The sequence below is a fragment of the Vibrio ponticus genome (assembly GCF_009938225.1).
Taxonomy (GTDB): Bacteria; Pseudomonadota; Gammaproteobacteria; order Enterobacterales; family Vibrionaceae; genus Vibrio; species Vibrio ponticus.
The window spans coordinates 1,384,118-1,614,803 of record NZ_AP019657.1 but is presented as its reverse complement, the minus strand read 5'-3'; the positions used below and the strand labels follow the sequence as shown (position 1 = coordinate 1,614,803).

Here is a 230,686-nt window from a genome sequence, read left to right as displayed (position 1 = left end):
TTTACACAGCCATACGACCGCCTCAGATGGTAGGTTTAGTCCACAAGAGCTGGTTGACCGTGCAGTAAGCTTTAATTTGGATGTGCTAGCGATTACCGATCACGATACGGTGGATGCGCTCGCGACAGCCAAACAGTATGTTACCGAGCAAGAACTCGAGCTAAAAATCATCAACGGTATTGAGATATCGACGGTGTGGGAAAATAAAGACATCCACATTGTTGGTTTAAATATTGATCCGGAAAATCCACAGCTACGCAAGCTGATAGAAGAGCAGCAACAGCGCCGAGTTGTTCGCGCTGAGTTGATAGCCACCCGTCTGGCTAAGGCAACCCGTGAAGGGGTATTGGAAGAAGTGAGTCAGATTGCTGGAGACGCGCCAATTACGCGCGCTCACTTTGCCGCGTGGCTGGTAGAGAATGGTTATGCTAAGACCATGCAAATGGTGTTTAAAAAATATCTAACTCGCAATAACCCTGGGTATGTGCCGCCTAACTGGTGTTCGATGGCGGATGCAGTCAGTGCCATTCATGCCGCTGGGGGACAGGCTGTTTTAGCTCACCCAGGACGATATGACTTGACCGCAAAGTGGATTAAGCGCTTAATCTCTGCGTTTGTTGAAGCGGGCGGTGACGCGATGGAAGTGGCACAACCGCAACAAGGACAACAAGAAAGACGCAACTTGGCGGATTATGCTATACAATACAAACTATTAGCCTCCCAAGGCAGCGACTTTCACTACCCATCCCCGTGGATGGAGTTAGGACGAAACCTCTGGTTGCCATCCGGCGTAGAACCAGTGTGGAAAGATTGGGGTATCGAGCCTTCACATTCCGATACTTCAGAGAGCTAAGCTCGCTACTCAAGTGCCTCGATTCGACTTGGGTAAACACTATGAGGAATTACCATGAGCCAGTTTTTTTACGTGCATCCCGAAAACCCACAGGCTCGCTTGATTAATCAAGCGGTAGCAATCATTCGTAACGGGGGTGTGGTTGTTTACCCAACTGACTCTGGTTACGCGCTGGGTTGTCAGTTGGAAAACAAACAAGCGCTAGAACGCATTTGTCAGATCCGTCGTTTGGATGAAAAACATAACTTTACGCTGTTGTGTCGCGACTTATCGGAATTATCAATGTACGCTCGCGTGGATAACACCGCGTTTCGTTTGCTAAAGAACAACACACCAGGACCATACACGTTTATTTTTAAAGGCACGAAAGAAGTACCGCGCCGTTTGATGAACTCAAAGCGTAAAACCATCGGTATTCGTGTTCCTGACAACCGTATCGCACTAGACTTATTAGAAGCTTTGGGCGAACCAATGATGTCGACATCACTGATTTTACCTGGCAACGATTTTACCGAGTCAGATCCAGAAGATATCCGTGACAAGCTTGAACATGCGGTTGATGTGATTTTAAATGGTGGTTACTTAGGTGAGCAGCCAACCACGGTTATCGACTTTAGTGAAGATGAAGCGCAAGTGGTGCGTATTGGCTCTGGTGATCCAACGCCGTTTGAATCGTAAAAATCTCACCACTGATGAGTTAAAATTTGGTGATTTCAATCACTGTGTTTGGTATATTACGCGACCGCGAAATTAGGTCGCGTATTTCATTCGACGTCTGAGAAGACGACACATAGGTAGATAGATGAACGAAAAACTTCAGAAAATATTGGCACGTGCTGGTCACGGCTCTCGACGCGAACTAGAAGCGTTGATTAAAGCTGGTCGAGTAAGTGTGAACGGTATGGTGGCTAAGCTAGGCGAACGTCTAGAAGATGAAAGCGCTATCGTTCGTATTGATGGACATGTTGTTTCGGTAAAAGCTTCGGAAGAAGTAGTGTGTCGCGTTCTGGCTTATTACAAACCAGAGGGTGAACTGTGTACTCGTCATGACCCAGAAGGTCGTCGTACGGTATTTGATCGTCTGCCAAAAATCCGTGGTTCTCGTTGGATCTCTGTTGGTCGTCTAGATGCGAACACTTCAGGTCTACTGCTGTTCACAACAGATGGTGAGCTTGCTAACCGTCTAATGCACCCAAGCCGCCAAGTTGAGCGTGAATACCTTGTACGTGTATTTGGTGAAGTTAACGAGCAGAAAGTTAAGAACCTAGTACGTGGTGTGCAACTAGAAGATGGTATGGCGCGTTTCGAAGACGTTGTTTACGCTGGTGGCGAAGGTATGAACCATACTTTCTACGTAGCGATCAACGAAGGTCGTAACCGTGAAGTTCGTCGTTTGTGGGAATCACAAGAGACAACGGTAAGCCGTCTAAAACGTGTTCGTTATGGTGACATTTATCTAGACAAGAAACTGCCTCGTGGCGGTTGGATGGAGTTGCCACTTAAAGAAGTGAACTACCTACGTGAATTGGTTGAGCTACGTCCAGAACGTGAAACTATGCTAGATGAAAGCAAAGACGCGACTTCTCGTAAGCGCGAACGTTCTCGCAGCCAAAAAATCCGTCGTGCGGTTAAGCGTCATGAAGAGCGTGTAAGCGCGCCTAAAGGTCGCAGTAATAACGCTTCACGTCGTAAACCAAAAGCGACAGATGCTACAAACCCACGTAGCAAGCCTAAGAGCGGTGCGGGTACACCTGGTTCTCGCAACAAACCAAAGAACGGCGCTGGAGTTTCAGGCTCACGTAACAAGCCACAAAAAGGTCAACGTTAATCATCTGATTATGCAGATAACTAAAAAGCAGCCAAGTTAGGCTGCTTTTTTTATACCTCAATTTACTGTCCGAAGCTTTCATTTATTGATGCTGATTATGAATTTTCCCTGTCTCTTAATTGATACAAATTTGAGCATCTATGCCAAATTTTGTGAATTAAGACTATGAAATAATTTGCTGTATTTTGTCCAGTCTCCTACGTTTTTAGTGTGGCAATTTACAGGGACATGTAAATGGTGTGGCTAGGTAAATGCGCGAATAACATACAATTCTACGCGCAAAAAATGACAGTAATCGTAATCGCGAGTGTGCTGCTGGTCTGTGGTGCATCGACTTCGTTCGCGCGAACATCATCAGAATTTAACGCTATTCCTTCATCGTTACGTGGCGAGTTGACCCAAGAACAAATTCAAAATATCGCGGTTGAACTGAAATACCTTGATGAAGTACTGACATCCTCAATTTTAAGCTATGCCTTTTCTGGCGATGAAAAATGGCTTGATAGATACCTTGATACCGAACCTCGTCTGACGGAACTGATTAATGCACTGCTTGCAAGTCAAATTCCTAGTGATAGAGAAGTCGTCAAGCAATTAGAAGCGGCGCACTTTGAATTAGTGGCATTGGAGATGCGCGCGATTGATGATGTGAAATCCAATCGCTTAAGTGAAGCGATGGCCCAGATCAATGCTGCGGAATACCACGCTTATAAAGATCGCTACATGGCAGCATTGCTGAATTTGGCGCAACGTATTGAACAGCGCATTGAGCAACAATCTGTCGATAATCCTTTTGATTTAAATCCAGCTGAGCAAGATTGGTTGCAACGTAACGTCGTTCGAGTAGGAATCGAGCACTGGCCGCCGATGCTTTATCGAAATGAGAGCGGTGACGTGGCAGGTGTGGCAGGGGACATAGTTACGCAAATCGCACTGCGTTCTGGTCTGAAAGTGGAGCTGGTGGAAGGCTCTTGGAGCGAGCTACTTCGTCAGTTTAAGCAAGGTGAGATAGACCTATTACCTCACGCTTACAAAACCGATATTCGCAAGCAGTATGGTGAGTTTTCAGATCCGTACTTCTTAATCAGAGAGCTCTATTTTGTTTCTGAGCATAAACCTGAATTTCAACGTGTCGCGGATTTAAGCCGAGCCACTATCGCCATTTCTGCCGGTTATACCACCATTGATAAGCTCAAAGCCCTCTATCCAGATATTCAGATCTTAGAAACGTCAGGCATTGAACAGGCCATTGATGCGGTGCTAGATGGACGCGCTGACGCCTTATTGGATGCTGAAGTCGTTGTCTCTAACTGGTTGGCTGAAAATAAAATTACAGGTTTAAGAGTGATTGATGAAGATGTGCTCTCACCTTCAGCGCTCCATTTGTGGTCGAGTAATCAAGTACCGCAACTCCATTCGATTTTACAGAAAGGTCTCAATGCGCTTGATTTAAGAAAAGTCATTTTAAGTAAAAATGATTGGTCACAGTTAGCAACGCCAATTGCGGCGCAAAGCAGTAACCTTAACTTAATTGAGTCATTGAAGTATGTGATTGTGGCTTCGGTAATATTGACGCTAGCCTTGCTGCTGTTGATTTCGCGTGTGTTTAAAATCAACGATCGAACTTTGGCAAAAAAGCTCGGCAACAAAAGCTTTAAACGTTCGATGATTGCTGTTCAAGTTATTCTTTGCGGGGTGTTAATTGCTGCTGCCTTGATAGTGACCCGCTACGCTGAGCGCAAGAGCATTGAATCGGTCAATCATAGTTTATCTTCCGTTTTGGCCTCCGCTCACAAGCGCATTGGTGGTTGGGTGGATATGGAGCTTAATAGCCTCTCTCAGTTGGGCAAAGATCCCCAATTGGTGAGTATGGTAAACAACTTGCTTGATGTCGATCGTAAGCCCAGCGCATTGATTAACGCTCCAGTACAACAACAACTCAGAGAGTTTATTGAATCAAGATCAAGGTTAGCAGGCTCATTCGGGTTCTTTATTATTTCCCCTGATCACATCAGTTTATCTTCTCGTCGTAACACCAATATTGGTACGGTTAATCTTATTCAGTTGCAGCGCCCCGATTTAATGAAACTTGCACTGGCTGGTCAAGGGGTGTTTATTCCGCCTATAAAATCGGATGTAAGTCTACAAAGCGACGCAGACACCAATGCTCCAACGATGTTTTTTGCTGTTCCGGTGGTTAACGCTGTGGGCGAAACCATTGCCGTCTTGACTAAGCGAGTCGATTTCGAAGGCGTATTTTCAACGATACTGTCGGCTGGATTTATTGGCAAAAGCGGTGAAACCTACGCGATAGATAGCGCAGGATTGCTTTTATCCAACGTACGCTTTGAACAACAACTCAAGCAAATTGGTTTACTCGAACAAACGCAACGTTCTTCTCTTAATGTTCGGGTCGCTGATCCTGGTAAAGATCTCACATCAGATCCACAAGCTGCTAATCCTAAATGGCCTCTGACAGTAATGGCGCAGAGTATTAGTGAGCGTTTGTCCTCGCGTAACTTAAGTGGCTACAACGACTATCGAGGAGTACCAGTTGTTGGGCGTTGGATTTGGGATGATGCGCTCAGTATGGGCATTACAGCGGAAATGGACGTTGATGAAGCCTATTCGTTGCTCAGCACGTTTAAAGCAACGGTGTGGTCAATGTTAGCTATTTCCTTAGTATTAATGCTTGGTACCAGCGTCTTTACCATGCGCCTCGGCAATCGCGCCATTTCAGCGTTGGCACGAACGCAAGTGGAACTGGAACGGCAAGTTAAACAGCGAACGGTTGAGTTGGAGATTCACTCTCAGCGCACACGTAACATCATCGATAATGCTTCGGATGGCATAGTGGTTGTTAATCGAGCAGGTATCATAGTCGAATTCAGTCCGGCTGCAGAGAGCATATTTGGTTATCGGGCGAAGGATGTATTGGCGCAGCAAATGTTGGTTGAAGCGCTGATATCACCGCCATTTCATGTTATCGAATCATCTCAAGGCAAGGATAACTCGGCGCCAATTTCAGCGGTGAAAGAGTTTATTGGTTTTAAGTGTGACGGAGAAGAGATTGACCTAGAGATATCACTTAGTGAATCTGAGTTAGCAGGGCAAATGCTTTACACCGGTATCGTCCGCGATGCTACCAAACGCAAAGAAGCTGAGCGTGAACTTAAGTTGGCAAAACAAAAAGCGGAAGAGGCAACACACGCGAAGAGTGATTTTCTTGCCAATATGAGTCATGAAATTCGTACGCCGATGAATGCGATTATCGGCATGAGTTATTTGGCGATGCGGACTGATTTGACCAACAAGCAAAGAGATTATGTTAGCAAGATTCAAATTTCGGCGGAAAACCTGCTCGGTATCATTAATGATATTCTCGATTTTTCCAAGATTGAAGCGGGCAAACTCGACCTTGAGCACGTTGACTTTAACTTACAGGAGACCATCGATAACCTGGTTCAAGTTGTCTCCCATAAGTGCCAAGAAAAAGGGCTAGAGTTACTGGTTGATTTAGATCCGAGATTACCGATTAATCTGATTGGTGACCCACTAAGGTTAGGGCAAATTCTGCTGAATCTCACCAATAATGGGGTCAAATTCACCGATAGCGGTGAAATCATCATAAAGATTGAGCCGCTTGAATTAAGTCATGAATCAATCAAAACCAAGTTTTCCATTACAGATACTGGGATTGGCATGACTCAAGAGCAGATAGGGCGTCTTTTCCAATCTTTCAGCCAAGCGGATGCGTCGACGACACGTAAGTATGGTGGCACGGGGTTAGGTTTGACCATCAGCAAAACACTGGTTGAGCTGATGCAAGGTGATATATGGGTAGAAAGTGAGTATGGGCAAGGCAGTACATTTTGCTTTACCGCTGAATTTGGCTTATCTCAGAGCACGCAAACACCAATCACTAACGGAACTGAGCGACTGGATGATCTCTCGGTGTTAGTGGTTGATGATAGCGAAGCGGCTCGTGAAATCTTGACAACGATTTGCCAAAGTTTGAACTTCCAAGTGGAGGCAGCAAGTTCTGGTCAAGATGCGTTAGAGAAAGTGATGGAGGCACAGGCGAGTGAGCGCCCGTTCGACGTGGTGTTAGCTGATTGGAAGATGCCGGAAATGGATGGCTTAGAGTTTGGACGTCAACTGACTCGTTTACCTGAACTCAACAAAACACCGCACTTTGTGGTTGTGACTGCTTACGACAAGGATGAAATCACCCCACATCTTCATGGATTAAAACCCGATGCGTGTTTGACCAAGCCAGTTACCGCCTCAACCTTGCTTGATACTTTACTTGGTGTCATGACTGCCAATCATGTTGGTTCTCAAACGGTCGCAGATAACCATATTGATCCATCGATTGCTCAGGGTATTGCTGGCGCAAAAGTGCTGCTGGTCGAAGACAATGCCATCAACCAGCAAATTGCTTTGGAGTTACTCTGTATGGTCGGGGTTGAGGTTACCACGGCAAATAATGGACAAGAGGCGGTCGACAAAGTGTGTTCAAACTCGTTTGACATCGTGTTGATGGATATTCAGATGCCAGTAATGGATGGCTATCAAGCGACTCAGATGATTCGCCAAACAGGGCAATATGATCAATTGCCGATTATTGCTATGACAGCCAACGCCATGTCAGGCGACAGAGAGAAGTGCATCGCCGCAGGGATGAACGATCATCTAGCCAAACCGATTAATCCCAACCAAGTATTTAAAGCGCTAGCCGACTGGGTTGAGCCTGCTGGTCTTTCTGTCGATGCATCATCCATAAGTGAAAATATAGAAGAATTGGACCAAACGCTGTGTGTTGAGGGGCTTGATACCGTTAGTGCGATTGCGCGCATGGGCGGCAATGTCCAGGCATACAAAAAGACATTGGCTAACGTGGTTCGCTCAGAAGCGAATGTCGCAGAAAGGGTTAGTGATTCAATTGCGCAAGGAGATATTGGCACAGCGGTCATCGCAGCCCACTCACTCAAAGGTATCGCAGGCAATATTGGTGCGGATTACCTAATAGAGCCAACACAGCGCCTAGAACATGCCTTAGCAGAGCAGAGAGATGAAGGACGCTGCGAACTTGGTGAACAAGAGCAGCAAATGCTGAGAGAAGTTGCACAGTTGGTTGAAAGAATGGTTGCAGCGATTACCGCAGCACTTGAGGCAGAGCCTACTCAGGCTGAACAACAGAGTTTTGATGCGAGCAAGTTTCAACAATTGGCTGAGCAGCTTTATGCCCAACTGGATGATTTTGATAGTGCGGCAGTTGATACGTTTGATGAGATGCTCGTCAGCGCCGGTTCCAATTTAGATGCCGTTTTAGTTGAGCAAGTTGCTCAAGCTATCGCCAACTACGATTTTGAATCAGCGATACCTTTGTTAGAGCAAGTAACGTTGAGTCTTGATTCTTTAGATAAAGAGTCAGTTTAAAATGGGGGAAAGAGTATGCCATTAGAATATCGAACCACAATACTCGCCATCGACGATACGCCAACCATTCTAGATAGTGTTAAATCGATATTGTCTGATGAATATCGTGTCCAAGCTGCGCCCAATGCAGCCGTAGCGTATAAAATTTTAGCCAAAGGTAAGCCGGACCTGATTTTGCTTGACGTGATGATGCCAGACATCAATGGTTATCAAGTGTGTGAGCAATTAAAAGGGGATCCTGAGACTCGTGACATTCCGGTGATTTTTCTCACCGCAAAGTCGAGTGAAGTAAATGAAACGACCGGTCTTGCTTTGGGTGCGGTGGATTATATCGCTAAGCCTATTTGTCCGACGATCTTAAAACAGCGGATTAAAAATCACCTATTACTTAAAGCGTCGCTTGATCAATTGGCTGAGCAGAATCATTGTCTAGAAAACAAAGTTCAGCAACGAACCCGGCAGCTCAATGATCTCCAAGATGTTGCACTAGTTGCAATGGGTGCATTGGCGGAGTCGCGCGATCCAGAAACAGGTAATCATATACGTCGTACTCAAGGATACGTCGAATTGATGGCGCAGCAGCTCGCCAAACTCGAGTCGTTTCGCGATTATCTACAGCCAGAAGTGATAACTGCGATGGCAAAATCTGCGCCATTACATGACATTGGTAAAGTTGGCGTTGTCGATAGCATTCTTCTCAAACCTGGACCTCTAACAGTTGATGAGTTTGAGGAGATGAAAAAGCATACTGAATATGGATATCAAGCCATCTGTGCTGCAGAAGGCTCGCTTGGGTATGCGGATAACTTTTTGTTGTTCGCCAAAGAAATCGCTTATTGCCATCATGAGAAATGGGATGGTTCCGGTTACCCACGGGGCTTATCTGGTGAAGATATTCCTCTGTCAGCGCGCATTATGGCGATAGCTGATGTCTACGACGCGCTCATTTCTCAGCGAGTGTATAAGCCCGCCTTCAGCCATGAAAAAGCATTAAGAATTATTTGTGAAGGACGAGGTAGCCACTTTCAGCCAATTTTAGTCGATGTATTCCTAGCCAATGCGGAACGTTTTCGTGAAATTGCTACAGCTTATCAAGACAATATTGTTGAAGTTCAACCAGCCGCGCACAGCCACGATGCCACCGTCGAATAGGAGAGAACGAAAATGGACAGCAGTTTTAAGCGAGTAAACTACGATTCTCCTTATAAAGACATGTCAGTATTGATTGCCGATGACTTTGAGGCGATCACTCGTGCCTTGAGCAGCGCATGTGAACAGTTAGGATTTAAAACGATTTTTCAGGCTCGTGATGGACAGGAAGCCGCAAAATACTTACAACACAACCAGGTTGATATCATCATTTCTGACTGGAAAATGCCGAAGATGGATGGCTTAGCTTTACTTAAACATGTCCGTCAATCTAAAACACATGCCAATGTTCCTTTTGTTATGTTAACTGGTAATTTGCATCAAAGCGATGTGGTTCAAGCGATCGAAGCAGGCGTGTCGGAGTATCTGGTTAAACCATTTTCGCGTGTGACGTTAGCCGAGAGAGTCCACAAAGCATTCGTTTCACCGATTAAAAGCCATTTAGCTCAGAGATCAGATAGCGCTCAAGTAGAAGCGCCACCGAGCAAACGCACCATTTTGGTGGTTGATGACGAGCCGTCTAATTTACAAGTATTGGGTGAGGTACTAAAAGAGACCTACAAAATCAAAGTGTGCCGCAGTGGTCAGCAAGCCATTGATATTTGCGGCAAGTCGGACAAGCCAGACTTGATACTGCTTGATATCATGATGCCAGAAATGGACGGTCTAGCGGTTTGCCAGGCGTTGAAATCCAACCCGCAAACAGAGTTCATTCCGATTATTTTTGTTTCCGCATTGTCGCAAACTGATGATGTGGTCAAAGGGCTTAAGCTGGGAGCGGTGGACTACATTCAAAAACCGGTGATCCCAGAGATAGTCTTAGCACGCGTCGAAACACACGTTAATTCAGTAATTCAAAGAGAGAAGCTTTCACAACAAATCGATAATCTTATTGATTCGGCACGTCATCATGATGAAGCTCTACAAACTTTCTTTCACGATTTTCGAAGCCCGCTAACGGCTCTACACAGCACTTTAATGGCGCAGATGAGTGACAGTGACGAAACTCAACTATTGAAGGAGAGCTCGAGCAAACTGGTCGATATGATTGATAACTACAGCGTTTTGCTTGAGCTAGAGCGAGGCGATTACCAACCGAATTTATCTGTTGTGATTTTAAATAGTACGGTACAGCAGGTGATAGCAAGTTATCAGGCTAACGCCAAGCAGAAGCAGGTTGAGTTTCAGTTAGATATCGACCCTGCGCATCAATTCCAAGGTGATGAGTTGTTAAGCTATACCATGTTAAGCAACTTGCTGACTAATGCGATTGAAGCGGCACCTCCACAGTCGACTATCTCGGTTACCTCATGTCGTGAGGAGCAGCAGTTAGTGATTAAAATCACCAATCAAGGCTCAGTACCAGAAACACTTAGAGACCGTTTCTTTGACAAGTTTGTGACCGCAGGAAAAAGCTCAGGGAAAGGACTCGGTTGCTATTCAGCCAAGCTATGCGTAGAGGCTCAAGGTGGAGAGATTAGGTTGGATGTTGAAGAGCAAGCGACGGCAATTACGCTGATTTTATCTGCATCTGATTAACTGTAAGCATGACACAAGCGCAGCTATGTCGGCTGCGCTAGATAAAGAAAGCTTTAACGATATCAAATAGTGACTTGGTTACGTCCATTTTCTTTAGACGTATATAGCGCCTTATCGGCAATACGGTAGGCTTGTGCAAAAGTACCTTTTTCCAAATGAACGCCACCAATAGAGATAGTGACGTTAAGGTCAGCGATTTTTTGTTCGACCACACAGCGGCGAATGGCTTCAGCTTTTTCTATTAAGACTGCCTCATCCATATGTTTGAACAAGATAATAAATTCTTCACCGCCCCAGCGAATTGCGACATCGCTGGCGCGAATCTGTTTTGCAATACGGCGAGTGACTTCGGTAATTACATCATCGCCCATTTTGTGACCGAAGGTATCATTGATTGATTTAAAGAAATCGATATCAATGATCAGCATAGAGATTTTTTGTAGTTTCTTTAACCTTGGTTCGTAGAAGTCACGACGATAGAAGCCGGTCATTCTGTCAGTATATAACCGCTGTTTATTGTGCAGATAAATGACCCTTAACATGTGCCCAAATAGCGCAATAAGGATCGATGGGATTAAGATCCGCTCAAAAATTTCTTGTGCACCAAAGCCTACATAGACGGTGTTGGCATCAGTACAAGAAATTTCTACTGGAACACGGAATGAAAACCAGTGTTCCATGGTGTCGGCGGTGGTAAAGAATTCTCGGTTGAACTGAGCAATTTTGTAATCAATAAAGCTGTTTTTAATATCGACAGCCAGCAGCGCATCTAATTTACGTTCATTGTAAACAGGGTAATAAACGGTGCGAACTAGCTCATTAGTACCTGGCTCAGGATAGGGCTCAGATAGCTTAATATTACAGCCGTAAAATTGGTCAAAGGTGTTTTCTAAACGCTCAGTATCGACGATCCGCGTCATCACATCGTTGGCTTTATATTGGCTATATCTTTGAGCATAAGGTTGACGCAACGGGTCAAAGTGCCCATAAGTGGCTGGATGTTCAAAAATCGCCACCGTCCAGACGTGATCAGGTGCGATGGTTTCTAGCTGTGCGCGCAGTTTATTGATACCCGTTGAGAGTACTTTCACGTCGGTATCTTTGGAGACCATAATACTCACACCATTACGGACATGAGTTCCTTTGGTTAGAAAGGTCGTATCGGTGTTGTTGTAATATTGTGCGAAGCGGCGGCTAATGGAGTAAATCTGATTGAAGTCACTCACAATACCTTTAGACAATTGCTTTAATAAAAAAGCATTATAAAGCGCATACGAAAAAGCCACGATAACCATAGTTACCGCTAGCAGCTTCATTAATGGCAAAAAATGCCGTGTATAGGTGCGCTTTATGCTATTGCTCATATGTATTCATATTATTTTGGTGAGGCACAAGTTTAGAGCTTGATCACATTTTATCAATCAAATAAATCTATTCTAACGATAAATAAAGTGATTAATAACGAAAGTAATGAAAACTTGCTTAATTCTTGTAGCAACTAATGCTTTGGTATTTTAGCCATTCTAGTGCAATTCCGATATGCTTTTCTTTGCCTATAACTCTGTCGATTTGAATCAAGCAATCACATTCTTCATCCGGTAATTCTAGCCTTTCTATATCATGATATTTGTCGATGACATGGTTTGGTATAAGCAGCCAATTGTTATCTACTCTGAGCAACTCAACAGCAGATTCTAAATGATTAACATAGGTGACTCGCGGTGAGAAAGCATTGCTATAGTGGCAATGTTTGTCATTCAATACGATTTGACGATAGCGTTTGACCTGTTCAAACACTTTGACGTCTTCATGTATTAGAGGATGTGATTGGTGGACTGCAACGGAAAAAGGCAAGTGACCAACTAATCCAACGTTAATTCCAGCAGGGTAAGTCGTTCCCCATATCATGAAACCGATATCTGCTGCGTTGCTTGCCACTAGCAATGCAACGTTATCATTGTCGGTAACCCTAAGACTTAACTCAGTATCTGGAAATTGCGTAGAAAACTCTCCCAACATCTTATAGAAGTTTGGTGTTAACAGAACGTAGTTAACCGCGATGGTCAGTTTAGCCTCAACTCCAGAGTTAAATGAGTGAAGCATATTAGTGATACTTTGAGCATGCTCCAGTAAGGCGCAAGCTCGAGTGTACAAATGCTGACCTTGCTCAGTGAGTACTGGAATTCTCGATGAGCGATCGAAGATGAGAATGCCAGCATCAATTTCTAGGTTAGAGATGGCGGTACTCACTGCTGACTGTGCTTTACCTAGTTTGCGTGCAGCTGCAGAAAATGATCCGCACTCAACGCATAAAACCAAGGTTTCTAGTTGCTGGAGGTTAAACATATTTAACTATCTAAAAATCAGATGGAAGATAACTATGTTGGATATCATATTTAGATGATAATCGCAGTTCAAAAGATTTCTACTGATTGGAAAAAATGAACAAAACAACCCCAGAACTATTGAATGACACTCAAAGAGAGTTACAGGAACTGCGTGAGCGCCTACGAAAGAGTACCGAATCGATGCAAAGCTCGACTCAAAAGATGGATGTAAACCAAGCGATGTCGGGAGTGATAAAAGTTCTTGGCACGTTCGAGAAGCAGTGACACGTTGAGAGCTGAGCTAATCTAGATAAAGTCGCGCTAAGTGCTAAGTGCTAAGTGCTAAGTGCTTAGCGCGGTCAGTTGAACTATTTGATCAATGACAGAATTTGTTTAAATTCCGGCGCTCGACAATCTTTCACCAGTTCATACAGACACATTTCCAGCCCGGTCACTTTGACATTCTCTCGGGAAAATTTGGTTAAGGCGAGTTCTTTGTTACGTACGTCTCTTGATGAGACGCAATCACTGACCACGTGGATATCAAAGTGTAGGTTAGCGAGATGGGTCGCGGTTTGGTAAACGCAGATATGTGTTTCAATACCACAGATAAGCCATGAGTGCTTTTGCGCTTCGTTCAGCGCGTGCTTGAATTCAATCTCACTGCAGCCATCAAAGGTGAATTTGCTGATTGGTGTCAGTTCACCCATCAATTCAGCAAGACTATCAACGGTTGCTCCAAGCTTATCTGGGTTTTGCTCTAGCCAGATAATGGGCAGTCCCAAAGCTTGCGCACCTTGAATGAGTTTACCGCAGTTTTCAATCAGTGTTTCACTGTCATCGACCAAGCTAGCTAATTTACCTTGAATGTCGACGACGATTAAACCAGTGTCTTCCTTATTGAGCATAGTGATTCCTTTTAGCTTTACTGCATAGGGTTACCCTATGGTCATTGCCATTGGTACATCAACCATTCCTTTGTGATTACGCACTCCGTCAATGCGTTTAAAACCGAAACGAGTATAAACCTCTTCCGCGTTGAGTGCTGAATTAACGGTAAACGAGCCTGGATTGCCATTTTCTAATGCTTTCGACATCAGTAGTTGCCATAGTTGGCTCGATAAACCTTGCCCTTGATGATCCTCTTTAACGAACAAATGATAAAGATGGGAAAAATCACGAATGCCACCCACGGCAATGAGTTGCTGATTTTGATCTTCAACCACTAAATAATAGTAGTTGTTAGCAATATACTCAGCGATTTTATCGGCAGACATCGAGTTAAGCACGATATGATGAACGCTTTCGTCCCACGTAGGACATACAAATTTTTGTGTGAGAGGGACAATCAGGTTGCTGATTTGCTCGGCATCCTCAATGGTTGCTTCTCGAATGGTGATAGTCATTATTCTTCCTTGCTTATCAGTTAAGCGTAACTGTTTGATTACTTAGACGCATATCCATTCGCGCATTTTGATAGGTATATGGGGTCGTGCGATGATGATTATCTTAGTTTGATAGTCTAAAAAATGGTCATTGTCTTTTCTAAGGTATCAAGATGACTGATTGAGTCAACATAACCGCAATAAAAAAGCCAGCTTGAATAAGCTGGCTTGAAACTGGAATTTAGAGAGTGTGTGCTTACGCGTCTTCTAGCTGCGCCATGATATCGCGAGCAACGGCTTCTGCAACTTTAATACCATCGATACCAGCAGATAGGATACCACCTGCGTAACCCGCACCTTCACCCGCTGGGAAGAAGCCTTTTAGGTTAACGCTTTGGAAATCTTTACCACGTTTGATACATACAGGTGAAGAGGTACGCGTCTCTACGCCAGTCAATAGACCGTCTTCACTCGCAAAACCTTTGATCTTGCGATCAAACGCTGGAATTGCTTCACGGATTGCTTCAATAGCAAATGGTGGTAGTGCTTTTGATAGGTCCGTTAGCTTGATACCTGGAGTAAATGAAGGCTCAACGTCACCAATTGCACTTGGATCGCGACCTTTTAGGAAGTCACCGATTTTCTGTGCTGGTGCGTCATAGTTTTCGCCGCCCAGTAGGTAAGCATTTGATTCAAGTTCACGTTGGAAACGAATACCTGCCAGCGGATCCCCAGGGTAATCCACTTCTGGAGAAATACCCACTACGATAGCGCTGTTTGCGTTACGTTCAGCACGAGAGTACTGGCTCATACCGTTTGTTACTACACGGCCTTCTTCTGACGTCGCCGCAACCACGGTACCACCCGGACACATACAGAAGCTGTATACCGTGCGACCATTTTTACAGTGGTGCACAAGTTTGTAGTCTGCCGCGCCTAGAAGAGGGTGACCAGCATTAGGACCGAAGCGAGCTTCATCGATCATGGATTGTTTGTGTTCAATACGGAAACCAACCGAGAAAGGTTTTGCTTCCATATAAACGCCACGGTCGTTCAGCATTTCAAAGGTGTCACGTGCGCTGTGACCAACTGCGAGCACAACATGACGAGATTTGATTTCTTCGCCGTTTGACAGTGTCACGCCAGTAATTTGCTCGCCATCCATGTGGATGTCGTCAACACGCGTGCTAAAACGAATTTCGCCGCCAAGTTCTAGGATTTTAGCGCGCATTTTTTCAATCATAGTTACCAGTTTAAAGGTACCGATGTGCGGCTTACTTACGTATAGGATCTCTTCCGGTGCGCCAGCGGCAACAAACTCAGTGATTACCTTACGACCGTAGAAGTTTGGATCTTTAACTTGGCTGTAGAGCTTACCGTCAGAGAAAGTACCAGCGCCACCTTCACCAAATTGTACGTTTGACTCAGGGTTAAGCGTGCGTTTACGCCAGAAGCCGAAGGTATCTTTAGTACGCTCACGTACTTCTTTACCACGTTCAACGATAATTGGGTTAAAGCCCATTTGTGCAAGTATAAGACCCGCGAATAGACCACAAGGACCAAAACCAATCACAACAGGGCGCTCAGTTAGATTCTCAGGTGCTTTCGCGACAAACTTGTATTCCATATCTGGCGTTTGGCGTACATGCGGGTCTTTGGTGAATTTCTCTAATAGGGCACTTTCATCGCCCTCAACAATCACATCTAGCGTATAGATAAGGTGAATGTTAGTTTTCTTACGAGCATCGTAGCCACGTTTAAATACATTGAAAGAGATAACTTGCTCAGCATTAATGCCAAGCTTTTCTGAAATAGCGTCAAGCAGTGCGCCTTCCTCGTGATCAAGAGGAAGCTTGATTTCATTTAAACGTATCATGTTGATGTCTCGTTGTTTATGGTGTCTTAGCGCAAAAGACGAGGTGTCTTGCGCTCACAATGGCGCGCATTTTACGAGAATTTCCTTTGTCTGTCATACTAAAAAATCCCCGTCCTACTTGAATCCACAGCGTCGTTGGTTGGCACTCGCAAACCTCATCACCTAATTGATCTATGTTCAGAGGCTTTCTATGTTTAGGGGGAGGCTTGCTTAGTCACATAATTTGATGGTTTGGGTGTAAACTAAAAAGGACTCAAGCGATTAGGTTTGATTGCTAGTCTCTTGAAGTTATGGGGAATACTCAAATAATCTAATGGTGCTGATTCAGTGACAATGCTCTGAATCCTGCATCTTGAAGTCACTTGAGTATATAAGTATTATTCCCGCCTTATTTTTTGACGAATTAAGAGTTGATTGTCATGGCGTTTGTCGTAACGGATAACTGTATCCAATGTAAATACACTGACTGTGTCGCGGTATGCCCAGCAGATGCCTTCCATGAGGGCCCAAACTTTATGGTAATCAACCCAATTGAATGTATCGACTGCGGTTTATGTGTTGATGAATGTGCAGCGCAGGCGATCTTTCAAGAAGATGAATTACCTGAAGGTCAAGAAATCTACAAAGAGCTAAATGCTGAACTTGCTGAGATTTGGCCTGTGCAAACAGAAGTAAAACCAGCAATGGATGAAGCTGAAAAGTGGAACGGTGTAGCCGATAAGTTGGATATGCTAGAGCGATAAGCTTTTACTTGTCGATATAAAAAAGCGTAACGGCTGTGTTTCAGCGTTACGCTTTTTTGCTTTTGCCCGTCCTATTTGCAACTACAGCGTTGTTGACGTGTGCTCGAAAACCTCATCACATAGTAGCCTATGCTCAGAGGCTTTTCTCACTTGTCGCCTAGCTGTAGCCGCAAATAATTAGTGCAAAGGAAGCTAGGTGATTCAAACTATGATAGCAAGATGAACCTAGTCCAGCGTCTTTGACATTACAGCGTTGTTGACGTGTGCTCGAAAACCTCATCTCATAGTAGCCTATGCTCAGAGGATTTTCTCACTTGTCGTCTAGCTGTAGCCGCAAATAGTTAGCGCAAAGGAAGCTAGGTGATTCGAACTATGATAACAAGATGAACCTAGTCTAGCGTCTTAATAATTGCAGCGTGATTTATGCGCACTTGTACAACAACCGATGGTGGCTTTAACTGTGTTGACGACGAATATTGTCGAGGATAATGCCTGTTGCCATCGCTACATTGAGCGACTCTGCGCCACCAAATGCAGGAATAGTGATTTTGTCTGTGACAAATTTCGCCGCTTCCGCGCGAATACCGTGAGATTCACTGCCCATCAGTAGAATGCCTTCTGCGGCAAATTCAGTTTGATGTACGCTTACACCTTCTAAGAATGCACCATAAACAGGTAGGTTTGCCTCAGCCAAGTAGTTTGGTAAATCAACTTGGTGTACTTGCACGCGACCAAAACTGCCCATGGTGGCACTGATGGTTTTTGGATTGTATGGGTCGGCGCAATCGCTACTTGCGATGATGTGTTTGATGCCATACCAATCTGCAACACGAATAATGGTTCCCAAGTTACCTGGGTCTTGCACGCCATCTAGCGCAATCATTAAGCCTTGTGCTTGCGGCTGAGCGTAACGAGGGATCTCTACCACTGCGATTGCTGCGTTATTACTGACCAAAGTACTCGCTTTGGTTAAATCATCCAGCGATGCTTCAATACATTCAAAACGGCTCAGTGTTGATTGGTTTTCAGCTAAAAATTCTGCTGTGCCGAAAACGTGTTTAACCACGAGATCACTTGTTGCAAGTTCAAGTACGTTTTTCTCACCTTGAACAAGGAATAAGCCGTGCGCCTTGCGCTGCTTCTTTTGCCCTAAAGCACGTAGCAATTTGAGTTGGTTCTTTGAAATCATTTTATTGTCCCAGATGAAAACGCGGGGATTATATACCCAAGTTACCTTTAGATTCTATGATTGCACCGAAATGCTAGTGAGTTTAGCTCGTTTAGTGACCCAGTTGGCGTAAAAATTATCCGAGTCTCACTGGTTGAGAAAATGTCCTGAGCGGTTAATTGTTGAGTGATGTGAATGAGCGCATATTGTCAATGGGGATAGCTCAAGCTTTATTGCTTTAGTTTAATGATAAATCCCCAAAACGTGATGGAGTCACGTGTTTATACACATGGAAGAATTGCCGGGGTAAGTAGATTGAACAGAGAAAACATCATTCCATTGACGCATGCTACGCTCAAGCATGCCAAAGCGCTGGATAGCGAGCTGTTTTCATTAGTAAACGGAATCGAGATATTAAGTGCGGTTAGCCCAACTAACTACAATCAACAAAAAGCGGACTTTTTTAAGCGCCACTTTTCAACCGAGCCGCAATTTACTTATAAGCCAAGTGGCATCAATGCATTTCAGCTCAAGCGTCAGTTATTCAACTTACCGATTGAGAAAGTGGAAGATGCAGATTTGCAGCGCATCTATGAAGATGTGATCATCTCTTACGTTGATAAGATCGATCAAATCGAAACGTTAGGCAGCCAAGATTTTCTTTACAACTCGCTGCGTTACTTTGGCGAACCCACCGAAAAAGATATTCGCAACGCCAGTTTCATTCTCCATTTGCCAGATTCAGACGACGATGAGCAATTAGTCGATGCCAATGGTATCCAAGCGATCATGGAACAGTTCGCTCAACAGCAAGGCTACCAATATGACTTGCTGGTGGATGACAATATGATCGCCAACGCTCTGGTAAATAAGACCACGGTCAAGATTAACAGTGCAGCGAAAGTGCCGCTGATTGAAGCGCATGCATTGGCTCACCATGAGCTCGGTGTCCACCTCGTCACCACGCTGAATGCGCAAAGTCAGCCTTTTAAAGTGCTGCAACTGGGCTGCCCGGTGAATACTATGACCCAAGAAGGCATGGCTATTCTAAGTGAGTATTTGGCTGGGCATTTAACCATCAAGCGACTGAAAATTCTTGCGCTGCGGGTGCTAGCAGTCGAATCCATGATTAAAGACAAATCGTTCCGCACCACATTTATGATGCTTAAAGAGCAATTGGGGGTAGAGAAGAACTTAGCCTTTACCATCACTTCTCGCGTTTATCGAGGCGGTGGCTTTACCAAAGACTATCTGTATTTACGCGGATTTCATGAGGTATTGCACGCCTATGAGGAGCAAGAAGGTTTTCTTAATCTGCTGTGTGGTAAGACGGCATTGATGCACTTACCGCAAATTAACCGCTTGGTTGAGAAGGGCATCTTTAATCCACCACAAAATATTACCCCGTCGTTTGTGAATCCAACCGATAATGATGAGGTGAGACGTTTTATTACTCACGCGATTAAGTAGATACAACAAAAGCAGCCATTGGCTGCTTTTACATTTTAGCTTAGCTGAATCGGAATGATTAAGCGTTTTTCAACCACACATCACCAGTAGCGGCTTGTTTCTTTTTGCGCTTTTTCTTGCCCGTGCCAGCAGGTTTTGCCATTGGCTTGTTCGCATTAAGCATTGATTCAGTGATGGTTTCAGTGACCTCAAAACCAGGCACTTGTTCGCGCTCAAGTCGGATTTTGTTCTTTTTCTCGATCACTTTGAAGTGGTGGTAATCTTCATAATCAATCAGTGATAGTGCTAAACCAACTTCACCGGCACGACCGCTTCGACCGATACGGTGCATGTAGTCAGAAGGACTGCGTGGTAGGTCATAGTTAATCACGACCGGTAGCTTTTCGACGTCTAACCCTCGAGCCGCAATGTCAGTGGCAACGAGTACATCCAGTTGTCCTGCTTTGAAGTCTTCCAAAACGCGAGTTCGCGCACCTTGGCTTTGGTCACCGTGGAATACTTCAACAGAAATACCGCGCTTATAAAGCTTATCGGCAAGATGTTCACAGCCATTTTTTGAGTTGACAAAAATTAGTGCTTGGCGCCAATCATGCTGTTTCACTAAGTGCGCCAGTAGGGCGGTTTTTTTACCTTTATCGACGGTGAATACTCGTTGAACAAGGGTACTGGCATCATTGCTTTGCAGTTGCACTTCAACAGGATCAGTCAGCAGATCTTGGGTTAATGCTTGAACTTCTTCAGGGAAAGTCGCGGAAAACAGCAAGGTCTGCTTCTGTTTTGGTAGCTGTGAGAGTATTTCAGTCAGTTCTTCCGTAAAGCCGAGGCTTAACATTCGGTCTGCTTCATCAAGCACCAAGGTTTTGACTCTATCAAGCTTGATGGCGTTGCTTGAAACTAAGTCTAATAGACGTCCTGGCGTCGCCACTAGAATATCTGCACCACCACGTAACGCTAACATTTGGCTGTTAACGGATACACCACCAAAAACACAAACAGTTTTGACTGCGCCATTAAAATGGGCGGAATAAGACTTGATGTTGTCAGCGACTTGTTTGGCTAGTTCACGGGTTGGAACCAGAACCAGTCCTGTTACAGAGTTATTTTTGCGGTAAAGCGTTGGGTGGTGGTTAATGAAAATATTCTGCAGCAGAGGAAGAGCGAAGGCTGCGGTTTTACCAGAACCCGTATTCGCGCCAGCAATAAGGTCACGACCTGCTAAAACAGTTGGGATCACTTGTGCTTGAATGGGTGTTGCTTGTTGATACTCAAGCTCGGTCAATCTTGCCAGCAAGGGTTGAATCAGGTTGAGTTCAGCAAAGTTTGCTGGTGATTTAGCAGTAGTCATGAAATAAGGAATGCTCAAAACGAAGATAATGGCGCGCATTCTAGCCTATTTGTCATCACTTAAGTAGGAGTTCTTGGGTAGAGGTGAAGGGTTCTGGTGTTCTTGCAGCACTTAGTGAGCGAGTCGAGTTGCAATACGGACGGTGTCTTATCCTGGAAGCTTTGCAAAACCACAGACTTGAAGGTGTGGTGATATTTTCGAGTATGAATAGTAATAAATTAAAAATCACCTGGTTAATCCACATTGAATCAAACTCAAAATTATATGATATAGATTAGGAAGGATTATTAATTATGATAATTCTCCGATATTTAACAAATTGTCGGCATAAATATGTAATTTGAATGAAACAAAAACTTAGTCTTGATAAATGAGTAATATATAAGGGTTAAGCAAAGACTGCGACTTGTGCACTAATACCGAGTGAAAGTAGTTTTTATAGGTTTTGAATTAACTTATCTAAATTACTGTAAGGTGAAAGTATATGAAATATTTAGTCACAGGAGCGGCGGGTTTTATTGGTAGCGCAACAGTAGAAAAGCTAAATAGTGCCGGGCATCAAGTTGTTGGTATTGATAATGTCAATGATTATTATGATGTCAATTTAAAGAAGGCGCGATTATCAAGAATAGAAAATCCCCTGTTTAAATTTATTGAAATGGATATTTCAGACCGAAAACAGATGGCGTTGCTTTTTGCTGAAGAGAGATTTGACCGCGTGATTCATTTGGCTGCACAAGCAGGGGTGCGTTATTCACTAGAAAATCCCCATGCATACGGTGAATCCAATTTGGTTGGTCATCTCAATATCCTTGAAGGCTGCCGTCAAACCAAGGTGCGACATTTGCTCTATGCTTCGTCGAGCTCGGTGTACGGTCTGAATGCAAAAGTGCCATTCGCCACCTCTGATAGTGTTGATCATCCGGTATCGTTATATGCAGCGACCAAGAAATCCAATGAGTTGATGGCGCACAGTTATTCCCATTTGTATGATATCCCAACCACAGGACTGCGTTTTTTCACTGTCTATGGTTCTTGGGGGCGACCTGATATGGCGCCATTTATCTTTACCAAAAAAATCTTGGATGGTGAGACTATCGACATCAATAACAACGGTGATATGTGGCGTGATTTTACTCATGTTGATGATATCGTTGAAGGTGTCGTTCGCATTGCGGATGTGATACCGACACATAATCAAACGTGGACGGTTGAATCAGGCACACCAGCAAGCAGCTCTGCACCATATGCTGTTTATAATATTGGTCATGGGTCACCAATTAATTTAATGGAATTTGTTCAGTCAATTGAGAGTGAGCTCGGTATTGAAGCGAAAAAGAATTTCCGAGAGATGCAACCTGGAGATGTTTACCAAACTTATGCCGATACAGACGATCTGTTTTCTGCAACAGGGTATAAACCTAAAGTGACGGTAAAAGAAGGGGTAGCAGAGTTTGTGGCTTGGTATAAGGATTTCTACAATAAATAATATTAAGTGCAGGCAACGACCTTATTCAACGCTCGGGTAATAGTGTTCTAAATCAGTGTTGGCGCTGTCTATAAGTGTATATATAAGATAACCAGGTTAAAGTTGATATAAGCTAACGTCAACATCGACCAGTTGTTCGGATTTTAGATATTTTTGAGCGTATTTTAAATAGACGCCACTATCGATAAATAGCTTGAAGACTTCTTTGTCCAAATGTTCATCAAGTACCATGTAATACATGATGTCGAGTGCCTGTTTAAGGTTTTTGGCTGGTTTATAGGGTCTATCCGCCGCTGTCAGTGCTTCAAATACGTCGGATACCGCGAGAATACGCTCAGGTATGGATAAATCATCGGCTTTAAGTTTACGCGGATATCCGCTTCCTTTTAGCGTCTCGTGGTGAGTGGAAGCGTATCGTGGCACGTGCTTGAGCTCTTCGGGAAATGGGATATTGTCGAGCATTTTGATGCCGCTAATCATATGCTCGTTAATTTTAAAGCGCTCTTCAAAGGTGAGCGTGCCACGTCGAATGGAGAGGTTGTAGAGCTCGCCATAATTGTAAAGATAATCAGGAACGTCCATATTGATGCCGAACTTTGGGTCAAGGCGATAAGGGATATCGCGATGAATAATATGTTGTGGCTTGTTGCTTAATAAAGGTTCTTCAGTCGGCAGTTTTTGCTCAGTATTCTTGTAGCGTTGGCGCTCAAAAGGCGAAAGACCTTTGGTTTCATCGAAATGTCGTAGCCAGGTTTGTTTACCAATTTCGGTTATCTTTGCAATATCCTCATCTGCCATAAATTCGCTACCGATATTCGAGGTTGCGATAAAATCAAACTGTTGTAATAGTTCACTTTGTCTAGCGCTCAGTTTCGCTTCGATTTGCGGTTGCTCATGAGGATTTTGATTGATGGCTTTTAATGCCTCAATTTCAGCATCACGCCACAGAACTTCAAAACGGGTACGAATTTCATGAATGCGATTGTAGTTGGTTTCTAGCTTGGTTCCTTTATCAACCACATACTCGGGCGTGGTGATTTTCCCACAATCATGGAGCCAGGCTGAGATGCGAAACTCACGCCACTCATCTTCGTTCTTGAAATGGAAATTAGCGAAATGACCCACACCTATTTTATGGGCTTCCTCTGCCAGCATCAGACCGATTTCGGGCACTCTCAAACAGTGCGCACCAGTATAATGTGACTTGTCATCGATGGCGTCAGCAACCAGCTTGATAAAGGAATCGATGAAATTACGTTGCTCTTGCTCATAGTGTTGAAGTGATTTTGACATGCTCATAAACGCACTTGAGAGCTGCGCAACCTCATCGATATTACTGTGCACTTTTTTCACCTCATGATAGCGGCGCTTTGAGATAAGATTGGCTTGTTGCTTGAGTGCTTTGATGGGTCTAACCATAGGGCGAGCGATAAGCCAAGCGACGAGGATGAGAAAGGAGAGTATTGCGAGTGAAGAGAGCAAGATATAAATGCTCCTTTGTGTAACCGCTGCCATCACCTCATCTTTGGGCATCAGAACCGTAATGGTTTGACTGGGTTGGGTATTGAGTTTATCGATGTATAAATAATAATCGATGCCATCTTTAACAAATTCGTGCAGTTGACCATGCAATCGGCTTTGATTGGCTAAGTTGAGCAATTCAGTATGTGGGACGTGGGTATACAGTATTTTCTCGCCACCCCATTTCGCTTTGAGGTAATCTCGCGCATTTTGACCGATATGATTTAACGCTAATTGCAGAACTTGCTGTAAAGCTTGTTTGTTGGGAGAGGTTAAGAGGTAGTATTGGTCGTCAATCAAAGCAGGTGAAATTGGATTGATTTCAATACCTTTTATATTTGATGTTTGGATTTTTCGTTTTAGAACAATTTCGCTGTTCAAAATGCCATCAATTTCTCGGTTTTTAAGTTGTTCAAATAGACGAGTAAGATTGGGCTCTAAGATAAGTTCACTGTGTTGGAGAGCTTTTTGGAACGTTTCGTAGTTAGTCCAGCCTTGATCAACCCCAATTTTCAGTGACGATAGCTGTTGGCTATCGGTTATATACGGCGCTTTTTGTTGTTGGGCGATGGCGTATGGAGAACGAAAGAACTCTATACCGTGACTATCGGGAATGGTTTGGTGATATTGTGCGGCGACTGAATGTAAAATATCTAAATCACCCATTTTGAATTGGTCAATCAATTCGCCCCAAGATTGACCGTTGACATAATCAAATTGCAATCCAGTTAAGTCTGAGATGAGTTCAAGTAAATCTATCGAATAACCGTGGGGTTGACCGGAAATGGCAAAGTCAAAAGGCTCCCAATCGATAGAGCTAGATACTTTAAGTTTTGGCGCAGAGTTCACCCATGACTTTAGCTCAATAGGAAGTGCTAATGGTGGCAAGATAGGTAAATCATTGATGATTTTAACTTGTTGATTTGTCGCAACTAAGCGTCCGTCAGATAGAAATAGGTACGCTTCATACGAAGAGCGAAGAGCCTGATTACCATAGTCATTGTGTAATAGAGACTGTACCGTAATTAGGCTTAAATCAGCGCCAAGTACCAACTCGCTATTATCGACTTTGGTTGAATAACTGATGCCGTTTATTTTTACGTGGTGAAATAGGTAAGGGTCAGTACGATGAACGCTATTGTAGTGCGCATTTTTATACCATTTGCGTTGAGATGGCTTGAAGTTGCTTGGTTCAATCACAGTACGTAATGGATTGAGTTGTTCATCTAGGTAAGTGGATTCAGAAATTCTTTCACTGCCATCACCCTTATGTTCGACGGTTAACCAGCGTTCGTGCTCCGAGGCGGCAAGTTTCTCGCGTATCAGAGGGGAGTTGAGATTAACCATCTGAAATGCGTGATCATCGGCAGAGGCGATATACAAACTGTAAAGGTTGGGTTCGTGTTGGAGAATGGTCGAGAAAAGGCGAGTAAGTGCGATAGGATCACTTTTTAGTTCGGCAAGAGCAATCGCTTCGCTGGTCTTAAGTACGACCCCGCGAGCAGTGTTGTCTAGATAAAGTAGCTCCTGCTTTATTTGCTGCGAGATGTTTTGATACTGGTTAAGCGTGTTGTTTAACTCTGCTTGTTTAGAAAATTGATACTGCAGAGCTACTGAGACCAGAATGGTGAGAGTAGTAATCGTTACTAGCAGCAAGCCTAGCGCTGCACGGATCGAAATTTTGTAACCTGACGTCGTCATCTCATGCTCCATAATTATGGGCTACTAAAGCCGAGACTTATGTGGAGTGGAGGAAAAACTCACCAAATAGAGACAAGATATTGAATATATTCCTTCGTTGTTATAGTTAACTATAGCAGCGAAGTGTGCAGAGGCGCTGTTTTTAGGCAGCTCGCTAAAGGTTGTTCGACTATTTGCACTTTCACTCTGGTAAAGCAGAGGTTAAAACATCGTGCGCCCACTAGTTACAATTTACTCAAATTTACACATCGCATCATAGTTCTTTACATCGTATTGGTGGATAATTGCAATATAACCATGAAAATAATAAGGAAATTGTAATGCTCAACAAACACTCTCTTTCTATACCGACGATTGCTCTGCACTGGATAACGGGACTCGCTTTTATTGGCGTGTTTGGCCTTGGCTTGTATATGGTCGATTTACCCCGAGGTCCAGAAAAATTTGAATTAATTGGGCTACATAAATCGCTTGGCGCGCTTATTTTGATCATTGCTTTAGTGCGCATAGTGTGGCGCCTGAAAGAAGGGGCAATTCCACCTGCGTCTCCAGTGGCTGTTTGGCAAGATAAATTAGCTAAAGCGATTCATGGCATCTTGATGCTTGCAACGCTAGCAATGCCGATATCCGGTATTGCAATGAGTGTCGGTGGAGGTCGCGGAGCGGATATTTTTGGTTGGCAGTTTATTGCTGAAGGCGACAAAATTGTCTGGCTGCAAGAGCTAGGCGGCACAATTCATGGAGTATCAGTTAATATCATTATTGCTGCATTGGTGCTGCATATAGCGGGGGCGATTAAGCATCAGGTGATCGATAAAGACGGCACGATCTCACGCATGGTTGGGCGCGCGAGTTAGTTACCCATTTGTTGCAATTGCATAGCGGAGCCATGGTGCTCCGTTTTTGTTTTTAACGAGGAGTATTTATAATATTGCGTCATTAATAAAATGAGACAGATGATGGAAGAGATTTACTTTGCTGGTGGATGCCTTTGGGGAGTGCAAGAGTTTATGCGCCATTTACCTGGCGTGGTTAGTACCGAGGCAGGGCGCGCAAATGGCAGTAGCGACAATACCCAAGCGCCTTATGATGGTTACGCTGAGTGTGTGCGAATCAAATTCGATCCTAGCGCCGTCTCTGTGATGCAGTTGATGGATTACCTGTTCGAAATTATTGACCCGTATAGCTTAAATCAGCAAGGGCAAGATATCGGAATTAAGTATCGCACCGGAGTTTATAGTTGCAGTGCTGAGCACTTACAGATCGCCCAAGAGTACATTGCTAAACGTCAGGACCGTGACCAAATTGTTGTTGAAGTGCTTCCACTCACTAACTATGTAAAAAGCGATCCTGAACATCAAGATCGCTTAACGCTATATCCCAACGACTACTGTCATATTCCATTGGATTTATTGCACAAATATCGACGATAAGCACACTACACAATCATTATTTGATTGCGATTATTTCGCTTGCCACTGTTTACTAGTGACCAGTGAGTCCATCACTTTGTTGATAGCATGGTGGGCTTTGTCGACCATTAAGTCGATGTCTGCACGGGTTGCGACAAGTGGCGGGGCAAAGCCGAGAATATCACCATGAGGCATGGCTCGAGCGATTAATCCACTCTCTAAGCAGGCAGCAGCAATTTGTGGACCCACTTTTAAATTAGGGTCAAATAAGGTGCGCTGCTGCTTGTCTGCGGCAAATTCTAGGGCGTGCAACATGCCAACACCGCGCGTATCACCAACAATCGGATGCTCAGCAAAAGTCTCGCGCATTTTCTCTTGCAGGTATTGCCCTGTGTCCGCAGCGTATTGCACTAAGTTCTCCCGTTCGATGATATCTAAGTTACAGTTGGCTGCGGCGGCACCTAGAGGATGTCCTGAGTAGGTGTAGCCGTGACCAAATGGTCCCCACGCGTCGGTGCCGTTTTCCAGGGCTTGCCATACTTTTTCGCCAACAATGACTCCAGATAATGGTTGATACGCTGAGGTTAGCCCTTTAGCGACAGTGATTAAGTCTGGTTGCATATCGTAGTAAATCGAACCGAAAGGTGCGCCAATTCGACCAAATCCGCATACCACTTCATCAGCGATGAGTAACACGTCATATTTATCGAGGACTTTGCGAATCGCACGCCAATAGCCTTCTGGCGGCGGCACAATACCACCGGTACCAAGCACAGGTTCTGCGATCATCGCGGCAACGGTTTCTGGACCTTCTGCAAGGATCATTACTTCAAGTTGCTCGGCGCAATAGCGACTGAATTCTAACTCGCTCATCTCACTGTCTTGGCGATGATAATAGTAGGGAGCGATAGTGTGTTTGATTCGCTCAAGTGGTAAATCAAAGTGCGCATGAAATAGGGGCAAGCCCGTCATGGATCCGGACGCAATACTTGAGCCATGATAGCCGCGATCCCGAGAGATGATTTTTTTCTTCTCTGGGCGGTTAAGTAGATTGTTGTAGTACCACACTAATTTGAGTTGGGTTTCATTGGCGTCACTGCCCGACATGCCATAATAGACCTTGCTCATTCCTTGTGGGGCCATCTTGATGATCCTATCGGAGAGTTCAATTAGCGCTTCATTGGTATGACCGACGTAGGTGTGATAGTAAGCCAGTTTTTTCGCTTGTTCATAAATGGCTTCCGCCATTTCCTCTCGTCCATAACCGATATTAACGCAATACAGGCCAGCAAAACCATCAAGGAGTTCATTGCCAAGTGAGTCTTGAATGCGTACCCCTTTGGCTTGGGTAATGATCCGTCCTGCGACTTCGCCATGAGCATACTGTTTTAAATGAGTCGAGGCGTGGAACACGCGTTGACGGTCGATTTCTAAGAGTTGTTGGGTGTGTTTATCCATAAATCCTCCAAATTGCTCGAACCCTAGCTGCCGCTTACGGTTGGTAAAGCGCCTAAGCAGCAGTATTTAATTTCACTGAACTCATCAAAACCATGTCGGCTGCCTTCTCGCCCAAGGCCTGATTGTTTCATACCACCAAATGGGATTGGGTGCCCAGTCATCTTGACTGAGTTGACACTTACCATGCCAAATTCCAAGCCGCGCAAGCATTGCCATATTTGATGAATATCATGCCCATAGACGTAGGCGGCCAGTCCATATTCAGTATCGTTGCTCATTTCAATGACTTGTTCGAGAGAGGAATAGGGTAGAACGATGGCGAGCGGGCAAAAGTTTTCTTCACGATACACCGCCATGTCAGGTGTAATATTGGTTAACAATGTTGGCGTGAAGTAGCTACCGTTAGCTTGTGCCGCTGCCGGCAAATCGGCTTGAGCGGCGACGACCGCACCTTTGATGAGCGCATCATTGAGTAGCTGTTGCGCTTTCTCGACCGCCTTATGATTGATAAGTGGACCAACATTGGTGCTGGAGTGCTTGCCATTACCGACCTTGAGCTTACTAATCAGGGTAGCGAAGTGGTCAATAAACTGAGAGAGATGCTGCTGCGGGACAAAGATACGATTCGCCGCGAGGCAGTCCTGTCCTGAAGTTTGAAACTTGGCATCAAGAGCGGCTTGCGCAGCCTGTGCTAGGTCCGTATCAGGTAGAACAATAAACGGCGCGTTACCACCTAATTCCATGCTGCATTTTTTTACTGTGCTAGCCGCATCAGCTAACAGCATTTTTCCGACCGGTGTTGAACCAGTGAAAGAAAGTGCCTTGACCTTGTCTGATTGGCAAAGTACATGTGACACGGTATCAGCTTGACCGGTAACAATATTGAACACTCCGTCTGGAATACCGGCGCGATCGGCCAGTTCTGCCAGCGCCAATGCAGAAAATGGGGTTTCACTGGCGGGTTTAATCACGACGGTGCAGCCAATCGCCATAGCGGCCGCCGCTTTACGGGTGATCATGGCACTAGGAAAGTTCCAAGGTGTGATAAGCCCGGCAACGCCAATGGGTTCGCGAATAGTGGATAGTTGTGCATCCGCGATATGACTTGGGATGGTTTCGCCATAACTGCGCCTTGCTTCTTCGGCGAACCAGCGAATAAACGAAGCGCCATACTCGATTTCTCCAATCGCTTCGGCTAGGGTTTTACCTTGTTCGATCACCATTAAACGCGCCAAGTCTTGCTTGGCATCGAGGATCAGTTGGTACCATGTCAGCAGCAATTCCGCTCTTTGATCCGCTTGCAATTTGCGCCATCCATTAAATGCGTCGTCTGCGGCGTGAATCGCTGAGCTAATTTGCTGTTGAGAGAGCTGGGTGAAATAACCAATGATTTCATCATTGGCGGGGTTGAGTACTGGTCTAAATTGTTCACCACTGACCCATTTGCCGTTGACGTAAGCGAGGTTACGCAGCAATTTGACATCATCTAATGCTGACATTATTTCGTGATTGGCTTTTGAATCATCAATATCGAATTGGCGTTCGTTACTCATAGTAACCCTCCCACGCGGATTGCATCAAGCCGATATAGGCAAGAATAGGTCAACGTAAGGTGGGATTTTTTCTCTAATCCAATCAGTAGCAGCAGCTTTTTTCTGAAATTAGCGCTAGAGGCAGAAAGTTTTGTGGTCCAATTGTTCGCAGCTATCAGGGTGATGCTGCTTAACGACTTTAGTCACGATGTAGGTATAGTAACGCTCGATACCCACGTCGGCATCTAACCATTGGTCGATGCAGCGTTGGTATTGGTCGATGTCCTCGCATTGAAATTTTATTAAATAGTCAACGCCACCGCCGGTTGCATAACACTCACTGACCAAAGCTGTTGCGGCGACTAACTTTTCAAAGCGTCGAAACGCTTCGGCACTATGCTGTTTAAGTGAGACTTCAACCATTACTAGGGTGGGGTTAAAGTGCTGGGTTAGGTTAAGTTTGGCGCCGTAACCTTCGATGATTCCAGCTTGTTCGAGTTTTTTGACGCGTTCCCAACAAGGGCTGACGGAAAGATTAATTTGCTCGGCGAGTTGCGACTTAGTAATTCGCCCATGCTGCTGCAGGATTTGTAAAATCTTAATGTCGTAATGGTCGAGTTTCATTGGTGGCATCCTATGTGCGCGAGGCTAATGCTTGATAAACAGGCGACGGGGGAAATCACACAAGGTTTTTCCCCCATGACGAGTGATGATGATGCTCTCGGTGGTTTCTAGCCCCCAATCTTCAAACCATAAGCCCGGCATCAGATGGAATGTCATCCCTTCCTCTAATATCGTATGGTCACTGTCACGTAAACTCATGGTTCTCTCACCCCAATCTGGTGGATAACTGAGCCCAATGGGATAGCCACATCGTGCGCCTTGGCGTGAAAAGCCCGCTCGGTCGAGGATTGCGTTGATAATATTAGCGACTTCAGCGCAAGTATTTCCTGGTCGTGCGGCATTGAGCCCAGCATCGAGCGCCTTAGTCAGAGCTTCATCGGCGCGTTTAAACTTGTCATTTGGTTCACCGAGAAAAATGGTACGTGATAGCGGGCAGTGGTAGCGTCGGTGCGCACCTGCGATTTCAAAGAAGGTGCCTTCACCTTTTTTAAATGGTCGGTCATCCCAAGTGAGGTGAGGTGCCGCTGCATCCGTCCCCGATGGCAACATCGGCACTATAGCCGCATAGTCGCCAAAGTGGTCTTCATGACCAAGAATAGCTTGGCGGTTTAGCTCTGCGACCAAATAGTGTTTCGGCAGACCTGGCTCTATCATGTCATAAGCTAAGCGGTGCATGTTTTCAACGATGCGCGCAGCGCGGCACATATAAGCGAGCTCTTGAGCGGATTTTACTGCTCGGCACCAATTGACCAGACCGGTAGCATCGACCAGCGATGCACAAGGTAAGTTAGTTTGCAGCGCTTCATAGGCAGTGGCACTGAAGTAGTAATTGTCTTTTTCTACCCCTATTTTGCCACGATCCCACAGTTTAGGTTCAAGCACGCTTTCTACTAGAAACTCCATCGGGTGAAGAGGGGGATTCATCACATAATGGTCGGGGTAAAAAGATATGTTTTCCGCACTCATATAGGTCGTGCGATAAGCGCCATTGGCATCTTGTATTCGTCCAAACCACACTGGCTCGCCACTTGAACCGACCACAACACATTGTGGTACGTAAAACGACCAGCCGTCGTACCCCGTGAGCCATGACATGTTCGATGGGTCATGGATAATTAACAGGTCAATTTCCTGTTCCTGCATTGATTGACGAACCTTGTGCAAGCGCAGTTGGTATTCGTCGAGATCAAATTGCAACGCAGCGCTTGCCATGTGCAATCTCCTCTAAAGTAGTAAGCCGGAAACTGACGATCCCAAAGTTGTGGTGACCAAATGATCGTTACGCAATTTAGTACCTAAAGTGACAAAGCAATAATTTCAGCTTGTGCCAAAACTCGACATTTCTCAAGCTAGGCGGAAAAATTCATTGCAAAAGGTGATAAAACAAAAAGGCCGCGAGGTTTTCTCACGGCCTTGGTAAAGTGAAATAATGCTGACTACAGCGTTTGATTGAGTTGGTAGTAACGACCTTGTTGCTCGATAAGCGCTTGGTGGGAACCGTGCTCAACAATTTGACCATTCTCAATTAAGCATACAGCGTCCATCTTATTGAGGTTAACCAAACGGTGGGTGATAAATAGTACCGTTTTGCCTTCAAAGTGCTTGTCAAATAGGGTCATGATTTGCTGCTCTGTCTGTTTGTCTAAACCTTCTGTTGGTTCATCCAGTAGCAAAATCGGCGCGTTATGCAGTAGAGCACGAGCAATACCGATACGACGCTTTTCACCACCAGACAGCTGGCGACCACCGTCACCAAGCCAAGCATCTAAGCCGTTCTTGTCTGCTGTTTCGCCCTCAAGTAATTTACTTAAGCCAACTTTGTGCAATGCGAGACTGATTTCGTCATCGTTTGCATCAGGTTTGGCTAAGATCAGGTTATCGCGCAGCGTGCCATTCAATACGTCAACTCGCTGGCTCACCACGGTGATCGCTTGGCGAAGTTGTGACTCACTCCACTCTTGGATAGGCTTGCCTGCAATCAGCAGTTCGCCCTGATTCACATCCCAGTAGCGAGTCAGCAGTTGCAGTAAGGTTGATTTCCCTGAACCAGTTTGACCTACAATTGCCACGCGTTTCTGTCCAGCAATCGCCAGATTGATCTGTTCAAGTGCAGGGGTGTTGCCGTCAGGATAGGTAAAGCCAACATTACGATATTCAACGCTGAACTCACCAGAGTGGTCAACATTTTGCTCAGGGAATTGCACGTCAGGTTCAGCAAGGATCACTTCGTTCAATCGACGTGCAGAAGTCAACGTTTTTCCAAGGTGTTGGAATGCTCCAGCAATTGGCATCAAGAGTTCGACACTTGCCATCGTCGCAAAAGCAAACAAAGCGATCATAGGATCAGGTTTGCCGCCCGCAACGCCATCTGCAGCAAGCCATAACATCAGCACTAACGTCCAGCCATTTGCCAACATCAGTAGTGCTTGAGCAAGCCCTGAAAAATGCGCATCGAAGAACTGATTCTTAAGTAACTTTTCTTGCGCAGAGTAAATCGCATTGCGGTAACGCTCTTCTGCACCAAACAAAGTGAGTTCGCTGTAACCTTGCAGCCAATCTAGTGTTGTAATACGCAAGTCAGCTTTGTTTTGCGTTAGCTCACTACCATTTCGCTTGCCCAATTTGTAGAACAGAATTGGCCATAGGATCAGCAGAGTGAGTAAGATTGCACCAAGCGTTAAACCTAGAGTTTGGTCAAACCAACACAGAACAGCGGTTAATGCTGCAATGCCAAGCAAGCCAACCACCATAGGGCTAATAAGACGCAGATAAACATGATCCATCGCGTCGATATCAGCAATTAGACGGTTGAGTAGATCCGCATCGCGCAGGTTAGCAACTTTGCCCGGAACCAGCGGAGCGAGCTTCTTAAAGAAGAAAATACGCAAATCAGTCAGCAGCTTAAAGGTAGCGTTGTGGCTAACCACGCGCTCACCCCAACGACCCGCAGTTCGACCCATGGCGAAGCCACGAACAAATGCACCGGGTAGCATGTAGTTAAAGGTTTCACGAGCGATAGTTAAACCTGCCACTGCCGCCGCAGAGAGGAACCACCCGGAAAGGGTTAACAGACCAATAGAAGCGAATAGGGTTAGGAACGCGAGCAACATGCCAAGCGATAGACCAAACCAGTGTTTCTTATACAGTTTTAGATAAGGGATTAAATCACGCATCTAGGCTACCCTCATTTTGTTGCTGTAGTGCTTGGTTGGCGCTGAGCATTTGCTTAAATAAACCTTCACTATTGGCCAGCAAGTCAAACTCGCCAGCTTGTACGATTTGACCATCTTGCATAACCAAAATTTGATTAACGCTTTGCAGCGGCGCAAGTTGGTGGGTAACGATGAGCGCACTCTTATCTTGAATCTGATGATTTAGACCTTGTGTCACCAAACGTTCGCTACGCGCATCCAAACTTGCGGTTGGCTCATCAAGGAGCCAGAACTGACCATTTTGTAGCATTGCTCGCGCCAGTGCTAGGCGCTGTGCTTGCCCAACCGAGAGACCGCCAGAACGATCGGAGATTGGGTAATCTAAGCCGTGTTGATTAACAAATTCAGCGGCAAAAGAGTCTTCAAGCACCGCGGCAATCGCCTGTTCAGAGACATCGTGTTTACCAAGGGTGATGTTTTCACGGATGGTGCCATGCAAAAGTAACGGGTTTTGCCCAACCCAACTGATGTTCTTGCGCCAGTCAGTTAAGTCCAAATTAGAACGTTCAATACCGTTAATGGTGAGTGAACCCTGATAAGGTAAGAAACCGAGTAGCGCATTGACGAGGCTAGTTTTACCCGCGCCACTAGGACCGACCAATGCGGTGGTTTGATGGGCGTTAATTTCAAAGCTAACTGGACCTAGTAGCTTTTTGCCTTCAAGGCTGAAAACTTCTAAATCGCTGGCTTTGACGGTAATTGCGCTGTTATCTGCCAGAGGGGTCGTGCCAGATTTCACTGCCGTCACGTCAGTTTCGAGAAACTCGACGATGCTTTCTGCAGCACCGACAGCTTGCTGTTTGGCGTGATAGAAAGTACCAAGATCGCGCAGCGGTTGGTAAAACTCTGGCGCGAGGATCAAAACAAACATACCAGCAAATAAAGTGACGCCTACGCCGTAGTCACCAAAGTTGAGTTCACCGATAAAGGCAAAACCAAAGTAAACGGCAGTGAGTGCAATCGATATTGAAGTGAAAAATTCGAGCACTGCTGAGGAAAGAAAGGCGATGCGCAGCACTTCCATCGTGCGAGAGCGGAATACCTCTGATGCGCCTTGCATTAATTCCGTTTCTGCTTTGGTTCGGTCAAACAGACGAATGGTGGTCATCGACTGTAAGCGATCATAGAAATGACCTGAGAGTCTTTGCAGAGCCTTGAAGTTTTTCTGACCTGCGTCAGCCGCTTTAATGCCGACAAGTGCCATAAATAGTGGCACGAGCGGGGCGGTGATAAGAAAGATTAAGCCAGCAGCCCAGTTTACTGGGAACACCACCACGAGAATGATAAAAGGGACCAACACCGCCAGTGACATTTGCGGCAAATAACGCGCAAAGAAGTCATGCATCTCTTCCACTTGCTCAAGCAGCAGAGTTGCCCAAGTACCAGCCGGCTTGCCTTTAATATAGGCAGGGCCAAGTTCGCGCAGCTTATCGAGGATAAGTTGGCGAATATAGAGTCGGATTTGTTCACCGCAGCGGTAACCGGCAATTTCACGTCCCCATGAGCATAGAGCGCGAATTGCAACAATGGCTGCGAGACCCAAGAAGTGTCCAACCAGCGTAGATTTGTCGACTTGTTCAATAATTAATTGATGCAGGATCGAAGCGAGCAAAGCTGCCTGCCCCAAAAGCAAAACGCTTGAAAATACACCAAGACCTACCGCAACAAGTAACCAGCGTTTCGCCAGTTTACTTTGTTCACGTAGCCACTTGTTCAAGCTGCGTTGTTTCTTTTTATCCATTATGAAGGCTTACTGCTGTTTTTTTATTTTTGAACTGGGGATTATACAAAAGAAAGCCCCGCGGTAATACCGCAGGGCTTTAGGGATTTAGTGAAAAAATGTGAGTGGACCCGATAGAGCGCTAGATTAAGCCTTATCAGCCAAGCTATCTAAGTAGCGCTCAGCATCCAGTGCCGCCATACAACCGGTACCCGCAGAGGTGATTGCTTGACGGTAGTTATGGTCCATCACATCACCAGCAGCAAAAATGCCTTCGACGCTGGTTTGCGTTGCATTGCCATCTAAACCTGATTTAACAATGATATAGCCATCTTTCATTTCAAGCTGACCATCAAAAATAGCGGTATTTGGCTGGTGACCGATGGCGATGAATGCACCCATCACTTCCAATTCTTCAATCGCGTCAGATTGCGTGTGTTTCAAACGAACGCCAGTGACACCCATGTCATCGCCCACAACTTCTTCTAATGTGCGGTCGGTATGCAAAATAATATTACCGTTTTCGACTTTATCCATTAGGCGTTTAACTAGGATCTTTTCAGCACGGAAACTATCACGGCGGTGAATTAGGTGCACTTCAGAGGCAATGTTCGATAGATACAACGCTTCTTCAACCGCAGTATTACCACCACCAACAACCGCGACTTTTTGATTACGATAGAAGAAACCATCACAAGTTGCACAAGCCGAAACACCGCGACCTTTAAACGCTTCTTCAGACTCTAAGCCTAAGTATTTCGCCGACGCACCGGTAGAGATAATCAATGCATCACAAGTGTATTCACCACTATCACCGAATAAGCGGAAAGGACGCTGACTAAAATCAACTTGGTTGATGTGGTCAAACAGCATTTCAGTTTCAAAACGCTCTGCGTGCTCTTTCATGCGATCCATGAGTGCTGGACCGGTTAGACCTTCAGCATCTCCTGGCCAGTTTTCAACTTCAGTCGTAGTGGTGAGTTGTCCACCTTGCTGCATGCCAGTTACGAGTACTGGTTTGAGGTTGGCACGTGCTGCATAAACAGCCGCAGTATAGCCTGCTGGGCCAGAACCAAGGATTAGTAGGTTGCAGTGTTTTACGTTGCTCATTAGCGCTCCATTAAGCATTTACCCGAGCCACGCCGTTGGCGATGTGGGAATCACTCTAAAAAATATTACTTTCGATTGTATTAGAAATAATGGGGTTTGGAAAAGCACATTCAAGCCAATAAATTTAAATATATCGCAATAAGTTATACCAATATGGTGTTACAGATTTGGCGTTGTTTAAATTGCGCACGCTGTGACGACATAAAATAGCGTTAATTCTTGATACAGATGCCTTCGAATCAGCAGAAAATCATTAACAGTTACATAGCTAAGTGTCTGTAATAGAACAAAATAAAATCATGTGGCAGTGAACTGTGCTACTTTTTCTCAGTAGTAAAAGTCAAAATTGACATCTTTCACTAATAAATTTTTCATACATGAAGTTATGTTTTGAAATTGTGAAAATGATGGTGTTAAATACTATTAACTGTTGATCTGGCGGGATGATTACGCAAAAGTACATGTAAATGGAATGTTAATTTAACTAGAGCGTTTGTATAGTCATTAAGGAGTCGATGATGTTACATAGTCACGAGAACACGTTACAGATTACCAGTCTCAGCGGTGATGCGATCAATCAATTGTCGCCATCGTTTGAATCGCTACCGAAAACGGATCATGCAGATGGTCAGTATCGATTGAGACGTTATTCGGTGATTAAGTTTGTCGATAATCAAGTTGTCGTGACTGGTAAGAATGATTTTGTTCAGTCTGATCAAATCAATCGCTTCCAAGGTAACATCGTTCGTCAGTTTGAACCTTTGCTTGAGTCTACTTTGCTTGGCGAGGGAATGCGCGAATTGTGCCAACTGTTCGTCAATAAGAATGCTTTACCTAATGGTCAAGAAATCGAAATTCATCAGATTCGTATCGCCACCGTTTACGATGAAACTCAAGTTGCGCCAGAAGGCGTACATCAAGACGGTTTTGATCACATCGCTTTGATTGGTATTGGTCGTCGCAATATTGTCGGTGGTGAGATCATGCTCTATAGCGACAGTAATGAAGCACCTTTCTTTCGCAAAGTGTTGCAAAATGGCGAAGTTGCCATGCTCGCTGACAGAGAATTATGGCACAACGCGTGCCCGATACGCGCAGTAGAAAATGGCAAAGAAGGTTATATGGACCTATTCGTACTCACTGCTAAGGAAGGCATCAATGAACTTCACTCCTGAGTTTTCAGTTGATAAGGTGCGGGCTCAATTTAACGCTTTGCATCAGACTCACAATGACTTACCGGTTACTTTTTTCGACGGTCCGGGTGGTTCACAAGTGCCGGAGTCGGTGTTAGAGGCGATGGTGAGTTACCTCAGTCACTTTAACTCTAATCTTGGCGCGCCTTATTTTTCTAGCCAAGTGACGACTGAACTAATGCTGCAAGCACGTCAGTCTTGTCAGGCACTGCTTAATGCTCAAAGCAGTGACTCCATCATCTTTGGTGCCAACATGACATCGTTAACCTTCTCGCTAAGCCGAGCGATTAGTCGCAATTGGCAAGTTGGTGATGAGGTGATTGTGACGGGGTTGGATCATTATGCCAACGTCAGTAGTTGGCAGCAGGCGGCGGAAGATAAGCTGGTGACCGTTAAAGTTGCGCAAGTGAATCCGCATGATGGTAGCTTGGATGTCTCCCATTTGCTGTCATTGATCACGCCTAAGACACGCCTTATCGCGCTGACCTTAGCGTCGAATACAACTGGATCGATCGTGGATGTTGCGGCAGTGGTCGAAGCGGCTAAACAAGTGGGTGCTCAAGTGTATGTTGATGCGGTGCATTATGCGCCACATCACCTCATTGACGTGCAAGCGCTTGGCTGTGATTTTTTGGTTTGTTCAGCCTATAAGTTTTTTGGACCTCATGTGGGCATCGCTTACATGGCACCTAAATGGCTTCAGTCGCTGCACCCATACAAAGTTGAACCTGCCCCTGATTTAGGACCGGCTCGGTTTGAGACGGGGACTCAGAGTTTTGAGGCGCTCGCTGGGTTAGTTGCAACCATTGAGTATCTTGCTCAGTGGGGTGATGGTGGTGAAGACTTACGTACTCGACTGGAACAAAGTTACGCGATTTACAATCAACATGAGACTGAATTAAGCGGTTATTTTTTACAAAGGTTGAGCGCAATGCCAGGAGTCACTTTACTCGGGCGCAGCAGTGCCGACAGCCAAACAAGAACGCCTACTTTCGCTTTAACGTTTGATAACGACTCACCAAGCCAAATAGCAGCCGCGATGGGCGAGCTAAATATTTGCTTAGGTGCGGGGCATTTTTATGCGCTAGGTCTGGTTAGGCAGTTGCAACTTGAAGAGGGCATAGTGCGCATAGGTATGATGCACTACAACACCAAGCAAGAGATTGACCGATTGTTTGATGCACTAGATGTGTTACGGAGGATCTAGTTAGGTAGTGACTATTTACACACAGTTAAGCATCAAATAGATAGAGCCACCGATTGGTGGCTCTATTGTATTTAGCGAGATGAATTACTCGTCGCTCACCGTTACTTCGTAAGAGGTGAATTTACGAACATTGATTACGCCAGTGTCAAAAATTAGGTATTGCCCTTTAATGCCTTGCAATAGACCCGTTACCACCGGATTTTTATCAAAGTTGTGCGAGGTGATCTTTTTCGGGTGCTCCAGTACAGGGTATGCGATAGGAGTAATCGATTCGCTCAGTATCTCAATCGCATCGTCCCCATATTGCTGCTTGATCTCGGCAATTTTATCCGTCACTAATGGCAACAGTTCAGCGAACTTGTCTTCAAGTGCGATAGGTTGACCATCTTCTTTAAGCAGAGTACGCCAATTGGTCTTATCGGCAATATGCTTCGCCAATTCAATTTCGATCAGCCCGGAAATATGACGAGTCTTGACTTTAAAAATCGGTAAACCTTGCGTTGCACCTTGATCAATCCAACGCGTAGGAATCTGCGTGTGACGCGTGATGCCCACTTTAAGGCTCGAGGTGTTTGATAGGTAAACAAAGTGGTCAACCATGCAGTTTTCTTCGCCCCATTGTGGCTCACGGCACGTACCTTGTTCGTAGTGGCAGGTCTCAGGTTTCATGATGCACATGTCACAGCTCGCGAGCTTCTTCATGCAGACAAAACAGTGGCCCTGTGAGTAGCTCTTCTTGGTTTTTTTGCCACATGATTGGCAGAAGATATTGCCAGTATGGGTTAGCGTGATTGATTGCCCGATATAAGGTTTTAAATCAACCAGTTCATCACCGACAGGCAGTTGGTAATGGACTTGGTCATCGAGGCTCGAACGCATTTTGCGCAGTGTACCAGTGATGTTTAATGACATGACTTTGCTCTTATCGTTTTGCTTTATGCTTTATTTGCCAACCACCAATCGTCACATCAAAGCCACCATGTTTCCAGAGATGAATTGCTACTCCGCAAATGACAGCTTGAATAAATGTGAATCATCTTGAGTGATTGATCTGATTATTTTGACTAGCTTATCAAACTTTTTGTCGTATTTCTTTCTGCATACATTGTCCCATCAAAGGGAATCACATCTTTTTTTGCTTCGAATATGAAGTAGGTCTTAAAATTCGGGTAACATTGGTTGAAATTTTGTTGAAAGACTTATAATGGGCTCGCATTCTGTAAAATAAGTAACGCGCGTTCGTGGCGTGTAATTTACGGGTTACAGATATGTCAGTTGGTAAGTGTAAAAAGGTAGCCAGGTAATGGCTGCCACTAAAGAATTAGAGCTTGTAAAATTTAAGTGAGATGCTGAGTGAACTCGATTCATAAGCTGATTTTTGCCTTGTTTGTGGTCACAGTAGTGGCGATTACGTTACATTGGCAATTTGGCGAGAAAAAAATAACTCGAATCAGTCCTAAAGATTTTGTGTTTTTGCCTACGAACGATCAGGTTCAAAAAGGGCATTCGACCAGTGTTATCTTTCCTTTACGAGACGGAGGGATGCAACTTAACTGTCAGTTGAAGCAGAGCCCTGACTATAAATGGCCTTATTGTGGGGTGTCGATTCAGATCGATCAAGATGATACAACCAAAGGGCTTGACCTATCGGATTACCATACAGTTCGACTTGATGTTGATTTTATTCGCTTAGATAGCGAGCAAAAACCGACGCTACGGTTTTATTTACGCAACTATAACCCCGCTTACTCAGATGCCGACAACGAATATACACATAAATACAATGGGTTGGATTATCGCCAAGCGGATTACAGTCAACCTCTAGAGATTCCGTTGCAGAACTTGCAGGTTCTTACTTGGTGGTTGGTTGATAACAAAATCCCAATTGAGCATGCCGGACCAGAGTTCACCAATATCAATCGCATAGAGTTTGCAACAGGCTCAGGTGCAGAAGAAGGCTTATACCAGTTGCGGATCAATAACATCGAGTTTATCGGCTATTACATCCATAAAGAAACGTTGATGTTTGCGCTATTAATGATTTGGGTTGGTTTTGCTATTGTGTTTAGTATTGTTGAAATCCGCACAAGCCGTAACCGTGCGATGGAGGCGGAGAAGCGTCGAGCACATTTAAGTAAATTGAATCGAAAACTTAAAAAGCAAAACATTCAATTTGCCGAGCAAGCGAATCGTGATGCCTTAACTGGAGCAATGAATCGTCATTCTGTACGCGAATGGTTAGATGGGCAATTCAATAGCTATATAAAACCGACGGATCAACTCTCGGTGATTTACCTCGATATAGACCACTTTAAGGTCGTTAATGACGAGTTTGGTCATAAAATGGGAGATGACATACTGCGTGAATTCACTATGGTTATCATGTCTGAATTACGTGTAACAGACCGCTTGGTGCGTTGGGGTGGCGAAGAGTTTGTGGTGTTTTGTCCTACCACGACACTGAAACAAGCTTACATGTTGGCTGAGCGTTTGAGACAGAAAATCGAATTGTACCAATGGATGCACGGGCAAGTGCTCACCGCCAGCCTTGGTGTTGCTCAAATGGGGGATGAAACCCCGCAAGAGATGGTCACAAGAGCTGACGAGTTGCTTTACCATGCGAAACGTAGCGGTCGAAATCGCGTTGAAGTGGCCGGGCTTGATACTAGAGAGCCTGCATTTTAGTTTCAATTGGCGGCTCTGATGAGTCGCTTACTGTTTGCTCAACGTTTTGCTCAACGTTGTTAATTGGTTCTTTTGGTCCGAGGAATTTAGGCTTTGCACGGGTAATGTAGAGATCTAATACTGCTTTCGCTCGGGCAAATACTTCTCTTATTCTCACTTTGTAACCCGAATGTTTCGTGGGACCTGATACCGCCAGGCACTTGGCTTGTATATCGTGAAAATTGGCGATAAACAGTGCACGCTCACAATGAAATTGTTGCGAGATGATTAAAAAATTATCGGTATCAAAGATCTCTTTCGCTCTGATCACCGAATCTAAGGTTCGAAAGCCGGCATAATCAAGAAAAATACGTTCTTCAGGTACATCTGCGCGCAGCAAATCCCGCTTCATTGTCCAAGGTTCGTTGTATGAGCGGTGGGCATTGTCGCCACTGAGCAAAAAGTTGGCGATTTTATCTTGCTTGTACAGCTCTATTGCCGCATCAATTCGATGCAGATAATACTCATTTAGAACTTTGCCTAAATACTTACTGGTGCCGAGTACTACAGCGACATTATGCGGCTGTACTTCATCGACAGAAAAGTAAAGTTGATCTTGGGTTTGAATACTTACCCAGCGATCGATTGCAATGAGAGTCACCCCAGCTAGAAGAGTGACAACTAGAGCATACTTGCATGCTTTAGCTACAAACTTGAAGTATCGATGTGATGAATGGTGTTGAAAAATATTACGCACTAAATCTGTCTATTCCTTTGAGCCCACAAACCGATGGCTATAAAACAGCTGGTCACAATCACAAACATCATGCCATAGGGCAGTTGGTTGAGTGTCCGAGTGAGGTAAGGGGTTGCTTTCACTATGATTAAGCCGTATCCAAACGCATTTATCAATATGAATACGAAAGTTCTGACAACAAAGTTTTGTGATTTTAGCAATCTTCTAAGGCTAGCATTGATCTCGCCACCTAACATGACTAAACAACAAGCAATTAATGCGGTAGATATCTCACTTAGGTAACTGGCGATATAGCGCCCGGCAGGGTCGAAAAACTCCAACATAATTCCTCCAATGAAAAAGCCCCAAAAGATTGGGGCTTTGTGAAGTGTTTTTCAGTTTAGAACGCGGTACGTTTGTAGCGACGGTATACTGGCTGCCAGAAGTAAGCTTCGATGGCTTCTTCTAGTGCTTCGTCGGTAATTTCTTGCGCGACGCCTTGTTCGATAGCCTTTTTACCCACTGCAAATGCGATTTTTTTAGACACCGTATGGATGGCTTCTAAAGGTGGCAGTAGTGCACCTTGACCGTTAATTGCTAATGGCGAGCAAGTGGCTAGTGCTCGGCTTGATTCTTGAAGCATCTCATCCGTTACGCGGCGAGCAGAAACCGCTAAAACACCTAAACCAATACCCGGGAAGATGTAGCTGTTGTTACACTGAGCAATTGGGTATGTTTTACCATCGTGCACTACAGGATCAAATGGGCTGCCTGTTGCAACCAATGCTTCACCGTTAGTCCAACGAATGATGTCGTTTGGTGTCGCTTCAACACGGCTAGTTGGGTTTGATAGTGGGAAGATAATTGGGCGAGCGCAGTGTTTGTGCATCTCTTTAATTACTTCCTTACTAAATAGACCCGGCGCACCAGATACACCAATAAGTACGGTTGGTTTAGCATTTGCCATTACGTCAAGCAGTGAGAAGCCGTTGCCTTCGTTTGGCCATTCTGCCGTGTGTTCTGCTTTTTGAACCAGCTTCTGTTGGAAGTCGAGTAGATTTGGCATGCCTTCTTGCAGCAGACCCCAACGATCAACCATGTAAACTTGTGAGCGCGCTTGCTGATCAGAGATACCTTCCGAGACCATTTGCGCGATAATCGCTTCAGCAATACCACAACCAGCAGAGCCAGCGCCTAGGAATGTCACGCGTTGCTCAGACAGTTTGCTTCCCGCCGCTTGGCAAGCTGCTAGTAGCGAACCAACGGTTACTGCGGCAGTGCCTTGGATATCGTCGTTGAAGCAGCAGATGCGATCTTTGTAGCGTTCTAGTAGCGGCATTGCGTTTTTCTGCGCAAAGTCCTCGAACTGAATTAGCGCGTCAGGCCAGCGACGTTGCACTGATTGAATGAACTCTTCCACAAACGCATCATAATCTTGACCAGTGATACGTGGATGACGCCAGCCCATGTACATCGGATCAGCCAGACGTTGTGGGTTGTTAGTACCTACATCTAAGACGATTGGCAGTGTGTATGCAGGGCTAATACCACCACAAGCGGTGTATAGTGCCAGTTTACCAATTGGAATACCCATGCCACCGATACCTTGGTCACCCAGACCAAGAATACGCTCGCCATCCGTTACCACGATAACTTTTACGTTATGGTTTGAAGCATTATTTAAGATGTCATCCATGCGTTCACGATTGGCGTACGACACAAACAAACCGCGTCCACGACGGTAGATGTTTGAGAAGTTTTCACATGCGGCACCTACAGTCGGAGTGTAGATGATTGGCATCATTTCAGAAATATGATTCTGAACTAAACGATAAAACAGTGTCTCGTTGGTATCTTGAATATTGCGCAGGTAGATATGCTTATCCATATCATTTTCAAAGCTGCGATATTGTTGATACGCACGCTCAACTTGCTCTTGAATGGTTTCAGTTGTTTCAGGTAGCAAGCCTTCAAGGTTAAAGGAAATACGCTCTTCAGCAGAGAAGGCACTGCCTTTGTTAAGTAGAGGTGTACTTAGAAGCGCAGGACCTGCGAAAGGGATATAGAGTGGACGTTTATCGTTATACATTGAGAACCTATAGTCGAGAACGAAACGGAGTTGAGCGGGAGTCGCTAATTCGCTCAGCTTTACTGAGATAGAACGAGTTATTGTGCTGTATTGTAAACTGGGAATGAATCAGTAACAAGGAGCGAAACCCAGAGTGAGAACTTAATACGGTTACTGTTATAATCTCCATTAAATTCATAAAATTCACGCGATTATGACCACATTACCCATCGATCCACTGAAACACACCTTTACTGAGCGCCTAAAAAGCAACCACCTTGTCGTTGAGGCTGAAACGGGCTCAGGCAAATCAACCCGATTGCCTCTTTGGGCGAGCGAACAAGGACGCGTTTTGGTGGTTGAGCCGCGCAGAATTGCCTGTACTTCTTTGGCGGAGTATTTAGCCGAGCTGAGAGGTGAGAAGGTCGGTGAATCGATAGGTTACGCAATCAAGCTTGAGACCAGATTTAGTGACGACAGCCAAGTGGTGTTTGTTACGCCGGGTGTGGCACTACGGTGGTATGCGGAAGATCGCCTCAGTGCGTTTGATATCGTTATTGTTGATGAGTTTCATGAGCGCCGTTGGGATAGTGATTTGCTGGTGGCGTTGTTCAAGCGACATCAACAACATCGCATCGTATTGACGTCTGCGACCATCGAAGGCGAAAAGTTGGCTCGTTATTTAGGTGCAGAGAGACTGCAAGCCGAGGGGCGAACCTACCAAGTGTTTATCTCGCATCAGGCGAAGGACTCGCGTCAGTTGCCCGATATTCGTCACCTCGAGCAGCGCATCAAAGTTGAAGTGCTGCGTGAGCTAGAATCGGCAAGTGGCGATATTCTAGTTTTCTTGCCTGGGCGCAAAGAGATAAGCCAATGCGCGCAAATGTTAGCAGGTATTGAGGGGGTTGTGATTGCGCCGCTTCATGCGTCAGTGAGTGATAAACAGCGCGAAATTGCTCTCAATCCTCAACCGCAAATCAAAGTGGTGTTGGCAACCAATGTTGCGGAAACTTCTTTGACCATTCCAAATATTGCGGTAGTGATTGATTCTGGTTTGGAGCGCCGTACAGAGCAGCGCAACGGAAGAACCACGCTAAGTCTTAAGCACATTTCACAAGCGAGCGCTAAACAGCGTGCAGGTCGTGCTGGGCGCGTGATGGATGGTCATTGTATTCGCCTGTATGGAGAGCATGCCGCCTTGATTAGTGTGACGCCACCAGAGATGTTTCGCGAGTCTTTGACGGAGGCGATGCTTGCTTCAGCAAGTTGTAATGAACCTTTACAGGGTTTGGATTTTCTTGATCCACTGCCAGAGAAATCTCTTGCTCAAGCACAGCAGTTGTTGCAAGGAATGCAAGCGATAGATAGCGATGGTCTGGCAACCGAACATGGGCGCGTGATTTCTCCTTTACCGATAGATGCATTACTCGCAGACTTGGTTACGCGAATGCCGACTCGTGCCTTACAAGAGGCGATGATTGATTATACCGCCGTGCTTGCGACACCGACTAAACTCTATCGTGTCACTGGTGATGAAGAGCAACTTGAGCAATTGGCGCAAGAGGAAAATAAGGGGTGTGATGGTCAGATAGCGGTCGCTATTTTGCGCGGAAAATCCTTTCCTGCTATTACCGTCGATCAGGATGCGTTAGCTGAGGCGAGGGGGCTTGCGGAGCAGATGCGCGAGATATTTGAACTGCCGATGTTGGAAGTCGCATCGCGCTACGATCATCGCCAATGGGTAGAGGCAATTGCACGATTGCATCCTGAATTAGTCTTTGTGCGTCGCTCTAAACGTAAAGAGGCAATGGGCAATGGTGTCATGGAAGTGACGCTAGGACGAGACAGTCGCTTACCAAGCTCTGTAGAAGCCGCATTGGTGTTGGATACGCACAGCTTACCTGGGCGTGGAGTTAAACAAACCTTAACGCTGGCGACAGAGATAATGCCGCTTGATTTTCAATTGCTCGAGTCGTTATCAATGGGTGATTGGCAACAAGGTGAGACGCTTATCGAGCAAGAAGGTACCTTTGTTGAAATGAAGCTAGTCTATGCTGGGCGAATCATCGCGAAAGATAAACGGGTTGCCGAGGGGGCATTAGCGCTCCAGCCTATGCTTGAAGCGGTACGGTCTGAGACTAAGCTGGCGGGGTTATATCCGCAACGAAAAGCCGAGATTGACCACTGGCGCATCTATGTAGAGATGGGATTAGCCGATTGTAGCGATCATCAAGAGATCACCTTTGATAAGTGGTTCAGTGAGCAGCTGGAATTATTGGAGTTGCATGATCTTGATGAACTAGATTTGTTTAGTGCTGAAGACTTTGTGTTTGAGGGCATTCCATATTGGCAATATGGAGACTTTGCCGAGCAATACCCATTTCTACTACAACTGGGCGATCTCAATCTGGAGGTTGAATATTATCCTAAACGTAAGCTGATTTATGTCGTTTATCGCGATGGTTTACGTAAAGGGGATCCTAAACGTTGGGAACTGCCAAGATGGCAAGGTTGGAAGATTCAATATAAAAAAGCCAGTCGCATTATCGATGTTCGGTGATTTTTGTCGTAATGATTAAGTTTTTCAATGATTTATTTTGGTGATATAAATATTACGCAACTGGTTTTGTATATCGCAAATTTGTATTTTGATTGTTACGTTCTTGGTTTTTATATGCCTTTTTGAATGGCATAAAAGGCATAAAAGACCGATGTTCTATATCCTATTGATCTATTACGCATCTTGACAGATATTTAATGCACTTGTTGCCTGATCTACGGGAGATGATATGGAACATCAAGGCAAGGCAAGTGTGGTTTTTGACTATACCTCATTCTTAGGTGAGGCTTACAGCAAGAAATGGACGTTTCTTGAGGCGATAAGCACGATTTCACCTGTTTTCAGTATTGCTTGGAAAGACACGGTTCAACAATCGTGGACACCGGAAGAGCGGTTAAAAAATCAAGCGATGAAGTCTCTTTCTGCAAGTCGCAGCGATGAGTCAAATATCCACACACTTCTAGAGCTCGCAAAGTCACAAGGTATTCACGAATTGCGCTTGGTTATGCCCTATGAGCTAGACCGAGAGCAACTAGAACGAATCCAACAACGATTAGAAGTGGATATCCAGAGTTTGGAGCAGGATGAATTGATGGTGACGCTATAGTGGTTTAAGTTTGATAAAACAACCTTAGAGTATTGTTGTGTCGTTGCTCTTTTTATCCAAAAGAAAAGCCAGCTAGGAAGCTGGCTTTTTCTTATTTAGAAATTGAATAGCATTACAGTACTGCGGCAATACCTTGGCAAAGCGGCAGCATGTTTGCTTTAGTCATACCAGCAACACTGATACGACCTGAACCGACAATGTAAATACCGAACTCATCTTTTAGGCGAGTCACTTGTTCTTTCGTTAGACCAGAGAATGAGAACATACCGTTTTGGCGCTCGATAAAGCTAAAGTCTGCATCAACACCTTGCTCTTTCAGAGTTGCAACAAACAGTTCGCGCATCTCTTGAATACGGTCGCGCATCTCTTTTACTTCTGCTTCCCACTCTGCTCTTAGATCGGCATCGTTAAGGATGTAGTTTACAACAGCAGCGCCGTGTGCTGGTGGATTCGAGTAGATAGAACGGATGATCGCTTTTACTTGTGAAAAGGCTGTCGTAGCCACATCTGCAGACTCGCCCACGAGTGTAAATGCACCGACACGCTCATTATACAGACCGAAGTTTTTCGAGAATGAACTCGCAACTAAAATTTCTTTATTGTATTTAGCGAAAGTACGCAGACCTGCTGCATCTTCCTCTACACCAGAACCGAAGCCTTGATATGCGAAATCAAACAGCGGCAGTAGTTTTTTCTCGGCTACAAGTTTTGCAAGTACTTCCCACTCTTCAGCTGTTGGATCGATACCCGTTGGGTTATGACAACAGCCGTGCAGTAGTACGATGTCGCCAGCGTCCGCTTTTTCTAGGTCAGCAACCATTGCTGCGAAATCCTTATCCTTAGTTTCCGCGTTGTAGTAGCTGTATTGTGCTGTTTCAAGACCAGCAGCAGTGAATACACCGATGTGGTTAGCCCATGTCGGGTTACTGATCCAGATTTTAACGTCGCCTAATTGGCGTTTAATGAATTCGCCTGCTACGCGAAGTGCACCAGTACCGCCCGGTGCTTGTGCTGTTTTTGCACGCTTTTCAGCAACGATTTCAGCATCGTTACCAAATAGTAGTTTTTGTACAGCTAGACCGTATTCAGCCGTACCTTCGATTGTTAGGTAAGACTTGGTCTTCTCAGTTTCAACAAGAGCTGCTTCAGCTTTCTTTACTGTCGCAAGAACTGGCGTTTCGCCTTGTTCATTTTTATAAATACCGACGCCAAGGTTAATTTTTTCAGCGCGCGGGTCCTTTTTAAACTCTTCCGTAAGACCGAGGATAGGGTCAGCTGGTGCAGCAACTACTTTTTCAAACATAATCGTCATCCATGTTAATCGAAGGGGGATAATGTGTAACTTGAATATTTATACCTGTATGCTGCACAAGAGACAACACTAAATGGGTAGAAACTAGAAATTTTATTCACTATTAGTCAAAGTGACGCCAATTCAATGGCTTTCATCAAGCAATCGTTTGGTTAATTTGCTGTTTTAACCCGAGATAAGCACAAAGTAATAGAACATTCTCGTTTTGAAATAAAAGCGCAAAAGTCGTCATAAGCCCTTATGTCATAAAGGTGTTATGTCCGGGCTATATTGGAAGAAAGTAACGAAGGGGCTGATAAGTGCTGTTTTTGAGTTGGCTTAATAACAATTGAGGCTGAAGGGGAGTTTGCTTAAGTAAAACGACCAAAACCGGGTAGGTTTCGGTCGTTACAATGTTACTTTTTCAGTTCAATTTGCGATTCATGCGCTTGGGTTTCAAAGTCAGGGTTATTTGACATTGCTTTGGTCGCCCAGTTGTTGAGATCAGCTAAGATGGCATTGAGTGCATGCTTTTTGGTGACTGTTTCGTTGTGGGGTACTTCGATTTCTGCTTTTGGATGGTGACCAGTTGCTTCTTGTGCGATATGAAGCCAGTCAGGATGCCAGTAATAAGGTTGTCCTGAAGGGGTTGTCCATGTGTGGACGCCGTTTGATTCACCTTTGTATTGAATATCGTCTTCGTTGTATTTTTTCATTATTTTGTCGCTTACTGGTTTGCTTGAGGTAGTTCACTCTTATTGTGTAAATCTATCACATATACGCAAAAATAATGTGATGCCAACCGTTTTGGTGGGCATCGTATTGAGAATTAGTTACTGATCGTTGAGGTGTTCGACGATGGCTTGTTTGGCATGCTCTGCTGTCGCAGTTTCTCCATCCGGGATGTTGAGTTGTTTTTTAGGATGGAGCCCCATGGCATCTTCTGCGATATGTAGCCATTCAGGGTGCCAGTAGTATGGATTATCACCGCCTGGATGGTTCCAGCTATGCACCCCTTGGTGTACGCCATTGTATGACAAGTCGTCCATAGTAAATTGTTTCATCATAGCCTCCGGAATAATGTGCGCGAATCTCTTAACCAATTATGGAATATAAATTGTGCCTTTGCGCTTCATGTCTGCAAACCTAGGTATTCTTGTTGAACCTAGCACCTTGAGGTTACTTGGATATATAACCAATTGCGGCAATTTACTTTTCATTATTGGTCGCAAAGTGAACAGGATTGAAAAGAAGTCATGGATAATCGTGAAAAATGGGCAAGATAATTGTTGATAGATAGGCTTTATTCGCAATTTAGTGGCGAAAGAGATGAAAAAGAGTGTTTATCAGCTATTTTTTGCTTAAAAAAAGACCTCCACTTGGGAGGTCTTAATATATGTTCTGACTTGCTAATAAGTGATTAGAAGTTTGCAGAGCGTGGTGTACGTGGGAATGGGATCACGTCACGAACGTTGCCCATACCTGTTACGTAAGACACTAGGCGCTCGAAGCCTAAGCCAAAACCAGCGTGTGGTACCGTGCCGTATTTACGTAGATCGCGGTACCAGTTCATGTGCTCAGGGTCGATACCCACTTCACGCATACGTGCATCTAGGATCTCTAGACGTTCTTCACGTTGAGAACCACCGATGATTTCACCGATGCCTGGTGCTAGAACGTCCATTGCCGCTACTGTTTTACCGTCATCGTTCGCACGCATGTAGAATGCTTTGATGTCTTTCGGGTAGTTCTTAACGATTACTGGCGCTTTGAAGTGTTCTTCTGCTAGGTAACGTTCATGCTCAGAAGACATGTCGATACCCCATTCAACAGGGAACTCGAACTCACGACCTGAATCAAGAAGGATCTGGATTGCGTCAGTGTAGTCAACTTGTGCAAAGTCAGAAGATACAAACTGCTCTAGACGAGTGATTGCTTCTTTATCGATGCGTTGAGCAAAGAACTCAAGGTCATCGCGGCATTCTGCTAGTACAGCATTGAATACAAATTTCAGCATGTCTTCCGCAAGTTTTGCTACGTCATCTAGTTCTGCGAACGCAACTTCAGGTTCAACCATCCAGAATTCCGCTAGGTGGCGGCTGGTGTTTGAGTTTTCAGCACGGAAAGTTGGACCGAACGTGTAAACTTTGCTTAGTGCACAAGCGTAAGCTTCTGCGTTTAGCTGACCAGATACTGTTAGGAACGTTTCTTTACCGAAGAAATCTTCGTTGTAATCTACTTTGCCTTCTTCAGTGCGAGGTAGGTTTTCCATGTCTAGCGTTGATACGCGGAACATTTCACCAGCACCTTCTGCGTCAGAAGCAGTGATTAGAGGAGCAGAAACCCAGAAGTAGCCTTGCTCGTGGTAGAAACGGTGAATCGCTTGCGATAGACAGTTACGAACACGTGCTACCGCACCCATTACGTTAGTACGTGGACGTAGGTGAGCGACTTCACGTAGGTACTCAATAGAGTGACGAGTTTTCGCCATTGGGTAAGTATCAGCATCTTCAACCCAGCCTACAACTTTAACTTCAGTTGCTGCAAGCTCAAACGCTTGACCAGCCGCAGGTGAATCCACAATCTTACCAGTTACTTCAACAGAGCAGCCAGTCGTTAGCTTTAGCACTTCGTCGTTGTAATTATTAAGATTATTAGGGACCACGGCCTGAATCGGGTCGAAACAAGAGCCGTCATAGATGGCAAGGAAAGAAATTCCAGCTTTGGAATCACGACGCGAACGGATCCAGCCGCGAACAGTTACTTCACTGTCTACTGCTAGCTTACCGCTCAGTACGTCTTTTACAGGCGCGTAAGTCATGTTAACAATAATCTCCATTGAGGATTAGGGTAAAAATTGAACCCAAGGTTTAAGCGATGAATTTTCAGTTGGTTTGACTGATATTTCGCCAAAACATTGGGTTGTCATTACTTTTTCATCGAATGAACATATTACCTGTCAATTCGATTGCTTCAACCTTTATTATCGTTTTAGACCCGATAAATACGCTATTTTTTTATATGATTGCGGTGTCCTAACGAAAATTGGTTAATAAGTTGTTCAAGACGATCGGACAACTGCTCTAAGTCTAGGCTAATGTCACGAGTATGTGAGGCAAATTGTGACGTATCATCTGCGTGTGCGGTAATGGTATCCACTTTGCCTTGAATGTGGTGACTCACAGAGGAAGTGGTTTGAGTTTGCTGCTGAATTTCACGCGTGTGTTCAAGGACTTGGTGCATTTCACCAACAATAGCGTGCATAGCTGAAGAGAGATTTTCAATGTCCTCTGAACGCTGATGGGCTTGAGTGCTTACTTGATCCACAGAAGAGAGCGATTCTTGGCTGCCTTGCTGGAATTGTTCGATGATGTTTTCAATGCTGTTAGTCGCTTCTGCCGTGCGAGCAGCAAGATTACGAACTTCTTCAGCGACTACGGCAAATCCTCGGCCTTGTTCCCCAGCGCGAGCAGCCTCGATTGCTGCGTTAAGTGCGAGTAGGTTGGTTTGTTCTGCGATACTACTGATCACCTCGAGGATAGAAGAAACTTCACTGGTTTGGTCATTCAATGATGTGATTTTTGCTTTGACGTTATCAATTGAACCAACCAATTGTTTAATATCTTCACTCACGTTGTGGGCACTCGTGGCGCTTTGAGTGACCACTTCTACGGTGTGATTGACCAATGCGGTTGCGTCTTGCGTCGCTTGATCGGTTTGCGATTGTTGTTCAAGCATGTTGATGATGTTGCTCTGAACATCATTGGTTTCTACTTGCTGATTGTTGGCTGCTAGATCGGTTGATTTGGCGACTTCCGTTAGTCGGCTGGCAGAACTTGATAACGTGTGACTGGTTTGCTGGACGTTATGCAGGCTGTCACTAACTGTGTCCATAAATGAGTTAATGGAGTTTGTTAGTAGCCCAATTTCGTCGGTCTGTTTGGTTTGCAGGCGACCAGATAAATCTTTCGATTCAGAGAGCTGAAACATGAATTTAGACGCAGTTTGTAGAGGAGTGACCACAATCTTGCGTGTAAACACCATGGTAAAGACAAAACCGATGAACATGATCGATGACATAATTGCCACAGCGATCATCGCTTGCTTACTGACCATCGAGTTAACGTGGTTCATATTGTATTCGAGGCGAATCGCGCCCAACACCTCGCCTTCAGGCGCTGCATGGCATCCAACACAGTTAGTGCCTCGATAGTTGAGACTAGACTTCATTGGTAGTGCGACAACTAATCCATTGCCCCAATCCGCTTTGATCGGCTCTATAACTAATTCACCAGCGAGTGCTCTGCTGTCAATATCGTCAGTCGGTGCTTGATTTGCGCTGCCAGGACCATAAATCTTGTTGACTGCTTCGGCTCTCAATACTTTAACGTCTTCAATTCCATCTTGTGCGAGTGCTTTTTCGCGTAAGGTTTCTTTTTGCGACATGGTGCCCGTTAACATCATCATGTTTAAGCTATCGAAATAGTTGCTAGCTTTGTCGTGTAATTGTTCGCTTAACACGTCATGAATAAGCTGTTTTTGTTGCTGATATTGATAGGCAGTGGATACAGCTAGAACACAACCAAACACGAGCACTAGTGCGACGAGCAGTTTAAAAGTAATTGAAGAGCGCATATTGACTTACTTTTTATTGGAATAGATATGGCAAGTTTATTGAGGTATGAACACAGTTGTTACAATAAGGTAGTTTAATTGTGACCTTATACAAAGTGGGGGTTTTGTAATTGTGACGTATATTGGTTGTGGTCATAATGTTGACACTATGACATTTATACGACGCATATTAAGTTTTATGCGTAAAATAATGCAAAATGTTTAAATGTGAGATAGGCGCCAAACTGGAGCTTAGGCGCGAACTTGGTTAGTATGGGCGGCTCATTGCTAGTATAGGTAAGTAAAATGAAAACCGAGTTGTACAAAGAGTTTATGTTTGAAGCAGCCCATCATCTGCCAAATGTGCCAGAAGGGCACAAATGCGGTCGCTTACATGGACACTCATTTTTAGTTCGCCTTTACGTTGAAGGAGAGGTGGACCCACATACTGGCTGGGTAGTCGATTTCGCGGAAATAAAGGCTGCATTTAAACCAATTTATGACCGATTGGATCACTATTACCTTAATGATATTGAGGGTCTAGAAAACCCGACTAGTGAAGTTCTGGCGAAATGGATTTGGCAACAATTGAAACCATCGTTGCCATTACTGAGTAAGGTGGAAATTAAAGAAACGTGTACTGCCGGTTGTATCTATCGCGGCGAATAACCTATCGAAACACTCCTAAGCCTTATAGATAGCGAGTTGTAAATTGAACTCGCTGTCTATAGCTTGTGGCGCATGATGCGCTCTTTTCCGTTTTTACCAAAGAACAGTTTCGCTTCTTCACTAAACCCCAACGTTGTGAAAAATTGCTGAGACGCGGTGTCGTTAGCAGGTAAGGTCACACAGATTGAGTCGCTACTTGAATCTATGGCATTAGCGTAAACAAGTAATTTGTTGATGGCTTCGCGCCCATGACCTTGTTTTTGATGATGTTTGTCTAACACGATGTATTTTAAGCCAAGCTCATGTCGACGTGAAAAAGTGGCATAGTGAGAAAATGATTTGTCCACCACCATATAGCCCACAGGGTGATGTTCCGCATAAAGCGTCAGGATGACTTCATACTTAGAGCGATTGTGATAGATCTGTTCAAAGGGTAGGTGAAGTGCTTTTTGTTCAGGGAACACTTCTAGCTGCATTAAACTGGCAAAGTCCTTTAACTTGGCTGGTTTGATTGCAATCATATGGCCTCATTTATATAACGAAGTTTGCTGGATACCTGAAAGTTTTGCAGAGCGACGGGAAATTGCAGCTACAAAAATGGCGACCTGAAAAGTCGCCATTGTATCGTCAACTTTATCAATACAATAGGTGTTGATTGATATTTTGACTAAAGATCACTTTAAAGTTAGCAGATAACTTTAATCGCTAGACCACCTTGAGAAGTCTCACGGTATTTAGCGTTCATGTCTTTACCTGTTTCTAGCATTGTTTCGATAACTTTGTCTAGAGATACAGTTGGTGCAGATGAACGGCGAAGTGCCATGCGCGTTGAGTTGATTGCTTTAACTGCAGCAATACCGTTACGCTCGATACATGGTACTTGAACCTGACCAGCAACTGGGTCACAAGTTAGACCTAGGTTGTGTTCCATTGCGATTTCTGCAGCCATACATACTTGCTCTGGGCTACCGCCCATAAGCTCAGCAAGACCAGCAGCGGCCATAGAACATGCCACGCCAACTTCGCCCTGACAGCCTACTTCAGCACCAGAGATAGATGCGTTACGCTTGTAAAGACCGCCGATCGCGCCTGAAGCTGCGAAGTAACGGATGTAATCTTTTTCAGTTACGGTTTGGATGAACTTGTCGTAGTACGCTAGAACAGCAGGGATGATACCACACGCACCGTTAGTTGGAGCCGTTACCACACGACCGCCTGCAGCGTTTTCTTCGTTAACAGCGAAAGCAAACATGTTTACCCAGTCTACAACTGCCATTGGATCGTTAGAGGTTTTCTCTGACGTTAGTAGCTGTTGACGAAGTGCTGCTGCACGACGAGGTACACGTAGTGGACCAGGCAGAATACCTTCAGTATTCATACCGCGATCCATACCTTCGCGCATTGTTTTCCAAATGTTCGCAAAGTATGTACGTGACTCTTCATCAGAGTGAAGAGCCGCTTGGTTCTTCATTACTAGGGTACTGATAGAAAGACCGTGTTCTTTACACTGGTTTACTAGCTCTTCAGCAGTAGTGAACGTGTAAGGAACTTTGATTGGGTTCTCTTCTTCTTTACCGAAGTTCTCTTCATCGACGATGAAACCACCACCGATTGAGTAATAAGTCTTAGAGTATGCTACTTCGTCATCAATCCACGCGTGGATTTGCATGCCGTTTTCGTGTAGCGATAAGTTAGTAGTATGGAAGTTCATACCACCATCTTTAGGGAACGATACTGTGTGACAGTGCATGCCAACAGGAAGGCGCTCAGTTTCTTCTACGCGAGCAATAAAGCCCGGGATAGAGTCGATATCTACTTTTTCAGGGGTATTGCCAGCAAGACCCATGATGATTGCGATATCTGTGTGGTGACCTTTCCCTGTCAGTGATAGTGATCCATAAACGTCAACGGTGATTTTAGTGATGTCGCGCAATTTTCCCATTGAACGAAGATCATCAATAAATTCTTTACCCGCTTTCATTGGACCAACAGTGTGTGAGCTAGAAGGACCAACGCCGATTTTATAGATGTCAAAAACACTAATCATATCGATTACCTCATAAGTAAGCCTCCCATCTGAGGGGAGGCTTAATTTCGTTATACTTTTTTTGCTTTAGCTACCAGTTGTTAGGGCTGGTAATTAAAGAGCGCCGTAGATTACAGAAGTAATCGCTGCAAGACCACAGATAACTGTGAAAAGCTGTACAGGTGCTGAAGTTTTGTACTTAGCCATTGCTGGTACTTTGTGCATCGCGAATACAGGTAGGATGAACAGGATAGCCGCAATCATTGGTGCGCCCATTGTTTCAATCATGCCTAGGATGCTTGGGTTAACAATTGCAACAATCCAAGTAGTGATAACGATGAATAGTAGTGAGCCTTTCTCGATCTTGCTTACAGGAGTAGAAGAACGAGACTTGATTAGGCCTACTAGACCTTCGTGAGCACCTAGGAAGTGGCCGAAGTAGCTAGAAGTAATCGCAGCGAAAGCAACAACAGGACCCATGTAAGAGATGATTGGGTTGTCGTGTACGTTTGCTAGGTAAGATAGTACAGAGATGTTTTGCTCTTGTGCCATTGCTAACTGCTCTGGAGATAGAGACAGTACAACAGAGAATACGAAGAACATAACGAAGCCCATTAGCATCATCGCTGCACCACCAGTGATAGCGTCAGTTTTCTTAACTGCGTCGTCACCGAAGTTCATGCGTTGTTCTTTAGAGAACTGAGAGATAACTGGGCTGTGGTTGAATGAGAATACGATGATTGGAATTGCTAGCCAAACAACTACAGGCATAGTGCTGAAGTCTGGTGCTACTTCAATCATTGACGTGTTCCAGTCAGGGATTAGGAATACAGATAGCGCTAGTAGGATGAATACTAGAGGGTAAACCATTGCTGAAGTTGCTTTCAGCATTAGTTCTTTACCGAAAATTACACCCGCTGTCATCGCTAGGATAAGTGCGCCAGAAAGTAATGGACGAGGAAGTGATTCCATACCCATTTGGTTAACTAGGAAAGAGTCAACCGTGTTTGTGATACCTACACTGTAAATAAGAACGATAGGGTAAATAGCGAAGAAGTAAGCGAAAGTGATTAGGTTCGCGCCAGTTTTACCGAAGTGTTCTTCTACTGTGTCAGTGATGTCCGCTTCTGGGTTCTTTGCAGAAAGAACGAAACGAGCTAGAGATTTGTGTGCAAACCAAGTCATTGGTGCAGCAATTAGAGCAAGAGCAACTAGAGGCCAGAAACCGCCAGCACCCGCTTTAATTGGAAGGAATAGTACACCAGCACCTACAGCAGTACCGAATAGCGATAGACACCAAGTGAAGTCTTTGTAAGTAAACTTACTAGACGATTTCTCAGCCGCAGCTGAAGTAGTAGTAGAGTTCATATTTGGGATACTCATTTTTTGGGAACAGGAAATAAGTCGGGTGCAATTCTGCAAGAAAGAATTACATAAAAACTAGATCTAAATCATAAAATGATGGGGATGCGCTTATGATATTCCAAAAAGGAGTTTTTTGTCACGAAAATGACGTGCTACACGTGATTTATCTTAATGCCTCGGATTAGAAAAACTAATCAACTTGATAACCTGTATTTATTTTGTCCATAGCAAACGTTTGCCGAAAAGGTCTTTTTAAACCGTATAAAATTCTAAAAAAAGAGAAAATTCGCGAAGTGAATTAATTTTGTACTAGGTGGGCTTGTAGCGCTTGAATAATTTGTGCTGTCATCCCCCAAATGAAGTGACGACCGTAGTTAATACCGAATACGCGGTGTGTCTGTTGGTTGACAAAAAATGTACTACTTTGAAGTTGTTGTGGATCTAAAATAACCTCAACCGGCACCTCAAAAACCTCATCAACTTCATTTTTGTCGATGGTGGTCTGATAGTTCGGATGGATGAATGCCAGGTAGGGAGTGACAGAAAAACGGCTAATGGTTGGTAATTCCACCATTTGACCGAAAATTTCAATTTGATGCTCAAAAATACCAATCTCTTCTTCAGTCTCACGTAAAGCGGTGTGAGCTAAAGTGATATCGGAGCTTTCTTGTTTGCCTCCGGGAAAACTGACTTGCCCCGGATGGTGTTTTAAATGGCTTGCTCGTTTAGTAAATAGCACATGTAAGCCTTGTTTTCGCTCAACAAAACCAATTAATACTGCCGCTTTACGTAATGGCTGGTCTTTTAAAAAATCTAAGCGCTTGAGAGATTCGCCATGGTAGGCAACGGGTTGTTTGGTTTGGAATTGCTGAATTAAGCTGAAACGACTTGTTGGTAATAGCACAAATCCTCCTCTATCTATTTGAAAAAGCCAATTTTATGACTCATGCTTTTGTCTATAAGCATAGCTTTGCAAGCGTTGTCGTGTGTTTGGTGACTTTACTTGGCAACATAGATGCATATCTAATAATACATATATCATAAAAAGGGCTGAGTGATGAAAGGAATCATTTTCACGGAGTTTATGGATCTTGTTGAAGATAAGTTTGGTTTAGAAGTGTTAGATCAAGTGTTGGAGCAAGCGGGAGATGAAGGCATTTATACTTCAGTTGGTAGTTATGACCATCGTGATCTCGTTAAGCTAATCATGAAACTCAGCCAAATTACCGAATTGCCTGCCGAGACGTTGCAAGAAGTGTTCGGTCAGACAGTGTTTAATAACCTTTATGCGACACTACCTAAGTCTGCAAGCTTAGGAGAATGCAAGAACAGCTTTCAATTTGTTCGGTTGGTTGAAGATTACATCCATATCGAAGTGAAGAAGCTCTATCCCGATGCAAACCCGCCTAAGTTTGAGTTTATTTCCGAAAGTGAAACTGAATTGGTTTTTGACTACAAAAGCGCGCGCTGTATGTCTCATGTTTGCTTGGGGCTGGTAAAGGGGTGTGCCGAGCATTTTAACGAAGACCTCAACATTTCTATGAATGAAAAATCCCCAGACAATAGTCATGTTCGATTTAACCTGACCTTAATGAGTTAGTAGTCACGGATTGGTTGAGAAGTACGATGACGAGTGCATTAGAGCGGAAAATTGCCCGAGAGAAAGCTTCACGTAAGCAAGCTGAGATTTTACTTGAGCAAAAAAGCTTAGAGCTTTACGAAGCGAATCAGCAGCTTAAGTTGGTTCTCAAACAGCTGGAGAGTCAAAATTTAAAGGGCCTTCAAAAATTAGAATTGGAGGGCTATATAAGCCAATCCCTCATTCACTTTGGGCGTTCGTTTCTCAGTCGCACCTTGGATGATGGTTTGCTTTCGAGTTTTATTGAGCGGATCAACGCTTGTTCACTGGTCGCCTCTGCCAGTCTTTACCTCAAAGCTGATCTTATGCCCTCAGTCTTGTCATGCCATTTCGGAAAACTTCGTAATTTCTCAACAATCCAACTAAATCCTTCCGCTTGTTGGCATGAGAGTCTACTGCGTCTACCTGTAGTCATTGAGCAAGGAGTCGTGGGGGAGTTGGGTATCGAAGTCGAGAAAAACGAAATTGATAATGAATTTGTGCAAAATCAGATGGCATTAGTGGTTGAACTTATTTGTAGTGCGATTAGCCGCCAACTTATGATCACGAAAACCCAAGCAGCAAGAAAACGAGCAGAAGAGTCGGAAAAAGCCACCAAAGAGTTTGTCGCGATGATCAACCATGAATTGCGTACCCCCTTAAATGGGCTGCTTGGTAGTGCTGAACTGCTTGCTGATACTCCTCTTAATAACGAACAGCAATCGATGCTGAGTAATCTGACACACTCTGGTGATTTACTTCGCCATATCATTAATGACTTGCTTGATTTTAGTAAGATCAGTGCTGGTATGATGGAGCTATTCCCAAGTAAGTTTAGTTGGGAAGATATGAAGACGATGCTCAATGGTATATTTTCTCCGCAAGCTCAGGAAAAACGGATAGCTTTTATCATTGAGGAGCAATCTCCATTACCCGAAGCTTTCGTTGGCGATTTTGAGCGTATTAGCCAGATTTTAGCGAACTTAATTGGTAATGCGGTTAAGTTTACCGCCAGCGGGAAGGTTGAAGTACTGACCCATTGGGATGGTGAAAATCTTAATGTAACAGTACGTGATACCGGATGTGGGATCAGTAAAGACGCTCAACAACGCTTGTTTGACCCGTTTGTTCAAGCAGATCGAACTGCCAAGCGAACCTACGAAGGGACAGGGCTTGGATTGGCAATTTGTAAAAACCTCGTAGAGTTGATGAAAGGAACGATTGCTCTGGAGAGTGATGTGGGCATTGGCAGTCAATTCTCTATTAGCTTACCGCTACAGGCCGCGATGAAAGAGAATCCTGATTGTTCTACTGATAAACAAGAGATTAGGGCGCTTGAGTCTCTATCTATTCTTGTTGTTGATGATATTCGTATGAATCAAATCATCATTAATCAGATGCTTAAGAAACTGTCAATCGTACCTGATACTGCTGTGAACGGGATTGAAGCGATTAGTGCGGTTAAGAAGGGCAACTATGATCTGATTTTTATGGATTGCCGTATGCCAGAGATGGATGGTTTCGAAGCCACTAGTCATTTGAGAGCGCAAAAATACACGCGACCGATCGTTGCACTGACGGCTGGCACCACTCTGGAAGAACGCGATAAATGTATCGCCAGCGGCATGGATGATATTTTAACCAAGCCTTATACTGCTGCGGATCTTAAAGCGATGATTGAGAAGTGGGTGTGATCTACATGAGCACAAATTTTTCTGAATGATCACTTTGCTATTTTCACGTCGTCGGGAATCTTGCTTTAACTACCATCGTTTTTGAGTTTTAGTGTTGTGGTATGTCTTGCTCAAAGCTTTGTCGCTATCTTAAGAGCTTCTTGTGGGGACAGACACGATAGCGGATAGTTTCAAGTTTCCTTCTTGGTTAGCTAGTGGTGGTATGTCCCGCTTAGTCGTTGGTCATCAATCTTACCTTTTATGAAAACGGTCCAATTACTCTTTGCTGCGCCAAAGAGTAATCAGAAAGGCGCTTTTGTCTCGCCGATGTTGTTCGGCCGTTTTTAGGTGTTCCCGACACCGAAAACCTAAAAATACTTCCTGTATTTTTGCCTCGTTAATTGGTTTTCTTAAACATGGTTATTCAGACGAGCACTAGATATCTTGAGGTGTCTGTCCTTCTTAAGTTCTTTGTCCCTTAAGTTCTTTACGTGGAACGTCGTTCCTATTTAGCTCTCTACTTCATGTGCTAACCCAAATCTTGTCATTTCCGCGCAGGCGGAAATCTCTCTTTTTGGCTAATCGTGATACTTGTTAGGACAGATAGCTTATGTAGTGGTCAACAAATTCCGGACACAGATTTAAGCCGATTTTCGGTATTTACTGGTGACAGCCCATCATTTGCTTGATGAGGTCGTTGCCGATTGTAGTAGTCCATCAAGTAGTAGCTGATATCTTTCTTCGCTTGAACTTGAGTCAAATAACCCGTTGCTGGTACCCATTCAGTTTTCAGGCTTCTAAAGAGCCTCTCCATTGGAGCATTATCCCAACAGTTACCTCGACGACTCATGCTTTGAGTTATGCGATATCGCCAAAGTCTTTGACGAAATTTATGACTGCTGTATTGGCATCCTTGGTCTGAATGAAACATCACGTTCTTAGGTCGGCCTCGTTGCTCCCAAGCCATATCCAAGGCTTTAGAAGCTAATTCAGCATCAGGTTTATCCGATAGAGACCAACCCACGACGCGTCGACTAAATAGATCAAGTACTACGGCTAGATAACTCCACTTCGAACCTGACCAAATGTAAGTAATATCACCGCACCACACTCGATTCGGAGCAACCACAGAGAATTCACGGTTTAGCAGATTCGGGATATCCAGTCTCTCTGATTTTGCATGCTTATATCGATGCGAGCCTGGCTGTTTGCTTGTTAAACCGGCTTCTTGCATTATTTTCCGTACCTTAAATCGCCCGATTTCGATGTTTTCTGAACGAAGCATAGATACAAGAGCACGACTGCCAGCAGAACCTCGACTCATATTGAAAAGTTCTTTAATTCGACTAGCTAGCCGAATGCGATTAGCATCCGGCTTTCTTTGCTTAAATTCGTAGTAACAGGACGAAGCTACATTGAACAGCTCACAAAGCGTCTTGACCGATTCATACTCCCTCAACTGGTCAATTAGCGAGAACGTTCGAGTTCGTCCGACATTAAGAGAGCGGTGGCCTTTTTTAGTATAGATTTTTCTCTTTCCAACCGACTAATTTTGGCTTCTAATTCCTGGATTTTCTGTTGTTCAGGCGTGAGGGCTTTGGTTGTCGGAGTCGCACCACCACGCTCAATCTTGAGTTGATCGACCCATCGTCGTAAAGCTGTTTCCCCAACATCCATGGAGCGTGCTGCTTCTGGAATTGAATATCCTTGGTCAAGAACCAAGCTTGCAGCATCAATTTTGAATTCAGCAGAAAATGTACGTCGTTGTCGTTTTGTCATTGAACACCTCATTTATGGTGGAGACTTTACCACCTAATTTGGTATCCGGGATCATTAAACCACTACACAGCCGGTTTTAGGTCTTCCCGAGACCGAAAACCTAAAAATACATCCTGTATTTTTGCTTCGTTAATTGGTTTTCTTAAACATGGTTATTCTGAAGAGCACTAGATATCTTGAGGTGCCTGTCATTCTTAAGTTGTTTATGAGGACAGGCATTATTAGTGCATTAAGGAGTCTGCCCTTTCCAATTTGCTGCGAGAATGATAGGGCTGGGTTTAAGCGGGACAAACCACAATAACGAAACTATTAAAACAACAAACCCCTTAAGAAAGTACCGGTAAAATCCGGCTCAACTTATCGAACGTTTCTTGGTACTCAGATGCAGCTTGGCTGTCCGCGACTAAGCCACCGCCAGCCCACACGTGTAATTGACCGTTTTCTGCGACTAGAGTGCGGATGGTGATACTGGTGTCCATTCTGCCGTGGCGGCTGATGTAACCAATACTGCCGCAGTATGCGTTGCGTCGGTGTGGCTCCAGTTCTTCAATGATTTCCATGGCACGTACTTTTGGCGCACCGGTGATAGAACCGCCAGGGAAACTTGCTCTGAGTAGGTCGATCGCGTGGTAGCCGCTATCTAGTTCGGCTTTAATGGTGCTCACGAGATGGTGCACCGCAGGAAAGCTTTCAATATCGAATAGCTTAGGGACATGGACTGTGCCTGGTTTGGCGACGCGACCAACATCGTTACGCAATAAGTCAACGATCATTAAGTTTTCAGCTTGATCTTTTTCTGCGTTTGCCAGTTCATTGGCGGAAGCTAAATCCAGCTCGGGCTGCTCAAAACGAGGTCGAGTGCCTTTGATTGGTTTGGTTTCAATTACGCCATTGTTCACTTGTAAAAAGCGCTCTGGTGAAACACTTAAAATCGCCCCTTGTTCAGTGCGAATAAAGGCAGAAAATGGCGCTTGATTGACTTGTTCAAGTTGGCAATAGGCTTGCCATTCAGAGCCTTGGTAAGCTGCGGTAAAGCGTTGAGCGAGGTTGATTTGATAGCAATCACCTGAGAGTAAGTACTCTTGCACTTGCGTAAATTTGTCTCGGTATTGCGCTTCACTCATGTTCGACTGCCACTCGGAGGTGAGAGAGAATGGCGGCATTGCACTCGCTTGCTGCTGTTGCAACCACTGCCAATGCTGGTCCACATTTTGTCCAACAACCCATGCTTGCTGCTGCTGGTGGTCAATCACAACTGCCCATTCATACAAACCAACCGCCATATCAGGTGTTGTTAGATCTTGCTCAGCGAGTGTTGGCATGGTTTCAACTCGACGACCTAAGTCATAAGCAAAATAGCCCAAAGCGCCACCAATGAAGGGTAGGTCCCCATCGTAAGCGATGTCGGCAAGATATTGCTTTTGTAACTGCTCAATTAAAGCAAACGGGTCTTGCGCGGATTGATAGCTATCAGAAGGGTCGCAAACAAGCGTTTGTTCACCATGAGTCACTAATGTCACAACTGGTTTAGCAACTAAAATATCAAATCGGCTATCGACATGCTGCTTTGAGGCAGAGCGGAGTAGCATCGCCCAGTTTTGTCCCGAAATCGGGGCAAAAAGAGTCTGAGCAAGATCAGAAGCGTATTTAATCTGGTTGATTTGTAAGCTATTTGGTTGCGTGTTATTCATTTGTTTAAATTGTGACAAAGAGATCGTTCACTTCGTAGCGTGTTGGGAAAAGCAAGAGTATCATAACCAAAATAGAACCCGCTACTTAGAATAAAAACTGATGACAGAGTTTTGTTATGTTGTTAGCAGCAAATGTTTAACAAAGCGGGAGTAACGGAAGCAATAAAGAGGCAAGCAATGACAGTAATCCGCAGAGAGGATGTGATCAGCAGCGTGGCTGATGCACTTCAGTACATCTCTTACTACCACCCACTCGATTTCGTTCAAGCCCTAGAACAAGCTTACCATCGAGAGCAAAGCCAAGCGGCAAAGGACGCCATCGCACAAATTTTGATTAATTCACGTATGTCGGCAGAAGGACACCGTCCAATTTGCCAAGATACGGGTATTGTTACATGTTTCGTAAACATTGGTATGGGTGTGCAGTGGGATGACACCGATATGACGGTGCAGCAAATGGTTGATGAGGGCGTTCGTCGTGCTTATACCAACCCAGACAACCCACTGCGTGCATCGGTTCTAATGGACCCTGCTGGTAAGCGTATTAACACCAAAGATAACACGCCAGCTGTGGTACACATCAACATGGTGCCGGGTAATGAAGTTGAAGTTCAAATTGCGGCAAAAGGCGGCGGCAGTGAGAACAAAACTAAGATGGTGATGTTAAACCCATCTGATGATATCGCTGAGTGGGTAGAAAAAACGCTACCGACGATGGGCGCAGGTTGGTGTCCTCCTGGTATGCTTGGCATTGGTATTGGTGGTACAGCAGAGAAAGCGGCGGTACTAGCCAAAGAGTCGTTGATGGAGCACATTGATATTCAAGAGCTTATTGAACGCGGTCCGCAAAATGCGGAAGAAGAGCTTCGTCTTGATATCTTTAATCGCGTAAACCGACTTGGTATCGGTGCGCAAGGTCTTGGTGGTTTGACAACCGTGGTTGATGTGAAGATCAAGACTGCGCCAACTCATGCTGCTTCTAAACCTGTGTGTTTGATCCCGAACTGCGCGGCGACACGTCACGTGCACTTCACGCTTGATGGCAGTGGTCCTGCAGAGCTAACGCCACCGAAATTGGAAGATTGGCCAGATATTACTTGGGAAGCGGGTGAAAATACTCGTCGAGTCAATCTAGATACCATCACTAAAGAAGAAGCGATGGAGTGGAAAACTGGCGAAACGGTGCTGCTTTCAGGCAAAATTTTAACCGGTCGTGATGCCGCACATAAGCGTATTCAGACCATGTTAGAAAGTGGTGAAGGTTTACCAGCAGGTGTCGACTTTAAAGGTAAGTTTATTTACTACGTAGGTCCGGTTGACGCGGTAGGCGATGAAGTAGTGGGTCCTGCGGGTCCAACAACATCAACTCGTATGGATAAGTTTACTGATCTCATGCTCGAGCAAACTGGCATCATGGGTATGATCGGCAAAGCTGAGCGTGGTCCTGCAACGGTGGAATCAATCAAGCAGCACAAATCGGTGTACTTGATGGCTGTTGGTGGTGCGGCTTACCTAGTAGCTAAAGCGATCAAGAAAGCGCGCGTGGTTGCCTTTGAAGACCTTGGTATGGAAGCTATCTACGAGTTTGAAGTTGAAGATATGCCTGTCACGGTTGCGGTGGATTCTAATGGTGCAAATGCTCACCAAATTGGTCCAGATACTTGGAAAGTCAAAATCCAAGAAATGGAAGCTTAGTGAGATAGATAAGTGAAAAATAAAAAAGTGCAGCGAAAGCTGCACTTTTTTCTCTATACTGACAAAGGTAAGATAATCATAAGTTACTAATCTACTAACCTTTCTTACTCAATGTGGTTGCAGTGTTTACGGCACGATTCGACATTCTTAATCGCTCATTGCATAGCTTAACTATGATTAGCGTGTTGTAGCGTTTGCTAAATTGCAGCACTAGAGTATTTTAGGTAGAGATCAAAACAATAAGAACTAGGAGAACGCATGCCACGTTTTATTCAGATACTTCAAATCATTATTGCGGCTGTTGTTGGCTTTTTTGTCGGCTATGACTTAATCCTTCACGGGATCAGTATCTTTGATGAAAAATACGTCACCATCACTTGTGTCTTGGTTGTCTTGTTAGAGATTGCCTTGTTTGTTATTTACAAGCTGATTGAAGACGACTAGAGCGATGAATTTTCATTAAACTAATACTTAAACCTCTGATATTTGTCAGAGGTTTTTTGTTCATCCCGCATTAATATTGTTCTTGGTACTGTAGCGGTAGTTAAGAGAAAAAGAGAGATTCAATGAAGAGTATTAAACAAGAAGTGAATGATTTTTTGCACCGCAGTATGGACTCTCATGTGCGTGTGGCCGTGACCGGTTTATCCAGAGCAGGCAAAACGGCATTTATCACCTCACTGGTTAATCAACTGCTTCATACCTCGACTCACAATCAATTGCCCCTGTTGCATGTGACCCGTGATAAGCGTGTTATAGGTGCTAAGCGTGAACCGCAAAGCAATATGATGGTGCCGCGATTTGCTTATGATGAGGCGATGACTCAACTGCATGGTGCAGAACCAAACTGGCCAGAGCCGACTCGTGATGTGAGTGAAATTCGGTTGGCAATTAAGTACAAACCGACCAAGAAAACCAAGAAATTATTGGGTGGAACTTCGACGCTTCACCTCGATATTATCGATTATCCGGGGGAGTGGCTGCTTGACTTACCTTTGCTTGATATGGACTTCGCTGAGTGGTCACAAAGCCAGTTTGCTGCACTATCAGGTAAACGACTGGAGCTGGCTAAGCCATGGCTCGAAGCGTTAGAAAAGGTTGATTTAAGCGCCGACATCGATGAGGTGATGCTTCAGTCGGTGGCAAAAACCTACACTGATTACCTGCACGCTTGTAAAGAGCAAGGGTTACACTGGGTGCAACCGGGGCGATTTGTTTTACCTGGCGAGCTTGAAGGTGCACCAGTATTGCAGTTTTTCCCGGTTCGTTTTGATAGCGAGCAGAAAATTGCACGAGACAGCAATTTAGCAATGTTGAAAGCACGCTATCAGGAATACCAGAACAAAGTGGTTAAAGCGTTTTATAAGCACCATTTCTCGACGTTTGATCGCCAGATTGTATTGGTGGATTGCTTGCAGCCATTAAACGCAGGTTATGAGTCGTTTATGGACATGCGCAATGCTTTGGAGCAATTGATGCATAGCTTCCGCTATGGTCGCAGCAATATCGTTAAGCGCCTATTTGCGCCGCGTATTGATAAGATTTTATTTGCTGCCACCAAGGCGGACCATATTACACCAGACCAACACACGAATTTGGTCTCGTTACTACAACAAATGGTGCATCCTGCATGGCAAACCGCGTCATTTGAAAATATTGAAATGAGCTGTATGTCGATGGCATCCATTCAAGCCACTCAAACCGGCTTTATCGCGAGTGGCGATCAATCGATTCCTGCCTTGCAAGGCATCGCAATGGACGGGGCACCGTTAACTGTGTATCCGGGCGAGGTGCCGAAGAAATTGCCTGCTGCTGATTATTGGCACAATAAAGGTTTTGAGTTCACCGCGTTTAAGCCGATGCCAAGTCATCAAGATGAACCATTACCACACATTCGTATCGATAAAGCGCTGCAATATCTTTTGGGAGATAAACTGAAATGAGTGAATTTAAGTCAAAGCAAGTGTTTAGTGAACCGCTGCAAGCAGAGCGAGATCCTGAGGTTGAGTTGAATGCTCACTTGCAGTTTGCCACTACTGATAATTTTGTGCCTACAAAAGTTGACGCTCAAGCGGAAAGTGAACAAGAGCAGCAGTTAGATAAGATTATTCGTCCAAAAAAAGGTCGGAAATGGCTGGCAAGTGGACTATTGGCGAGCTTTTCGCTGTTGGTCGGTTGGCAGGCTGTCGATACTGTGATTCAGGCAGTACAGACCGCAGACTGGCTGGCGCTTGGCTGGGCCGGTTTTGTCTCGACGATTGCCACATTAGGTCTTGGAGCGATTGGGAAGGAGCTATGGAAACTGCGTCGTTTACGTAATCATTTTTCGGTGCAAGAGCAGAGTGAAGCGCTGCTTAACAGTGATAGCGTCGGAGCAGGTAAAGCATTTTGTCAAAAATTGGCAGCTGATGGGGGCGTGAAACCAGAGTCTCCGAGTTATGACCGCTGGCTAAATGGTCTGAATGCTTCACATAGTGATGCTGAAGTCTTGGATATGTATGATGCGATCGTGGTGTCTGAACAGGACAAATTGGCGACTCAAATTGTGACTCGCCATGCAACAGAGTCAGCGGCACTGGTGGCAATAAGCCCGCTTGCTGTTGCTGATATGTTGCTGGTGGCTTGGCGCAATTTTAAGATGATTGACAACCTCGCTGATATCTATGGCATTGAACTGGGTTACTGGTCTCGCTTGCAGCTGTTTAAATCGACCTTGATTAATATGGCGGCAGCTGGCGCAAGTGAACTTGCCGTGGATGCGAGTATGGATTTGATGTCGATGGATCTAGCAGGCAAAGTGTCAGCGCGAGCAGGACAGGGTATTGGTGTTGGTATTTTAACCGCACGCCTTGGTATCAAAGCGATGTCTTTGTTGCGTCCGATGCCGTGGCATCCGGAAAGAGCGGTGAAATTGTCAGCGATTCGCAAGCAAATTGGGCTAAAAGTAGCCGAGCTAACAGTAAAATAGCGTGAATGTGACGCCCGTATTGTTGCACCGCTTGACGAAAAAATAGGGTTAGAGGAAACTACTGTCAACTTTTCCTGACACCCTATTAGGACTATTCTGTGCGTCTAGAAGTTTTATGTGAAGATCGACTCGGCTTAACTCGAGAGTTGCTTAATATTTTAGCTTCGAGAAATCTCGATTTACGCGGTATCGAAATTGATATCTCGGGCATTATTTATCTCAATTGCCCAGATATTGATTTCGAGACTTTCAGTGAATTAATGGCAGAGATTCGTCGAATTTCAGGCGTAAAGGATGTACGCAAAATTCAGTTCATGCCAATGGAAAGGCATAATACGGAACTGATCTCTCTACTGAATAACTTACCAGAGCCAGTTTTGGCGATAGATTTACGCGGCAATGTTGATATGGCCAACCAAGCCGCTCTGAGTCTACTCAACTTGGATGAAGAGCAGGTCATTACCCAACAAATTAGCCATCTATTGCCAAGTTTTAATTTCTCTAAATGGGCGGAAGGCAAGATCACTCGTCAGCGTGAGAACATTGTGATCAACGGTTTAGACTACGTAATGGAAATTATGCCTGTCTATATTGAAACCGAGACACAAGAGTCTATCTTGGCAAGTACGGTAATGATCATTCGTGCAACCCAAGATAAGTCGCTGCTTAAGCAAATGCTACCAATGCAAAACAACCTTGGTTTTGAGCATTTTGTTGGCATTTCAAATCGTCATAAAGCACTGATTAATCAGGCTAAAAAACTCGCTAATATGGACCAGCCACTGTTGATCCAAGGTGAGACGGGAACTGGCAAAGAGATGCTAGCACGCGCGTGTCATAATCGCTCTGATCGTGCAGAACAGCCATTTTTGGTATTAAGCTGTGCCTCAATGCCGGATGATGTGGCGGAAACCGAGTTGTTTGGTCACGGACCGGGCATGTTTAATCATAAAGAAGCTCACAAGGGTATATTCGAACAAGCCAATGGCGGTACGGTATTCCTTGATGAAATCGGTGAAATGAGCCCGCATCTTCAGATCAAACTGCTGCGCTTATTGCAAGATGGTCGTTTCCGTCGTGTGGGTGAAGAGCACGAAGTACAGGTTGATGTGCGTGTGATTGCTTCGACTCGTCATCGTCTTGCCGATCTGGCTGAATCAGGGTCATTCCGTGAAGACTTGTTCTATCGACTCAACGTGTTAACCGTTCAGATCCCACCACTGCGTGAACGCACAACAGATATCGAGCCGTTGCTGGATATGTTTATTGCTAAGTACGTGACACAGTTAGGTATTCCGCGTCCGAATATGTCGGAAGACTTAATTGATCAGCTCAACTCATACAATTGGCCGGGTAATATGCGCCAGCTTGAGAATATGGTGTTACGTGCATTGACAGAGCTTGAGAGTGATACACTCACCGTCGAACTCTTCCACCTACCACAAATTGAAGCGGCAGTAGCGGCCGGTGCGACCTTGAGTCTTGATGGTTCGTTAGATGAAATCATGAAGGAGTACGAGTCGAAAGTTCTAGAGCGCTTGTACCAGTCATTCCCATCAAGCCGTAAGTTAGCCAAACGCCTTGATGTGTCTCATACCTCGGTGGCCAATAAGCTGCGTGAATATGGAATTCGTAAGATTTGATGACGCGTGTGAGTACACCTCAACAAGTTTACGAGGTAGACGGTGATATTGTGCTCCGCACTGCGGAGCCTACCGATGGGTATTTAATCAGCGAATACTTTAAAGCCAATCGTGATCATCTAAAACCGTGGGAACCCAAAAGAGAGGAGACCTTTTTCTCTCTCTCCGGCTGGACGCAGAAACTGATTAAGCTGAACGAGTTACACAAGCTCGGTCTTGGCTATTACTTGCTTATTATCGATAAACCAAGCGGTGAAATGTTGGGAACGATTTCGTTTAGTAACATTACTCGTTTTCCATTTCATGCCTGCAATGTTGGTTATTCGCTAGGACAATTGGCTCAGGGCAAAGGGGTGATGACTAAGGCGTTGAAGTTGGCGGTCGACTACATGTTCGAGCATCAACAAATGCACCGCGTAATGGCCAGCTATATGCCACATAATCAGCGCAGCGAAGCGGTGTTGAGCCGAGTGGGTTTTGAGCGAGAGGGGTATGCCAAAGATTATTTGTTGATCGATGGTGCTTGGCGCGATCATGTACTGACAGCGCTAACGAACCCTAAATGGGCAGAGAAACAACAATGAAACAGCGATTAGAACAGCAGTTATCGCTACTGATTGAGCTTGATAAGCTGAAGTCGGTGCTACGACGCACGCGAGTTAAGAGTGCTGAGGGGCGGTTCGAGAATAGTGCGGAGCACAGTTGGCACGTTGCGTTAATGGCCATATTGTTGCAAGAACATGCGAACGAACCGGTTGATCTAACCAAAGTGCTTAAAATGTTGTTGCTGCATGATATTGTTGAGATTGATGCGGGCGACACCTTTGTCTATGATACTGCCGCTCATCAGCAACAAGCTGAAAAAGAGTTGGCGGCAGCAGAGCGTTTGTTTGCTCTTCTGCCAAGCGATCAAGCGGACGATCTTAAAGCTATCTGGCTTGAATTTGAAGCTGCTCAAAGTGCAGAAGCGAAATATGCCAAAGCGCTTGATCGCATGATCCCGATGCTACTGAACTATCACAATAATGGTCAAAGCTGGATAGAAAACAATGTGACTACTCAGCAAGTTCTGACGATTAATCAACGTATTGAAGATGGTTCGAGCACATTGTGGGATAAAGCTAAACAACTTATTGAAGAAGCTAGCCAAAGAGGCTGGTTGAAATCTTAATTGAGGAACGCAATGTCTTATTTACCTTTGGATCAGTACCAAAGAAAATGGATTTTTACCCATCAATCAATGCCGGTACCAGAGCAAGATCTAGAGGCGATCAAACCAATGGATCAAGCTCGTTCTGCACAGTTATGGAAAGATAATATTAGTGCGCAGAGCCCTGATGCTGAACGATTGAGTTCCAGTGACTGGCCAATGAAACAAGATAATTGGTCAGAAAGCGTAGACTGGATGGCGGCGTGGGAGTCGGATGACCAAGAGTTACCGCAAGAAGTATTAGCTCACGTCGATTGGCAAGATGATGTAACGGTTTATTTTTGTTATGAAAAATACAATGTCATCGAAACCAAGTGGTCAGTATTCAAGAAGTATTGGAAGAACTTTTTGTTCTATGATGATGGTCCTATTTTGATTGCCCGTCGCCGCAGCGAAGCATTGTGGTTTGCTGACAATGGTCAAGTAAAATTGGGCAAACGAGACTAAAAGATCTTCTAAATAGTAAAGATCTTAACTTTTTAATTAGGGCGGGTGATGTTGATCATTTCGCCCTTTTTTATACCTATAAGATCCAAAACGGATCTTATTTGTCATGATAAATCAATATTATAAGTTGTGATTTTGATCGCAGTATTGAATATAAAATATGCGCAGATCGACTATTTTGTTATCATAAAACTCACATTATTGATTGAGTCAATCATAAACTATCGGATTAATTCTTAGATTTTATAGGGAAGTGCTGCTGTGGAAACATTGCTAATACAACTGAAAAAGGACTTCTATAAAAACATCAGCTCGTTGCAAGCAAATACATTGCCTCATAGCCAGCCGACCTTAAATCTTCTTACTGATGAAGAGCTTAAAGAGCTAGAGCATGTTTGGGTTGAGCTATCTGTATGGCAGCGCAATCAAGTTTCTTGTTAACTCGAATCTAAGAAAAAACATTCAGCCCCAACTTACTGGTTAAGTTGGGGCTTTTTTATGTTTCGTGGTTAACCCATTAGCTAAAGCTTTGTATTATCAAGCGTTATGCTGTGAAATTATCGATAAATTTTAACTAGCATTTCACATCTTCATTTTGTTATATTATAACAAATGTGATCTAAACATTGAATTCTTCGGTAACAGTCCTCATAGTTACCCATAGAGGCGTTTGGAATGAATGCGATCACACAATTAGAAAATACAGAATTTCGAGTGAGTATTGATATGGCGGAAGTACGTGCCAGAGTAGACTTTAAAGTCGGTGTAGGAAGTAAAATTAACGCTGAAATCCTTTCATTTAATGGGTTGAAGACTGATAAAGAACATGTCGCAGTTGTTTTCAAGCAAGCAGACCAATCTCAGCAAGTGCCTTTGGTCAGGATGCACTCGGAATGCTTGACTGGTGATGTTTTTCATTCATCTCGTTGTGACTGCGGTGAGCAGTTAGACGAAACTATCGAACGCATGGGTGAAGCGGGCGGCATTATTCTCTATCTTCGTCAAGAAGGACGTGGGATTGGTTTGTATAACAAAATTGACGCTTACCGATTACAAAGCCAAGGCATGAATACCTACGAAGCGAATAACCACTTGGGATTTGGTGATGATTTGCGAGATTTCACCGAGGCGGCGCAGATGCTGTTGGCGTTGGGCGTTGACAAAATTCGTTTGGTGACCAACAACCCTAAGAAAGTGCGTGAACTTCAAGAGCACGGCATCGAAATTGAAGAAGTAGTGAATACATTAGCTCACATTAAAGATGGTAACGAGAGCTACCTTAAAGCGAAAGTTTCCCATGGTAAGCATTTGCTGAAACTGTAGATTCTTGAGTTGTAAAATGATTTGATTAAAACCTCACTATTGTGAGGTTTTTTTGTTTTTGCCTTGAAAAATAAATGTAACCAAGTATTATTCCCATCTCGAAAGATAAATGATAATAATTTGTAGTTACATTACGTAACGTTCTTCAAGCTCAACAAGGACATAATAATGAAGGCAAAAACAGTTTTGGCGCGCTCAGTTGCGGCCGCTTTCTTGGTTGTTGGTACTTCAGCTTTCGCTGCAGACGTAACCAAGCAACAGGTTGTTGAACATTATGCAGATTTGGCCCACACAGTTTTTTCTGACTCACTTTCTACCGCTAAATCACTCGATCAATCAATCGAATCATTCCTAGCTGCGCCTTCTGCGGCTAAATTTGAACAAGTTAAGCAAGCTTGGCTTGAATCACGAGTGCCATATCAGCAATCAGAAGTATTTCGTTTTGGTAACGCAATTGTCGACGATTGGGAAGGGCAATTGAATGCTTGGCCACTCGATGAGGGGCTCATTGATTACGTTTCTTCCGACTACCAGTACGAGTTGGGTAATGAAGGTGCCGTTGCCAATATCGTAGCAAACGAACAATTAACAATCGGTGCGACGAAATTAGATGTCGCTAAAATTACGCCTGAATTAATTGCAGAACTCAATGAAGTCGGCGGTTCTGAGGCAAACGTCGCTTCTGGTTACCATGCAATCGAATTTTTACTTTGGGGACAAGATCTAAATGGCACCAATGCTGGTGCAGGTGAGCGTGCTTACACCGATTTTGTCGTGGGTAAAGAGTGTACGAATGGTAACTGTGATCGTCGAGGCGAATACCTGCGAGCAGCAGCGGATCTTTTAGTTCAAGATCTTGAGTGGATGGAAAAGCAGTGGTCAGCGAGCGAGAAAGATAACTATCGTGCGGAGTTGCTAAAAGACTCAGCAGATAACGGTCTGCGTAAGATGCTATTTGGTATGGGTTCACTTTCATTGGGTGAACTGGCCGGTGAGCGTATGAAGGTTGCTCTTGAGGCGAACTCAACAGAAGACGAGCACGATTGCTTCTCTGATAATACGCACAACTCGCATTACTACAATGAGCAAGGCATCTACAACGTTTATACCGGGACTTATAATAAAGTCGATGGTAGCAAACTTGAAGGACCTGGGATCTACGCACTGGTAGCAAATAAAGATCAAAAAGCAGCTGATGAGATCCAAAAGCAGTTTGATACTACCCGTGATCAAGTGGGTGAGTTGGTGACAGCGGCTGAGAAAAACAATCAGCACTTTGACCAATTAATAGCGGCGGGTAACACTCAAGGTAATGCATTAGTCAATGAAACGATCATTTCTCTAGTGGCGCAAACTGCTTCAATCGAGCGCGCAGCTAACATAATTGGTATTGATAGCTTGAATCCAGATACAGCGGACCACGAGTTCTAACATTATTTTTGATTGATAACCAAGATAATGGAAGGGCTCGTTTGAGCCCTTTGTTGTCTTGCTTCTGAACAAGTTCAGTTTGTCCTATACAAAAATAATTCGCTGGACTTAAAGACACTAAAAAGAGCACTGGAATGATGCGGTATTTAAATTCTTCTCTAGCAGCAATATTACTTCTATCTAATTCTTTTTCTGCCTTCGCCAATGAAGTTAAAACTGGTGGTAACACTGCGGTAAAAAAAGAGGGCGCTAATGCGTTTTCTCTACCTGCCGGTAATTTACCAATGAGTAAACGTCTTGATTTTAGCGTCGGTAACAGTTTTTTCCGTAATCCTTGGGTTCAGGCACCAGCATCGACGGATGCGCGCGATGGTCTAGGACCACTTTTTAATACCAATGGTTGCCAAAACTGCCATATCAAAGACGGTCGTGGTCACCCGCCAGAGTCAGGTGATATTCATGCAGTTTCGATGTTAGTTCGCTTAAGTATTCCTGCTATGACGGCTGAGCAGAAGAAAGCGTTTATCAAAGATGGTGTGATTCCTGAACCAACCTATGGTGGTCAATTGCAAGATTTCGCTTTGCAAGACCAAAAGCCTGAAGGAAAAATCAATATTACCTACAGTGAAGTGCCAGTTACTTTTGCTGACGGCACACAAGTTTCTCTGCGTAAGCCTCATCTAACGATTACTGACCTAGGCTATGGCGAGATGCATCCGGATACCATGATGTCAGCACGTATTGCTCCACCGATGATTGGTTTAGGCTTATTAGAGCTGATCCCCGATGAGACGATTCTTGCTTGGAGTGATGAAACCGACACGAATAAAGACGGTATTTCAGGTAAGGCTAACCGAGTGTGGGACGTACAAAAACAAGATTTTGCTCTAGGTCGTTTTGGTTGGAAAGCTGGGCAACCCACTTTGATGCAACAAAATGCGGCCGCATTTAATGGCGATGTGGGTCTAACCAGCAACTTGTTTCCAAATGAAAACTGCACCAGTAATCAAACCATTTGTGGCGATTTGCCAAATGGTGGCAAACCAGAAGTCAGCGACAATATCTTAGATTTTGTCGAGTTTTATACTCAGCATCTTGCGGTGCCGATACGTCGTAATGTGAATGATCCGCAGGTCAAGCAAGGACAGGTACTGTTTAAACAACTGGGTTGTCAAAGTTGTCATAAAACCGATATTAAGACCGCTCGAAGTACTGAATTGCCTGCTTTATCTGAGCAGTTGATCCACCCATATACCGATATGTTGTTGCACGATATGGGAGAAGGATTAGCCGATAATCGTCCGGAATATTTAGCCAATGGACAAGAATGGCGCACGCCGCCTCTGTGGGGGCTTGGTTATACCGAGGAAGTCAATGGTCATACTTATTTCCTGCATGATGGCCGCGCGCGTTCGTTAATGGAAGCCGTATTGTGGCATGGTGGTGAAGCCGAGAATGCCAAACAGCAGGTGCTGAAGCTTAATCAACGCGAGCGTGATGCCCTCATCGTGTTTCTCAATTCCCTGTAGAGGTGATATATGAAAAATAATTCACCTTTGAGTTTAGTGATATTCACCAGCTTAGTGCTACCCGTTCATGCGTTTGCTGATGTGGCGACTCTACCCAGTCAGCATGTTAGCCAAGGGGTTTATCTGGTTGAGGTATCTGCGGCGAAGGCTTTTAGCCAGCAAGCAGAAGAGCTCGAGCGAGCCGTCGGCGACTTTTGTCGTTCAGGCGAGGGAATCAATGTTGTGCAATCTAAGTGGCAACAGACTATGACGGCTTGGATGGCATTACAAGGTCAAGAACGTGGTCCTCAGACGGCGCTTGAACAGAGTTGGAATATTCAATTCTGGCCGGACAAAAAGAATACGACCGGGCGTAAAATGTCGGCACTACTTAAGCAAGACAAAGCAGATTGGCGTAGTGAGGAAATTTCCCAGCAAAGTGTGACAGTGCAAGGGGTAGGTGCAATTGAGTGGTTGCTTTACGATGACGCATCTAATTTTACTAGCAGCAATAATACTTGTGCTCTTGGTAAAGCGATCAGTCGTAATTTAGTCAATAATGCCGCAACTATCGCTCAAGCATGGCAGGATAACCCCTGGGTCGTTATGACACAAAAAAACTGGGATTCTGAATATATCGCTCTGTTATCTAATCAGCTTGATTATACGATGAAAAAACTCAGTCGTCCGTTAGCTAAAGTGGGTAAACCTCGCCCTTATTTTGCTGAGTCTTGGCGCTCTGAAACGTCAATGCAAAATCTCGAGCATAACGTGTTAGCGCTAAAACGGCTTTATTTAGCCAACGGTCAAGGTTTGGATGCTTACTTGCGAAAATTAGGCAAGTCTCAGCTCGCAGATCGTATTGTACAACAGTTCGATTTAACGCTTGAAACATGGCCGACGCAGACCAGTTTGTTCGACTTGCTGCAAACAAAATCAGGATATCAGACGGTACTAAGTCAATATAACAAACTGGAAAGGCTGAATTATCTGATTCATGAAGAAGTCGCGATAGAACTTGGTGTAGTAATAGGGTTTAACGCAACCGATGGTGACTGATATAACACGTAGAACGCTGCTTAAGGCAGCGTTATTTGGCGCTGCGGCACCAATGACTGTACTAGCAAGTGAAGGAAAGACAGACTCCCATCCGAGTCTGATTGGATGTGCATTAGAAGGTCGAGAACGTTACAGTGTGGTGGTTGCTGATCATCAAGGCATGCCTTTATCTCGCTTGCCATTACCTGGGCGAGGGCACGGTATCGCTATCAATAAGCAACGTCAGCACGCGGTGGCATTTGCCCGCAGACCGGGTAGTTATTTGATGGTGTTCGATTATGTGAGCGGAGACATTGTTCGCGTAAATACCGCCGCGGACAACCGTCACTTCTATGGGCACGGTGTTTATTCTAATGATGGTAAATTGCTGTTTGCCACCGAGGGTGAACGAGCAAGCAGTCGTGGAATCATTGGCGTTTACGCGGTAGACAAAAATTATCAAAAAATTGATGAGTTAACTGGTTTTGGTCTCGGTCCTCACGAAGTGATCATTATGCCGGATGACACTTTAGTGATAGGTGTTGGTGGCGTGCATACCGATGGGCGCACCCCTAAGAATCTTGACTCGATGCAACCAAGTTTGAGTTATCTATCCCAGAGCGGAATATTACTAGAACAACGCTTGTTGCCCGACCATCATTTGAGTATTCGCCATTTGGCGCATGATGGTGACAAAACCGTGTTATGTGGGCAGCAGTATCGAGGGGAGCCAGATGAGTATCCGGCTTTACTCGCCATGCATACTGCTGGTGGTGAGATAAAGCTACTTCAAGCTGAGCCTGAGCAGTGGGCGAGATTTAGACATTACATTGCCAGTATTGCTGCTTCAGACAAATGGATCATAGCAACCTCTCCACGAGGGAATTGTTATGGGATATGGTCTAAAGAGTCTAGACAGTTAGTTGAGTTGTCATCTTTGCCTGATGCTTCTGGAGTTGTTGCCAAGGATGGACGGTTCCTAATTAGCTCCGGATCTGGGGCTGTTATCGCTCAGTCTCATCCCCGAGACAAGTCTTCCGTTTTTTCATCTATTCAATGGGATAACCATTGGAGTATGATAAGTTAACGATTAATTAATCAACTAAACTATTGATTAATAGAAATTTAAACAAAAAAGGTTAAATGACGATTCTCTGCCATACTTATTTCAATGGTATGAAAAAGCGTATGGAATAATGTATAGACTCAAGCTCATTTTGGTAGTTTTCTTTTCAATGCCATTAGCGGCATATGCGCAAAGCTATTTTGAACAGATTGGCTGGGTATCACCTGGCAGTGATACCCAGTATCAGTACCCGCAGCAACTCGAAGATATTTACCGCACTAACGGTGAACAGATCATTTGGTTCGATCTCCAACAAAGTAGCCGACTGGAGTTTCAATTAGAGTTGATCGATCAAGCCGGTGTTAGCCCAATGATTTCAAAGCAGCTAGATCAGCTTCGATTCTATCGGAAAAGCAACCAATGGTATCAATATGATTTACTCGCAACTGATACGTTACTCGCTTATATGAGTTATGCCGAGCTTGCTAAACAGTTTGGAAAAGAGTGGTTTTTTGATAACAAAGCGGTGCAATCACTTCCATTGCCAAGCGAAAATGCACTGGCAGATTTGTACGCATCCATTCAGTCGCAGCAAATTGACGCTTTGATTGATGCGTACACGCCCGATACTGAGAGTTATCAAGCATTGATCGATACCTATTTACGTCTGTTGAACCGACGTGATGAGGTGGTTGCTCTTTACATCCAAGAGAGCAAACTCAAGCGTGTTGGCGACTTATTGGAAAATCGCGCGACATTGATTGAACGCTTGCAGCAGGTCGACATCGACTTGAGCCAAGTGGCGAGCGAGCTGAGTTATTTTGATGAGCCTCTGGAGATAGCGGTAAAACAATTTCAAGCTATACACGGGCTTAAAGTCGACGGGGTGATTGGTCCTAATACCATTCGTTGGTTGAACAAGAGCAGCAATGCTCGTTTAAAAATGATTGCGATTAATGCTGAGCGCAGCCGTATTTGGCCTGAGCAACGCAACACCATTATTTTGGTCAATGTGCCAGGGTATGAGATGGAATATTGGTTTGGCGGAGAATCTATTTTTCAATCGCAAGTGATTGTTGGAAGACAGAAAAGACCGACGCCTGTAATGACGACTAACCTGGATTCGGTGATTCTCAACCCGACATGGAATGTACCATGGAAGATCATGGTTGAGGATATTATCCCTGCAGTAAAAGAAGATCCGCGTTATCTATCCAAAAAGAATATCAAGATCATCCAAAGTTGGACTTCAAGTAACATTATTGATCCCATGATGATTGATTGGTACCGAACTCATCCGAAAGCTTTTCCTTATCGAATGAGACAGATGTCGGGTGAAAATAACGCGTTAGGTCTCTATAAATTTAATACGCCCAATGATCGCGCTATCTTTTTGCACGATACGCCAAGTAAACATTTGTTCGACAAACCGATGCGCGCATTCAGCTCGGGTTGTGTGCGCGTGAAAGATGCTGATCAATTTGCCTCTCTGCTATTGGAAAATCAGGGATTAAGTTTGGAAGAGATTCAGCAGAATAACACGCGCTCTAATAAGTCAATCCCGCTACGTCAGCGTATTCCCGTGCATATAATTTATCAGACCGCTTGGGGTGAAGGTGGTGTAGTACACTATCGTGATGATATCTATAGTTTAGATTAGCCACTCTTTGTCGTTATTCATATCCGTCGAATACAGAGACTAATGCGTTTATTTTTTATCCGTAAATGGCACATCACGCAGCCGCGGCGTGGTTTGTGTCACATTGACTAAAAATTTACAAAATCTTGCAATTGATGATTTATAAAATTTTTCTCAATTAGTTCAGTAATTAATCATTAAGTTTGGGTGTTTTGCCCATTTCAGACATATTTTATACGTTTGCACTTCATAACAGAGTTCGGTACTGTCCGTTCCAGCACAAAATCCACAAGTTGTTATGAAGGTATAAAACAGTGCAGGTTACACGTAGAAATTTTATTAAGTTGGCAGGAAGTGGTCTAGTGGTAGCGAGTTGCGCACCGAGTATTGCACTTGCGTCATACCCAGATCTTTCACGTTCTTTGGCACTGAACAATGTGCATACAGGGGAAAACTTAGAAACATGTTACTTTGATGGTAAGAGCTATGTTTCTAAAGAAATGGTCCGTATCGATAAGATTTGCCGCGATTTCAGACGCAATGAAATCCATAAAATGGATAAGAAGCTGTTCGATCAGATTTCACTTATCCAATCTGAGTTAGGCGTGGAAGCTGAAGTTCAGATCATCTCGGGCTATCGTTCACCAGCAACCAACAAAGCGCTGCGCGCACATTCAAGTGGTGTGGCGAAGAAAAGTTACCATATGACGGGGCAAGCGATTGATTTCCGCCTTGATGGCGTTAATCTGCGCCGTGTGCGAGATGTTGCTCGTGAAATCAAAGCGGGTGGTGTTGGTTATTATCCGAATAGTAATTTCGTTCACATTGATACCGGACCTGTGCGTTACTGGTCATAAGCGTTCGTGATTTATTGAGAAGGAACAGCAAATTAGGCTGTTCCTTTTTTTCATCTATCGGTGAGCAGATGAGGGTAGTGAACTTGCTTGAGCTTACTCAATGATCGTGTCATAGTTCTGCCAGATTCGTAATTTTAAGGTAATTTTATGTCTTTGAAGTATCAGGTTGTCCCTGTCACCTCATTCTCTCAGAACTGTTCAATTGTATGGTGCGATGAAACCATGAAAGGCATCGTGATCGATCCTGGTGGTGACGAGAAGCAACTGGCAGTATTGATCAAAGAGCTTGGTGTTGAAGTAGAGAACTTGGTTCTTACTCATGGCCACTTGGACCATGTTGGTGGGACAGAACCTCTAGCTGACTTATTAGGTGGTAAGCCAATTATTGGCCCACATAAAGAAGATAATTTCTGGCTACAAGGCTTAGAAGGTCAGAGTCAAATGTTTGGGTTCCCGTTAACTCAAGCGTTTGAACCGGATCAATGGTTAAATGATGGCGATAAGATTACGTTTGGTAATCAAACAATGCAGGTACTGCATACACCTGGCCATACTCCTGGTCACGTTGTACTGTTTAGCGAAGAAGCGCAGTTGGCGTTTGTCGGTGATGTATTGTTTAACGGTAGTATCGGTCGTACAGATTTCCCGAAAGGTGACTTTAATACTTTGATCACGTCGATTAAGACTAAGCTATGGCCACTAGGTAATGATGTTCGTTTTGTTCCAGGGCATGGTCCTGAGTCGACATTTGGTCGTGAGCGTGCTTCTAACCCGTTTGTTGCTGATGAAATGCCGTTGTACTGATAGCGGTTACTGAAAATCTTGCCAAAGGTCGCTATTGCGACCTTTTTTATTTCTGTTAAGTGGTTTTGCCGCGGCAAGGTAGCGCCTCATCAAACCAACAAATTCCTCTCCTGAACGGTCCAAGTCGTTAGTTGAGATAAACACATCGTAATCATAAAACTCTCGTTGATAGCGCATACGATTGGCGAGCATCGCTTTTAGACCATCATACTGCGTTCCGTTGGCAGTTATGAAGGGACGTGAGTCCAAAACAACATCTTCAAACTGATTTTGCTGACTACTTTGCTTTAGACCGAGATAGAGTAGGGCGCGCTGACCAAGCATTAACTCGGTAGAAATGCGGGGGCAGATGCTGTCAAGATAGGGTTCGTAATCTTTCAGTTTGATGCCTATCCAAGGGAGTGGTTGATACCAACCATCGTGGTGATGTTGGCAAAGACCTATCTTGCTGATGTTTGACCAACTGACTACCCAACCGCCTTTTGCAAAATGCTGCTGAAAATGCGTAGAGGTGAGGGTGTAACCAACGGTTGATTGTTTTATCAATAGCTTGAGAGCATAGTAAGCAGCAATTAGCATTAAAATGCCGACGATCAATTGTTGCCAGCTTTGCGCAAACCAAACGATGGCAAACAGTATCAATGCGACTGGCGTGACGACCCACAATTGTTTAAGTGAGATGTTTCTCAGTGGGTGGTTGTATAAGTGCAATGTTTTCATCCACTTCCTTTGGTTAAAACGGTATCAATACCTCTTAATTCGCGCGTTAGGCAAAAATGGATCAGTTTAAATATCGACTAATTTATAGACTTCTACCAATCTGCCACACGTTTTTGTCGTAGAAAATCGTCGATTTCCTGTCATTAGGCGCATTTTTTTGGTATAAAACGCGCTTCAAATTTTCACCACTGCTCGGTATGCAGTGAAATGGAGAAACACTCGATGAGACTTGCTCATAAACGCAAAGTGCAGCTGAAACTGCAAAAGCACATTAAAGCGGTAGTTGCTAACGTTCAAGCAACTAAAAAAGCTAAGCCTGTAGTTGAGAAGAAAGTCGCTGTAGCACCAGCAGCGGAGAAAGTCGTTGCTGTTAAGCAATCTGACGTTGCTCTAACTCCTAAGCAGCAACAAGTGCTAGATATTGTTGTTAGCAATACTGATGGCATCAACCCTAAAGGTATCGGCCTAGCTGCTGGTCAAGAAGAAGCGAAAGCGGCTTCTTGGGCAACTGGCGCACTTAAAAAACTTCTAGAAGAAAATCTAGTTGTTAAGGAACAATTAGCAGGCAACAAAGTTATCTACAAAGCTCTTTAATAGAACTGCTATCTGTGACTGAAGAAGACCCCACATTGTTGGGGTCTTTTTTTGTATCTGGCTAATTGCTGTACAAAATAGAAACGTCTGCATCACATAATTTAAAATAACCGTAATATGCTGATGTGACTTGTACGTACGTATTATTCTTTCTTCTGTTTGAGTTGGTAATTAGAAAATTACTTCTATATAACAATGCCTTGTGATGGCGCTATCGTTTTTCCTACGTATAAATACGCACCAGTTGGCTTTATTTAGCTATCTTTCTGTTAAATTTTTCAGTGTTCTCGCCGATTTTTTATTGTTCTTTGATCAGTCATGCTAATTCTGAATAGGAAGTGTCGTAATGGCGCTCATGAAACAAAGGACCTGATAATGAGAGCATTAAATTCATTTTTAGATGGAAAACTGAAAGTAGGTATTGCAACACTGGCGGCATCTATTGCGCTAGTCGGCTGTGGTGAAGAGTCCAAGCAAGAGACTGCACAGCAGGAAGTAAAACCTGAGAAAGTTTATAAGCTAAAACTTGCAGAAACATGGGGACCAAACTTCCCAATCTTTGGCGATGCGACAAAAAACATGGCTAAAATGGCGGAAGAGATGTCTGATGGTCGCTTGGTGATCACAATTGACTCTGCCAACAAACACAAAGCTCCGCTTGGCGTATTTGATATGGTGAAGTCAGGTCAGTACGACCTAGGTCACTCTGCTTCTTACTACTGGAAGGGTAAAGTACCGAACACACTATACTTTACTTCAATGCCATTCGGTATGCTACCGACTGAACAATACGCATGGTTCTATCACGGTGGTGGTATGGAGCTAATGGAAGAAGTTTATGCGCCACATAATCTACTCTCTTTCCCTGGTGGTAACACTGATACTCAAATGGGTGGCTGGTTCCAAAAAGAGATCAACTCTGTGGATGACCTACAAGGTCTGAAAATGCGTATCCCTGGTTTTGCGGGTGAAATCCTTGCCGAGCTAGGTGCGAAACCAACCAATATTGCACCAGGTGAACTATATACATCACTTGAGCGTCGTACTATTGATGCTCTAGAGTGGGTAGGTCCATCACTTGATTTGCGTATGGGTTTCCACAAAATTGCGCCTTACTACTACACGGGTTGGCATGAGCCAGGTACAGAGCTTCAATTCCTAGTGAATAAGCGCACTTGGGAAAGCCTACCTGCTGATCTACAAGCGATCCTAGAAGTTGCAATGAAGACAGCGGCTTACGACATGTACACTCAATCTAAGCACGAGAGTGGTAAGAACTGGGCGTCAATTAAGTCAGAGTACCCGAACGTAGAAGTAAAAGATTTCCCAGCTGAAGTTATCACAGCTCTAGAAGAAGCCAATGAGCGTCTTCTTGCTGACCATGCTGCAAAGGATGAGTTAGCGAAGAAGATTCAAGAGTCTCAAGCTGCATACATCGGTCAGGTTCGCCCTTGGTCTGATATTTCACACCGTGCGTACCTAAACAGCCAAGCAGCAGAATAAGTAGCTGTTCACTACTAAAAAATGATGTGACTTAGTCACACGAAGCCCAAGAAAACCCTTTAATTATTATTAAAATAATAGCTCCACCAGCTTCGGCTGAGTGGAGCACTTTTTAAATTCCATGGAGTTAGGGATGAGAAGTCTTATTTATATAGAGCGGTTGTTCAATCGTTTCGGGGATATATTAGGTTGGTTGTCCAGCATTCTATTTATCCTGTTACTGTGTAACGTTGTCTATGATGTCGTGATGCGTTATGCCTTTAATGATGTGTCTATCGCCTTCCAAGAGATGGAATGGCACCTATTTTCCGCCGTATTTTTGATTGGCGTTCCTTATGCGATTAAAGCAGGCGGTCACGTACGCGTGGATCTGTTTTACGAGCGCCTATCTAACCGAGCACAAGCAATTATCGATTTGATCGGTACCATCGTTTTCCTTTTCCCATTCTGTCTTTTGGTGGCTTGGTATGGCATTGACTTTGCCAAAGAGAGTTATGCCTTAAATGAGATGTCTGGTGACCCAGGCGGTTTGCCTTACCGTTGGATTATTAAAGGTCTGATTCCTTTATCTTTCCTATTTATGGCAATTAGCGGTATTGGTTTGATGTTGCATTCGCTTAACCGCATCTTTAATCCACACCTAATGCACCAAGCCGCAGATAAGTAGGAGGCAGCACATGGTCGGTATTGTAATGTTTTTTGTTGCCCTATTTGCGTTGTTGCTAGGGTTTCCTGTCGCGTTTACCTTTGGTGGTATCGCGTTAATTTTTGGTGTTTGGGCAGAAGGCTTCGATATGTTTGCTTTCATGCCATATCGAATTCAGTCGATAATGGAAAACACCGTGTTGATGGCGGTTCCGCTCTTTGTATTTATGGGCTTGGTTCTACAGAAAACTCGCCTAGCGGAACAGTTGCTTGAATCAATGGGTAAGTTATTTGGTGGTGTGCGTGGTGGTATCGCCATTTCTACCGTGTTGGTAGGGGCGCTGTTAGCTGCCTCTACGGGCGTTGTTGGCGCATCAGTGGTCGCCATGGGGCTTATCTCATTGCCAGTTATGCTCAAGTACAATTATGACAAAGGTTTGGCGTGTGGCACCATCTGTGCTTCTGGCACGTTAGGTCAAATTATTCCACCTTCGATAGTTCTTATCCTACTGGGTGATGTACTGGGTGTACCTGTTGGTGATCTGTTCCAAGCGGCAATTTGGCCAGGTTTGGTGTTGGTTGGTGCTTATATTGTTTACATTCTTATCTACGCCAAGATGAACCCTGAGGCAGCTCAACCGATTGAGCGCGATGAGAATGTGAGTCGTCAACAAGAAGTGATTGCCGCGCTAAAAGCCGTGATCCCGCCGCTGGCGCTGATTGTTGTCGTGTTAGGCTCTATTTTTGCTGGTGTTGCAACACCGACAGAGTCAGCCGCGTTGGGTGGTGCCGGTGCTATCGTGTTGGCTCTACTTTATCGTCAATTTAGCTGGGGCATGGTATATGATGCCGCTAAAGAAACAGTGAAAGTGACAGCAATGGTATTTGCTATCTTGTTGGGTGCAACTGCATTCTCAATGGCGTTTACCTATACCGGTGGTGATCATTTGGTTGAGCAGTGGATGCTGCAAATTCCGGGTGAGAAGTGGGGCTTCTTGATCATTACAATGCTCGTCATTTTAATCCTTGGCTTCTTTATTGATTTCGTCGAGATTTGTTTCATCATCGTACCAATCTTGGCTCCGGTTGCTGAGCTAATGGGTATTAACATGACTTGGTTTGCGATTCTTGTTGCAATGAACTTACAGACCTCCTTCCTGACCCCTCCATTTGGCTTTAGCTTGTTCTATTTGAAAGGTGTGGCACCTTCAGGAGTGACGACGCGTGATATCTATCGTGGAGTGATGCCGTTTATCGCAATACAGATAGCGGTATTAGCCAGTATTTTGGTCTTCCCTGGACTCTACGGAATGTGATCATGTAATTTTTGTTACGTTGATGTAAATGATACATTTGAACGGCTTACTTTAGTAAGCCGTTCTTTTTTATGTTGTATAGGGGAAAGGGAATGCCTCTAAAGGTTAAGCTTATTCTACTGAGTTTGTTACCGTTATTGTTGGTAACGGTCAGTACTAGTTGGATATCCGTCTATCAGGCGCAAACACTTCGTGATAAAGAAGTTGAGATCTTTCGTTCAAGTCTGATCAAATCAAAAGAGACCGCACTGCGTGATAGTGTTGATTTGGCTCTCGATTCAATTAAGCACGTCTATAACGATCCTGACTTACCAGAGAACGTTGCCAAACAGCAGGTAAAAGCGATTATTGAGAAGCTGCGTTATGGGACAGATGGTTATTTTTTCGTTTATGATCAAGATGGCACCAACCTAGTTCATCCCATTCTGCCTGAGTTGCAAGGGCGGAATTTAATTGATATTCAAGATAAAAACGGCGATTTCTTGATTGTAGCGTTGTTGAATCAAGCCCAAAGAGGTGGCGGTTTTCATCAGTACCTATGGCAGAAGCCTTCGACTGGCGAAACCGTAACCAAGTTGAGCTACGCCGCTTGGCTCGACAAATGGAACTGGATGGTTGGCACTGGGCTCTATATTGAAGATATCAGTGAAGAGGTGGCGAACCTAAAAAGTGAAGTAGACCAAAATATCGAAACCACGTTCTTCTCGATGATCGTGATTGTGGTGGTAACGGTCGGAGTGATAGTGGTGGTAACACTGGCAATTAATCTTCATGAACACCGAATTGCAGACCGTAGCCTGAAAGAGCTAGCACATAAGACAGTCATGTTTCAGGAAGATGAGAAGAAACATCTGGCTAGAGAGTTGCATGATGGGATTAATCAGTTGCTGGTTTCGAGCAAGTGCCATTTAGAGTTACTCGGTAACAAGCTGGTGGATGAAACTCAAAAGCAGCATCTGGCACATTCGCAACAATCGCTGATGATGGCGATTAATGAAGTGAGGCATATCTCGCACAAATTACGCCCGAGCGCATTGGATGATATTGGTTTAGAGGCGGCATTGAACACACTACTACAAGATTTTCGTGCTCATTCTGGACTGAATATCGATACCGTATTTGATACCAATAGAGGTAAGCTAAAATCTGAAGTAGCGACGACGTTATATCGAGTTGCTCAAGAATCATTGACCAATATTGAAAAACATTCTCAAGCGACAGAGGTGAATGTCATTCTTCAGCAACTTGGTAGTCGTCTCCAGTTGATTATTCGTGATAATGGCGTAGGGTTTGACGTTGGCTCAACTCTGCGTAAGAGTGGTACCGGAATAGGGCTACGAAACATGCGTGAGCGAGTGGAGTTCATTGGCGGAGATTTTGAGCTAGAGAGTGAGCCGGGTTTCGGTACGGAGATTACCGTATTACTTGAATTGGAAGAGTTAGTTTATGGATAAACCGATCAAAGTGGTTATTGTTGACGATCACCAAGTGGTACTTGATGGTTTTATTGCGAGACTCAGCCTAGAGACGGATTTTAAGGTGATAGGCACAGCAAGTAATGGTCTTGAAGCAATTGATGTTGTTAAGTCTCTCAATCCTGATGTGGTATTGATGGACGTGAGCATGCCATTGATGAATGGCATTGATGCGACGCGTTTGATCAAAGAAGAGTGCCCGCAGGTGAAAGTTCTAATGCTGACTATGCACGATAATCGTGAATACATTATGAAGGTCATGCAGTCCGGAGCCGTCGGTTATATGCTCAAGGAAATCTCGGCGGAGAAAATGGTTCAAGCAATCAAAACGGTCTATCAAGGGTCGACCTATTTTTGTGAATCTGTCACTCAAACGTTATTTTCCCAAGGTGATGTTGCCGTAGCGGATAAGCCGAATCCGTTAAGTCGTCGTGAAGAATCGGTATTAAAATTAGTTGCGCAGGGATACAGCAGTAAGAAGATCGCCTCAGAACTTGAAATTAGCTATCGCACCGTGGAGACACATCGGCAGAACATCAAGCACAAGCTGGAATTGAGCAGTACCGCAGAGCTTGCCAAATATGCGGTCGAGCGGGGCATGATTTAGCTGGTCTGTGGTTTGATTTAAACGGTGGTCATCCAGTGTTCTATTGATGAAAAAGGCCCCAAGCGAGGCAAGGGGCAAATCCTATTTCAGGAGGACTAGGTAAGTTGAATTAGCACAATTTGCCTAATTCAATAAGGTGTTTAACTGCGGTTCGCCATACGTTTATATTGGTGACGACGACCTCGTAAAGTGAACCCCAAACGAACAATGTTTTCTGGTGCGACGCTTCTGACTAACGTAATGGCTTCAAGAATGGTCTCTTGAGAGACGCAATTTCCCGGTAACGAGTAAACGCGAACAGAGAAGCGGATCGTAGAGTTAGCTCACACAAATGTAAGGAATGTAAGCACAACTGATCCGCTCTTTCTTTGCTGTTAAAATTTCGAACAAATTAAGATTAAAAGAAAGTTCAGTTATGTCATTCCCAGTAAATCGCCATCAAGATTACCATGCGCATTTTTATTTCGATCAACACAGCAGCGACTATGCCGCCGAAATCCGCGAGCAAATTTCTCAGCAACTCGGACTATTTGTCGGGCGATTTAATCAAAGGCTGGTGGGACCACACACCAAATGGAGCTTTGAAATAGACTTTAACCATCAGCAGTTTGACACCCTAATCGAGTGGCTAGAAGCGCATCGCAATGGTCATTCAGTGTTAGTTCATGCAGTAACTGGTGATGACTACCTCGATCACACTGACTACGTCTACTGGCTTGGTGAAGCAGTAGAGCTAGATATTACAGGCTTTGAGAAATCTAACTAATTTCATCAAGCGTAATCGGAATGGATAATGATTCCTCTACGCTATTATATCGCGCAATAGCGGCAATCAGAATCAAAGCAGAAGACTGTAAGCCGGCATTATATATACCCAGCACTTTATCGTGTCTGGGTATAATCGTTTTTACCAATCACTAGTATAGTTTTAAGCATTTTTACCCCTAAGATTAAAAGGGATATTCTAGCTCCATAGAAACAGAACAGAACGGCAGAACACTATCACTGCCAAGTCGAGTTAGGAGAATCAGAATGTCTAATCAATCTACTTTAATTGGTCTAAACAGTGAAAAAACAGCTCAATTGTCTGAGCAACTTAACCAACTGCTAGCGCACTACCAAGTGCTTTACATGAATACTCGTGGCTACCATTGGAATATCAAAGGTCAGCAATTCTTTGAACTGCATGTAAAATTCGAAGAGATCTACACTGACTTACAAACCAAAATTGATGAGCTTGCAGAGCGTATTTTGACTTTAGGTCATACGCCAGACCACAGCTTTACTCGTTACCTAGAAATTAGCGAGCTGAAAGAGCATGTAAACGTTAGCCAAGGTCAAGAATGTGTACAAGGTCTCGTCAATGGCTTTAGCCTATTAATTCTGAAACAGCGTGCAATCTTAGAGCAAGCAGGCGAAGCTGAAGACGAAGGTACTGCGGCTCTGATGGGTGATTACATCCGTGAACAAGAAAAATTGATGTGGATGCTAAACGCCTACCTTCAATAATATAATTTTACTAAGTGAAAGGGAGCTTCGGCTCCCTTTTTGCTGTATTGCGTGCAAGCAGCTCGCTCGATTTACGGATGAGCTTGAAAGCTCAGATTAGTGACTAAGAGAATGCTAATGATTGAGACATAATGCATTTTCGATAATAGGATTGAACTGTGTAACCGCTTCTTGCGTAACCATTGGGTAGACAAACAACACTCAGTGGGGGCGACATGCGCAAAGAAAAGATTGGAGTGTATTGGTTTACCAACGACTTACGATTGAACGACAATGCTTTGCTAGACAGAGCGGCTCGAGAAGTCGATAAACTCATTTGCTTGTTCTGCCTCCCTCCTTTCTCTGAATATCTGCAACATTTCACCAGTGAATCAAAATTTGGTGACGCACGGCAACGCTTTCTAATCCAAACATTAAACGGTTTAGATGAAAGTTTAGCGGAGTATGGGCAACACCTTGTTGTCGTTGATGCACATCCCTTTAGTGCGTTGTCGCACTTGTGCTCAGAGGACGCAATCACGCATCTTTATTGCCAAGACTTTGTCTCTAGTGATGAACAGCTGGTTATCGAACATATTCGAGCCTATTTTCCTCGGGTTAAAATCACTCAACTCCAACAAAGCACGCTGTTTCAACAATCCGATTTGCCCTTTGCTCTCGAAGAGCTACCGAGCTCCTTCACTAAATTTCGCAAACAAGTTGAGACTATTGTTCCCAGCCAAGTGAGCTCTGAAATTTTCCAACTACCTCGCCCTGCAAAGCATACCCTTAATGCCACAGTATTACCTGGCTTAGTGATAAGTAGCGAGGACCTGTTTATCGGGGGAGAGTCTTTCGCATTAGCTCACGCTATGTGCTATTTCTCGACATCTTTTGCCAGTAATTACAAGCAAACGCGCAATGAACTTGATGGAAAAGAGTACTCAACTAAATTCTCTCCTTGGCTGGCGAACGGTTCGATTTCGGTAAGGCAAGTGATGGAAATGCTGACTCAATACGAGAAACGAAATGGCAGCAATGAGTCGACCTACTGGATTTACTTTGAGTTACTGTGGCGTGAGTATTTTCATTGGTACGCGCTTAAGTATGGCAAAAAGCTATTTCGTTTTTCCGGGGTAAAAGGTAAAGCGTCACTTGCTACATTCTACCCTCAGCGTTTCAAACAATGGAAAATAGGAGCAACGGCGTTTCCTCTAGTAAATGCCTGCATGAAACAACTTAATCAAACTGGTTACATGTCGAATCGAGGTCGCCAATTGGTGGCGAGTTGCCTTATCCATGAGTTGGGTATTGATTGGCGTTATGGTGCAGCCTATTTTGAGACTCAGTTAATCGATTACGATGTCGCTTCTAATTGGGGGAACTGGCAATACATTGCAGGAGTGGGGGCGAGCAATATGCCAAGACGTTTTGATCAGGCAAAGCAGGCAATGCTGTACGATCCGGAAGGGAAGTTTGTCCGTTGTTGGAAAGGCGACAGTGACCTTGGTACAGACAGCGTTGATATGGTCGATTGGCCAATACGAGCGTAGATGATGAAGATTGCAACGATTAGACTGGTGCTGGGTGACCAGCTTAACCATCAACACTCTTGGTTTAAAGAACTCGATCCGAGCGTTCTCTACGTTATTGCTGAATTGAAGCAAGAGACTGACTACGTAAAACATCATGGTCAAAAGGTGGCGACATTTTTTGCCGCAATGGAAGCTTTTGCTACTGAGTTACGTCAATCAGGTCATCATGTGGATTATTTAGATCTGGATGACACCGCTGAGTTTGACTCACTACCTACGTTGATTGAACACTTGATTAGGTATTATCAAGCTGAGCGATTTGAGTATCAACGCCCGGACGAATACCGTTTGGCGCAACAATTAGCTTACCACCAGTGGTCATGCGAAACATCTTGTGTCGACAGTGAGCATTTTTTATTACCGTTTGAGGAAATAGAGCAGGCATTTCCGGTTGGTAAGCACGTGTTGATGGAACATTTCTATCGTGGGATGCGCAAGCGATATGACATCTTAATGGAAGCGGGGAAGCCACAAGGTGGTAAATGGAACTTTGACGCACGCAATAGAAAACCGCTGAAACAAAAGGACCTTGAGCAACTGCCAGCACCATTGATGTTTAGTAACGATATAAGGCACATCAAGCAACGTATCGAGCGTCATCATGTTACGACTATTGGTGAGTTGAACGAACAACTGCTTTGGCCGGTGACTCGAAGTCAAAGTTTGAATTTACTAGCGTTCTTTTGCCAACGTTGTTTGCCCAATTTTGGTTCATTTCAAGATGCGATGACAGATCAGCATGATAGCGCTTGGAGTCTTTATCACAGCCGCCTTTCATTTGCACTCAACAGTAAACTGATTAGCCCTTTTGAAGTGATTACGACAGCCGTTAATACCTATCAGCAACGCGATGATATCGACATTGCACAAATAGAAGGATTTGTTCGCCAGATCCTTGGTTGGCGCGAGTATGTGCGTGGTGTTTATTGGGCAAATATGCCTCACTACAAAACCATCAATGCGCTCAACGCGAAGCGTAAGTTGCCGAGCTTTTTCTGGACAGGGGACACACGACTTAATTGTGTTCACCAAGCGGTTAAACAATCACTCAAGTATGCTTACGCTCATCATATTCAACGCCTGATGATTACCGGCAACTTTTGTTTGATTACGGAAATTGACCCCGACCAGGTGGATGCGTGGTATTTAGGCATTTATATCGATGCCATCGAGTGGGTGGAGATGCCCAACACCAGAGGAATGGCGCTGTTTGCGGATGGTGGTATCGTTGGCACTAAGCCTTATGCGGCGAGTGGCGCTTATGTCAATCGGATGAGCGACTACTGCAAATCGTGTCATTACAACGTGAAGGGTAAAGTCGAAGAGAGTGCCTGTCCTCTCAATAGTCTATATTGGCGGTTCATGCACACCAACCGAGAGCTCATTGGTAACAATCCGCGAATTGGTATGATATATCGTTCTTGGGATGCGCTAGATGATGACCAGCAACAACAAGTACTGGATCGAGCAGAATATTGGTTGGCTAATCTAGAATCGCTTTAAACTCAGCAGTTTTTTCTTTTGTTGTCGGTATCTCCAAAGTTTGTTGTTCTTTGGGTAGAGAGACATAGCGATGTCCAAATTCGTTTGCTGATAATGGTTTCGAGAACAAGTAGCCTTGATAATCATCACAGCCTTCATGAGACAATAGTTGGCGCTGTTCTTCATGTTCTACGCCTTCGGCGATGACCCATTTACCCATGTTGTGTCCAAGCTGAACAATGGTTCTCACCAGCATATGGTCGTGGTGTGCACTCACGCAATCATCAACAAAAGACTTATCGATTTTGAGTACATCGATAGGCAGTTGCTTTAAATAGTTAAGTGAAGAGTAGGCAATGCCAAAATCATCAACCGCGATAGTGACCCCTTCATCTTGTAATCGCTGACAGATACGAGTGACACGCTCGGTATCTTTCATCAAGGTTGTTTCCGTGATCTCTATTTGCAACAGATGAGGTGGTAATTCGGTTCGTCTTAGTATGTGGCGAATATAAGTCAGCAGATCATCATGGGCAAATTGTATTGTTGATACATTGACGGAGACCTGTATTGAAGAGCCTTCATCATACCAATGTTTGGCTTGCTCACATGCCTCTTTAATCACCCACCGACCGATCATTATGATTTGCTTTGTCTTTTCGGCAACAGAAATAAACTCAAATGGGCTGATTGTGCCTAAGTCGGGATGCTCCCAACGTATGAGCGCTTCTGCTCCTCTTACTTTCTGATCACGTATTGATACTTTAGGTTGATAGTGAAGGACGAACTGATTGAGGCGAATGGCCTGTTCTAGTTCAATTTCGACTTGGTGAGCACGTATGGTTTCATCAAGCAGTGATTCATCGTACCAACGCACTCTATTTTTGCCAGTACTCTTGGCTTTGAGAGTCGCGATATCGACATTCTTGAGCCAAATGTCGCGGTTATTGGTTGCTTTCTTAAGTGAGGAAATACCAATAGAGAAGGTGACTTGGTAAAAGCCACGATCTAACTCAAAATGGAAACGCTCGGGGCGAGAGAGCTCACGTACGAGCCCACTGACCTGTTGTTCGATATCAGCCTTCTCACTGACGACGATAATAAATTCGTCACCTTCTAAGCGAAATAGCTCGGCTTTGTTGATGGTGACTTGTTTGAGTCTGGTTGCGATAAACCTAAGTAGTACATCTGCTTGTTCTGGACCAAAAGAATCGTTGGCATCTTTGAAATTGTCGATGTCGATCTTAAGTAACACAAAGTCTTTATTACCAATACTACAGTCAGCATTTTTAGCGATGTATTGATAAAAAGCGCGTCGGTTTGGCAATTTGGTGAGAAAGTCACTCAAACTGTCATCACGATATTTGTTTAACTGCTTGTCGGACTTGATCTTATAGTAAGTCATGCTGGTGGCGAAGATCGTGATTAAAAGCAGCTTAACTGAGTCGTCTGCCATCTCGAGTAAATCGTCAGTCGGCACCGAAAGAAAGTAGTGTGAGACTAATAATATTGCAATAACCAGTGGCCAGAGCGTTGCTGGAAATAGGATCAAATAGCACAGCGGCAAAAGTAGGAACGATTTCTCAATGGCGTCTATTTCTAGTGGTTCGATCATTCCGCCAACAAGTATGTGTGCAAATGAAAGGCATGCGAACAGTTTTTTACGTTGAGTCGATTTTGTGAATAGCGCGCACAACATGCCAATTGGAAAGAGGACGTAAGAGAGCCCTACCAACTCATGTTCTGTAATGAGGGTATGAGTAATTAATGCGACTGCTGCGATGTAAGCGACCTTGATTAAAATACCAGAGCTTATCGCTTTGTAGAGCATCGTCTCTTTGTTAATCATTCTGCTTCCTTGGCATCTATCATAGCTCCCTGCGATACCCAATGCCTTTTGGTTAGTTCTTATTTTAACTTATGAACTAATTCCATTACTGATAAAAGACACTACCATGTGAAATGAAAGAAACTATCGAGTCGGCGAGGATATTCGATCAAATTCACACTCATCGAGCATAAATGAGATCTATTTCTGCCGATTACTGTAGTGCAAATCAAGCTGTTAATTTGCAGCACATAATATCGAATGAAAAAACCTAGTATCGATCGCTGTTAAAAGTTTGTTCTGCAAAATGCACTTTCAAGCTGTCTGTGTTCGAGTTTTATTCGGCAGCCTCGAAAAGAAACACTGCACTCTATCAGGCTTTTGAGTGTCTCTGAGACAGTTTTTGACTGATCAAAACATAGAGATGTCGGATAGGAATAGTTTTACCTGTTTTAATATACAGTATTTTCTTGACAATATACTTTCAGTGATTATGCTGTATGTATGAACAGTAAATGGAGGTGGAGTATGTTGTGGGACACACTAGAACGCGTAAATCGTGCACGCCAACAAGCGATGGCGAATCAGGAATATCTTAAGTCAGCGAAAGCGCACCAGAAAGCGCTGCAAGAACAATCATCATTCATGACCATCAAGGCTAAGCGTAAAGCCGTTAATAAAACGCCAAAGAAATTGGCAGATATTTACCAACAAGTCGAATTCGGAGTTAACCCGTCAGGGCGCGAGCATTAAGCTCAGAGCGATCGGAGAATGCTTGTTATTCGCTAAACAACAAGCCCTAACGTTTGGACAGTTAGGGCTTTGGTCGTTAAGCATTGAGTAAAACGAAGTCAGTCAGGGCAGTTAAGGTTTAGCTAGTGGACGTCGTTTGCCGAAACTCTCGATGATCGTAAACAGCAAGCCTGCCCAAATAAGACTGAAACTGACCAGCTTCACTTCATCAAATAGCTCGCCAAAGACAAATACTGCCAATAGGAACTGCAAACTAGGTTCAATGTATTGCATTAACGCCACATTCGACATGGTAGTTAAGCGAATAGCCATGGAGTAAAAGATCAACGGGGCTAATGTTACCGGACCTGAACCAATATAAAGCATTAGGGTTTGCCACCCAGACTCTAAAGAGACCGCGCCAACAGTTGTTTGCTTAAAAATTAGATAGGCTAAAGCGAAAGGCGTTAATACCAGCACCTCAACAAATAGACAGGTTGCCCAGTCGTAATTGATTTTCTTTTTGAAGTAGCCATAGAGCGTAAAGAAAACCGCCATACTTAAAGCGATGTAAGGCACTTGACCATATTGCATCACTTGATAGAGCAAGCCTGTGCCTGCCAGTAATAAAGCGATTTTTTTGCCTAAACTAAGGCGCTCACCCAGCAGAAATACGCCTAACGCCGCCATGGTTAGCGGGCTAATGAAAAAGCCTAAACTAGCGTCCATCACGCGATCATTGGTCATAGCCCAAGTAAAAGCGGTCCAAGAGACACACATTAAACAGCTGGCAACAAATGCCATCTTAAATGAGCGTTTGTCGGCTATGATTGTTTTTAGGCGGATGGTTTTCTTTTGTAGAAAAATCACCATCAGAGCGGCGAAAGGCACAGATGCCATAATGCGAAAAGCGAGCAGTTCGTCCATTGCAGCATTCGGCAAGAATTGATAGTAAAGCGGTAGCATGCCCCATAGTGCAAAAGACAAGGCTGCCATGGCATTACCAAAGCGAAGATCATTCATTATTGTTAGACTGGAAGATAGGGAACAGGTGGCAATTTTATGAGTAACTCAGTTTATGTACAGCAATAGATTTTTGCGCAAAGAGAAGATTTCTTTTGTTAATCGCTCTTCCCATCTTAAATCTGATAAACCATTGTTAAATCAACGCTAAAGTTTGGTTTCTAATAGCCGATAGTTATAATACCAACTCACTACGAGTAACAAATAGTAAGTAACAAGGAAGTATTAAATGAACGATTATGTGCAGAAACGCCGGTATTATCGATTGAAATACCCACGCCGCGCTATGCCTGTCGTCAGTATCGATGAGCAGTTGTTTCATGTGAGTGAAATCTCAGAAAAGGGGATTCGCATTATCATGAACAATCTTGCCAGTTTGTATCGAGGTTTGACACTCACCGGTACGCTGAGTTTAGGCATCGAGAATCAAATTAAAGTAAAAGGGCAGATATTGCGCTTTGATGATAATGAAGTCATTTTGGAGCTTCATCAGGGACCGTCATTTAAAGATATGGTTGAGCAGCAACGCCATATCCGCAACAATTATCCTAAGCACTTTGCAAAGTTACGCAGCCAAGCAGTCCATTAATCACGGCTTGTTAATCCCTTTAATGTGAGTCCAATTAAAGAGGGAAGGGTACTTGTTAGATGCATCGACGCATTGGATGCAGTGAGTAGATAAAGTTTTTATACGCCAAAAACGGTGAAACCCCAGAGGTGGTAAATCTCTGGGGTTTCGAATTTTTTAGATATCTCGGTTGGTAAGTCCGATAATCTTTATGCAAAAGGTCTGGATTATCTCCGATTAATTCCTAATAAAGGAATTAGATGCGGATGAAGTCCATGTGCTCAACTTTTGGCTTGTAAGCGTGACGTTGAACGTCTTGTGGCTTAACTTTAACTTCAGCACCGTCGATAACTAGAACGATACCTTCGTAGAATTCAGGCTTGTCCATTTGGTTAACGATGTCGTTGTGGTTAAGAACGATTGATACTGGAGCTTCAGAACCACCGTAAACGATAGCAGGGAATTTACCAGCGTGACGTAGGCGGCGGCTCGCACCTTTACCTAGTTCAGTACGTACTACTGCTTCAAATTTCATAGTATTACTCTCGTAAAATAAGTATTGATTCCACGATACGATGCGACCTCATATCGTGCTAAACGCTGATGAGTAATTGGTAGTTACTCCAACAGCGAGCGCGGATACTATCACTCTCTACCTCCAAGAGCAATACCTTTGCCTTTCGTCAGCCCAGTTTATAGACGATAAAAGGCACTTATTTCACAAGTGGTTATATTATCTTCACTCAATCCATTTAACTGCCGGAAAAAGCGCCGCCTTCGTTTGTACGGCATCGTAAATTCTTTTTGCAATACAAAATACTGCAAAGATGAACCGTATCTGAACGGATAACTCACGATGGGTTAAGTTAGGCAGCGATAAGCTAGTCCCATAATCAGCCATCACCAAGAGGAAAAATAAGATGGGACCAGTAAGTATTGTAGTGATCACTCTTAATGAAGAAAAGCGTATTGGACGTTTACTGAACGACTTAAGTAAACAGACTCACCAAGAGTTCGAAGTGATTTTAGTGGATTCGAACAGCGAAGATAATACTCGCCAAGTCGCAGCCGCGTTTGAAGCATCATTACCGAAATTAACTATCCATAAAATGGAGACTCGCGGCGTTAGCCTAGGTCGCAATACTGGTGCGGCGATGGCGCAATATGAACGTATTCTATTCCTAGATGCCGATGTTCGCCTAGAGGGCAACTTTCTAGCCAATGCAATTAGCCAGTTAGAGGAGCAGCAGCTCGAGGTTGCGGGTGTGTACATGGGGGCGAAGAACTTACCTTTGGTTCACAAACTGGGTTACGGGTTGTTCAACCTAGGTCTGTTTATTACTCAGTATACTTTCCCTACCGCGGTAGGCGCCTGCATCTTTTCTACCAAACGTGTTCACAATGAGATTGGCGGGTTCGATTTGGCAATCACGCTCTGTGAAGATTGCGATTATGTGAAACGTGCAAGTAAGACCTGGCGTTTTCGCTTCCTAAAACTGACTTTCGGCTTTGACCCTCGCCGTTTAGATCAAGATGGTGTTTTCAAAATGGGGGCAACCTATCTCAAAGCTAATGTGCGCCGCTTTTTCTTTGGCGAGATGCGCAATAACGAAATGGAATACAAATTCGGTCACTACAAAGAACAATAATCGTTGTCGGGGCAGTAAATGTTTGATGGGATGAGTCTGTTTATAGGGGCATTGCTTGATGCCCTTATTGGTCCAAACTTGTTTGTACCTGGCGAGCCATTTTTGCTTGCGGCGGGTTATCAACTGCAACAAGGCTTATGGACGGGCGTACTGGCAGTGCTGCTAGGTGGGTTGATTGGTGATCATGCTAGCTATTGGATTGGACGTTATGTCGGACTACCTGCGCAAAAGAAACTAGTGAAATGGCAACCGAAAACGCGTCGCCCAATCGCTCGTTGTCGCCACCTTATGTATAAGAAAGGAAACTACGTGTTGGCGTTTGCGCGTTTACTTGGTCCGGTTGCTTGGGTGGTGCCGTTTATTGCTGGTACCAATAAGGTGACTTGGTCGCGTTTTGCTGTATTTAGCACGGTCGGTTTAATACTTGGTGTTGGGCAGTTTGTAATGTGGGGGTATTTACTCGCTTATGGTCTTGAGCAATTTCCACTGTTAAATCAAGTCAAATTAGTCTTGGTTGAACATCAGTACACTTTGCTGGCAATCATAGTCAGCCTGATATTTCTCTATGTTGGACGTAAGCTTCGCTGGCGTTTGTTGTTTACTAAGTTCTCCGCGGTGTTCTTTGCCTTGATGTTGTGGGCGAACTACAGTCACTTTTTTTTCTATTCAGATGATTTCGCAAAGGAGTCTCCACAAAGTGGCTCGACCAAGATCGTAGAGGTAAGCGATCTGGCTTACAAAGTGTACCCAGGTGTATCAAACATTTTTGATGCGCAGGCGATGAATGTGATGTTTATTGGCGAAAATCCAAGAGAGTTTATGCTGCAACTGGGTTGGATTGAGAACCAAACCTTTTCACGTAATGATATTGAGCTGAAAGATTATATTCGCTTGTTGCAGAACAAAACACCGCCGGTTTCCGATCTGTTTTGGAATAATCAGCCGCAAGAGATGGCGTTTCAGTTACCGGGCGATCTAATGCGTCGTAGCCATATCCGCTGGTGGCAAGCCGGAGTGGATTCTTCTACCCAGCAACCACTGTGGCTCGGCGCGCTAAGTTATGATGACGGCTTACAGTTAACGCCGTACTCAGGGATTGTCACGGTGCTGCATAGCGTCGACCCTAATGTCGACCAAGAGCGAGATAAGTTGGCGCAACAAGTGAGTAATCATTTCGTTGATCATCGAGTTGAACTCGCCGCACTCAGTGCCCCCGTGGTTTTAGACGAGGATCACGAGTATTACACAGATGGTCGCATCTTAGTGATTCACGATAGCCAAGCGCTTTAGCAAACAATTTAGTCGTGACTGTCCTCCAATTTAGTAGTGACTGTCCCTAGAAGGCACCTAGAAGGCATTTATGTCGACTGTCCTGTTAAGCGCTCTATTAAGCGCTTTTATTGTGACTGTCCTTTAAACTGCCGTTAAAACAGAGCTTCCTCCGTGGGCAGTGGTCAGTCGAATTGCGAGCGAAAGTCTGAAGGTGTCATCCCTTTAAGTGACTTAAATTGGCGATTAAAGTTTGAGATGTTATTAAACCCTGCTTGCTCGGCGATAATCGCGACTGAGAGTGGGGTATTGACGAGCATCTCGCACGCTTTACCAATGCGGAAACGTTTGAGATGCTCAGAAAAGCTTTCAACAAAATGGCGTTCAAATAATCGATAAGCGGAACTTTCACTGATATGAAGCGTTTGGCATAAATCATCAATCTTGATCTGCTTTGCGTAGTTCTGCTCAATAAACTGACGTGCCATCTCGACGCGACGCGTCGACTCATCATCCATGTTGGCGTTGTGTAAACCGTAAGCATGCAGCGACAATTTACTTGAGGTCTCATCATCTGCTAATGCACACAGTGCTTGTAGCACCCGAAGAAATTGGTGATGAGGTTCATGACGCTCAATATCACTCAGCAGTTGATGGACATATTCAGCGGTTTCTTGGCTGAACTGCAAGCCGTATGAAGCTCGTTGAAGTAAGCGTGTGAGGTTCTTCAGTTCAGGAAAGGTTTCAATCAGTGACTCAACCCATTGGTGGCGAAACCAAAAGATTAATGAATGGTGACCACGCTCAATATCACCATCTATATTGCCTATCAACATATGAGGCAGACCTGGTCCATACAGCAACAAACTGTTATGGGTGATTTCGCCAATGCCATCCCCGGCAAAATACCGACCTTTAAATACGCCATTTTGATCTCGATAGAGTACCAATTCATATTCGGTGTGGTAGTGCCACGAGCAAGTGAATTCCTCTTTTTTAACTCGGCAGTGGTACTCCTTCACCTTCCAGTTAAAGTTGTTTTCATTGAGTACATTTTCAATGGTTGGCTTCATTCCTAACTCCTTAGCATGAAGAGAATTTACTCTATGAGGTTTGCTCTATTCAGTCAATTAAATGGATTAATATGAAGGAATTGTATTACTTGTTGGTGGATAGTCATTACTAGGTTCTTGAAAATTATTATTAAACTGCCTGCGTACAATATCAAAGCATTCAAAAGCGAATTGGATGCGATTTATGTGCACCATCAAGAAAAGCTGCGCATGAATATAAAGGTTAGGAGAGAGTTATGTTCAAGACCAAAGAGGCATTGATCTTCCTGTTGATGGCTTTTGCTACAGGGATTAGTGGTTCGTTTTTTTACCCACTTTCGAGTCTATTTATCATCGAAGCCTTGGGTGCCAGTCCGGCGATGTTAAGCGTTTATATGATTTTGTCGATTGTATCGTCGGTTTCAGTTTCACAAATCATAGCAGCGAAGTCAGATAATGGTTGGAATCGTAAAAATATTCTGTTGTTTGCCTTGAGTTGTTACCTCATCACAGTGGTTGGTTTTAGCTTCATTCGCGATTACTACTGGGCAGTTGCCTTCTCGATGGTTTTTGGTGCGTTGAGTGGGGCAGGGTTTGGTCAACTGTTTGCGCTAGGACGTGAGTATGCGGATGAGCACATTGAGGATAGCACGACGTTTTTGTCGGTGATGCGTGCCGGTATTGCTATCGCTTGGGTTGTTGGTCCCCCAATCGCCTTTATATTAAAAGGCTCATTTGGATTTAGCGCGTCCTTCTTAGCAGCGGGCGGCGCCACTTTAATTTCAGTGCTGCTTGGAATGCGCTATCTACCGAGTAGTGTGATTGCAAATGAAGAAAAACAGCAAGATAACAAGCAAGGTCCGGTTGGTTTTATTGTCGCTCTCTTCTGTGTTGCTCTGGTTTTTATGTTCAGCGCCAATAACCTTTATGTTATCACCATGCCGCTCTACCTCTCACAAGAGCTTAAAGTAGCAGCGAGTTGGGTCGGTTATATGTTCGGTATGGCGGCGTTATGTGAGATCCCATTCATGCTTAAAGCTGGTCGGTTAGCAGCTCGTTTCGGTACGATGAAATTACTCGCGTTGTCTTTGGTGTGCGGTTGTCTGTTCTTTGTTGCGATGTTAAATGTCACTGAGTTCTGGCAATTACTTAGCATCCAGTTATTAAATGGTGTGTTCATCGGTTTAACTGCAACGCTGGGTATGGTGGCGTTGCAAGATATGATGCGCGATAGGCTCGGAACGGCTTCGACGCTATTTTCGAGTTTACTCCAGGTATCTATGTTGATCTCTAGCCTCAGCATTGGTTTTGTCGGAGAAATGTTTAACTACTACAGCGCATTTTATGTTTCATTAACTTTAGCAGTAAGTTCTTTGGTATTAATTTCATACTTTGTGGTTAAAGAGAATCGAGAGAGTCAAACTGACTTAGTTGAGCAAGCTAGCTAAGTGGACCACTTAAGAGGGCTCAATGAGTGGCTGAGCCCTTTTTAATCCCCCTGATTTTGCGATGTTTTTCCCCGCCTTATAGATTTATTTATTGTTATTTCCCCAAATCCCCACGTCATGATAGTGCCTGATGTGGCACATAAAACTTTCGTCGAATATTGCATCTGCTATTTTATGAAATCGATGCAATATACACGCGACCTAATAGGAAAGTTGTCTCACATCACGCTTATACCGATTGCTACCTTGGCAAAGTGGACAAAGTTGTTTGATTTAATTACAAATACTTTTATCAATTCTTTAAACAGGCATTAACAATTGTTATGGATAACTACCTGAATTCAGCGTCTCTTCGAGAGCAACAGGGCATCAAAATTGTCCGTTTAGCAGGTACTCATTATGAAATGGGTTACCAACATGGCTATTTGTTGGCTGAACCCATTTCAGTTATGTTGAATCAAACTATGCCTGCTGCTGTGGCTGTGATAGCTAAGACGCTCCATTCTTCCTGGGAAGATGCGTGGCAAAAATATCTTTCTGGCGCAGCTGTCGCTGAAAAATTTGTACCTGATTGTCTTTTGTCTGAAATGCAAGGCATTGCGGATGGAGCAACAGCAGCTGGCTATCCCACGACGTTAGAGCAAATTCGCACTTGGAATACGATGTATGATCAATGGTGCATTTATGCTCACCCTCACTTTTGGAATGTGGATGACCCAGAGACAAAAGGTCAGTTTCATGAACATGGACCAGGCACCAGAATATTAGCGGGTGCTGGTTGCAGTAGTTTTTCTGCTTGGGGTAAACAAGTAGGCGGAAACGGTTCAATGATCTTTTGTAAAAATGAAGATAATCTAAACTTACCCGGTCAACTCGAACATCGTTATATGTTCGTTTGTGCGCCCAAAGAGGGTATTGCTCACCTTTATTTAGCTTTCCCGGGGATGGTTGGTTTTGATGGCGGATTTAATGCCAAAGGTATTAGTGTCATGACGCAGTATGACGCATCGATCCACGAAACTATGGCGGGTTATGGTTTAGGGGTTTTGACCCGGCTTGCTCTGTTGAATGGGCATGATTTGTCGTCGGCACTAGAAGAGTTTAGAAGCAACCCTCGTCGCACCGGCATCGCGTATCATTGTGCGGATGCAAAAAACAAACAAGCTGCGGTTATCGAGTGTTCCGCAAAAGTGACTACAGAACGTTATCCATTAATGAATACCGAGAGTTTGTGGCAAGCGAATCATTCGATTTGCTATCCAGGTTACATGGGCTATTCTGGTTACAACTATGTGCAGGACCAGCAGCTCGTTTATGAACTCGACGACGTGTCATCTGTAGGCGACTATCTCACCAGTTTGAAGGCGCCGTATAATTTTGTCGTACCAGCCCCAAGTCGTTTTGAACGTTACGATCAGTTACTTCACCAACATTACGGAAAGATTGATCTCGAGATAGCGAAGGAAATAATGTGCGATCGCTATGATCCATATACTCGTCAAGAGCGCGCAGCCAACTCACCTTCATACACTAACAATATATTGGCGACAATTAGTGCGTATTATCCTGAAGAAAAATTTTCAGCGCCTTATGGTGACTTCTATGCCGGTGTCGCCAACCTTTGGTGTTTAGTTACTAAACCAGATAGTGGTGACTTTTTGCTTGCGATTGATGATTTCCCTGCCAACCAAGGGGAATTTAAGTCGTTTAACTTCTTCGAACTATTGGAAGCATAGAGAGTGTTTGCTATGACTGAGTCTGTATACGACCCGCAGCCCAATGGCGTGATAGGTGTTGATGAGCAAGGTGTTATCATTGACATCAACCAAGCGGCATACCGAGTCGATATTTGGAAAGTGCGCCCATCTGTTGGTGCCACACTGGCTGAGTGCTTACAACAGCAACAGGTTAAACGTTGGCATTTAAAACAGGAGAGCGGCGCGATTCAATGGCAAGATGGGACAGGCAAGTTTTGGCAAATCGAATGCTTACCAATGGGCTCGAATCAGCTTTTATGGTTAACCGAACAAACGGAAAAGATAAAACTTAAAGCACAGGTTGAGCATCTTCAGCATGATATTGAGCGTCTCGACTATGCTGCACAAGGGGCGAATCTTGGGATATGGGATTTCAACCCACTAGAAGGCAAGATTATCGCTAACCGAACTTGGGCGACACAGAAGAAGCTTGAGACTTCGGATGTATTCGTCGATGGTCAGCTGTTCTCCGAAATCGTTAATGGTATTGAAAGATGGGCGACGTTAGTGCATCCCGATGATATTGAGCCCACTCAGCAGAAAATTAAAGATCACTTAGAAGGTAAAACGGACTTGTATCATGCCGAGTTCCGAGTTCAATGCGGTGATGGTGGCTGGAAATGGATTCTCGATCAGGGCAAAGTCTTCGAGCGAGATGATCAGGGCGCTCCTGTGCGTATGAATGGTATCCATGTTGATGTGGATAAGCTAAAAGCTTTACAGCAGAAGTTATCGAAAACCAAAGAGAAGGCAGAAGTTGCCAATCGAGCGAAATCAATATTTTTAGCGAATATGAGCCACGAACTGCGTACCCCTCTTAACGCGATATTAGGCTACTCGCAGTTGATGAAAACGGAACCTAATTTACCGATTAAGCATAAAGAGTATCTCGATATTATTAATCGCTCTGGCGAGCATCTTTTAGCCTTGATTAATAATGTACTGGATATGTCTAAAATTGATGCTGGTTATAATGTTGCAGAATTGAAGTGGTTCAATTTGCGTGAGATGGTCGAAGAGGTCGTCGACTTAATGCAAATGAAAGCGAGTCAGAAGCAGCTGCATTTTGTGGCTGAGATTGCCCCAAGCGTTCCGAGTTTTGTCCAAGGTGATGCCGTGAAAACCCGCCAAGTATTGATTAACTTGCTTGGAAATGCGATTAAATTCACCGAAGTTGGGCATGTAAAATTAACGCTTGAGGCTAAAGCCTCTCCCGATGGTAACAACCGTATCAAATTCGAAATATGTGATAGTGGGATTGGTATTGCTCCTGAAGATCTCAGTCGTATCTTTATCCCGTTTGAACAGGTCGCGTCATTATCAACACAGAATGGTACAGGACTTGGTTTAAGTATCAGTAAACAATTTGTCGATTTGATGGGGGGAGATCTCGATGTGGCAAGTCAGCTCAATCATGGCACTACGTTTAGTTTTAGCCTTGACTTACTCGCATCAGATTGGGTTGATCAACCGATATTATCGCCAAGTCAGCAAATTAAAAAGTTAAGTGAAAACAGCTGGATTCCCAAGATACTGATTGCAGAAGACCAAACAGATAATCAGGCGTTGCTGAGCACACTGTTAACTCAAGCTGGCTTTAAGGTCAAAATCGCTCAAGATGGTGAAGAGGCGGTTACGCTATTCCAGCACTGGCAGCCAGATTTTATTTGGATGGATCGTCGTATGCCTAAGATGGATGGCTTAGAGGCAACGCGAGCAATACGACAATTGCCTAATGGCTTGGATGTGAAAATTGTCGCGCTGACAGCCAGTGTTTTTAATGATGAGATTGAACAGATGCTTAAGGCAGGAATGGACGATTTTGCTCGTAAGCCATACCAAGCTCAAACGTTGTTTATGTTGTTGCAAAAGCATTTAGAGGTTGAATATGAATATTTTCAAGAGACTCAACCAGCGAAGGAATATGGTCAACTGCAAGCTAGTGAGATTGAGTTAGCGTGTGATCTCGCCTTCGCGAAGGAAATCTTAGCGGCAATTGCGCTTGGCGATCAGCAGCGTTTGTTGGAACAATTCCAGAACGAAGCGGTTTTTGATGGTATGCGTTCAGAGCTGTTAGGTTTAGCCGAGTCCTACCAGTTTGATGAATTGTACGAATTATTTGGCTTTGCTGCTGAATCAGACAGTGCTTAGAAAATCAGGGGGTGACAAACATGCCTTATGAAGACGCTAAAATTGAAGTGTTGATAGTGGATGATACTATCGACAATATCAAACTGCTCGATGATTTACTTAGTGCCGAGGGTTATAAAGTCACTGGCGCTCCGAGTGGCAGTGCTGCGTTACGTATTTGCCAACATAAAGATATCGATCTTATTTTGCTGGATATCATGATGCCTAAAATGGACGGCTACGAAGTGTGCTCACATTTGAAAGCCAGTGCTAGAACGCAAGATATTCCGATTATTTTCCTCAGTGCGTTGGATAGCACACAAGATAAAGTGAGAGCTTTTCAGGTCGGTGGTGTTGATTATATTCAAAAGCCATTTGAAGCCTTGGAAGTGCTAGCAAGAGTGAAAAATCACACTGACATATTACTTTTGCGGCGCAAATTGCTTAAACAAAACAGAGAACTAAAGAAGCTTGCTCATACAGACGGACTAACGGGGTTACTCAATCGTCGCAGAATGACGGAGCTTTTAGAGCAACAAGCAAACTACTGTGTGATTCTTTTTGATGTCGACAATTTTAAATACATCAATGATAAATATGGTCATCAGCGTGGCGATGAAGAGTTAATTGAATTTGCGAGTTTGACTGAAGAGATTGTCGCTCACAAAGGGTATATATCTCGGTGGGGTGGGGAAGAGTTTTTAGTCTTATTGCCCGAGTGTGATATAGAGGAAGCGAAAACTATTGCCCAGTCACTACAAAAGACTTTTTCGGGCTCTAAGCAAGTCTGCTCTACTGCCAGTTTTGGTGTGGTTGATAATCAAAGTGCAGGCAGCTTTTCATCTGTGGTTCAGGCTGCTGACCAAGCAATGTACCAAGGCAAGAATCAGGTCGTTATTTGGCAAGAAGAGCGGCAAGAAGAGCGACAGCAAGAGGAAGAACCGCATACCTCTTAAAGCTCTCGGCTTTACCACACGCTGTGGTGATAAAGCCGAGTAGAAGGGGGGAGTACTGCGCAGTTTAGTGGCTGAGTTTCATCGTCAGCATGGCTTTTAAACCGCCCATTGAGCTTTTGCTTAAATGCAGTGTACCGCGATAGCTGTGCGCCATTTCACTTACGATGTTCAAGCCGAGTCCCGTGCCTGGTGTGGTCTCATCCAAGCGAACACCGCGTTTGACTACGTTGTCAAATTGCTCATCTGGAATCCCAGGACCATCATCTTCAATGATGATATTGATATTGTTGGCATCCACAGGTTCGGCATAAACACGAATGATACTATTCGCCCACTTATAACCATTTTCCAGTAGGTTACCCACCATCTCATCAAGATCGGTCTGTTCGACAGAAACTTCAAGATCGGAATCAATCTCATTGATTAGTGTTACTTCACGCTCAGCGTAAACTTTATCAAATGCCATTGAGATTGCGTCAATACGTTCGGCTGGAGAGGCTTTCACGGAGAGTATATTCATCGAGCCTGCCATACGAGCGCGACCCAAGTGATAATCGATTTGACCTTGAATTTGATCAACAGGCTCACGTAGCGGCGCTTGTTTATCTTGCGGCAGGTGCTGAATCTCATTTTTTAGCACTGAAAGTGGTGTTTTTAAGGCGTGTGATAGATTACCTGCGTGATGTCGAGCGCGTTCCAACAATTCCTGATAGTGGAACAGTAAGGCGTTTAAGTCGGAAACCACAGGTGCAATATCTCGTGGGTAGTCATCGCCTAATGCTGTACGCTTGCCTAGACGGAGTTGGCTCAACTCACGGTGCATTTTGGTGAGCGGGCTCAGTGACCAAGCGATTTGCAAAAAGATCACCGCTAACACGCCAAAATAGAGTAGGGCAAGAATGATCCACAACTCACCCATTAGATCCGCGACCGTATCTTCAATTGGCTGCTCATCAATACCGATCAAAATTGAAATTGGTTTGTTGTACTCAGGGAAGTAGAGCGAGTTCTCGATATAGATCAGGGGCTCTTCTCTGGCACCAAAAGCCTGCGCTTTTTTCTGTTTAAAATCGATGGTGCGATCCCACAAAGAACGGGAGCGAATTTGACTATCGTCAGTAGAAGCAGACCAGTATAAACCGCTATAAGGTTGGTTGAATCGAGGATCGGAAAGTTGAGTCGACAGTGTTAGTTGACCGTTCTTATCCACCTCAAGGTTCGCCGTTATTTCGTCCATGTAGATGGAGAGTTGCGACTTAGTGTCCGCGACCATGTAGTTATACACTTGGCTTGGCACAGTTACACCAGCGGCAATGATCATTGCAGTCAGCCAGACAACAGCCGCCAGTACAAGGCGGCTTTTCAAGCTAAGCTGTTTGATTAAAGACAGCTTTTTACTCGGCATTCAGTTGGTATCCCAAACCACGGACAGTTTTAATTACGTTTGGCGCAATCTTTTTACGGATGCGACCAATAAACACTTCAATCGTGTTTGAGTCACGGTCGAAGTCTTGCTTATAGATATGCTCAACCAGTTCGGTACGAGAAATCACTTTGTCAGCGTTATGCATAAAGTAGGCGACAACTTTATATTCAAGCGCTGTTAAGCTTACCGCTTCACCTTGCCACATCACTTTCGATGTACGTGTATCAAGGCTCAGGTTGCCCACTTGCATGATTGGTGACGCATTGCCCGACGCGCGGCGTAATTGAGCGCGAATACGCGCTGTTAGCTCAACCATCTCAAATGGTTTGGTGAGGTAGTCATCCGCGCCGGCGTTGAGACCTTCAACGCGTTGAGTGAGCGTGTCACGCGCACTCAGAATCACTACTGGCGTATTGATATTCTCATCTCGAATGCCTTTCAGTACCGTTAAACCATCGATTTTCGGCAGACCAAGATCGAGTACAATGACGTCCCACTCTTCTGACGTGGCACGATAAAGCGCATCGATACCATCTTGAGCAAGCTCTGGCACCCAACCAGTTTGTTCAAGTGCTTCAATAATTTGTTCGCCCAAACGAGGCTCGTCTTCCACTACAAGTATTTTCATTATTAGTCTTCTGTATTTTTGAATGCTTTTTTAATGTTACGACCGCGAATTTCTATCATTTCCAAGGTTTCCGCGTTGTACTCAACCTTGATGATATTGTTGTTATAGTTAATTTTTAGCTCATAAACCCAAATATCGTCGTCTTCTTCGAGTTCTACTTTGATAATTCGCCCATGCAGATCACGTTCTACGGCTGCGTACATTTCAGAGAATGGACGAATGTAGCCTTTCTTCACCGCTTCGTAGACTTCGTCTTGATCTTCTTCAAATTCAACCTTGGTGCCTGGCTTTTCAACGTCACGAACCAGATCATGACCATTGTCATGCTTATGGGCATAGCTAGGGAAGGCGAGTATGCTACACCCAGCAAGTGCGATAAGGCTGATGAACAGCTTTTTAAACATAGCGTTACCTTTGCTCAAATTTTCTATTCGTTGGGAGATGCAGTGATAAAAACCGCCTACTCCAGCATTGGATGTATTATAGAGATTTCAACATGAACACAAAGTGAATCAAGCTAGATTTACCGCTTTATGTTGATTTTGTTGTCGCTAACCTTATTTGAGTTCATCGGCAAAAATACGATCGCGCATTTTCCAAAAACGCCCAACTTTACGCGCTATCACAAACTGTGGCGGACGAAATCTATGCTGGTGGGCTACCACTTTACTGGGCGATGATTCCTCAAACGGGCGGTGCTTGTCAGCCAAATGAGGGCGAACAAATTGCGCATGAAAACGCTCTTTTTGCTTAGCGGTAGTCAAAGACCAAAACTCATGCACTGCCGCTTGATTGTCACCTCGATAGGTTACCTTGAGTTGGTTCTTGCCTTTGTCGTCTTTGAAGGTCGACAGTTCCATCTCTATACACTCGAAAACCAGCGCGTCTTTGAGGTTTAATGCCTCTTTAAGCTTTTTGTCTGGGTCGACAAGGGTTGCATCACATTCGTGACAAATGCGTGCGGCGATATCGTTGTCTGCACCACACTCACCGCAGTATTTGGCTCGGAAGCGGTAGCCACAGTGTTCACGCTCACCGGTTTCGTCATCTTCAAAATAGCCTTGGCAACGTCGACCAAAGTGTTCGAGCAAAAAGCCGTTACTGTCCAGTTTGCCCCAGAAGTTATTGTTAAAACCGCATGCAGGGCACGGAATAGTAATGATTTCGCTATCAGAGTCCGGCTTTGGATTGCCAACTTCAGGTTGATACAAATCATAGCTATTACCTGCGTAGTCCAGCACCAGACATTCATCTTTACCTGGTGATAAGCGCAAGCCGCGCCCGACAATCTGTTGGTACAAGCTAATCGACTCGGTTGGACGTAAGATTGCTATTAGGTCAACGTGCGGCGCATCAAAGCCAGTGGTGAGTACCGATACGTTAACCAAGTACTTGATCTTTTGATCTTTGAACTGCTGGATGATGGCGTCACGCTCAGGTGTCGGCGTATCGCCGATAACAATCGCGGCTTGTCCTTCCGGCAGCAAACTGAAGATTTCCTGCGCGTGGCGCACCGTTGCTGCGAATACCATGATGCCCAGCTTTTGTGACGACAAGTGGATGATCTGTTCGACAATTTGTGGCGTGGCGCGTTTGGCTTGATCGATCACCATATCCAGCTCTGACTCTTTATAGCGTCCGGTGCTGGCAGGTTTTAATTGTGAGAAATCATAGCTCAGTACTGGGGCATCCATCATTTTTGCATGAGTGAGAAAACCTTCATCCAGCAGGTAGCGAATGGGCAGCTCAAAAATACAGTCACGGAAGAAGCGCGCTTCTTCACTGCGGACTTGTCCTCGCGTGTGATATTGGTAGATCCAGCCGATGCCAAGACGATAAGGTGTTGCGGTAAGTCCAAGAACTTTTATACCCGGATTCAGCTCGCGTAAGTGGCTGATCACCTTCTGATAGCTAGAGTTTTTCTCTTCTGGCACTCGGTGACATTCGTCGATAACCAATAGCGAGAATTGATCTTTAAACGCGTCAAGATTGCGCACCACAGACTGCACTGAGGCAAACACCACTTGTTGATCGGTTTCTTTACGCCCAAGACCGGCAGAAAAAATAGCGCCAGTTAAACCATAGCCTTCATACTTTGCATGGTTTTGCTCAACCAATTCTTTTACGTGCGCAAGTACCAAGACGCGCCCTTTGGCTAAGCGAGCAAGCTCTGCAATAACAAGGCTTTTGCCGGCTCCCGTTGGTAATACGATGACCGCAGGTGTCGAGTGTTTACGAAAGTAGTGGATTACCGCTTTAACGGAATCGGCTTGATAGGGGCGCAGGGTGTACATAAATTCTGTGAAATAGCTCAACTATTTGTTTTAGGCGCACTATAATAGCGCAGCTAACTAAGTTGAGGTATCCATGCAGGCAAATAAAACGCAGCCAAATAAAGCGCAAGCAAACAAATTACAGCAAGTGCGTTTGGACAAATTTCTGTGTGACGCGCTCGGTGCGACACGTAAAGAAGCAACCAAAATCATCAAAAGCGGTGAAGTGACGGTAAACGAGCAAGTGATTAAAAGCGGCGCGGTTAAGGTTACAACTGAATGTGTGGTGGAGTGGCAAGGTCGAGAGATCCAACTGCAAGGTCCACGTTACATCATGTTGTATAAGCCGGATGGATTTGTTTGTTCACACGAAGATGGTTTTAACCATACAGCGTTTGTTCTGCTTGATGAAGTGAAAATGGAAGATTTGCACTTTGCCGGTCGCCTTGACGTGGATACCACGGGTTTGGTTTTGATTACCGATGACGGTCAATGGTCACACCGAATCACGTCACCAAAGCATAAATGTGCCAAGACTTACCGTGTATGGCTGGCAGATGCAATTGGTGATGATTATGCAGAGAAACTGGCGCAAGGTATTGAATTACGTAATGAGAAAGAAGCCACGTTGCCTGCAACGATGGAAATCGTCGATGCGTCTAACAATGAACTGTTGCTAACTATCACGGAAGGTAAGTATCACCAAGTAAAACGCATGTTTGCTGCTCTAGGTAATAAAGTTGATCAACTGCACCGTGAGCGCATTGGCGACATCGTTCTGGATGAAGATCTGGAGCCGGGTGAGTACCGTTACCTAACTCAAGAAGAAATTGATTCAATTTGGAAATAAATCTTCAGTAATTCATCACTCGAAATGAGTGGTGATGTGCTGGGTTAAAAATAATCAAATCAACAGGCTATTTAATTGATTTAAGCACTAGTAATTTTTGTGATTTTCATCGAGGATAGACTGTTAACCGAGTGACATGGGTTTTAAATTTGAACGTTAGACTCTCCAAAATAATTATTCTCGTCAGCGTTCATTTTTAGAGTTACTTGGTATATCCCATTGGAATGGGTTTGTCTCAATTTTGCTAAGTTGCAGCAAGGATCGCCGCAGCTGAAATGCAACCATTAGGAGACGTATGTCTAACACTGCAACACAACAAGCCAGTGCCCCACAAATCAGTTTTTTATTGTTTTTAGTCTTGGGTGCAATTGGCGCTTTAACGCCGTTAGCTATTGATATGTACTTACCCGCTATGCCGACTATCGCGCGCGATTTAGGCGTAGGGGCTGGTGAAGTTCAGTTTACCTTAACGGCTTATACCGCGGGATTCGCACTAGGTCAGTTGATTCATGGTCCACTAGCAGACAGTTTTGGTCGCAGACCTGTGTTGCTGCTAGGCGTGCTGTTTTTTGGCTTCGCCTCAGTCGTCAGTGCAACGACTAACGGCATTGATGCGCTTACCTTGGTTCGTACTGCACAAGGTTTCGCGGGTGCTGCCGCTGCGGTCATCATCCAAGCGGTGGTGCGCGATATGTTCGATCGTGAAGATTTTGCACGTGCCATGTCGTTTGTCACGCTGGTCATCACCATTGCGCCACTTATCGCGCCGATGATCGGTGGTTACCTGGCGATTTGGTTTGGCTGGCGCTCGATTTTCTGGGTGCTGGCGATTTTTGCCGCGATTGTGATCGTGTTGGTGCTGTGGAAAATCCCAGAAACCTTGACTGCCGAAAAACGCCAACCACTGCGTCTCGCGACGACGCTGCGCAACTATATACGTTTATGTCGTAACCCAGTCGGTATGGGGCTTGTGCTATCAGGCGCGTTTTCATTCGCTGGTATGTTTGCCTTCTTAACTGCAGGTTCGTTTGTTTACATCGATATTTACGGTGTGCGCCCAGATCATTTTGGTTACCTATTTGGTCTTAACATTGTCGCGATGATCATCATGACCAGCATTAATGGTCGTTTGGTGAAAAAAGTCGGCTCACATGCAATGTTGCGCTTTGGTCTATGGGTACAACTCGCAGCGGGTGTTGGTTTGTTCGTTGCCTGGTGGTTTGACCTAGGTTTATGGGGCATTGTTCTTTTTGTGGTGATGTACATTGGTACATTATCTACCATTGGTAGTAACGCGATGGCGCTGCTATTAAGTGGTTATCCAACCATGGCGGGTACCGCGTCTTCCTTAGCGGGTACCTTACGTTTTGGTATTGGTTCAATTATCGGTGCGGTTGTCGCAGCGTTGCCAAATGGCGTCGCTTGGCCGATGATTTTAGTTATGACGGCATGCTCAGTTTTGTCTGCCGCGTTTTATTGGTTATACGGAAGAAAGGCTTAATGGCTGAATATACAGTTGAAATTCAAAAGTTGGTAAATGCTGCGTTAGAAGAGATCCACGCAGAGCATCAAGCAAAGAAATTGGTTAATGCACCAGTGGCAAACAACAATTTCATGATTCGCTGGGTGACAAAAGCATTAAAAGGCCAACGATTTCATCGTTGTGTGGTTGATGATTTGACTGGTTGGCAGAAAGCTGGTCGCACCAAAGGGAACGCATCAAACTTAATGTTTACCTTTGAGCGTATTTCGTCATTCTATAAAGACTTCTTCCCAGAAGACCAAGATACGCAAGCGATCAAAGATCGCGATATTGACGCTTTTATCGATGCAATGGAGGAGTCGGGTTGGGAAGTGACAACTTCTGAACCTTTGGTTGGTGTGGGTAAGGTGCAAATTTTTACTGAGGGACCAAACTCGCTAGCATTGTGTACTGAACAGTGCGACAACTGTTTTGATGGCGAATTACTGGTAAAACCAATGAGCTGGTTTGTACGCGGTAATCATGCAGAATTCGTTGATGCGGCTGCGAAAGCAGGCTTTATGGTGCATAAAGTGACCGACTACAAATCAAACGTGAAATATCACGGAGAGTACTTGGTGTTCCCTGACAATAAAGGGACACAATTGGCTGAGATTCCAATTAACTACCAAGTTGCGAAATAATCAAAAATTATCACGGTATATGAAGCTTCCCTCGGGAAGCTTTTTTTGTGTCTTATGAACTTAGCCTTGTAGGGACAGGCACGTGTTGGGGAATTGGTATCGGGACAGACATGTTAACAGCAAAGAATAATCCTTATAGGGACAGACATATTAAGGGGAATTAGTAGGAGTTTTTTATAGCGGGGTTTCTTAAAGGGACAGACACGCTAACGATTGTTTTTAATGCCTTTAAATGCGTGCTACTGCACGTTTATGACTCTATTCGTATGAGCCTGATATCTGGTAATTTAGTTTAGGTTTGACCTCGACTAGCGTCTGAACTGACGATGATAGGCAGGAGACTTGAATCGCGGAGATATCAAACCGGCTAGTTTATTTATACTCGTAAGGAAACATTAAAATGAAATCGGTTTTGTCTTTTGACTCGATGCTTACACCTAAATTAGTAACAGGCTTATACTGGTTGTTGCTACTAGGTTCTTTTATTTCTGGTCTGGCGACCATGTTTGGTGGGTATGGTGGCTTTACGTTGCAGAAGTTTCTACTTGGTCTTGCAACGATTGTTGGTGGCGCCATTGTATCAAGGATATGGTGTGAGTTAATGATTGTTATTTTTAAGATCAATGAAAACTTGCAGTTCTTGAAAGAAACCAGAAAGGATTCAGAGCAGGAATAGCCCGTAGATAATCCACAGAGGTTTTGGTGCTTAAGTGGCAGTACCGAAGTGACAGAGCCTAAGCTTGGATGGCTAAAATTGGTAGCGCTCGTTGATTTTATCGAGCACTACCATTGTTGGCTGCTAAGAGGCGGTTATTTTGCTGTCTGTAGCTCTTTACGAACAATTTCAGTTCCGGCACTTAAAGCATTTAATTTAGCCGTAGCCACATCGCGTGGTAATGGTGCCATACCACAGTTAGTGCAAGGGTAGAGGTTTTCAGCATCGACAAACTTCAATGCTTTGCGTAGCGTATCCGCGACCTCTTCTGGTGTTTCAATCGTGTTGGTAGCGACATCAATTGCACCAACCATCACTTTCTTGCCGCGAATGAGCTCTAGAAGTTCAATAGGCACACGAGAGTTATGACACTCAAGCGAGATGATGTCGATATTCGATTTTTGTAGTTTAGGGAACACTTCTTCGTACTGACGCCATTCAGTGCCGAGCGATTTTTTCCAATCTGTATTGGCTTTAATGCCATACCCGTAGCAGATGTGCACGGCTGTTTCACACTTAAGCCCTTCGATGGCGCGCTCAAGACAAGCAATACCCCAATCATTAACGTCGTCAAAGAAGACATTAAATGCAGGCTCATCAAACTGAATAATATCGACACCGGCTGCCTCAAGTTCTTTGGCTTCTTGATTGAGAATCTTGGCAAATTCCCAGGCGAGTTTTTCACGGCTTTGATAGTGATCATCATACAGGGTATCAATCATCGTCATCGGCCCTGGCAGTGCCCATTTGATCGGTTGATCAGTCTGCTGGCGTAAGAATTTGGCATCTTCGACAAACACTGACTTTTGGCGGCTTACTGGACCAACAACCGTAGGCACGCTGGCATCGTAGCGATTGCGGATCCGAACGGTTTTGCGATTTTCAAAATCGACACCGTTGAGGTGCTCGATAAAGGTTGTCACGAAGTGCTGGCGTGTTTGCTCACCATCGCTGACGATATCGATGCCTGCGCTATGTTGATCTTGTAATGACAAACGCAATGCATCTTGTTTACCTTGGGTTAACTCATCATCTTGTAATTTCCAAGGTGACCAAAGTGTCTCTGGTTGAGCGAGCCAAGTGGGTTTAGGTAGACTGCCTGACGTTGCAGTGGGTAGTAGTATTTTCATAATAATTCAGAATCCACTCGGTTAGTTATAAAGAGTAAGTCTCAGACCATTGTTCGAGAATGGCTTGATACGGCTTAATGAAATGCTGCTCGGCAAACTTGCCTTGTTCAATGGCTAAGCGGCTGCGTTCTTCTCGGTCGTAGACGATCTGAGTGAGTGAATGATCTAAGTTTTTCAAATTCGGTTGGTAGCACTGACCAGCAGCGGCATTCGCGTTGTAGATTTCTGGTCGGTAAATCTTTTGGAATGTTTCCATGGTGCTAATGGTACTGATCAACTCCAGGTTAGTGTAATCATTGAGCAAATCGCCAGTGAAATAGAAAGCAAATGGAGCAACACTGTTTGGTGGCATAAAGTAACGTACTTGTAGCCCCATTTTTTGGAAGTATTGTTCAGTTAGCGAAGACTCATTAGGTTGATATTCAACCCCCAATATTGGATGTTGATTCTCGGTGCGATAATACGTTTTGTTGTCAGATACGCTGAGGCAAATTACTGGCGGTTTATTAAAGTTTTGCTTGTAAGTACTCGAATTAATGAACAAGTTAAACAGTTTGCCATGCAGTTCGCCAAAATTATTCGGTACGCTAAATGTGTCTTGGTTTTTATTATGATTGAGTAATAGAACACTAAAGTCATAATCACGTACATAAGAAGAGAAGTTATTTCCCGCAATCCCTTCAATTCGTTGGTTTGTTTTATGATCGAGAATATAAGTTTTTAAAATCTCGATAGATGGAAAAGCCTCAGCACCAGCTTCGATATCCATATCTACAGAAATAATTTCTAATTCTAGCGAATAGCGGTTGCCGTTCGGGTTGTCCCAATTTGCCAGTGCATTGAAGTTGTTGTTGATCATCTTGAGAGCATTACGTAGGTTCGATTGTCTTTGCTCACCTCTGGCTAAATTAGCAAAGTTGGTCGTAATACGTGTACTATCAGCAGGCTGATAGTTTTCATCAAAGCTAATGCTATTAATAGCAAAAGAAAATTCGTTATTCATGCTGAGCGGATATCCTATTTCCTGAATTGAGCTGACTGATTCCTTACTAAAACTAGCGACTATGAATGTCCATGCGTCCTAGTTTCGAGCTCATTGCTGATATTGAAATTTTTAGTGTCTAGCAATGAATTATATGAAGTAAGCGAGATAGGGCATTTATACGTTTCTCACTGCTCGAATGATAATGGTATTACTTCAATCTCAATATGAATTATTTTTCATGGTGTGTTTGTATTGAAGTGTTATTTAATTGTTCGCTATATTGTGTCGCTTTTAGCGTGTTACAGCACCAAATTAAAATAAACACTACTTAAGAGGATGATTGAATGAGTGACATGATGTTGCTAATTGTTTTGTGCGCTTTACTGGGAGCCGGTGTAGGCTTTTTAGCCGGGCTATTAGGGATTGGTGGTGGGCTAGTCATCGTACCAATATTAACTGCGATTTTGCTGCATTTAGATCTGTTGCCAGCGGGACAGGTTGTTGTGGTTGCGATTGCGACATCTTTAGCATCGATTCTATTTACCTCTACCTCTTCAGCTATCGCTCACCATAAAAATGGTAATGTGCCATGGGATTTAGCGCCTTGGATCATGACTGGTGTGGCGGCTGGGGCGCTTATTAGTGGCTTCATGGCCGCATTACTGCCTGAACAAGTGGTGCGCATCGTGTTTGCTGTTAGCGTTGTCTTGATTGCATTGAAAATGTTTTTTAGCAGCAAGAATGACTCACCAAAACAACGCGAAATTCCCAATAAAGGAGTGTTGACCACTTTCACGACAATTACCGGTGGGCTTTCTGCAATGATTGGTATCGGTGGTGGAGCCTTGTTGGTGCCGCTACTAACGTTTTTCTCGATTGATATTAAAAAGGCCATCGGTTGTGCCTCTGTTTGTGGCATTGTTATCGCTTTGTTTGGCTCAATCGGCTATGTCAGTTCTGGTGTTGGTTATTTCTCACTAAATGACGGATTTGCTGGATTTGTTTATCTGCCAGCCCTGCTAGGCATTGTCAGCACTTCGTGGTTTACCGCTCCGCTGGGGGCGAAAGCGACCAATCACTTGCCGGTTGCGACAATTAAAAAGATTTTTGCCGCTCTGTTGGTTGTTATGGCAGCCAACATGACATTGGCTTAAAGCCTCTTTCTGGAAAACGTAAATTCTAAAATGGCATCTTGGCTGCGAAAGCAGCCATTTGGTTCTAACTTATCTGCTTCGTTCTTACTGATGTTTCTTGTTCTCAGTAATCTGCTTTGCTTACTATCTTATCTCTCAATTTGTCTTTGTTGCTTAGCCTCCGTCGCTTTACGGTATCAATATTTTACCGGTGAGTTGTTAACATTCTTGTTAATCTTAATGTTTAGAGTGCTAAATGTATTCCTTGCTCTGACAAAATGATAACCACAAACCTATCAGTAATGACTCTAATTTAACATCTCTACGCCATCGCCTTAAGTTACTGTTTTGTTGATGATTTATTGGCGTGTTGAGCCAGGTGTTCACGCGATAATTGCTGCAATAATTCTTTCGCTGCTCAAGTTAGAACCTCTTGGAAAACCATGAAGTAAGATACATTTCGCTATAAATGATTTGAGTTCTAATTAAAAATAAGGCATCTTATATTTAACTAATCGTTCAATTAAAAATAACAAGGATGCAAAATGCCCAAGGTAGGGATGCCACAAATCAGGAAACCACAGCTTGTTAATGCGACTATGTCGGTGATTGATCGTGTGGGTTTACATGCCGCAAGTATTTCATTGATCAGTAAAGAAGCGGGTGTATCGACAGGGATCATTAATCACTATTTTGGTGGTAAGCATGGTCTACTTGAAGAAACCATGCGAGAAATCTTAAGGCAACTTTCATCTTCGATTACGCAGAAATTGCAGCAATTGCCAAAGGATGCCCACTATCAAAGAATCAATGCCATCGTTGACGGTAACTTTGTCGGTTATCAAGCAGAAAACCAAGTGGCGAAAACTTGGCTAGCGTTTTGGTCTTATTCAATGCATGACGAACAACTTAAGCGCCTACAGCGCGTCAATGAAAAACGTCTGCTTTCCCATCTTAAAATTGAACTCAAAGCGATGTTCAGCCATGAGCAAGCCGAATTGGTCGCTCATGGTATCGCTTCACTTATCGATGGTATTTGGCTTCGTGGGACGCTCAACCCCGAAGGTATCGATGCGGAACAAGCACGCGTCATCATCAATGATTATCTAGATAAGCAAATTACCTTTTATACCAAACAATAAAGAGTCACCACTTCAAATGGATATCAAATCACACTATATCAATGGTGGGATGCACTTTGGTCAATCTGAGGAGTATTTCACTACTTACAACCCAGCCAATAATGAGCTTTTAGCTCAGGTACAGCAAGCAGACCAACAGGTACTGGAGTTCGCGATTGAGACTGCCAAGAGAGGCTTTCAACAATGGTCAGCGATGAGCGCAACAGAGCGCAGTCGTATTTTGCTTAAAGTAGTAGCAATACTGCGTGAACGTAATGACGAACTTGCCGAATTAGAAGTTCTTGATACAGGTAAACCAATTCAAGAAGCCATTGAAGTTGATATCGCAACTGGGGCTGATGTTATCGAATACTTTGCTGGCTTAGCTCCAAGTCTTCAAGGCGCACAGCAGCCGCTTAGTGAATCACAGTTTTTCTATACCAGAAGAGAGCCACTGGGCATTTGTGCCGGTATAGGCGCTTGGAATTACCCAATTCAGATTGCGATGTGGAAATCTGCTCCGGCATTGGCTGCGGGCAATGTGATGATTTTTAAACCTTCAGAAGAAACGCCTTTGACCGCACTCAAGCTCGCGGAAATATACAGTGAAGCCGGTGTGCCTGATGGTGTGTTTAATGTGGTGCAAGGTGATGCGCGCGTCGGCCAGATGCTGACTGCTCATCCCGAAATTGCAAAGGTTTCCTTCACCGGTGAAACGGGCACAGGTAAAGCGGTGATGCGCGATAGTGCCGCGACGCTCAAACAAGTCACGATGGAACTCGGCGGAAAATCACCGCTGATTATCTTTGCTGACGCACCACTTGAGCAGGCCGTTTCGGCGGCAATGGTGGCGAATTTTTACACTCAAGGCGAAGTCTGTACTCACGGAACGCGGGTTTATGTTCATCAAGATCTTTACCCTAGCTTTATTGAACAGCTCAAGCAGCGCACTGAGAAACTGATCATCGGCGATCCGCTTAACCCTGAGACGCAAATTGGCGCGCTGATTTCTAAGCAACACGAACAGAAGGTATTGAGTTCGATTGAAGCCGCGAAACAAAGTGGCGCATCACTTTTGATAGGCGGCAACAAAATCACAACTGGCGAGCTTGCGAAAGGCAACTTTGTCGCGCCGACCGTGTTTGTGGATTGTGATGAATCAATGGCACATGTTAACCAGGAAATCTTTGGACCAGTGATGTCTGTGATGACGTTTACTGACGAAGATGAGGTTATCGCTCGTGCTAACAATACGGATTATGGTTTAGCGGCGGGGGTATTTACTCAAAACCTTTCAAGGGCGCATCGGGTTATTCACCAGCTTCAAGCGGGGATCTGCTGGATCAATACCTGGGGAGACTCCCCAGCAGAGATGCCTGTAGGCGGCTACAAACTCTCGGGTATCGGGCGTGAAAATGGCATCGAAACTCTCAAACACTATACCCAAACCAAGAGCGTGTTGGTGGAGTTGGGTGATTTTGTAAGCCCTTACGCCTAAAAAACCGAGGAGTCTGATATGCAAAAACAATATGACTATATCATCATCGGTGCTGGCTCTGCAGGTTGTGTATTGGCTGATCGCCTGAGTGCTTGCGGTAACTACCAAGTGCTGCTGATTGAAGCAGGCGGGAGCGATAAAAGTATTTTCATTCAAATGCCAACCGCGCTTTCTTATCCGATGAACAGCGATAAGTATGCATGGCAGTTTGAGACAGTCGCGGAGCAAGGGCTTGATGATCGCCAACTCCATTGTCCTCGTGGCAAAGTGCTGGGTGGCAGTTCGTCGATTAACGGCATGGTTTATGTCCGCGGTCATGCTTGTGATTTTGATGAGTGGGAGCAACATGGCGCAAAAGGCTGGAATTATCAAAACTGTTTGCCGTATTTTAAACGTGCCGAAAATTGGGTCGGTGGGGGAGATAAATACCGTGGTGACTCTGGTCCCGTTGGTACTTGCAACGGTAACGACATGAGCCTTAACCCTCTCTATCAAGCGTTTATTGATGCAGGTAAAGAAGCGGGGTATCCACAAAGCCAAGACTATAACGGTTATCAGCAAGAGGGCTTTGGTCCGATGCATATGACGGTTGATAACGGAGTGCGCGCTTCGACTTCAAACGCCTATTTAAGCCGAGCCATAAAGCGCAGCAACTTTAAGCTGATTAAGAAAGTGACGGTGGAAAAAATTCTACTGGAAAACAAGTCTGCGGTCGGTGTTGTGCTCTCTAAGTCAGGTAAACAGAAAACATATTTAGCAAATAAAGAAGTGGTTTCCAGTGCGGGTTCGATTGGTTCGCCGCAACTGTTGCAGCTTTCTGGTATTGGTCCTCGTCAGGTGCTCGAAAATGCGGGTGTCAGTGTTATCCATGATTTAGCAGGCGTGGGTCGCAACCTTCAAGATCACCTAGAAATCTATTTTCAATACCATTGTAAGCAACCTATCACGCTTAACAGCAAACTGGGTTTGATCAGTAAAGGATTGATTGGTACAGAGTGGGTTCTGACTCGCAAAGGGCTTGGCGCGACCAATCACTTTGAGTCATGTGCGTTTATTCGCTCTCGCAAAGGTGTGAAATGGCCAAATATCCAGTACCACTTTTTGCCAGCAGCGATGCGCTATGACGGTCAAGCCGCATTTGATGGTCACGGCTTCCAAGTGCATGTTGGACCCAATAAGCCAGAAAGTCGCGGTAGTGTAGAGATCATTTCCAATGATCCAACGGATAAGCCAAGAATTGAGTTTAACTACATTTCTACCGATCAAGATAAGCAAGATTGGCGCGACTGTATTCGTTTAACGCGTGAAATTCTCTCGCAACCAGCGATGGATGCGTTTCGTGGTGATGAGATTCAGCCGGGAGTTGACATTACCAGTGACGATGCGATTGATGCGTGGGTAAAACAAAACGTAGAGAGTGCTTATCATCCTTCTTGTACCTGCAAAATGGGCGCAGACGATGATCCGCTTGCAGTACTTGATGAGCAGTGCCGAGTGAGAGGCATTGATGCACTGCGCGTGGTCGACTCTTCGATATTCCCAACCATTCCCAATGGCAACTTGAATGCACCAACCATTATGGTCGCCGAGCGTGCAGCGGATTTGATCTTGGGTAAACCTCTCCAATTATCACAAGATACTCCAGTTTGGATAGCACCAAATTGGCAAGAGATGCAGCGCATGCATCCACCAAAAAGAGAGTTGGATTCTCTCGCTTAAATAGAAAGTTAGTAACAAATACAAGGAATAAAAAATGTCTACGATGACAAAACTGCTCTCAACTGTCGCACTTTCAACTTTTGCTGCTGGTGCATCCGCAAACCAATGTGAAACCGTTCGTTTTGCGGATGTCGGTTGGACAGACATCACTGCGACAACAGCGGTAACTAGCGAAATTCTAAAAGGCTTGGGCTACCAAACTAAAACCGATTTGCTCTCTGTTCCGGTAACCTACTCTTCAATGGCGAATGGTGATATCGACGTATTTTTGGGTAACTGGATGCCAACCATGGAAGGGGACATTGCAAAGTATCGTCAAGCGGGCACCGTTGAAACTGTGCGTGCCAACTTAGAAGGGGCGAAATACACTTTAGCAGTGCCTAAATATGTTTTTGACGCGGGAGTGAAAAACTTCGCCGATCTTGCCAAACATGCCGACAAATTCAAAGACCGTATTTACGGCATCGAGCCAGGTAATGACGGCAACCGTTTAATTCAATCGATGATTGATAGCGATGCATTCGGGCTGAAAGATTTTAGTTTAGTAGAGTCTAGCGAAGCGGGGATGGTGTCGCAGGTATCTCGAGCTGTGCGCCGTGATCAATGGATCGTCTACCTTGGTTGGGCGCCGCACCCAATGAACAGTAATGTTGAAATGGAATACTTAGCCGGTGGTGATGATTTCTTCGGTCCAAATTATGGTGGGGCGAATGTATACACTAACGTACGTGCTAACTACATCAATGAATGTCAAAACGTTGGGCAACTTCTTCAAAATCTCGAGTTTAGCCTTGAGATGGAAAACCAGCTAATGGAAGCGATTCTTAACCAAAAACAAAAGCCTGCGCACGCGGCTCAAGAATGGTTAAAGGCTAACCCAGCACAAATCGAAGCATGGCTGAAAGGCGTGACTACGCTAGAAGGCAAGGATGCGACTCAAGCGGTTACAAGCTACCTAAATTCAAAAGCATAACTTGTATTTAAGAGCGTTAGTTAGCTAGCGCTCATCATAAAAACGCAAAGGATTTATTGTGAAATTTATTACGGACAACAAAATTCCGTTGGGTGAATGGATGGAAACAGGTGTTGATTGGTTAACACTTAACGCCGCAGGCTTATTTGACGCAGTTTCCTTCTTTTTAGAAGGTATTATTCTGTTCGTTGTGGATGTATTTAAGTGGATGCCACCAGCACTACCGATTTTAATTACTGCCACTTTGGCTTGGTTGCTACACCGAAGCATACCATTGGTATTGTTTGTGGTGGTTGCTTTGCTGACGATTTTAAATTTAGGCTACTGGCAAGAAATGCTGGAAACCTTTGTCCTCGTATTTGCGGCGACAACGATTTCCGTATTAATTGGCGTTCCAGTAGGCATTATGGCTGCGCATCGTCCTTGGCTTTACACCTTGTTAAGACCGATCCTTGATTTAATGCAAACCGTTCCGACCTTCGTTTACTTGATTCCAACACTGGTTCTGTTCGGCTTAGGTATTGTGCCTGGGCTGATCTCGACCATCATCTTTGCCATTGCCGCGCCAATACGCCTGACTTATTTGGGCATTACTAAAGTGCCGGAAGAGCTGATTGAAGCAGGTAAAGCATTTGGCGCAAGCCGGATGAAGTTGCTGTTTAAGGTGGAATTGCCTGCTGCGCTGCCAAGCATCATGGCGGGGGTGACACAGTGCATCATGTTATCGCTATCTATGGTGGTCATCGCGGCGCTAGTGGGTGCGGATGGCCTAGGTAAGCCAGTCGTTCGTGCACTTAACACGGTAAATATCTCGCAAGGTTTTGAAGCAGGATTGGCGATTGTATTGGTGGCGATCATTCTTGACCGTTTGTGTAAAGCACCAAATCAGAAGGAGGCGTAACATGGACGCAATTACAATTGAAAACCTCGATGTGGTGTTCGGCAGTGAGCAAGAGAAAGCACTATCACTGTTAGATGCAGGTAATAGTCGCCAAGAGATTATTGATCAAACTGGACAAGTGGTTGGCGTTGATAACGTGTCACTGTCGATTAAACAAGGTGAAATCTGCGTTTTGATGGGTTTATCAGGCTCGGGTAAATCGAGTTTGTTGCGAGCAGTGAATGGCCTAAATGAAATTTCTCGGGGCTCGCTAAAAATTAAAGATGGCGACCAGATGGTTGAGCTCTTGGGGTGTGACGAGTCAACACTGCGCCACTTACGCACTCATCGTGTGTCGATGGTGTTCCAAAAGTTCGCGTTAATGCCTTGGCTTACGGTGATTGACAATGTGGCATTTGGGCTTGAAATGCAGGGAATGCCAAAACAGCAGCGCCGCCAAAAAGCGCGTGAGCAACTGGAGATGGTAGGGCTAGCAGAATGGGAAGATAAATTTCCGCACGAGCTATCTGGCGGCATGCAGCAGCGTGTCGGTCTCGCGCGCGCCTTTGCCATGGACAGTGACATTCTATTGATGGATGAACCATTTTCAGCGCTGGATCCATTGATCCGTACTCAGTTACAAGACGAATTGATTCAACTGCAAAAACAGCTCAATAAGACCATTTTGTTTGTTAGCCATGATTTAGATGAAGCATTAAAAATTGGCAACAACATCGCCATCATGGAATCAGGTAAATTGATTCAACATGGTAAGCCGGAGCAGATTATTCTGGAGCCGGAAAATGACTATGTAAAAGATTTTGTCGCGCATACCAATCCACTTAATGTGCTTAAAGGTCGCTCATTAATGCAAGCCCGCGATGAGCTGCAAACCAATGAGGACAAGTTGCTGATTTGCGAGAAGCAGCAATTGTGGGTCGACAACCACAATGATCAGATTGCACTGTTAGATAACAATAGATCTTTGGTTGATTGGTCACAACAGGCAGCAGAGCTCGAATCAATCGAGCAGAGTAGTGTGGTGTTAGTAGATCCGGAAATCAGTATGCGTGAGGCGATAGAGCTTAAGCAACGAACCGATCAGCCTTTGGTGTTGGTTGAAAAGCAAACCGTGGTCGGTGTACTAGGCGATAACGAGCTTTACGATGCCTTACTGGGTAACTTTAAAGGCAGAGAAGTCGCATAATCTCGGCGAGCGTATCACCTAGCCAAGTAAGTTACTTTTAGTTTAAGAGGTTGACTGTGCATACAGTCAACCTCTTGCCAGTTATTGAGCCTAATTTTACTTACTCTCTTATAGCCAGCGCAAAAGTTGTTTTACTTGCTGACCACTTTTTGAATAAACGCCTCACGCACTGGATCGGCAATCTCGCTGTTCCAAAGTAGACCCACTTCCCACTCGGCATGCTTACCGGTTAGCGGAATAAAACGAATATGCGGCTGGCTTATCCGCGCGACACTTGCAGGAATGATGGTGTAACTCAAACGGGCTGACACCAGAGCTAACGCCGTTACAATGTCGTTGGCTTCTTCAAACACGGCAGGGCGCTGCTTTGCTTCCCACAAATAATTGGTGATGTGCTTGTTCAACGTCGGGTTTTTATCACGACTCAAACCCAGATAGTTGTAGTGACTAAGCGAGCCCCACAAATTATCAAAGTTTAGTTTCTCTTCATTATGAATCGCGATGGCAAGGCGGTCCGAGTATAGCGGGATAGCCTTAAGCGGCGGATCGACGGGTAAACGGTCAAAACCCAGTTGTAGGTTACCTAATTGCAGCTCCTCAACCAGTTGGTGTGAAGGGTAGTCGTTAAGCGTGACGTGAACATTAGGGCAATCTTGCTTGAACTTAGCAATATAGTTGGGCGCTTCATGAAAAGAAGAAATACCAAAGCCAATATTAAGATGACCGGAGGTACCTTCCGCAACGAAAGTTGCTAAGCGTTGGAATGATTCAAAGCCTTTAAGTACCCGCTTTGCCTCTGGCAGTAAAACCTTACCCATTGGGGTTAATTCTGCGCCATGTCGACCGCGATCAAATAATGAAACTTTTAGCTGTTCTTCGAGGCGCTGAATCTTCTTAGTCAGCGCGGATTGAGTGATATAGAGGTGTTGCGAGGCAACACGGAAGTTCTTGTCATCGGCAAGTTGGCAAAAAGTGCGAAGTAAATCTATATCCATTCTGGTTTGGAATCGAAAGCTGAATTTTATTCATTATAACTAATCAAATATGTAATTTATAGTCAATTCATGTAAGAAAAACGACAAACTCTTACAATTATAAGTTCTTGAACTTTATATAGATTTTATTTTGCCAAACATTGTATTGAGCGAAATTGAAAACAAAAGTTGAGCGTAGAAAATTAGATGAATGAGACACTAGTTCAAGCATTAGGATTTGTGGCATTAGGTTTAAACCTATTCGCATCATCGACAACTAACGACAATCGCATGCGAGCGATCATCTGCCTCTCTTGTTTGACGTTCTCAATTCACTATACCTTGCTTGGTGCTGTCGTGGCTGGGTTGAACTTATTAGTTAACTCCTTCCGCGCGCTAGTTTCAGTGAAATATAAAGGACTTAAAGTCTTTTACCTGTTCCTAGCGGTGCAGATTGCGATGAGTGTTTACTTCTACTCAGAGCCACGTGATGTGTTACCGGCGATTGCATCAATCATTAGTTGCTACGCGCTGTTTATTGCTGAAGGCATGCGAATGCGAATTGCCTTCCTGATTTGCACCTTAACTTGGATGGTCAATGCGGTCTTGGTTGGATCTTATGGCGGATTACTTAACGATATGTTTAACGCCACTATGCTCTCAATCACCATTTTTAGGTTAAAAAAACAACAAAAAATACAAATACAGACAAATTAATTTTCAATTAGTACCACGGCTCTTCGCCCTAATAACCCTAATAGAAGAGTCGCACCAATAATGATTAAGGAAACAACATGAAGAAAACACTACTGGGCCTTGCCACTGCATCTCTTCTTGCGGCTGGTGCTGCAAACGCTGCGGACTACAAACTAACGATTCCACACGTAACCACAGCAGATAGCTACAACCACCAATCGCTACTTGTATTGAAGAATTTTGTAGAGTCTCGCTCTAACGGTCAAATTCAAGTTGATATCTACCCTGCAGGTCAGCTGTGTGCTAACGCAAAAGAGTGTATCGCTGGGGTACAAGCGGGTATGTTCGATTACTTCCAAACTACAATTCCTGAGCTAGGCAGTTTCTGGCAACCAGTTGGCGCATTCGACCTTCCTTACTTGCTACCAAATGACCGCGTAGCAGAGTGTGTGTACGACAACGAACAACTTATTGCTGACGTGCGTAAAGAGTTAATGCAACGTGCACCAAACGTGCGTCTAATGGCAGTATCAAACTCTGGTGGTTGGCGTAACATCGCAACCACGAAGAAAGAAGTGAAAACACCGGGTGACGTAGAAGGTCTAAAACTGCGTACCGTACCGGCAAAAACTCAGCAAGACCTTGTGAAAGCAATGGGCGGTGCACCAACACCAATCGCATGGCCAGAAGTATACACAGCGCTTTCTACAGGCATGGTTGACGGTACTAAGAACGGTATCGTAGATATCATCATGAACAAATTCCATGAAAGTATCGGTTACATGATCCTTGACGGTCACGGCTACATGGGCGGCGCTTGGGTATTCAACGACATGAAATTTAAGTCGTTCCCAGATGAGCTAAAACAAGTGGTAATAGATGGTATCGCGGCTCAAAACCAATACCTACGTTCATACCCTAAACACCGCGAATACGCAGCTTATGAAGAATTCAAGAAAGCTGGCGGTAAAGTTTACAGCCCAACAGAAGCTGAAAAACAAGCATTTATTACGGCTTCGGCACCCGTTAAAGAAGAATTTTTGAAAGCAACAGGCGCTGAAGGTGAGAAATGGCTACAACGTTTTGAGAATGAAATCAAAACTTGTGAAGCGAAGATCCAAGCGGATTACGACATCCAATTTAAGTAATCAGCCCCTTATCTAACTCGATTGACGCTGTAGCGGTGTTCACCAGCAATCTTATTGCAGCGTCAATTCGTTAAGAGTAACCAATTTAATATATACGCTAGCTAGGCGCAGCACACCTAAGGCTTTTTCCTTGGGTGAACACCCAAGTTGCGCCTAAATTTTATCTCTATTTCGGAAGCTGTTCGAATGAAACTTACCCAAACTCCATCAGGCTTTACTATTAGCCACAAAAACAGAACTGTATTTGAACACTCACAAGTTAGCCCAGCTTTGTACCTAGGTATTGGCCAAGGCACTTTTGATATGTACCGCGGTAACTTTGATATTTCTGACTATGTGTCAGAGCGTTTACCGCTGAAGAAATTCGCGATCACAGAAAACTCAGATGATGTTGTGGTTACCTTTAGCCTAGATGGTGACGCGGTACTTGAAGCGCGTATGTACGAAACGGCAGAGTCGCGTCTTAAAGTTGAATTCACAGCGCTTGATGAAAAGTACAACCGTTTTTGGGTTCGCGTTGCTGCGACTGAAACAGAGGCAGTATACGGTTGTGGTGAGCAGTTAAGCTACCTAAACCTACGTGGTAAGAATTTCCCGCTATGGAGCTCTGAGCCGGGTGTTGGTCGTAACAAGAACACTTACACGACTTGGCAAGCGGACGTTAAAGACAAAGCGGGCGGTGACTACTACACCACAAACTACCCACAACCAACGTTTGTTTCTGATAAGAAATACTTCTGCCACCTAGAAACTCGCGCTTATGCAGATTTCGACTTTACTCACGCTGAGTATCACGAACTGCAATGTTGGAACATTCCAGAATATCTACTATTCGATGCTGAAGAGTCATTCCTAGAACTTATGACTAACATTACTGGCGTATTTGGTCGTCAACCAGCATTGCCTGAGTGGGTATACAACGGTGTGATCTTAGGTATCCAAGGTGGTACAGACATCACGATTGAAAAAGTTGAAGCAGCTAAAGCCGCGGGCGTTGAAGTTGCAGGTGCATGGTGCCAAGACTGGCAAGGCATCAAGATGACCTCATTTGGTAAGCGCCTACAGTGGGATTGGCAGTGGAACGCGGATCTTTACCCAGGTCTAGATACTAAGATTCACGAGCTAAAAGAGCAGGGCGTTCGCTTCCTAGGTTACATCAACCCTTACGTGTTGGAAGATTTCCCGCTATACAACGAAGCATTTGAAAAAGGTTATTTAGCAACCAAAGAAGACGGTTCAAAATACGTTGTCGACTTTGGTGAGTTTGACTGTGGTGTGGTTGACTTTACCAACCCGGAAGCATGTGAATGGTACAAGGGCGTTATCAAGCAAAACATGATCGATTTCGGTCTTGATGGCTGGATGGGCGACTTTGGTGAATACCTACCGACAGACTGTTCACTATACAACGGCGTAAGTGCTGAAATTGAACACAATAAATGGCCGTACCGCTGGGCGAAAGTGCAGCATGAAGCGATTGAAGAAGCAGGCAAAACAGACGATATCCTGTTCTTTATGCGCGCTGGTGGCACAGGCATCCAAGGCTACTGTCATGCGCTTTGGGCTGGTGACCAATCAGTGATCTGGGAAAAAGATGACGGTCTTGCATCGGTTATTCCAGCGGCACTATCAGCGGGTCTAATGGGTAACGGTATCAGCCACAGCGATATCGGTGGCTACACTACGTTACACGGTAACACTCGTTCTAAAGAGCTATTCCAACGTTGGGCTGAAATGGCGGCGTTTACACCAATCATGCGTAGCCATGAAGGCAACCGCCCTGGTGATAACCACCAATTCGATACTGACGCAGAGACACTAGCGCACCTAGCGCGTATGACTAAGATTTACAAGCATCTTAAGCCGTACATCAAAGCTGCAGTTGAAGAGAACGCAACCAAAGGTATGCCAGTACAGCGCCCACTGTTCATGCACTACGAGCAAGACTCAGAAGCGTACCAAATTCAATACCAATACCTGTTCGGTCGCGATTTGATGGTTGCACCTGTTTACAACCAAGGCGAAACAGTCAAAGAGCTTTACCTACCAGAAGATGAGTGGGTTCATGTATGGACTGGTGAAACGTTCACAGGCGGTTGGATCAAGGTTGATGCCCCTATCGGTCAACCGCCAGTATTCTTCCGCAAGCAAGCGCAAGATGCTGAGCTGCTAGCGGCAATCAAGCAATTCTAATTAATGCTGGCTCAGGGTATTCCTGAGCCACATTTCCAAACCAAAAAATAATAAGTGGCGCCCTCATCTTGACTGGGCTCTCCCCAAACTCGTTTGAACAAAATTTCTGGAATAACTATGGCTGACTTAATTCTAAATAATAAAGAGTCGTTCGTAATGGACTCAATCCAAGGCACTCTTTACACCTCTACGCTTGAAAACCTAACGTTCTTAGACTTTGAAAATGACATCAAAGTCGTTGCACGCAATGACTGGAACAAAGAGAAAGTGGCACTAATTTGTGGTGGTGGCTCTGGTCACGAGCCAGCACACGCAGGCTTCGTTGGTAAAGGTATGCTAACTGCTGCCGTATGTGGCGACCTGTTTGCAGCACCTAGCGTAGACTCAGTGCTTAACGCTATTTTGCACGTAACGGGCGACGCTGGCTGTTTAGTGATCATCAAAAACTACACTGGCGACCGTCTGAACTTCGGTCTAGCGGTAGAAAAAGCGAAAGAGATGGGTCGTAAAGTTGACCTTATCGTTGTCGGTGATGATATCTCTATCCCAGGTAACCCTCAGCCTCGCGGTATCGCAGGCACGCTATTTGTACAAAAAGTAGCGGGTTATGTGGCTGAAAACGGCGGCACGTTGGAAGAAGTGAAACAAGCGGCTCTTGATGCACACCAAAAAACAGCGTCTATCGGTGTGGCACTAACGAGTTGTTCACTACCGGGTGAAAGCAACGACCGTATCGCGCAAGGTAAAGCGGAGCTAGGTCTAGGCATTCACGGTGAAGCGGGTATCGAGACCATCGACCTACCAAAAGCAAAAGATCTTGTTACCACTATGGTCAGCAAGCTACTAGAAGCGAAACCAACCACAGATAATGCGATTCTGCTTAATAACCTAGGTGGTCTATCTCCAATTGAGATGAACATTGTGGCTAAAGAGGTGATGGAATCAGAACTGGGTAAAAACACCAAGTTCATCGTAAGCGGCGCACTAATGACGGCGATTGACATGAAAGGTTTCTCTATTTCTACTATTCAACTAACCGATGAAATCGCTAACGCATTGGTTTCACCTGTTGAAACAGCTGCTTGGCCTGGTGCGGTAGCGCGTCGTGAAGTGCCAGTGACTAAGTGCGAAAACCAAATCGCGAAGAAAGCATTCACGCCTTCACACGATGAAGAAACGGCGTTAGTGCTAACTAAAGTGTGTCAGGCAATCATTGATATTGAAGGTGAGCTAAACCACCTAGACTCAATCGTGGGTGATGGCGACACCGGTTCTACATTTGCTGCGGGCGCACGCAAGGTTCTGGCTCAGCTAGAAGCAAACAATTTGCCATTACAAGATAAAGCTAAGTTGATGACGACTATCGCTGACTGCCTAACGTCAGTCATGGGTGGATCTTCAGGCGTACTGCTTTCAATCATGTTTACTGCAGCGGGTCGTGACTTTGAGCAAAATGGCTCTCTACCACAAGCACTGCAAGCGGGTCTTGGTCAAATGATGGCTTACGGCGGCGCGAAACCGGGTGACCGTACGATGATCGATGCGTTACACCCAGCGCTAGAAGCGTGGGCTCAAGAAGGCTTTGTAGCTGCAATCGCAGCAGCAAAAGCGGGTGCAGAAGCGACCGTGACAATGACGAGCGCGAAAGCGGGCCGTTCTTCTTACCTAAACAGCGACAGCTTAAACGGCACGAAAGATCCGGGCGCATTCGCAGTAGAAACGGTATTCAGCCAGTTCTAATTGATAAGCCATTTCAGAGGGACACTATTGTGTGTGTCCCTCCAATATCTCCAATAACGTCGCACTAGTGACGAGAAACAGAATAATTTAAAAGGATTCCCTCATGGATAACATCATCATTTCACCTAGCAAATACATTCAAGGCGAAGGTTCATTAGACAACATCGGTAAATACGTATCGGTATTTGGTAAAAAACCACTCGCAATCGCGGATGATTTCGTAATGGGTCTTGTGCGCGATCGCGCTGAAACCAGCATTGTTGGTGAAGGTCTAGAAGTTAACTTCAACACTTTCGGTGGCGAATGTAGCCGCGTTGAGATTGACCGTCTGATCGATGTGCGTAACGAGCAAGGCAACGATGTGATCATTGGCTTCGGTGGCGGTAAAACGCTAGACACAGCAAAAGCAGTAGCGTACTACGCAAAAGTGCCAGTGGTTATCGTACCGACTATCGCTTCAACAGATGCACCAACATCTGCGCTAGCCGTTATCTACACGCCAGAAGGTGAGTTCAGCGAGTACCTACTGTTCCCACAAAACCCGAACATGGTGATCATGGATACAGGTATCATCGCAGCTGCACCAGTACGTACACTTGTGGCTGGTATGGGTGATGCGCTATCAACTTACTTTGAAGCTCGCGCTAACGGTCTTTCTGGTAAAGCAACCATGGCTGGTGGCGCGCCAACGCGTTCAGCGCAAGCACTGGCTAAGCTATGTTACGAAACGCTAATTGCTGACGGCGTGAAAGCAAAAGCAGCGGTTGAAAATGGCGTATCAACTAAAGCGGTTGAGAACATCATTGAAGCGAACACATACCTATCGGGTATCGGTTTCGAAAGTTCAGGTCTAGCGGCTGCACACGCGATCCACAATGGTTTAACTAAGCTTGAAGAGTGTCACCACCTACTACACGGTGAAAAAGTAGCGTTTGGTACACTGACTCAACTGGTTCTAGAAAACGCGGCACAAGCGGAAATCGAAGAAGTACTAAACTTCTGCCGTTCTGTTGGTTTGCCAACCAACCTGCACCAAATGGGCGTGAAAGAACTTAACCATGAGAAATTGATGGAAGTGGCAGAAGCATCATGTGCGGAAGGTGAAACTATCCATAACATGCCATTCCCAGTAACAGCGAAGTCTGTTTACGCAGCGATTCTAACCGCGCATAAGCTAGGTCTATAAACCTTCGTTTTACAGTGTATTGTCTCTGTAGATAAAGGATTTTCTGAGTGCAAACGGCTTCTGAGGAAGCCGTTTTTTTATGGGTGGAATTTGGGGATTATTGGTTTTTCTTATTGGGACAGACAACTTAAGCCCGTAGGCTTTTCTTATAGGGACAGACACTTCAAACAGACACTTCAAACCGACACTTCAAACCTTCACTGAACCCTAAATTTGTCATTCTCTCGCATGCGGGAATCTTACTCTTGGTTTTGAACTAAGAGGAAAGCACCGTTGGCTGGTATGTCCCGCTGAATCGTTTTGCGCATATCTCTCGCTTATTCGTAAGCGGTCCAATTACTCTTTGCTGCACCAAAGAGTAATCAGAAAGGTGCTTTTGTTTCTCTGGTTTTGTCCGGTCGGTTTTAGGTGTTCCCGACACCGAAAACCTAAAAATGCGTCCTGCATTTTTGCCTAGTGTATGGGTTATCTGGAGTTGTTGCGGTGGTGGTGTACGAGGGATTGTGAATTGTAGGGACAGACACTTCAAGCGGACACTTCAAGCGAGTGAGTTTCCGACGCTGTTTTTTTGTCTTAAAGCGTTTTATGTCTCAGTAATCGAGTAAATGGTGAGGTAGGTTAGTCTTTTCTTTAGTAACTAACTGATTAATTGTTGCGTTATCTATGTAGAAAGTGGTTTGTTTGCACAGGGAAGTCAGAAAAACAGGAGCCTGTCATGTCTTCAGTACCCACTAACAAAGAACAGTTGGAGTTAGCGATAAACTCGGTATTCACTAAGTTAATGGTGGACTACCGTGCTGTGCCTGAGAGTGCATGCCGATTGTGCGAAATTGAAGGGAATATTAAAGGTACCAAGATAAGTGTCTGTGACACGGTGGCTTACTTGATTGGTTGGGGTAAATTGGTGCTTAAATGGCATCGCTTAAAGTCGACTAACCAACACGTCGATTTTCCGGAGACAGGGTACAAATGGAATCAGTTAGGCTTGTTGGCTTTAAGTTTTCATCAACAATACCGCGACTGGAAATATGACGATTTGCTGGTTGAGCTAGAGTCTACAACTAACGAGATATTGGCTTTGATTGGCAGTTTGAGTAATGAAGAGTTATACGGCGTTGCATGGTATGAGCAGTGGACGCTAGGGCGGATGATTCAGTTTAATACCTCTTCACCAATGAAAAACACGCGTACGCGAGTCAGGCGTTTTACCCGAGCGTTAAGCTAAGGAATGTGATTGTTTTGATGGTTGGTGAGTATGTCGTGTGGTAAGCCCCGCTTGGAGTGTTATAGGGACAGACACTTTTAGCGGACACTTTTAGCGCCAATCAATATTGATTATTTTTACAGGAAGTAGCGAGCATGGACCTAGAGCTTAGAAATATAGATGCCAGCAATTTTTATCAGATTTGCCAGTTGGAAGTCGCTTCAGACCAGCTCAATCATGTCGATAGTAATGCTATTTCGTTAGCCGAGGCGAACTTCATGGAGTTTGCTTGGTTTAGAGGGATCTATTTAGGCGATCAACCTGTTGGATTTGTTTTGGTTAATGCAGATACCGTGTCAGGTAAATTTGAGCTGTGGCGATTGATGTTAGACAAATCCCAACAATCAAAGGGCTATGGTCGTACTGCGATAAATTTACTGATATCGGCGTTAGTTAATGAGTTTGGTATATCAGCGCTTTATACCAGTGTTGTAAGCGGAGAAGGCGGTCCGAAAGGCTTCTATTTGAGTTGTGGTTTTGTGCCAACAGGGAATCTAATTGCAGGGCGTGAAGTCGAGTTGTGTATGGTGGTGAACGACTGCTAGGGGAGTTGGGTGAGGTGGTATGTCCCGCATAGTGCCTGTTTCGATTTCTAAGACCTTATCGCAAGCGGTCCAATTACTCTTTGTCTTGCCAAAGAGTAATCAGAAAGGCGCTTTAGTCCGTTGGTGCTGACCAGCCGGTTTTAGGTGTTCCCGACACCGAAAACCTAAAAATGCGTCCTGCATTTTTGCTTAGTGTATTGGTAATCTGGAGTTCTGTGTGAAAACAGGGCAGATTATTAGTACCAGTTATCTTGTTTGTATTGTCCACTGCAGTAATAGTTGCTGACGAATTGACAGGACTTCTTATAGGGACAGACACTTCAAGCTCTTTAAAGCTTTCAATTGGGACAGGCACCTTAAGCTGTGGTTTGCTCGAGATGCCAGTTTGCCGATTTCTGCTTGCTGAGTAACGCTTAGCCTAAACGGGTGATAAAGGTTTGTTCGTCATCGACAAAAGCAACAAATCCGCCATGATAGATAAATACCCGACCGCGCCCTTCGACTAGGCAAGCAAGCTGTGGATTCAAATCTTCGGCGTTATCTTTACTTTGAAAAGTGCCAGTATCGGTGATGACGCCATCAAGTGAAGGCAAATATCCATAAGTACGTTTGGCTTGATCAATCAGGCTCAGTTCGCTGGCGCGCGAGAAGCAAGAGGGTATCGCACCTGCGTCCTCGATAAACATGGTCTTAAATTCTTCAAAAGCGGTAATCACCAGCCAGTCGATGTCGTTAACATGATGGATAAACATTGGGTTTCTCGATAGTTCTAATACGGAAATTGTATCACTATCACAGGAGAGTAGTAGAGATTTAGTGCTTTTACTTATTTACGTCCTGTTAATGAGGTTTTTCCTACTAAAAGTAATCCATTATGTAACACCATTCGTCTGATGGACCCTTATGATGTACCACAGGTTAAATTCAATCTATCTAGAGTTTTTATATCTTTTGCATTTTTAGCTGGATTTCGCAGTTAAGCTCATGTTTTTAAGTAAAAATTTCCAATAAAATTGGAATGAAGTAAGAGCTGGGGATTTTCAGCCTAATAGTTCTTTACACTCTCGGTAGAATAGGTTTAGTAGTATGACAATTGATAAAAAACAAAAATATAAATTAGAACGTGAAGATTATATAGAAAATTTAGCATTCGAAAAAATATCGAAATTATTAAAGATTAACAAAGAATTTATTTTACCTATCCAGAAAGATAAAACTCTGAGAGATGCACTTTACACAAAAACTAAAATCACAACGAGGAGAACTCCAGATTTTGCAATCGTTGATGGTAGTGAAAAGTACCATAATCAAGTCATGTTCGTTGAGGTTAATGAACCTACTGGTGGTTTACTAACTGCTTATGGTATTGATAAGGAGCTAGGGGATGCAATGAGATCTGCTCCTTTATCTAATGGTATGGATGGAAATGCAAACAGGGTTTTGTTAAATAAACCTAATTCTCGTTTTGATGAAAAAGTAACCAGTAAATTAGATAAAACATATAATCGTTATTCATTTAATCGCTCTGGAAAGGGAACAATTTCAGTTAATACTGGTTTGGTGTTTTGCATGGGCGATGAAAGACACGAAAACATTACCATGCCTGGCGACTTTCACTTCAACTTGTCTCATGGGCAGTTCATACCTTTGGTTATAAATACTTTATACTTATTAAGTGGCGGGAAGCTGCATACGAGAGATGCTTGGGCATATAGAAATAAAGTCTTTAGCTTTGAGTTTTGTGAGTCGTATAAGCATATGGGGTTTGTAGTTTTCATTGGCGGTGATTCTGCTGTGAATTATAACTTTGTTTTCGCAAATGACAGATTTTTGAGAGCGAAAGGTAACTTTGTTGCTAAACATATGGCAGCACTTAATAAAAACAAAGTTGAGTTAGAGTGTTAACAAGGCAATCAAGGTGATGCGTTACACTCGGTGGTTTGGTATGTAGTTCGGTGTGCTTTGCTGGTTTCGTGGGGTACGCCATATTGCCGGCGTTATGAATTTTAAGGAAGATCGGTGTTTGAATTAGTTAAATTAGTAGATGCTAAGTCTTGGATTGGTTTTTTTGGAGTACTATTTGGTGCTTTTCTCGGTCTATCCGGAGTCGTGTTTGCTAATCGCTCAAGCCTAGCTAGGCTTAAACTTCAACTAGAAACAGAAAGAAACCGTGAGAAAACTCAGGTTAAACGAGAGCGACTGGAAGAGCTATATGTACTGATGAGCCAATGGGTAAATAAGTTCCACTCAAACTTCTTTAAATTATCTTTAGTGATGGAAGGCAAGATAGGTTATAACCAGTACCTAGATGAAATTATTCAGGAAGGCAGTTTAAATAAAGTTGATTTTCAACGAATTGAAATGATCCTAAATATTTATGGGCGAGAATTGCTGCCTGCATATAAAGACATCTTAAAATGCAGAGATCAAATTGCTGAAATGGGGGCTGCGTATAAAATAGATTACGAGCAGGGTGAGAATGGTAAAAGCTATATTGAGCCATATTCCATACTACATACCGAACTTGAGATTCGAGTTGAGATACTAAAAATGCAGTTAGCTGAGGTTGCATCAAATGCATAATCAGCGTTTAAGTTTTCAAGATACCTTTTCTAATCTAACTGGAGCGATTTAGTGCATTAAGTCTAAATCGCTTTTGTCCAAAAACGACCCAGCCCATACAACCACATCAATAAGCAAAAATGCAGGATAGCATTTTTAGGTTTTCGGCGTCGGGAACGCCTAAAACCGGCTGGACAAAGCCAGAGAAACAAAAGCGCCTTTCTGGTTACTCTTTGGTAAGACAAAGAGTAACTGGACCGCTTACGGAGCAGTAAGAGAAATACGATCAAGTCTCAAGCGGTACATACAAATACCGACAAATTACACCTACTAAGAAAAACTAACAGCAAGATTCCCGCATTCGCGAGAATGACAAATTTTGAGTTTAGCGATTATTCCCAGATGCACAAGAATGAAAAGTCTTAAGCGGTACATACAAACACCGACACATTACATCTACTAAGCAAAGCTAAAAGCGAGATTCCCGCATTCGCGAGAATGACAAATTTTCAGCTTAGCGATAATTCTCGTATGCGGCAGAATGAAAACTCTTAAGCGGTACATACAAACACCGACATATTACACCTACTAAGAAAAGCTAAAAGCGAGATTCCCGCATTCACGAGAATGACAAATTTTGAGCATAGCGATAATTCTCGTATGCGGCAGAATGAAAACTCTTAAGCGGTACATACAAACACCGACACATTACATCTACTAAGCAAAGCTAAAAGCAAGATTCCCGCATTCGCGAGAATGACAAAGTTTGAGTTTAGCGATTAAACCCCTTCAACCATGCCCAACATAGCAAAAAACAAAAACGACACTCACCAGGAGTGCCGTTTTACCAACTACTGACCAAAACACCAAAATGTCTAAAAACTTACATTTTTGAACACCAGCATAAAGCCCATCACTAACAAGAAACTGTGCACGATTTTGTGGTAATCGATTTTGTACTTTTGTAGGAAGTGGTAGCCAATCATACCGCCTGCTAGACCAAGTGCGAACGCTGGCATAGCTGATAGAACATGTGAAATAACTTCCTCAGTAATCAACCCTTCATTCCAGAAACTTACGTTGGCACCGATCATTTGCAGCATAAAGAAGAACGCCAGTGTCGACTTGGTTTGGTCTGCTGTCCAAGGCTGCATTGATGTGTAGGCAATCACTGGTGGACCTGACTCACCCACACTTGCTCCAAGCACGCCTGAAGTAAAGCCTGCACCAATCGTTAATGGCATTGAAGCCTCTTTAAACAAAGGCTTAGTCGCACGTAGCGAGTGGATGCTAGAAATAATTAATACCGCACCCATCGTCAATAGGATGTACTGAGATGGCATGCTTGCCAGCAGTTTTGCGCCGACAAAAGAAGCGGGTACTGAGCCTGCAAACAGGATCAAACCTGTTTGACGTTGAATAGAATGTCGCATTTTCCACACGATTGGTAATGTCACCAACCAGCCAAAAATACCTGCAATAGGAACCGCCGTTTGAGCACCGACAATCAGTGACAGCAAAGGTACGGAAACGAGTGCTGAGCCAAAGCCAGTCAAGCCTTGAGTAAAGCCTGCTAGTGCGATGATCAGCGAAATAAGAATTATCGTGGTGTCCATAAATCCATGTTTAGAGCTTAGTGAATGTACGATCACTATAGATTTATTATAATTAATTACCATTATTTGTGTCACATTTTGTTGTTTTTTGTTTGTATGGTTTCGCTTTGTGACCATCCTCCCATACAATTTCTACCTCTTTCGTATAATCAACCTCAGTAGTTTCGGGCATTGCGAGCAGTCAAAATGCCAATGTTTAAATAGTGACTTTGAGCCGTTGTGAGTTCAAAGAATTGAGCATTGGCATCTTGATTCTTTATTTTATGAGGTTAGCTATGGAAAACTTCCAAGCAGACAAAGAGATGTTGTTTGAACTGAAAACAACCACTCACACAGATGCAATCGGTACAGAGCCATTTGATAAGGTTTATGGTTTGGGTTACGAAGTAGGGCATGCGGATTGGTCTCCGTTCCCGCGCGTGAATCGTCTGCGCCAAACGTTCTTAGATCGTCCATACGACATTGATGTGGAAAGATTGCGTTTAGTAACAGAAGCGTATCGTGACAATGAAACCATGCCGCGTATCGTGCAATGTGCGTTGGCGTTTCAAAATATTCTGCTTAACAGCACGTTACATATCTACGACGAAGATTTGATCTTAGGTGAGATTGCCGCGCCTGCTAAAGCATCGCCAATCTATCCAGAGTTCTCTGTTGACTGGATCATCGACGAAATTCTTAACTCGCCATTTGAAGAACGCTCAAACGATCAGTTTTATATTCGTAATGAGCAAGAGCGAGCGGAAATTCTTGAGTTGTGCGCTTACTGGAAAGGTAAAAGTGCTAATGAGTTCATCACAGCGAACTTAGATGACGATCAGAAGAAAGGCTCTCACATGGGTGAGAAGGTATTCCAAACCAACAACTATCACTTTGCTGGTATTGGTCACTTCGCAATGGACTTCAATAAGCTGATGACGCTTGGCTACAACGGCGTATTAGAGCAGGCACAACAGGCTTTTGCTGGGCTTTCAAAACAAGATCCAGATTATGGTGATAAGCGTGATTACTACACCGCAACGATCATTGCGCTAGAATCGGCGATTAAATACATCACCCGTTATGCATTGCTCGCGGAAGACATGGCGTTCGCCGAGACTGATGAAGTTCGCAAGCAAGAATTGCAAGCGATGTCGGCGAACTGTTACCAAATTGCTGGTGGCGTCCCGCAAACATTCTGGCAAGCGGCTCAGTTGTTTAACTTTGCTGTGACGATGACGCAAATTGAAGGCAATGGTCACTCAATTTCTTACGGTCGTATGGACCAGTGGATGCTACCGTTCTATGCCAAAGATCGTGCTGAAAACGGCGTGGCCAAAGAGTTCGTTTTAGAAGTGCTAGAAGTGCTTTACGTTAAGATGAACAACCCAACCAAGCTGAAAGACAAAGGCACAGTTAAGGTGCGCAATGGTCGTGGCTTTGGTGGTGAAAGCTTAACGATTGGCGGTGTTGATCAACAAGGTAACGATGCCACTAACGATCTAACCATGCTGATGCTTGAAGCGTCCGTGCATACACGCATGATGAACCCTTGGGTGTGTGTGCGTTTACACGATCAAACGCCATATGAGCTTAAAGTTAAAACCATTGAATGTATTCGCGCAGGCTACGGTCATCCGAAATTGTTCAATGATGGTCCAGCAATTAAAGCGATGCTTGGTAAAGGCGTGACGCTTGAAGAAGCGCGTGATTACGCAGTTGTTGGCTGTGTTGAGCCGACGATTCCAGGCAAAGAACACGGCTGGCTGGATGCGGGCTATGTGAACACCGTAAAAATGATGGAAATGGTGATCAACGGCGGTCGTATTTTGTCGGGTCCTAATGCTGGTATGCAGCTTGGCCCGGATACTGGCAGCCTTGAAACTTATCAATCATTTGAAGAAGTGTTAGAGAGTGTGGACAAGCAGTTTGCTTATTGGTGTGACCAACTGTGTAGCTGCCTAAACATTACTGACAAGATGCACCGCATGATCAAACCAACGCCTTACATTTCAGCGTTCTTTGAAGGGTGTATCGAGTCAGGAAAAGACATGACTTATGGCGGCGTTAAATACAATGGTACAGCCCCACAAGCGGCGGGCATTGCGAGTTGTGCTGACTCATTGGCGAGCATCAAAAAGCTCATGTTTGATGATAAGAAATACACGGGTAAACAGCTGTTAGACGCGGTAAAAGATAACTGGGATGGTCACCAAAAACTGTATGCCTTGGTTAACAGTTCAAAGATTCCACACTATGGCAATGATATCGATGAGGCGGACGAGCTATTTAACTTCATGTTTGAATGTTACTGCCGCCATATTAAAGGTCGTCAAAACCCACGTGGTGGTAAGTTCAGCCCGGGTGTTTACACTGTAAACGCTAACGTAGGGATGGGGTTATACACTAACGCATCGTTGGATGGACGCAGAAACGGTGAGCCAATCTCTGACAATATGGGACCAGTGCATACTGCGGGTGGCTCACACGATATTAGCGGTCCAACGGCAGTGATCAACTCCGTCACCAAGGTGGACCATAGTTTGGCGACAAACGGTACGCTGCTAAACCTGCGTTTCCCTGAAGATGCCGTTTCGGGTGTTGAAGGTCGCGATATTCTGCTCAGCTTTGTTGATGAGTACATCGGTAAGCAGGGCATGCACGTACAATTCAATATCATGAGTTCGGAAAAAATGCGCGCAGCGCAAAAGAATCCAGAGCTTTATCGCGATATGTTGGTGCGAGTTGCTGGTTACAGCGCTTACTTTGTTGAGCTGGGTAAACCGCTGCAGGACGATTTGATCCAACGTACAGAACTACGATTCTAATTAACCCACAGTGATACCCAAACCATTGCCCACTAGTATCTGGGATTATGAGTGGTTTGGGTTTTCACGTTTTAACACCAGGTTGAGGTGAATTGTGTCAAATCAGGCGATAGTGCTAAATGTCCAAAGGTTCACGCTACATGATGGACCGGGTATTCGCACCGAAATATTTCTTAAAGGTTGCCCTCTACGCTGTGATTGGTGTGGTAATCCGGAAAGCTTTAAACGCGATATTGAAGTCGGCGTTTACCACAACAAATGCATTTCCACTGAGCATTGCGGTTCGTGTTTGGATGTTTGTCCTGATAACAAAATGCTGATCTATTCTGACGCGATGTTGCAGCAAATCGATAGACACCAGTGCACCAGCTGCTTGAATTGTGTCGAGGAGTGTCCTTCGGAAGCGATAAAGCAGTGGGGTGAGTCGATGTCCGTTGATGAGTGTATGGATCTGATACGCAAAGATCGCGGATTTTATGACCGTTCAGGCGGTGGCGTGACGGTTTCTGGTGGAGAACCTTTGCTGCAAAGTGATTTTGTGGTTGAGTTGTTTAAAGCCTGTAAGCAAGAGGGGATTCATACCTGTCTTGAGTCGAGCTTCTATGTCAACTGGAACCGGATTGAAAAGGTTCTGCCTTATACGGACCTGTTTATTTCTGATCTCAAGTTAATGGATAGTGCCAAACATAAGCAATACACAGGCGTTGATAATCGTAAGATTTTTAATAACTTAAAAGCACTGAGCAAACTCGACAAAGCGCTGATTTTAAGGATCCCAGTGATACCAACTATCAATGACGATAACGGCAATATTTCAGCCACTGCGGATTTTATTGAGCAGGAACTTGATGGTCGAGTCAGCATCTTGCAGTTGTTGAGTTTTATGCGCTTGGGTGAGGAAAAATACCGGTCATTGGGTCTGCCTTACAAAATGCAATCACTGCAATTCGACCGCCATGAATTTCAGGCTCGAGTGAGCGAGATTGCCAACTACTTTAATCAACGCGGTATTCGCTGCTCAGTGGGAACGAAAGAGCAGAGTGAAACAGTTTAGATAGTACAAATAGAAATGCTAAGTGATAGTGATGGTATCAGTTGGCGAATAAGATAAAACGGATAAATGAGGTAACTACGTGGAACTGAAGATTGAACATTGGGGGCAGGTTGGAGGTCAAACTGCGCCGGTAAAACTGATTACGCTGACCAACAGCCAAGGTATCTCACTGCAGTTGACTAACTATGGTTGTATTGTGACTTCAATTAAAGTGCCAGATCGCAATGGCGTCGTAGCGGATGTTGTGCTTGGTTACGAAAGCCTAGAAAAATACCTTGGAGGTCATCCTTTTTTTGGTGCGGTAGCGGGTCGTTACGCTAACCGTATTGCAGAGGGACGTTATGAGCTTGATGGCGAAGTGTTTCAATTAGAAACCAACGAAGCGCCAACTGGGCAACACCTGCATGGTGGTACGAAAGGTTTTGATAAGTACGTATGGGATTTTGAGATTGAAGAACAAGAAGAGGCGACATACGTTCATCTAACACGAGTATCGCTCGATGGTGAAGGAGGTTACGGTGGTACTCTGAATGTGACTCACACTATTGGTTTAGATGAATTCAATCAAGTTCACTATAACTTCCAAGCTTTTACTAATAAGCCTACGGTTGTTAATTTAGTTAACCATAGTTACTACAACTTAGCGGGTCATGATTCGGGTACAGTTGATCAACATGAATTGAAGCTTTATTCCCAGTTCTACACTCCAGTATATGATAACTCCATTCCAACCGGTGAAATTCTATCGGTTAAGGGAACAGGTCTCGATTTCACCGAGACCAAGCAAATTGCTTTGAATAAAGCGATGATGCCGTTAGGTGGCTTTGACCATAACTGTATTCTTGATGGTTCGAGAAAAGAAGGCGAGTACAACTATGCGGCGGAGCTTTATGAACCGCAAAGTGGACGTATGATGACGGTTCTCACTACTCAGCCCGCGGTACAGTTCTACAATGGCTTTAAGCTGTCAAACAAGCATTGGGTAGGGCGTCACGGTGAGCGTTATGAGTCTTGCTATGGTATGTGTTTGGAAACCCAGCACTATCCAGATAGCCCAAATAACCTGCATTTTCCTACGACTCGTCTTAACCCTGGTGAACTGTTTGAAGAGAAGACGATTCACCGCTTCTCAATCAAATAGTACTTAATTCACTACGCTCAACTATCAAGAGAAAAGGTCCGTCATGGACCTTTTTTTATCTGCTCACTATCTATATTTCATTGTCGTTTTATCGATGGTTAGCGCGAGTAATAGACGTAAAAAAAGCGACTTAGGTAAGTCGCTTTTTACGTTAATGCGTTCACAACACTGTGTATCTATGAGCAGATAACCACTTCTGTTTCGCCCTGTCTAGCCGCAGTTTCAATGGCTGGGCTAGGTTTCGAGTCTGTAAAGAAGTAATCAACGTCTTTGATGTTAGCAAGGGTAATTGACCCTTTTGGAATGAACTTGCTTGAGTCCATCGCCACTAACACATGACGTGCTGCCTTCATCACTGTTTGGGTGAATACAGTTTCGTTGAGATCGTATTCTAGCAGTGTGCCATCGACATCGATCGATGCTGCACTAGTTACTAAGTAATCAAAGCGGAAGTTAGAAATGAACTCCATAGCTTCAGTACCGACAATACCGCCATTGAATGCCTTAACTTTGCCGCTAGGGATCAATACATCAATAGACTTGTTTGTGTGCAGAACACTGGCTACACGCAGGCTATTGGTGATGACCTGTAGATTACTTTTCGTCGCTAGGTGGCTCGCGATGATTTCTGTTGTCGTACCAATCGAAATAAATACGGTTGAACCATCAGGTATCAAATCAGCAATTGCTTTGCCCATGGCATGCTTTTGCTCGGTATCGGATACTTTACGAACCTCATAGTCGAGATTATTTTTTGTCGCTGGTGAACTTGCACCACCGTGGTGGCGGATCACAAAGCGAGCGTCGCTGAGCTTTTTAATATCACGGCGGATGGTCTGTGTAGAAACTTCAAGAAGCTCTGCGAGATCTTCAACGCTGTAATAGCCTTTGTCATTGACGAGCTGAATTAATTTATCTTGTCTGGGATTAGTCACTTTAATCCTCTTTTTTGTTTATTTCTGAAGTTTTTGGTCCACTTCTGATCTAGCCGGGATTCCTTCTCGACCACCTCTTTTAGTGCATTTTAACGCTGCCACTAGGTTTGAGAAAACAATCGCCTCACGGCTTTGTTTCGATTCTGCGACCGCAACCGCTAAAGCACCATGAAAAACATCGCCTGCACCAGTTGTGTCCACCACATCAACTTTGATTACTGGCTCATGACAAATTTCGTCACCTTCTAGCCAGTAGCAGCCCTGTGAACCTACTGTAACATAAACTTTGCCATCTGTTTGTTTTTTAGCGATTTTAAGACCTTCAATTGGATCACTGCAACCAGTGAACTTTTCAAGGCCAGGCTCAGAGAACGCCACATGATCGGCTAGTTTCACAAGCTCGTCAATAGAATCTGGTGAAAGGTCAGCGTCTAGTACAGAAGGGATATTGTGTTTTTTTGCTTGCTCTAAAGCGTACTTTGCGCCCTCTGGCCAACGTACGTCAGTGAGTATGGTTTCGTACTGTGAAAAGTCGATAGTTTCAAGTTGCTTTGGATCGCGGCTCAGTGATTGATCTTGGTAATTAATGATCATTCGCTCACCTTCATCATCAACTAGAACAGCTGAGAAGGCTGATGATGCGCCAGCGACATGCACAGCTTTATCAACATTTACGCCATAGCTAGCCAGCTCAGATAGCATGGTATCTGCCACACCATCTTGACCAACACGACCGATGAAATCGACTTGGTGACCCATCTTAGCAACCGCGACAGCCGCTGTCGCAGCAGGACCTCCGCCAACTTCAAAGTAATCTTTTGCTACGTATTTACCACCTGTTGTTGGCAAAGAAGCTACACGTTGAATACGGTCGAGAACCGTAATACCTAAACATGCAATTGTCATAATTCTAATCTCTATAGGTTTACTTTATTGGATTGCGATTTCGCAAATTGATGTCTGCAGTATATTCACATCTGTAGTTTTAACTAGGACTGCAATCACAAAACGACCAAAACAAACAAAAAACAACAAAATGTGACATTAGTTACGGTTGCAATGTCATTTTATGTTTATATTTGTCTCAACTTAATCGCTAACGTGAAGGAAAGAACAATGTCTACTATTGGATTTATTGGTTTGGGTCAAATGGGTACGCCAATGGCGCTGAACTTAATCAAGGGCGGCCACTCAGTAAAAGTTTTTGACATCAACCAAGATGCAGTCCAGCAGCTAGTTGAACAAGGCGCGACAGCAGCGACATCGCCTGCTAATGCGGCATTAGATTCGGAATTCGTTGTTACTATGCTGCCAAACGGTACGCTGGTTAAAAATGTGATCTTAGGTGAGAACGGTGTTACGACGACACTCGATAAAAATGCACTACTTATCGACATGTCTACAATTCACCCGCTTGAGACTGATAGCCTAATTAAACAAATGACAGAACTTGGCTTCTCAATGATGGAAGCGCCAGTCGGCCGTACTTCTGAGCATGCGGTTCGTGGTGAGCTACTTATCATGGCTGGTGGCACAAAAGAACAAGTAGAGCGTGCTCAACCACTGTTTGATTGTATGGGTAATGAGACGGTTGATTGTGGCGGCGCAGGTAAAGGTATCCGCGTTAAGATCATCAACAACTACATGAGTATCGCGTTAAACGCCCTTTCTGCTGAAGCAGCGACGCTTTCTGAAGCCATTGGTCTGGATTGGGAAACCTCAATGAAAGTGATGAGCGGCACACCTGCAGGTAAAGGTCACTTTACAACGACTTGGCCAGGTAAGGTGCTAGCAGGCGATCTGTCACCAGTATTCATGGTCGACCTAGCGCATAAAGACATTGGTATTGCGTTGGATCTTGCTAACCAAGTTAACGTGCCAATGCCTTGTGGCGCTGCGGCTCGTGAAATGTACAACTTAACTCGTGCGGCAGGTCGTGGTCGTCAAGACTGGACTGCGGTACTAGAGCAGCTACGCGTAAGTTCAGGTCTTGAACCAAAAGTGAAATAAGAACTGACCGTAAATTGGTTATCTAAAATGAAGATTAAGCAACATTTTCTGACATTATGTATGGTTTTTGTTGCTTATTGTTTCTTTTGAAATGTCCATTTTTCATTGCCTAGATGCATGGATCTTCATTTGTTTTGACGATGAAAGACCATGAATACGTAACTTACCCTTACAGAAAAAATGAAGAGATAAGTTGCGAAATCACGAATATTAATAAGTAATCGATTATTGTTGATGCCCTAATTCTAAAGGGGTAGGGCTTTGTTTGCGCTGGTTAGTTTCGCAGTCAATATTTCGTTGAAACAGTAAGTTATATCTATATAGCAAATGATGAGATATTGAGTTCTAACAGAAATTTATGCTTATTGAGTGTTTTGTGACTCCGTGTACATTTATGGCAATGAATGTCATTAAAGTGACAGAAAGTGTTATCCATCTAACAGAAATTGACAACTTGGATTGGTAACTTCTGTCTTAGCAAAATTAGAGTCGATAAGACTAAAAATATTACAAGGAAATAAAATGGCTTACGTATCTGGTAACACAATGATTAACGAAGCGTGGAAAAACGGTTATGCAATCGGTGCTTTCACAGCTCACAACCTAGAAACGATCAAAGCAGTACTACTAGCGGCTCAAGAAGAGCAATCGCCAATCATGATTCAAATTGGTCAAAAAGCAATTAACGAAATGGGCATGAAACCACTTCGTACTGCGATTGACTCATTGATCGAATACCACCAAATCACGGTACCAGTGTGTGTTCACTTAGACCACAGCCGTAAGTTCGAGCAATGTATGGAAGCTGCGACCTGTGATTTCCAATCGCTTATGTTCGATGGTTCAGCGCTAGATTTCGAAGAGAACGTACGCATCACTAAAGCAGTAGTAGACGTAGCAAACGCGCTAGGACTAGGTGCTGAAGGTGAAATCGGTAAGATTGGTGGTACAGAAGATGACATCACAGTTGATGAAAAAGACGCGATGATCACTACCGTTGCTGAAGCATTGGATTTCTCTGAGCGTACTGGTGTTCACTACCTTGCTGTTTCAATCGGTACAGCGCACGGTGTTTACAAAACTACCCCACAACTGAAGTTTGACCGTCTGTCAGAAATCAAAGAAGCAGTGCAAAAACCAATCGTTCTTCACGGTGGTTCAGGTGTGCCAGATGACCAAGTAATCGAAGCGGTAAAACGTGGTGTAGCGAAGATCAACGTTGATACTGAATTACGCCAAGGCTTTATTGACGGTGTACAAGCGCACTGGCAAGCAAACGCGAAGGACTACGTACTTGCTGATGTGATGAATACCGGTATCGCTTCAATGAAAGAAGTGGTTCGCCACAAAATCCGCCTGTTTGGTTCAAACGGCAAAGCGTAATTTAACAATAAATATAATAAGACAGGGTGCTGTTTACCTCGGCACCCAATTTCCCAAAGCCCTATAAAAATGATGGTGATTCTATGCTAAAAACAATAGAAAAAGCATTGAATACAGTGACTACCCCTGTTGCGAAATTACTACGCCACGTTGCTGGTGTATTACTTCTCGTGATGACAGTGATGGTTGTCGCTCAAGTACTCTTCCGTTATGTACTTAACGTGCCTTTAAGCTGGACAGATGAGATGGCGCGTTTCTTGATGATCTACATGACTTATCTCTGCCTGCCGTTCGTGTACTTGGCCGACAAAAACATTGCAATGACATTCGTAACTGAAATTGTGGAGAAAAAAGCCCCTCGACTATACGCATTGTTTGCTTTAGTTGCGCATATCTCAGCAATTCTTGTATTTGCGGTTTGGATTAAATTTGGTTGGAACTTCTACAACACCGGTTCAGTAATGGCCGACAGTTTGCCAATTCCAATGTATGTCATCTACGTGATTCCACCAGTAATGATGACAGTAACATGTGTTTACGCACTACAAAAATGTATCCAGTCTATTCGTGGCATTTTAGGAGATTTCACTGACGTTTCTCAAAGCCAAGCGACGGTTGCTCTTTACGAAGCACCAATAATCGAAGAAGACAGTTCTGACGCGCCTGAAAGCAAGAAAGAGGCGAATCTAGAACCAACAGCAGCATCTTAAGAAGGCGTTAAACTATGGTATCTCCAATCTTTCTAGTCTATTTCTTAGTACTGCTTATCGTCGGCGTACCAGTACTATTTACATTGGGTTTATCCCCGATGATCACTCTGTTCCAAAACGACCAAATGTTGTTTGCGAACATGCTTTATCAACGCCTGTACTCTGGCTTAGATAGCTTCTTACTGCTTGCTCTACCATTCTTTATGTTGGCGGGCGAGTGTATGACGGCGGGTGGTATTACACCACGTATCATCGCTTTTGCTCAGACAATGGTTCAGCACTTGCGTGGTGGTCTAGGTCACGTGGTAATTCTCGCGGCAACAATCTTCGGTGCACTGACTGGTTCAGCGGTAGCGGCAACTTCAGCAATCGGCGGTATGCTGCTTCCTGAAATGAAGAAGTACAAATACGATACTGGTTATTCTGCAGCACTAACGGCAGCGGCGACAGTACTTGGTAACATCATTCCACCATCAGGCATCATGCTTATCTACGCGTTTGTTATGAACACGTCAGTAGCAGCAATGTTCTTGGCTGGTGTGACTCCAGGTATCATTCTGTGTGTGGGTCTTATGATCATGAACCACTTCCAGATCAAAAAATACCCACAAGTACAAGCAATGGAACGTGCACCAGCGATGGAGCGTCGCCAAGCATTCCGTCTAGCGATTGTTCCGCTAATGACACCAGTGATCATTCTTGGTGGTATTTACGGTGGTATCTTTACGCCAACAGAAGCAGCTGCAGTAGCAGTAGCTTACGCAATCGTAGTTTCGCTATACATCATTAAAGCGACTAACGTTAAAGCAACTTACGCACTGTTCGCGAAAGTAGCAGTAAACGCAGCATCGATTCTTATCATCGTTGCAGCGGCAAGTGGTTTTGCATCACTAATCAGTCTATCTGGTGTTTCGACCATGGTTGCTGATTTCATGAATGGTATTACTGATAACCCTTACTTACTGTTTGCGATTATTAACGTACTGCTATTCATCATTGGTATGTTCTTAGACGCGGGTCCTGCAATCCTAATCTTTGCTCCGATTTTCGCGCCAATCATGACAGCAGCGGGTATCGACCCAGTACACTTCGGTGTGGTTATGTGTGCAAACCTTTCTATCGGTTTGGCAACTCCGCCAATGGGTCTAGTACTTTTCGTAGCATCCGGTGTATCGAAGGTATCTGTATCTGAAATCTCTAAGAAAATCATTCCATTCCTAATCGTAGAAATGGCAATCATCTTCCTGATTTCATTCTTCCCATCATTGGTAATCGGTCTACCTCAATTAGCGGGCATCATGTAGCCCATTGAGTAAACGCGGCACGCAAGGGTGCCGCGTCTAGACAGTACATTTAGCTACACACAATTTCATTAAGCACCAAAGCGTATTTGGTTCTTCGTTACAAGAGAGAAAGTCGATGATTAACGATAAAGGCAACTTACAGGCTAAGGCGCAAAAAATCCTTAAAGCAATGGGCGGTGTTGAGAACATCGTTGCAGGCAGAATCGACAACTGCGCGACGCGCCTACGTATACAAGTTAAAGATTTAGAAATCGTCAATGAAGGTTTGCTGCGACGTCAAGGTGCACTTGGGTTTATCCGCTTACCGGATAACCAGATTCAAGTGGTGTTCTTTGATGTACACACCCTAGCTGAAGAAATTCGAACTCAAGCCGCGAACTGATAACTCAAAACAAGCAAATCGCCGCTTAAGTTAAATACCCAAATTAAATAGATATAAGAAATAATAGGAAACAAATATGAAGTGGATTAACACCAAATCTCACACCTCTTGGTTAGATACTGAAACAGATCGTATCTTTGAATTCGGCCGTCGTTCAGTGGTTCCTAACGGATTTGGTTGGGTGGGTAACAACGGTAACATTCGTGAGGAGATGGGCACTCGTCTTTGGATCACTGCACGTATGCTGCATTGTTACGCGCTTGCTGCACACATGGGTCGTCCTGGTGCGTATGATCTGGTTGAGCACGGTATTGCTGCTCTTGAAGGTCCACTAAAAGATCACACTCACGGTGGTTGGTACGCGACAATCGATAACTCAGGCGAGGGTATCGTTGACTCATCGAAACAAGGCTACCAGCACGCATTCGTACTACTAGGTGCGGCAAGTGCGGTTACAACAGGTCACCCACGTGCACATGCTCTGCTTGATGAAGCCATTACTGTGTACGAAAAACACTTCTGGGTTGAAGAGAAGCAGATGTGTTACGAGTCATGGGATCAAGCGTGGACTGAAACGGAAGATTACCGTGGTGGTAACATGGCGATGCACTCTGTGGAAGCATTCCTAATCGTTTACGATGTGACTAAAGATAAGAAGTGGCTAGATCGCGCACTAAATATCACTGAGTTCATGATCAACAAAACCGCGAAGAGCCTAAGCTACCGTGTAAACGAACACTTTGATGCTGACTGGAATCCACTACCAGATTACAACAAAGAAACGCCAGCAAGCCACTTCCGTGCGTACGGCGGTACACCTGGTCACTGGATTGAGTGGGGTCGCTTAATCTGTCACCTACGTGCAACGCTACTAGAAATTGGTGCTGATTGCCCTGAGTGGTTGCTAGAAGATGCGATTGGTCTGTTTGATGCAACGGTTCGCGATGCGTGGCATGTAGATGGTGCACCAGGTTTCGTTTACTCAGTTGATTGGGACGGTAAGCCAGTTGTACGTGAGCGTATCCGTTGGGCGCCTGTTGAAGCGATCGGTACAGCTTACGCGCTATACGCAGTAACAGGTGAGAAGAAATACGAAGATTGGTACCGCACATGGTGGGATTACTGCCGTACTTACCTAATTGACTACGAAGGTTGTTCATGGTGGCAAGAGCTTGATGTAAATAACCAAGCAGGTACAAGCGTAGTATGGGATGGTAAACAAGACATTTACCACCTAATGCACTGTTTAGTGATTCCTCGCTTGCCACTTACTCCGGGCTTAGCGCCTGCACTTGCTTCTGGTTTATTAGACGTAAACCTAAAGTAATCATTGTGAGTTAAAAAATGCTTCGTGCAGCTCTGATGTATGTTAGAGCTGCACGTTTTTATTCTATCTAAAAACTCTACTTTCTCTTCTTTATTTGCGTCATCTGCCATCTCTACTTAGCTTCTTTATTTCTATTTTTTCGCTATAAGTCTGCATTATTCGTTAACCTTACGATCGCTCGGTTATTAATCTTGGTTGTATTGATCCATTTCATTACTTGGCGATGTGATTAATAACTTTGCATAAGATAAATATCTATATCAACTCAACTGATTAATGAGCGTATTTTTTACTTAAAAGCAAACAGGAAAGTTAATGGATAAATCTAATGCTATAAAAATAATCAGTGCTTTAGCTGATGGTATTGATCCGATTAATGGTGAAGTATTACCTAGGGGGCACAGCTTTAATCACCCTGATGTTATTCGTGCTCTCTGGATTGCTAAAGATGTGATGAATAATGAAATTAATAAACAAAGACGTAAAACGACAAGACCAACAAATACCGGTAAACCTTGGTCGGAAGAGGAGGAACACCAACTTGTTGAGGGATTTGATACGAGGATGAGTATTGCAGCATTAGCACATGCACATCAAAGATCGAGAGGTGCGATTACTTCAAGATTACAGCGTCTTGGAAAGTTAGTTAAATAGGTTGTTGAGATTCGGCTATATTGATATTTGACTAATAATAAAGTTTGCCTTGATTGTTATTAAATGAATTTAAAGTGCTAGTTTTATTTGTTGGTTTGATTTGATTTGATTTGATTGTTGGCTTGAGTTGTAATTATCATTATTGCTGTAAGTTATGATGTTGATTTCTCATTGTTGATATCCTTTAGAGATGTAATGTTGAATTTTTTGTTCTGCGTTTTATTTAAGTTATTTTGATGTGACTAGTTATTTTATTTGAAAGGTATTTACTTTGAAAATAAAACTAGGATTGTCTATTTAAAGGAACGAATAATGCGAATAACAAGTCAGAAATTTTCTATGAGTTTGATAGCCGCACTGATCTTGAGTGGCTGTGAGCTTGATGTTACGCCGCCAGTTGTGACGTTAATTGGTGAAGAGAGTGTAACCGTAGAAGCGGGAACCGAATATCTCGAAAGTGGGGCAACGGCTGAAGATGATATTGATGAAGAAGTGGATGTCATCATCAGTGGTGACGTCGATACGAATACTCTAGGGACATACACTGTCACTTACACCGCTACAGATGTTGCCGGTAACTCGTCTTCCGTAGAAAGGATAGTCATCGTTAATGACACACTCGCGCCTGATTTGTCGTTAAATGGTGCAGTCATCTTAGAAATGCTTGCTGGAGAAGAATTTGTAGAGCCGGGTTGGAGTGCATTAGATCTATACGAAGGCTCGGTTGAAGTCGAGGTTACGGGTTCAGTCGATAGCGCGACTCCGGGCTCTTACACACTGAACTATTCAGCAACGGATCGCTCGGGTAACCAAGCGAGCGAAACTCGTACCGTCACGGTTTTACCAAGTACAATATTGTCACTAACCACACAAAACTACTTCAATGGTGAACTCATCCCTCAAGCGAATGTGACAGTCACTGCTTTTAAAGAGGATGAAACTCTCGTTCGCACTGGGTTGACCGATGCAGAAGGTGAGTTGCAAGTCGTGCTATTTGACCAAGCTGAACGCATAGTGGTTCATGCCGATGCTGAAAACTTCGGTGAGTACAGTCAAATTGTGACTAACCGAGATCAAATTGTGAATGTGTTCCTCCAACCAGTGAATACCACGGTTACTTTTACGCCAACGAACACGAATGAGCTAGTCGTAGAAGGTCTGTCGGTTGTTTCGCTGAATGAAAACGCACTGGTTGATGAAAATGGTCGAGCGCCAAGTGGTGATGTCAATGCAGAGATTACCATCATTGACCCAAGTATTGATCCTAACTTAATGCCAGGTAACTTTGAGACGGTCGATCCTGTGACAGGCGAAGTCGGTCATATCGAGAGTTTTGGTGCAATCAGCGTTACATTCTCGGACCAAGCACAGAACAACTATAACTTAGCTGATGGTCAAACTGCGACGATACGTATTCCATTGTCGTCTGGTGCGATAAATCCACCTGCAACGATTCCTCTTTATTATTTTGATGATGAGACAGGCTATTGGGTAGAAGAAGGGACTGCCGAGCTAATCAATGGACCAGTTAGCCGATATTACCAAGGCACAGTATCGCATTTCACCACTTGGAATGCAGATATTCGTTATCAAACCATTCAAATTCGTGGTTGTGTGGTTGATGGCAATGGGGAGTTCGCACCTTTTGCTCAAGTTAGAACGCAAGGTGTGAATTATACTGGTACGGCTTGGAGCATAACGGATGCACAGGGTCAATTTAGTGTGCCTGCACGATTCAATTCATCCGTATTGCTTTCTGTCGTTACCGGTGAAGGTTTAAGTCGTACATCAACGATTCAAACAAGTAGTGTAGATACCCAACTTGGGGATTGCTTGTCTTTAGAACCTGCGGCAGCGGTAATTAGTCTCACGTGGGGGCAAGAGCCAAGAGATTTGGATACTCACTTCTTTGGACCAGTCAGTGAAGCAGGTGAGCAGAAGTTTTCTGTCTATTATGGCAACAAAAATGTGACGATCGGTCAATCGACGTTTGCCTTGGATGTTGATGATACAAGTAGCTTTGGTCCTGAAGTAACGACAGTGAGCTCTTTCCCTCATGCCGGTCGCTATAGTTATGCCGTATATCGATTTAGCGGTGCGGGTAGTATCTCTGATTCTCCGGCGCGAATTGAATTAAACTACAATGGCTACCGTCGTGTTTTCTCACCACCAACGGGTCAAGCGACAACATGTTGGGCTGCCTTTGATTTTGTGGTTGATGAGGTAGGCGGTGTTACCATCGAAGAAATAGGTGAGTGGAAAGATAGAAACTATTGTTATGCAAGTGGCAATACTGGTTACCCTGAACCACAAGAGCCTGTAGGAGAAGAGGAATCTTTCCAACCAATGCTTAGAGGTGCTCAACTATTCCTTGCTCCACAAACTGATATCTTGAAACAGATGATCGAAGATAAATACTACGCGAAATAGTGAGTTTGAAAGGTTTAGGGTTTCGTTTAGATCTTTCATATATCTAGCAATAGCAGATGGATGTGGGTAGATATTGAAATTAGCAGTAAAAAATACTGCGTGACCGCTCATTTTGGTCATTGCTATTTGCCTAAAGATGTATAACTAGGCACATTAACTGTCAGACAATTCTGCTCATACGATTTAGCCTCCAGACTTTTTCCGAAGTCTGGAGGCTTTTATTTGGTATGAGGATGTCTTGAAAAAAGTACGGTAAGCGTATTTTTGTTGTATGAGGACAGTATGAATATCAAACCTGAAATTACCCTTTCATCACTTGATGTAGATAGAATCTATAATTTAATTGAATCTCTACCACGCAGTGCAGTTTCAACAGAAAAACTAGAAGAGGAACTGGAACGTGGCAATATCGTGACTCCGCAGGAAATACCCGCCAATGTAGTGACGATGAACTCTCGTGTGCGTTTTGTTATTGAAGCGACGCAAAAAGAGTTTGAAATGACGTTAGTGTATCCAAAAGATATGAACAATAGCCTTGATAAGGTCTCGATTTTGGCACCGATTGGCAGTGCTTTATTGGGCTTGTCTATTGGGGATACCATTCAATGGCCTAAACCTGATGGCTCTAATGTCGATGTGACAATACAAGATATTACTTATCAGCCAGAGCGGGAAGGTGAGTTCTTAATCTAAACAGGCTGCCCAAGTTACCGTGTTAACTTGGGCGTTTGTTTTATTCTTCCGGTGCCTGAGGCTTTGCTTTTTTAACAATGGCTTTGACCATCCCTTTAAAAATGAATAGATGCGCAGGCATCATTGCAAACCAATAGAGCAGACCGCGAAATCCTTGCGGATGCCACCAAGCTGTAATGTTGAGGCTTCGTTTGTCACCCAAATCTGTAATGGTGAATTCTAAGCGTCCCAGTCCCGGTCCCTGCATACCGAAAAGTAGCGATAGAAATTGGTTTTTCTCACAGCGTATCACTTTCCATGAGTCGATAAAGTCGCCAACTTTAAGCTCAGGTCCCTCAGGCATGCGGCGAATCGGTTTGCGACCACCAAAGAAGATGTCGAGCCACTCGCGGGTGCGCCATAAATAATTGGCAAAGAAGTATGGATCGTCTCGGCGACCTAATGTTTTAACGACCTGCCAGATCTGTTCAGTAGAGAGATCAGTTTCAATACTTGCCCCGGTTTGCTTTGGGTAGTATCCATAACCTGCTTGCCAACGATTTAAAGCGGCAGGATCAAAGCCCCAGACGTTGCTACGTACAAACTTACCTTCTTGTGCGATGCTGGTGGTGACCATCTCTTTAAAGCGAATCATTTTTTGCGGGAAACGTTGTTCAAGTTCGCTCGAGTCGGCAATAAAGTCATGCTCCAATCCAGCTAACAGAGCACTACCAATATTGGATGGTACAGAGGTAACCATTCCTAGCCAGTAGGATGCAATTTTTGGGGTTAGCAGAGGTGTGGCAAATAAGCGATAGGGACGTTGACTGGCAGCACATATTACTTTGAATTGATCGCGATAGCTGAGAATGTCAGGACCGCCAGCCTCATAAAGCTTGTGTTCATCGGTTGGTTTTTTGGCAAGTTCGAGTAGGTAGTGATTGAGGTTTGGTAGCGCAATGGGATTAGCTTTGGAATCCACCCACTTTGGGGTTACTAGGGCAGGCAAATTATAGACAAAATCGCGCATAATTTCGAAAGCGGCGGAACCTGGACCGATAATCACGCCAGCTCTGACTTCGGTAATTGGTATATGACTTGTTCTTAAGATTTCCCCAGTCATACGGCGAGCTTTAAGATGCTCGGAATTACCAGTCTGAGGTTGAATGGCGCTCAGATAGATAACTTGTTCGATATTACTTTTATCAAGTGCGGCAGTGAAGTTTTCTGCTAGTGATATTTCATAGTCTACGAAGTCATGCCCTTGTGCCATGCCATGAACAAGAAAGTAAACAATCTCGAATTGGGGAACTAACTTGAGTGTTGCTTCTCGATCGGCGAGATCAAGATAGGTGATAGTGAGAAGAGGATGGGGGAGCGTTCTCGCTTGCAAATACTCTATTTGGCGCGCTGCGGCAGTTACGTTGTAACCTTGATTGCAGAGTTGATGGAGTAACTGAGAACCAATATAGCCAGAAGCGCCGAGCACCAGAACTTTCTTCATTATGCACCTAAATGTATGTTCTTGTTTTTAATTGAGTATATAATGTACGGCCGCGTTGGCAATATGACTAAGCAAAATAGTTGAGGTTGTTTTTGATGCTTCTGTCCCAAGTTATTTCTCATACCCGAGGAGACTTCCTTCGTCGTCTTCTTGCGATTGCATTGCCGATTACCTTGCAAAGCATCATGTTCTCTAGCCGCAGCTTAGTCGATGTATTGATGCTGGGTCAGCTTGGTGAAGCTGAAATTGCCGCGGTTGGTGTCGCGGCACGGGCGACCTTTGTGACCACCATTATGTTGGTTGGCGTCACAACGGGTGGGGCGATGCTGACCGCTCAGTATTGGGGAGCGGCAAATAGACAAGGCGTACGAGAGAGTACGGCGTTGACGTGGTTTATGGCAACGCTGTTCGCACTCTTGAGCGTATCGTTGTTTGTTTTTTTTCCAAGTCAGATTATGGGGTTAACCACGGACTCCGAACTGGTAAAACAACTGGGTAGCCAGTACTTGGTGATAACTTCGGTAACCATGCTCGCCGTTGCTTGTGTAGCAAGTATGGCGGTGGGCTTACGTGCCGTTCACCAACCGGGCTTGAGTACCTTTTTTAGTGGCATCGGTATCCTTTCGAATATCTTCCTAAACTGGGTGTTGATCTTTGGTAAGTTTGGCATGCCTGCATTGGGCATCAAAGGCGCGGCCATTGCAACCGTGATAAGTGGCGTGATTGAAGTTGCCTGTTTGTATGGTTATCTCCATTACAAAAAGCACTTGTTAGCGTTCTCTTTTAGCGATATTTCAACCACGTTGAAGTTTGACAAAATTGTTCGCTTCTTAAAGTTGTCCATGCCAACCACTCTCAACTTTTTAGCTTGGGCGGGTGGTCTATTCGCTTATCACGCCATCATGGGACAATCTGGGGTGGAGGGGCTGGCAGCCCTCTCAGTGATGACGCCGGTAGAGTCAATTTCGCTTGCGATGTTAATCGGTATGGCTAATGCTTCAGCGGTGTTGATCGGCAACCAAATCGGGGCGAAAAAGTATGACGAAGCTTATTATCAAGCAATAGGTATCATGTTGTTGAGTGTGGTTGTGGCAATAGTGGTCGCGATTTTGCTCTATTTATGTCGAGACTTGGTTCTAAGCTCGTTTAGTGCACTTACCCCGGAAACTCGAGCTCTGACCGATAAATTTATCGTTGTTTTGAGCCTTGGTCTTTTACTCCGTTGTATTCCGATGATGGCGATTGTTGGTGTGTTACGAGCCGGTGGTGACGTTAAGTTTTGTCTCTATCAAGATTTGGTTGCTCAGTGGTTGATTGGCATTCCTTTGGCTGCTGTGGCAGCAATTTACTGGGGATGGAAACCTGAAGCAATTTATGTGCTGTTTTTAACTGAAGAATTAGTCAAGTGGGGCGGTTCTATTTACCGTGTTAGAAGTAAGAAATGGTTGAAAAATTTGATTGAAAATTAGAAAGATAGTGCTTTAATTATGTAATCTATTGAGAGGTGTGTGATCTGCCATCCAAAACGCTTCCTACTAGACGAGAATTGGTGTAAATTCACAAACTCAATTTTTTGATAGTGAGCGATAGATGTTACGACTAACAGACCTGTGTAAAGGCTATGTAGATGGCGGTGAATTTCACCCAGTTCTACAAGGTGCTGAGTTAACATTATCGCAAGGGCAGCAAATCGCTTTAATGGGTGAGAGCGGCTCAGGTAAGAGTACACTTCTCAATTTGATTGCTGGCCTTGATGTGGTGGACTCTGGTGAGATTGAATTTCCACACTTTCTCATGCATCAAGAATCTGAGAGCAATCGCACCGCTTATCGCCGCAATAATATCGGTCTTATCTTTCAACAGTTCAATTTACTTCCTACTTTGAATATCGCTGACAATATTCGTTTTTGTCGCCAGTTGAAAGGCTTGCCTGAGGACCAAGGTTTGTGGCGTCAAATCTTATCTGCACTCGATTTAATGCCTTTATTAGGCCGCTACCCGGAAGAAGTGTCGGGTGGTCAGCAACAACGTGCGGCGATCGCGCGCGCTCTTTATATGGAGCCTAAACTGTTACTGGCTGATGAGCCTACGGGTAGCTTGGATGAACGCAATGCTGAAGCGGTAATGCGTTTGTTAACGTCACTCACTCGCCAACTTGAATGTACTCTATTGCTGGTAACGCACAGTGAAAAAGTGGCGTTGCACATGGAAGGGCGTATTCGTCTGCAAGGGGGACAGCTTCATGTTATGGCCCGTAATTAAAGCATTACTTGGCCACTACAGACGTTACCCTTTTCAAATCCTTCTTGTTTGGCTTGGTCTCACTCTCGGTGTTTCTTTATTAGTTGGCGTTACAGCCATAAACGACCATGCTCGTAAAAGCTACCAGCATGGGGAAAAGCTATTCTCAAATCCACTGCCTTACCGTATTCGTCCTAAACACGCGATCAATCATATTCCTCAGGGATACTATATTCAGTTGCGTCGTGAGGGCTTTACTCAATGCGTACCGTTTGCAACCAGCAATATAACCACGGCTAAAAAGCTCGATTTAACGTTGGTCGGAATCGATTCTGTGGCGATGTTGGCGCTTGAGAAAGATATCACGCTGAAAACATTAAACTCGCTTGGTTTGATGAAGCCTCCATATCCAATTTTAGTCAGCCAAGATTTGGCTCGCTATATGCGTTGGCAAGATGGTGATTCGATTCGTCTGGCTGACGGCAGTCATCTAGGTCCACTGATCATCGATCAAACCAACAAGCTTGCGGGTACTCGAGTCATTGCTGACATGGCTCTGCTTCGTATGCTTGAACGCAGTTCAGGTATCTCTTCTATTGCGTGTGCTGAAATGCCGGAAGAGAAGTTAGAACAGCTAAAAGATAACTTGCCACATGGCCTGTCGATCATTCGCAGCTCTCAAGCTGAATTAGTTTCTCTTACCAAAGCATTCCACATGAACTTAACCGCAATGGGCATGATGGCATTTTTGGTTGGTCTGTTTATTTTCTATCAAGCCATGTCGTTATCATTGACGCAAAGACAGCCGCTAGTCGGTATCTTACGTCAGACCGGGGTTTCAGGATGGCTGCTCACTCAAGCTCTGCTGATAGAGTTGGCCGTGCTCGTTTTGGTGAGTTGGTTGTGTGGCAATGTGTTTGGTATGTTGCTTGCGAATCAATTGATCCCAACCGTTTCGGCAAGCCTTGAAGAACTTTACAAGGCGAATGTGGGCTTGGCGATTCATTGGACTCTCAAGTCTAGTCTATATAGTTTAGCGATGGCACTAACGGGGGCGTTCGCATCATGTGCCTGGCCTTTGGTTCGTTTACTCCGTTCTCAGCCGATTCGTTTGACCACACGTTTATCGTTAATGCGCTTTACTGGTATTGAATTCTCGATTCAAGCTTTGATCGCTTGTGCACTCGCGGTTGCGGCGATAGCGATTTACCAAGCTGAGCAAACCCAAGAATCAGGGTTTGCGATCATTGCGTTGATGCTGTTAAGCGTTGCTCTATTTACTCCTTTCTTACTATGGCGTTTGTTTACCAGCTTTAGTTACTCAATGCGCTGGGTGAAAGTACGCTGGTTCTTCTCAGATGCTGCTGCGAGTATGAGTTATCGTGGGGTCGCAACAATGGCATTTATGCTTGCGATGGCGGCAAATATTGGTATCGAGACCATGGTTGGTAGTTTCCGCGACACGACCGACAAATGGCTGACTCAACGTTTGGCTGCGGATCTTTACATCCATCCTAACAGCAGTTCGGCGGCTCGTTTGAGTTCATGGCTGTCTAAACAACCAGAAGTGAAATCTGTGTGGTGGCGCTGGGAGGAAGAGACCTCAACGCCAAACGGTTCATTGCAAATCGTGAGTACTGGCGCTTCAGAAGGCGAGTTGGCTGCGCTGACCGTGAAGCTGGGTGTGCCGAATTACTGGTATCACTTGCATCACTCGAAAGGTGTGATGGTGAGCGAGTCTATGGCTCTCAAGTTAAATATTCGTCCGGGTGACTATATTAATCTCTATGGTAAAGCGGGGCAGGGTTGGCAAGTTGTCGGGGTTTATTACGACTATGGTAACCCATATAACCAAGTGTTAATGTCGCATCGAAATTGGCTTTATAGCTTTGCTGGTGAAGGCACTGTTGCACTGGGTGCTGTTTTACAAGATGGCGTCTCTCCTGATGGGTTAAAGCGTCGCATGGAATCGGTATTTAGATTGAGTTCTGAGCGAATTTTCGATAACGGCAGTATTCATAAACAAGCGATGTATGTGTTTGACCGTACTTTCTCCATTGCCGATACGTTGGGCAGTATTACGCTGGTTATCGCAGTATTCGGTATCTTCTTCTCGACCGTTGCGGGTGAAGTCGCCCGTCAGCGACACGTATCATTGCTCCGCTGCCTCGGTATGTCGGGCAAAGAGTTAGTTTTGATGGGCAGTTTGCAACTTTTCGTCTTTGGCGCGATCGCGATTATTGTGGCGATGCCTTTAGGTTTAGCGTTAGCAAACCTAGTGGTTGATATTGTTATCAAGCAGTCATTTGGTTGGACTATCGAACTGCAGTTTATTCCGCAGGAATACATCAACACGATAATGCTGGCGATGATCTCGTTGGTTGTTGCAGGGGCAATGCCTGTACTGCGCCTAATCAGAAACACACCAATGAAGTCGTTAAGGGACGCATTGTAAATGAAGCGTACGACAAAGAAGAATTCACGTTTTAATCGCTTGGCTCTGAACCTGGTTGCTACTATCGGTTTGGTACTTGCTTTTATCTATATTTTTGCTGATGAGAGCCAAGATGTTTCGGTAAACAGTATGAATTCTCAAGCGGATTTGCTTTATACGCAAACCACGGAAGAATTTAAAGCGGTGACGGCAGATAATCCTGTCGCGATTCCAAGAGACGTTGGTCAGAATACGGCTTACCAACATGCTTGGTGGCATCTGTTTGCCAACGTCCAAGATAAGGCGGGTAATCGCTATGGTATTCAATGGAGCTACTTTCGTATTTCCAATAACCCACAAGACGTTCCAGGCTGGCAAAATTCTCAACTGTATATATCGCACATCGTTGTTTCGAATGACTCCAGAGTTTGGAAAGAGCAACGCATCGCTCGAGGTGGTATTGGTCAAGCCGGCGTAGTCAATGAACCATTTAAACTTTGGCTGGACAATTGGTCATGGACTTCGTTAAACGGTACGCCTTTTCCAGGAGAATTAAAGGTTGATACCGATCAGTTTTCTGTTCATCTATCGAGTACAGTAGCGGGTCCGTATGTGTTGCCTGGTGAGCGAGGTTATGTATCAAAAGGTGAGAATAATAAGCTCGCTTCGCACAATTTAACCGCCCCTTTTGTTGATGTTTCAGGGGAGCTTGATCTTGGCAATGGTTCTTCGATTCACGTTCAAGGCAAGGCTTGGATGAGTAAGGAGTGGGGAAGTGGCTTACTAGATGTTAAGCAAAAAGGTTGGGATTGGTTTGTATTTCATTTAGACAACCAAACCACGCTTTCAGCACACCACTATCGTTATCAAGATGCGCCGAACCATGTCGTCGCCACGCTTTCAACCAACTCAGGTAAAGTGATTGCGATTAAGCCCGAAGATATCGCTATCGTTGCTTTAGGCGAAGAGATTTTAGCGGGTCAAAAATCAATTCCGTTGCGCTGGCAAATTACTGTACCGAAATATGGTATAGACTTAACCACGCAAGCACAGAACACGAATCTATGGTTGCCATTTGTAATGCCATATTGGGAAGGTCCTGTGACCACCTACGGTAGTCACAAAATTCAAGGTTTTATGCAGCTAGCCGGTTATTAGCACTAAGTGGGATTCTTAATGTGTGAGAATTGGCTGTTGTGAATCATTTGTGAATATCGTCTATTTTTCTTATCTTTTGACTCGATATACTCTAGTTAACATATTGTAATACAGGGAGTTCTAGCACGAATAGAGTTTGTTACAGAATTGAATTCTGCGGATATTGCGTTCAATTTGCTCGTTTGTTTCGTTATTTCCGAATAATAACATCCGAACAAGCGATTTTTATCAATTTAAGGATAGCTATACACTCAAGTTATTCTTCGTTAATCGTTAAGATAATAAGTATAAGGACGATCACATGAGTGATATCATTCGCGACTTCTTCAAAATGGAATCAGCAGGAGGCGTGCTACTGGTTATTGCAGCTGCAATTGCAATGACTATCGCAAATACACCACTAAATGAAACATACCAAGCATTTTTGCATACTTATGTATTCGGTATGTCTGTATCGCACTGGATCAACGATGGTCTGATGGCGATCTTCTTCCTATTGATCGGTCTAGAAGTGAAGCGCGAGCTGTTAGAAGGTGCGCTGAAATCAAAAGAAACCGCAATCTTCCCTGCAATTGCTGCCGTCGGTGGTATGCTTGCACCAGCATTGGTTTATCTCGCATTTAACTTCAATGAACCAATGGCGATTAAAGGTTGGGCGATCCCAGCGGCTACCGATATTGCGTTCGCATTAGGTATCATGGCTCTATTAGGCAGCCGTGTACCAGTGAGCTTAAAAGTCTTCTTACTGGCACTTGCTATCATTGATGACCTAGGTGTCGTAGTGATTATTGCCTTGTTCTACTCAGGTGATTTGTCAACGACAGCACTAGCGATCGGTTTTGCGATGACGGCTGCACTGTTTGTTTTGAACTCGCGTCATGTAACTAAGCTATTACCATATATGATAGTGGGTGCGATTCTGTGGGTTGCGGTACTTAAGTCTGGTGTTCACGCGACATTGGCGGGTGTTGTGATTGGTTTTGCGATCCCACTAAAGGGCAATAAAGGTGAGAAATCTCCACTGAAACATATGGAGCACGCGCTGCACCCTTATGTTGCGTTTGGTATTCTGCCTCTGTTCGCATTCGCCAACGCTGGTATCTCGTTAGAGGGCGTTTCAATGGCGGGTCTAACGTCAATGTTACCACTTGGTATTGCGCTAGGTTTGTTGATTGGTAAACCACTAGGTATTTTCAGCTTTAGCTGGATTGCGGTTAAGTCTGGTGTCGCTAAACTGCCAGAAGGTATCTCGATGTTCCATATCTTTGCGGTTTCTGTGCTGTGTGGTATCGGTTTCACCATGTCGATCTTTATCTCTTCATTGGCGTTTGGACAAACGAACGTTGAGTTTGATACATACGCTCGCTTAGGTATTTTGATGGGGTCGACTACAGCTGCAATCCTTGGTTATTTGTTATTGCACATCTCTCTGCCAAAAAACAAATAAGCTGTAAGCCTCATAAAAAAACGCCTCGTTATTCCGAGGCGTTTTTTGTTTAGTCAGGCTAACGCTCCTGCGTTATTTCTCAATGACACTAAATATCGACCACTCTTTAACGGCTTCTTCATCATACCCGACGACGGTTGCAGTCACTTTACGGTTTTTGGCATGGGCGAGCTCATCATCGCCTGAAGCCTCGAGGTTAGTTTCGCCGTAGCCGACGATGGTTACGCGGTCAGGCGTTATGCCGTTGCTCAATAGTTCTTGCTCTACTGCGACCGCGCGTCGTTTTGATAGAGCGAGGTTGTATTCAGGCGAGCCCACTTTACTGGCGTAGCCTTGTACTTCTATTGCTGTCTCAGGAAAACGTTTCAAGAAATCAGCCATGTTGCGAATTTGCGTTTCAAAGATTGGTGAAATCTGTGAAGAGTCATTAGCAAACAGTATACGTAGTTGCATTTCATCTTCCGTTTCAACAATAAGCCCACAACCATCATTATTGATCAATGAGCCTTCTGGAGTACTAACACATAAGTCACGAGCGTTGATTACGCCATCTCGATCATCGTCAATAAGGTCAGCAATCTGATTTGCTTCTGGTGTCGCTATGTAATCATACTCGTCATTTTCATCGTTGCTAAAAGCATGGGGTGCCACAGTGATACTCAGTAGAAGTGGCAGTAATCTATATGAATGTTTCATTAGTAGTCCACCTTCTCTGTCCATTCGTTAGGAACCTCGATGAGTAAAGCGTCGAGGAGGTTACCAGTCGCATTCATCACGCGATATTTCGCGTACTGCTCGGCATAGTGGGCGTCTAAATAGTCTTTACGCGCTTGGAACAACTCATTCTCTGTATTCAGTAGGTCGAGTAAGGTACGCTTACCAATTCGGTATTGCTTCTCGTAAGCGATGACAGTCTCAGACGCTGAATCGACATGGTCGGCAAGAAAGTTCTTTTGTTGTAGAGTCAAGTCGAGTGCGCTCCATGAAAGACGTAAGCTTTCTTCAACTTGACGATAAGTATTATCACGGAGATCTTTCGCTTTGTTGAGCTGGTATGCCGCGCGTTCAGACAGGTCTTGATCACTGCCGCCATTGTAAAGGTTATAGCGCAGTCTCAGCATCGCTAAGGTTTCGTCGCTTCTGCCTTCGTCGCCACCTGCGTCATCTCGCCAAGATTGGCTCGCTTCAATCGAGATAGTCGGGTAGTAGTTACCTTTGGACTGCTTATATTGGTAGCGCGCTGAGTCGACATCGACTTTGGCAATTTTGATCACTGGGTGTTTGTCATAAGCTTCGTCAATAGCTTCGCTTAGAGACAGCGGTAGCTTGGTGATATCAGCTCGTGGGTAGATAAGACCGAGAGGTTCTTGCCCGACTAAGCGTCTAAATTGAGTGTGAGTATCAATCATATTATTTTGCGCAGCGAGCAGGTTGCCGTGAGCCTTGGCAATACGAGCTTCGACCTGAGTAACATCAGCTGTCGACCCAATGCCTGAATCGGCGCGCTTTTTAATATCGCGGTAAATTTCTTTGTGTACGGCAAGATTGCTTTCTGATAAAGCAAGCACTTCGTACGCTTTGACGGCATCCAAATAAACTTGCGTTACTTGCAGCGCCATATCTGAGGCATCAGAGATGAGTTGTAGTCGGATGGATTCTGCATCAGCGCCTGTACGACTGATGTCATTGATGGTCGCGTTACCGTCCCACAAAAGTTGAGTCAAACTTAGCGTGGCTTCTTTTCTGGTTAAGTCCGTATCCTCTCGACCTGTAGAATCGGCAGGGTCAATACCTTCATAACCAATACCAGCATCGAGATCAATGCTTGGGAGATAAGCGCCACCCGAAGCGTCATGCTCTTTCACCGCACTTTGGTATTCATTATAGGCTTGCTTTATCTCTGGATTATTTTCCAAAGTTAACGCAACAGCCTGCTCTAAAGTTTGAGCATTTAGATAGTTACTAGCGAACAGACTGCCAACTAGTATTGTCGTTGTTATTCTCACGATTCTCTCCCTATGCGACGCAAAATGACAAGAGATGGCATTTGGTTTGTTGACTAAATCAATGTATTGCTTAACTAAAGACTAGTTGACGGTTTGGAAAAGTAGAAATTAGATCGTATTAAAAATGAGAAATTTAAGTGACTTGAATTAAATAACTGTCCGAAATCGACTGCGATAGCGTAACTTTAAACAAAATTAGACTGGTACTTAAGTTTTAGCTTAATTACTAAGAGCCTATTAATAGAGGTGTCTAAGCATTTGTACTTATTGCATATCCAGCGGTTTGATATGTTAAATGCGTTAATTGTTCTCTTTATATAAACCAAAAAGTGAACGTTGATGGCGAATGGTGTTGGAAATGTGAAAAGTCATTGCCAACAAATGTCTAATTATGATAATTTCGCGCGCAATCTCGGAGATAATTCTGGGGGATACGCGAGTACGCATTCGGGCTGAGTGAGTACTCGTAGGGTAGGTATCGATAATTCCTTTATCGATAGACGGGATACTAATGTCGCGGCGGCGACATGTGAATGGGAAACCCAACATTGAAACCACATAACTTACACACACAAATCAGCTTTGTTCTACCTAAATGCCCTGTGCTTCAAAACAGCAGCATTACTGAGCCTTGATCCCTATTTTTGACATGTAATCCATCAATTTGATGGGACGGATTTCGCACGCCTGTCGCTTGCGAAAGTACTGTTACATCTCGCACATCTGAAATGTGTGCGAGCGGTTACGTTCAAGGGAATAATCATGAGCACAGCCTTTGAAGTCGATACTGAGAATATCGCATCCTATTTTTCTACCCAGATCCCACATGTGGAAGGGATTTATGATCTTACGTTAGACAACACTCTGCTAGAGCAAGAGCAGTTTGAGTCGCAAGTTCGTTCATATCCACGTCGACTGCCTATCGCGATTCAAAAAGCATTTGGGGCGCTAGTCGAAGACACTCGCGGGCAGATATATCTGGACTGCCTGGCAGGGGCTGGGACCTTAGCCCTTGGCTATAATCATCCGGAAATCAATCACGCCTTAAAGCAGCAGCTAGATTCTGGGTTACCCTACCAAACGCTTGATATTACTACTCAAGCGAAAAACACCTTCATTCAGCGAGTCAGACGCTTTATTCCGCAAGAGCTTGCGGAAAACTGTGCGATTCAATTCTGTGGTCCTTCAGGGGCTGACGCGGTCGAAGCGGCAATCAAACTGGCTAAACAAACCACGGGGCGTAATACCATGTTCGCTTTTCGTGGTGCTTATCATGGCATGACCAACGGCACCATGGGGATGATGGGCAATCTTAATACCAAAGCGCGTCGCAGCGGATTGATGTCTGATGTGCACTTTATGCCATTTCCCTATGATTTGCGTTGTCCTTTCGGTCTCGGTGGAGATGAAGGCGCTAAAGCGGGTATTCGTTATATCGAGCGCCTGTTAGCCGACGATGAAGCGGGCATTATGAAGCCAGCAGCGATGATTGTTGAGCCGGTGCAAGGTGAAGGGGGCGTGGTTCCCGCACCTGCGTTTTGGCTCAAAGAGCTACGCCGCATTTGTGATGAGCATGGTATCTTGTTGATCTTTGATGAGATTCAATGCGGCGTGGGTAAAACCGGTAATCATTTTGCTTATGAAGCATCAGGCATCCAGCCAGATATTCTTTGCCTGTCCAAAGCAATTGGTGGCGGTTTGCCAATGTCGCTATTGGTGATTAATAAGCAATACGATACTTGGTTGCCAGGTGAGCATACCGGCACTTTCCGCGGTAATCAGTTGGCAATGGTTTCAGGCGCTAAAGCGCTCGAGATCATTGAGCGTGAGGGCTTAGTACAACATGCGCATGTTGCGGGACAATATTTGCGTCATGGACTAGAAGCGATCCAAAACCGCGTTGATTGCATTGCTGACGTGCGTGGCATGGGGCTGATGCTCGGCATCGAAATTTGTAAGCCCGGCGCTGAGCTGAACAAGTTTGGTGAACCAGCGTCTGATGGTGAGTTGACTCTGCGTATTCAACGTGCGGCTTTAGAGCGCGGTTTAATCGTTGAAAAAGGTGGTAGAGATGGTTCGGTGATCCGCTTTCTCCCTCCACTGATCATCTCTTACGAGCAGTTAGACTTTGCTTTACGCGTATTAGAAGAAGCGATTCTTGTTGCTGGTGGTAATCATGTTGCCGTAAACCCGCAAGACAACTGGCATGAGCATTTTATCCATACTGGTGCGCAAGGCAGTGAGCAGTTTGCCAAAGTGATGAACCAAACTACCGCTGCCATGAAGCAAGTGTTTGAACAAGTCGATGCACCTTACTCAGGTGTGGATCCCAAACTGCTTGAGCACGCGATTAAAGCAGTTGATCTCGATAATCAGCAGCAAAGCCTGACTAAAGTTATCAATGATACCGCTGAATTGGTTGCCAAAAATTCAATTATTGTCCAACACCCAAATTGTATTGCGCATTTGCATACTCCACCGCTGATGCCTTCGGTTGTCGCAGAAGCGATGATCGCGGCGCTCAATCAGTCGATGGATTCGTGGGATCAAGCCTCTGCCGCGACTTATGTTGAGCAGCGAGTGATTGATTGGATGTGTGACAAGTACCACCTTGGTAGCGAGTCAGATGGCATTTTTACTAGTGGCGGCACACAAAGTAACTTAATGGGGCTGCTGCTAGCACGCGACTGGATTGCCGACAGGCTTGCAGGGCACTCGATTCAAAAACATGGTCTACCTGAATTTGCCAGCAAGCTGCGCATCTTGTGTTCGAAGAAGTCGCACTTCACCGTTCAAAAATCCGCTTCTCTACTCGGGTTAGGTGAGAACGCGGTAAGCTGTGTTGATTGCGAGGATAACGGCACAATTAAAACCGCTGCACTTGAAGCTGAGATCGTCACTCTTAAGGAGCAAGGTTTGCTTCCTTTTGCGGTAGTCGGAACCGCAGGTACCACCGATCATGGTGCGATTGATAATCTCGCAGCAATTGCGGATATCGCGAAACATCACCAGCTTTGGTTCCATGTTGATGCTGCGTACGGTGGCGCGTTGATTCTGAGCCAACACAAACATCGTTTAGTTGGCATCGAACAAGCCGATTCTCTTAGCGTTGATTTTCACAAGCTGTTCTTCCAAACCATCAGTTGTGGCGCGTTACTGCTAAAAGAGAAAGCTAACTTCAAATACTTATTGCATCACGCCGACTATCTCAATCGTGAGCACGATGAGCTGCCGAATTTGGTCGACAAATCCATCGCGACAACCAAGCGTTTTGATGCACTAAAAGTGTTTATGACCATGCAAAGTGTTGGTCCTCAATCGTTGGGCAATATGTACGACCATTTGATTGAGCAGACTCAACAGGTTGCTGATTTGGTTCGAAATCATGATGAATTCGAACTGCTGGCGGAACCTTCACTGACCACAGTGTTGTTCCGTGCAGTTAATCCCCATGTCACGGACTTAGACAGTTTAAACCAATCGCTAAGACTCGAAGCGTTAACACGCGGAATTGCAGTGTTAGGCGAGACGGTGGTTGCAGGTAAGTCTGCATTAAAATTCACAATTTTGAACCCGTGTTTAAAGATTTCAGATTTCGAATCTTTACTCAATGAAGTCAAATCGCTAGCGGCTGAGCTAGTTAAATAGAGGTAATGGAAAACAATGGCAATTCTACAAATTGGTGCTGGTGGTGTTGGTTGGGTAGTCGCACATAAAGCGGCGCAAAACAACGATGTGTTAGGCGATATTACTATTGCATCACGTACACTGGCTAAGTGTGAGAAGATCATCGAATCGATTGATAAGAAAAATAATCTTAAAGACGCTTCGAAGAAACTTCAGGCGCGTGCGGTCAATGCTGACGACGTCGACGCACTGGTTGCTCTAATTAACGAAGTTCAGCCTGATTTAGTGATTAACGCAGGTCCTCCGTGGGTAAACATCTCGATTATGGAAGCGTGTTACCAAGCGAAAGTGTCGTACTTAGATACATCGGTGGCAGTGGATCTGTGCAGCGAAGGTCAGCAAGTACCACAAGCTTACGATTGGCAGTGGGGCTATCGTGAAAAGTTTGAGCAAGCGGGCATCACGGGTATTTTGGGCGCGGGCTTCGATCCAGGTGTGGTTTCAGTATTCGCCGCTTATGCAGTAAAACATCTGTTTGATGAAATCGACACGATTGACGTGATGGATGTGAATGCGGGAGACCACGGTAAGAAATTTGCGACTAACTTTGACCCAGAAACTAATATGCTGGAGATCCAAGGTGATTCTTTCTACTGGGAAGAAGGGCTGTGGAAACAAGTGCCATGTCACTCACGTATGCTGGAGTTTGATTTCCCAAATTGTGGCACCCATAAAGTCTACTCGATGGCGCACGATGAAGTACGTTCGATGCAGGAGTTTATTCCAGCTAAACGTATTGAGTTTTGGATGGGCTTTGGTGATCGCTACCTAAATTACTTCAATGTTATGCGTGACATCGGTCTATTGAGCCCAGATCCGCTTACTTTGCATGATGGCACGGTTGTACAACCGTTGCATGTACTCAAAGCATTACTACCTGATCCAACGTCACTTGCTCCAGGCTATACCGGTAAAACCTGTATTGGTACTTGGGTTCAAGGTCGCAAAGACGGCAAAGAGCGTAGTGTGTTTATTTACAACAACGCGGATCATGAAGTTGCGTACCAGGATGTTGAGCATCAAGCCATTTCGTACACTACGGGTGTGCCAGCAATCACAGCGGCGCTGCAGTTCTTCCGTGGTGAGTGGGCGGACAAAGGGGTGTTCAATATGGAGCAACTCGATCCAGATCCATTCCTAGAAACCATGCCGTCGATTGGTCTCGACTGGGATGTTCAAGAGCTTGAGCCTGGTCAACCGCTGATTCATAAGCTGAAGCAATAACTTGCTACTCCGTATTGCGCGTAACGCGCGTGATGCGGAATCTTGTTTAACTGAGAGATTCCGGATTTATGCCTGCGGCATAATCCGCAGTAAGAAAAGGTTTGTATGCAGCATAGTGAATTAAAAACGCCTTATTTTATGATCAACGAAGATAAGTTGATCGAAAATCTACAAAAGGCGAAGCAGCTTAAAGAGATCTCTGGTGTGAAACTGGTGTTGGCACTCAAGTGTTTTTCAACTTGGGGTGTATTTGACATCATTAAGCCATATCTAGATGGCACTACGAGTTCTGGTCCGTTTGAGGTAAAACTGGGTTACGAAACCTTTGGCGGGGAGACTCACGCTTATAGTGTTGGTTACAGTGAAGCTGATGTACGTGAAGTGGTCGATATTTGCGATAAGATGATATTTAATTCGCAATCGCAACTTAACGCTTATCGTCATATTGTTGAGGGAAAAGCATCGATTGGCTTGCGTCTTAACCCTGGTGTCAGTTATGCCGGACAAGATCTGGCTAACCCGGCGCGTCAGTTTTCACGTCTCGGTGTACAAGCGGATCATATTCAACCGCAAGTCTTCGATACCATTGATGGTGTGATGTTCCATATGAACTGTGAGAACAAAGACGTCGATGCATTTATTGCCTTACTTGACGAGATTTCGGCGCAGTTTGGTGACTATCTCGATAAGCTTGATTGGGTCAGTATGGGCGGAGGCGTGTTCTTTACTTGGCAAGGCTATGACATTGAGAAGTTGGGTTTAGCACTGAAAGCTTTTTCACTTAAGCATGGGGTACAAATGTATCTTGAGCCTGGTGAGGCAATCATTACTAAAACCACCGATCTTGTCGTGACTGTGGTAGACATCGTAGAGAACGTGAAACAGACTGCGATTGTTGATTCAGCTACTGAAGCACATCGCCTCGATACCCTTATCTATAATGAACCAGCGTCGATTCTCGAAGCAAGCGAGGAGGGCGAGCATCAATATGTGATTGGGTCATGTTCGTGCTTGGCGGGCGATCAGTTTTGTGAAGCGAGCTTTGCACAGCCTTTAGAGATTGGTCAGAGGTTACATATTCTCGATAGTGCCGGTTACACCATGGTTAAGCTCAACTGGTTCAATGGTTTGCGCATGCCTTCAGTCTACTGTCAACGCAGCAGTGGCGAGGTGGAAAAGCTTAACGAGTTTGATTATTCAGACTTTAAGCGCTCTCTTTCTCAGTGGAGCGTTAGTTAGACTTTGCCCAAATACTGAGTATGAGTAAGCCCGCTAAAAAGCGGGCTTTGTTCTATTCATAAGATCGATAGCTTATGTGTTATTGCTGTAGAACGACGCGTGTATCTTCGCTCAGAGATTCTAGTTCTTTAACCACATCTGCAATTTGTACTTCTCTTGGTAGACGCAGCGCGATCTGTGAAGTAAATAGACTTGAACTCACGCCACCGCCACCGGCGATAAACACACGTTGGCAGTCCATATCAAGGATATCAATACCCTGATTGTCGAGTAGATGGGTAATTTCGTTAACGATGCCGGCTCTATCGTTGGCATCTAGTCGAATCTGGAAGATGGTGTCAGCACAGTGCTGGTGTACACCCGAGTCGATAATTTGAACCAGTAGATCAGGCTGATCGTTGAATGCTTGTTTTACCAGATCTGCATTCTCACTAGGCAGTTCCACTTTGATAACAGCGGCTACCTGGTTTTCAATAAAGTTCACTTTACTGATTAACCATTTACCACCATTTTCATGGGTGACCGCGGCAAGTTTTTTAATTGTGGAAGGTGACGCTTTTCCGACAAAGTTTACGATGAAAGTAGTCGTCATATGATGCCTCCTGAATGCATGCGAAGGACAAGGATACAAAGCAAAGATGATAAATATTTTTGTTTTGCTTTAGATTCAGTGTAGAACTCAGAGTATTATCTGGTTTGATCTTGATCAATTTTTTGACCTAATCCATCATCCGTACTTTAAGAATCGAACTTTGAGCACAAAATGGTATCCTTATAATAACTCGACGTTTTAAAAAGAGATTTCTAATTCTACGCCATAAAAGACTTGGTCATAGCTAGCACCGGCATCTAGTGCAAATTGCGCTGCGTCTTGGTTACCAAACCAAGGCTGACTACTGTAGCTTAAACTGGCGCTGCCGCCCCAAGCATCGGTGACCCAACCGTGAATATGTCCTACAGGGTTAAGGAAGAAGAGCGTGACGTTGCCCATCGATTCTGAACCCCAAACCTCTCCACCACCGGCAACAATATCTTGCTCGGCTTCAAACATCAGTTCACCCACGACGGCACCAAAAAATGGCGTGATAAATAGGTCTTGCCATGATGGCACTTCAGCGAAAGCCTCTACGCCATACTCCCAGAAGAAGGTCGATAGAAAAGCGGAGTAGAGAAATGAGTCAAATTCATCATAACCGGCATGACGCGCTGCAGTGTAATAAACACCACCAAAATAGGGATGCATGATGTAGTTAAGAAAGTGCTCATCGCGATCCCATACCGGTCCCTCTTTGACGTTATCTACCCATTTTTGACCGAGATTTGAAATGCTTCGGTCATCATCGTCCCATTTTGTAATGGACTCAGGCAAAAGTGTCATTAAGCCAACGGTGACAACGCTCAAACCTAAGATGGTATAAGTTTGCTCTTTGAGGTAATCGAAATCCGGTTCAGTAGAAATTTGTAGATAGCGTGGCTGAGATTCGAGATCCAGCCCTGTGTCGCTACTATTTAATGCGTTAAAGTCTTGAAAAGAGTAGAAGCCAACTTCAGGACTGTTTACACTGTGGTTATCAAAGTTAATCGTGTGCAATGTTTCAATGTCGCTGCACACAGCACCGGCAGATAGTGAAATAGAGAAAGCCAAAGTGGCGAAACGTCTTTTAAGCACAATGAGCTCCATCGTTATTATTGTTGGCTGAGGCTAGAGACAACTAACTCTGTGTTTCTACATAGTGTAGTCAACCAAATTGAAATAAAAGAGATTGGTAGCGGAAATCTGCTGGACATCAACTTTCTGCGAAAAGGAAATTATGTTGAAAATCGCAATGTTAAGTACGGGTGAAGAGGTTTTGCACGGCGATATCGTCGATACAAATGCTTCATGGCTATCAGAACTGTTCTTCCAACAAGGTTTTCCTTTAACGAAACGTTCAACCGTGGGTGACACGTTTAACGGTTTGGTTGAAGAGTTGCTTATGCTCAGTTTTAACTGCGATGTTGTCGTAGTGAATGGGGGCTTAGGACCAACGAGCGATGATTTAAGTACTGAAGCGGCGGCAGCGGCGGCTGAAGTCGAGCTAGAGTTGTCACCACTGTGGCTGGAACGTTTGCAGCAATTTTTTGCTTCTCGCAACATGAGCATGCCGGAGAGCAATCGCAAACAAGCGATGTTGCCAGTGGGAGCAACCTTGATTGATAACCCGATTGGTACTGCATGCGGCTTCAAAATGCAGATTAATGATTGCTTGTTCTATTTCACCCCTGGTGTGCCGAGTGAGTTTAAGCGCATGGTGAATGAGCAAATCGTACCGGATTTACAACGTACCTATATCAATGTAGAAGGTCTGGATTGCGCGAAGATCTATACCTTTGGAACCTCTGAGTCTGGTCTCTCGGATAAGCTCGATAAACTGCAACTGCCGCAAGGTTACCAACTCGGCTATCGCTCTTACCTACCATACATCGAGGTTAAGTTGTTTGGACCTAAAGGTGATTTGGACACCCGTCTTAAATTGATGCAACTGATTTTCAAGCTCATTGAACCAAACGTGGTCAGTATTGATCAGCCTATGGCATCTCATGTTGGTCAATTGATTAGCGAGAGAAAACTATCTATTTCATTAGCAGAACGCTCAACCAATGGTAGTTTAGCCAACTGGCTTCATTCTAACCCGCAAGCAAGAGAATATTGTGGTCACGGCTGGGTGTTGGGTGGCAAAGTTAATGTCGGTGACAATGATGCTGATATTTTAGCTGAAACGTTAGCATTAGCGGGTGCTACGCAAGATAAATGTGTTACGGATATAGCCATTGTATCGGGGCGTTTAGTCGACAATAGTTTTGCTGTTGCAGTGGCGACGCCAGAAGGGGAGTGGGGACAAGTACTGACTTTTAATCGACGTTTTACGCCAGAAGATCAACAGACGTTGATTACCACCGTTTGCGCGGATATGTTGCGACGCTATTTGTCGAACAAGCCGATGTTTGCCAATTATAGCTCTTTAAAACGAGAGAAAGAGATCCACGTTCCGAGTCGTTTACTGGGTTGATCTTGTTGACTTATTTCGTGCTTACGCTGGTTTAGTTAACGCTTATACGAAAATCTTCTAAGTGCTATGTGGCTGATATTTAAACCAATAACTGAGATTCTTTAAATTGACACAGGATCTTTGTTAAATAGATCTTAAACTAAAAGTTCTGGGCAGAAACGCACAAGGAGGGTGGTATGTTTCAACAGTCTAAAATTTTGGTTTGGTATCAGATAGCGAGTCAAAAAGTAGTGTTAGGCGAGGCATTTAACTCGAGCCATTATGATGTGCACTCGCTGTGGCGCAAAGCACCAGAAGAAAGCGAATCTTCTCAAAGCATGGGCTTTCGAGTATCGCTGTTTGATGATGGTGGTAGAGAAATAGCGGGAAAAGCGATTTCTATGGTGACTGCCGATGAGTTGCTTTCAGGCGCATGCGTTAACCAAGTCACTTAGACTTGTTATCCTGCCTTGATCAGATAAAAAAAGACCAGTCGTTTGACTGGTCTTTTGCGTTTTAGCTTCGATTAAGCGCGTTTCTCTTTTAACTTATACACCACTTCTTCGAGCTCAACATCGCTCTTGGCGCGGGTAATACAAGGTAAAATTTCATCTGCTTGAGTATAAGCCATCGCAAAACCAACGTATTCAACATCACCTGACTTAAGCTTGCAGCGACAGGCGCCGCAGTGACCGTCTCGGCAGTTGTATTCGACTTCCAAGCCAGCTTGCTCCATGGTCTCCAATAGAGTGTTGCTTGGGTTAGAAGCGATATTAACGATACCGTTGATTTTGATGCTAGGCATTAAAGTTCGAAGTCCTTAAAGTCGTCTGCTTTAACGTCACTTTCAATCTGACCCACTAGGTAAGATGAAATTTCCGCTTCTTGAGGCGCAACTTGTACGTTGTCTGAAGACAACCAAGCGTTGATCCAAGGGATCGGGTTAGACGTTGCTTCTGGGTAAGCGGCTGGTAGACCAACAGCTTGCATACGTACGTTAGTAATGTATTCAACGTATTGGCACAGAATGTCTTTGTTCAGACCGATCATCGAGCCATCTTTGAATAGGTATTCTGCCCACTCTTTTTCTTGCTCAGCCGCTTCTTTGAATAGATCAAAACACTCTTGCTTACACTCTTCAGCGACTTGCATAAATGAGAAGTCATCTTGACCGTTACGCAGCAAGTTGATCATGTGCTGTGTGCCAGTTAGGTGCAGCGCTTCATCACGAGCGATTAGCTTGATGATTTTCGCGTTACCTTCCATTAGCTCACGCTCTGCGAATGCAAATGAACAAGCAAAACTTACGTAGAAACGAATCGCTTCTAGTGCGTTGACTGACATTAGACATACGTAAAGTTTCTTTTTCAGGTCGTATAGGCTGATCTTAACTTCTTCGCCGCCAATCATGTGCGTACCTTCGCCTAGGCGGTGGTAGTCATTGGTCATCTGAATAAGGTCATCGTAGTAGTGAGCAATGTCTTTAGCACGCTTTAGGATGTGCTCGTTCTCTACGATGTCATCAAATACGATACCAGGATCGTTAACGATGTTACGAATAATATGCGTGTATGAACGTGAGTGGATTGTCTCAGAGAATGACCAAGTCTCAATCCACGTTTCTAGCTCTGGTAGTGATACTAGAGGTAGTAGGGCAACGTTCGGGCTACGACCTTGGATAGAATCCAAAAGCGTTTGATATTTTAAGTTCGAGATGAAAATGTGCTTTTCATGATCTGGAAGCTTGTTGTAATCGATACGGTCGCTTGATACATCCACTTCTTCTGGACGCCAGAAGAAAGAAAGTTGCTTCTCGATTAGCTTTTCAAAGATCTCAAATTTTTGTTGGTCGTAACGCGCTACGTTAACCGATTGACCAAGGAACATTGGTTCTTTTAGTTGGTCATTTTTGTTTTGGTTAAAAGTACTGTAAGCCATGATGCCTCAATTCCTTTTAAGCCCCTCGAAGCTCAAGGGGCAAATGTTCGTTAAAGAAAAGTGTTGTCGACTTCAGACCTAAATTAGATCTTACAACCGCCGCCTGCACAATCGTCATCAGCAGCTTGAACTGCATCTTTCTGATCGTCTTTCGCACCATCGCGAGTGTTATGGTAGTAAAGTGTTTTAACACCGTACTTATATGCAGTTAGCAGGTCTTGTAGCAGTTTCGTCATCGGTACTTTACCGCTTTCAAAGCTACTTGGGTCGTAATTGGTGTTCGCTGAAATCGCTTGGTCCACAAACTTCTGCATAATACCAACTAGGTGCAAGTAACCATCGTTTGAGCCGATGTTCCATAGCAACTCGTAGTTGTCTTTTAGGTTAACGAAATCAGGCACAACCTGTTTCAAAATACCATCTTTAGATGCTTTAACCGAAACATAGCCACGTGGTGGTTCAATACCGTTAGTTGCGTTAGAGATCTGAGATGAAGTCTCAGATGGCATTAGCGCTGTCAGTGTTGAGTTACGTAGACCGTGTTCCATGATCTCTTTACGAAGTTCATCCCAATCGTAGTGCAGTGGTTCATCACAGATTAGGTCGATATCTTTCTTGTAAGTGTCGATCGGCAGTAGACCTTTCGCGTAGTTCGTTTCATTGAACAACGGACACTTGCCTTGCTCTTTCGCCAGCTCAACAGACGCTTTCAATAGGTGGTATTGAATCGCTTCAAATGTACGGTGCGTTAGACCGTTTGCGCTGCCATCAGAGTACTTAACACCATGCTTCGCTAGGTAGTAAGCAAAGTTGATCACACCCACACCAAGAGTACGACGGTTCATGGTCGACTTGTACGCCGCTGGAAGCGGGTAGTCTTGGTAATCTAATAGGGCATCAAGTGCGCGAACAACCAGTTCAGAAAGCTCTTTCAGATCATCAAGTTCATTGATTGCACCTAGGTTGAACGCTGAAAGCGTACATAGTGCGATCTCACCTGAGTCATCTTCAACGTTTACCAATGGTTTGGTTGGTAGCGCGATCTCTAGACATAGGTTTGATTGACGAACTGGGGCAACTTCAGAGTCAAATGGACTGTGAGTATTACAGTGGTCAACGTTCTGGATGTAGATACGACCCGTTGATGCACGCTCTTGCATGAGCAGAGAGAACATCTCAACCGCTTTAACGGTTTCTTTCTTAACTGAAGGATCGTTTTCATATTTTACATACAGACGCTCAAACTCAGCTTGGTTCTCGAAGAACGCATCGTAAAGCCCAGGTACATCTGATGGTGAAAATAGTGTGATGTTACCGCCTTCAACTAGGCGTTGGTACATCAGTTTATTTAGCTGAACGCCGTAGTCCATGTGACGAACACGGTTCTCTTCAACGCCGCGGTTGTTCTTAAGCACCATTAGTGAGCGAGCTTCGCCATGCCACATTGGGTAGAAAACCGTTGCCGCGCCGCCACGAACACCACCTTGAGAACAACATTTTACTGCTGTTTGGAAGTATTTGTAGAATGGGATACAGCCGGTGTGGAATGCTTCACCGCCACGAATTTCTGAACCCAATGCACGGATACGACCTGCGTTGATACCGATACCAGCACGTTGTGATACGTAACGTACGATCGAGCTTGCCGTCGCGTTAATTGAATCCAGGCTATCACCACACTCAATCAGTACACATGAGCTGAACTGACGAGTAGGGGTACGTACGCCAGACATAATTGGCGTAGGTAGAGAAATCTTAAATGTCGAAGTCGCGTCGTAGAAGCGTTTAATGTAGTCAAGACGCGTCTCTTTCGGGTATTTCGCAAATAGACATGCCGCTACAAGAATGTATAGGAACTGCGCGCTTTCGTAGATTTCACCAGACACACGGTTTTGTACGAAGTATTTACCTTCAAGTTGCTTAACCGCCGCGTAAGAGAAATCGAGATCACGGTCGTGCTGAATGTACGCATCAAGCTCGTTCAGTTCAGCCTTAGTGTAATCTTCAAGAATGTGTTGGTCATACTTACCCATTTCCACTAAACGTGAAACATGGTCGTATAGCGCTGGTGGCTCATACTGACCATAAGCTTTTTTACGTAGGTGGAATACCGCCAAACGTGCTGCTAGGTATTGATAATCTGGTGTTTCTTCAGATATCAGGTCAGCTGCAGACTTGATGATAGTCTCGTGAATGTCGGATGTAGTAATACCGTCGTAGAACTGAATGTGAGCTCTTAGTTCTACTTGCGATACTGAAACATTGTCTAGACCTTCTGCTGCCCATGTAATTACACGGTGCAGTTTCTCTAAATCAATCGTTTCTTTTCGGCCATCACGCTTAGTGACAGTGAGTTGTTGTTTCATTCTGCTTAATTTCCCTAACAAAACTGATGAAAGCCGCGTTTTTGTGTAATTCTTGTAAATTATATTTCGGCTTTGCGATCAAAATCTATCTGTTAATTATAGTGCAAACACAAGATATAGGGGTTATATGGTTTGCGGATTACAAGATAGTGCTATCGCTGGTTTTTTTCAAGCCGAAGATCTTGCAGTACCTGTGGATAACTGGTTAATTAAAAAAAATCTGTAAGTGAACACTAACCGATGAGATTAGACGTGGCGCGCGTGTAGAAAAGTTAGGTTTTTGGTTTGCTTCTTTGTTAACCGTAACGAAAAAAAAATATCTTGATCTTAGACAAAAAAAGGGAACCTGTTTCTGACTGTACAGAATGGAATCTATCGCACGTAAATCGTGCAAAATAAACTAAAAAAGGCGGGCACAATGTGCTACCGCCTTTGTTTGTTCAAAGATTAACCAAGTTAGAATTTGCGAGTATGAACGATGTAATTAACATCAACATTTCGACCTAGCTTGTAGCTGTCTGTTAATGGATTGTAATGCAGCCCCGTAATGCCGTATTCGATAAGATCCGTTTGATCGATCATCTTGATCATCTCAGAAGGGCGAATGAATTTGTCGTGGTCATGGGTGCCTTCAGGCACTATTTTGAGTAGTTTTTCCGCACCAACAATCGCAAATAGGTAAGACTTGATATTGCGGTTTAGCGTGGAGAAGAATACGTGACCACCAGGTTTAACGAGTGCGGCACAAGATTTGATAACCGAAAGTGGATCTGGCACGTGCTCAAGCATCTCCATGCAAGTGACGACATCATAGTGCCTAGGATTTTGCTCAGCGTGATCTTCGATAGTGCTCTGAATGTACGTTAGCTTAGTGCCTGTCTCTAAAGCATGTAGTCGAGCCACTTCAAGTGGTTCTTTGCCCATATCAAGACCAGTAACGATGGCACCTTCTTTCGCCATGCTTTCAGCCAAAATGCCGCCACCGCAGCCAACGTCCAGTACGGTTTTACCAAAAAGACCTTCGGCATTGTCTAAGACATAATTAAGACGAAGCGGGTTGATTTGGTGTAAAGGCTTAAATTCGCCTTCTAGATCCCACCAACGAGAAGCCATCTCTTCAAACTTCTTGATCTCGTTTGGATCTACGTTTTGTTGTTTTGTCATAATCCATATATCTAATTGGCAAACTTCGCTCGGTATTATAACGATAAATCTTAACCTCTCCAAAGTGATTGGTTGTTTTACTCTGTTGCGGCTATAAAACGACCAAATTTCAGAGTGGTATGCAAGTTGTGTGCAAATAGTCGCCAGTTGATTCACAACCGACCTCACAACCTGATAAAAGGAGAGGGAAAGTGATGCCGAAGTGACGATTTGTGTGTTATATTTTTGCACCTTACACGTATCGTATTTACGATCTGATAATAGAGGGATAATGGCTCTATGAGCGATTTAGCTAAAGAGATCACGCCCGTAAACATTGAAGACGAGCTTAGAGGTTCGTACCTAGACTACGCGATGTCAGTAATCGTGGGTCGTGCTCTTCCAGATGTGCGTGATGGCCTAAAACCAGTACACCGCCGCGTTTTGTTCGCGATGAATGTATTAGGCAACGATTGGAACAAACCATATAAAAAATCTGCCCGTGTTGTTGGCGACGTAATCGGTAAATATCACCCGCATGGTGATAGCGCTGTGTACGACACTATCGTACGTATGGCGCAGCCATTCTCACTACGTTACATGCTAGTCGACGGTCAAGGTAACTTTGGCTCGATCGATGGCGACTCAGCAGCAGCAATGCGTTACACCGAAGTTCGTATGTCGAAAATCGCACACGAACTATTGGCTGACTTAGATAAAGAGACAGTCGATTACGTACCTAACTACGACGGTACGGAACAAATTCCTGCAGTACTTCCAACGAAAATTCCAAACCTGCTAGTGAACGGTTCTTCTGGTATCGCGGTAGGTATGGCGACCAATATTCCACCTCATAACCTAGGTGAAGTCATTGATGGCTGTTTGGCTTACATCAATAATGAAGAGATCACTATTGATGAGCTAATGGAATACATCCCTGGTCCGGATTTCCCAACTGCGGCACTTATTAGTGGTCGTAAAGGTATTGTAGACGCGTACAAGACTGGTCGCGGTAAGATCTACATGCGCTCTAAAGCGGAAATCGAAGCAGACAAGAATGGTAAAGAGACCATCATTGTTAGCGAGATCCCTTACCAGGTGAACAAAGCTCGTCTGATCGAGAAGATTGCAGAGCTAGTTAAAGACAAGAAAGTTGAAGGCATTAGTGCGCTACGCGACGAATCTGATAAAGATGGTATGCGTATCGTAATCGAATGTAAGCGTGATGCAGTAGGCGAAGTGGTTCTAAACAACCTTTACGCTCAAACTCAGCTACAAACAACATTCGGCATCAACATGGTTGCCCTAGACAACGGTCAGCCTAAACTCTTTAACCTAAAAGAGATGTTGAAGTGCTTCGTTAACCACCGTCGTGAAGTGGTGACTCGTCGTACAATTTACGAACTACGTAAAGCTCGTGAGCGTGCACATATCCTTGAAGGTTTGGCACTAGCACTAGCAAACATCGATGAAATCATCGATCTGATCCGTAACGCGCCAACACCAGCTGAAGCAAAAGCGGGTCTAGTTGCACGCGGTTGGGATCTTGGCAATGTAGCAGCAATGCTTGAGCGTGCTGGTACAGATGCTGCGCGTCCAGAGTGGCTTGAGCCACAATACGGTATCCGTGATGGTCAGTACTTCCTGACTGAACAACAAGCGCAAGCGATTCTAGATCTACGTCTACACAAGTTGACAGGTCTAGAGCACGAGAAGATCCTAGACGAGTACAAAGTACTGCTAGATGAAATCGCAGAGCTAATGCACATTCTTGCAAGCTCTGAGCGTTTGATGGAAGTGATTCGTGAAGAACTAGAAGCAGTTCGTGATGGCTTTGGCGACGCTCGTCGTACAGAAATCACTGCCGCTAGCCACGATATCGATCTAGAAGAATTGATCGCACGTGAAGACGTTGTGGTAACTCTATCTCATGAAGGTTACGTTAAGTACCAAATCCTAAGCGACTACGAAGCACAGCGCCGTGGTGGTAAAGGTAAGAGTGCAACCCGCATGAAGGACGAAGACTACATCGAGCGTCTACTTGTTGCGAACACGCATGACAACATTCTATGTTTCTCTACGCGTGGTAAGACTTACCGTCTGAAAGTTTACCAATTGCCACATGCAACTCGTACTGCACGTGGTAAACCAATCGTCAACATTCTTCCTCTAGAAGAAGGTGAGCGTATTACTGCGATCCTACCGGTTGATGAATTCTCAGCAGATAAGTTTATCTTTATGGCTACCGGTGACGGTACTGTTAAGAAGACTTCTCTAGATCAGTTTGCTAACGTTCGTTCAAATGGTCTAATCGCCGTTAATCTACGTGATGACGATGCACTAATCGGCGTGGATATCACTAACGGTGACAGCGAAATCATGCTGTTCTCTAAAGCGGGTAAAGTTGTTCGCTTTAGCGAAGGTCAAGTTCGTGCGATGGGTCGTACTGCGGCGGGTGTTCGTGGTATGAAACTTGCGGAAGACGACCAAGTTGTTTCATTGATTGTTCCTTCTAACGAAGGTGACATCCTGACGGTAACCGAAAATGGTTACGGCAAACGTACGGTACTTTCTGAGTACCCAGCGAAGAGCCGTGCAACTCAGGGTGTAGTATCAATCAAAGTCTCTGAACGTAACGGTAGCGTAGTTGGTGCTGTTCAAGTTGAAGAAGGCGATGAAATGATGATGATCACTGACGCAGGTACACTTGTTCGTACTCGCGTTGCTGAAGTCAGCCAGGTTGGTCGTAATACTCAAGGTGTTACGCTGATCCGTACGGCTGCTGATGAGTCAGTGGTAGGTCTACAGCGTATCGATGAAATTGAAGAGTCAGAGCTGACTGAAGAGGGTGAAGAAGGCGAAGTAGTTGCAAATGAAGCAACACAAGCTGAAGTAAACTCAGATGTTCAAGCAGATGATTCTGCTGAATAAGATTTCGAGTTAAAATAAAAACCGAGCCTCGTGCTCGGTTTTTTTCTGGGTAGGATTTATGGATAGCGAACGGATCTCAGTCTCTCTGCCGTCATTTATACATCGAGTGGGTCGGGAGCAAGCAAACCTTACGCGAGGTTTAGCGGCTGAACTTGGTTGTGAGCTGAAACGAGTGCGTCGTTCAAGAAACTGGCAATTACTCGGTGAATACCATCAGATTCATGCGCTGTTACTGGCGTTGAGATCGCTAGACTCACTCAAGTACAAGTTTACAATTGGTAAACTCGATACCGTGTTGGCACAAATTGAACCACCTTTAACCATTGAACAGCAACTAGCCAAGCTGTTAGAGACCAATCCAAATATTACCTTAGCTGAGATGATGGAAGTGACTTCCTGTACGCTAAGTGAAGCGCGTACTGCGCGTTTTGAAAACGATACGCTGTAACTATTCAATAACTAGAGCTTTATTAGAACAATCCACGGCATAGCCTTTGATGTGGCGACATACGGAAATCTGTTTAAAAACCCCTTTACCTCAATCTAACTTGAGGTTTTATAGTTAACTTATTCAAGTACGAATAATTAAACAAGGGACTGAATGATGAACAACTATCTAGAACATGCCAACGTATCCGTAGTCAATCCACAACATACCATTCAATTGCTGCTTTCCGCATTACCAAACTGGTCAGTGAGAGGTAAGGGGGATTACATCAATGATCGAGATGAAAAAATTTCTTGGTTCCACATTGGTGATGAAACTTTTTATCTAGCGATTGATGATGCGGGACGGGGAAAGTTTCCGTATTGGACCGAGAGGTTTACCGGCTTAAATCACCTAGGGTTTTCGGTTGAAAATATTGACCAAACCGTTGAAAGGTTAGTAGAAGCGGGGTTTGACTTTGATCACTGGGGTGGTGAGCATCCACATCGAAAGAGTGTGTACTTTATTGATGAACATGGTTTTCAGCTGGAATTTGTCGAGTATCTTTCTCCAAAGGCGAGTGAGCGAAATGACTATCAGTACTAATTTCGGTCACACAAGCATTTGAATGAAATGAATTAAAGCGGAACGAGTGATCCGCTTATTTTACTTGTAGTTGTGTAGAGGCATTTATTTTGGCTAGTTTATTTAGCATGGATTGCCAACGTTGAGTTAAGCTTCCTTTGCTGTACTTTGAAAAATCATCCACATGCCAAACTTCGATATTCTGAGGAAGGTTTTGCAATGAGCGATGAAATGGTTTTTTACTGGTAATCAACAGGGTAGGTAACTCATCTTTTATTGCTTGTTCTCGACTTGCTAGAGGAACAAGTGTTATTGCTCCCAAGTCAATTAGCTCGGGTTTGTCGACGACAATATTCATAAACATCCCGTCAATGAGATGCTGGTTTAGTTCAAGTTGTTGCTTGCGTAACTGTGCACTCATCTGAGCAAAGTTAAGCCGTAACTGTTCTTTATCTTCATAGTGTTTATGAGTCAGTATCGCTTGTAGATCTCTATGCAATATTCCTAGCATCATTTGTATATTGGATGGATTGAGCCAAAAATAACCTATCGAGCCGTCATCTAATTTGGTTATAGCGACTCGTTCTCCGCCTGGTATTAAAGCATTGGCGAGATCGACAGGAATAATGGCGATATTTTTACTCCGTAACGCAGGGTAAATATCAATATCTGACCATACCGATGAGATGCTCGCTACGATATCCGCACTAGGGTAGACCTCAACAGTTTGACGTTTTAACCAGCCGGGTATCCGTTTGACACTGTATTTGTTTGGCGGCACATATAGCACCGTTATTTGCGTTTGTTGGGTAAGTTCTTCAAGCATGCTTGCGACAACGGGTATGGCGGTGGCTATGGTCAGTTTTTTACTTTGTTCACTAGCTGTTGCTTCACTAGTTGTCGCTTCACTAATTGTCGCATAGGTTAACGTTGATATTGCGGATACTGTACAGGCAAATATTACGGTGAGTATCGATTTCATGAATATATCCTAGGCAACATTTAGTTTTAATTGGCGGCTAACCAAACTTAGTAAGAACCATGCACAGGCAAAGAGCGTGATAGCTGGTCCCGCTGATATCGGCCACTGAAGATACATAGGCAGTAATACACCGGCTACTGATGCTGTGGTCGAGAAGAGTATTGATAACATCAATAACTGTTTGAGATTACTAGCAATCAAACGCGCACTCGCTGCGGGGATCAGCAATAGTGCACCAACTAATACGGCCCCGATGATTTTCACTGATGCCACGGTAATCAATGCAATTAAGATTACAAAGGCGTAGTCATGCAGACGAGTATTAATGCGTTGGCTATGGGCTATGTCTGGGGAAATAGCAACTAAGTAAGCATGGTTGCCATAGAAATAGCTCAGCAGTGCTACGCCAGTGCATATTAAAGCCAACATCAATAAATCATTCGTTGTAGCAACCAGAATAGAGCCAAACATTACTTGCTCAATTAAATGGGCGTTGACCTTTTTGGCAACATAGAGAAGCAACGCGGCACCTGCGGCGAGAGCGAAAGAGAGAAAGACACCAATGAGCGCGTCATAAGGTATTGTCGAGCGACCTTTAACCCATTGTAATACCAGAGCAAAAAGAATCGAAAAGCTAAATAGGCTGATGAGTGGTGACGTTGCCGGCTCTCCGAGCAAAATTCCAATACTTACGCCAGTTAAAACACTATGCCCAACGGCTTCGGAAAGAAATGCCAGCCGCTTCACTACGACCAAGGTACCTAGTAACCCTAACAAAGGACCAATCATTAAACTTGCTAATAAGGCATTAATTAAAAATTCATAACTGAACATTTGTGGCAAATAGCCAAGATCAACCCAATCATTGAACAGAGAATAGATATTGCTCATCATACGTCTTAGGCCTTGTCATTAAGTTCAAGCATTGGAGTTTCATAGAATGTATCGGAAGCATTGAGCGCTAGATGCATCGCGGCATTTTTAAGAAAGAAATCGCTCGCTCTATCAATTTTCTTGAGGTGTTTGTCAACCCAATAGATATGTTCACAATGTTGTTCAACCACTTGCCAGTCGTGCTCTACCATAATGATTGTTCCCCCGGCATGGTGAAATTGTTTCAGCAGTTGCAAGCAATCATCTCGTCCTTGTTTATCAAGTCCTGTCATTGGTTCATCGAGAATTAGAATCGTCGGCTTTTGCAATAATGCAGTACAAAGCATTAAACGTTGTCGTTCGCCGCCGGACAGATCGCCGATTTTTCTTCCAAGTTTTTCCTCTAATCCCAGATTGACCAATCCATGTTTAATTTGGTCGGATAGTGAACGGTTAAACCAGATCGGTTTTGGAGACAAATTCAGTAGTAAATAGTCTCTAACGGAAATAGGTAAACTGGCATCAAATGGCATAAGCTGAGGCAAATAGCCAATTCGCTGTTTGGTTTTATTTGTTTTGTTTGGTGCATGAGCCCAATGAATGGTCAATCTACCTTGATGATTCTTTTGACCAAGAATGGTTTTGAGTAAGGTGCTTTTTCCACCGCCATTTGGTCCTAGAATGGCATGCCAACCGCCAGATTCAAAAATTACATCAACTTGATTAAGCAGTTTCAGATTACCTTCGTCGACACTAATGTTTTCAAGGTGAACACTTGGGCCTGATATGTTTGTTGCAACTAAAGATTTGCTTCTCATAATATTGGATTCTCAGACGCATATTTTAGAGCCTCAACTAATGTGTTGAGATTGTGTGTCATATCGACTTCAAACAGTTCATCTCGATATTCACCGTAAGTCATATGAGAGAAACGAAATAGTCGTGTTCCTGATTCTTTTTCTATTACTGAGACATATTGATTGGCCATGTTGAGCTCGGTGAATAGTATTTGTACATTGGCAGCGCGGATTTTATTTATTGTATCTTGTAATTGGGATGCACTTGGCGATACGCCATGGGCGGGTTCGACTACGGCTGAAACTGTCATACCAAACTCTTGCAATAGGTATGCATAAGCCCCATGAGTGCTGGCGATTTGAATCTGTGATAAGTCGAGAGTTGATATCTCTTTCAGCGCATTATGCTTTATCTGGCGGAGGCTTTTCGCGTATTTGATGGCGTTGCCAAGGTAGTATTTTCGGTTATCTGGGTCGAGTTTCCCCAGTTGTTTGGCGATGGTGTAGATTTGCCTAGTCGCCGCATCAATAGAAACAAAGGTGTGTGGATTATGTACATCACCGCCGGATTTACTTATAAGCGCGACTTGAGAGTTGGCTTGTATTACCGCCAAGTTTGGTAGGTTCAATGTTTCGATGACTTCAGTAGCAAACTGATCATGGCCGATACCATTTACAACAATCGCATCCATGGATTTTAAGCGAGTCAGGTCTGCGGGAGATAGCTTATAAGCATGGGGATTAAAGCCAGCCTCAATTAATGGGGTAACGATAGCTTTATCACCGACGATATTTTTTACGTAGCTATAATAGGGATGGAGTGTGATACCTACATTGAGTTTCGCGGTGGCTTGGGCTGAAAAAAACGTTAGCAGAGTAAAGAGTAATGTCGTTTTAAAATGCATAGTCAAATTCCTAATAGCACGACTAGTGACTGTGATTTGATAGCGTCGAATCAATGCCAATTGGATGCCAATCGTCATCGGAACTATCGCTACACGCGGTGTTCGTGTCTGAGATACCGTGTTCTCGCCAGCTAATTATTCCTTCACTAGATTCACTTAAAAGCAGTCGCACCTGATAGGATTGCTTGGTTAATTCTATCGTTCCGAGGTAACAGCTATCCTGGTGTAACCAGGTTGCACTGGCTAGATTGGATAGCAACGGTTGAGAAAAGGGTTCAATAGCAAGCTCTCTGAGTTCAACTAAGCTGAGATTCTTCTCCATTGCTTGCTGAATTATTGCTATTTCTTCAGCGGCGTTACTCAGTTGAGTTAAGGTATGCTGGAGACCTTGAGGTACCGTAACCTTATCTTGTTCATTGCTACCATATAGCCAATACATCAGTGATGATGCGATGACGAAAAGCAACCCTATTGCGCAGACAACCCATTTATCTTCAGACTTCCCATCTGTTGGGGATATGACTTCAACGTAATATTGCTGGGAAGCAATTGGGGTCTTGTGTTGTCGTTCAGTTTTATAATCAACTACCATCTATTAAAAACCTTACGGCTTGCTAAAGAAGCGTGACTTCATCGTTAGAGATTTCAAGCACATGACCGGGACCTGCATCCATCAAAATGAAATAGATACCCTCCGGCAAAGGAAACTCAAACATAGATTGTTGATCTGTCTGACCACTGGCCACCACCTCGTCATCTTCAGAAAATACTTCCATTATTACGTTGGGGGCAGTTGCTCTGTTAGAGAAACTGGCTTCACAAATGACAAGTTGCTTTTGTGAATCCGCTTTGCAATCCAAAACAGGGTAGTGTGCGAATACAGAGTTACTCGCCGACACCACGGCAAGGCCGATTCCAATAGGCAATATTGATTTTAGAAAGCGCATCATTCCTCCGGTGTTGGTCTAATTGAGTGCTGTCGCACGTTTGTCGATAGTATTCACGCCGTCAGGCATCAGTGGCCAAGCGGTTTGATGGAAGTTACCTTGCCAATCTTCAATCGTGACCCACAGCTTTGCATCGTCTTGGAGCTTTTTCGGCACACGTACATGTGCGGCTAAGTTACCGGTTACACCATGAATGACGAAACCTGGTGCGCGCATCGAGCGGGGTTTCTTAAAGTCGACATAAATAAATTTGATCTTGGAAAAGTCACCTTCGACAAACGCATTCACATTAGTTCGACGACCGGGCGTGATAGGGTGGAGGTCTTTCTCCAAAAGACCGAGAACGACTTGAAGGCCGACTTTCCACTCGCCAACCGTTTGTTGTGTATAGTGGAAACCACCACTGCTGGTCCCTTCGCTTTGTAGCTTGAAGCCGATGTTTATGCCGATGCACATGACGATAACAAAAGCCCAGTTCAGGTATTTAAAACCAGACATTGGACCGCCCCAAGGGCGAAAGATATACCACGCCTTAAGCAAGCGTTTTTTACTCGTTGGCATTGAACTGCGCATGAGTTGAGATGCCGCGGATCGAGTACGTTTGTAATAGATAACAGTGCCCGAAATTGATAGTACGGTCATGGCTAGCCCGAATAGAAACCAGATAGTTTTGACCAATAAGTCAGACCAACCTACATTGCCGAAAGTGCCGTAGTGCAGAGGATCCATCGCTTTATCAAACCGCTGTGCAAAAGTGGCGTCTTGCATCAATCTCGAGTCTATAACTTTACCGGTAAATGGGTGAACGAAATAAGTGCTGTCATGATGGCTCGTTAAAAGGTCTCCTTTGGTACCTCGAACAGCGTACGTCATACCGCTGTGACCAGGAGGCGTCAATCGTGTAATTTTGAATTCAGGATCATAAGTTTGTACGGCGATAACGATCTGTTCGGATGTAAGCCTAACAGGGGGGGACTTACTAAGTGCTTTCACGTCCTGTCGTGATAGCCCCGGTTCTATGGGTGGTTGATCGATAATCTGAGGTGCGACTTTATAGAAAACCAACGGATTGTGATAGAACCACCAACTACCGGAGACACCGATGATCAAGACGAACCATAGCGACCAAAGACCAATGAATTTATGTAAGTCGGCAAGAAAACGGTGAAACTTCACGCCGCGATAGCGAGGTAACGTAAAAAAGTGACGCCAGAAGCGACGATAAGCGATGAGTCCAGTTACCAAGCCGATTAGACAAAGCACGCCGAAAAAGTTAACAAAGGCGCGTCCAATAAAAGGCATAAACAGGTTAGTGTGGAGAATACTAATGAAATTACCCACGGTTAAAAAATTGGTTTCACCTTTATATTCGCCGCTGTAGGGGTCAATGTGTACCACAGTAAAACCACCGCCCGCGGTACTTTTTAACGCAGTTGCTGAAGTTCTATCTCTATCACTTGCGGTATAAAACGAAGAGATGCCGGAGTCAGGAAAGCGGGCTTGTAATCTATCGAGCACTTCGCCCGGATTCATGCGCTCAGTTTGAGGAACAACGCGCTTTTCTTCATAAAGTAACCAATCTATTTCTTCATGAAATACAGCCAATGTCCCACTTAATAAAACAATACAGAAAATAATAGATAGCTTTAAGCCAATATAACTGTGTATTAAAAATGCTATTCGACCCGCAGTGAATTTCTTTTTTTGTTTTTTTGATACAGAAATAGTCTCGCTATTTAAATCAGTTTCTTGAGTAGCAATAGTTTTAGTTGCCACTTTTTTCTCCTTGAAATATGTGAAGCGAGAAATATAAATTCTCATTTATCCATACTTAGTGAATGGTAATTACAAAAAATTTAAATTAATTCACTAGGCTCACTCTTTGGTGAGGGTAATTATCCATATCAGCATTGATATTGCAAATGATAATTATTGTAAATATCAATCGCACAAATGCGTGTCATCTATTAGTTCGGGCATTTCAATTTGCTTATTATGTAATGATAACTATACGCATTATCATGTCTGAGTTAGTATCGCGGCAATTTTTCACGACAAGAAAAGGAGACTTATTGTGAAGCCTACCTTGTCCGCACTAGCGGTTTTATCGACTATTTCAGGTGGTGTAACAGCAGATGAAATGGAGCGACATGATGCAGAAATGGATGTCATTGTCGTTCAAGGTCAGAAGATTGCACGTTCCATACAAGAAACTAAAGAAAGTGTCGCGGTATTAACTGACGGTGATATTGAACAGTATGAAATTCGCGATTTAAACGAGGCTTTTGCTGTCACAGCTAACGTCTATGACATGGGATCTGGGGAAGTGTTTGGTATTCGTGGTGTGACACAAAACCAAGCTTCAACGGGAGGTGGTACCGGTGAAATGGGAAGCTTGTATGTCGATGGCGTTGCTTACACTGGTTATGCTAGTCGATTTATGAACAAAGATGTTTGGGATGTCGAGCAGATAGAAGTACTGCGCGGTCCTCAATCGACAAATGTTGGGCGAAATGCCCTAATTGGTGCTGTGGTTGTCAATACTAAACGACCAGAACTTGAATATTTCGATGCAGCAATGCGTTTGGGTGCTGGCAGTTATGGACGTGAAAATCTTGATGCAATGATAAATGCCCCCATTGGTGATAACGCAGCATTCCGACTAACGGGACAGTTACATGAATCCGACGGCTTTATTCAAAGTGATGTGTTTGACACAGATCGATATGATGCACGGACAAATAATAATTTACGCGGGCAGGTACTTTTTGAGCCTAGTGATAAATGGAATTTAAACCTACTTGTTCAATATGCAGAGACTGTGCGAGGTCAGGATATTTACTTTGTTGACCCGGAAAATGGTTTTAAGGAGGATAGTCGAAAGAGCTTTGACAATGTGAAAGCCGACGAGGCTTATGACGGCTTTACAGCTGCAATTGATTTTACCTACTATTTGACTCCTACTTGGACTCTTAATTCGTTAACATCTTATTTAGATGGTGAATACCGAAGGATAGATGACGGCGATCGTCAACCAGACGTTTTCGGAAACCAGGTCGAACGTGAGGTCGAAGATAAAAACATCGCTCAAGAGCTACGTTTTAATTATCAGGGTGATCGGACGAAGGGTGTAGTTGGCTTCTATTTTACTCAGGTAGAAGAGGATATTAAGACCGATCGCTTAGCTAATTATGGTTTACACGCAATTATTAGTAGTAGTTTGACTGGGACTCAAGCTGAGGCTGCAATTCCGCAGCTCTTAGCGTTGTACCCGGAGATCGTGCAGGTTGATGAACAAATCGCCTATGAGAAGACAAAGCAAAATTTTGCATTCTTTACTGAGTGGGATTACGAACTAAGCAGAGATTGGTCTGCGTCTGCGGGAGTACGTTATGACTATGAAAAAAGCAAAATTGCACCATCGACTCAATCACGTATTCCAGTTGGAGGGCTGTCACTTCCACTAAGTCCGGGGGGAGGAATTGGGCAAATTATTACAATGGTCAATCAGGACATCAACAACAAAATTGGCGTCGTGTCTCAGCCTCAGTTAGATACTTCTTATAGCGCTTTACTCCCCCAATTTGGGTTAACTTATAAGTTTAGTGAAGATATTGCTATCAGTGCTCTATATAAACGAGGTTATCGATCAGGTGGAACAGATATTGACACCAACGGCAATGCACGAAAATTTGAACCTGAATACCTAGATAATTTCGAACTTGCGACGAGGGCGGTGTGGTTAGACGGAGATTTGACTACTAATGCGAATTTCTATTATGGCAGTTGGAAAGATCAGCAAGTTGAAGTCTGTATTGGCATTACTGAAACAAATTGTTACACGGAAAATGCAGGGAAGTCTGAAATATACGGTTTCGAGTTTGATATGGAATATTATGTTTCACAAGACTTGTCTACGTTTGCTAATGTTGGGCTAGCAAGAACTGAATTTATAGATTATGTCACTGGGAAAGACAACGAAGATTTATCAGGTAATCAATTCGCGTATAGCCCTGAAATTACGGCTGCGGTCGGTCTAAATTATTTTATTACCAATAGATTATATAGCACTGTTAGCGCAAACTATTTGGATGAAATGTATTCTGATTTTTCCAATAGTGAAGAGTACAAAACAGATGCAAGAACAATATATAATATAACAACAGGTTATATAGGAGATAATTTTAAGTTAGATGCTTATATTAAGAACTTAACTGACGAGTCTTATATTCAAGGTAATTACTTTAATGATACCCTAGACTATAGATCTGTAAGGATGGGAGCACCTAGAGAGTTTGGTGTAAACCTCACTGTATTTATGTAGTTGTTCATCCTGAGTGAAGCGCGCTGTATGCGCGCTTTTTTAGTTCTAACGTGGTGCAAAAACTGGTTTTATTTTAGTGTGATTTTGCTGACATTTTTTTACACTTTTGTTGAGAGTACGGCTTTTAAATCATGTGCATTTTGAAATGCTTAGATAACAAACGAAGGTATAATCGTAAACGGAATTTTCCATGTTCATACTCATAAGACGGATTATAAATGCAGTTAAAGAAAATCGATAAACAGCTTTATCGCTCACGTTTAAACATCACCATAGTCGCTTGCATTGCTATCTTGGCTCTATCGAGCTTAGGGATTTCTCAGTTGTTGATTTACTTGTTCCCTGACCCTTCAGGCTCGCATTTTCATTGGAATTTACTCGGTGTCATTGTCAGTGCTTTAGGGTTAGTGACTACCTTAATCAAGTTTAAATCTCATCCTAAAATGTATGAAGTGGCTTATGTGTGGGATCTAAAACAAGAGCTTAACTTGATCTATCGTAAAAACAAACAGTTACTAGCAGCGGCAGAGCAGGGTAATGCATCGGCCATGCAAGCGCTGCATTTCAGTTACCAAGGCTCACGGCAGTTATGGCAACTAGATGACAATACCATTACTATGACTAGCTTGAATAAGGCGGAAGAAAAACTAGAGTTATGGGCGAACACGCATTCGGTGAGTTTGGATATTACGCAATACCATAGAGATATACTTAAGTCGCTGTGATTATGCTCGACCAAATTCCTTGGAGTTAAGTGGTTATGAATTACGAACAGTTTAATGATTTTTGCAGCAAGCTTCCTGCGACTACCTATGTAATGCAGTGGGGCAACTCCCATGTATGGAAAGTAGGCGGGAAGGTATTTGCGATTGGCGGGTGGAGTAAGGATAAAAAACCAGCTTTTACGTTTAAAACCTCTAGTCGTAATTATGATTTTTTACATGATCTGGAAGGCTATATCCCCGCGCCTTATTTTGCTAATCGTGGCATGAAATGGATTCAACAAGTCGATGCGTCGGGACGCTTAGACGACGATTTGAAATATTATTTGACGGAATCATATCAAATAGTGGCAGCAGGTTTGAGTAAAGTAAAACGCAAAGAACTTGGGATAGATATAGATACTAACTGAGAATATCAGTGACTCTTGGCGCACTTGCGTTGAACTTTTGTTTGGATAAAGGGATTTATGAAACAAAGAATATTAGTCGCTTTTTCTTTATTAAGCGTCATTGCTCTGTTTGTTATCGGCAAAAGAAGCGGTGAAGAGCTATCGTTACCGACTTGTCAAATAGATCAAACAGTCGAAACACCAATACATTTCTTTAAGGGAAATTCAATCGGCGTGGAACGACTGGAAGAGTTTATCGATTATTCCAATCAGGTACTTGCCAATTCTTGTGTGCCGATGAAACGTGTATTGGCGAGTGTTAATCTCATTGACCCTAAAGTTTTTGCTGATATCGATGAAATTGGTCAATTGCACCGCCAATTAGTTGAGCTTGAATCAGAAAAAATTCAACCGATACAAACAATCGGTAGCTATTATGTGCTTGTCTTAGACGATGAGCATCCATTTGTTCAAAGCGGTTGGTCTGGAGAAGCTCATGGCAATTTTAGCCAAAGTTTTGCCTTGCTTGCTTCGGATGCTGAGCTTCATATCCTTGAGCATGAGTTAGGGCATTTAGCGTGGGCTTGGCACAATGATGAGCCATTACATTGGTTAAAAGGCCAGTTGCTGCCAGAGCATCACAAATACATCAAGCCTTATGCGAGAGGATCATTATGTCAGGATGCTGGTACAGTAATGACCTACGCCGAAAAGTCACTACCGATTTATTCATCGCCAGAGATTAAGTATTTTGGTACCGCTTGCGGTGATAAAGAGACTGCTGATAACGCACGCCATATGAGAGAGTTTGCTCAATCTTTAATGTGAAAACATTTGTGTTTGGGCAGTGATAAGAGTTGCGAATCCAATCGCCTTATATGCTTGGTATGACACAGCTACTCGTGTAGTTATTGCGTTGCTAATGTTAGTTTATCTTTTCGGCTACGGTGTTACTCCAATGATATGGCTGTTTGTTGTTGCTGAAATTGCATGGGCTGTACTACAAATCAATGGGTATCTATATAAAAACAATGACACTTCATCGAATCCGAGAGCGATCTGTTAAATTAGTGCCACCAGCTTAGATACTAAGCACTAACGAGGGCATTAGTCTTTAGTTAGGTTCTTTCATCGCAGCGTTTCAGCGCACTGGCATAATGTTGGTCGTAATCCATGTTCAGCAGATCTTGCGAAGCAAACAGTTGGCGGATCGTGTGGTCATATTTTTGTAGTATCCGTCGCACCTGTAAACCGCCAAGATGCATTGGCCAGGCGACATTAAGCAGTTTTACTGCCCGAATACACACATGTTTAAGTAGTGGGTTTTGTTCGAGGATCTCCAAACAGATCGCAAGCTGCTCACTTAACTCTATATTGTCTGTTTTCAGGCGTTGATGCTGTGAAATCAAGCGTTTGTTTTTAACTTTATTACTGTGGCAAAGTTTATTGAGCATGGTGATTTTACTGGTAAACAGCAATTGGCTATATTCGATTTTAAGAGAAGTATTACAGTCTTCAATCGCTTGAGTAAAGAGCTCCTCCATTTCTAAACGATCAAGTATCCAAGCTAATTGATAAGCAGCATAGAAGTGATTAATGCTAGATTCTGCCACTAGCTTTTTTAAACAGGTTATTGCAAAGCGAAAGTTACCGGAAGCGTAAGCATAATGCGCCAACAGCAGCTCAATTTCGTCTCTGTTTTGTTCTTGTCTATTTTTTACTAGCTGATGGATATGGCGTTTGATATCGGCAAGCAACTGAGCGTTTGTGAATGATTCACAATAGCTATATAACATGACGCGGACAAAGTTAATTTGGGTAAAGACGTTGGCTCGATAGGTGTTTTTATTGATCTCCATGTAAGCGTTAAAGTGCTCGAGAGCCTGTTGATATTCACCAACAGCAATACATAAGTTAACAATTACCAACTCGCGTTCGGAGTTGCCAGGTGTTAGTTGGCTCGCTACCTCTAAATGTGCAATGGCGGTCGGTATTTTATGGTTTATTAAACTGACCTTAGCTGCCTCGGTACGGACACAGGTATTGTTGGGTGATTTATCCAGCAAATGATCGACTATCTGATTCGCCTGTTCTACATCACCTAAATTTGCGAGTGAATTTGCCACACCGAGTTGTGCCCAATCGCTTTTCGTTTGTTTGGCAAGCGACTCATAAGTAGCTTTGGCTTCATGGTGCATCGCAAGCATAGATTGAAATGAGCCTCTGAACTGTTCAATTTCAAAATAATATTCGCGATGAAAAGGCAGCAGTTCACCACAAAGCTCGAGCCCGAACTTTGGATCTAGTTCGCGTTCTGCTTTATAAAGCTGCGCTAGAGCTTTTTTGCGTTTTAAAGCCGCGAGCGATCGCTCTTTTAATAACTGGGAAGTAAAAGGCTTAAGGATATATTCGTCAGGTTTGAGCTCAATGATCGGACGTATCGTGGAAGAGGAACGATCCCCACTGATAAGCATGAAAACCGCATCGCAGCGCAGATACCCATAATGGATAAACTCTTCAAATAGCTGTTTTCCGTTTAATGTAGTCCCGAGATTGTAGTCACAGATAATTAAGTCAAACGAGCGGATTGAACCATGTACTAGTGCCGCCTTAGGTGACTTGGTCGTGACGAGGTTATTCTCTAGTACGCCAAATTTAAGCAGCATTTGTTTAATCGTCGATAGGATGGGTGGGGCATCGTCTATCACCAATACACTAAGAACGTTGAACGGGTTTTGCATAGTGGTATCTTCGTTATTCTTTGTACATTAAGCGTTCGGGTTATTTCGTTACGGTGTACAAGTGCACATTGAGTCCACTCTTTTTGCACTTGTAACTAAAGTTCGTGAGTCGGGCTGCCTAGGGTTTTGCACGCTCGTTTTGGTGCAACAGTAGAGCGTAATCATTTGGGATAAAGACTCTAGGGTATAGGGTTTGTAAAGCACATCATTCATGCCCGAGGATTTAGCTCGATCTGCCGCAATGCGCGAATCTTCTGCGGTACATCCAATAATCGGCAAATCGGCAAAATCGGCGTTTTGACGCAAGGTCGCGGTCAGATCGTAGCCATTCATGATTGGCATGTGACAATCTGTTATCAATAAACTCACACTGGATTTGTGCTCAACTAGGTACAGATAAGCATCGTTACCATCACTCACACAGTGATGCTCTATACCCAATTTGTTGAGTTGTTTTTTGAACAGCAAGCAATTTATAGGGTCATCATCAGCGACCAGAACAAAGCATGCCTGGCAGGATGGTGCAACAAATTGACCGGGTATTGCTGGCATAGTCGAGGACTGGTACAAGTTCGTTAGTATCGAATCTGGATATAGATTTTTTTCATTGGTAGCGATAGTTAAACTCTCACCTGTAACGGATGAGTCTGATATCAAATTAAATGCCTTCAACCATTGATTGAGGAAGTAGTTCTTGCTAGTGGTAAATGAAACATCGTAATTAGGTAGAATTAACGGTTTAAACTGAGCCGGAATGGTGATCTTTATCAGTGAACCTATACCTGGAGTGCTTTCTAACTCGATGTCGCCATCCATTAGTTCAAGTAGATTTTTGACGATCGATAGACCCAAACCAGTACCGCCAAATTTTCTTGAAATAGTAGCGTCTGCTTGAGTGAAAGGTTGGTAGATATTGAGCATCTGTTCATGACTCATCCCACAACCGGAATCTCGCACTGTGATTGACAATTGATTTGAATCATGACGAACAGCGACCACAACGGAGCCGAACTCAGTGAATTTAATCGCATTGCTAAGTAGGTTATTCAGTATCTGAATAACACGCAGCCAGTCGAGTTTTGCTATTGCATTAATGGACGGGTGCCAATTAACCACAAACTCCAGCCCCTTGCTCATTGCTAGTGCTTCAAATGTTTTCAGTGGTGGTGAAAGCTCATAGAAAATATTGCTTTCGACAATGTCTAAATGCATTTGATTCGCTTCAATCTTAGACAAATCTAAAACGTCACTCACTAGTAAATTTAGTCGACTTGCTGATGCTTGAGCACTACTGAAAAGCTCGCGGTTGGTGTCACTCACTAAGTCAGGTTTTAATAGCTCTAGCAGCCCAATAATTGCTGAAAGCGGCGTTCGCAGTTCATGACTGATGGTGGCGAGAAAATTGTCACGGGCTTTAAGTGCATTTCGTGCCTGTTGGTTGGAGTTGTGTAATTGTACTTCCTGTTCTTTGAGTTGCGTGCAGTCGGTGAACATAAACAGTTGGTATGACAGCAACTCATCTTGGTCGAATAACCGGTGGTGGTGAACTTGGTAGTGACGTTTGTTTAGCGGACATTGCGGCTTTTCAATTGAAAATGTTGCGTCTTGGCTATCATTCTCAACATCAAATAATATTGTCAGTAGCGGGCATGATTGCGGCGCGCTCAAACAGCCGTTGGCGGCACAACGATCAAAGCATTGGTCAAACAAATGGTTGCTGATCACCACTTGTTGCTTGGCGTCGATGACTGTAACCATTCCAGGAAAGCATTCAACGATTTTTGGCAGTAAAGCATGTTGATGCTGCTGTTGACGTTTTTGTTTTAATGTTTTCGGCAATAACCAAAACAGTAGTAGTGAGAGTGGGGCAAATGATAAAAGAGTCACTGTGAGATTTTGACTGACAGTCGCCCCTAAAACCAAACAAAAAACAAGACAACTGATTGAGACAAAGATTACAGACTGATTCATCATGGTTGAGAATGGGTTAGAAACATTTCGAATCTAATCATGATTAAATGCGGTTTCAATCCCATTCAGATGATAGAGAAAAAAGTACCAAAGATAGCCACAATTTCGCCAAATAGCCTCATCAAGACTTGCGAAATTTGCTAGGAGAAACACCAAATCGACGGCGAAACTTTTTGCCAAAGTATGATTGACTGCTAAAGCCACATTGATACGAAATCTGATCGACAGACATAGCGGTACTCGAAAGCATATGTTTGGCTGCTTCGAGTTTTTCTATATTGAGGATTTCAGTAAAAGTAAGGTTATCGGCTTTTAATTGACGAAACAGTTTCGAACGAGATAGATAAAGTCGTTTGCATACCTCTTCGACACTCCACTGATGACGTAAGTCCTCTCTTATTAGGAGCAACAATCGTTCTTGAATCGAAAGCCGATTTTGTGAGTCTTTTGATTGGTAGCGCACATGTGCATCGAGATCATTTTCCAAAGCTTCAAGAATGTATTCTTTACTTTTTAAACCAATCGGAGCGTTTTGTACTTGCTGCCTTGCAACCAGATAAGCATGTAGGCGCTGGTTCGATTCCATCAGACGCGAGACGAATCGCCACATTGTAACTTCTAGAGCATTTGCTTGAGGTAAATGAATAGCAATGCGAACTTCAGTCTGTTTCGGAATAAAAATAAAATCCCCTGGATTAAACAGGATAAGATTTTGATTGTAAGCAATCACACCATGTGAATTGGTCGAGATAATATGATTTCTTAAGTTAAACCAAGATTTCTGAATGGTAGCGGTGGTTTGCTGATACTGGGTAATTAAGCGGGTGTTTAACTGCTTCATTATCTTTTTCTTGTTTAGTATTAATAAGTTCAGACCAAGTGATTGGGTATTGGCAATAAACGCCTTGAATCATCGTGTTTAACGGGCGAATTTGTTCCGCGACAGACGCATTGTCAATGCCATCAAAAATGATCGAATGACTAACAAATGGAAGTAAGGCAAAGTGCAGCGATTGCAGCATGCCGTGCTGAATTGCCAATTGTTTGGTTAAATCTCGTCCGACTTTAATCGCATCCCAAGGTACGACGCCAAGCGTGCTGTTATGGCATGAAGATTCTGGATGATAGTGATTGAGCCATAACTTGATTCCAGCATGCTTTAGACTGGCGATTGATTTTTTCAGCGTGATTTGATTAATCTGAGCATTAATCTCTGAGACCGAGATAGCATAATCTAGATACGCAAATTCCAGCAATTTTTCTACAAACTCGGCATCACATAAAGATGAAAGTGGTGTGTTGATGACAACAGGAGTAGAGAGTGACTTTGCATCAACAAACCTAAGTAGTGACAAAGTCATCAACTTAAGTGTTGTTTCATCAATAAACTCAAATGCATCGGTATTACCGAACTCTTCGCCAGATTGATGGCTAAGTTGCAGCGAGACCTCATAGTAGCTTACGTTATTCGAGTTGCTATTGTAGATCCCTTGAAACACCGGTTCGAATTTGGCAAAAACGGATTCATTGCTTACATGAATGCTATTTTTTGAATAGATGACTTTTAAGCTAGACATACGTATTTTTGTTATTGTAATTGTTTTTTCTGCATCATAGATGGTAAAAATCATCTATCAACAATTGTTTTCGCCATGTAAAGTCAAGTAACGTTAATTGAGTCTTCGAACAACAGTTTCATAGTTGCAAGTTAATGATTTTAAAGTGTTAATTTTTAATGTTTGTGCGATGTAAGTCATGTAGGAATTGTCTGATATTGCTGATTTTCATAACTTAGGGTGTAATTTTCTCTATAGCGAAGGTAAACAAATATCATCGCACTAGGTAAAACGCGTAAGGGAGTATTGTAAACGCGCTAGTTTAAAGCCAGTCATGGAAGGCATTATCATATTGAGTAAATTTATAATGTCACAAGATGAATTTCTACAGCTTCTAGAGTCATTAAAATTGTTGAATCATCAACAAGTTACTCAGGTGAGTCAATTTATAGCTAAGAAGCAAAGCCCTCAAGCTGAAATACTAAGTGAAGAAGAGCGACTTTTTTTACAGTCTGTAATATTAAGTAACTAATAATATTGAATAAAATAATTACTTTGTCAGTGTGCGAGAACTTTAGTTATAATCCGCCGCCGTTCAATATTTGAACGTTTGTTTGTTTGTTCTTACCACCCTATAAGAGATATACCAATCTTGAACTTCTTACGTTCACTCCTTTTGTGTTTGTTAGCTGCTATTGCCACCCAAACATACGCTAATGGCAATCAAGCTCTATCCGTAAAGCCGGTCATAAAAATTGGCGTAACAACAACACCTTATCCACCATATTGGACTGGAAGTGTGGTTTTACCTCAAGGTTTAGCGCACGATATCGGCCTACTTATCGCATCACAGCTGCAAGTTGAGATAGCGTATCTGGCTTTTCCGACCATCGCCGATGTAAAAAATGCGATTAAGTCAGGTGAAGTTGATCTTGCTATCGGTTATCTGAAAACCGATCAGAGAGAACGGGACTTTATCTTTAGTGAACCCATTTACAAAGAGGCGGTAGCGGGCTGGATCTCGCCTGAACACCGAAACCACGTAGAGCCAAACCAACTTCGCTGGGCATGCCTTAAAGGCATGTCTTTATGCTCGATACTCAAAGAAAACAACTTTAACAACGTGATTGAAGTCGATGACTATGACAATTTTTATGAGTATCTGAGTCAAGGAAAAGCGGATGCTATTATTGGATTTTATTCATCATTTCTAAATTACTTCGCCAACAATTCCATTGAGAATCAGCATCTCTATTTTGATCATCGCTTTGATGATTACGATTCTCATGTGATCTTAAATAAAAACAACGTAGTGTTGCGCGACAAATTAGATTCATTGATCAATAACCTGTCATTTAAAGAGTCACTCAATGTATTTGAAGATTTTTATCGAGATTATTATTATCCGAAAAACCTATATACAAGGTGGTTTAATCGTGATCAGAGAAAAATTTTAGTTAGATATACAGTCGATGAGGATCTGTTTCCTTATTCATATATTAATGAGTCAGCTAAGGTTTCTGGTTATATTCATGATGTTATTGAACGTATAGAAGCGATGACACCGTTAGAATTTGAATATATTCCATCGCAAGGTGCTGATTTAAAAAACATGTTGTCTGAAGGTGTCGTGGACTTTATTCCGATTGCTAAGCAGTCAGAGTATGATTCCACAACGATGCAAGCCATTAGAAGTAATATTGATGTAAAGTATGTACTGCTAAAATCCCTAAAAGATAGCGATCAAGAGCAATATGCATTACTTGATCGCTTTAACTATACGCCAAAAGACAAAGTACCAAATGGTTTCCGTTTTTTCCAAAATACAGACAATCTATTGCAAGCGTTAGCGGATGGCGATGTCTCACACGCTTACATTAATAAGTATTTAGTTGACAGTATTTTAAGAAGTGACAATGAAGTACCATTTCAAATTAGCTCGGTAATGGGTAAATACAACTTCAACACCAAAGCTTACATGTTGATCAGGAAAGATGACCTGAAGTTACAAGAGTTATTACAAGAAGCATTTACGATGCTCTCTAAGCGTGAATTGGATAGTTTATGGTCCACTTATGATAAGGTGGAGTATCGTTACGGATATCGCGAAGAGACAGTTAATTACATATTTTTTGTTCTATTACTAACTTTTCTGTTTTCTTCGATTGGTGTCTATGTGTTTGTTTCGCGAATGCGTAAACAGGTGGACGGCGCCCACAAGAAATCTGAGCTCTCAGAAGTACATCGACGTTGGTTAGTCGACATTATTGATAATATTCCTAATTATGTTTGTATCCGTGATGAATCAGGAACTGTGGAATTATCAAATCGGAGCTTTAGAAGACTCTGTCGTAGTATTGGTCAATTGAATGAAAATGAACTGCTAGAGTTTATTATGGACAGTGCTCATGTTGAGCTACGTAAAGACTATTCTAAGCATTTACATATCCTGGATAACACCCATCCTTTGAGTGGTAAATACTTTCATGTAGTTAATAACCAAGTGACGCATTATGTCGGTAATGTTTCTTTGTACATGACGGTATTAACTGATATTACAGAGTTAAAAGAGAAAGAACAGAAGCTCATCAAAGCGAATAAAAAAGCTGAAGCGTCCATTCAACAGAAAACCAACTTTCTTGCTGTCATTAGCCATGAATTACGAACGCCAATTTCCGGCATTTTAGGTTTAATGGAAATGTTAGAGCAGCGCATCTCGGATGATCTAGGGCAACAGATCTTGAACAATGCGGCAGCATCAACCAGTAAGCTCAAATTGTTAGTCGATGATATTCTCGACTTCTCTAAATTAGATGCCCAGCAGTTGAGTATTAATAGAGACAAGCACAACTTGGCATTAGAGCTGAGTCCTATTCTGAAAAGTTTTGAGTCACTTGCGACCCGTAAAGGGGTGGGGTTTCATCTAAATTGGATTCCCACGGCTTACATAATTAGTGATGTAGATTTTCTTCGCTTTTCACAGATTGTGTCGAATGTGCTTTCAAATGCGGTCAAGTTTACAGAATACGGCTCTATCGTCGTTAAATTACGGGTTACTCCAGAACAACTCGTATTGGAGATTAAAGACTCAGGTATTGGCATGGAGCCTCAAGAACTTGAGCATATTTTTGATCCGTTCGTTCAAGCTCAAGACAATATCGCCAGAAAATATGGTGGAACTGGGTTGGGGATGTCTATCGTTAAAAACCTGGTCGATTTGATGCAAGGAACGATAGAAATTAAGTCAGCCAAAGATATTGGTACCAGTGTTCATATCCAGTTACCGATAGCGTCAACGGGCTATGCGTTTCCTATCGCTAGCGGTGAGTTGGTATCAAGTTCAGAAACGATGAGCAACTGGCTGAGAGCCTTTGATGTTGATAATAGTAGAGTGGTAGAAATACCAACTTATAACGATAAGCGAAATGTCTATCCAGACGATGTCATTAAGTTACTGACGCAAGAAGCAATGGTTGGAGAAGGGTTGGATGATTCTGAGCCCTTTGCTCCTTTACAAGGAAAGGTGTTGGTGGTTGAAGACGACCCAATTAATCGCTTTTTAGTCAAATTACAGCTGGACACGATTGGTGTGGAAGCCGTGATTGTTGATCAGGGAGATGAGGCGCTCTCGCTCATTAGAGACAGCGGCATCAAATTTGATGTTCTATTAACGGATTGTCATATGCCAGGCATGAATGGTTTTGAGTTAACTCGGGCGGTGCGAAATATTGATAGTGATTTTGCGACGATACCGGTCATTGCGTTTACTGCGGATAACTCCGAACTTATTACCACTAAAGCGGCGAGAGAGGGCATAGAGAGTATTTTATATAAGCCTTACGAGCTTAATGACCTATATAAAGTTCTCAACGCTGTATTGCCGCATAGTTTGGATTTAAAGCATGTGCCACTGGTTGACGAACATGCTGACAATACATTACTCGGTAAGTTTTCTGAACAAGATAGAATGCTTATGGCACAGGCGGTTATTGACTCGATGAGTTTGGCTGTGGAACAGTTAAATGATGAACATGGTGATATTGGCGCGATCACCCACAGGCTGAAAGGAGCCGCGGGTGCGCTATCAATTTCTGTGGTCGTTGAACTGTGCGAGAAATTGAGTGAATCGCCGCACGACAGACGACTTAAAATCACGTTAATAGAGTGTCTTGAGAATATCTTAGTTGAGGCACGGAAATATATAGAACAGTTGGCAACGCATAAATGAAAGTACTCATAATTGAAGATGACCCGGTTCAAGCTTTAAACTTGAAAATCCAACTAAGAGAGTTAGGTCATACTGATGTCAGTATTGCTGGCAACTTAGTAGGTTTAAAGCTGGCGATCAATGAAAATAGCTTTGACCTAGTGTTCTGCGACATTCATTTACCAGATGTTGATGGTATTACGCTACTTGCTGAACATTTAAATGCTGATGTCGCACGTGCAGTTGTTATTGTTAGTGTGGTTGAAGACGCTGTTTTGCGTTTGACTCAAGGAATGTGTAACCAATTAGGATATGACTACGTCAACACACTAAGTAAGCCATATGCTGTTGAGGAACTTAAGCAAGTGTTACAACCGCTGGAGACCTTTCTCAACGTTCGAGCTAAGAAGCATGAAACAATAGCCATTGATTTAAGTGCAGCAGAAATTCGTAGTCTAGTTTCCGAGCAATCTGTGTTTAGCGTCTATCAACCACAATTTAGTTTTAGAACAGGACAGCTTATCGGCGTAGAGGCGCTCGCACGCATTGAACATGCTGACTTAGGTGTATTGTCACCGGCGTCGTTTTTGCCGCAGGTTTCTGCACTCGGTTTGATGAGAGAACTCTATGTGGTGATGTTAAAAAAGTCTACAGCAGCACTCGCGGTGTTAGAGCATCCGCTGCGATTATCGCTAAACATCGCCCAAGTTTTGCTTGAAGAAGATCTCTTCGAAATTACTACACAGATCTGTAACGAAAATAATTATCCGCTTTCTTTATTAACTCTGGAACTGACAGAAGAGCAAGCATGTAATCCATCGCATAGAGCTTTGGCGAACATTGCTCGCCTAAAAGTGAGAGGAGTGAGTTTTTCGATCGACGATTTTGGTACTGGTTATGCTTCATTGGAACAATTAATCGATTTGCCATTCTCTGAGATAAAAATCGACCGTAAATTTATTGCCAGAGTGAAAGATGATTACAAGCATCAACAGTTGACGATGTCAGTGTTACGCCTTGCACAATCGCTGGGTTTGCATTGTGTTGCTGAAGGTGTAGAAGATCTGGTTACATGGGAATATCTGAAAGGCTTGGGTGTCGATACATGTCAGGGATACTACACTGGTCGACCTATGGCGATATCTGAGCTTTTACCACTTTATCAGGTCGCCCTAAGTCACAATGACGATGACAACAAGGATGCACAAAAAGTGGTATTGATTTACGACAACGATACCACTCGTGGCAAAGCGACAGTGCGTCTGTTAGAGCAAGAGTTGACACAATATAGTTTTTGTTTCGCGTCAAGACTAGATGAAGTACGCAATGTGATTCGTGATTTGCCGGTTTCTTTGGTTGTTTTTGAGCAAGATTGTTTAAGCACACTCAGTGAGGAGCAACACATCGCTTTTTCTAACATTAAACAGCGCGTAGAGTGCTTGTATCTAGTCTCAATGTTAGAACTCGATTCGCTGAGTGATTTTCCAAACTATATTACTAAGTCTGAGACTATTGCTCAGACTGTACGGGATATCGTGCAATACATCGGTCAGAGTCAAAGTCGTCATCCGATTTCGCTGGAAGAGAAGTTATCTGAACGTGAGTCACATGTCGCTAAGCTTTTACTCGCAGGCTTTACCAATAAGTACATAGCTTATGAGCTAGGAATAAGCCAAAAAACCGTCAGTACGTTTAAGCGTAGGGTGTTCACAAAGCTGGGCGTAAAGTCAATTATTGAACTCTCCAACACACTAAAAGGAACGGTGCTACAAGCGAATCTTGATTAATTCTGGCATTAGTTTACGACGTGTCCTTAGCACTTTTCTGTATTCCTATTGCTCATCCACACTTTGATGTCGCTTTCAGGTGTGGATGTGTCCTTCCTCGCACATACGCTACGTATTGGACGATAATTTCATTTACTTAATGCTTATGGCTTGACCTCAATTTAAGTTGAGGTTTTATGCTTGTCCCACGGTGATACTTATATTGGTAAGTAATCAAATAATTCGTATATTAGTTAAGGAATGGAATCTTATGAATATGAATCAAGTTATCGTGGCTGTAGATAACATCAAAGAAGCGGTAACGTTTTACAAAACTCTTGGGCTGAATCATATTGTTGAAGATGACCATTATGCTCGCTTTGCTTTTCCCGATGGCCATGCCACATTTTCTGTTTATTTAGATCCAGCAAAGAAAGCGATTGAGTGCAGATCCGTCGTTTATTTTGAACATGAAAGACTCGATGAGTTAGTAATGGCGCTTAAAGGTAAAGGTATCGAGTTTGATCAAGAACCAATAGATCAACCTTACCTATGGCGAGAGGCGATATTAAGTGACCCGTCAGGGAATAAAATAAAGTTATACTGGGCGGGCGAGAATCGTCTCAATCCGCCGTGGAAAATATAAGTTCGTTTATTATTTGTGTCATTAATTATTTGTCGTAGCGCTTGTTGTTGTAAACCTCATTAACGAGGAGACTGATTTTCGAATTCACTCGTAAATTAGAGTTTCTGATATGACTTTTGAGTTAATGGTGTCATTAAGTATCTAGTTCATCACTATTTTATACAGTACGATGCATTTTTAGTTCTAAAGTGAATGAAACTTCAGAATAATTCAAAGTGTCTCTATTTCAGGAGTGAAGATGGATACTAGAGAGTTATATCTCGCTGTGATGGAAAACCGAGAGAAAATTGATTTATCGCTACAAGGTATTGAGCAGTATGATTTGCTTGTCACAGCTTATAGTAGTTGTGGTGATGGGTTTACTAATGCAATAGGCTATTGCTTACAAATTCGCGAAGGCAGTGGTGAGGTGGGGGCTGACAATCAGGTGTTTTTAAGACATGCCGATGGCACGATTCGTGTGCATCATCAGCAAGCGTTTTATCGTGTTAATGATACGTTCAAACAAGACGTTTTAGCGTTGTTTGCGATTCGCCCAGAGGATGAAGATAGTCAGCAAGAACTTGCTTGTCCAAATGGTATTACTGAAACTGGCTTTAGAGTCGCGTTGCGCGATAACTGTTACCAGTAAGCTACGTCACAAAGTACGTTTACCGATTAGTTTGAACAAACACCGCCCACTGTACTTGGGCGGTGTTGTTCGTTATTGAGTACGAGAGTTTAGAGATTGAGTGTTAGCGACTGACCATGTTGATCATGACCTTTGATATTACAATCTATGCTCACTTGATTGTCGCCATGGAAATGCCAAGTAAACTGGCGCGCTTTCTTAGCTTCGACGATGATTGAGCTATTCGTATCGTGCTCCATCCCCGCCATTTGCTGCATCATTTTACTGTGTTTTGCCAGTTCAGCCTCTGAGCCGATGGCAAATTCATGCGCCTTACTACCGGTATTCATAACCACAAATTGCACCACATCATTGGGCTTGATATCGACCTGCTTCTTAAATTGAATTGGTTTGTCATCGCTTAAGATAACGTGCACTACCTTGTCGGCTTTTGCCCCTTTGGCTGGCATGCCGACAGCAGACATACCAGACATATTCATCATGCTGTGGTCCATTTTGCTATGATCCATTTTCCCGTGTTCCATGTTGCCATGGTCCATATTGTTATGGTTCATATCATTCGCCGCGAAAGCCATGCTTGAAACCAAGCTTAGAGTAATCATCAGTGCTTTTGTCATTGTCTAAATTTCCTTTTCAAGTTTGTGAGTGGTCAGATGAGTAGTTTCTGATTTGATAGTTGTTGCATTGAGGCTCTTGAGCTCATGCAATTTCCATAGTTTAAAAATCGCGGGTAGCACGAGTAACGTCAGCAGCAGTGCAGACGCCATTCCGCCAATCATTGGTGCTGCGATACGTTGCATCACCTCGGAGCCGGTGCCGTGACCATACATGATTGGGATTAGACCAATGATTACCGTGCTAACCGTCATCATCACGGGTCTTACGCGTAATCCTGCACCTTGACTAATGGCATCATCAAGTTCGCGATTGGAGAGTACTTGCTGGTTATTATGGGCATCTTGCTTATGCTGCTCCCATGCTTGGTTGAGATAAACCAACATAATCACCCCGATTTCTACCGCGACACCGGCAAGGGCAATAAAGCCAACACCAACCGCTATCGAGAAGTTAAATTTCAGTCCATACATCAACCAAAGACCACCAACCATCGCAAGAGGCAGGGTAGACATGATGATCATTACTTCGCCAACGCGGCGGAAACTCATATACAGCAATAGAACAATGATCGCGAGGGTAATAGGCACCACAACGGATAGGCGCTGCTTGGCACGTTCCATATACTCATACTGACCAGACCATGTGAGTGAGTAGCCGGCAGGTAGTTGCAATTGCTCGGCGACAGCTTGCTGTGCTTCAACCACATACGAACCTAGATCTCGTCCTTCAATATCAACGAACACCCAACCGTTAGGACGCGCGTTTTCAGTTTTGATCATTGGTGGACCGTCTTCATAGCGGACATCAGCAACATCCGCGAGGGCAATACGCGCTCCGTTCGGCGTTACCAGTGGCAGGTTTTGTAATTTCACCACTGAATCGCGGTAGTCTTGCGGATAGCGAACGTTAATCGGGTAACGCTCTAAACCTTCGACGGTTTCGCCAACTTTCATACCGCCAACGGCTGTGGCAATCACTTGTTGAATGTCTTTGATGCTGAGACCATAACGTGCGGCTTGGCGACGTTTAATGTCGATGGTGACATAACGTCCACCGGCTACACGCTCAGCGTAAACCGATGTAGTCCCGCTAATAGGGCTCAAAATGGGTTCTATTTGTGCGCCAATCTTCTCAATCTGCTTGAGGTCTGGTCCGGAAATTTTGATACCAATTGGGGTTTTGATCCCCGTTGCTAACATATCGATACGGGTTTTGATGGGCATGACCCATGCGTTAGTTAGCCCTGGGAATTGCACCAGTTGATCAAATTCTTTGCGCAATGACTCGGTAGTGACGCCCTCACGCCATTGGTCACGTGGCTTTAATTGAATTGTGGTTTCAATCATTGTCAGTGGAGCAGGGTCGGTGGCGGTTTCTGCTCGTCCAATTTTGCCCCACACCGTTTCGACTTCCGGTACGGTTTTGATCAGCTTATTGGTTTGTTGCAGTAACTCACGTGCTTTACCAATCGAAATGCCCGGGTAGGTGGTTGGCATATACATGAGATCCCCTTCGTCCAAAGGAGGAATAAACTCGCTACCGAGTTGTTTGAGCGGGTAGTAAGACGACGCTAAAAGAACCAAAGCAAAAACAATCATGCTTTTTGGGTAACGAAGACTTAAGTTTAATAATGGACGGTAAAGTGCGACTAGCCCTTTATTAATCGGGTTTTTGTGTTCAGGGAGTATTTTACCTCGCACGAAATAGCCCATTAATACCGGGACCAGCGTAATCGCGAGTCCTGCTGCCGCTGCCATGGCGTAGGTCTTAGTGAAAGCCAGCGGCGAGAACATCTTGCCTTCTTGTCCCTCTAGTGCAAACACGGGAACGAAGCTTAACGTGATGATAAGCAGTGAGAAAAATAGAGGCGCGCCGACTTCTTCTGCCGCTTTACCAATCACCTGCCAGCGATTTTCGTCATTGAGTGGTGTCCGTTCGATGTGCTTATGCACATTCTCTATCATCACAATAGCACCATCGACCATCGCACCAATGGCAATCGCGATGCCACCTAGAGACATGATATTGGCGTTAATGCCTTGCCAGTGCATGACGATAAACGCGGATAAAATACCAATCGGCAGGCTGATGGCGATGACTAGGGATGAACGGATGTGGAAGAGAAACAGAGCACAAACGATCGCCACAACGAGGAACTCTTCTGCGAGCTTTTGCCACAGGTTATCGACGGCTGAGTCAATTAGAGTCGAGCGATCATATGTCGCGACGATCTCTACGCCTTCCGGCAAACCGCGCTGGAGTTCAGCGAGTTTAACTTTGACGTTATCAATCACTTGGCTTGCGTTCTCGCCAAAGCGCATCACGATAACACCGCCTACAGCTTCACCTTCGCCATTAAACTCTGAGATGCCGCGACGCATTTGTGGTCCAAGATTAATCTCAGCCACGTCACCAAGTAGCAATGGTGTGCCATTCTTTGTGACTTTTAACGGTAGAGCACGCAGATCTTCAATGCTGGTTAGATAACCTGAGGTGCGTACCATATGTTCCGCTTCAGCCACTTCAATCACTGAGGCACCAGTCTCTTGGTTGCCGTTGTTAATCGCCGCATTGATTTGTTGCAGAGTTAGGTTGTACGCACGCAGTTTGGCAGGATCAATTTGAACTTGATACTGTTTGACCATGCCGCCAACCGTCGCAACCTCTGATACGCCCGCAACGGTTTGCAGTTCATATTTCAAGAACCAATCTTGTAAGCTTCGCAGCTCGGCTAAGTCATGTTGACCCGTTTTGTCTTGTAAGACATAACTGTAGATCCAGCCAACACCGGTCGCATCAGGTCCTAGAGTGGGTTTCGCTTGTGCAGGTAGATTCGGCGCAACTTGGCTCAAGTACTCTAATACTCGTGAGCGAGCCCAGTACATATCCGTATCATCGTTAAAAATAATATAGACATAGGAGTCGCCAAAGAACGAGTAGCCTCGTACAGTTTCAGCACCAGGTACGGCGAGCATCGCGGTAGTAAGCGGGTAGGTGATCTGATCTTCAACCACTTGTGGCGCTTGTCCTGGATAGCTGGTTTTGATGATCACTTGTACGTCTGACAGATCGGGGATCGCATCAACCGGCGTGTTTTTTACGCTATATAAACCGCCTAACGTCAGCAAAACCGAAGCGACTAGGACCAAGAAACGATTGTTGATTGACCAACGAATAATCGCGCTAATCATTGTTCGCCTCCTAGGGTCTCAATTTGCTTGAGAGTCCATTCACCAGCTTGGTTTTCGACTAGAAACCGGACTTTTTCTCCTTCACTAAAAGGTGAAAGCTCAAAGTTATCGCTAACAGAAAAGTTTTGCTCGCCAGCTTGCCACTGCCACTCAGGAACGGCTTGATGAGAAAGCGTGACCATACCGAAATCAGCCATCAGCATTGTGATTTCACCCTCTATCCACATTTCACTTGCAGCAGCTACCGCTGGTTTAATCTCGGTGATTTGATACTGACCTTGGTCGGTTTTTTCCATTTCAAATTCAATCGTGTCACCCGCTTTAAATGCATGCAATTCAACACCGTCGGCTAAAGTAAAGTTCATTACCATGCCGGGCCAATTCCACTCGGGCACTGGCTGGTGGTTGATAGTCAGCATGCGATGATCGACCATAACGTCGTTAATCGTGCCAAATGCCCATGCGCGTTCGGTTGGCCCTTCAACACCATTAATCCGTGATAGGTCGGCACTTTGGCTAGATTCTGAATCAAGCATAAATTGCGCAGAGGTGACAATGTTGTCTTGCTCTGTTAGCCCCTGTAGGACTTCAATAGATTCACCAGCTTCGCGACCGACTTCAATGCGTGCCGAACGGAATTGACCATCACCCAATGCAAGAACCACACGAGTCATACCGCCAGAACGAATTACTGCTGAACGTGGAATGGTTAGAACGGCGCTATCACTAATGGGTTTGAGTTTGATATTGGCAAACATGTTAGGTTTTAGCTCGCCATTGGGATTATCAAACTTGAGGCGTACGCGTAATGTACGAGTTTGAGGATCAAGAATAGGGTAGACGTAATCAACTTGACCTTGCCAATTTTTGCCGGGTAATGCTTCAAGCTTCATCTCTGCTTCGCTGCCGGCTTTAACCCAATGAGATTGACGTTCGAATAGTTCCACATCAACCCAGACATGACCAAGCGGACCCGCACTAATCACCGTTTGAGCAGGGGACAGGTAAGCACCTTCGCGAATGTTCAAACTCGCAATGACACCGTCAGCAATTGCTTTAACCTCGACTTGCTGTTTAGTTTGCCCAGAGCGATAGATTTGCTCAATTTGCTGTTGGTCAACGCCCAGTGATGACAATCTTTCTTTCGCGCCTTGGATGAGTGTTTTACGCCCAGTGCGCTTGGCATTAAGTAACTCTTGTTGCGCTTTGATGAGATCCGGCGAATAGAAGGTAAACAGCACTTCATCACGAGAGACTTTTTCACCCACGGCATTGACGTAGAGCTTTTCAACCCAGCCGCTGGTGCGTACGTTGGTTTGCCACAGCGTACTTTCATCAAAGGCGATGTAACCAACCGCATCAATCATCGGTTGTAACGGTTGTTTGGTGACTAAAGCCGTTTTTACTCCAAGGTTATTCTCTACCGCAGGTGAGATGGTGACGGTGCCAACCTCTTGAGTGCTGCCATTTACATCCTCAGCGTAAACTGGGATTAGATCCATCCCCATTGGTGATTTACCGGGTTTGTCACGTTTGTAATTGGGATCCATTGGTGCGACCCAATACAAAGGCTGATCAGAAGCTGCGCTTGATTCTGATGCTGTGTTCGTCATGTTATGGGTATTCGGCATAAACCACTGATTGGCTGCAAAACCTAAAGAAGCGCCGACAACGAGGGCGACAGTAGCAACTTTGATTGTTTTCATTATTATTTCTCCTGGTGCTCTGCTTTGGTGAGACTGGTAGATGAATAGTCGCCAATTAGGTTAGCAATTTGGTTATTGGTGAGGTTGAAGTCTGTAATCAGGCGCTCAAGCTCCAACTCAATGGTTATTTGAGTTAACGATGACGTGACAATGTCACCAAAGCTGGCGCTGTTATTTTGATAGCCTCGCTCAACGGCTGCTAGCTGCGCTGTTGCCTGTTTAAGTAAATGGCTTTGATAGTGGGAGATGCGCTGTTGGAGATGCTCTCTATCAGAAATAAGCCCGGTCAATTGCGCTCCCATTCGAGCTAGCCATGCATCACGCTGCGACTTTGTTGCGCCAACTTGATATTGAGCTGCTTCTAACGATTTATCTTGCTTGCTACCGGTATAGAGTGGGATATCTAAGGTGATATAGGCACTCACCATGTCAGGAGCTGGCTCGCTGCGCATATTGTTGGCTTGACGATGCGCATACATCACCTCGACACCAAATTGAGGCGCATACGCCTCTTCAGCAATGGAAACTTGTGTTTGCGCGCTTGCTAGCGAGGAATCTAACGATTGAATCAGGGGATGTCGCATAAGCAGTTGGTAGCGAGTTTGTGCGGTTGAATGCGCTGCCAAGGTCTGTTGTAAATCATGCCAATCAAGCTGATTCGATGCCTGCAAACCACTGTTTTTTGCTTGCCATTCGCTGCCTAACCATTCTGATAGCTGCGCCGTTAATTTTTGCTGTACCTGTGCGTTGCTCACTAATTTTTGTTGCAACTGGCTGAGTTTAAGTTGCGCGGCAATCACGTCCTGAGACTCTCCAATCCCAAGCGCATAGTTAGAGTCTTGGTTATCAATCAATTGTTTGAGCCATTTCTCTTGCTGAAGCAGTAGCGATTTCGCTTTTTGGTTGTAGCCTAGTTCTAACCAAACCGCGGTAACGGTCGTGATGACATCATGTTCGCGAGCTTTTGCTTGTTGCAGTACCGCTTGAGATTGCTGCTCTGCTTGGGATGTTTGTAACTCGATGGTATCGCCACGGTCGAACTTCTGCATCACACCTAACGAGATGTTACTCATCGGGTCTTGATCGAGACGAAAACTATCGACAGGCACACCACCAAAGCCAAATTTGACCGTGGGATCCATTAACGTGGCTTTCGCTTTGCCACCACTCAAGGTTGCTTGGGATTGAGCGAATAATTGTTCGCGACTCGCATCTTGCTGTAAAGCAATTGCGATAATTTGCTCTAGAGTCAATGTCGACTCGAGCAACGAAGAATTTGGCGCAGCTTGAACCACTTGAGACTCAAGTTTTGTATGCGCAAAAGCTGGTGCGCCAATCGCCAAACAGAGGCTGAGCGCGAGGAAGTTGTATTTTGCTTTCACATTACAATCCATTTTCAAATACCAACTGCCGACTCATCGCTAAGCGGGCGGTTGGAATATCGATCTAACTGATGCGACAAGGCGCTATCAGGCTGATAGTAAATAGCCGGTAAGGGGAACCGCTAAATGTCTAACGTATGAATTGAAAGTTAAGCGCTGGGTGGGCGGTAGAGTGAGCTTGTGATAGCGACAGTATCGCGTGTTGGCTCAATAGGATAGGTTTGGATATCAAATGACGGAGTAAAGCTCGCCAGATCGTCGGTGAGAGTCGCAAATACGGTGACACAAGTGGTATCGCAGCATTCATGCTGCATTGAGTTGCCATTTGAGCAATCCATATTAATGCTGGTTTGCTGCCCATCAGCGAGATGATGGGACATGGTTGCCATATCCATATTAGGCAACATGTCAGCATCGCAGTGATTGCTGGTGGATTGACTCATTTGTAGCATTTGAATTGGCATCAGCCTTTTGCTCGACGCCATACTAGACGCGATAAGCGTCATCGACGTAAGCAAGACTAACCAAATTGTACGCAAAGAGGTCGCGTGCATATGGATACCAATTCAACTCAAAATGACAATTAACCAAGTGTGAGCATTAAGCTTAATCCTTACCCTAGGGGGAAGGTCAATAAAAAAAGCCTGATAAAGATTAACTTATCAGGCTTTTTGGAGGCTTTTAAATCAGATTAGTGTGTTAGGTAGTGCTTAACAAACTCTGTTACTTTTACCATGTCATCAATGGCAATGAACTCTTCCGTGGTATGCACTTTAGCCATACCAGTAGAGATGTTTACCGTCGTCAGACCAAGTTTGTTAAAGTTGTTGGCATCACTACCGCCACCGGTTGACTTAGTAAATGGTTCTGCGCCGATAGCCGCAAAGGACGCTTTTACTTGTTCAATGTGCGGGTGATCATCGGCAAGGACAAACGCGTTGTAGGCACGTGTAGATTCAATTTCCACTTCTGCGCCATGTTTCGTTGCAGCAGCTTGGAACGTTTCAATCATATGGTCTACTTGCTTAGTCAGCTTGTCGTCGTTTAGTGAGCGAGCTTCCGCAACAATTTTTAGCTCTGGCATGACGATGTTAGTCGCATTACCGCCTTCAACAATACCGATGTTCGCGGTGGTTTCTTCATCAATACGCAGCAGTTTCATTTGCGTAATAGCGTCGGCTGCGACGCTGATTGCGCTGATACCTTCTTCTGGCGCAAGACCGGCGTGTGCAGGGCGTCCTTTGATCGTTGCAACGATCTTTTGTTGACCTGGCGCCGAGTTAACGATAGTACCGATAGGACCACCGGTATCCAGCACGATCGCTTTGTTTGATTGAATCATGTTCATATCGAAGTGTTCTGAGCCGTGTAGACCGCCTTCTTCATGAACAGTAAACGCGATTTCGATAGTCTTGTGTTCAAGGTTTTCTGCTTGGATACAACGAACCGCTTCCATGATAGCTGCGATGCCTGACTTGTCATCACCGCCTAAGATAGTGTTGCCTTTTGAGCGGATAATACCGTCTTCAATAACTGGCTCAATGCCTTTACCTGGCGTTACTGTATCCATGTGGCAGCTTAGTACGACGCTATCTTCAATTTTGCCATCTAGACGTGCATAGACGTTGAAGCCGTTGGTGTACTGCTCTGGCACTGGTAGTTTGTGAACAGTGAATCCCATTGCACCAAGTTGCTCAGCAAGAGTTTCTGCAATCTCTTTTTCAAAGCCAGTTTCGCTATCAATTTTGATTAGTTCGCAGAAGTGCTCCACTAATCGCTCACGGTTAATTTGTGTCATTGTTATACCTTACTGTAGGAACAGAGGCGGTTAACATACCGCTAAGTCTTGAGCTCAAACCTGCGGTAAATCAAGTTTCGCTCCTAAAAGCGAATCAGCCCGTTTTATTGGTTAATCCCTGCGCAGTAGTACGTAAATCAAACACGCTTTGTGAAAATTGAAATGTAAAATATTTGTTACATTGAGTTGTTGTAGCTTTAGCTTACTAATGAATTGGTTAGTAGTAATTTATAAAAAGCAGTCGCCGATTTTACACTCGGAGTGCCGTTTTAATGACGGCATTTTTTTAGCGCAAAATTACCCTTATAGGCTGTTATTGCTCATGTTTATATCAGCACTTGTGCGTTAACTATTACGACAGGGGAAGGTTATGGATGAGTATTTAAACCCGCTAGGGACAGATGGATTTGAGTTTGTCGAATACACCGCAGCAGACGAGCAAGGCATAACGGCGTTGAAGGATTTGTTTCTATCACTTGGCTTCGCGGAAGTGGCAAAACATCGCTCGAAACAGGCATGGCTTTATCAACAAGGTGATATCAGTTTTGTGGTTAATGCGCAGCCGCATAGCCAAGCAGAGGCTTTTGCTAAACAACATGGTCCTTCGGTGTGTGGTATGGCATTTCGAGTTAAAGATAGTGGAAAAGCCATGGAGCACGCTTTGGTTAATGGGGCGAGTAAGTATGTGACGGAGATTGGTCCGATGGAGCTATCAATCCCTGCGATATACGGCATTGGTGAAAGCCTGATCTATTTTGTCGATCGTTATGGTGAGCAAAACATCTATGATGTCGATTTTTGTTTTTACACTGATGCGCAACAACAAAGAGAAAGACAGTCGGTTGGATTACTCGAGATTGATCATTTAACCCATAACGTTAAACAAGGGCATATGGATATCTGGTCTGGTTTTTATGAGCGTATCGGCAACTTTAGAGAGATTCGTTACTTTGACATTGAAGGTAAGCTCACTGGGTTAGTCAGCCGCGCAATGACGGCACCTTGCGGTAAGATCCGAATTCCAATTAACGAATCTTCTGATGACAAATCCCAAATTGAAGAGTTTATTCGCGAGTACAACGGCGAGGGTATCCAACATATCGCCATGAGCACAGATGACATTTATCACACCGTAAAAACCTTGCGTGATCGCGGCATGGAGTTTATGCCGACCCCTGATACCTATTATGAAAAGGTCAATCAGCGAGTCGAAGGGCATAGTGAAGATCTCGATCTTTTAAAGCAGTTACGCATCTTAATTGATGGTGCGCCAATAAAAGATGGCATTCTGCTCCAAATATTTACTCAAACGGTGATAGGTCCGGTGTTCTTCGAAATTATTCAGCGTAAAGGTAACCAAGGGTTTGGTGAGGGTAACTTTAAGGCGCTGTTTGAGTCGATAGAGGAAGATCAAATTAGGCGAGGGGTGCTGAAAGATGCGTAGAAGGATCAGTTACCCTCATCGGGAAGGTACATGCTCAAAGCAAGCCCATGCCGACTTTCCCGAGCAGGGGATCTATGAACGCGAGGCTGGGCGTGCTGGCTTTTTTGGACCTGCGAGTCACTTTCATCATCGTCATGCACCAACTGGGTGGAGTGATTGGCAGGGCAAGTTAAGACCGCGAGCATTTAACTTCAATCACGTAAGTGACAGCCATCAAAACTCACCTTGGGATGTCCCTAATTTACTTTCAAACGCGGACTGTAAAATTCGAGTGTGGCGTCTGCAAGAATCGATGGACTTTCTTGCCCGTAATGCCGATGGCGATGAGTTGCTGTTTATTCATCAAGGCAGCGCAGAGCTGTTTTGTGACTACGGGCATTTAACATTGGTGACTGGGGATTACGTGGTGATCCCTCGCTCGACGAATTGGCGCTTGGAACCTCATCAACCGATGTTTATTCTGATGATTGAGAACACCGATGGTGAGTACAACTTGCCGGAAAAAGGCATCGTTGGTCAGCATGCGGTGTTTGATCCAGCCGCCCTCGACGTGCCTGAAATTAACGATACTTTTAAAGCGCAGTACAGCGAATCGACCACTCAGGTAAAAGTTAAGCGTCACGGAGAGGTGAGCACGATTACTTATCCCTTTAATCCTTTGGATGCGATTGGTTGGCACGGCGATCTCTCTGTTGTGCGCTTGAATTGGCGAGATATTCGTCCGCTTATGTCACACAGATATCATCTGCCACCTTCAGCACACACCACCTTTGTTGGTGACGGATTTGTTGTTTGTACTTTTGTCCCCCGTCCTATCGAGAGCGATCCTGGCGCTCTAAAAGTACCGTTTTATCACAATAACGATGATTACGATGAAGTGCTGTTTTATCACCAAGGGGATTTTTTCAGTCGTGACAATATTGAGGCAGGAATGGTGACCTTTCATCCGGTCGGTTTTACACACGGTCCTCATCCTAAGGCGTTTGCGGCTGGTCTTGCGCATAAGAAAAAGCAAACCGATGAAGTCGCTGTGATGATTGATACTCGACATGCACTGGAATTTTCTAATCAGGCAGAGCAAGTAGAGAATGCGGAATATGTATATAGCTGGCGTGAGAAAAAGTGAGGCGATATGAAGTTTGCGACATTAAAAAACCAAACTCGTGACGGTCTATTAGTGGTAGTGAACCGAGCAATGACGCGCTGCATTGCCGTGCCTGCTATTGCCAACACGATGCAACATCTTCTCGACCACTGGGCACATTGCGCGCCACTGTTAGAAGCGGTGTACCGAGATCTAAATCAAGGTGTCATCGAAGGCGTGGAGTTTGAACCGAGCCACTGTGAATCCCCGTTACCTAGAGCGTTTCACTGGGCAGATGGCAGTGCTTATGTCAATCATGTTGAGTTGGTGCGTAAGGCGCGAGGCGCAGAAATCCCTGAGAGTTTTTGGACCGATCCTTTGATGTACCAAGGCGGCTCAGATACGTTTATAGGACCAACCGATGATATTGAATTTGCCAGTGAAGAGTGGGGGATTGATTTTGAAGCCGAGGTTGCCGTGATCACCGATGATGTGCCTATGGGCTGCTCTGAACAGCAAGCTGGCGCATCGGTACGTTTACTGATGTTAGTCAATGATGTTTCGCTGCGAAACTTAATTCCTGCAGAACTTGCGAAAGGGTTTGGCTTTTATCAATCTAAGCCGTCGTCGTCGTTTTCTCCTGTGGCAATTACTCCCGATGAGTTAGGTGAGAGCTGGCGTGATAGCAAAGTACATTTACCACTTAGAAGCAGTTATAACCACCAGCCTTTTGGTTATCCAAATGCTGGACAGGATATGACATTTAGCTTTGCCAAACTGATTCAACATGCAGCGAAGACTCGTAGATTGTCTGCAGGGACTATAATTGGGTCAGGTACCGTATCCAATAAACAAGGCACTGATTTTGGTACCGCTATTACTGAAGGGGGCGTAGGGTATTCGTGCATTGCTGAAATACGCATGATTGAAACGATACGAGATGGTAAGCCGACCACCTCTTTTATGCGCTTTGGCGACACGATCAAGATTGAAATGCTTGATGAGCAAGGTAATAGCTTATTTGGTGCTATACAACAGAAAGTGGTGGAGAAACGATGAGACTATATGGATATTGGCGTTCGTCAGCAGCCTACCGAGTAAGAATCGCACTGAACCTAAAGCAAATCCGTTACGACTACTTCGCAGTTGATTTATTGAAAGATGGTGGTCAGCAACACACCGAAGAATTTCACCGCATCAACGCTAACGAGTTAGTGCCAGTACTAGTGGATGGTTCAAATCGTGTGAGCCAGTCTTTAACCATTATTGATTACTTAGATGATCATTATCCCCAGCCTTTATTGACTCCGCTTGAAGGGGAAAAGCGTTATCAAGTCAAAGAAATGGCGCAAGATATCGCGATTGATATTCATCCACTTAACAACTTGCGTGTGCAGCAGTATTTAATCAATCAGTATGACTTTGATAAAGAAGATGAATTGAATTGGTTACGACATTGGATAACGGTGGGTTTTGCGGCGCTAGACGACAAGTTACGTCAAACGTCAGGTGCTTATTCTGTCGGTTCAGAGGTGTCGCTGGTGGATGTGTGTTTGGTGCCCCAGGTTTATAATGCGCTGAGGTTTGATGTCGATCTTAGCCAATATCCAACGATTGAAAGGCTATATTTTGCGCTCAATGAACATCCTGCATTTAGCCTAGCCGCACCCGAGCAACAACCAGATTCACCACAAAACAAAAACCGCCTAATTGAGTAGGCGGTTTTAAATGTCGTCCTTGGTTACAAGTGGCTATCACGAATTAGCCTTTAGATGCAGCAATATCGTTATGCTTTCAGCGCATGAGTTGCGATTGTCGCTCTCTCTGCTCGATTTCACCGATATTAAATTCACGCACATCCATCGCGGCAAAGTCAAAACACTCTTTGCAAGAGTGGTGGCATAAGCCATCAATATATTCGTGTTTGGTTAGCAGGCTTGGTTTCTTACACCAGTCGCAAATTCCTTCAATTGTGAACATGTAACGCTCCTACCGTTATCACCAAGGGTTATTGTTGGAGTGCATTATGACACATATAGTTATTTGACGTTAACTGTTTGTTACGAGAAACAAGAAAGAGATCGATTGCGCAGCTTACTGTTTGTATGGTTTATAGCCGACTGTGTCTAGTTTAGATATAAAAGTGTAACATGATGTTAACTTATTTTTTATGCTGCGCTAGGATCACTTTTAGAGCGTGATTGAGACGTTTCATTTCTTCGTCACTACCTTTTAGGTCGGGATGATAGATTTTACAAAGCTGCTTGTAACGTTGCTTTATTTTCACGACATCAGGAATGTTATCTTGGCTAAAGCCAAACATCGCGCAGGCAAGTGCGAGTGGTGAATTTGCTGAGCTTTCAACGCCTCTGGTTTGATTGGTATTATTTTGCTGCTTTTTGAGCTCTGAATATAACAGTTCAATTTGCTGTCTTTGCTTTTTCAAAGCCGCATCTTGCTTATTGAGTTGAGTTTTGAGCTTGTGGTTTTCCGCACTACTTAATTCGAGTAGGGATGCACGGCTCGCATTGGAATCGTGTTGCTTTCTCTGTTTGCCCCGATGGCGTAACCAGCCCAATGATCCGGCACTCAGTACCAGCCCTAGACCCGCAAGGGCCCAAGTATTACTGTCGAGAGTGTCAGTTACCCAGTCACTTTGTTTGCTAGGAGTACTTTCAGCATCAAGCTGTTGCAATTTCGCTATTTGCTTTGCTCGACGCTGATTAAACTCCTGCTCAAGAAGTTGTGCGTAGGCTTGTTCTGCATCAGGGTTTGTTTCCGCCGCTATTTGGTACCAAAGTTTGGCTTGCAGATGCGTATCGACGACTTCGGCGCGTTTTTCATAAAGCTGTCCAAGCTCAAATTGCGCCTTATCATCGCCAGCAATGGCTAATTTAGTCAGCCAATAGATAGCGTTGTTTAAATCGGGTTCAATCAGACCACCTGTTAGGTATTGCTCAACTAAGTCATATTGGGCGAGTTTGTAGTCGTTGAGCGCCGCTTGTTCTAACCAGTAAAACGCCTCTTGCTGAGACTGTTTGACACCATCGCCAGACAAAAATGCTTGAGAAACTTGATATTGAGCGCGTGGGTTATTTAATTTAGCTTGCGATAGTTGTTCTGCAAATGTGGCTTGATTGGCGTTTGCGTAACTGAATGATGAAAAACAAAAAATAAGCGTGGTGATTAATCTCATCATCCGTAATGCCTAACGAGTAAAAAGTGAAGGGCTAAGTATACCGAATTAATAATGAAATTACTTGACTATGAAATGAGATAAGAGGGTAAAACAAGGAGGCTGCAGCCTCCTTGTTGATATTAGCGATCGAAAGACGTTGATTATTTCAGCGGTAGGATCTGAATCTCAACGCGGCGGTTACATGCACGACCCGCAGTCGTGTCGTTTGAACATAGTGGGAAACGCTCACCGTAGCCACGAGAAATCGCGCGACCTGGAGCAACACCTTGTTGTACTAGGTAGTTACGAACGGCTTCTGCACGGCGCTCTGATAGTGTTTGGTTCATTGACTCGTTACCCGTGCTATCAGTGTGACCTTCAATCACTAGGCTAGTATCTGGGTATTCAACCAGAATACGCGCAACGCCACTTAGGGTGCGGTGAATGGTTGGATCTAGTTGGTAAGAGCTAGATTGGAAACCAATGCCATTCTCTAGGCGTAGTAGTAGTTGGTTTTCACCCACACGCTCAACTTGTACACCAGAATCCAGCAGTTGTTTACGCAGTGCTGCTTCTTGTTGGTCAAAGTAGTAACCCGCGCCACCACCGATAGCTGCGCCGCCTGCCGCACCAATCAGTGCGTTTTTACGACGTTCTTTTGCGTTATCACCAGTTGCTAGACCAACAGCAACACCTGCGATAGCACCGATTAGAGCGCCTTTAGTTGTTGAGTTTGTTTCTGATTCGCCAGTGGTTGCGTTTTGACGTTGAGTTGCCTGACAGCCAGTTAGAGCTACTGTAAGAGCAAGCGCTAGAGTAAGTTTTTTCACAGAAAATCTCTCCATGTGAAAGTGTTTAATATTTCAAGTCCCTTAAACTTTAATCCTGCTCACTAAGTGGCTAAGAAGATGAAAGTTTAAACTCTTGGTTATACATACAGAAAATTGATGGGTGCCAATAAACCCCATGGCATACCTTATGTCAAACTCGTATCACTATAATTGACACAAGATTAACAAGTACTGAATGAAGCGTTCATTTACACAGCAAAAATCAACAACTAGCAGACATAAGCAGTCTGCTATTTGTGAGGAATTGGAGAATTAGCGCAGTAGTTTTGGTGCTTGAGCACCATCAATTGGGCGACTAACTGATAGGGTACGACCCTTCTTTAAACCGACTTCATAGTCGTCGGTTAAATTTTTCATCGCTTCGCGAAGTTGCTGTTTGAAGGTTTCACGGTCGATATTTTTAAACTCTTTATCGATGTAATCTTCAATTTTATTGGCTGACTCTTCATCTGGCGAAATAATCGGCAGCTTTTCTAATGCGCCTTCGACCCAACCAGAAACGAATGAATTGACTCGGCGGTTAACTTCCATTGAAGAAGTACCAGAGCCTGCAAAACTATTGCGGAATTTGCCAGTATGTTCATTCAGTTCACGGTAGACGATATCAAAAGCAAAAGCGGCAAAGATAGCGCGGTCGGCTTCACCAATAAACTCTACGCGCTTAAGACCTTTATGGTTAAGCAACACGGCTTCGACACCAAAGCGCGTGTTAATACCACGGATAATGCGTAGTAGGGTAGAGCTGATGTTAGATGGTAGAAGGTGAGTCGATTGGGTTTTGCCCATCTTGATAAACTCAATATCATCCTTATCCAAGCCGTATTTGAGCATAAGGCGATGCGCCATTTTAATCGCATTCGCAGCTTCATTGACGTTGGCTGAGTTACCAAGTTCGAGACACTTAGCAATCTTTTTAAGGGCTTTTTGTTTATCCATTGACAGCGACAAAACTCATTAAAATTAACAAAGTCGGCTATTTTAGCGTGTTATGGACATCGGTCGCAACTTTATACTCCCAATTGCAGCAGAAATTCATTTTTTAGGGTGGGTAAGGGAGATAAATTGAGGCTCCCAAAAGTTAGGAGCCTTCATGATTGAGCGTGGTTAGAGGTTATAAACCCAGTTCACTAAGTAAGTCGTCGGCTTCTGAGTTACCGCCTTGTGATTTTTTCTCTTTCTCTAACATTTCTTGGCGCGTTTTTTCAAGAATGTCATCTGGGCTTTCGTCTTCTGCTACTTCAAACTCTTCCAATTGGATAAATTCGGTTTTATCCATCGCCAGTTCAAGGTAGAAGATGTTGTGGTTTTCAGTCGAGAAAGTCACGCGACGTGCTTGCGGGCGATCTAGGTTAGTGTCAACCGACAAAATGACCTGCTTGTTAAGCGACAACATTTTTGGTTGGTTTTGGGTAATGTGGGTTTGCAGTTCTTTACGGATCTTGTTGGTAAAATCACCAACAAGTTGGTTCATGAGTTCGCCCAGCACGTCACCCACTTCGTCAGAAGTATGAGTTATTGCCAATTCTTCTGGTGGGATGCCCATGTGTTGCATGTATTTGGTATAGAGCTCCAGCGCAGCTTTGGCTGTGAAGTTAATCACCACTAAACCCGAAAAGCCGCCATCAAATAGTACAAAGCAACCAAAATCAGGCTTTAAACTGGTTTTGTTGATCTTCTGCACCATAGCTGAGTATGAAACATTAGAGTCGGTTGCTGAGCTAAGTACGCCTGATACGGACTGACACAGTTTAAGAAGAATATCTTCTGTTGTTACTATCTTGTTCTTTTTCATTGGCTCTATTCTAACGCTGCTAAAGATTCTACTAACCGCAATAAATGGCACTCAATTTTGAGGCAGCTTTCACAAAAATGGTCGACGCGGTTAGGGCATTGTTACTTAGTTCTTAAGCGAACAAACGGTTGGTTAAGGTAAACACCATAATTTCTATTTTGGCACTGTAATTCTATTTTGATCACGCTTTTAAATGTTGTAAAGTGACGAAAATCAAAAGAATAATACCCATCGCTTTAATTTGTTAGTGTGAGTTTGCGCTGAAAATTACATAGAAGGATTCTTTGGTAATAGCTTTTGGGCTGTTCAACAGAACCCTTAACGGTAGTGTAAATGGTATGCAACGCACACGGATGATTGATCGATGGCTAAAGTAACCCAAAGCTGATTGGATCAGTGCCGTAGGGGCAGGACGCAATGTTACCAAGACTTCACTCTCATCAAGATATCGATCACGTAGTACTCAGTTTCTTAGACGAACTGAAAAAAGCGGGTTTTACTGGCGATATCGAAACTCAATACTCAAGCCGACTGGCTGTTGCAACAGACAACAGTGTTTATCAACAACTACCACAAGCGGTCGTGCATCCGCGCGATACTCATGATGTATCGCTGATCGGTAAAATAGCGGTTAAACCAATTTACGAACGAGTGAAGTTTTCACCACGTGGCGGCGGCACTGGTACTAATGGTCAGTCGCTGACGCAAGGTGTGGTTGTTGACCTTTCTCGTCATATGAACCAAGTGCTTGAGATTAATGAGCAAGAAGGGTGGGTTCGCGTCCAAACTGGCGTGGTCAAAGACCAACTCAATGATGCGGTGCGTCCGTATGGCTATTTCTTTTCTCCCGATCTTTCTACCAGTAACCGCGCGACTTTGGGCGGCATGATTAATACTGACGCTTCAGGACAAGGTTCATTGAAGTACGGCAAGACTTCCGATCATGTTTTGTCTCTTCAAGCGGTGTTTGCCGATGGTTCAGTATTAGAGTCGGATCTTTCTCATGGTACGCCTGATGAAGGTACTTACGCAGCGACGGCATTGCAGGTTACCGAGCAGGTTTGTCGTGATAAGCGCCAACAAATTACCGATAAATTCCCTCCGCTAAACCGCTTTTTGACGGGTTACGATCTTAAAAATGCCATTAATGAACAAGACAATAGCTTTCACTTAACTCGAGTGCTGTGTGGCGCGGAAGGCTCATTGGCGTTTATCACTGAAGCAAAGCTTAACCTGACTAAAATCCCTAAAGCGCGTACCCTCGTTAATGTTAAGTACAACAGTTTTGACTCGGCATTGCGTAATGCTCCCTTTATGGTCGAAGCCAACGCATTGTCAGTGGAAACCGTCGATTCAAAGGTTCTTAATCTTGCCAAAGAAGACATAGTTTGGCACACCGTGAGTGACCTGCTGACAGATGTTCCGGGCAAAGAGATGCTGGGAATCAACATGGTTGAGTTTGCTGGGCAAGATGTTCAAGAAGTCGAGCAACAAGTCACGATGCTGACTGCTCGATTGGAGCAAATGCTTGAAGCAGAAGAAGCGGGCATTATTGGCTACCAAGTATGCAGTGATGTTGCCAGCATTGGAAAAATCTACAACATGCGTAAAAAAGCAGTCGGGTTACTAGGTGCTGCAAAAGGTCGCGCTAAGCCTGTCGCGTTCGCTGAAGATACCTGCGTACCACCAGAGAACCTAGCTGACTTTATTGTTGAGTTTCGTCAGTTGTTAGATGCCAAGCAATTGCAATACGGTATGTTTGGTCACGTTGATGCGGGTGTGTTGCATGTGCGACCAACACTGGATCTTTGCGATCCTCATCAAGAGCGCATGATGCATGAGATCTCTGATGAGGTGGTCAAGCTGGTGGCTAAATATGGTGGTCTGATGTGGGGTGAACACGGTAAAGGCTTCCGCTCTGAATATGGTCCAGAATTTTTTGGTGAAGAGCTCTTTACCGAGCTTCGCCGTGTGAAATCGGCGTTCGACCCGCATAACAAAATGAATCCAGGTAAGATTTGTACACCACTGGAGAGCGGTGACGAACTGGTTAAAGTTACTGATACCAAACGCGGCTTCTATGATCGCCAGATTAACGTTGAAGTGCGTGATAGCTTTAAGCAAGCGATGGAATGTAACGGTAATGGCTTATGTTTTAACTACGATACAGCCTCGCCAATGTGTCCTTCAATGAAGGTCACCGCAGATCGTCGTCATTCACCAAAAGGACGTGCGGGATTAGTCAGAGAGTGGCTGCGTCAATTAACCGAGCAAGGGATCGACATTCTCGATTTGGAGCAGCAAGCTCTTAAAACGGCGTCGGTCAAAACAATGCTCGACCGTGTGCGCAATAGCTTTAACAAGCGTCACCATTACGATTTCTCTCATGAAGTGTATGAAGCGATGAATGGCTGTTTAGCGTGTAAAGCGTGTGCGAGCCAATGTCCTATTAAAGTCGACGTACCAAGTTTTAGGTCGCGCTTTTTGAATATCTACTACAGTCGTTATCAGCGTCCAGCTAAAGATTATTTAGTCGCTAACATTGAAACTATGTTGCCAATGATGGCGAAAGCGCCAACGTTAGTGAATGGGGTATTAAAGCAAAAATGGGTGCAAAGTTTGACCGCATCAACGGTGGGTTACGTTGATGCTCCGTTGTTGTCGGTACCGACACTAGACAAACGAGTGAAGCAGCTTAAGCCGTTTGATATGCAGGCTTTAGCCGCGATGTCGAGCGAAGAGAAAGCAAATCATGTGCTGATTGTGCAAGACCCATTTACGTCGTACTACGATGCTGAGGTTGTAGATGATTTCGTTAAACTGATTATCAAGCTCGGTAAAACCCCAGTGTTACTGCCATTTAAACCGAATGGCAAAGCGCAGCATATTAAAGGCTTCTTGGCGCAGTTCGCTAAAAACGCCAAGAGTACCGCAATGTTCCTTGAGCAAGTCGCTGATCTCACCATTCCTATGGTGGGGGTCGATCCTGCGCTAGTTCTCTGTTATCGAGATGAATACACGGAAATTCTTGGTGATAAGCGCGGTGAATTTGATGTCTTGACGGTGCATGAGTGGTTGCTACCAAGACTTAACGAGTTTGAGTCAAGTGAAGCAAAAGGTGAGTCATGGCATCTACTGGCACACTGTACCGAAAAAACCAAGCTACCGAATGCTGAAAAAGAGTGGGGCGCGATCTTTACTCATTTTGGCGCTAAGCTAAATACCGTGCCTGTTGGCTGTTGTGGTATGGCAGGGACC

190 protein-coding genes (2 of these 190 cut by a window edge) are annotated in these 230,686 nt (G+C 44.2%); 113 read left to right on the top strand and 77 right to left on the bottom strand.

Annotated elements, in window-relative coordinates; genetic code table 11:
- The 6 genes from rnm to GZN30_RS07020 all read left to right on the top strand — a co-directional run.
- Nucleotides 1-853, top strand: partial view of an RNase RNM gene (gene rnm / locus GZN30_RS07045; RefSeq protein WP_075651238.1) — the 3' portion only. Its footprint begins 11 nt before the window's first position; the window shows 853 of its 864 coding nt (coding positions 12-864); its start codon lies beyond the left edge, outside the window; it ends in the stop codon at nt 851-853.
- Nucleotides 854-907: 54 nt separating this feature from the next.
- A complete protein-coding gene (locus GZN30_RS07040) occupies nt 908-1,531 on the top strand; it encodes an L-threonylcarbamoyladenylate synthase (protein WP_075651240.1) in 624 nt (207 codons plus the stop codon).
- 124 nt (nt 1,532-1,655) lie between these two features.
- On the top strand, nt 1,656-2,681 hold the full coding sequence (rluB, locus tag GZN30_RS07035) for a 23S rRNA pseudouridine(2605) synthase RluB (RefSeq protein WP_075651242.1): 1,026 nt from the start codon (nt 1,656-1,658) through the stop codon (nt 2,679-2,681).
- Between the two features lie 285 nt (nt 2,682-2,966).
- Complete coding sequence (locus tag GZN30_RS07030) at nt 2,967-8,123, top strand: response regulator (RefSeq protein ID WP_083627198.1); 5,157 nt, start codon at nt 2,967-2,969, stop codon at nt 8,121-8,123.
- Between the two features lie 15 nt (nt 8,124-8,138).
- Nucleotides 8,139-9,275 carry an HD domain-containing phosphohydrolase gene (locus GZN30_RS07025; protein ID WP_075651244.1) on the top strand — a complete coding sequence of 379 codons (1,137 nt, stop codon included), beginning with the start codon at nt 8,139-8,141 and terminating at the stop codon, nt 9,273-9,275.
- 12 nt (nt 9,276-9,287) lie between these two features.
- On the top strand, nt 9,288-10,811 hold the full coding sequence (locus GZN30_RS07020; protein ID WP_075651246.1) for an ATP-binding response regulator: 1,524 nt from the start codon (nt 9,288-9,290) through the stop codon (nt 10,809-10,811).
- A gap of 62 nt (nt 10,812-10,873) precedes the next feature.
- On the opposite strand, the gene GZN30_RS07015 is transcribed toward GZN30_RS07020, so the two are convergent.
- Entirely contained in the window at nt 10,874-12,175 is a 1,302-nt protein-coding gene (locus tag GZN30_RS07015; RefSeq protein ID WP_075651248.1) for a GGDEF domain-containing protein, read from the bottom strand.
- 118 nt (nt 12,176-12,293) lie between these two features.
- Nucleotides 12,294-13,157 carry a LysR family transcriptional regulator gene (locus tag GZN30_RS07010; protein WP_075649021.1) on the bottom strand — a complete coding sequence of 288 codons (864 nt, stop codon included), beginning with the start codon at nt 13,155-13,157 and terminating at the stop codon, nt 12,294-12,296.
- Between the two features lie 95 nt (nt 13,158-13,252).
- Here GZN30_RS07010 and GZN30_RS21280 point away from each other — a divergent pair, with 95 nt between their 5' ends.
- Entirely contained in the window at nt 13,253-13,423 is a 171-nt protein-coding gene (locus GZN30_RS21280; RefSeq protein ID WP_167521308.1) for a hypothetical protein, read from the top strand.
- Between the two features lie 83 nt (nt 13,424-13,506).
- Here the strand turns inward: GZN30_RS21280 and GZN30_RS07005 are convergent, their stop codons facing one another.
- The 3 genes from GZN30_RS07005 to GZN30_RS06995 form a co-directional block, all read right to left on the bottom strand.
- Nucleotides 13,507-14,046, bottom strand: a complete 540-nt coding sequence (locus GZN30_RS07005) for an isochorismatase family protein (RefSeq protein ID WP_075649022.1) — start codon at nt 14,044-14,046, stop codon at nt 13,507-13,509.
- Between the two features lie 30 nt (nt 14,047-14,076).
- Nucleotides 14,077-14,544: a GNAT family N-acetyltransferase gene (locus GZN30_RS07000; RefSeq protein WP_075649023.1), complete on the bottom strand. Its 468-nt coding sequence runs from the start codon at nt 14,542-14,544 to the stop codon at nt 14,077-14,079.
- Nucleotides 14,545-14,779: 235 nt separating this feature from the next.
- A complete protein-coding gene (locus GZN30_RS06995; RefSeq protein WP_075649024.1) occupies nt 14,780-16,399 on the bottom strand; it encodes an NAD(P)/FAD-dependent oxidoreductase in 1,620 nt (539 codons plus the stop codon).
- Between the two features lie 419 nt (nt 16,400-16,818).
- Between GZN30_RS06995 and fdxA the strand changes: the two genes are divergently transcribed.
- Entirely contained in the window at nt 16,819-17,142 is a 324-nt protein-coding gene (fdxA, locus tag GZN30_RS06990; protein ID WP_075649025.1) for a ferredoxin FdxA, read from the top strand.
- 454 nt (nt 17,143-17,596) lie between these two features.
- On the opposite strand, the gene GZN30_RS06985 is transcribed toward fdxA, so the two are convergent.
- Entirely contained in the window at nt 17,597-18,331 is a 735-nt protein-coding gene (locus GZN30_RS06985) for an RNA methyltransferase (RefSeq protein ID WP_075649026.1), read from the bottom strand.
- A 246-nt stretch (nt 18,332-18,577) separates the two neighbouring features.
- Between GZN30_RS06985 and GZN30_RS06980 the strand changes: the two genes are divergently transcribed.
- A complete protein-coding gene (locus GZN30_RS06980) occupies nt 18,578-19,780 on the top strand; it encodes a flavohemoglobin expression-modulating QEGLA motif protein (RefSeq protein WP_083627154.1) in 1,203 nt (400 codons plus the stop codon).
- Between the two features lie 58 nt (nt 19,781-19,838).
- On the opposite strand, the gene GZN30_RS06975 is transcribed toward GZN30_RS06980, so the two are convergent.
- Nucleotides 19,839-21,125, bottom strand: a complete 1,287-nt coding sequence (locus GZN30_RS06975) for a DEAD/DEAH box helicase (protein ID WP_075649070.1) — start codon at nt 21,123-21,125, stop codon at nt 19,839-19,841.
- Nucleotides 21,126-21,609: 484 nt separating this feature from the next.
- Here GZN30_RS06975 and GZN30_RS06970 point away from each other — a divergent pair, with 484 nt between their 5' ends.
- Nucleotides 21,610-22,614: an NAD-dependent epimerase gene (locus GZN30_RS06970; protein WP_075649028.1), complete on the top strand. Its 1,005-nt coding sequence runs from the start codon at nt 21,610-21,612 to the stop codon at nt 22,612-22,614.
- Between the two features lie 96 nt (nt 22,615-22,710).
- On the opposite strand, the gene GZN30_RS06965 is transcribed toward GZN30_RS06970, so the two are convergent.
- Nucleotides 22,711-25,836 carry an HD domain-containing phosphohydrolase gene (locus GZN30_RS06965; RefSeq protein ID WP_075649029.1) on the bottom strand — a complete coding sequence of 1,042 codons (3,126 nt, stop codon included), beginning with the start codon at nt 25,834-25,836 and terminating at the stop codon, nt 22,711-22,713.
- A gap of 320 nt (nt 25,837-26,156) precedes the next feature.
- On the opposite strand from GZN30_RS06965, the gene GZN30_RS06960 reads away from it, so the two are divergent.
- Both GZN30_RS06960 and GZN30_RS06955 read left to right on the top strand, forming a co-directional pair.
- On the top strand, nt 26,157-26,693 hold the full coding sequence (locus GZN30_RS06960; RefSeq protein WP_075649030.1) for a cytochrome b: 537 nt from the start codon (nt 26,157-26,159) through the stop codon (nt 26,691-26,693).
- Between the two features lie 102 nt (nt 26,694-26,795).
- Nucleotides 26,796-27,269, top strand: coding sequence for a peptide-methionine (S)-S-oxide reductase (locus GZN30_RS06955; RefSeq protein WP_075649031.1), 474 nt, complete (start codon nt 26,796-26,798; stop codon nt 27,267-27,269).
- A 30-nt stretch (nt 27,270-27,299) separates the two neighbouring features.
- Here GZN30_RS06955 and GZN30_RS06950 read toward each other — a convergent pair whose 3' ends face one another.
- From GZN30_RS06950 to trxB, 7 genes are all read right to left on the bottom strand, one after another.
- On the bottom strand, nt 27,300-28,706 hold the full coding sequence (locus tag GZN30_RS06950; RefSeq protein WP_075649032.1) for an aspartate aminotransferase family protein: 1,407 nt from the start codon (nt 28,704-28,706) through the stop codon (nt 27,300-27,302).
- Nucleotides 28,707-28,729: 23 nt separating this feature from the next.
- Entirely contained in the window at nt 28,730-30,259 is a 1,530-nt protein-coding gene (locus tag GZN30_RS06945) for an NAD-dependent succinate-semialdehyde dehydrogenase (protein WP_075649033.1), read from the bottom strand.
- Between the two features lie 114 nt (nt 30,260-30,373).
- Nucleotides 30,374-30,862: an Lrp/AsnC family transcriptional regulator gene (locus GZN30_RS06940; RefSeq protein WP_075649034.1), complete on the bottom strand. Its 489-nt coding sequence runs from the start codon at nt 30,860-30,862 to the stop codon at nt 30,374-30,376.
- A gap of 24 nt (nt 30,863-30,886) precedes the next feature.
- On the bottom strand, nt 30,887-32,074 hold the full coding sequence (locus tag GZN30_RS06935) for a M24 family metallopeptidase (protein ID WP_075649035.1): 1,188 nt from the start codon (nt 32,072-32,074) through the stop codon (nt 30,887-30,889).
- 224 nt (nt 32,075-32,298) lie between these two features.
- The gene (gene cydC / locus GZN30_RS06930; protein WP_075649036.1) at nt 32,299-34,035 is read right to left on the bottom strand and encodes a heme ABC transporter ATP-binding protein/permease CydC; all 1,737 of its coding nucleotides are present in this window, start codon (nt 34,033-34,035) and stop codon (nt 32,299-32,301) included.
- Nucleotides 34,028-35,815 (bottom strand): heme ABC transporter permease/ATP-binding protein CydD, encoded by a 1,788-nt coding sequence (gene cydD, locus GZN30_RS06925; protein WP_075649037.1) that lies wholly within the window; start codon nt 35,813-35,815, stop codon nt 34,028-34,030. The genes cydC and cydD overlap by 8 nt, the downstream gene beginning before the upstream one ends.
- A 126-nt stretch (nt 35,816-35,941) precedes the next feature.
- Complete coding sequence (gene trxB / locus GZN30_RS06920) at nt 35,942-36,904, bottom strand: thioredoxin-disulfide reductase (RefSeq protein ID WP_075649038.1); 963 nt, start codon at nt 36,902-36,904, stop codon at nt 35,942-35,944.
- 518 nt (nt 36,905-37,422) lie between these two features.
- Here trxB and GZN30_RS06915 point away from each other — a divergent pair.
- Complete coding sequence (locus tag GZN30_RS06915; RefSeq protein ID WP_075649039.1) at nt 37,423-38,079, top strand: 2OG-Fe dioxygenase family protein; 657 nt, start codon at nt 37,423-37,425, stop codon at nt 38,077-38,079.
- Nucleotides 38,063-39,304 (top strand): cysteine desulfurase-like protein, encoded by a 1,242-nt coding sequence (locus GZN30_RS06910; protein ID WP_075649040.1) that lies wholly within the window; start codon nt 38,063-38,065, stop codon nt 39,302-39,304. The genes GZN30_RS06915 and GZN30_RS06910 overlap by 17 nt, the downstream gene beginning before the upstream one ends.
- A gap of 84 nt (nt 39,305-39,388) precedes the next feature.
- On the opposite strand, the gene GZN30_RS06905 is transcribed toward GZN30_RS06910, so the two are convergent.
- Nucleotides 39,389-40,216 (bottom strand): DUF2797 domain-containing protein, encoded by an 828-nt coding sequence (locus tag GZN30_RS06905; RefSeq protein ID WP_075649041.1) that lies wholly within the window; start codon nt 40,214-40,216, stop codon nt 39,389-39,391.
- Nucleotides 40,217-40,657: 441 nt separating this feature from the next.
- On the opposite strand from GZN30_RS06905, the gene GZN30_RS06900 reads away from it, so the two are divergent.
- Nucleotides 40,658-41,989: a GGDEF domain-containing protein gene (locus GZN30_RS06900; RefSeq protein WP_171972059.1), complete on the top strand. Its 1,332-nt coding sequence runs from the start codon at nt 40,658-40,660 to the stop codon at nt 41,987-41,989.
- Here the strand turns inward: GZN30_RS06900 and GZN30_RS06895 are convergent.
- From GZN30_RS06895 to GZN30_RS06885, 3 genes are read right to left on the bottom strand one after another with little or no spacing between them, the layout of a single operon-like run.
- Nucleotides 41,970-42,725: a SanA/YdcF family protein gene (locus tag GZN30_RS06895; protein ID WP_075649042.1), complete on the bottom strand. Its 756-nt coding sequence runs from the start codon at nt 42,723-42,725 to the stop codon at nt 41,970-41,972. The two genes, GZN30_RS06900 and GZN30_RS06895, sit on opposite strands and share 20 nt — an antisense overlap.
- Complete coding sequence (locus GZN30_RS06890; protein WP_075649043.1) at nt 42,725-43,048, bottom strand: DUF3392 domain-containing protein; 324 nt, start codon at nt 43,046-43,048, stop codon at nt 42,725-42,727. The genes GZN30_RS06895 and GZN30_RS06890 overlap by 1 nt, the downstream gene beginning before the upstream one ends.
- Nucleotides 43,049-43,104: 56 nt before the next feature.
- On the bottom strand, nt 43,105-44,793 hold the full coding sequence (locus tag GZN30_RS06885) for an NAD-dependent malic enzyme (RefSeq protein ID WP_075649044.1): 1,689 nt from the start codon (nt 44,791-44,793) through the stop codon (nt 43,105-43,107).
- 193 nt (nt 44,794-44,986) lie between these two features.
- On the opposite strand from GZN30_RS06885, the gene GZN30_RS06880 reads away from it, so the two are divergent.
- Together GZN30_RS06880 and GZN30_RS06875 are read left to right on the top strand one after the other, a co-directional pair.
- On the top strand, nt 44,987-47,332 hold the full coding sequence (locus GZN30_RS06880) for a helicase-related protein (protein ID WP_075649045.1): 2,346 nt from the start codon (nt 44,987-44,989) through the stop codon (nt 47,330-47,332).
- Between the two features lie 229 nt (nt 47,333-47,561).
- Complete coding sequence (locus GZN30_RS06875; RefSeq protein ID WP_075649046.1) at nt 47,562-47,939, top strand: transporter; 378 nt, start codon at nt 47,562-47,564, stop codon at nt 47,937-47,939.
- A gap of 112 nt (nt 47,940-48,051) precedes the next feature.
- On the opposite strand, the gene GZN30_RS06870 is transcribed toward GZN30_RS06875, so the two are convergent.
- The 5 genes from GZN30_RS06870 to GZN30_RS06850 all read right to left on the bottom strand — a co-directional run bounded on the left by GZN30_RS06870 (nt 48,052) and on the right by GZN30_RS06850 (nt 53,865).
- On the bottom strand, nt 48,052-49,242 hold the full coding sequence (locus tag GZN30_RS06870) for an amino acid aminotransferase (protein WP_075649047.1): 1,191 nt from the start codon (nt 49,240-49,242) through the stop codon (nt 48,052-48,054).
- Nucleotides 49,243-49,646: 404 nt separating this feature from the next.
- The gene (locus GZN30_RS06865) at nt 49,647-49,946 is read right to left on the bottom strand and encodes a hypothetical protein (protein ID WP_075649048.1); all 300 of its coding nucleotides are present in this window, start codon (nt 49,944-49,946) and stop codon (nt 49,647-49,649) included.
- Between the two features lie 117 nt (nt 49,947-50,063).
- Nucleotides 50,064-50,294, bottom strand: coding sequence for a hypothetical protein (locus tag GZN30_RS06860; protein ID WP_075649049.1), 231 nt, complete (start codon nt 50,292-50,294; stop codon nt 50,064-50,066).
- A gap of 356 nt (nt 50,295-50,650) precedes the next feature.
- A complete protein-coding gene (gene asnS / locus GZN30_RS06855) occupies nt 50,651-52,051 on the bottom strand; it encodes an asparagine--tRNA ligase (RefSeq protein WP_075649050.1) in 1,401 nt (466 codons plus the stop codon).
- A gap of 188 nt (nt 52,052-52,239) precedes the next feature.
- A complete protein-coding gene (locus tag GZN30_RS06850; RefSeq protein ID WP_075649051.1) occupies nt 52,240-53,865 on the bottom strand; it encodes a methyl-accepting chemotaxis protein in 1,626 nt (541 codons plus the stop codon).
- Nucleotides 53,866-54,150: 285 nt separating this feature from the next.
- Between GZN30_RS06850 and queD the strand changes: the two genes are divergently transcribed.
- Nucleotides 54,151-54,513 (top strand): 6-carboxytetrahydropterin synthase QueD, encoded by a 363-nt coding sequence (gene queD / locus GZN30_RS06845; RefSeq protein ID WP_075649052.1) that lies wholly within the window; start codon nt 54,151-54,153, stop codon nt 54,511-54,513.
- Between the two features lie 56 nt (nt 54,514-54,569).
- Here queD and GZN30_RS06840 read toward each other — a convergent pair whose 3' ends face one another.
- From GZN30_RS06840 to GZN30_RS06825, 4 genes are all read right to left on the bottom strand, one after another.
- Entirely contained in the window at nt 54,570-55,034 is a 465-nt protein-coding gene (locus GZN30_RS06840) for a GNAT family N-acetyltransferase (protein ID WP_075649053.1), read from the bottom strand.
- A 164-nt stretch (nt 55,035-55,198) separates the two neighbouring features.
- Nucleotides 55,199-56,560 carry an L-serine ammonia-lyase gene (locus GZN30_RS06835; protein WP_075649054.1) on the bottom strand — a complete coding sequence of 454 codons (1,362 nt, stop codon included), beginning with the start codon at nt 56,558-56,560 and terminating at the stop codon, nt 55,199-55,201.
- 93 nt (nt 56,561-56,653) lie between these two features.
- Nucleotides 56,654-57,907, bottom strand: a complete 1,254-nt coding sequence (locus tag GZN30_RS06830) for an aromatic amino acid transport family protein (protein ID WP_075649055.1) — start codon at nt 57,905-57,907, stop codon at nt 56,654-56,656.
- A 295-nt stretch (nt 57,908-58,202) separates the two neighbouring features.
- Nucleotides 58,203-58,808 carry a CoA pyrophosphatase gene (locus tag GZN30_RS06825; RefSeq protein WP_075649056.1) on the bottom strand — a complete coding sequence of 202 codons (606 nt, stop codon included), beginning with the start codon at nt 58,806-58,808 and terminating at the stop codon, nt 58,203-58,205.
- A 153-nt stretch (nt 58,809-58,961) separates the two neighbouring features.
- On the opposite strand from GZN30_RS06825, the gene GZN30_RS06820 reads away from it, so the two are divergent.
- The gene (locus GZN30_RS06820) at nt 58,962-59,504 is read left to right on the top strand and encodes a heme NO-binding domain-containing protein (RefSeq protein WP_075649057.1); all 543 of its coding nucleotides are present in this window, start codon (nt 58,962-58,964) and stop codon (nt 59,502-59,504) included.
- Between the two features lie 26 nt (nt 59,505-59,530).
- Nucleotides 59,531-61,216, top strand: a complete 1,686-nt coding sequence (locus GZN30_RS06815; RefSeq protein ID WP_075649058.1) for an ATP-binding protein — start codon at nt 59,531-59,533, stop codon at nt 61,214-61,216.
- A 598-nt stretch (nt 61,217-61,814) separates the two neighbouring features.
- On the opposite strand, the gene GZN30_RS06810 is transcribed toward GZN30_RS06815, so the two are convergent.
- Both GZN30_RS06810 and pabB read right to left on the bottom strand, forming a co-directional pair.
- A protein-coding gene (locus GZN30_RS06810; protein WP_139312237.1) for an IS3 family transposase occupies nt 61,815-62,974 on the bottom strand; the annotation gives its coding sequence in 2 pieces (ribosomal slippage) (nt 61,815-62,716 and nt 62,716-62,974; 1,161 coding nt in all).
- Nucleotides 62,975-63,300: 326 nt separating this feature from the next.
- On the bottom strand, nt 63,301-64,665 hold the full coding sequence (pabB, locus tag GZN30_RS06805; RefSeq protein ID WP_075649061.1) for an aminodeoxychorismate synthase component 1: 1,365 nt from the start codon (nt 64,663-64,665) through the stop codon (nt 63,301-63,303).
- 177 nt (nt 64,666-64,842) lie between these two features.
- On the opposite strand from pabB, the gene GZN30_RS06800 reads away from it, so the two are divergent.
- From GZN30_RS06800 to GZN30_RS06720, 17 genes are all read left to right on the top strand, one after another.
- On the top strand, nt 64,843-66,360 hold the full coding sequence (locus tag GZN30_RS06800) for a fumarate hydratase (RefSeq protein ID WP_123783302.1): 1,518 nt from the start codon (nt 64,843-64,845) through the stop codon (nt 66,358-66,360).
- A 258-nt stretch (nt 66,361-66,618) separates the two neighbouring features.
- Nucleotides 66,619-66,804: a hypothetical protein gene (locus GZN30_RS06795; protein WP_075649063.1), complete on the top strand. Its 186-nt coding sequence runs from the start codon at nt 66,619-66,621 to the stop codon at nt 66,802-66,804.
- A 122-nt stretch (nt 66,805-66,926) separates the two neighbouring features.
- Nucleotides 66,927-68,303, top strand: a complete 1,377-nt coding sequence (locus tag GZN30_RS06790) for a YcjX family GTP-binding protein (protein ID WP_075649064.1) — start codon at nt 66,927-66,929, stop codon at nt 68,301-68,303.
- Nucleotides 68,300-69,328: a YcjF family protein gene (locus tag GZN30_RS06785; RefSeq protein ID WP_075649065.1), complete on the top strand. Its 1,029-nt coding sequence runs from the start codon at nt 68,300-68,302 to the stop codon at nt 69,326-69,328. Before GZN30_RS06790 ends, GZN30_RS06785 begins: the two co-directional genes overlap by 4 nt.
- A gap of 98 nt (nt 69,329-69,426) precedes the next feature.
- The gene (tyrR, locus tag GZN30_RS06780; RefSeq protein WP_075649066.1) at nt 69,427-70,971 is read left to right on the top strand and encodes a transcriptional regulator TyrR; all 1,545 of its coding nucleotides are present in this window, start codon (nt 69,427-69,429) and stop codon (nt 70,969-70,971) included.
- The gene (gene rimJ / locus GZN30_RS06775) at nt 70,971-71,555 is read left to right on the top strand and encodes a ribosomal protein S5-alanine N-acetyltransferase (protein ID WP_075649067.1); all 585 of its coding nucleotides are present in this window, start codon (nt 70,971-70,973) and stop codon (nt 71,553-71,555) included. The genes tyrR and rimJ overlap by 1 nt, the downstream gene beginning before the upstream one ends.
- Nucleotides 71,552-72,142: an HD domain-containing protein gene (locus GZN30_RS06770; protein WP_075649068.1), complete on the top strand. Its 591-nt coding sequence runs from the start codon at nt 71,552-71,554 to the stop codon at nt 72,140-72,142. Before rimJ ends, GZN30_RS06770 begins: the two co-directional genes overlap by 4 nt.
- Before the next feature lie 12 nt (nt 72,143-72,154).
- Nucleotides 72,155-72,628 carry a DUF2947 domain-containing protein gene (locus tag GZN30_RS06765; protein WP_075649069.1) on the top strand — a complete coding sequence of 158 codons (474 nt, stop codon included), beginning with the start codon at nt 72,155-72,157 and terminating at the stop codon, nt 72,626-72,628.
- A gap of 261 nt (nt 72,629-72,889) precedes the next feature.
- Complete coding sequence (locus GZN30_RS06760; protein ID WP_075647640.1) at nt 72,890-73,069, top strand: hypothetical protein; 180 nt, start codon at nt 72,890-72,892, stop codon at nt 73,067-73,069.
- Nucleotides 73,070-73,303: 234 nt separating this feature from the next.
- Nucleotides 73,304-73,951, top strand: a complete 648-nt coding sequence (locus GZN30_RS06755; RefSeq protein WP_171972046.1) for a GTP cyclohydrolase II — start codon at nt 73,304-73,306, stop codon at nt 73,949-73,951.
- Nucleotides 73,952-74,119: 168 nt separating this feature from the next.
- The gene (locus GZN30_RS06750) at nt 74,120-75,382 is read left to right on the top strand and encodes an imelysin family protein (protein WP_075647639.1); all 1,263 of its coding nucleotides are present in this window, start codon (nt 74,120-74,122) and stop codon (nt 75,380-75,382) included.
- Nucleotides 75,383-75,516: 134 nt separating this feature from the next.
- Nucleotides 75,517-76,911, top strand: a complete 1,395-nt coding sequence (locus GZN30_RS06745; protein ID WP_075647638.1) for a di-heme oxidoreductase family protein — start codon at nt 75,517-75,519, stop codon at nt 76,909-76,911.
- 9 nt (nt 76,912-76,920) lie between these two features.
- Nucleotides 76,921-77,949: an imelysin family protein gene (locus tag GZN30_RS06740; RefSeq protein ID WP_075647637.1), complete on the top strand. Its 1,029-nt coding sequence runs from the start codon at nt 76,921-76,923 to the stop codon at nt 77,947-77,949.
- The gene (locus GZN30_RS06735; protein WP_075647636.1) at nt 77,939-79,015 is read left to right on the top strand and encodes a DUF1513 domain-containing protein; all 1,077 of its coding nucleotides are present in this window, start codon (nt 77,939-77,941) and stop codon (nt 79,013-79,015) included. The genes GZN30_RS06740 and GZN30_RS06735 overlap by 11 nt, the downstream gene beginning before the upstream one ends.
- A 109-nt stretch (nt 79,016-79,124) precedes the next feature.
- Nucleotides 79,125-80,654 carry a L,D-transpeptidase family protein gene (locus tag GZN30_RS06730; protein WP_075647635.1) on the top strand — a complete coding sequence of 510 codons (1,530 nt, stop codon included), beginning with the start codon at nt 79,125-79,127 and terminating at the stop codon, nt 80,652-80,654.
- A 293-nt stretch (nt 80,655-80,947) separates the two neighbouring features.
- Nucleotides 80,948-81,490, top strand: coding sequence for a YcbK family protein (locus tag GZN30_RS06725; RefSeq protein WP_075649121.1), 543 nt, complete (start codon nt 80,948-80,950; stop codon nt 81,488-81,490).
- A gap of 147 nt (nt 81,491-81,637) precedes the next feature.
- On the top strand, nt 81,638-82,294 hold the full coding sequence (locus tag GZN30_RS06720) for an MBL fold metallo-hydrolase (protein WP_075649120.1): 657 nt from the start codon (nt 81,638-81,640) through the stop codon (nt 82,292-82,294).
- Between the two features lie 6 nt (nt 82,295-82,300).
- Here GZN30_RS06720 and GZN30_RS06715 read toward each other — a convergent pair whose 3' ends face one another.
- Entirely contained in the window at nt 82,301-83,014 is a 714-nt protein-coding gene (locus tag GZN30_RS06715) for a DUF2982 domain-containing protein (protein WP_075649119.1), read from the bottom strand.
- Nucleotides 83,015-83,236: 222 nt separating this feature from the next.
- Here GZN30_RS06715 and GZN30_RS06710 point away from each other — a divergent pair, with 222 nt between their 5' ends.
- The 10 genes from GZN30_RS06710 to GZN30_RS06665 all read left to right on the top strand — a co-directional run bounded on the left by GZN30_RS06710 (nt 83,237) and on the right by GZN30_RS06665 (nt 93,740).
- Nucleotides 83,237-83,608: a MarR family transcriptional regulator gene (locus tag GZN30_RS06710; protein WP_075649118.1), complete on the top strand. Its 372-nt coding sequence runs from the start codon at nt 83,237-83,239 to the stop codon at nt 83,606-83,608.
- 375 nt (nt 83,609-83,983) lie between these two features.
- Complete coding sequence (locus GZN30_RS06705; RefSeq protein ID WP_075649117.1) at nt 83,984-85,111, top strand: TRAP transporter substrate-binding protein; 1,128 nt, start codon at nt 83,984-83,986, stop codon at nt 85,109-85,111.
- Between the two features lie 133 nt (nt 85,112-85,244).
- Entirely contained in the window at nt 85,245-85,778 is a 534-nt protein-coding gene (locus tag GZN30_RS06700; RefSeq protein WP_075649116.1) for a TRAP transporter small permease subunit, read from the top strand.
- A 10-nt stretch (nt 85,779-85,788) separates the two neighbouring features.
- On the top strand, nt 85,789-87,072 hold the full coding sequence (locus tag GZN30_RS06695) for a TRAP transporter large permease (protein WP_075649115.1): 1,284 nt from the start codon (nt 85,789-85,791) through the stop codon (nt 87,070-87,072).
- A 92-nt stretch (nt 87,073-87,164) separates the two neighbouring features.
- Complete coding sequence (locus GZN30_RS06690; RefSeq protein ID WP_075649114.1) at nt 87,165-88,526, top strand: cache domain-containing protein; 1,362 nt, start codon at nt 87,165-87,167, stop codon at nt 88,524-88,526.
- The gene (locus tag GZN30_RS06685) at nt 88,519-89,154 is read left to right on the top strand and encodes a response regulator (protein ID WP_075649113.1); all 636 of its coding nucleotides are present in this window, start codon (nt 88,519-88,521) and stop codon (nt 89,152-89,154) included. The genes GZN30_RS06690 and GZN30_RS06685 overlap by 8 nt, the downstream gene beginning before the upstream one ends.
- Nucleotides 89,155-89,569: 415 nt before the next feature.
- Nucleotides 89,570-89,920, top strand: coding sequence for a DOPA 4,5-dioxygenase family protein (locus GZN30_RS06680; protein WP_075649112.1), 351 nt, complete (start codon nt 89,570-89,572; stop codon nt 89,918-89,920).
- Nucleotides 89,921-90,186: 266 nt separating this feature from the next.
- Nucleotides 90,187-90,663, top strand: a complete 477-nt coding sequence (locus GZN30_RS06675; protein ID WP_075649111.1) for a Dps family protein — start codon at nt 90,187-90,189, stop codon at nt 90,661-90,663.
- Between the two features lie 215 nt (nt 90,664-90,878).
- Nucleotides 90,879-92,195: a DASH family cryptochrome gene (locus tag GZN30_RS06670; protein WP_075649110.1), complete on the top strand. Its 1,317-nt coding sequence runs from the start codon at nt 90,879-90,881 to the stop codon at nt 92,193-92,195.
- A gap of 3 nt (nt 92,196-92,198) precedes the next feature.
- Nucleotides 92,199-93,740 (top strand): cryptochrome/photolyase family protein, encoded by a 1,542-nt coding sequence (locus tag GZN30_RS06665; RefSeq protein ID WP_075649123.1) that lies wholly within the window; start codon nt 92,199-92,201, stop codon nt 93,738-93,740.
- On the opposite strand, the gene GZN30_RS06660 is transcribed toward GZN30_RS06665, so the two are convergent.
- Nucleotides 93,721-95,568 (bottom strand): putative bifunctional diguanylate cyclase/phosphodiesterase, encoded by a 1,848-nt coding sequence (locus GZN30_RS06660; protein WP_075649109.1) that lies wholly within the window; start codon nt 95,566-95,568, stop codon nt 93,721-93,723. The genes GZN30_RS06665 and GZN30_RS06660 overlap by 20 nt on opposite strands.
- A 507-nt stretch (nt 95,569-96,075) precedes the next feature.
- On the opposite strand from GZN30_RS06660, the gene GZN30_RS06655 reads away from it, so the two are divergent.
- Nucleotides 96,076-96,300 (top strand): hypothetical protein, encoded by a 225-nt coding sequence (locus GZN30_RS06655; protein WP_075649108.1) that lies wholly within the window; start codon nt 96,076-96,078, stop codon nt 96,298-96,300.
- 111 nt (nt 96,301-96,411) lie between these two features.
- On the opposite strand, the gene rarD is transcribed toward GZN30_RS06655, so the two are convergent.
- Nucleotides 96,412-97,302 carry an EamA family transporter RarD gene (gene rarD, locus GZN30_RS06650; RefSeq protein WP_075649107.1) on the bottom strand — a complete coding sequence of 297 codons (891 nt, stop codon included), beginning with the start codon at nt 97,300-97,302 and terminating at the stop codon, nt 96,412-96,414.
- Between the two features lie 229 nt (nt 97,303-97,531).
- Between rarD and GZN30_RS06645 the strand changes: the two genes are divergently transcribed.
- Nucleotides 97,532-97,891, top strand: coding sequence for a PilZ domain-containing protein (locus tag GZN30_RS06645; RefSeq protein ID WP_075649106.1), 360 nt, complete (start codon nt 97,532-97,534; stop codon nt 97,889-97,891).
- 235 nt (nt 97,892-98,126) lie between these two features.
- On the opposite strand, the gene rplY is transcribed toward GZN30_RS06645, so the two are convergent.
- Nucleotides 98,127-98,405, bottom strand: coding sequence for a 50S ribosomal protein L25 (rplY, locus tag GZN30_RS06640; RefSeq protein ID WP_075649105.1), 279 nt, complete (start codon nt 98,403-98,405; stop codon nt 98,127-98,129).
- A gap of 385 nt (nt 98,406-98,790) precedes the next feature.
- On the opposite strand from rplY, the gene GZN30_RS06635 reads away from it, so the two are divergent.
- Nucleotides 98,791-99,519, top strand: a complete 729-nt coding sequence (locus tag GZN30_RS06635; protein WP_075649104.1) for a glycosyltransferase family 2 protein — start codon at nt 98,791-98,793, stop codon at nt 99,517-99,519.
- 18 nt (nt 99,520-99,537) lie between these two features.
- Nucleotides 99,538-100,809 carry an LssY C-terminal domain-containing protein gene (locus tag GZN30_RS06630; RefSeq protein ID WP_075649103.1) on the top strand — a complete coding sequence of 424 codons (1,272 nt, stop codon included), beginning with the start codon at nt 99,538-99,540 and terminating at the stop codon, nt 100,807-100,809.
- 164 nt (nt 100,810-100,973) lie between these two features.
- Here GZN30_RS06630 and GZN30_RS06625 read toward each other — a convergent pair whose 3' ends face one another.
- Nucleotides 100,974-101,861, bottom strand: a complete 888-nt coding sequence (locus GZN30_RS06625) for a helix-turn-helix domain-containing protein (protein WP_075649102.1) — start codon at nt 101,859-101,861, stop codon at nt 100,974-100,976.
- A gap of 236 nt (nt 101,862-102,097) precedes the next feature.
- Between GZN30_RS06625 and GZN30_RS06620 the strand changes: the two genes are divergently transcribed.
- The 4 genes from GZN30_RS06620 (at nt 102,098) to GZN30_RS06605 (ending at nt 108,131) form a co-directional block, all read left to right on the top strand.
- Nucleotides 102,098-103,288 (top strand): sugar efflux transporter, encoded by a 1,191-nt coding sequence (locus GZN30_RS06620; RefSeq protein ID WP_075649101.1) that lies wholly within the window; start codon nt 102,098-102,100, stop codon nt 103,286-103,288.
- Between the two features lie 323 nt (nt 103,289-103,611).
- On the top strand, nt 103,612-105,024 hold the full coding sequence (locus GZN30_RS06615; RefSeq protein WP_075649100.1) for a C45 family autoproteolytic acyltransferase/hydolase: 1,413 nt from the start codon (nt 103,612-103,614) through the stop codon (nt 105,022-105,024).
- A gap of 12 nt (nt 105,025-105,036) precedes the next feature.
- Nucleotides 105,037-107,196 carry a hybrid sensor histidine kinase/response regulator gene (locus tag GZN30_RS06610; protein WP_075649099.1) on the top strand — a complete coding sequence of 720 codons (2,160 nt, stop codon included), beginning with the start codon at nt 105,037-105,039 and terminating at the stop codon, nt 107,194-107,196.
- Between the two features lie 20 nt (nt 107,197-107,216).
- Complete coding sequence (locus GZN30_RS06605; protein ID WP_075649098.1) at nt 107,217-108,131, top strand: two-component system response regulator; 915 nt, start codon at nt 107,217-107,219, stop codon at nt 108,129-108,131.
- Between the two features lie 64 nt (nt 108,132-108,195).
- Here the strand turns inward: GZN30_RS06605 and GZN30_RS06600 are convergent, their stop codons facing one another.
- The 4 genes from GZN30_RS06600 to GZN30_RS06585 all read right to left on the bottom strand — a co-directional run bounded on the left by GZN30_RS06600 (nt 108,196) and on the right by GZN30_RS06585 (nt 112,479).
- Complete coding sequence (locus GZN30_RS06600) at nt 108,196-109,536, bottom strand: ATP-binding protein (RefSeq protein WP_075649097.1); 1,341 nt, start codon at nt 109,534-109,536, stop codon at nt 108,196-108,198.
- Nucleotides 109,526-110,185: a response regulator transcription factor gene (locus GZN30_RS06595; RefSeq protein WP_075649096.1), complete on the bottom strand. Its 660-nt coding sequence runs from the start codon at nt 110,183-110,185 to the stop codon at nt 109,526-109,528. The genes GZN30_RS06600 and GZN30_RS06595 overlap by 11 nt, the downstream gene beginning before the upstream one ends.
- A gap of 2 nt (nt 110,186-110,187) precedes the next feature.
- Complete coding sequence (locus GZN30_RS06590) at nt 110,188-110,589, bottom strand: PepSY domain-containing protein (protein WP_075649095.1); 402 nt, start codon at nt 110,587-110,589, stop codon at nt 110,188-110,190.
- A 153-nt stretch (nt 110,590-110,742) separates the two neighbouring features.
- Nucleotides 110,743-112,479, bottom strand: coding sequence for a DEAD/DEAH box helicase (locus tag GZN30_RS06585; RefSeq protein WP_075649094.1), 1,737 nt, complete (start codon nt 112,477-112,479; stop codon nt 110,743-110,745).
- A gap of 127 nt (nt 112,480-112,606) precedes the next feature.
- Between GZN30_RS06585 and rsuA the strand changes: the two genes are divergently transcribed.
- The 4 genes from rsuA (at nt 112,607) to GZN30_RS06565 (ending at nt 116,150) form a co-directional block, all read left to right on the top strand.
- Nucleotides 112,607-113,308 (top strand): 16S rRNA pseudouridine(516) synthase RsuA, encoded by a 702-nt coding sequence (gene rsuA, locus GZN30_RS06580; protein WP_075649122.1) that lies wholly within the window; start codon nt 112,607-112,609, stop codon nt 113,306-113,308.
- Nucleotides 113,309-113,603: 295 nt separating this feature from the next.
- The gene (locus tag GZN30_RS06575) at nt 113,604-114,809 is read left to right on the top strand and encodes a Bcr/CflA family multidrug efflux MFS transporter (RefSeq protein ID WP_075649093.1); all 1,206 of its coding nucleotides are present in this window, start codon (nt 113,604-113,606) and stop codon (nt 114,807-114,809) included.
- Nucleotides 114,809-115,474 carry a DUF2913 family protein gene (locus GZN30_RS06570; RefSeq protein WP_075649092.1) on the top strand — a complete coding sequence of 222 codons (666 nt, stop codon included), beginning with the start codon at nt 114,809-114,811 and terminating at the stop codon, nt 115,472-115,474. Before GZN30_RS06575 ends, GZN30_RS06570 begins: the two co-directional genes overlap by 1 nt.
- A 400-nt stretch (nt 115,475-115,874) precedes the next feature.
- Nucleotides 115,875-116,150: a DUF4282 domain-containing protein gene (locus GZN30_RS06565; RefSeq protein WP_075649091.1), complete on the top strand. Its 276-nt coding sequence runs from the start codon at nt 115,875-115,877 to the stop codon at nt 116,148-116,150.
- 134 nt (nt 116,151-116,284) lie between these two features.
- Here the strand turns inward: GZN30_RS06565 and GZN30_RS06560 are convergent, their stop codons facing one another.
- Together GZN30_RS06560 and GZN30_RS06555 are read right to left on the bottom strand one after the other, a co-directional pair.
- Nucleotides 116,285-117,319: a methionine synthase gene (locus tag GZN30_RS06560; protein ID WP_075649090.1), complete on the bottom strand. Its 1,035-nt coding sequence runs from the start codon at nt 117,317-117,319 to the stop codon at nt 116,285-116,287.
- Nucleotides 117,320-117,344: 25 nt separating this feature from the next.
- Nucleotides 117,345-118,322, bottom strand: a complete 978-nt coding sequence (locus GZN30_RS06555; RefSeq protein ID WP_075649089.1) for a DUF1852 domain-containing protein — start codon at nt 118,320-118,322, stop codon at nt 117,345-117,347.
- Between the two features lie 326 nt (nt 118,323-118,648).
- Here GZN30_RS06555 and GZN30_RS06550 point away from each other — a divergent pair, with 326 nt between their 5' ends.
- The 7 genes from GZN30_RS06550 (at nt 118,649) to choV (ending at nt 126,835) form a co-directional block, all read left to right on the top strand.
- A complete protein-coding gene (locus GZN30_RS06550; protein ID WP_075649088.1) occupies nt 118,649-119,458 on the top strand; it encodes a sulfite exporter TauE/SafE family protein in 810 nt (269 codons plus the stop codon).
- 524 nt (nt 119,459-119,982) lie between these two features.
- A complete protein-coding gene (betI, locus tag GZN30_RS06545; RefSeq protein WP_075649087.1) occupies nt 119,983-120,579 on the top strand; it encodes a transcriptional regulator BetI in 597 nt (198 codons plus the stop codon).
- 16 nt (nt 120,580-120,595) lie between these two features.
- A complete protein-coding gene (gene betB, locus GZN30_RS06540; protein ID WP_075649086.1) occupies nt 120,596-122,056 on the top strand; it encodes a betaine-aldehyde dehydrogenase in 1,461 nt (486 codons plus the stop codon).
- 18 nt (nt 122,057-122,074) lie between these two features.
- Complete coding sequence (betA, locus tag GZN30_RS06535) at nt 122,075-123,775, top strand: choline dehydrogenase (RefSeq protein ID WP_075649085.1); 1,701 nt, start codon at nt 122,075-122,077, stop codon at nt 123,773-123,775.
- 34 nt (nt 123,776-123,809) lie between these two features.
- A complete protein-coding gene (locus tag GZN30_RS06530) occupies nt 123,810-124,748 on the top strand; it encodes a choline ABC transporter substrate-binding protein (protein ID WP_075649084.1) in 939 nt (312 codons plus the stop codon).
- Nucleotides 124,749-124,806: 58 nt separating this feature from the next.
- On the top strand, nt 124,807-125,649 hold the full coding sequence (gene choW, locus GZN30_RS06525) for a choline ABC transporter permease subunit (protein ID WP_075649083.1): 843 nt from the start codon (nt 124,807-124,809) through the stop codon (nt 125,647-125,649).
- A gap of 1 nt (nt 125,650) precedes the next feature.
- Nucleotides 125,651-126,835 carry a choline ABC transporter ATP-binding protein gene (gene choV, locus GZN30_RS06520; protein ID WP_075649082.1) on the top strand — a complete coding sequence of 395 codons (1,185 nt, stop codon included), beginning with the start codon at nt 125,651-125,653 and terminating at the stop codon, nt 126,833-126,835.
- Nucleotides 126,836-126,966: 131 nt separating this feature from the next.
- Here the strand turns inward: choV and GZN30_RS06515 are convergent, their stop codons facing one another.
- Complete coding sequence (locus GZN30_RS06515; protein ID WP_075649081.1) at nt 126,967-127,830, bottom strand: LysR family transcriptional regulator; 864 nt, start codon at nt 127,828-127,830, stop codon at nt 126,967-126,969.
- 186 nt (nt 127,831-128,016) lie between these two features.
- On the opposite strand from GZN30_RS06515, the gene GZN30_RS06510 reads away from it, so the two are divergent.
- The 7 genes from GZN30_RS06510 to GZN30_RS06480 all read left to right on the top strand — a co-directional run bounded on the left by GZN30_RS06510 (nt 128,017) and on the right by GZN30_RS06480 (nt 136,581).
- Entirely contained in the window at nt 128,017-128,526 is a 510-nt protein-coding gene (locus GZN30_RS06510) for a YgjV family protein (RefSeq protein ID WP_075649080.1), read from the top strand.
- 77 nt (nt 128,527-128,603) lie between these two features.
- Entirely contained in the window at nt 128,604-129,653 is a 1,050-nt protein-coding gene (locus GZN30_RS06505; protein WP_075649079.1) for a TRAP transporter substrate-binding protein, read from the top strand.
- A gap of 186 nt (nt 129,654-129,839) precedes the next feature.
- Nucleotides 129,840-131,846 (top strand): alpha-glucosidase, encoded by a 2,007-nt coding sequence (locus tag GZN30_RS06500; RefSeq protein ID WP_075649078.1) that lies wholly within the window; start codon nt 129,840-129,842, stop codon nt 131,844-131,846.
- A 117-nt stretch (nt 131,847-131,963) separates the two neighbouring features.
- The gene (locus GZN30_RS06495) at nt 131,964-133,586 is read left to right on the top strand and encodes a dihydroxyacetone kinase subunit DhaK (protein WP_075649077.1); all 1,623 of its coding nucleotides are present in this window, start codon (nt 131,964-131,966) and stop codon (nt 133,584-133,586) included.
- Between the two features lie 103 nt (nt 133,587-133,689).
- Nucleotides 133,690-134,772, top strand: coding sequence for a glycerol dehydrogenase (locus GZN30_RS06490; protein WP_075649076.1), 1,083 nt, complete (start codon nt 133,690-133,692; stop codon nt 134,770-134,772).
- Between the two features lie 715 nt (nt 134,773-135,487).
- Entirely contained in the window at nt 135,488-135,997 is a 510-nt protein-coding gene (locus GZN30_RS06485) for a ClbS/DfsB family four-helix bundle protein (protein ID WP_075649075.1), read from the top strand.
- 134 nt (nt 135,998-136,131) lie between these two features.
- Nucleotides 136,132-136,581: a GNAT family N-acetyltransferase gene (locus GZN30_RS06480; protein ID WP_075649074.1), complete on the top strand. Its 450-nt coding sequence runs from the start codon at nt 136,132-136,134 to the stop codon at nt 136,579-136,581.
- Nucleotides 136,582-136,994: 413 nt separating this feature from the next.
- On the opposite strand, the gene GZN30_RS06475 is transcribed toward GZN30_RS06480, so the two are convergent.
- The gene (locus GZN30_RS06475; RefSeq protein WP_075649073.1) at nt 136,995-137,333 is read right to left on the bottom strand and encodes a cytosolic protein; all 339 of its coding nucleotides are present in this window, start codon (nt 137,331-137,333) and stop codon (nt 136,995-136,997) included.
- A gap of 334 nt (nt 137,334-137,667) precedes the next feature.
- Here GZN30_RS06475 and GZN30_RS06470 point away from each other — a divergent pair, with 334 nt between their 5' ends.
- A complete protein-coding gene (locus GZN30_RS06470; RefSeq protein WP_075649072.1) occupies nt 137,668-138,486 on the top strand; it encodes a hypothetical protein in 819 nt (272 codons plus the stop codon).
- 114 nt (nt 138,487-138,600) lie between these two features.
- Nucleotides 138,601-139,164 carry a hypothetical protein gene (locus GZN30_RS06465; RefSeq protein WP_161987040.1) on the top strand — a complete coding sequence of 188 codons (564 nt, stop codon included), beginning with the start codon at nt 138,601-138,603 and terminating at the stop codon, nt 139,162-139,164.
- A gap of 854 nt (nt 139,165-140,018) precedes the next feature.
- Here the strand turns inward: GZN30_RS06465 and GZN30_RS06460 are convergent.
- Nucleotides 140,019-140,759, bottom strand: coding sequence for a sulfite exporter TauE/SafE family protein (locus GZN30_RS06460; RefSeq protein ID WP_161987039.1), 741 nt, complete (start codon nt 140,757-140,759; stop codon nt 140,019-140,021).
- 275 nt (nt 140,760-141,034) lie between these two features.
- Between GZN30_RS06460 and hpfG the strand changes: the two genes are divergently transcribed.
- The 3 genes from hpfG to GZN30_RS06445 all read left to right on the top strand — a co-directional run bounded on the left by hpfG (nt 141,035) and on the right by GZN30_RS06445 (nt 145,761).
- Entirely contained in the window at nt 141,035-143,566 is a 2,532-nt protein-coding gene (gene hpfG, locus GZN30_RS06455) for a (2S)-3-sulfopropanediol dehydratase (protein ID WP_075652663.1), read from the top strand.
- Between the two features lie 94 nt (nt 143,567-143,660).
- Nucleotides 143,661-144,620: a (2S)-3-sulfopropanediol dehydratase activating enzyme gene (gene hpfH, locus GZN30_RS06450; RefSeq protein ID WP_075652662.1), complete on the top strand. Its 960-nt coding sequence runs from the start codon at nt 143,661-143,663 to the stop codon at nt 144,618-144,620.
- 79 nt (nt 144,621-144,699) lie between these two features.
- Nucleotides 144,700-145,761, top strand: a complete 1,062-nt coding sequence (locus GZN30_RS06445; protein WP_075652661.1) for an aldose epimerase family protein — start codon at nt 144,700-144,702, stop codon at nt 145,759-145,761.
- Between the two features lie 176 nt (nt 145,762-145,937).
- Here the strand turns inward: GZN30_RS06445 and GZN30_RS06440 are convergent, their stop codons facing one another.
- The gene (locus GZN30_RS06440) at nt 145,938-146,696 is read right to left on the bottom strand and encodes a DeoR/GlpR family DNA-binding transcription regulator (RefSeq protein WP_083627253.1); all 759 of its coding nucleotides are present in this window, start codon (nt 146,694-146,696) and stop codon (nt 145,938-145,940) included.
- Nucleotides 146,697-146,714: 18 nt separating this feature from the next.
- Nucleotides 146,715-147,602 carry a PfkB family carbohydrate kinase gene (locus GZN30_RS06435; RefSeq protein ID WP_083627251.1) on the bottom strand — a complete coding sequence of 296 codons (888 nt, stop codon included), beginning with the start codon at nt 147,600-147,602 and terminating at the stop codon, nt 146,715-146,717.
- 210 nt (nt 147,603-147,812) lie between these two features.
- Here GZN30_RS06435 and yihU point away from each other — a divergent pair, with 210 nt between their 5' ends.
- From yihU to rnk, 9 genes are all read left to right on the top strand, one after another.
- Nucleotides 147,813-148,706, top strand: a complete 894-nt coding sequence (gene yihU, locus GZN30_RS06430) for a sulfolactaldehyde 3-reductase (RefSeq protein WP_075652658.1) — start codon at nt 147,813-147,815, stop codon at nt 148,704-148,706.
- A gap of 522 nt (nt 148,707-149,228) precedes the next feature.
- A complete protein-coding gene (locus tag GZN30_RS06425; protein ID WP_075652657.1) occupies nt 149,229-150,089 on the top strand; it encodes a class II fructose-bisphosphate aldolase in 861 nt (286 codons plus the stop codon).
- Nucleotides 150,090-150,172: 83 nt separating this feature from the next.
- Nucleotides 150,173-150,799 carry a TRAP transporter small permease gene (locus GZN30_RS06420; RefSeq protein ID WP_075652656.1) on the top strand — a complete coding sequence of 209 codons (627 nt, stop codon included), beginning with the start codon at nt 150,173-150,175 and terminating at the stop codon, nt 150,797-150,799.
- A gap of 14 nt (nt 150,800-150,813) precedes the next feature.
- Complete coding sequence (locus tag GZN30_RS06415; protein WP_075652655.1) at nt 150,814-152,103, top strand: TRAP transporter large permease; 1,290 nt, start codon at nt 150,814-150,816, stop codon at nt 152,101-152,103.
- 115 nt (nt 152,104-152,218) lie between these two features.
- A complete protein-coding gene (locus tag GZN30_RS06410; RefSeq protein WP_075652654.1) occupies nt 152,219-152,485 on the top strand; it encodes a PTS transporter subunit EIIB in 267 nt (88 codons plus the stop codon).
- Between the two features lie 76 nt (nt 152,486-152,561).
- Nucleotides 152,562-153,812, top strand: a complete 1,251-nt coding sequence (locus tag GZN30_RS06405) for an AGE family epimerase/isomerase (protein WP_075652653.1) — start codon at nt 152,562-152,564, stop codon at nt 153,810-153,812.
- Nucleotides 153,813-154,127: 315 nt separating this feature from the next.
- Complete coding sequence (locus tag GZN30_RS06400) at nt 154,128-154,466, top strand: hypothetical protein (RefSeq protein ID WP_075649660.1); 339 nt, start codon at nt 154,128-154,130, stop codon at nt 154,464-154,466.
- Between the two features lie 312 nt (nt 154,467-154,778).
- Nucleotides 154,779-156,896 carry an immunoglobulin-like domain-containing protein gene (locus tag GZN30_RS06395; RefSeq protein ID WP_083627175.1) on the top strand — a complete coding sequence of 706 codons (2,118 nt, stop codon included), beginning with the start codon at nt 154,779-154,781 and terminating at the stop codon, nt 156,894-156,896.
- Between the two features lie 282 nt (nt 156,897-157,178).
- Nucleotides 157,179-157,589 carry a nucleoside diphosphate kinase regulator gene (rnk, locus tag GZN30_RS06390; protein WP_075649658.1) on the top strand — a complete coding sequence of 137 codons (411 nt, stop codon included), beginning with the start codon at nt 157,179-157,181 and terminating at the stop codon, nt 157,587-157,589.
- Nucleotides 157,590-157,629: 40 nt separating this feature from the next.
- On the opposite strand, the gene GZN30_RS06385 is transcribed toward rnk, so the two are convergent.
- Nucleotides 157,630-159,072 (bottom strand): DUF2867 domain-containing protein, encoded by a 1,443-nt coding sequence (locus GZN30_RS06385; RefSeq protein WP_075649657.1) that lies wholly within the window; start codon nt 159,070-159,072, stop codon nt 157,630-157,632.
- A 95-nt stretch (nt 159,073-159,167) separates the two neighbouring features.
- Here GZN30_RS06385 and GZN30_RS06380 point away from each other — a divergent pair, with 95 nt between their 5' ends.
- The 5 genes from GZN30_RS06380 (at nt 159,168) to nhaA (ending at nt 166,352) form a co-directional block, all read left to right on the top strand.
- A complete protein-coding gene (locus GZN30_RS06380; RefSeq protein WP_075649656.1) occupies nt 159,168-160,541 on the top strand; it encodes an MATE family efflux transporter in 1,374 nt (457 codons plus the stop codon).
- Between the two features lie 121 nt (nt 160,542-160,662).
- Nucleotides 160,663-161,334 carry an ABC transporter ATP-binding protein gene (locus tag GZN30_RS06375; RefSeq protein ID WP_075649655.1) on the top strand — a complete coding sequence of 224 codons (672 nt, stop codon included), beginning with the start codon at nt 160,663-160,665 and terminating at the stop codon, nt 161,332-161,334.
- The gene (locus GZN30_RS06370) at nt 161,315-163,768 is read left to right on the top strand and encodes an ABC transporter permease (protein WP_075649654.1); all 2,454 of its coding nucleotides are present in this window, start codon (nt 161,315-161,317) and stop codon (nt 163,766-163,768) included. Before GZN30_RS06375 ends, GZN30_RS06370 begins: the two co-directional genes overlap by 20 nt.
- Complete coding sequence (locus GZN30_RS06365; RefSeq protein ID WP_075649653.1) at nt 163,769-164,905, top strand: lipocalin-like domain-containing protein; 1,137 nt, start codon at nt 163,769-163,771, stop codon at nt 164,903-164,905.
- A gap of 301 nt (nt 164,906-165,206) precedes the next feature.
- Complete coding sequence (gene nhaA / locus GZN30_RS06360) at nt 165,207-166,352, top strand: Na+/H+ antiporter NhaA (protein WP_075649652.1); 1,146 nt, start codon at nt 165,207-165,209, stop codon at nt 166,350-166,352.
- Between the two features lie 72 nt (nt 166,353-166,424).
- Here nhaA and GZN30_RS06355 read toward each other — a convergent pair whose 3' ends face one another.
- Complete coding sequence (locus GZN30_RS06355) at nt 166,425-167,048, bottom strand: OmpA family protein (RefSeq protein WP_083627174.1); 624 nt, start codon at nt 167,046-167,048, stop codon at nt 166,425-166,427.
- Nucleotides 167,048-168,358 carry a TolC family outer membrane protein gene (locus GZN30_RS06350; RefSeq protein WP_075649650.1) on the bottom strand — a complete coding sequence of 437 codons (1,311 nt, stop codon included), beginning with the start codon at nt 168,356-168,358 and terminating at the stop codon, nt 167,048-167,050. Before GZN30_RS06350 ends, GZN30_RS06355 begins: the two co-directional genes overlap by 1 nt.
- A gap of 762 nt (nt 168,359-169,120) precedes the next feature.
- Between GZN30_RS06350 and GZN30_RS06345 the strand changes: the two genes are divergently transcribed.
- From GZN30_RS06345 to nspC, 3 genes are all read left to right on the top strand, one after another.
- Nucleotides 169,121-172,006, top strand: coding sequence for a pyridoxal phosphate-dependent class III aminotransferase (locus GZN30_RS06345; RefSeq protein ID WP_075649649.1), 2,886 nt, complete (start codon nt 169,121-169,123; stop codon nt 172,004-172,006).
- Nucleotides 172,007-172,021: 15 nt separating this feature from the next.
- Nucleotides 172,022-173,269, top strand: a complete 1,248-nt coding sequence (locus GZN30_RS06340) for a carboxynorspermidine synthase (protein ID WP_075649648.1) — start codon at nt 172,022-172,024, stop codon at nt 173,267-173,269.
- A 105-nt stretch (nt 173,270-173,374) separates the two neighbouring features.
- Entirely contained in the window at nt 173,375-174,508 is a 1,134-nt protein-coding gene (nspC, locus tag GZN30_RS06335) for a carboxynorspermidine decarboxylase (protein WP_075649647.1), read from the top strand.
- A gap of 79 nt (nt 174,509-174,587) precedes the next feature.
- Here nspC and GZN30_RS06330 read toward each other — a convergent pair whose 3' ends face one another.
- Nucleotides 174,588-175,100, bottom strand: coding sequence for a glycine cleavage system protein R (locus GZN30_RS06330; protein WP_075649646.1), 513 nt, complete (start codon nt 175,098-175,100; stop codon nt 174,588-174,590).
- Nucleotides 175,101-175,298: 198 nt separating this feature from the next.
- Nucleotides 175,299-176,177 (bottom strand): DUF3943 domain-containing protein, encoded by an 879-nt coding sequence (locus GZN30_RS06325; protein WP_408646791.1) that lies wholly within the window; start codon nt 176,175-176,177, stop codon nt 175,299-175,301.
- A 142-nt stretch (nt 176,178-176,319) separates the two neighbouring features.
- Between GZN30_RS06325 and GZN30_RS06320 the strand changes: the two genes are divergently transcribed.
- Both GZN30_RS06320 and GZN30_RS06315 read left to right on the top strand, forming a co-directional pair.
- Complete coding sequence (locus tag GZN30_RS06320; protein ID WP_075649645.1) at nt 176,320-177,558, top strand: CinA family nicotinamide mononucleotide deamidase-related protein; 1,239 nt, start codon at nt 176,320-176,322, stop codon at nt 177,556-177,558.
- 176 nt (nt 177,559-177,734) lie between these two features.
- Complete coding sequence (locus tag GZN30_RS06315) at nt 177,735-177,992, top strand: 30S ribosomal protein S6 modification protein (protein WP_075649644.1); 258 nt, start codon at nt 177,735-177,737, stop codon at nt 177,990-177,992.
- Between the two features lie 71 nt (nt 177,993-178,063).
- On the opposite strand, the gene yfaE is transcribed toward GZN30_RS06315, so the two are convergent.
- The 4 genes from yfaE to ubiG all read right to left on the bottom strand — a co-directional run bounded on the left by yfaE (nt 178,064) and on the right by ubiG (nt 183,005).
- The gene (gene yfaE / locus GZN30_RS06310; protein WP_075649643.1) at nt 178,064-178,342 is read right to left on the bottom strand and encodes a class I ribonucleotide reductase maintenance protein YfaE; all 279 of its coding nucleotides are present in this window, start codon (nt 178,340-178,342) and stop codon (nt 178,064-178,066) included.
- Nucleotides 178,342-179,475, bottom strand: a complete 1,134-nt coding sequence (gene nrdB / locus GZN30_RS06305) for a class Ia ribonucleoside-diphosphate reductase subunit beta (protein WP_075649642.1) — start codon at nt 179,473-179,475, stop codon at nt 178,342-178,344. Before nrdB ends, yfaE begins: the two co-directional genes overlap by 1 nt.
- A gap of 83 nt (nt 179,476-179,558) precedes the next feature.
- Nucleotides 179,559-181,841, bottom strand: a complete 2,283-nt coding sequence (nrdA, locus tag GZN30_RS06300; RefSeq protein ID WP_075649641.1) for a class 1a ribonucleoside-diphosphate reductase subunit alpha — start codon at nt 181,839-181,841, stop codon at nt 179,559-179,561.
- Nucleotides 181,842-182,297: 456 nt separating this feature from the next.
- Nucleotides 182,298-183,005, bottom strand: coding sequence for a bifunctional 2-polyprenyl-6-hydroxyphenol methylase/3-demethylubiquinol 3-O-methyltransferase UbiG (gene ubiG / locus GZN30_RS06295; protein ID WP_075649639.1), 708 nt, complete (start codon nt 183,003-183,005; stop codon nt 182,298-182,300).
- Nucleotides 183,006-183,284: 279 nt separating this feature from the next.
- Between ubiG and gyrA the strand changes: the two genes are divergently transcribed.
- The 3 genes from gyrA (at nt 183,285) to GZN30_RS06280 (ending at nt 186,948) form a co-directional block, all read left to right on the top strand.
- Nucleotides 183,285-185,915, top strand: a complete 2,631-nt coding sequence (gyrA, locus tag GZN30_RS06290; protein ID WP_075649638.1) for a DNA topoisomerase (ATP-hydrolyzing) subunit A — start codon at nt 183,285-183,287, stop codon at nt 185,913-185,915.
- A gap of 58 nt (nt 185,916-185,973) precedes the next feature.
- Nucleotides 185,974-186,363: a ribosome recycling factor family protein gene (locus tag GZN30_RS06285; protein WP_075649637.1), complete on the top strand. Its 390-nt coding sequence runs from the start codon at nt 185,974-185,976 to the stop codon at nt 186,361-186,363.
- A gap of 156 nt (nt 186,364-186,519) precedes the next feature.
- Nucleotides 186,520-186,948: a VOC family protein gene (locus tag GZN30_RS06280; protein ID WP_075649636.1), complete on the top strand. Its 429-nt coding sequence runs from the start codon at nt 186,520-186,522 to the stop codon at nt 186,946-186,948.
- A 55-nt stretch (nt 186,949-187,003) separates the two neighbouring features.
- Here the strand turns inward: GZN30_RS06280 and GZN30_RS06275 are convergent, their stop codons facing one another.
- Genes GZN30_RS06275 through GZN30_RS06245 form a run of 7 tightly spaced genes read right to left on the bottom strand, consistent with a single transcriptional unit; the run spans nt 187,004 to nt 193,207 of the window.
- Nucleotides 187,004-187,909 carry a hypothetical protein gene (locus GZN30_RS06275; RefSeq protein ID WP_075649635.1) on the bottom strand — a complete coding sequence of 302 codons (906 nt, stop codon included), beginning with the start codon at nt 187,907-187,909 and terminating at the stop codon, nt 187,004-187,006.
- A 9-nt stretch (nt 187,910-187,918) separates the two neighbouring features.
- On the bottom strand, nt 187,919-188,800 hold the full coding sequence (locus GZN30_RS06270) for a metal ABC transporter permease (protein ID WP_075649634.1): 882 nt from the start codon (nt 188,798-188,800) through the stop codon (nt 187,919-187,921).
- An 8-nt stretch (nt 188,801-188,808) separates the two neighbouring features.
- Nucleotides 188,809-189,600 carry a metal ABC transporter ATP-binding protein gene (locus tag GZN30_RS06265; RefSeq protein WP_075649633.1) on the bottom strand — a complete coding sequence of 264 codons (792 nt, stop codon included), beginning with the start codon at nt 189,598-189,600 and terminating at the stop codon, nt 188,809-188,811.
- Nucleotides 189,597-190,484 carry a metal ABC transporter solute-binding protein, Zn/Mn family gene (locus GZN30_RS06260; protein WP_075649632.1) on the bottom strand — a complete coding sequence of 296 codons (888 nt, stop codon included), beginning with the start codon at nt 190,482-190,484 and terminating at the stop codon, nt 189,597-189,599. The genes GZN30_RS06265 and GZN30_RS06260 overlap by 4 nt, the downstream gene beginning before the upstream one ends.
- A gap of 22 nt (nt 190,485-190,506) precedes the next feature.
- On the bottom strand, nt 190,507-191,076 hold the full coding sequence (locus GZN30_RS06255; protein ID WP_075649631.1) for a hypothetical protein: 570 nt from the start codon (nt 191,074-191,076) through the stop codon (nt 190,507-190,509).
- A gap of 22 nt (nt 191,077-191,098) precedes the next feature.
- Nucleotides 191,099-191,431 carry a hypothetical protein gene (locus tag GZN30_RS06250; RefSeq protein WP_075649630.1) on the bottom strand — a complete coding sequence of 111 codons (333 nt, stop codon included), beginning with the start codon at nt 191,429-191,431 and terminating at the stop codon, nt 191,099-191,101.
- Nucleotides 191,432-191,449: 18 nt separating this feature from the next.
- Nucleotides 191,450-193,207 carry a PepSY-associated TM helix domain-containing protein gene (locus tag GZN30_RS06245; protein ID WP_075649629.1) on the bottom strand — a complete coding sequence of 586 codons (1,758 nt, stop codon included), beginning with the start codon at nt 193,205-193,207 and terminating at the stop codon, nt 191,450-191,452.
- A gap of 298 nt (nt 193,208-193,505) precedes the next feature.
- Between GZN30_RS06245 and GZN30_RS06240 the strand changes: the two genes are divergently transcribed.
- The 4 genes from GZN30_RS06240 (at nt 193,506) to GZN30_RS06225 (ending at nt 197,694) form a co-directional block, all read left to right on the top strand.
- Complete coding sequence (locus tag GZN30_RS06240; protein WP_075649628.1) at nt 193,506-195,755, top strand: TonB-dependent receptor; 2,250 nt, start codon at nt 193,506-193,508, stop codon at nt 195,753-195,755.
- 218 nt (nt 195,756-195,973) lie between these two features.
- Nucleotides 195,974-196,480, top strand: coding sequence for a DUF3087 domain-containing protein (locus GZN30_RS06235; protein WP_075649627.1), 507 nt, complete (start codon nt 195,974-195,976; stop codon nt 196,478-196,480).
- Between the two features lie 35 nt (nt 196,481-196,515).
- Nucleotides 196,516-196,887: an MmcQ/YjbR family DNA-binding protein gene (locus GZN30_RS06230; protein WP_075649626.1), complete on the top strand. Its 372-nt coding sequence runs from the start codon at nt 196,516-196,518 to the stop codon at nt 196,885-196,887.
- Nucleotides 196,888-196,944: 57 nt separating this feature from the next.
- On the top strand, nt 196,945-197,694 hold the full coding sequence (locus GZN30_RS06225; RefSeq protein WP_075649625.1) for a hypothetical protein: 750 nt from the start codon (nt 196,945-196,947) through the stop codon (nt 197,692-197,694).
- A gap of 290 nt (nt 197,695-197,984) precedes the next feature.
- Here GZN30_RS06225 and GZN30_RS06220 read toward each other — a convergent pair whose 3' ends face one another.
- The 4 genes from GZN30_RS06220 to GZN30_RS06205 form a co-directional block, all read right to left on the bottom strand.
- Nucleotides 197,985-199,607: a response regulator gene (locus GZN30_RS06220; RefSeq protein ID WP_075649624.1), complete on the bottom strand. Its 1,623-nt coding sequence runs from the start codon at nt 199,605-199,607 to the stop codon at nt 197,985-197,987.
- Nucleotides 199,608-199,655: 48 nt separating this feature from the next.
- The gene (locus tag GZN30_RS06215) at nt 199,656-201,494 is read right to left on the bottom strand and encodes an ATP-binding response regulator (protein ID WP_161987038.1); all 1,839 of its coding nucleotides are present in this window, start codon (nt 201,492-201,494) and stop codon (nt 199,656-199,658) included.
- A 205-nt stretch (nt 201,495-201,699) separates the two neighbouring features.
- Nucleotides 201,700-202,419: a helix-turn-helix transcriptional regulator gene (locus tag GZN30_RS06210; RefSeq protein WP_083627171.1), complete on the bottom strand. Its 720-nt coding sequence runs from the start codon at nt 202,417-202,419 to the stop codon at nt 201,700-201,702.
- Nucleotides 202,346-203,155, bottom strand: coding sequence for an EAL domain-containing protein (locus tag GZN30_RS06205; RefSeq protein WP_075649621.1), 810 nt, complete (start codon nt 203,153-203,155; stop codon nt 202,346-202,348). Before GZN30_RS06205 ends, GZN30_RS06210 begins: the two co-directional genes overlap by 74 nt.
- Before the next feature lie 631 nt (nt 203,156-203,786).
- Here GZN30_RS06205 and GZN30_RS06200 point away from each other — a divergent pair.
- The 4 genes from GZN30_RS06200 to GZN30_RS06185 all read left to right on the top strand — a co-directional run bounded on the left by GZN30_RS06200 (nt 203,787) and on the right by GZN30_RS06185 (nt 210,384).
- Nucleotides 203,787-207,362: an ATP-binding protein gene (locus GZN30_RS06200; RefSeq protein WP_161987037.1), complete on the top strand. Its 3,576-nt coding sequence runs from the start codon at nt 203,787-203,789 to the stop codon at nt 207,360-207,362.
- On the top strand, nt 207,359-209,128 hold the full coding sequence (locus GZN30_RS06195) for an EAL domain-containing protein (protein ID WP_075649571.1): 1,770 nt from the start codon (nt 207,359-207,361) through the stop codon (nt 209,126-209,128). The genes GZN30_RS06200 and GZN30_RS06195 overlap by 4 nt, the downstream gene beginning before the upstream one ends.
- Before the next feature lie 250 nt (nt 209,129-209,378).
- The gene (locus GZN30_RS06190; protein WP_075649570.1) at nt 209,379-209,753 is read left to right on the top strand and encodes a VOC family protein; all 375 of its coding nucleotides are present in this window, start codon (nt 209,379-209,381) and stop codon (nt 209,751-209,753) included.
- Nucleotides 209,754-209,991: 238 nt separating this feature from the next.
- Complete coding sequence (locus GZN30_RS06185; RefSeq protein WP_075649569.1) at nt 209,992-210,384, top strand: hypothetical protein; 393 nt, start codon at nt 209,992-209,994, stop codon at nt 210,382-210,384.
- An 89-nt stretch (nt 210,385-210,473) separates the two neighbouring features.
- On the opposite strand, the gene copI is transcribed toward GZN30_RS06185, so the two are convergent.
- The 6 genes from copI to GZN30_RS06155 form a co-directional block, all read right to left on the bottom strand.
- Nucleotides 210,474-211,001 (bottom strand): copper-resistant cuproprotein CopI, encoded by a 528-nt coding sequence (copI, locus tag GZN30_RS06180; protein ID WP_075649568.1) that lies wholly within the window; start codon nt 210,999-211,001, stop codon nt 210,474-210,476.
- A 3-nt stretch (nt 211,002-211,004) separates the two neighbouring features.
- Complete coding sequence (locus GZN30_RS06175; protein ID WP_075649567.1) at nt 211,005-214,193, bottom strand: efflux RND transporter permease subunit; 3,189 nt, start codon at nt 214,191-214,193, stop codon at nt 211,005-211,007.
- The gene (locus GZN30_RS06170) at nt 214,190-215,899 is read right to left on the bottom strand and encodes an efflux RND transporter periplasmic adaptor subunit (protein WP_075649566.1); all 1,710 of its coding nucleotides are present in this window, start codon (nt 215,897-215,899) and stop codon (nt 214,190-214,192) included. The genes GZN30_RS06175 and GZN30_RS06170 overlap by 4 nt, the downstream gene beginning before the upstream one ends.
- 2 nt (nt 215,900-215,901) lie before the next feature.
- Complete coding sequence (locus GZN30_RS06165; RefSeq protein WP_232060465.1) at nt 215,902-217,281, bottom strand: TolC family protein; 1,380 nt, start codon at nt 217,279-217,281, stop codon at nt 215,902-215,904.
- Between the two features lie 149 nt (nt 217,282-217,430).
- Nucleotides 217,431-217,835: a hypothetical protein gene (locus GZN30_RS06160; RefSeq protein ID WP_075649564.1), complete on the bottom strand. Its 405-nt coding sequence runs from the start codon at nt 217,833-217,835 to the stop codon at nt 217,431-217,433.
- Nucleotides 217,836-217,972: 137 nt separating this feature from the next.
- Nucleotides 217,973-219,079, bottom strand: coding sequence for a M20/M25/M40 family metallo-hydrolase (locus tag GZN30_RS06155; protein WP_075649563.1), 1,107 nt, complete (start codon nt 219,077-219,079; stop codon nt 217,973-217,975).
- A gap of 370 nt (nt 219,080-219,449) precedes the next feature.
- Here GZN30_RS06155 and hppD point away from each other — a divergent pair, with 370 nt between their 5' ends.
- Genes hppD through maiA form a run of 4 tightly spaced genes read left to right on the top strand, consistent with a single transcriptional unit; the run spans nt 219,450 to nt 223,325 of the window.
- Nucleotides 219,450-220,523 (top strand): 4-hydroxyphenylpyruvate dioxygenase, encoded by a 1,074-nt coding sequence (gene hppD, locus GZN30_RS06150; RefSeq protein ID WP_075649562.1) that lies wholly within the window; start codon nt 219,450-219,452, stop codon nt 220,521-220,523.
- Nucleotides 220,516-221,649, top strand: coding sequence for a homogentisate 1,2-dioxygenase (locus tag GZN30_RS06145; RefSeq protein ID WP_075649561.1), 1,134 nt, complete (start codon nt 220,516-220,518; stop codon nt 221,647-221,649). Before hppD ends, GZN30_RS06145 begins: the two co-directional genes overlap by 8 nt.
- 6 nt (nt 221,650-221,655) lie before the next feature.
- Nucleotides 221,656-222,666, top strand: a complete 1,011-nt coding sequence (locus GZN30_RS06140; RefSeq protein WP_075649560.1) for a fumarylacetoacetate hydrolase family protein — start codon at nt 221,656-221,658, stop codon at nt 222,664-222,666.
- A complete protein-coding gene (gene maiA, locus GZN30_RS06135; protein ID WP_075649559.1) occupies nt 222,663-223,325 on the top strand; it encodes a maleylacetoacetate isomerase in 663 nt (220 codons plus the stop codon). The genes GZN30_RS06140 and maiA overlap by 4 nt, the downstream gene beginning before the upstream one ends.
- A gap of 76 nt (nt 223,326-223,401) precedes the next feature.
- Here maiA and GZN30_RS06130 read toward each other — a convergent pair whose 3' ends face one another.
- From GZN30_RS06130 to GZN30_RS06110, 5 genes are all read right to left on the bottom strand, one after another.
- On the bottom strand, nt 223,402-223,587 hold the full coding sequence (locus GZN30_RS06130; protein ID WP_075649558.1) for a hypothetical protein: 186 nt from the start codon (nt 223,585-223,587) through the stop codon (nt 223,402-223,404).
- Nucleotides 223,588-223,768: 181 nt separating this feature from the next.
- Entirely contained in the window at nt 223,769-224,806 is a 1,038-nt protein-coding gene (locus GZN30_RS06125) for a tetratricopeptide repeat protein (RefSeq protein WP_139312243.1), read from the bottom strand.
- Between the two features lie 140 nt (nt 224,807-224,946).
- Nucleotides 224,947-225,615, bottom strand: coding sequence for an OmpA family protein (locus GZN30_RS06120; protein ID WP_075649557.1), 669 nt, complete (start codon nt 225,613-225,615; stop codon nt 224,947-224,949).
- Nucleotides 225,616-225,888: 273 nt separating this feature from the next.
- Nucleotides 225,889-226,572, bottom strand: a complete 684-nt coding sequence (locus GZN30_RS06115) for a DUF2786 domain-containing protein (RefSeq protein WP_075649556.1) — start codon at nt 226,570-226,572, stop codon at nt 225,889-225,891.
- A gap of 175 nt (nt 226,573-226,747) precedes the next feature.
- Entirely contained in the window at nt 226,748-227,428 is a 681-nt protein-coding gene (locus tag GZN30_RS06110) for a DUF3334 family protein (RefSeq protein ID WP_075649555.1), read from the bottom strand.
- A gap of 417 nt (nt 227,429-227,845) precedes the next feature.
- Between GZN30_RS06110 and ydiJ the strand changes: the two genes are divergently transcribed.
- A protein-coding gene (gene ydiJ, locus GZN30_RS06105) for a D-2-hydroxyglutarate dehydrogenase YdiJ (protein ID WP_075649554.1) crosses the window boundary here: on the top strand, nt 227,846-230,686 show its 5' portion. 186 nt of this gene lie beyond the right edge of the window; only the first 2,841 of its 3,027 coding nucleotides appear in the window; its start codon is at nt 227,846-227,848; the stop codon falls past the right edge of the window.

What these genes read in the sequence shown, in the direction of transcription:
- GZN30_RS07040 (WP_075651240.1), top strand. Translation starts at nt 908, where the DNA reads ATGAGCCAGTTTTTTTACGTGCATCCCGAAAACCCACAGGCTCGCTTG.
- rluB (WP_075651242.1), top strand. Translation starts at nt 1,656, where the DNA reads ATGAACGAAAAACTTCAGAAAATATTGGCACGTGCTGGTCACGGCTCT.
- GZN30_RS07030 (WP_083627198.1), top strand. Translation starts at nt 2,967, where the DNA reads ATGACAGTAATCGTAATCGCGAGTGTGCTGCTGGTCTGTGGTGCATCG.
- GZN30_RS07025 (WP_075651244.1), top strand. Translation starts at nt 8,139, where the DNA reads ATGCCATTAGAATATCGAACCACAATACTCGCCATCGACGATACGCCA.
- GZN30_RS07020 (WP_075651246.1), top strand. Translation starts at nt 9,288, where the DNA reads ATGGACAGCAGTTTTAAGCGAGTAAACTACGATTCTCCTTATAAAGAC.
- GZN30_RS07015 (WP_075651248.1), bottom strand. Translation starts at nt 12,175, where the DNA reads ATGAGCAATAGCATAAAGCGCACCTATACACGGCATTTTTTGCCATTA.
- GZN30_RS07010 (WP_075649021.1), bottom strand. Translation starts at nt 13,157, where the DNA reads ATGTTTAACCTCCAGCAACTAGAAACCTTGGTTTTATGCGTTGAGTGC.
- GZN30_RS21280 (WP_167521308.1), top strand. Translation starts at nt 13,253, where the DNA reads ATGAACAAAACAACCCCAGAACTATTGAATGACACTCAAAGAGAGTTA.
- GZN30_RS07005 (WP_075649022.1), bottom strand. Translation starts at nt 14,046, where the DNA reads ATGCTCAATAAGGAAGACACTGGTTTAATCGTCGTCGACATTCAAGGT.
- GZN30_RS07000 (WP_075649023.1), bottom strand. Translation starts at nt 14,544, where the DNA reads ATGACTATCACCATTCGAGAAGCAACCATTGAGGATGCCGAGCAAATC.
- GZN30_RS06995 (WP_075649024.1), bottom strand. Translation starts at nt 16,399, where the DNA reads ATGATACGTTTAAATGAAATCAAGCTTCCTCTTGATCACGAGGAAGGC.
- fdxA (WP_075649025.1), top strand. Translation starts at nt 16,819, where the DNA reads ATGGCGTTTGTCGTAACGGATAACTGTATCCAATGTAAATACACTGAC.
- GZN30_RS06985 (WP_075649026.1), bottom strand. Translation starts at nt 18,331, where the DNA reads ATGATTTCAAAGAACCAACTCAAATTGCTACGTGCTTTAGGGCAAAAG.
- GZN30_RS06980 (WP_083627154.1), top strand. Translation starts at nt 18,578, where the DNA reads ATGGAGTCACGTGTTTATACACATGGAAGAATTGCCGGGGTAAGTAGA.
- GZN30_RS06975 (WP_075649070.1), bottom strand. Translation starts at nt 21,125, where the DNA reads ATGACTACTGCTAAATCACCAGCAAACTTTGCTGAACTCAACCTGATT.
- GZN30_RS06970 (WP_075649028.1), top strand. Translation starts at nt 21,610, where the DNA reads ATGAAATATTTAGTCACAGGAGCGGCGGGTTTTATTGGTAGCGCAACA.
- GZN30_RS06965 (WP_075649029.1), bottom strand. Translation starts at nt 25,836, where the DNA reads ATGACGACGTCAGGTTACAAAATTTCGATCCGTGCAGCGCTAGGCTTG.
- GZN30_RS06960 (WP_075649030.1), top strand. Translation starts at nt 26,157, where the DNA reads ATGCTCAACAAACACTCTCTTTCTATACCGACGATTGCTCTGCACTGG.
- GZN30_RS06955 (WP_075649031.1), top strand. Translation starts at nt 26,796, where the DNA reads ATGGAAGAGATTTACTTTGCTGGTGGATGCCTTTGGGGAGTGCAAGAG.
- GZN30_RS06950 (WP_075649032.1), bottom strand. Translation starts at nt 28,706, where the DNA reads ATGGATAAACACACCCAACAACTCTTAGAAATCGACCGTCAACGCGTG.
- GZN30_RS06945 (WP_075649033.1), bottom strand. Translation starts at nt 30,259, where the DNA reads ATGAGTAACGAACGCCAATTCGATATTGATGATTCAAAAGCCAATCAC.
- GZN30_RS06940 (WP_075649034.1), bottom strand. Translation starts at nt 30,862, where the DNA reads ATGAAACTCGACCATTACGACATTAAGATTTTACAAATCCTGCAGCAG.
- GZN30_RS06935 (WP_075649035.1), bottom strand. Translation starts at nt 32,074, where the DNA reads ATGGCAAGCGCTGCGTTGCAATTTGATCTCGACGAATACCAACTGCGC.
- cydC (WP_075649036.1), bottom strand. Translation starts at nt 34,035, where the DNA reads ATGCGTGATTTAATCCCTTATCTAAAACTGTATAAGAAACACTGGTTT.
- cydD (WP_075649037.1), bottom strand. Translation starts at nt 35,815, where the DNA reads ATGGATAAAAAGAAACAACGCAGCTTGAACAAGTGGCTACGTGAACAA.
- trxB (WP_075649038.1), bottom strand. Translation starts at nt 36,904, where the DNA reads ATGAGCAACGTAAAACACTGCAACCTACTAATCCTTGGTTCTGGCCCA.
- GZN30_RS06915 (WP_075649039.1), top strand. Translation starts at nt 37,423, where the DNA reads ATGTTACATAGTCACGAGAACACGTTACAGATTACCAGTCTCAGCGGT.
- GZN30_RS06910 (WP_075649040.1), top strand. Translation starts at nt 38,063, where the DNA reads ATGAACTTCACTCCTGAGTTTTCAGTTGATAAGGTGCGGGCTCAATTT.
- GZN30_RS06905 (WP_075649041.1), bottom strand. Translation starts at nt 40,216, where the DNA reads ATGTCATTAAACATCACTGGTACACTGCGCAAAATGCGTTCGAGCCTC.
- GZN30_RS06890 (WP_075649043.1), bottom strand. Translation starts at nt 43,048, where the DNA reads ATGTTGGAGTTTTTCGACCCTGCCGGGCGCTATATCGCCAGTTACCTA.
- GZN30_RS06885 (WP_075649044.1), bottom strand. Translation starts at nt 44,793, where the DNA reads ATGTATAACGATAAACGTCCACTCTATATCCCTTTCGCAGGTCCTGCG.
- GZN30_RS06880 (WP_075649045.1), top strand. Translation starts at nt 44,987, where the DNA reads ATGACCACATTACCCATCGATCCACTGAAACACACCTTTACTGAGCGC.
- GZN30_RS06875 (WP_075649046.1), top strand. Translation starts at nt 47,562, where the DNA reads ATGGAACATCAAGGCAAGGCAAGTGTGGTTTTTGACTATACCTCATTC.
- GZN30_RS06870 (WP_075649047.1), bottom strand. Translation starts at nt 49,242, where the DNA reads ATGTTTGAAAAAGTAGTTGCTGCACCAGCTGACCCTATCCTCGGTCTT.
- GZN30_RS06865 (WP_075649048.1), bottom strand. Translation starts at nt 49,946, where the DNA reads ATGAAAAAATACAACGAAGACGATATTCAATACAAAGGTGAATCAAAC.
- GZN30_RS06860 (WP_075649049.1), bottom strand. Translation starts at nt 50,294, where the DNA reads ATGAAACAATTTACTATGGACGACTTGTCATACAATGGCGTACACCAA.
- asnS (WP_075649050.1), bottom strand. Translation starts at nt 52,051, where the DNA reads ATGACTTACGCGCCTGTAAAAGACGTACTGAGCGGTAAGCTAGCAGTA.
- GZN30_RS06850 (WP_075649051.1), bottom strand. Translation starts at nt 53,865, where the DNA reads ATGCGCTCTTCAATTACTTTTAAACTGCTCGTCGCACTAGTGCTCGTG.
- queD (WP_075649052.1), top strand. Translation starts at nt 54,151, where the DNA reads ATGAAAACCGAGTTGTACAAAGAGTTTATGTTTGAAGCAGCCCATCAT.
- GZN30_RS06840 (WP_075649053.1), bottom strand. Translation starts at nt 55,034, where the DNA reads ATGATTGCAATCAAACCAGCCAAGTTAAAGGACTTTGCCAGTTTAATG.
- GZN30_RS06835 (WP_075649054.1), bottom strand. Translation starts at nt 56,560, where the DNA reads ATGATTAGTGTTTTTGACATCTATAAAATCGGCGTTGGTCCTTCTAGC.
- GZN30_RS06830 (WP_075649055.1), bottom strand. Translation starts at nt 57,907, where the DNA reads ATGAACTCTACTACTACTTCAGCTGCGGCTGAGAAATCGTCTAGTAAG.
- GZN30_RS06820 (WP_075649057.1), top strand. Translation starts at nt 58,962, where the DNA reads ATGAAAGGAATCATTTTCACGGAGTTTATGGATCTTGTTGAAGATAAG.
- GZN30_RS06815 (WP_075649058.1), top strand. Translation starts at nt 59,531, where the DNA reads ATGACGAGTGCATTAGAGCGGAAAATTGCCCGAGAGAAAGCTTCACGT.
- pabB (WP_075649061.1), bottom strand. Translation starts at nt 64,665, where the DNA reads ATGAATAACACGCAACCAAATAGCTTACAAATCAACCAGATTAAATAC.
- GZN30_RS06800 (WP_123783302.1), top strand. Translation starts at nt 64,843, where the DNA reads ATGACAGTAATCCGCAGAGAGGATGTGATCAGCAGCGTGGCTGATGCA.
- GZN30_RS06795 (WP_075649063.1), top strand. Translation starts at nt 66,619, where the DNA reads ATGCCACGTTTTATTCAGATACTTCAAATCATTATTGCGGCTGTTGTT.
- GZN30_RS06790 (WP_075649064.1), top strand. Translation starts at nt 66,927, where the DNA reads ATGAAGAGTATTAAACAAGAAGTGAATGATTTTTTGCACCGCAGTATG.
- GZN30_RS06785 (WP_075649065.1), top strand. Translation starts at nt 68,300, where the DNA reads ATGAGTGAATTTAAGTCAAAGCAAGTGTTTAGTGAACCGCTGCAAGCA.
- rimJ (WP_075649067.1), top strand. Translation starts at nt 70,971, where the DNA reads ATGACGCGTGTGAGTACACCTCAACAAGTTTACGAGGTAGACGGTGAT.
- GZN30_RS06770 (WP_075649068.1), top strand. Translation starts at nt 71,552, where the DNA reads ATGAAACAGCGATTAGAACAGCAGTTATCGCTACTGATTGAGCTTGAT.
- GZN30_RS06765 (WP_075649069.1), top strand. Translation starts at nt 72,155, where the DNA reads ATGTCTTATTTACCTTTGGATCAGTACCAAAGAAAATGGATTTTTACC.
- GZN30_RS06755 (WP_171972046.1), top strand. Translation starts at nt 73,304, where the DNA reads ATGAATGCGATCACACAATTAGAAAATACAGAATTTCGAGTGAGTATT.
- GZN30_RS06750 (WP_075647639.1), top strand. Translation starts at nt 74,120, where the DNA reads ATGAAGGCAAAAACAGTTTTGGCGCGCTCAGTTGCGGCCGCTTTCTTG.
- GZN30_RS06745 (WP_075647638.1), top strand. Translation starts at nt 75,517, where the DNA reads ATGATGCGGTATTTAAATTCTTCTCTAGCAGCAATATTACTTCTATCT.
- GZN30_RS06740 (WP_075647637.1), top strand. Translation starts at nt 76,921, where the DNA reads ATGAAAAATAATTCACCTTTGAGTTTAGTGATATTCACCAGCTTAGTG.
- GZN30_RS06735 (WP_075647636.1), top strand. Translation starts at nt 77,939, where the DNA reads ATGGTGACTGATATAACACGTAGAACGCTGCTTAAGGCAGCGTTATTT.
- GZN30_RS06730 (WP_075647635.1), top strand. Translation starts at nt 79,125, where the DNA reads ATGTATAGACTCAAGCTCATTTTGGTAGTTTTCTTTTCAATGCCATTA.
- GZN30_RS06720 (WP_075649120.1), top strand. Translation starts at nt 81,638, where the DNA reads ATGTCTTTGAAGTATCAGGTTGTCCCTGTCACCTCATTCTCTCAGAAC.
- GZN30_RS06715 (WP_075649119.1), bottom strand. Translation starts at nt 83,014, where the DNA reads ATGAAAACATTGCACTTATACAACCACCCACTGAGAAACATCTCACTT.
- GZN30_RS06710 (WP_075649118.1), top strand. Translation starts at nt 83,237, where the DNA reads ATGAGACTTGCTCATAAACGCAAAGTGCAGCTGAAACTGCAAAAGCAC.
- GZN30_RS06705 (WP_075649117.1), top strand. Translation starts at nt 83,984, where the DNA reads ATGAGAGCATTAAATTCATTTTTAGATGGAAAACTGAAAGTAGGTATT.
- GZN30_RS06700 (WP_075649116.1), top strand. Translation starts at nt 85,245, where the DNA reads ATGAGAAGTCTTATTTATATAGAGCGGTTGTTCAATCGTTTCGGGGAT.
- GZN30_RS06695 (WP_075649115.1), top strand. Translation starts at nt 85,789, where the DNA reads ATGGTCGGTATTGTAATGTTTTTTGTTGCCCTATTTGCGTTGTTGCTA.
- GZN30_RS06690 (WP_075649114.1), top strand. Translation starts at nt 87,165, where the DNA reads ATGCCTCTAAAGGTTAAGCTTATTCTACTGAGTTTGTTACCGTTATTG.
- GZN30_RS06685 (WP_075649113.1), top strand. Translation starts at nt 88,519, where the DNA reads ATGGATAAACCGATCAAAGTGGTTATTGTTGACGATCACCAAGTGGTA.
- GZN30_RS06680 (WP_075649112.1), top strand. Translation starts at nt 89,570, where the DNA reads ATGTCATTCCCAGTAAATCGCCATCAAGATTACCATGCGCATTTTTAT.
- GZN30_RS06675 (WP_075649111.1), top strand. Translation starts at nt 90,187, where the DNA reads ATGTCTAATCAATCTACTTTAATTGGTCTAAACAGTGAAAAAACAGCT.
- GZN30_RS06670 (WP_075649110.1), top strand. Translation starts at nt 90,879, where the DNA reads ATGCGCAAAGAAAAGATTGGAGTGTATTGGTTTACCAACGACTTACGA.
- GZN30_RS06665 (WP_075649123.1), top strand. Translation starts at nt 92,199, where the DNA reads ATGAAGATTGCAACGATTAGACTGGTGCTGGGTGACCAGCTTAACCAT.
- GZN30_RS06660 (WP_075649109.1), bottom strand. Translation starts at nt 95,568, where the DNA reads ATGATTAACAAAGAGACGATGCTCTACAAAGCGATAAGCTCTGGTATT.
- GZN30_RS06655 (WP_075649108.1), top strand. Translation starts at nt 96,076, where the DNA reads ATGTTGTGGGACACACTAGAACGCGTAAATCGTGCACGCCAACAAGCG.
- rarD (WP_075649107.1), bottom strand. Translation starts at nt 97,302, where the DNA reads ATGAATGATCTTCGCTTTGGTAATGCCATGGCAGCCTTGTCTTTTGCA.
- GZN30_RS06645 (WP_075649106.1), top strand. Translation starts at nt 97,532, where the DNA reads ATGAACGATTATGTGCAGAAACGCCGGTATTATCGATTGAAATACCCA.
- rplY (WP_075649105.1), bottom strand. Translation starts at nt 98,405, where the DNA reads ATGAAATTTGAAGCAGTAGTACGTACTGAACTAGGTAAAGGTGCGAGC.
- GZN30_RS06635 (WP_075649104.1), top strand. Translation starts at nt 98,791, where the DNA reads ATGGGACCAGTAAGTATTGTAGTGATCACTCTTAATGAAGAAAAGCGT.
- GZN30_RS06630 (WP_075649103.1), top strand. Translation starts at nt 99,538, where the DNA reads ATGTTTGATGGGATGAGTCTGTTTATAGGGGCATTGCTTGATGCCCTT.
- GZN30_RS06625 (WP_075649102.1), bottom strand. Translation starts at nt 101,861, where the DNA reads ATGAAGCCAACCATTGAAAATGTACTCAATGAAAACAACTTTAACTGG.
- GZN30_RS06620 (WP_075649101.1), top strand. Translation starts at nt 102,098, where the DNA reads ATGTTCAAGACCAAAGAGGCATTGATCTTCCTGTTGATGGCTTTTGCT.
- GZN30_RS06615 (WP_075649100.1), top strand. Translation starts at nt 103,612, where the DNA reads ATGGATAACTACCTGAATTCAGCGTCTCTTCGAGAGCAACAGGGCATC.
- GZN30_RS06610 (WP_075649099.1), top strand. Translation starts at nt 105,037, where the DNA reads ATGACTGAGTCTGTATACGACCCGCAGCCCAATGGCGTGATAGGTGTT.
- GZN30_RS06605 (WP_075649098.1), top strand. Translation starts at nt 107,217, where the DNA reads ATGCCTTATGAAGACGCTAAAATTGAAGTGTTGATAGTGGATGATACT.
- GZN30_RS06600 (WP_075649097.1), bottom strand. Translation starts at nt 109,536, where the DNA reads ATGCCGAGTAAAAAGCTGTCTTTAATCAAACAGCTTAGCTTGAAAAGC.
- GZN30_RS06595 (WP_075649096.1), bottom strand. Translation starts at nt 110,185, where the DNA reads ATGAAAATACTTGTAGTGGAAGACGAGCCTCGTTTGGGCGAACAAATT.
- GZN30_RS06590 (WP_075649095.1), bottom strand. Translation starts at nt 110,589, where the DNA reads ATGTTTAAAAAGCTGTTCATCAGCCTTATCGCACTTGCTGGGTGTAGC.
- GZN30_RS06585 (WP_075649094.1), bottom strand. Translation starts at nt 112,479, where the DNA reads ATGTACACCCTGCGCCCCTATCAAGCCGATTCCGTTAAAGCGGTAATC.
- GZN30_RS06575 (WP_075649093.1), top strand. Translation starts at nt 113,604, where the DNA reads ATGTCTAACACTGCAACACAACAAGCCAGTGCCCCACAAATCAGTTTT.
- GZN30_RS06570 (WP_075649092.1), top strand. Translation starts at nt 114,809, where the DNA reads ATGGCTGAATATACAGTTGAAATTCAAAAGTTGGTAAATGCTGCGTTA.
- GZN30_RS06565 (WP_075649091.1), top strand. Translation starts at nt 115,875, where the DNA reads ATGAAATCGGTTTTGTCTTTTGACTCGATGCTTACACCTAAATTAGTA.
- GZN30_RS06560 (WP_075649090.1), bottom strand. Translation starts at nt 117,319, where the DNA reads ATGAAAATACTACTACCCACTGCAACGTCAGGCAGTCTACCTAAACCC.
- GZN30_RS06555 (WP_075649089.1), bottom strand. Translation starts at nt 118,322, where the DNA reads ATGAATAACGAATTTTCTTTTGCTATTAATAGCATTAGCTTTGATGAA.
- GZN30_RS06550 (WP_075649088.1), top strand. Translation starts at nt 118,649, where the DNA reads ATGAGTGACATGATGTTGCTAATTGTTTTGTGCGCTTTACTGGGAGCC.
- betI (WP_075649087.1), top strand. Translation starts at nt 119,983, where the DNA reads ATGCCCAAGGTAGGGATGCCACAAATCAGGAAACCACAGCTTGTTAAT.
- betB (WP_075649086.1), top strand. Translation starts at nt 120,596, where the DNA reads ATGGATATCAAATCACACTATATCAATGGTGGGATGCACTTTGGTCAA.
- betA (WP_075649085.1), top strand. Translation starts at nt 122,075, where the DNA reads ATGCAAAAACAATATGACTATATCATCATCGGTGCTGGCTCTGCAGGT.
- GZN30_RS06530 (WP_075649084.1), top strand. Translation starts at nt 123,810, where the DNA reads ATGTCTACGATGACAAAACTGCTCTCAACTGTCGCACTTTCAACTTTT.
- choV (WP_075649082.1), top strand. Translation starts at nt 125,651, where the DNA reads ATGGACGCAATTACAATTGAAAACCTCGATGTGGTGTTCGGCAGTGAG.
- GZN30_RS06515 (WP_075649081.1), bottom strand. Translation starts at nt 127,830, where the DNA reads ATGGATATAGATTTACTTCGCACTTTTTGCCAACTTGCCGATGACAAG.
- GZN30_RS06510 (WP_075649080.1), top strand. Translation starts at nt 128,017, where the DNA reads ATGAATGAGACACTAGTTCAAGCATTAGGATTTGTGGCATTAGGTTTA.
- GZN30_RS06505 (WP_075649079.1), top strand. Translation starts at nt 128,604, where the DNA reads ATGAAGAAAACACTACTGGGCCTTGCCACTGCATCTCTTCTTGCGGCT.
- GZN30_RS06500 (WP_075649078.1), top strand. Translation starts at nt 129,840, where the DNA reads ATGAAACTTACCCAAACTCCATCAGGCTTTACTATTAGCCACAAAAAC.
- GZN30_RS06495 (WP_075649077.1), top strand. Translation starts at nt 131,964, where the DNA reads ATGGCTGACTTAATTCTAAATAATAAAGAGTCGTTCGTAATGGACTCA.
- GZN30_RS06490 (WP_075649076.1), top strand. Translation starts at nt 133,690, where the DNA reads ATGGATAACATCATCATTTCACCTAGCAAATACATTCAAGGCGAAGGT.
- GZN30_RS06485 (WP_075649075.1), top strand. Translation starts at nt 135,488, where the DNA reads ATGTCTTCAGTACCCACTAACAAAGAACAGTTGGAGTTAGCGATAAAC.
- GZN30_RS06480 (WP_075649074.1), top strand. Translation starts at nt 136,132, where the DNA reads ATGGACCTAGAGCTTAGAAATATAGATGCCAGCAATTTTTATCAGATT.
- GZN30_RS06475 (WP_075649073.1), bottom strand. Translation starts at nt 137,333, where the DNA reads ATGTTTATCCATCATGTTAACGACATCGACTGGCTGGTGATTACCGCT.
- GZN30_RS06470 (WP_075649072.1), top strand. Translation starts at nt 137,668, where the DNA reads ATGACAATTGATAAAAAACAAAAATATAAATTAGAACGTGAAGATTAT.
- GZN30_RS06460 (WP_161987039.1), bottom strand. Translation starts at nt 140,759, where the DNA reads ATGGACACCACGATAATTCTTATTTCGCTGATCATCGCACTAGCAGGC.
- hpfG (WP_075652663.1), top strand. Translation starts at nt 141,035, where the DNA reads ATGGAAAACTTCCAAGCAGACAAAGAGATGTTGTTTGAACTGAAAACA.
- GZN30_RS06435 (WP_083627251.1), bottom strand. Translation starts at nt 147,602, where the DNA reads ATGACAATTGCATGTTTAGGTATTACGGTTCTCGACCGTATTCAACGT.
- yihU (WP_075652658.1), top strand. Translation starts at nt 147,813, where the DNA reads ATGTCTACTATTGGATTTATTGGTTTGGGTCAAATGGGTACGCCAATG.
- GZN30_RS06425 (WP_075652657.1), top strand. Translation starts at nt 149,229, where the DNA reads ATGGCTTACGTATCTGGTAACACAATGATTAACGAAGCGTGGAAAAAC.
- GZN30_RS06420 (WP_075652656.1), top strand. Translation starts at nt 150,173, where the DNA reads ATGCTAAAAACAATAGAAAAAGCATTGAATACAGTGACTACCCCTGTT.
- GZN30_RS06415 (WP_075652655.1), top strand. Translation starts at nt 150,814, where the DNA reads ATGGTATCTCCAATCTTTCTAGTCTATTTCTTAGTACTGCTTATCGTC.
- GZN30_RS06410 (WP_075652654.1), top strand. Translation starts at nt 152,219, where the DNA reads ATGATTAACGATAAAGGCAACTTACAGGCTAAGGCGCAAAAAATCCTT.
- GZN30_RS06405 (WP_075652653.1), top strand. Translation starts at nt 152,562, where the DNA reads ATGAAGTGGATTAACACCAAATCTCACACCTCTTGGTTAGATACTGAA.
- GZN30_RS06400 (WP_075649660.1), top strand. Translation starts at nt 154,128, where the DNA reads ATGGATAAATCTAATGCTATAAAAATAATCAGTGCTTTAGCTGATGGT.
- GZN30_RS06395 (WP_083627175.1), top strand. Translation starts at nt 154,779, where the DNA reads ATGCGAATAACAAGTCAGAAATTTTCTATGAGTTTGATAGCCGCACTG.
- rnk (WP_075649658.1), top strand. Translation starts at nt 157,179, where the DNA reads ATGAATATCAAACCTGAAATTACCCTTTCATCACTTGATGTAGATAGA.
- GZN30_RS06385 (WP_075649657.1), bottom strand. Translation starts at nt 159,072, where the DNA reads ATGAAGAAAGTTCTGGTGCTCGGCGCTTCTGGCTATATTGGTTCTCAG.
- GZN30_RS06380 (WP_075649656.1), top strand. Translation starts at nt 159,168, where the DNA reads ATGCTTCTGTCCCAAGTTATTTCTCATACCCGAGGAGACTTCCTTCGT.
- GZN30_RS06375 (WP_075649655.1), top strand. Translation starts at nt 160,663, where the DNA reads ATGTTACGACTAACAGACCTGTGTAAAGGCTATGTAGATGGCGGTGAA.
- GZN30_RS06370 (WP_075649654.1), top strand. Translation starts at nt 161,315, where the DNA reads ATGTTATGGCCCGTAATTAAAGCATTACTTGGCCACTACAGACGTTAC.
- GZN30_RS06365 (WP_075649653.1), top strand. Translation starts at nt 163,769, where the DNA reads ATGAAGCGTACGACAAAGAAGAATTCACGTTTTAATCGCTTGGCTCTG.
- nhaA (WP_075649652.1), top strand. Translation starts at nt 165,207, where the DNA reads ATGAGTGATATCATTCGCGACTTCTTCAAAATGGAATCAGCAGGAGGC.
- GZN30_RS06355 (WP_083627174.1), bottom strand. Translation starts at nt 167,048, where the DNA reads ATGAAACATTCATATAGATTACTGCCACTTCTACTGAGTATCACTGTG.
- GZN30_RS06345 (WP_075649649.1), top strand. Translation starts at nt 169,121, where the DNA reads ATGAGCACAGCCTTTGAAGTCGATACTGAGAATATCGCATCCTATTTT.
- GZN30_RS06340 (WP_075649648.1), top strand. Translation starts at nt 172,022, where the DNA reads ATGGCAATTCTACAAATTGGTGCTGGTGGTGTTGGTTGGGTAGTCGCA.
- nspC (WP_075649647.1), top strand. Translation starts at nt 173,375, where the DNA reads ATGCAGCATAGTGAATTAAAAACGCCTTATTTTATGATCAACGAAGAT.
- GZN30_RS06330 (WP_075649646.1), bottom strand. Translation starts at nt 175,100, where the DNA reads ATGACGACTACTTTCATCGTAAACTTTGTCGGAAAAGCGTCACCTTCC.
- GZN30_RS06320 (WP_075649645.1), top strand. Translation starts at nt 176,320, where the DNA reads ATGTTGAAAATCGCAATGTTAAGTACGGGTGAAGAGGTTTTGCACGGC.
- GZN30_RS06315 (WP_075649644.1), top strand. Translation starts at nt 177,735, where the DNA reads ATGTTTCAACAGTCTAAAATTTTGGTTTGGTATCAGATAGCGAGTCAA.
- yfaE (WP_075649643.1), bottom strand. Translation starts at nt 178,342, where the DNA reads ATGCCTAGCATCAAAATCAACGGTATCGTTAATATCGCTTCTAACCCA.
- nrdB (WP_075649642.1), bottom strand. Translation starts at nt 179,475, where the DNA reads ATGGCTTACAGTACTTTTAACCAAAACAAAAATGACCAACTAAAAGAA.
- nrdA (WP_075649641.1), bottom strand. Translation starts at nt 181,841, where the DNA reads ATGAAACAACAACTCACTGTCACTAAGCGTGATGGCCGAAAAGAAACG.
- ubiG (WP_075649639.1), bottom strand. Translation starts at nt 183,005, where the DNA reads ATGACAAAACAACAAAACGTAGATCCAAACGAGATCAAGAAGTTTGAA.
- gyrA (WP_075649638.1), top strand. Translation starts at nt 183,285, where the DNA reads ATGAGCGATTTAGCTAAAGAGATCACGCCCGTAAACATTGAAGACGAG.
- GZN30_RS06285 (WP_075649637.1), top strand. Translation starts at nt 185,974, where the DNA reads ATGGATAGCGAACGGATCTCAGTCTCTCTGCCGTCATTTATACATCGA.
- GZN30_RS06280 (WP_075649636.1), top strand. Translation starts at nt 186,520, where the DNA reads ATGAACAACTATCTAGAACATGCCAACGTATCCGTAGTCAATCCACAA.
- GZN30_RS06275 (WP_075649635.1), bottom strand. Translation starts at nt 187,909, where the DNA reads ATGAAATCGATACTCACCGTAATATTTGCCTGTACAGTATCCGCAATA.
- GZN30_RS06270 (WP_075649634.1), bottom strand. Translation starts at nt 188,800, where the DNA reads ATGAGCAATATCTATTCTCTGTTCAATGATTGGGTTGATCTTGGCTAT.
- GZN30_RS06265 (WP_075649633.1), bottom strand. Translation starts at nt 189,600, where the DNA reads ATGAGAAGCAAATCTTTAGTTGCAACAAACATATCAGGCCCAAGTGTT.
- GZN30_RS06260 (WP_075649632.1), bottom strand. Translation starts at nt 190,484, where the DNA reads ATGCATTTTAAAACGACATTACTCTTTACTCTGCTAACGTTTTTTTCA.
- GZN30_RS06255 (WP_075649631.1), bottom strand. Translation starts at nt 191,076, where the DNA reads ATGGTAGTTGATTATAAAACTGAACGACAACACAAGACCCCAATTGCT.
- GZN30_RS06250 (WP_075649630.1), bottom strand. Translation starts at nt 191,431, where the DNA reads ATGCGCTTTCTAAAATCAATATTGCCTATTGGAATCGGCCTTGCCGTG.
- GZN30_RS06235 (WP_075649627.1), top strand. Translation starts at nt 195,974, where the DNA reads ATGCAGTTAAAGAAAATCGATAAACAGCTTTATCGCTCACGTTTAAAC.
- GZN30_RS06230 (WP_075649626.1), top strand. Translation starts at nt 196,516, where the DNA reads ATGAATTACGAACAGTTTAATGATTTTTGCAGCAAGCTTCCTGCGACT.
- GZN30_RS06225 (WP_075649625.1), top strand. Translation starts at nt 196,945, where the DNA reads ATGAAACAAAGAATATTAGTCGCTTTTTCTTTATTAAGCGTCATTGCT.
- GZN30_RS06220 (WP_075649624.1), bottom strand. Translation starts at nt 199,607, where the DNA reads ATGCAAAACCCGTTCAACGTTCTTAGTGTATTGGTGATAGACGATGCC.
- GZN30_RS06210 (WP_083627171.1), bottom strand. Translation starts at nt 202,419, where the DNA reads ATGAAGCAGTTAAACACCCGCTTAATTACCCAGTATCAGCAAACCACC.
- GZN30_RS06205 (WP_075649621.1), bottom strand. Translation starts at nt 203,155, where the DNA reads ATGTCTAGCTTAAAAGTCATCTATTCAAAAAATAGCATTCATGTAAGC.
- GZN30_RS06195 (WP_075649571.1), top strand. Translation starts at nt 207,359, where the DNA reads ATGAAAGTACTCATAATTGAAGATGACCCGGTTCAAGCTTTAAACTTG.
- GZN30_RS06190 (WP_075649570.1), top strand. Translation starts at nt 209,379, where the DNA reads ATGAATATGAATCAAGTTATCGTGGCTGTAGATAACATCAAAGAAGCG.
- GZN30_RS06185 (WP_075649569.1), top strand. Translation starts at nt 209,992, where the DNA reads ATGGATACTAGAGAGTTATATCTCGCTGTGATGGAAAACCGAGAGAAA.
- copI (WP_075649568.1), bottom strand. Translation starts at nt 211,001, where the DNA reads ATGACAAAAGCACTGATGATTACTCTAAGCTTGGTTTCAAGCATGGCT.
- GZN30_RS06175 (WP_075649567.1), bottom strand. Translation starts at nt 214,193, where the DNA reads ATGATTAGCGCGATTATTCGTTGGTCAATCAACAATCGTTTCTTGGTC.
- GZN30_RS06170 (WP_075649566.1), bottom strand. Translation starts at nt 215,899, where the DNA reads ATGAAAACAATCAAAGTTGCTACTGTCGCCCTCGTTGTCGGCGCTTCT.
- GZN30_RS06160 (WP_075649564.1), bottom strand. Translation starts at nt 217,835, where the DNA reads ATGCACGCGACCTCTTTGCGTACAATTTGGTTAGTCTTGCTTACGTCG.
- GZN30_RS06155 (WP_075649563.1), bottom strand. Translation starts at nt 219,079, where the DNA reads ATGACACAAATTAACCGTGAGCGATTAGTGGAGCACTTCTGCGAACTA.
- hppD (WP_075649562.1), top strand. Translation starts at nt 219,450, where the DNA reads ATGGATGAGTATTTAAACCCGCTAGGGACAGATGGATTTGAGTTTGTC.
- GZN30_RS06145 (WP_075649561.1), top strand. Translation starts at nt 220,516, where the DNA reads ATGCGTAGAAGGATCAGTTACCCTCATCGGGAAGGTACATGCTCAAAG.
- GZN30_RS06140 (WP_075649560.1), top strand. Translation starts at nt 221,656, where the DNA reads ATGAAGTTTGCGACATTAAAAAACCAAACTCGTGACGGTCTATTAGTG.
- maiA (WP_075649559.1), top strand. Translation starts at nt 222,663, where the DNA reads ATGAGACTATATGGATATTGGCGTTCGTCAGCAGCCTACCGAGTAAGA.
- GZN30_RS06130 (WP_075649558.1), bottom strand. Translation starts at nt 223,587, where the DNA reads ATGTTCACAATTGAAGGAATTTGCGACTGGTGTAAGAAACCAAGCCTG.
- GZN30_RS06125 (WP_139312243.1), bottom strand. Translation starts at nt 224,806, where the DNA reads ATGATGAGATTAATCACCACGCTTATTTTTTGTTTTTCATCATTCAGT.
- GZN30_RS06115 (WP_075649556.1), bottom strand. Translation starts at nt 226,572, where the DNA reads ATGGATAAACAAAAAGCCCTTAAAAAGATTGCTAAGTGTCTCGAACTT.
- GZN30_RS06110 (WP_075649555.1), bottom strand. Translation starts at nt 227,428, where the DNA reads ATGAAAAAGAACAAGATAGTAACAACAGAAGATATTCTTCTTAAACTG.